This is a genomic window from Streptomyces sp. NBC_00459 (assembly GCF_036013955.1).
Classification (GTDB): domain Bacteria; phylum Actinomycetota; class Actinomycetes; order Streptomycetales; family Streptomycetaceae; genus Streptomyces.
On the sequence record NZ_CP107903.1, the window covers coordinates 7095226 to 7325911 of the forward strand.

Here is a 230686-nt window from a genome sequence, read left to right on the forward strand (position 1 = left end):
GGGAGATGCGCCCCCGGATCTTCCTCCGCACGACGGAGTTCCTGTGGCAGGAGGGCCACACCGCGCACGCCACCTACGAGGACGCCCGCGACTTCGCCGCGCACATCCACCGCGACGTCTACGAGGACTTCATGGTGAACATCCTGGCGATGGACACCGTTCCCGGCCGCAAGACGGTCAAGGAGCGCTTCGCGGGCGCCATCAACACCCTCACGCTCGAAGGCATGATGGGCGACGGCAAGGCCATCCAGATGGCCACCAGCCATGAGCTGGGCCAGAACTTCGCCAAGGCGTTCAACACCCGATACCTGTCGAAGGAGGGCAGGCAGGAACTCGTCTGGCAGACGTCCTGGGGCTCGACGACCCGCATGATCGGCGCCCTGGTGATGGCACACGGCGACGACAACGGCCTGCGGGTCCCGCCGCGTCTCGCCGCGATCCAGGCCGTGGTCCTCGCGATCAAGGGTGACGACGCGGTTCTGGCCAAGGTCCGCGAGATCGGCGACCGGCTGAAGGCGGCGGGCGTACGTGTGCACGTGGACGACCGCACGGACGTGCCCTTCGGCCGCCGCGCCGTCGACTGGGAGCTCAAGGGTGTGCCCGTACGCGTCGAGGTCGGCCCCCGTGACCTGGAGAGCGGCACGGCGATGCTCGTCCGCCGCATCCCGGGCGGCAAGGAACCGGTGGCCCTCGACGCGCTCGTACGACTGCTGCCCACCGTCCTCGAAGAGGACCAGGCGCTGCTGCTGGCCCAGTCGCGTGAGCGCCGGGAGTCCCGGACCTCGGAGGTGTCGACGTTCGAGGAGGCCGTCGAGGCGGCCACCGCCGGCGGCTGGGCGCGGGTCCCCTGGGCGGTGCTCGGCGAAAGGGGCGAGGCCAGGCTGGGCGAGCACGGGGTGACCGTACGGTGTCTGGTCGCGGCGGACGGGTCGGTCCCCGACGCCGACGACGCACCCGGTAACGTCGCCATCGTCGCCCGCGCCTACTGAGGCAGGGACGAGAGCGTCCGAAACGCCTCTTGCGCATCGGACGACCGCAGGTGCCCCGGCGTGCGGACAGCCTCTACGCGCAGGGTCGTACGTGGGGCTACGCACCGGCTTGTTATGAGCTGTGAGGCTTCTCCGCAGATCAGCGCACCCGCCCTCGTCCGGACGCATCAGCGGCAACTGACGGGTACGTGCAAATTATTTGGGATGGCCCGGAATCGGAACACAGCGGCACTCAGGCTCGTTGTCATTACGTGAGCACGACACAGACACCACCTGTACTCGCCGCAGAACTGGCGCAGGCGTGGGCCGACATTCAGCGGTACCACCCCGAGCTGCCGGATCTTGCCGCGCCCGAGTCCCTGATCGGGGAGTCGTCGTCCGCATGCGGGCACGCGCTCTCCTTCGAGCGACTGCTTCATGAGGCAGTCCATGGCATCGCCGCCGCCCGCGGAGTCCGCGACACCTCCCGGGCCGGCCGCTACCACAACCGCAGATTCCTCGCGATCGCCGAGGAACTGGGCCTGGACCACCCCGAGGAGCCGCACCCCAGCAGCGGCTTCTCGCTGGTCACGCTCAACCCCGAGGCCAAGCGGCGCTACCGCCCCACCATGGAGCGGCTGCAGCGCGCCCTGAAGGCGCACACGGTCGCCACCACCTCCGACACGACCCGCACCTTCCGCGGGCCGGCCGCCCGCCACGGCTCCTCCGGGGGAGGGGTGCGCGTGAAGGCCGTCTGCGACTGCGGCCGCAACGTGCGCGTCGTCCCGTCGGTGCTGGCACAGGCCCCGATCGTGTGCGGCGGCTGCGGCAAGCCGTTCCGCATCCCCGAGATCGTGGGCGCGGGCGCCGCCTGAGGCTCCGCCCCGTCGCGTGATCGAGCCCGGCATCTCGTGGGTGCCGGATGAACACGTGGGGGAGTGCGCGGTCCGAGAGTGGTCGCCTGTATGGGCACCCGGAGCGCCGGGTGCCCATACAGGCTTGGCCAAGTGATGCCCGCGTTCGGCGTGACCCGCAGGGTGTGGCAGAATGGCCAGCTGTACTCGACAGCCGCACAGGAACCCTCTCGCCTCCGGCTGACGCGTCCATCGGGCACTCGGGTACCGCAACCCCACGCGGCAATCTCGCCGTGCCCAACCACGTCAAATCCAGGAGAACCCACTCCCGTGGCAGTCAAGATCAAGCTGAAGCGTCTGGGCAAGATCCGTTCGCCTCACTACCGCATCGTCGTCGCCGACTCCCGTACCCGCCGTGATGGCCGGGCCATCGAGGAGATCGGCCTGTACCACCCGGTGCAGAACCCCTCGCGCATCGAGGTCGACACCGACCGCGCGCAGTACTGGCTGGGTGTCGGCGCGCAGCCGACCGAGCCGGTTCTCGCCATCCTCAAGCTGACCGGCGACTGGCAGAAGTTCAAGGGCCTGCCCGCCCCGGCTCCGCTGCTCGTTGCCGCTCCGAAGGCCGCCCGTCCGTTGTTCGAGGCCCTGGGCGGCGACAACGAGGGCAAGGGTGAGGCCATCACCCAGAAGAAGAAGGCTGAGAAGAAGGACGAGGCTGCCGCCGAGTCCGCGTCGACCGAGGCCTGAGCATGCTCGAGGAGGCTCTCGAGCACCTCGTGAAGGGCATCGTCGACAACCCCGACGAAGTGCAGGTCGCCTCGCGCGACCTGCGTCGCGGGCGCGTTCTGGAGGTCAGGGTTCACCCCGACGACCTCGGTAAGGTGATCGGCCGCAACGGCCGTACCGCGCGTGCCCTGCGAACCGTCGTGGGTGCCATCGGCGGACGCGGTGTCCGTGTCGACCTCGTCGACGTGGACCAGGTTCGCTGATCACCACGTAGCACCGGCTCGGGCCGGGGAGGGCCACTTGGGCCGTCCCCGGCCCGTAGTCGTCTGCGGAGCAATGCCGTAGGCACACGACAGGAGATTCCAGAAAGTGCAGCTCGTAGTCGCGCGTGTGGGCCGCGCCCACGGCATCAAGGGCGAGGTCACCGTCGAGGTACGTACCGACGAGCCGGAACTGCGGCTCCCGCCCGGCGCCGTCCTGGCCACCGACCCGGCCACGGCGGGCCCGCTGACCATCGAGACCGGCCGCGTCCACAGCGGCCGGCTCCTGTTGCGCTTCGAAGGCGTACGCGACCGGACCGGCGCGGAGGCCCTGCGCAACGTCCTGCTGATCGCCGACGTCGACCCCGAGGAGATGCCCGAGGGCGAGGACGAGTACTACGACCACCAGCTGATGGACCTCGACGTGGTCCTGGTCGACGGCACCGAGGTCGGGCGCATCACCGAGATCTCGCACCTGCCCTCCCAGGACCTGTTCGTCGTGGAGCGCCCCGACGGCAGCGAGGTCTACATCCCGTTCGTCCAGGAGATCGTCGTGGAGATCGACCTGGAGGAGCAGCGGGCCGTCATCGATCCGCCGCCGGGCCTGATCGACGACCAGGTCGCCCGCGACGAAGTCGCTGATGGACACAGTGCCTCCTCCAGGGACGACGAGGACTCCTCGGGAGCCGACGTCTGATGCGTCTCGACGTCGTCACGATCTTTCCCGAGTACCTCGAACCCCTGAACGTCTCGCTCGTCGGCAAGGCACGCGCGCGTGGCCAGCTGAATGTGCACGTGCATGACCTTCGCGACTGGACGTACGACCGTCACAACAAGGTCGACGACACTCCCTACGGCGGCGGCCCGGGAATGGTCATGAAGACCGACCCCTGGGGCGACGCGCTGGACGACGTACTGGCCGACGGATACGAGACCGGCTCCGGGACGCCCGCACTGGTCGTGCCCACGCCCAGTGGCCGCCCCTTCACCCAGGCGCTCGCCGTCGAGCTGTCCGAGCGGCCGTGGCTGGTCTTCACGCCCGCCCGTTACGAGGGCATCGACCGGCGGGTCATCGACGAGTACGCCACCCGCATGCCCGTGTACGAGGTGTCCATCGGCGACTATGTGCTCGCCGGCGGCGAGGCGGCCGTACTGGTGATCACGGAGGCCGTGGCGCGGCTGCTGCCCGGGGTCCTCGGCAACGCCGAGTCGCACCGGGACGACTCCTTCGCACCGGGTGCCATGGCCAACCTCCTGGAGGGGCCCGTCTATACGAAGCCGCCCCAGTGGCGCGGCCGGGAGATCCCGGACGTGCTGCTCAGCGGCCACCACGGGAAGATCGCACGCTGGCGCCGGGACGAGGCGCTGCGTCGTACGGCGGCCAATCGGCCCGATCTGATCGAGCAGACCGACGCGTCGGTCTTCGACAAGAAGGACCGCGAGACGCTCTCCATCATGGAGTGGCGGCCTTCCGCCGACGGCCGATTTTGGCGCAGGCCAGAGGGCGTGGAAGAATAGGGCGCTGTTGTGCGTCGTCCGGCGTGCGCCCCTGCCACGGGGGGACACGACGCCCGCCCCGGCACGGACAGCATCCTTTCGAAAACCAAGCTCCCGTTGATGACCTGTGGCATCAGCGAAGAAAGCAGACGAAATGTCTCACCTGCTCGACTCCGTCGACTCCGCGTCGCTGCGCAGCGACATCCCGGCCTTCCGCCCGGGTGACACCGTCAACGTCCACGTCCGCGTCATCGAGGGCAACCGCTCCCGTGTGCAGCAGTTCAAGGGCGTAGTCATCCGTCGCCAGGGTGCCGGTGTCCGCGAGACCTTCACGGTCCGCAAGGTCTCGTTCTCCGTCGGCGTGGAGCGCACCTTCCCGGTGCACACCCCGATCGTCGAGAAGATCGAGCTGGTCACGCGTGGTGACGTGCGTCGCGCCAAGCTGTACTACCTCCGTGAGCTGCGCGGCAAGGCCGCGAAGATCAAGGAGAAGCGCGACAACTGAGCTTTCGGCGAGCCCGATATAAAGAAGGCTCACATCGAGGCCGGATAACATCCTGCCCCGATGGACACCGAAGCACAGCCGACGGAGCGCGACCGCTCCTCCCGCCCTGCTCGATCCGAGGAGATCTCGGACACCGAGGGGCCGGAGGACCGGTCGCGTTTCGCGTTGGTGGGCCGGGCGGCCGAGTGGCTCCCGGGCGGACGGATCACCCTGAGCGTGCTCGTCTGCCTGCTTTTTCTGCTCCTTTTCAGCAGGTTCGTCATCCAGCCGTTCGAAATTCCCAGCGGCTCGATGGAGCGCGGATTGAGGATCGGGGACCGCGTTCTCGTAAATAAGTTCGCGTACCGTTTCGGTGCCGAGCCGCAGCGCGGTGACGTCGTCGTGTTCGACGGAACCGGCTACTTCGGGCACGCCGACTACATCAAGCGCGTTGTGGGTGTGGGGAGAGACCACGTGGTCTGCTGCGACAAGGAGGGGAGAATCGAGGTGAACGGCCGGTCGGTCGACGAGTCGACGTTCCTTTACCCCGGTGACAGCCCGTCCACGGTGTCCTTCGACGTCGTGGTGCCCGAGGGCGGACTCTTCGTCCTGGGAGACCACCGCAGTGACTCCAGCGACTCCAGGGACCACCTGGGTTCGCCGGGCGGCGGCATGGTCCCCGTCAGCAGAGTGCTCGGCCGCGCCGACTGGATCGGCTGGCCCAGCGAGCACTGGACCCGTCTGGACCGACCTGGCGCCTACGCGCGTGTGCCGGCCGCGGACGGTGTCCATGGGTAACCGCGGCAAGCCGCGCGGGGCGCCCAGCACCGTTGCCGACCAACTGCTGCCCACCGGCTCGCGCCGTGCCTCGGGTGCCGCCGCCAGGCCGGGCCGGGCGGAGCGGCGCAAGCTCCAGCGCAAGGTCAAGAGGCGCAGACGGCGCTCGGCCGTCAAGGAGATACCCCTTCTGGTGGGCGTCGCGGTCCTCATAGCGCTGGTCCTGAAGACGTTCCTCGTGCAGGCGTTCGTGATCCCGTCGGGCTCGATGGAGAACACGATCCAGATCGGCGACCGCGTCCTCGTGGACAAGTTCACCCCCTGGTTCGGGTCCAAGCCCCAACGCGGTGACGTCGTCGTCTTCAAGGACCCCGGCGGCTGGCTCGACGACGAGCCGACCACCGCGAAGGGCGAGGACCCCATCGTCGTCAAGCAGCTCAAGCAGGGGCTCACCTTCATCGGCCTGCTGCCCTCGGACAACGAGAAGGACCTCATCAAGCGGGTCGTCGCGGTCGGCGGCGACACCGTCAAGTGCTGCGACTCCGAGGGCCGTGTGACCGTCAACGGCATGCCGCTCAACGAGACCACCTACATCCACCCCGGCAACAAGCCGTCGTCGTTCACCTTCGAGGTGAAGGTGCCCGAGGGACGCCTGTTCGTGATGGGCGACCACCGGGCCAACTCCGCCGACTCCCGCTACCACCGCACCGAGGCGTACAGCGGCACCGTGTCCGAGAGCTCCGTCGTGGGCCGGGCCATGGTCATCGCCTGGCCGTTCGGCCACTGGACCCAGTTGGAGGAGCCGGACACGTTCTCCTCGGTGCCGGGTGGGTCGGCCACCGCCCTCGGCTCGTCGCATAGGGTGGCTTCCGCGGATCGGTATGGATCGATCCCGCTCCCGACCCCTGCGGAACTCCCGCTCGTTATGGGAGTGGTGGGCCTGCGTCGCATCCGGCGCAGGCGGTGGTTCGGAGTGAGGAGTGGATGTGGGGGATTTGGCGGTCGGCGCACGGTCCGGACAGGACGGTCCCGAGGAACGGCGCCCCGCGGAACCGGTTCCACCGGCCGCAGAGGACGCCGTCCCCGCCGAGAGTGACTCCGGGGCCCCAGGGCTCGCCGGGAGCGGCTCAGGGCCCTCCGGGACGGGCAGCGGGGACTCCGGGGACGACACGGCTCAGGACCTCGACGAGCCCAGTCGGCAGCCCAGGAAGCAGCGCTCCTTCTTGAAGGAGTTGCCGCTGCTCATCGGCATCGCGCTGGTGCTCGCGCTGCTGATCAAGACCTTCCTGGTCCAGGCGTTCTCCATCCCCTCGGACTCCATGCAGCACACGCTGGAGCAGGGCGACCGGGTCCTCGTCGACAAGTTGACCCCGTGGTTCGGCTCCGAGCCCGAGCGCGGTGAGGTCGTCGTGTTCCACGACCCCGCCGACTGGCTGGCCGGCGAGCCGACCGTCGAACCGAACCCCGCGCAGCGGGTCCTCGGCTGGATCGGCCTGATGCCGTCCGCCAACGAGAAGGACCTCATCAAGCGCGTCATCGGCGTCGGCGGCGACACCGTCGAGTGCAACGGCACGGGCCCGCTGAAGGTCAACGGCCAGGCGCTCAACGAGCCGTACGTGTACGCGGGCAACACCCCGTGCACCGTCGACGACCAGGGCGGCCAGTTCAAGGTCACGGTACCCAAGGGCAAAATCTGGGTCATGGGTGACCACCGGCAGAACTCGCTGGACTCCCGGTACCACCAGGAGGACAAGAACCAGGGCTTCGTCCCCGTGGACAACGTCGTCGGCCGCGCGATCGTCGTCGCCTGGCCGCCCACCCGCTGGGACACGCTGCCGATTCCCGACACGTTCGACCAGAACCTGAGCGCCGCCGCTCCGGGCGCGCTGGGCCTCGTGGGCGCCGTCCCGCTGGTGCTGTGGCGCAGGCGCCGAGCGGGTGGTCGTACGGCTGCTCCCCTTACCGTCGGAAACTCCGGTGTTCCCGGGGCGGGTACCGCCGGGTAGGGTGCCGTCCCAGACAGCCGATCTTCCGTGGCCCGGCCGGTGGCACAGGGGCCACGGGGATCGCTTCTCCGAGCTGGGGGAACACTGGGATGAGCAGCACGACGACACGTACGGACGAGGGCCGCGGACGGCTCGGCAGCAAGCTGTCGGGACTGGCCGTGGCCCTCGGTTGTGTGCTCTTCCTCGGCGGTTTCGTCTGGGGCGCGATCCTCTACCGGCCGTACACCGTGCCGACCGACTCCATGTCGCCCACCATCGTGGCCGGCGACCGGGTGCTCGCCCAGCGGATCGACGGCGACGAGGTCAAGCGCGGTGACGTCGTGGTCTTCAGGCAGGAGAGCTGGGGGGGCGACATGGCCCTGGTCAAGCGGGTCGTGGCCGTGGGCGGCGACAAGATCTCCTGCTGCACGGACGGCAAGCTCGTCGTCAACGGCAAGCAGATCCAGGAGTCCTACCTGCGCAAGGGCCAGGCCGCCGAGCTGACCGGCATCCCGTCGATCACGGTCCCCAAGGGCCGCCTGTTCCTCCTCGGCGACGAGCGCACCGGCTCCCTGGACTCCACGGCCCACCTCACGGAGGCCTTCAACGGCACGGTGCCTCGCAGTTCGGTGGATGCCCGTGTCGACGCCGTGGTGTGGCCCATGAACGGGATGCTGGCCCGTCCGACGGGCTTCGAGACGCTGGGAGGCCTGTCGACGCCGGGTCCGCTGCGGTTGCTCACCGTCGCGATCGTGGTGGGCGGAGTGCTCGTCCTGGGCGGCGGCGCCTACGGGTCGATCGCCGACCGGGCTGCGAAGAAGCGGCGCGGTGCCGCCGTGGCGGAGCCGGCCGGTGCCCGCTGAGGCGGAGGGCGCTGCGGACGACCCGTACGCCGGCGGGCTGCGCAAGGTGTCCCGGCTCGTGCTCCTCGATCCACGGGACCGGATCCTGCTGCTGCACGGGCACGAACCCGACGACCCGGCCGACGACTGGTGGTTCACCCCCGGTGGCGGCTTGGAGGGCGACGAGACGCGCGAGGAGGCCGCGCTGCGGGAACTCGCGGAGGAAACCGGCATCACCGAGGTCGAACTCGGTCCGGTGCTGTGGCGGCGCAGGTGCTCCTTCCCGTTCGCGGGGCGCCGCTGGGACCAGGACGAGTGGTACTACCTGGCCCGTACGGACGAAACGGAGACCCGGGCCACGGGCCTCACGGAGCTGGAACGGCGCAGTGTCGCCGGAGCGCGCTGGTGGACGTGCCAGGAACTGACCCGGGCACATGGGACGGTGTATCCGACCAGACTCGCCGAGCTCCTGCGCAGGGTGCTCGACGAAGGTCCCCCGGCCATACCCGAGGTACTCGAAACGGAAATCGTCTGAAGCCTGCTCAAAGTCTCATGTTCTGACCCCGACTCCACCGGGCCGGGGTCAGAACGCGCAACATCGCAGTGGTTCTCTAGGCCTCGGCCGGCTTGGGGAGGGTCAGGATAATGAGGGTGGCCGCGACCGAGGCGATGGCGCACACCAGATAGAGCGTGTGGAAGTTGGCCAGGGGAAGCCGGTCGGCAGACATGATCGCGGCCAGTACGGCGATGCCCAGGGCGCCGCCGATCTGGCGGGCGGTCATGTTCATACCGAGGCCGGCCGCGAACTGGATGGGCGGCAGGCTGGTCGCCGCGGTCACGCCGAGGCCGGTGACGACGAGGCCGAGGCCGCCGCCGCCCAGCAGTGAGGCGGGGAACCAGGCGCCCCAGAAGTCGGGCGTCGCGCCGAACAGGTCGGTCGCCATCATGGCGCAACAGGCGGCGAACATCGTGGCGCCCACTGCGATGACCCAGCGGTGCTTGGACTGGTCGTTGACGCGCCCGGCGATCACCGAGGTGATCATCGAGGCGAACGCGCCGATGGACAGCGCGCCCGCGCTCTCCAGGATGCTCCAGCCCCAGATGCCGGTGGTGAACAGGGCCCCCGACAGTAGCCAGGCGAACATCGGTGCGCCGAAGACGAAGTAGGCGATGTTGCAGATGGCGAACCTGCGGCTCTGCCAGAGCGCGGACTCAATGACCGGCGAGGGATGCTTGCGGGACCGGACCAGGGCGAGCGCGACCAGGACCAGCCCGCCTATGAACAGGCCCAGCGTGGGTGCGGAGACCCAGCCCCAGCGGTCGCCCTCGGTGAGGGCGGCCACCGCGCCGCCGATGCCCAAGCCGAGCAGCAGGGTGCCGAGCACGTCGGGGAAGGGCCCGCCGGGCGGGGCGTGCCTGGGCAGCGCCCGGAGACCGCCGACCAGGAGCAGCAGGCCGACCGGAACGTTGATCAGGAAGACGGCGCGCCAGTCGAACTCCTCCACCAGGACACCGCCCAGGGCCGGCCCTACCACCGCGGAGAAGCCGGAGATCGCGGTCCAGGTCGCGACCGCTTTGAAGAGCTTCTCGAAGGGGGTGCTGGAGATGACCAGAGCGAGCGCGCTCGGGATCATTCCGGCGGCGAACGCGCCCTGGAAGAACCGACCCGCGATCAGCAGGCCCGGGTTGGGCGCGAGCGTGCAGGCCAGGGACGCCAGGGTGAACCCGGCCAACGCCCACAGGAAGACCCCATGCCTGCCGACCGCGTCGGCGAGTTTGCCCGCCGGGGTGAGCAGAGCCGCGAACATGATCGCGTATGCGCTGGCCACCCAGGTCAGGGTGGACATCGGCGTGCTGGGATAGTCCGCCAGGATGTCGGGAAAGGCGATGTTCACGACCGCGAGGTCGAGGAAGGCCATGAAGGTCGCGCCGGAGCACAGCGCGAGCACGAGACCTGGTCTGATCTCGCGCGGTGTGCTGCTCTTGGGGACGGTCTGCGATGTCATAGGGGGGCTGAGCCTCTCTGCGGAGCTTTCAGGGAACCTCTTGGGGCCGGGTGGCCAGGTCGCGCAGCCGGGAGCGGATTCCGGTGCGCGAACGGTCATAGGCGACCGGGTCGTCCAGCAGCAGCGCGGCGGAGTTCCCGGCGGCGGCGAGTGCGTCGAGCTCGAACACGAGCTGGGCCGGTTCGACGCCGGCGTCGAGCTGGCCCAGCCGCTGGGCGTCCTCGACGGTCTGCTCGCACAGCTGGAGCCAATCCCGCCGGACCCTGGCGAGTTGGTCGCGGATCCGGCCGGGCCGGGCGTCGAACTCCGCGCCGGTGGCGTAGAAGAAGCAGCCGCCGGGGAAGACCCGCCGTTCTGAGTAGTTGAGCCACCCCTCGCAGAGCAGGATCAGCCGGGGCAGCCCCGGCGCGGTGCGCAGCGCGGGCTTGATCACCTCGTGCCCGAAGACCTCGCAGGCCGCGGTGACGACCGCGGTCTGCAGCTCCTCCTTGGAACCGAAGTGGGCGAACAGCCCGCTCTTGCTCACGCCGAGGTCGGTGGCGAGCCTTCCGATGGACAGGCCTTCGAGCCCGTCCTGGGAGGCGATTGCCATCGCGTGGTTGAGAATGCGCTGCCGTGTCTGGTCACCGCGCGCGATACGTCCGTCCTGAGTCACCCTGAACAGCCTCTGTTCGATGCAGTCTCTTCAGCACGCCCGCACGCCACTGGTCGGCCAGGGCCGGCGTGGAGACCATGCGGTGCAGTGCGTCCGCGTCATACTCCCGGGCATAGCTGGTGCTGAACAATTCGTGGATCGTCGGTGCGGTCGTGTCGCGCGCGAGCAGCCGGAGCGTTCCGGTGACGGGGACCTGGCCGGTCTGCAGCACCCGGAGGTACCACCCGGTCAGACCGCTGCGGATCATCTGGGCGGTGGCCTCCTTGCGGCCGGCCCGCAGCGCGAACTTGTAGCAGGGGGTGCGCGGCTGGGACACCTGGACGACGGCGTCGCCCCAGCTCCACACGTCGCCGATCCGTACGGTCCGCTCGTCCTGCCCGGTCACCGTGGCGTTCTCGCCGATGCCGCCGGGAACGAAGTCGTAGCCCTCGGCGGTCCAGAAGGCGTAGTGCTGCGCCGGGTACATGTAGACCGCCTTGTCGGGCCCGCCGTGCGCCACCATGTCGGCCTGCCGGTCTCCGTGCAGGCCGACATGACCGAGGGCCAGTTCGGCGCTCTCTACCGGGTGCTTCCTGATGGAGCTGAGCACCTCGAGTGGCTCGGGACCGAGCGGTGCGGGGGTGCCGACGAACAGGCCGCCGAGGGTGAGGAGGTCTTCCACGAAAAAAACTGTACGTACGATCGTTCTAACAAGTCAACAAGGAAACCTCAGTTCAGTAGCTACCAATAGTGCGATCGTTCGTTCGTGGACCCTGTCGACCTCGGCAGGGTCGTGGACACCGGCGCGTCCTTGGAGAGGACCGATCCCGGCGAGAGCGCGATCGCGCCAGGGCACCCGCTCGGCGCGACCGGCACGATCCGGCTCACCGAACTGCCGCACGAGCGGGAGCGCACCGGCGGCCGGGTACGGCCGCAGGTGATGTGCGAGGCGGTGGTCAGGCCGATGCGACCGTCATCGAGTGGGTTGGCTGATCATCTCGACCGCCTCCAGGGCCAGGGACAGTTCGACCAGATCCCTGGGTGAGGTGACCGACCGGTTCGTGAGCCGTTCCAGCCGGCGCAGCCGGTGCAGCACGGTGTTGCGGTGACAGTCGAGCACGGCGGCCGCCTGGCCCGCGTTGCCGTCCGCGGCGAGCCAGGCGGCCAGGGTGTCGAGCAGGCTGTTGCGGCTGCCGCTGTCGAGGGCGAGCACCGGAGCGAGCACCCGGTTGCGCAGTCGCTCGGCCAGGTCCGGGCTCAGTCCGAGCAGCCCGGCCGGCAGCCGGTCGTCGAGTGAGACCACCCCCTGGCCGTCGGCGAGTGTCCGGCAGGCCAGGTCGGCGAGTTGCCGGGCCCGGCCGATCTCCGACAGTCGGTCGACCACGATGCTGATCGCGGTCCGCCGGCCGGGCCGGGTGCAGAAGGCCTCGCGCACCGCTTCGACCGGCTCGTCACCGAGCACCACGACCCCCAGCGCGGTCTCCCCATGCATCCGCCAGATCACCCGGATCTCGCCCAGCCAGGACGGCAGTTCCGCCTGCCGCAGCAGTGGCCCGTCCGAAGTCGGCCGGTGGGCGAGCACCGCGTAACGGCCGCCGGGAGGCAGCGAATAGGCCTGCTCGACCGTCGTGACGAACTCGCCGTCGGTCTCCCCGTTGAGTAGCGCGTCGAGCAGAAAACCGGTGGTGCGCCGGTCGCGTAAGTCGACCTGAGTCAGCCGGAGCGCGTCGAGCGCGGTGTTCGCGTGCTCATAGGCGATGTCCCAGACGCGGTTGACCAGGGCGGCGGCCACCTCCGGTGGCTGCTTGTCCTCCTCCGCCCACTGGGCCGTCGCGGCCGCGATCGCCTGCCCGCCGAGATGATAGGCCCGCTGGACCGACACCACGGGGACGCCCTGCTGCGCGCGGTGCCGGCCGACCGCCACCGGCCAGACGAGGCGTTCCGCACGGTCGCCGCCGAGTGCGGCGAGCCCGTTCTCCAGTGAGCGGGTGACGAACATCGGGGGGTCCTGGGGCGAGATACTGCCGTCCAGATAGACCGGCTCGCTGGCCCGCAGCGCCGCCACCACCTGTTCGCTGAGTGTCTCGACCCGGTCGAGCAGCAGACCCGCGACCTGTGAACGGGCTCTGGCCTGCGGTCCAGCAGATGATTCATCAGTCAACTGATTTTTCCTCCAGTACCGCGAAAGCCTGGAGGGCCCCCGCGCCTCGTTGGGATCGTGTCGACCGTACAGATCAGTCTTGGAGGGGTGTGACCATCCTCCAATTCGAGACGGCCCGAACTCGTCCAGTGCCTGACGCGTCAATGATATAAGCGCCCTCGGCGCCAGCAATTGCGGGCGCTGGCCTATCTTTTGCTCGTGCTGGCCAGTTGGATGGGGTTCGGAGCAGACCCGCCTCCTTGCCTGTCGAGCCACAGTTCCTAAGGACGTCTCCATGCCCGACCGTCCAGATCAGGGGGACGGCCCGGTCCGGCTGCGGCTTCCCGTGGTCGGCACCGCGAGCGCGCACATCATGGTCCAGGTCGCCGCCGAGTTCGGGATGTCCAGGAGCCGCTGCCTGGCCGGCACCGGGATCGAGCCCAAGCTGCTGGACGACTCGCTCGGCACGATCAGGCTGTTCCAGGAGCTCGCGGTGGCCGGCAACCTCGTCGCGGAACTGGGCGACGTGCCCGCGCTGGGATTCCGGATCGGCCAGCGCTACCGGCTGACGATCTATGGCGCGTGGGGCTGGGCGATGCTCTGCTCGCCGACCCCGCGGCACTCCCTGGAGTTCGCCAGCGAGTATCTCGACCTGTCCTACGCGATGTGTGACGTGACGATACGGGAGGCCGACGGGCTGGTCCGGATAGGGGTGTCCGAGCAGTGGCTGCCCGAGCGCATCGGCCCGTTCTTCGGTCAGCGCTCGGTGGGCGCGGTGATCCGGTTGCTGTCGGACATCATGCCGGCGAACGGCTGGCTGAAGGAGGTCCGTATCGCTTCGCCGGAGGGCCCGCAGGCCCCGTTCTTCCGGGAGGTGATCGACGCGCCGCTGCTGTTCGACCGGCCGGAGACCGAGATCGTCGTCTATTCCGGGGCCCTGGACCATCCGATGCCGATGGCCAACGAGCAGGCCCTGCAGCTGGCCGCCTCGCTCTGTCGCGAACAGCTCGAACGGAGGCGGGCGATGCTGTCGGTCGGCGAGAGCGTCCGGCATTACCTGCTGCAGCGACTGGCCGAGTCGCCGTCGCCGGCTACGGCCGCGCTGGCGCTCGGGATGGGCACGCGCACCCTGCGGCGGCGGCTGGCCGAGGAGGGTACGTCGTTCCGTGAACTCCACGATCAGGTGCGCAGAGTGTTTGCAGTGGAATTGCTCGAAGCGGGCCTTCCTCCTGCCCGGGTGGCCCGCAGACTCGGCTATGCGGGGCCTGCCGCCTTCACTCACGCATTCCGACGCTGGCACGGGGTAGCGCCTCGTGAATTCGCTTCCAAAAATAGTTCGCAATAGTCGTCGAGCTCTGCATGGCCGCCGCGACCAAGGCGTTTACCTGCAGATTTACCTGGATGTTGTGCGGGTGCACCGTATGGGAGATCAAATCGTGAGCCCGCACAATTATGCGTTTATCTGTTGACTGCTAATTGTGCATCATGTCAGGGTCGCCCCATCGCGCCGCATTCCCCGTCGGTTAGGGAGAAATGAATTGCAGACCGAACCAGCGCCCGGATATATGCTCTCCAACGCAGACGACGGTGAACGGCAGCGACTGGCCGCCATCGAGGCCGCCTATGATCCCGGCACCAAGCGGCACCTGGTCGCGCTCGGTGTCGGCCACGGCAGCCGGGTGCTCGTCGCCGGCGCGGGCGGCGGCAGCATCGTCCGCTGGGCGGCCGAGGTGGTGGGGCTGGCCGGTGAGGTCGTCGCTGTCGACATCGACACCCGGTTCGTCGAGCCGCTCGCCCAGCTTTACCCCAATGTCCGGGTGGTCCGTCAGGACGTCGTGACCGAGGACCTGCCCGGCGGCGGGTTCGACGCCGCCTGCGCCCGGCTCCTCCTGGGCCACCTGCCGCAGCGGGAAGCGGTCCTGGCCAAGCTCGCCGCCACCCTCGTGCCCGGTGGCGGCTTGCTCGTGGAGGACTTCGACTGGGGCTCCTACGGCCCGGCCGAGCCGAACGCCGAGGCGGAGAAGGCCATCGAGGTGGTGTCCGCGTTCGTCCGCTCGGTCGGGTTCGACACCGCCTTCGGCCGTCGACTGCCCGGGGTGATGCGCCGGGCCGGGCTGGCCGGGGTCGACGCCGAGGGCCTGGTCCTGACCCTGCGCGGCGAGACGTTCTCACTCGAACCGATGTTCCGGCAGACCTTTGAGCGGCTGCTGCCCCGGCTGATCGAGACCGGGCAGCTCACCGAGGGCGAGGCCGCGGCTCTGCACAAGCGCTTCGACGACCCCGAACACGACATGTGCACGCAGACGCTCATGTCGGTATGGGGCCGACGTCCCTTCCAGCCGTAGCCGTGACCACACCCCCACACGGGGTTCGGGGGTCGGCCCCGCGAATGAACAGGAGACCCATGCGTACGCACACCCGGATTCTGGTGATCGGCGGCGGCCCGGCGGGCTCGACCGCTTCGACCCTCCTGGCCAAGCAGGGCTTCGAGGTGACGCTGTTGGAGGCCGCGACCTTCCCGCGGTACCACATCGGCGAGTCGATCCTCCCGTCCGCGCTGCCGGTCCTGGACCTGCTGGGCGTACGGAAGAAGGTCGAGGAGTACGGCTTCGTCCGCAAGGGCGGGGCGTACTTCGAGTGGGGGCCGGAGAACTGGGAGCTCAACTTCGACCACCTGGAGGGCAGCGACGCGTACAGCTACCAGGTCGTCCGGTCGGAGTTCGACAAGATCCTGCTCGACCACGCCGGGGAGTCCGGGGTGGAGGTGCACGAGGGCACCCGGATCAGTGAGATCGGGTTCGACGGGGAACGCCCGGTGTCGGCGGTCTGGAAGCGCGGTGCCGAGACCGGCACGATCACGTTCGACTTCCTGATCGACTGCTCCGGCCGTAACGGCGTCATGGCCACCAAGTACCTGAAGAACCGTAAGTTCAACGAGGCGTTCAAGAACATCGCGGTCTGGTCCTACTTCCGCGGCGTCAAGCCGCTGGACAAGGGGCCCAAAGGGGCGATCGCGGTGTGCTCGGTGCCCGACGGCTGGTTCTGGGCGATCCCGCTGCATGACGGCACGCACAGCGTCGGCCTGGTCAACAACGCGGCCAGGTTCACCGAGCACCGCAACCGGCTGGGCGGGACGGACGAGGTCTTCGCCGAGGCCGTCGAGTCCAGCTCCCGGATCAAGGACATGCTGGCCGGGGCCGAGAGGATCGCCGACTTCAAGGCCGAGCAGGACTATTCGTACGCCGCCGAGAACTTCACCGGGCCCGGCTATGTGCTCGCGGGCGACGCGGCCTGCTTCCTCGACCCGCTGCTGTCGACCGGCGTACACCTGGCCACGTTCAGCGGCCTGCTCGCCGGGGCCGGTGTCTCCAGCGTCCTGCGCGGCGAGCTCACCGAGGACGAGGCGCTGGGCTTCTACCAGCAGGCCTACCGGCAGGCGTACGAACGGCTGCTGATTCTCGTGTCCTTCTTCTACAAGAGCTTCAGCCGCCAGTCGCAGTTCTTCGAGGCCCAGAAGCTGACCCGGCGCGAACGCGGCATGCTCCACCTCTACGAGTCGTTCCTCAACGTGGTGACCGGTGTCGAGGACATCGCCGACACCAAGGACAGCGCGCTCGACGCGGTGGCCCGGCGGATGGCCGAGTCCGGGCACCTGTTCGCCGGGGAGAGCGAGGCGATGGCCGCGATGCCGACCTCGCAGGACACCGCGGTCGGCGGCCTGTATCTCGTCTTCGAACCCCGGTTGGGCCTGCGCCGCCGGGACGCCGAGCCGGCCCTGACCCCCTGACCCCCTGCCCCCCTGACCCCCTGAGAAAAGGAAGTTCTGTTCATGACCGAGGACGCATCCGCCGAGGCGACCGACCCGTACCGGCTGCCGGACGCCGAAGCCGACCAGTTGCTCGCGACCGCGCCGTGGAAGCGGTATGTGGTGGTCGGCGACAGCCTGGCCGAGGGGCTCGGCGAGGCCACCCCCGGCTACGCCAACCTGCCGTGGGCGGACCGGACCAGGGACGCGCTGACCCGGCGCCAGCCCGGCCTGGCCTATCTCAACGTGGGCCTGCGCGACCTGATCGCCTCGGAGGTCAGGGAGAGGCAGCTCGACCGGGCGCTGGAATTCGGGCCGGATCTGGCAGCCGTGGTCTGCGGAGGCAACGACCTGCTCCGGCCGACCGTCGACCTCGACGCGGTCGAGGCGGACCTGGACGCCATCGTCGGCGGCCTGCGGGCGACCGGGGCGACCGTCGTCACGTTCTGCCTGATGAACATCATCTCGGCCATCCCCGAGCTGGCGGCGCTCAGCGACAACATGCAGGGCCTGAACGAGCGGGTCCGGCTGGTGTCCGACCGGCACGGCGCCCTGGTCGTCGACATGTGGTCGCATCCGGCCTGTGCCGAGAAGTCCATGTACAGCTCCGACCTGCTGCACTCCTCGATGCGCGGGCACGCCCTGCTCGCCTCGGAGACCATCCGGCGGCTCGGCCGTCATCTCGCTTCGGACTAGCGAGATTCACCAGCATTCCAGCTGCAGTGGTGACTACGGCCCCACTCGGGGGGTTCGGGGGTTGGCCCGGGATTGATTCCGGGTCAACCCCCGTAGTTGAACACGACTAGAAAGGCCATGTCATGGTAGGAACCGCACCGTCCACGGTCAGCCAGAACTGGGTCACCAACGGCAGGCTCGCGAAGTCGTGGGACCGGGGTGTCAAGAGCCGCCCGGTCGCGCTGGTCTACGGGGCCGTCGTCTTCGCCACCGACAACCGCAAGATGTACCGGCACATGGCCGCGTCCGTCGCGCTGCCGGACGGCGCGACCGTGCTCGACGTGCCGTCCGGCGGCGGCGTCGTCCTGCTCGGTCTCGACCCGGCCAGAGACGTTGCCTACACGGCGGCCGACATCTCGCCGATCATGCTCGAACGGGTCCGGGCCGAGGCAGGGAAACGGGGGCTCCGCAACGTCCGGACCCAGGAGGCCGACGCCGGGGCGCTGCCCTTCGAGGACGGCGTGTTCGACGCCGTCGTCTCCTACAGCGGGCTGCACTGCGTGCCCGACCCGGCGGCGGCCGTCCGGGAGATGGCCAGGGTCGTCAAACCGGGCGGCACCGTCCGGGGCAGCGTCGTGGTCCGCAAGGCCGGGTTCGTCACCGACCGGTTCATCGACCTGTGGGTCAAGCTGAACATCCTGGACGTCGTCACCCCGGTCAGCGAGGTGCTCCGCTGGTTCGACGACGCGGGCTTGGTCAAGGTCAGGACCGAGACCTCCGGCGCGGTCCTGTACTTCGAATACACCCGAGCGGTGTGACATGAGGCTGCTGGACTGGCTCGACGATCCGGCGACCGGACAGGGGATCCACTTCGCCGGCGACCGCGGCCACTGGTCGTTCCACTCCTACGCCGAACTCGCGGCCGACGTCCGGCGAGTGGCCGCGCTGCTGCGCGGCAGCGGCGCGGTCCAGGGCGAGCCGGTGTCGCTGATGCTCGGCGACTCACGGGAGTTCATCGTCGCGTTCGTGGGCACGATGCTGGCCGGCGCGGTCCCGTCGCCGGTGGCGGCCCCACTCACCTTCCGGGGCCGGGACGTGTACGTGAAGCACGTCGCGGGGATCTTCGACGTCGCCCGGCCTGCCCTCGTACTCACCGACAAGGCGCTCGCCGACACCGTCGGGGAGGCGGCGGCCGGGTCCGCCTGGGCGGGGGAGACCGTTCTGCTGGACTGGGCGACCCTGCCCGAGGTCGCCGACATGCCCCGCGCGCCGGTACCCGAGACCGCGTTGCTGCAGTTCACGTCCGGGTCCAGCGGGCGGCCCAAGGGCGTCAGGGTCTCGCCGGACAACCTCGACCGGAACCTGACCGCGATCATCGAGTGGGGTGGGCTCGACGCGGGGGACGTGTTCACCTCGTGGCTGCCGCTCCACCACGACATGGGCCTGGTCGGCTCGCTGTTGTGCCCGATGGTCCAGCAGGTCGACCTGATGCTGATGACGCCCGACCAGTTCGTCCGCGACCCGCTTCGCTGGGTTGCCTGCATGGGCGAGCTGGGCGCGACCATGACGACCGCGCCGAGCTTCGGCTACTCCTACGCGGCCCGGCGGATCAAGCCCGGCCAACTGGACGGCATGGACTTCAGCGCGATGCGGATGGCGATACTCGGCGCTGAGCGGATCGACCCGGCCGGGGTGGCGGCCTTCTCCGCGCTGACCAGGCCGTACGGTTTCCGGCCCGAGCAGCTGGTCGCGGCGTACGGGATGGCCGAGGCGACGCTCGCCGTCACCGGCGTGCGGCCGGGCGAGGGCAGCACGATCATCCGGCTGGATGGCACAGGCCTGGTCGTCGGCGAGCCCGTGGAGGTCGCGGAGAAGGCCAGGCTCGGTTTCGACGAGGTGACCGGGGTCGGCTGGCTCACCGGCTGCGGCAGCCCGCTCGCCGGGGTGGCGACCAGCATCGTCGACGAGGACGGCACGGAGCTGCCCGAGGGCCGCTTCGGCGAGATCGTGGTCACCGGCTGCTCGGTCGCCCAGGGCTACCGGTCGGCGCCGGACACCCCCCAGGGCGCGACCGCGTTCACCCCTGGAGGGCTGCGCACCGGCGACTCCGGGTTCGTCCTCGACGGCGACCTGTACGTGGTCGGCCGGCTGGGCGACAGCCTCAAGGTCCGTGGCCGCAAGATCCACGCCGAGGACCTGGAACAGCACCTGGCCGCCGCCACCGGCCTGCGCACCGACCGCTGCACTGTGGTCGCCGGCGCGATCGGTGACGTGGACGTGGTCGTCGCGATCGTCGAGGACACCGGCACCGACTGGCTCGAACGGGTCCTGCCGATGCTCCGCTCGGCCACCGGGGACTCGGTCTGCCTGGCCGTCTTCCACGGCCACCGGGGCTGCGTCGAACGCACCTCCAGCGGCAAACCCCGCCGCCGGGTCATCTGGAACAACCTCCTCGCCGGCAACACCTCGGCCGTCCTCCTCTCCACCAACTGGCAGGACCGCACCGCCCGCCCCCTCCCCTGGTCGACCGCCGAGCCCGCTGAGACGGCCGAGCTCTCCTTACCCGCGACCGAGCCTGCGGAGACGCCCGTACCAGCGGGGCGAAGGCTTGACCACTATCCGCGGTGCATGGGGTGCGGGAGCGCCAACGACGGCGGGCTGCGTCTGGACGTGGAGTGGGACGGGACGGAAGGAGTCTGCCTGCACACGCCGCCGGACCACGCCGAGGGCGGGCCGGGGATCGTGCACGGGGGGCATCTCGCGGCGCTGGTCGACGAAGTGACGGCGCTGGTGGCGGCGGAGTTCGCCGGGGAGCCCACGATGACCCGGCGGACCGAGATCGACTATCGGGCCCCGGTGCCGGTCGGGCGGCCGATGCGGATACGGGCCCGGGTCATCGACTCGGGGAAGCGGCGGGTCGTCGTACGGCTCGAAGCGCACCCGGCGGACGGGGACGCCCTGTTGTTCGAGGCGCGGGTGGTCTGCGTGCGGGTGCCGAGGGCCAGGTGGATGGGCACCCACGACGAGCAGCGGGCCGCGCTCGACCAGCTCGACTTCGGCGGCGGGGACCCGTCCACGTTCCTGCGGTGGCAACTCGACGGTGGGCTGCAGCAGTTCTTCGTGCCGGCCCGGCTGGCCGCGCCGGTCCGGGTCCGGCTGGACATCACTGACGCGAACCCGGGGGCCTGGGTGCTGTCCGCGGGCCCGGACGGGATCGCCGCCAGCACGGAGCCGGGCGAGGCCGACGTCACCTTCACCGGGACGTTCGCCGACTGGCACCGGTTCGTGCGAGGGGGAGACACGTCCGCACGGATCGAAGGAGAGGCCGGGCTCCTGCACGGCCTGACCGAAGCGTTCGAATTCGGAGGAGCACGATGAGCGCCATAGCCGAACTACCGGACATCACCGAGGCACAGGACGCGAAACCGGACCTGATGCCGACCTCACGGGACCTGTACTACCGCTGGGAACGGCAGCAGTGGAGTGTGGCGGCGCTCGACATGACCCAGGACGCCGAAACCTGGTCGCAGCTGCGCCCGTTCTACCGGTCGGAGCTGCTCAACGCGCTGACCGAGCTGGAGGTGGGCGAGGTCACCGTGGTGCAGACGCTCAGCTCGCTGGTCGACCGGGCGCCGACCGACGACGACCGGATCTACCTGTCGACGCAGATGGCCGACGAGGGGCGGCACGTCCGGTTCTTCCAGACCTACCTGCGCGAGGCGGCCGGGATCAGCGGCGAGGGCCTCGCCGACTCCGCCGACTACACCAACCACTTCGCGCCCGAGCTGCGTCGGGTCACCTCGGCGGTCTGGGCCGAGAACGACCGGGGGAGCTGGTACCGGGCGCTCGTCTACTACCACCTGATCACCGAGGGAGTCCTGGCCGCCACCGCGCTGCGCACCACCCGGCAGCTCGCCCGGCAGATCTCTCAGCGGATGCCGCTGCCGGCGCTGGTGGAGGGGCTGACCAACGTCACCAGGGACGAGTCCCGGCATGTGGCGTTCGGGATGCTGGCCGCCCGGGACGGAGTGACCGCCGGCTTCGACGGACCGGTGCGCGAGGCCTATCTGCACGGGCTCGGCCTGGCCGCCCGGGTCCTGGTCGGCCCGCTGCGCAAGCAGGCCGTACCGGCCGTACGGACCGCGCTGGAGTTCCGCGCGGCGCAGTTGCGCGGCGGTTTCGAGATCGCCCGGGACCGGGCGGTCAGGCAGCTCGCTCACATCGGACTGCCAACGGCGGTCGGTGAGGCCGAGGCCGTCTGGGCGGCCGCGCTCGACCGGTCGCTCGATGCCTATGAGGAGCACTGGAACACGCCGCACCCGGTCCGCGCGGTCGGCGCCGGGCGCAAGGGAAAGGACGCAGCATGAGCACGGACGACACCCTGACGAACGTCCGCCGGATCATCGGCGAGATGTGCCCGCTGGGCGCCCGCGAGGTCGCGGCGGAAGACCGGATCATGGAGGATCTCGGGTACGACTCGATGGCCGTGGTCGAGCTCGCCCTGGTCCTGGAGGCCGAGTTCGAGCTGGAGCCGATCGACGATGAGCAGGCCATCGACCTGGTCACCGTCCAGGACGTGGCCGACCTGGTCGCCCATATGACCTCGGCGCGCACATGAGCGTCCTGACCGTGACGGCCCCCGGCCTACGGGACGGGTGGCTGGCCGCGCTGGCCGAGCTGTTCCCGGTCCCGGCCGGGTACCGGGACGAGAGGGTCGACCGGTTCGGCGCGCTGGACATCCTGCGCTGCGGCGAGGACCTGCTGGCGGAACTGCTCGCCGCGGGCCTGCCGCACTCAGGACCGCCCGGTGCGGAGCTGTTCGACCGGTACGACCTGTTCAACCTTGCGCTCCACTCGGGGTCCGGCACGTCCGCGCCGGAGACCGGGATCCGGTTCGCGCTGCGCTGGATGGGCCGCGACCCCGGGACCTGGTTCGCCGACCGGACCTGGGACCTCTCGGTCGACCTGTCCTGCCCGCTGGACGGCGGCTGTGAGGCCGATCCGACCTGGGAGACCTCCCGGCCGGAACCGGAGGCGTTCGGCGGGCGGCTCCTCAGCCTGACGACCGGCCCGGCCGGTTCCGCGTTCACCGCCAGGGTCGCCACCCGAGGCGAACGACGGGAGCTCCGCTCCGAGCGGCTCCGCGAGATCGTCAGCGAGTACGACGGCGCGCGCTGGGTCAGACTGCCGGTCGAACTCCAGTCCAGGCCCGAACTGGTCCTGCCGTACGGGATCGCCCCCTGTATTTCGGTCAGCCTGGACCTGGCGGCCAAGTGCCGGGCGGCCGGGTTCGAGGCACGGACCCGGCGTGGCTGGATCCTCGGCATGCTCGACCTGGCGCACGCCTGGCTCGAGGTCGTCGACTCCGACGGCGAGGTCAAGGTGGTCGATCCGGTCTTCGCAGGGCTCGCCGACCACGCCGACGCACCCCACCCGCTGTTCCGGGAGGCGTGCGCCGGGTCCAGGTTCAACCGGCTGCTGCCGTCCTCCCGGGAGGCCGACCAGCCTCTGTTCCGGCATCGCTGCGGCGGCGCGGACCGTACACCCGTCAGCAGGACCACGGTCCGCACGGCCCCGTCCACGGAAGGCGCGTGACATGCCCGTTGTGCTCGACTCCGAGCAACGCCTCAAGGACATCCTCGACCGGCTGGTCGCCAAGTCGGAGGCCGACTACTACAACCCCTACCAGGTCTTCCAGTGGCCGGATTCGCTGCCTGAGGAGTGCTACTGGATGACGCCCGAGCTGATGTCGGTGCACGGCACCGAGCTCGCGGCGGAACTGACCGAGGAGCAGCTGCACCGGCTCAGCAAGTGGGAGAGCGTCAACTTCTACAGCCTGAACGTGCACGGCATCCGGGAGCTCATCACAGAGGTCATCGCCCGGATCCACACCAAGGAATTCGCGCTCACCTCGGAGTACTTCCACCACATCATCGGCGAAGAGAACGAGCACATGTGGTTCTTCGCCAAGTTCTGCAACCTGTACGGCGGGAAGATCTATCCCGACCTCGCCTTCAAGTTCGACGCGGCCACTCAGGGGCCGGCCGCGCACTTCCTGGTCTTCGCCAGACTGCTGCTGTTCGAGGAGATCGTCGACTTCTTCAACAAACGGATGGGCGAGGACGACCGGCTCGACCCGACCATCCGCAAGGTCAACGCGATCCATCACCAGGACGAGTCGCGGCACGTCGCGTTCGGCAGGCAGATCGTCGCGTTGCTCCACCGGGACCTGCGGGCGAAGCTGCCCGCCGGGGAAATGGCCGAGGTCGAGAACTACCTCAGGTCCTACCTGCGCCGGTCGCTGGAGTCGCTGGTCAGCCCGGCGGTCTTCCGCGACGCGGGGATCCCCGAGCCCTACAAGGCCCGTAACCGGGTGCTCGCCGATCCGGCCTATGCCGAGCTCAAGCGGAACATCCTCAAGCGGTCCATGAAGTTCCTCCTCGCCGAAGGCATCCTCTCCAGCGAAAGCATCGATGCGCCATGACCCAGACCAGCGTCGGCTTCGTCGTCGACTATCTGCTGTCCAAGCGGCCGGACGTCAAGGAGATCGACCTCGATCTGGATCTCATCGAGAACCGGATCCTCGACTCGCTCGGGTTCGTGAACTTCCTCTACGTGCTGGAAGAGCACACCGGCCAGGAGATCTCGCTGGAGAGCGTGACCCCCGAGGACTTCCGCACCGTCCGATCGATCACCCAGAGGTTCTTCGATGGCCCCGCCGACCTCGGCTGACCCGGCCGCCCGTGCCCGGGGCGGACTCGCGACCCTCGGCCCGGACGCGGTCGCGCTCCGGGCCGAGCTGGAGACACTGTTCACGTCCTGGGCGGCGGACTGCGGTGCCGAGGCCCGCCTCTATCCGCCGCTGACGCGGGTCGAGGACCTGCACCGGATCGACTACTTCCAGAACTTCCCCCAGCTGGCCATCGCGGGCAGCGGGCTGCGGCCCGAGGCACTCGAACGGCAGGGCAAGGAGCCCGCGGTAGCGGCCGCCGACCTGCTCGACGCGGAGTACGCGATGCCGTCCGCCGCCTGCTACAACGTCTATTTCGACCTGGCGGGCACCGAGATCGCCGAGCCGCTCAAGGTCACCACGGTCGCGACCTGTTTCCGGCGCGAGGACCACTACGACGGGCTCCGGCGGCTGCTCGGCTTCTCCATGCGGGAGATCGTCTGCGTCGGCGACCGGGAGTCGGTGCTGGGCCATCTCGACGAATTCAAGACGCGGATGGTGACGTACTTCGCCGACCTGGGGCTGCCGATCGATGTGGAGGCGGCGAGCGACCCGTTCTTCGACGCGAGCGGGGCGCGGGCACTGATGTCCCAGCTGTTCCCGACCAAGGAGGAGTTCGTCTTCGGCGGCTCCCTCGCGATCGCATCGGTCAACTTCCACCGCAACTTCTTCGGGGAACGTTGCGATCTGCGGCTGCCCGACGGCTCACCGGCGTTCACCGGCTGCGTGGCCTTCGGGATCGAACGCTGGATCAGTGCGCTGACCACCCATTTCGACATGACTCCCCAGGAGCTGCGCGAGCATGTCGGTCAGCGCTAGGGAGATCACGCAGGCCCCCGCGCTCACGGTCGGCGGCACGGCGGTCGAGGTGTGGTTCGCCGAGACCGGCCCGCGCGAGGTGCCCGAGGACGGCTGGGGGCTGCTGGCCCCCGACGATCTGCGGTACCTCGCCCGGCTGGCCGTGCCCGCTGTCCGGGCCGAGGCCGCATATGCGCGGGCCGTCCTGCGCCGGGTGCTCGGCGAGCGGCTCGGGCTGCCGCCGGCCGACATCAGGATCGCCCGAACCCTGACAGGCCGGCCTTACCTGCCGGGCACCGACTGGGACTTCAGCCTCTCCTATACGGCCGGCCTCGTCGCCGTCGCGGTCGGCCGGTCGGCGCGCATCGGGGTGGACGTCGAACGCGTCCGGCCGGTGCCGATGGCCCACGCCATCGCCGACGGCTTCTTCACCCCCGCCGACCACACCGCTCTGGCCGCGCTGTCGGGACCGGGGCGCGACCGGCACTGGTTCCAGGTCTGGACCAGGGTCGAGGCGATCATCAAGGCACAGGGCGCGGGCCTGCTCAACCCCGGCTCCGGGGAGAGCGGGCCGTCCATGCCGCTGCTGCTCCCCGAGGGCTGTGTCGGCACGGTGGCGGCCCTGCCCTGGAACGGCGGGCCAGGGTGAGCGACTACGTGATCGTCGGCGCGGGGACGGCCGGCTGCGTGCTCGCGGCCGGGCTGAGCGCCTCGGGCGCGGAGGTGACGCTGCTGGAGTCCGGGCCGCCGGACCGGCGGCCCGAGGTGCGGATCCCGGCGGCGTTCCCCCGGCTGTTCGGCACGGAGTACGACTGGGCGCACACGACAGAGCCGCAGCCGGGGCTCGGCGGCCGGTCGCTGTTCTGGCCCCGGGGCCGTACGCTCGGCGGCTCCTCGTCGATCAACGCGCAGATCTGGACGCAGGGTCATCCGGACGACTACGACGACTGGGCCACCCCGGGGTGGTCGGCCAAAGAGGTGGCGCCCTGTTTCGAGCGGGCCGCGATGAACCTCGAGTCACTGCGCACGCCGCATCCGAGCACGATCGACTTCCTCGACGCCTGCGAGCTGGCGGGGCTGACGCCACTCGTGGCGGGGGAGGGCTGTGCGCCGGTCACGGTGACACAGAAGCGCGGGCGGCGGTGGAGCAGCGCCGACGCCTATCTCCGTCCGGCGGGCTCACGGCCGAACCTGAAAGTGATCACTGGAGCGGACGTACGCCGGATCGACCTGGCCGACGGCCGGGCGGTCGGGGTCGAATACGGCGACGGCTATGTCCCGGCCCGCCGTGAGGTCATCGTCGCGGCCGGCGCGGTCGGCAGTCCCGTCCTGCTGCTGCGGTCGGGGATCGGCGACCCGGCCGAGAACGAGGGCGTCGTGGTCGCGCTGCCTGAGGTCGGGCGGAACCTGCTCGACCACCTCATGGTGCCGCTGGTCTTCGGCCCCGGCCCGGCCGCCGCCCGGGTCCGCGCGACGTCCAACAACGCCGAGGCGCTGGCCTTCCTCCGGTCCGCGCCCGAGGTGAGCGCCCCGGACCTGGAGTTCCTCTGGATGCCGGTGCCGTTCCTCGACCACGGGCGGGCCGAGTCCGGGCTGGGCAGCACCCTGGCCGTGGTCCTGCTCCGCCCCCGGAGCAGCGGCCGGATCACCCTCACGGCCGGCGAGCCCCGGATCGACCCCGGCTATCTCACCGATCCGGCCGATCTGCGTCCGCTGCTGGCCGGGGTCCGCAGGGCGCACGGGCTGCTGACCCGGCTCACCGACTGGGTCGGTGAGCCGCTCACCCCGGCTGCCCGTACCACCTCGGCCGAGGCCGTACGGGAATCCGCCGAGACGCTCTATCACCCCGTCGGCACCTGCCGGATGGGCCCGGTCGTGGACGAGCGGCTGCGCGTGCGCGGCGTCCGCGACCTGCGCGTCGCCGACGTGAGCGTCTGCCCCGCCATCCCCAGGGCGCACACCCAGGCAGCCGCCGTGATGATCGGCGAGCGGGCCGTCGACCTGATCCTCAAGGAGCCCAGATGACCGCGCGCGACGACATCGTCAAGCTGTACGGCGAGCACCTCAGCCAGGCGGCGGCCAGGCTGGCCACCCACGTCGGCCTCCCGGTGGAGACCCGGTCCGAAGGGGCCAGGGTCTGGGACGACGTGGGCCGCGAATATCTGGACTGCGGCGGCTACGGGGTCTTCTTTCTCGGCCACCGCCATCCTGCCGTGGTCGCGGCCCTGCACGCCCAGCTCGACCGCAACCCGCTGGCGACCCGCACGCTGCTCTCCGCCGAACTGGCCACCACCGCCTCCCGGCTGGCGGGCATCGCCCCGCCTGGCCTGGACCGCGTCTACTTCGGCAGTTCCGGCGCGGAGGCGGTCGAGACCGCGCTCAAGCTGGCCAGGGCCGCAGGCCGCCGCCGGATCATCTCGATGCGCGGCGGTTTCCACGGCAAGACCCTCGGGGCCTTGAGCGTCACCGACCGCCCGATCTTCCAGCAGCCGTTCCGCCCGCTGCTTCCCGACGTGACCGTCATCCCGTACGGCGACGTACCGGCTCTCGCGGAGGCCCTCACCGCCGACTCCGCGCGGGCCTGCGTGATCGTGGAGCCGGTCCAGGGCGAAGGCGGCGTACGGATTCCGCCGCCCGGCTATCTGGCGGCCGTCGCCGAGGAGTGCCGCCGCCACGACGCGTTCCTGATCGTCGACGAGATCCAGACCGGGACCGGCCGCCTGGGTGGAACCTGGTGGGCCTGCGACCGTGAGGGCGTCGTCCCGGACCTGCTCCTCGCGGGAAAGAGTCTGGGCGGTGGCTGCATGCCGGTCAGTGCCGTGATCGGCGCTCCCGACGCGTTCCGTCCGCTCGACCGCAACGCCCGGATCCACAGCTCCACGTTTGCCGGGTCGCCGCTTGCCATGGCGGCGGTCATGGCCACGATCGACGCGATCGAGACCGAGCGGCTACTGCCCCGAGCCGAGGAGCTGGGGCGCACCCTCCTGGCCGGCCTGCGCGCCGCCCCGGCCTCCCCGGCGATCCGCGACATCCGGGGCGTCGGCCTGCTGATCGGCGTCGAGCTCACCACCCCCGCTCAGGCCAACGCCCTGGTGACCGCCCTGCTGGTCCGGGGGATCCTCACCAGCTCGACCCTGGGCGCCGACCTCGTGGTCCGCTTCAGCCCGCCGGCGATCCTCGACGACGCCGACACCACTCGGATCATCACCGCGTTCCGGGAGTCGGCCGCCACCCTCGCCTGATCACCGGTCGTCCTTGGCCTGTCGTTCACTCCTCTGCTGTCGACGGCCGTGCGCGTGCGTGTGTTGCACGGCCACGGACAAGGCCGGTGCAGTTGGGGGGCGGTTCCGGCTTCGGCGGTGGAGGCCCTTACTCGATGGGACGTGGCCGTCAAGTTGCGCTCTTCTCCACAGGACTCCACTAATCTTCAGTGGTAGCGCCGAAGGTTGCTACTGTCGGCGGGTCCACTAGCTGATGATCATGAAGCCCGTGGACTGGCGAGCTTGGGTTGGAGACAGAATGCCTGGTGAGACGCGCTCGTGGGGTGTTGAGGAGGCTGTTGGTGTCTGCTGAAGACCTCGAGAAGTACGAGACCGAGATGGAGCTGAAGCTCTACCGGGAGTACCGCGATGTCGTCGGTCTGTTCAAATATGTGATCGAGACCGAACGGCGCTTCTACCTCACCAACGACTACGAGATGCAGGTGCACTCGGTCCAGGGCGAGGTGTTCTTCGAGGTGTCGATGGCGGACGCCTGGGTGTGGGACATGTATCGGCCGGCCCGTTTCGTGAAGCAGGTGCGGGTACTCACGTTCAAGGACGTGAACATCGAGGAGCTGAACAAGAGCGATCTGGAGCTCCCGGGCGGCTGACCGTCACTCGTACGGGTGGCGGAGTTATCCACAATGCCGAGGTTGTCCACCAAGATCCAATAGCTCGCTTAACTACTCGCATCGTTGGCGCCGGAGGTGGTGCCGACATGAACACACGCAACGCAGAAGACAGCGCACGACGTGCTGCGCGGGGCAACGCACAGCGTGGAGCACTGGGCAGGTACGGCGAGGAACTCGCCGCGCGGCGGCTGACCGAGGCCGGAATGACGGTCCTGGAGCGCAACTGGCGCGCCGGCCGTGCCGGTGAGATCGACATCGTCGCCCGGGACGGCGACGCTCTCGTCGTCTGTGAGGTCAAGACCCGCCGGGCGGCCGGACCGGCGGGGGCCTTCCAGCACCCGATGGCGGCCGTCACTCCGGCGAAGGCGGAGCGGCTGCGGGGCCTCGCCGAGCGATGGGTCCAGGAACACGGGGGAGCGCCACCCGGCGGAGTCCGCATCGACCTGGTCGGCGTTCTCCTGCCCCGGCGCGGTGCGCCCGTGGTGGAACACGCGCGGGGGGTGGCGTGATGGGATTCGCCCGAACGTGTTCGGTGGCGCTGGTGGGAGTCGAGGGCGTGGTCGTCGAGGTCCAGGCGGATCTCGAACCCGGCGTCGCAGCGTTCACCCTGGTGGGACTGCCCGACAAGAGCCTGACGGAGAGCCGGGACCGGGTCCGGGCGGCGGTCGTCAACTCGGGCGCGGCCTGGCCGCAGAAGAAGCTCACGGTGGGGCTCAGTCCGGCGTCCGTGCCCAAGAGCGGCAGCGGGTTCGACCTCGCCGTCGCGGCGGCCGTGCTCGGGGCCGCCGAGCGGATCGATCCCCGGGTTCTCGCGGACATCGTGATGATCGGCGAGCTGGGCCTCGACGGCCGGGTGCGACCGGTCCGGGGCATCCTGCCGGCGGTGCTGGCGGCGGCCGACTCGGGATACGAACAGGTGGTCGTGCCGGAGTGCGCCGCGGCCGAGGCCGCGCTGGTCCCCGGGGTGTCGGTGCTCGGCGTGCGCAGTCTGCGGCAGCTGATCGCCGTCCTCACGGACGAGCCCGTACCCGAGGAGGAACCGGACGAGCACGGCCGCCCTGACCCGCTCATGGCGGGCCTGCGGATGCCGGGCACCGGGGCGGCCACGGGCATGCACAGCATGGGCGCCGCGCAGTACGACAACGGTCACGACCTGGCCGACGTCGTGGGCCAGCACTCGGCGCGCACGGCGATGGAGGTGGCCGCGGCCGGCGGCCACCACGTGTTCCTGGAAGGCCCGCCGGGGGCCGGCAAGACGATGCTCGCCGAGCGGCTGCCCGCCGTCCTGCCCCGGCTCACCCGGCAGGAGTCTCTGGAGGTCACCGCCGTGCACTCGGTCGCGGGCCTGCTGCCGCCGGGCAAACCGCTCATCGACACGGCGCCCTACTGCGCCCCGCACCACTCGGCGACCATGCAGGCACTCGTCGGCGGTGGACAGGGCGTGGCGCGGCCCGGAGCCGTCTCGCTCGCCCACCGTGGAATTCTCTTTCTCGACGAGACTCCGGAGTTCGGGAGTCAGGTCCTGGATGCCCTGCGCCAGCCCTTGGAGGCCGGGCATGTGGTGATCGCGCGGAGCGCGGGGGTGGTGCGGTTCCCGGCCAGGTTCCTGATGATCCTCGCGGCCAATCCCTGCCCGTGCGGACGTTTCTCCCAGCGGGACAACCTCTGCGAGTGCCCGCCCTCCGTGATCCGGCGCTATCAGGCACGGCTCTCCGGGCCACTGCTCGACCGGGTCGACCTGCGGGTCGAGGTGGACCGGGTCACGCGCTCCCAACTCGTCGAACGCGGGGCCCGGGGCGAGTCCACGGCGACGGTCGCCGAGCGGGTGCGGGCGGCCAGGGAACGGGCGGCGGCGCGGCTCGTGGGAACCCCGTGGCGGACCAACAGCGAGGTGCCGGGACGGGAACTGCGCAGCCGCTGGCAAGCCGTGCCAGGCGCCATGGAGGAGGCCGAGCGGAATCTGGAACGGGGTGTGCTCACCGCGCGCGGGATCGACCGCGTCCTGCGGGTCGCCTGGACCGTCGCCGACCTTGTGGGCCACGACCGGCCGGACGTGACGGACGTCGCCCTGGCGCTGCAACTGCGTACGGGGGTGCCGCGAGGGGTGCCGATGGCGATCGGGGCGCTGACGTGACGGGGGAGGCGGCCGGCGGCGCGTCGAGTGGCGAGTGGGTCCCCCGGTCGGGTGCGGAAGAGCTTGCCCGGGTCTTCCTCACCCGGGTCGTCGAGCCGGGGGACGAGGTCGCCGGGCGGTGGGTCCGGGAGTGCGGGGCCGTGGAGGTGGTACGGCGGCTGCGGGACGGCGGGCCCATGCTGACCGGGGTCACCGGGACCCGGTGGGCTGGGCTGTGCGCGCGGGCGGCACAGGCCGAGCCCGAACGGGATCTCGCCGTCGCACGGGCGGCGGGGGTGCGGTTCGTGTGGCCCGGCGAGCCGGAATGGCCGGCCCAGCTCGACGACCTCGGGGACGCGCGACCCACGGGACTGTGGGTGCGCGGGCGGCCCAGCCTGCGGATGTGGGCGCTGCGGTCCGTCGCCGTGGTGGGAGCCCGGGCCTGCACCGAGTACGGCGCCCACATGGCCGCCACGCTCGCCGCCGGGCTCGCGGAGCGCGGGTGGGTGGTGGTGTCGGGTGGCGCGTACGGGGTCGACGGGGCCGCGCACCGGGGAGCGCTCGCCGCGGGCGGGGCCACCGTCGCCGTACTCGCCTGCGGGGTCGACCGGCCCTACCCGCGCGGACACACCCAGTTGATCACCAGAATCGCCGAACAGGGTCTGGTGGTGGGTGAGTTGCCGCCCGGTGACCATCCGACGCAGAGCCGCTTCGTGATGCGGAACCGGGTGATCGCGGCTCTCACCCGGGGGACCGTGGTCGTCGAGGCCGCGTACCGCAGCGGCTCGCTGGTCACGGCTCGGGCGGCGCAGCGGCTGGGGCGGTTCACGATGGGGGTGCCGGGACCCGCCACCAGCGGGCTCTCCGCGGGGGTGCACGAACTCCTGCGCGGCGAGGCGATGCTGGTCACGGATGCCGCGGAAGTAGCCGAGCTGGTCGGGGACATGGGCGAACTGGCGCCGGACCGGCGTGGGCCGGTGCTCCCGCGCGACCTGCTGGAACCGGCGGCGGTACGCGTCCTGGCCGCGCTGCCCGCGCGGGGGACGGCGACGGCGGACGACATCGCGCGGGGCGCGTCGACGGCGAAGGACGACGCGGTCGCCAGGCTGTACGAGCTCCGATCACTTGGTTACGTCGAACGACACGGCGACGGCTGGAAGTTGACACGCCAGGCGATGATCTCCGTCCGGCCCGACCGGGACCGGTGCTGACCGAGCGTGTTCGGCCGTCCGGGGGATGCCCGACGCCCTTGGTAATTCCCGCAGTTGGTCCGCTCCGATGGTCACACAGGGCGACGGGCATGACCCTGAAGGGCGTCAAGCGGAACGTATCTGCGTACACCCTGTCCCCCGGACCTCGCACACTGCGACACCTCAGTCACGCTACGCTCACGTGGAATTCCGGCGCAGACCGGCAGTCGGACAGGCAATTCGACCAGACGGGTAATTCGACATCAGACCGCAACAGACCGACGGCCCACCCGGCCACTCCTCCAGACACCACCGGTTCACGGCAGAACGGCACAAGGCGACGTATGCCCCAGCACACCTCCGGGTCCGACCGGGCGACGGCCCCACCGGCAGCCCGCGACGGCGGTAACGTGCGCCCGCCCGCTCCCTCGACCCTCGACGAGCTGTGGCGTTCGTACAAGACGACGGGCGACGAGCGGCTGCGCGAGCAGCTGATCCTGCACTACTCGCCGCTCGTGAAGTACGTCGCCGGCCGGGTGAGCGTCGGGCTGCCGCCCAATGTCGAGCAGGCGGACTTCGTCTCCTCCGGGGTGTTCGGGCTGATCGACGCGATCGAGAAGTTCGACATCGAGCGGGAGATCAAGTTCGAGACGTACGCGATCACTCGTATCCGGGGCGCGATGATCGACGAACTGCGGGCGCTGGACTGGATTCCGCGGTCGGTGCGGCAGAAGGCGCGGAACGTCGAGCGGGCGTACACGACGCTGGAGGCGCGGCTGCGGCGGACACCGACGGAGAGCGAGGTCGCCGCCGAGATGGGCATCGCGGTCGACGACCTCCACGCGGTGTTCAGCCAGTTGTCGCTGGCGAACGTGGTGGCTCTGGAGGAACTGCTGCACGCGGGGGGTGAGGGCGGGGACCGGCTGAGCCTCATGGACACGCTGGAGGACACCGCCGCCGACAACCCGGTCGAGGTGGCCGAGGGCCGGGAGCTGCGGCGGTTCCTGGCACGGGCGATCAACACACTGCCCGACCGGGAGAAGACCGTGGTGACGCTCTACTACTACGAGGGGCTCACCCTCGCGGAGATCGGCAACGTGCTGGGTGTGACCGAGAGCCGGGTCAGCCAGATCCACACCAAGTCGGTCCTGCAACTGCGCGCGAAGCTGGCGAGCTTCGGTCGCTGACCTGGCCGGTCCGGCGACCTGGGTGACCGGAGTCTCTCCCCTCCGGGGCGGTCCGTCCGTACAGTGGTTGATGTGCCAAGGATTCGAGCGGCCTCCGTGGCCGAGCACCGGTCGATGCAGCGAGCCGCCCTGCTGGACGCGGCGCGGTCCCTGTTGTCCGAGGGTGGGACGGAGTCGCTGACGTTCCCGGCTCTGGCCGAGCGGACCGGGCTCGCACGGTCGTCCGTCTATGAGTACTTCCGGTCGCGGGCGTCCGTCGTCGAGGAGCTGTGCGAGGTCGACTTCCCGGTCTGGGCTGCGGAGGTCGAGGCGGCGATGGCCGCGGCGGAGGACCCCGAGGACAAGGTCGAGGCGTATGTGCGCCGACAGCTCGCCCTGGTGGGTGACCGACGGCATCGGGCCGTGGTGGCGATCTCGGCGAGCGAGCTGGACGCGGGGGCCCGGGAGAAGATCCGGGCGGCCCATGGAGGGCTTGTCGCGATGGTGGTCGAGGCGCTGCGGGACATCGGGCATGCGCAGCCTCGAATGGCCGCGATGCTGTTGCAGGGGATTGTCGATGCGGCCGTGCGGCGGATCGAGTTCGGGGTTGCTGAGGATCCTGCGGTGATCACGGATGCGGCTGTGGTGATGGCGTTGCGGGGCGTGCGGGGCTGAGTTCGGCTGTAGCAGTAGCCGTGTGGGTTGGTGCTTGGGTGGGGCGCGCGGCTCGGATCCCCGAGGTCATGTCTGTGGCGGCAGTGGTACGCCCAGTACCGGCAACAGCCGGGACGGGCCCCTGTGCAGTAGCCATGGGGGCAGCAGGGTCAAGGGGTCCAAGTACGTGTCGCCTCTCAAAAGGCCCCAGTGGACGCATGTCGTTGTGCAGTGGCCGGCTCCGGCCTCCACCGTGCCCAGCACCTCGCCGGCCGTCACCTCCGTGCCCTTTTCGACCGCGGGCGTCACCGGTTCGTACGTTGTTCGCAAGGGTGGGGTGCCCGTGCCCGATAGCTCGACCGAGACGACTCCCCGGCCCGCCACCCGGCCCGCGAAGTGCACCCGGCCCGCGGCCACCGTGCGAACCGGGGCGCCGGGGGATGCCGCCAGGTCCACGCCCCGGTGGCCCCTGGCGTAGGGCGTCGGGGGCGGTTCCCAGGCTCGTAGGACCAGGGGGCGGGTTCCCACCGGCCAGGTGCGGGCGATCGTGGGCGTGGGCGGGGCGTCCCTGGCGGGTGACGGTTCTGTCGGCGGGGGCGATCCGGCTCCCCGTGCCGTCGACGCCGTCAGCGCCAGCATGAGCATCAGAATCGGGATCAGGTGCAGGGGCGGCAACGGGCCCAGGCCCGCACGCACTCCTCGTTTCGCTCGCATGGGCGGATCCTGGCGTGATTCGGGATGGTCTGGGTGGGCCTGTGGATTACTGACCGGTTGTGGATATCGGCGTCACCCGAGGCCTCGCGGGTCCCGTACACTTCCTTTGGCGATCCGGGTGACCGGGTCGACTTCGCACGCCCCGACATCAGGCCCCGTACAGGGTGGGTGTCAACGCCTCTCGGTCCCTCGCGGCAAGGCGTATTCGGGCGTCAGGCGCGGGTGCCGTCCGGTACCCGCGGCACAACCGAGAAACACAAGGAGAACGGCCATGGCCGTCGTCACGATGCGGGAGCTGCTGGAAAGCGGCGTCCACTTCGGTCACCAGACCCGTCGTTGGAACCCGAAGATGAAGCGCTTCATCTTCACGGAGCGCAACGGCATCTACATCATCGACCTGCTCCAGTCGCTGTCGTACATCGACCGCGCCTACGAGTTCGTCAAGGAGACCGTCGCCCACGGCGGCACGGTCATGTTCGTCGGCACGAAGAAGCAGGCGCAGGAGGCGATCGCCGAGCAGGCGACCCGCGTCGGCATGCCCTACGTCAACCAGCGTTGGCTGGGCGGCATGCTCACCAACTTCTCGACCGTCTACAAGCGTCTGCAGCGCCTCAAGGAGCTTGAGCAGATCGACTTCGAGGACGTCGCCGCGTCCGGTCTCACCAAGAAGGAGCTTCTCGTGCTCTCGCGCGAGAAGGCCAAGCTGGAGAAGACCCTCGGTGGTATCCGCGAGATGTCCAAGGTGCCCAGCGCCGTCTGGATCGTGGACACCAAGAAGGAGCACATCGCGGTCGGTGAGGCCCGGAAGCTCAACATTCCGGTCGTCGCCATCCTCGACACCAACTGCGACCCCGACGAGGTCGACTACAAGATCCCGGGCAACGACGACGCGATCCGCTCCGTCACCCTGCTCACCCGCGTGATCGCCGACGCTGTCGCCGAGGGCCTCATCTCCCGTTCCGGCGTCAACACCGGTGACAAGGGCGAGAAGGTCGTCGCCGAGCCCCTCGCGGCCTGGGAGCGCGACCTCCTTGAGGGCGAGAAGAAGGCCGACGACGCCGAGGCGCCCGCCGCCGAGGCTGCTGCCGCCGAGGACGCTCCGGTCGAGGCCGCTGCCGAGGCCGAGGTCGCCGCTGAGGCCCCCGTCGAGGCGCCCGCTGCCGAGGCTCCGGCCGAGGCTGCCGAGCAGGCCTGACCCTCACCCCTTCGGGTTGTCGAGCGGCGGGGGCACCTCCATCGGGCCCCCGCCGTTCCATCCGCAGATCTTTCAGACTTCGAGAGAGACTCCCAGAATCATGGCGAACTACACCGCCGCCGACGTCAAGAAGCTCCGTGAGCTCACCGGCGCCGGCATGATGGACTGCAAGAAGGCGCTGGACGAGGCCGAGGGCGATGTCGACAAGGCCGTAGAGGCCCTGCGCATCAAGGGCCAGAAGGGCGTCGCCAAGCGCGAGGGCCGTTCCGCCGAGAACGGCGCGGTCGTCTCGATCATCGCCGACGACAACACCTCCGGTGTTCTCGTCGAGCTGAAGTGCGAGACGGACTTCGTCGCCAAGGGCGAGAAGTTCCAGGCTGCCGCGGGCGCGCTCGCCGAGCACGTCGCCAAGACCTCCCCGGCCGACCTGGAGGCCCTGCTGGCCTCCGAGATCGAGTCCGGCAAGACGGTTCAGGCGTACGTCGACGAGGCCAACGCCAACCTGGGCGAGAAGATCGTCCTGGACCGCTTCGCGCAGTACGCGGACGGTTTCGTACTGGCGTACATGCACCGCACGATGCCCGACCTGCCCCCGCAGATCGGTGTCCTCGTCGAGCTGGACAAGCCCAACGCCGAGGTCGCCAAGGGCATCGCCCAGCACATCGCCGCCTTCGCGCCGAAGTACCTCTCCAAGGAGGACGTGCCGGCCGAGGTCGTCGAGACCGAGCGCCGCGTCGCCGAGGAGACCACCCGCGCCGAGGGCAAGCCCGAGGCCGCCCTGCCGAAGATCGTCGAGGGTCGCCTCAACGGCTTCTTCAAGGACGCCACGCTGCTCGGCCAGCCGTACGCGCTGGACAACAAGAAGTCCGTCCAGAAGGTCCTGGACGAGGCCGGTGTCACCCTGAAGCGCTTCACGCGCATCAAGGTCGGCATCTGAGTCCGTACCGCGATCGACGCGCGGCCCGCGTAGGGATACCTATAGGGTCGACGGCAGTCGCGCGCGTACGCCGTCACGCACGCGCGCGTGGCGGACGACAGCAGATCTGACGAGGAGGCCATTGCCGGATATGGGATGCGATCGACACCCCATCGGCAGTGGCCTCCTTCGTATGTGTGACACGTGAAGAGGCGAGATTCTCCATGACCACCAAGGCCCAGAAGAGCGACGACGGAAAAGTGCGCGGCCGGTACATGCTGAAGCTGTCCGGAGAGGCCTTCTCCGGTGGCGGGGGCCTGGGCGTCGACCCCGACGTGGTGCACAAGATTGCCCGTGAGATCGCTGCCGTCGTGCGCGACGGCTCCCAGATCGCCGTCGTCCTCGGCGGCGGCAACTTCTTTCGCGGCGCTGAACTCCAGCAACGCGGCATGGACCGGGCCCGCTCGGACTACATGGGCATGCTCGGCACCGTCATGAACTGCCTCGCTCTCCAGGACTTCCTGGAGAAGGAGGGCATCGACAGCCGGGTCCAGACCGCCATCACCATGGGCCAGGTCGCCGAGCCGTACATCCCGCTGCGCGCCGTACGGCACCTGGAGAAGGGCCGTGTGGTCATCTTCGGTGCCGGTATGGGCATGCCGTACTTCTCCACCGACACAACTGCCGCACAGCGCGCCCTGGAGATCGACGCCGAGGCGCTGCTGATGGGCAAGAACGGCGTGGACGGGGTCTACGACTCCGACCCGAAGACCAACCCCGAGGCCGTCAAGTTCGACTCGCTCGGCTACGGCGAGGTCATCACCCGGGACCTCAAGGTCGCCGACATGACCGCCATCACGCTGTGCCGTGACAACAAGCTCCCGATCCTCGTCTTCGAGCTTCTGACCGAGGGCAATATCGCGCGGGCCGTCAAGGGTGAGAAGATCGGCACACTCGTCGGGGAACAGGGCAGCCGGGACTGACCGGGGATCAACCCTGCCCGGGGACGGACCCTGAGCGGGGGATGGACAATGTCCTGCCGGTCGGGAACCGTGCAGGAAGAAGACGCGACGCAGCCGGCCGCCGACCCTGACCGAGAACAGCAGCCGGGCCTACTCAAGACACGCAGGAGCAAGTGGTGATCGAAGAGACCCTCCTCGAGGCCGAGGAGAAGATGGAGAAGGCCGTCGTTGTCGCCAAGGAGGACTTCGCCGCGATCCGCACCGGCCGTGCGCACCCGGCGATGTTCAACAAGATCGTGGCCGACTACTACGGCGCACTGACGCCGATCAACCAGCTGGCCTCGTTCTCCGTACCCGAACCGCGGATGGCCGTGGTGACCCCGTTCGACAAGACCGCCATGCGCAACATCGAGCAGGCGATCCGCGATTCGGACCTCGGCGTCAACCCGAGCAACGACGGAAACATCATCCGCGTGGTGTTCCCCGAGCTCACCCAGGAACGCCGCAAGGACTACATCAAGGTGGCCCGGACCAAGGCCGAGGACTCCAAGATCTCGATCAGGGCCATCCGCCGCAAGGCCAAGGACACCATCGACAAGTTCGTCAAGGACGGCGAGGTCGGCGAGGACGAGGGCCGTCGCGCGGAGAAGGAGCTCGACGACACCACCGCGAAGTACGTCGCGCAGGTGGACGAGCTCCTCAAGCACAAGGAAGCGGAGCTTCTCGAAGTCTGATGAACGACTCTTCCTGGGGGGCGCCGCCCCACGCCGGGTACTGGGGGCCGTCCGACGGAGGGCCTGTCCAGGGGGCTGCCCCGGCGGGTCCCGCATACGATGCGCACCACGCGCAGCAGACTCGCCCCATGCCCATCGTGCCCGACGTACCCGCACATGGCGGACACCAGGATGACGACCGGGGGGCCGCTCGGCCGGGCGGCCCCTTGTTCCGCGACGAGATGCCGCAGGCACAGCCCTACGGGGCGGTGCCGCAGAAGCCGGATTCCATGCCCACGCCCGACGACGCCCAGCAGCCCGCCCCCGCCCCGCAGAAGAAGAGCGCGGGCCGGGACCTCGGCGCGGCCATAGGGGTCGGTGTCGGGCTCGGTGCGGTGATCATCGCGTCGCTGTTCGTCGTCAAGGCCGCCTTCGTCGGCGTGATCGCGGTCGCCGTCGTGGTCGGCCTGTGGGAACTGACGTCCCGGCTCCAGGAGCGCAAGGGCATCAGAGCGCCGCTGGTGCCACTCGCGCTCGGCGGAGCCGCGATGGTCGTCGCCGGATACGTCCGGGGTCCCGAGGGCGCGTGGGTCGCGATGGCGCTCACCGCACTCGCGGTCCTGGTCTGGCGTATGACGGAACCTCCGGAGGGCTACCTCAGGGACGTCACGGCGGGTGTCTTCGCCGCCTTCTACGTCCCGTTCCTGGCCACGTTCGTCGCGATGATGCTCACCGCCGACGACGGTGCGCTGCGTGTCATGACGTTCCTGCTCCTGACCGTCGTCAGCGACACCGGTGCCTACGCGATCGGCTGGCGTTTCGGCAAGCACAAGCTCGCCCCGCGCATCAGCCCCGGCAAGACCCGCGAGGGCCTGTTCGGCGCTGTCGCGTTCGCGATGGTGGCCGGCGCGCTGCTGATGGAGTTCGCGATCGACGACGGGACCTGGTGGCAGGGACTGGTGCTGGGCCTCGCGGTCGCGGTCAGTGCCACGCTCGGCGACCTCGGCGAGTCCATGATCAAGCGGGACCTGGGCATCAAGGACATGGGTACGCTGCTGCCGGGACACGGCGGCATCATGGACCGGCTGGACTCGCTGCTTCCCACGGCTCCTGTCGTGTGGTTGCTGTTCGTCGCCTTCGTGGGCTGAGGTCGGTCAAAATGTTCCAGTACGGTCCGGGTTTCCTTTGAAACACCTACGTAGGCCTGAAACCACCCCTTTCGAACCTAAGATCGACTTCAGTGCGGTCGATCCGTCCGGAAGGGGTGGCGTGCATGTGGGGGCGTAGTCGTGCCAGACGCCAGCGGCAGGCCGAGGGGCTGGCAGCTGTCACCGGTCCCGTCGAGGCGGCCGACGCGGCTCACCAGGCTCTGCTGGAGCTGCGACGGGAGGTACGGGGCGAGCTGGCGCGGATCGAAGCGCTGCTCGATCAGGGCGACGGCCTGCCCTCGGACACCATCCGTGAGCAGACGAACGGGGCGATGAGTGTCTTCGCCGACCTGGACGGCGTGTCCCGGTACTACGACGAGATCCGTTCCGGAGCCGTCGAGGCCGCCGAGCAGGGCGTCGAGGCGGTCCTGCCCTGGCTGGAGGCGCTCGGGGGGCAGGTCAGGTCGATGACCGAGCTGGGGGAGACCTTCGCCGGAGTCGGCGAGTCCCTCGCCTATCTCCGTGAGCGCACCGAACGGCTGCGCACCGACCTGTTCCCGCTGCGCCAGGCGGCGCACGGCGCTCTGCGCGCAGCCCAGGACGAGCTGTCCGCCGCCCAGGGCGCCGACGGCTGGCACGGCTGGCGGGCGGACCTCACCGCCCTGGGCGACCAGCTGACCGAACTGGACGGGGGCCGTGTCACACCGACGGCCCGACGCAAGGTCAGCGACCACTACCGCGAGCTGGAGCGGGAGGTGACGCAGCTGCGGGGGGTGATGGCTGCGGCGCCTCGGTGAGCATGTGCGGGATGCGCTGAGCTGGGGTTTTGCAGTTTTCCCGAGGTTGTCCACAGGGCGGCGAGGGGCTGTCCGGATGTCTGAGACACTGGTATGGCCATGCCTAAGCCCGGAGAACTCACATTCGTCGCCCCGCGCGGAGCCCAGAAGCCGCCGCGGCATCTTGCCGATCTCACGCCTGCCGAGCGTAAAGAGGCCGTTGCCGCGATCGGTGAGAAGCCGTTTCGTGCCAAGCAGCTCTCGCAGCACTACTTCGCGCGGTTCGCGCACGACCCTGCCGAGTGGACGGACATCCCGGCCGCCTCGCGCGGCAAGCTCCAGGAGGCGCTGCTTCCGGAGCTGATGACGGTCGTCCGCCATCTGTCGACCGACCAGGACACCACCCGCAAGACACTGTGGCGGATGGTCGACGGGACGCTCGTCGAGTCGGTGCTCATGCGGTACCCGGAGCGGGTGACCATGTGCATCAGCTCGCAGGCCGGGTGCGGGATGAACTGCCCGTTCTGCGCGACCGGACAGGCAGGGCTGGACCGGAATCTGTCCACCGCCGAGATCGTGCACCAGATCGTCGACGGGATGCGTGCGCTTCGGGACGGGGAGATCCCCGGTGGGCCCGCGCGGCTCTCCAACATTGTTTTCATGGGCATGGGCGAGCCCCTGGCCAACTACAAGCGCGTCGTCGGTGCCATCCGTGCCCTGACCGACCCCGCGCCGGACGGCATGGGGCTCTCGCAGCGTGGGATCACCGTCTCGACCGTCGGGTTGGTGCCGGCGATCAACCGGTTCTCCGACGAGGGCTTCAAGTGCCGGCTCGCGATCTCCCTGCACGCGCCCGACGACGAGCTGCGCGACACCCTCGTCCCCGTCAACACGCGGTGGAAGGTGCGGGAGGTTCTCGACGCCGGGTGGGAGTACGCGGCCAAGTCGGGGCGCCGGCTGTCCATCGAGTACGCGCTGATCCGGGACATCAACGACCAGGCCTGGCGCGGTGACCGCCTCGGGCGGCTGCTCAGGGGCAAGCCTGTGCACGTCAACCTGATCCCGCTGAACCCGACTCCGGGGTCCAAGTGGACCGCCTCGCGGCCCGAGGACGAGAAGGCGTTCGTCGAGGCGATCGCCGCGCACGGCGTGCCCGTGACCGTTCGGGACACCCGTGGGCAGGAGATCGACGGGGCGTGTGGCCAGCTCGCGGCCACCGAGCGGTAGTCTTACGCCGTACCTGCATATCTTCATATTCCGACAGGGGAGCGCCACAGCGCTGAGAGTGCGGGACAGACCGCAGACCCTCTGAACCTCGCCCAGGTCATTCTGGGTAGGAAGTTCGGTCATCACTCAAGCTGTTGCGCCCTGCCCGGAACCCTTCACGGGGTCCCGGGCAGGGCCGCGTCTCTTCCTGGTCATCCCAGGAGGAAGCATTCGTGAGCACTACCAGTACCAAGAAGTCGAGCGCCGCCAAGAAGTTGCTGGTCCTCGCCGTCGGGCTCGGGATTGTCACGCTGTCCGCGTGCGGCTCGTCCGACGAGGGGACTTCCAGCGGGTCCAAGACCGTCACCCTCGTCAGCCATGACTCGTGGGCCGTGTCGAAGAGTGTCCTCGCCGCCTTCGAGAAGCAGTCCGGGTACACCGTCAAGGTCCTCAAGGACGGCGACGCCGGGCAGGCCGTCAACAAGGCGATCCTCACCAAGGACAACCCGCAGGGCGATGTCTTCTTCGGCGTCGACAACACCCTGCTCTCCCGGGCGCTCGACAACGGGCTGTTCCAGTCGTACGAGGTGAAGGACGCCGCCGCGATCCTGCCCGCGTACCGGACCGACGACGACAAGCACCGGGTCACGCCGATCGACACCGGTGACATCTGCGTCAACTACGACAAGGCCTGGTTCAGCGAGCACAAGCTGACCCCGCCCGAGTCCTTCGACGATCTGATCAAGCCCGCCTACAAGGATCTCCTCGTCACCGAGAACGCCTCCACCTCCTCGCCCGGACTCGGGTTCCTGCTCGGCAGCGCCGCCGAGTACGGCGATGACGGCTGGCAGGACTACTGGACGAAGCTCAAGGCCAACGGCGTGAAGGTCGTCGACGGCTGGGAGCAGGCGTACAACGAGGAGTTCTCCGGGTCGGCCGGCGGCAAGAAGGCCAAGGCCGACCGGCCGCTCGTCGTCTCGTACGCCTCCTCGCCGCCCGCCGAGGTGATCTTCGCCGACCCGAAGCCGACCACCGCTCCGACCGGCGTCGCGACCGGCACCTGCTTCCGGCAGATCGAGTACGCAGGGCTGCTCAGCAACGCCAGGAACAGCGAGGGCGGCAAGGCGCTGCTCGACTTCCTCGTCGGCAAGACCTTCCAGGAGGACATGCCGCTCAACATGTTCGTGTACCCCGTGCGGGAGGGCGCCGAGGTGCCCGCCGAGTTCACCGAGTTCGGGCCGCAGGCCAAGGACCCCGAGACCATGGAACCCGCGAAGATCGCCGAACACCGTGACCAGTGGGTCAAGTCGTGGACATCGCTCGTACTGAAGTAGCCGAAGCGGCAGCAGAAGAAGCAGCAGAAGCGAGCGGAGCTGCCGGGGTCGCCGCGCGCGGGCGGGGTGCCGCTCTGCGCGGGGCCCTGCTCGCGCTGCCCGTCGTCTTCTTCGCGCTCTTCTTCGCCTATCCCGTCGCCGCGATCGTCGCGCGAGGCCTGCACGTCGACGGGGACTGGCGGCTGGGGCAGGTGGGAGACGTGCTGGGGGACTCCGGGATCCGGCATGTCCTCTGGTTCACCTTCTGGCAGGCGCTCGCGTCCACCGCGCTCACGCTGCTGATCGCGCTCCCCGGCGCGTACGTGTTCGCGCGCTTCGATTTCAGGGGCAAGCAGATTCTGCGGGCCGTGGTGACCGTGCCGTTCGTGCTGCCGACCGTTGTCGTCGGTACGGCGTTCCTGGCGGTGGTCGGGCGTGGCGGGCTGCTCGACGAGCTGTGGGGCGTGCGGCTGGACACGACCGTGTGGGCGATTCTGCTCGCGCACGTCTTCTTCAACTACGCCGTCGTCGTACGGACCGTCGGTGGGCTCTGGGCGCAGCTCGACCCACGGCAGGAGGAGGCCGCGCGGGTGCTCGGCGCCTCGCGATTCGCGGCCTGGCGGCAGGTCACACTGCCCGCTCTCGCCCCCGCTGTCGCCGCCGCGGCGCTCATGGTCTTCCTCTTCACCTTCACCTCCTTCGGCGTGGTGCAGATCCTCGGCGGACCGACCTTCGCCACCCTCGAAGTGGAGATCTACCGGCAGACCTCGGAGATCTTCGACCTCGGCACGGCGGCCGTGCTGACCATCGTCCAGTTCGTGGCGGTGGGCATCGTCCTCGCCGTGCACGCCCGGACGGTACGGCGTCGGGAGAGCGCGTTGCGGCTCGTGGCGCCGGAGACGACCGCACGACGCCCGCGCGGCCGGGGCCAGCGGGCGCTGCTCGGCGGGGTGCTGGTGAGCATCGCCGTGCTGCTGGTGCTGCCGCTCGCCGTGCTCGTACAGCGGTCGTTCGCCACGCCCGGCGGTGCGGGCCTCGGCTACTACAGGGCGCTCACCCGCGACGATTCCGGCATGTTCCTGGTGGCGCCGATCGCCGCCATCGGGAACTCGCTCCAGTACGCCGTCGCCGCCACCGGCATCGCCGTCCTCGTGGGGTCGCTGGCCGCCGTGGCGCTCACTCGGCGCGATGCCGGGCGGATCGTACGGGGGTTCGATGCGCTGTTGATGCTGCCGCTCGGAGTGTCGGCGGTGACCGTGGGGTTCGGGTTCCTCATCGCGCTCGACGAGCCGCCGCTGGATCTGCGCAGCAGCTGGATCCTCGTACCGCTGGCGCAGGCGCTGGTCGGGGTGCCGTTCGTCGTGCGGACCATGCTGCCGGTGCTGCGGGCGGTGGACGGGCGGTTGCGGGAGGCGGCGGCTGTGCTCGGGGCCTCGCCCTGGCGGGTCTGGCGCGAGGTCGATCTGCCGATGGTGCGGCGGGCGCTGCTGGTCGCGGCCGGTTTCGCGTTCGCCGTGTCGCTCGGCGAGTTCGGGGCGACCGTGTTCATCGCCCGGCCGGACAACCCGACCCTGCCGGTCGCCGTGGCCCGCCTGCTGGGCCGCCCCGGTGACCTCAACTACGGCCAGGCGATGGCCCTTTCGACGATCTTGATGGTGGTGTGCGCGGTGGCCCTGCTCGTGCTGGAGCGGCTGCGGACCGACCGGACCGGGGAGTTCTGACGATGGCCATGCTCAGTCTCGAAGGAGCGACCGTACGGTTCGGGGCGCGGGCCGTGCTCGACGACGTCGGCCTCGATGTCGCCGAGCACGAGATCGTGTGCGTGCTCGGACCCAGCGGCAGCGGAAAATCGACGCTGCTGCGGGCGGTCGCCGGACTGCAGCCTCTCGACGCGGGAAGGGTGTTGCTCGACGGCCGCGACCTCGCCGGGGTGCCCGCGCACAAGCGCGAGGTGGGCCTGATGTTCCAGGACCACCAGCTGTTCCCGCAGCGGGACGTCGGCGGCAATGTCGCCTTCGGGCTGCGCATGCACCACGTACCCAAGGCGCAACAGGACGTACGCGTACGGGAGTTGCTGGACCTGGTCGGGCTGCCGGGCGCCGCCGGACGCGCTGTCGCCGCGCTCTCCGGCGGGGAACAGCAGCGAGTCGCCCTCGCCCGCGCTCTCGCGCCCAGTCCCCGGCTGCTGATGCTCGACGAACCGCTCGGCCAGCTGGACCGCTCGCTGCGCGAGCGGCTCGTCGTCGAACTCCGGGAACTCTTCGGCCGGTTGGGCACCACCGTGCTCGCCGTCACCCACGACCAGGGCGAGGCCTTCGCCCTCGCCGACCGGGTCATCGTGATGCGCGACGGCCGAATCGCCCAGTCCGGTACGCCGCTTGAGGTCTGGCAGCACCCCGCCGACGAGTTCGTGGCACGCTTCCTCGGCTTCGACAACGTCGTCGAGGCGACGGTGAGCGGGCAGGCCGCGGACAGCCCCTGGGGCAAGATGCCGGTCCCCGAGGGCACCGGACAGGGGGTGCGCACCCTGCTGGTACGGCCCGCCGGGGTGCGTCTGGTACCCGCCGCCGAGGGCCTGCGCTGCACGGTGGCCGCTCGCACCTTCCGGGGTACGCATGTCGCCGTACAGCTCCAGCCCGAAGACGCGCCCCGGCTGGAGGCCGCGTGCGCGCTGCGCGAGGCGCCGGAGCCGGGGGACGAGGTCGGGGTGGCCTTCGACGCTGCCGAAATTGTCGTGCTCGGTCGATGGGACCGCCCCTAGTGTTCGAGGCATGACGACGCTCGCACATGACCGCTATTGTGATGAAATCGCCCATCAGATCGGGCAGTTGAGGGCGGTGGTGACCTCCGGCGCCGATCTGTCCGCGACGGTGCCGACCTGCCCGGACTGGTCCCTGGAGCAACTCGTACGGCATACCGGCAGCGCTCTGCGCTGGGTGGAACTGCTGGTGCGCACGCGGGCCGAGGCGGACATCGAGGAGGACCAGGTACCGCTGAGCGCCGGCCCGGAGCCGACGGGCGACCCGGCCGCGCTGGACGCCTGGCTCGCCGAGACCGGTGAGCTGCTGGTGGGCACCCTGCGTGAGGCCGGGCCCGATACCAAGGTGTGGTCGTGGGCCGAAATCCACAACTCGGGGTTCTGGGCGCGCCGGATGGCCCACGAGATCACCGTGCACCGCGCGGACGCGACGCTCGCCGCAGGGCTGCCCTACGAGGTCGCGCCGGACATCGCCGCCGACACGATCGACGAGTGGCTGCAGATCGTCGAGTTCGCGCAGCGGACCGACCCGGCCGACCCGGCGAACGAACTGCGCGGACCGGGCCGAAGCATCCATCTCCACGCCACCGACAGCGCCCCCGAGTTGAACGCCGAGCGAAGCGAGATGGGGGTCCCCCCGCCCGAAGGGTGGGGGAGGCTTGTCGAGCTCGCCGAGGAGGGCCTCGCCTGGCGGCGCGGCCATGAGAAGGCCACGGTGGCCCTGCGCGGCCCGCTCACCGACGTCATGCTCGCGTTCTACCGCCGACTCCCGCTGGACAGCCCGCGGTTGGAGATCCTCGGGGACCGCGGGCTGCTGGAGTTCTGGCTGGCGCGGGCCACCTTCGGATGACGGACGCCCGGTGACAGCAAAGTGGCCCGCCCCCTGATTCGGGGACGGGCCACCACGTACAGCCGGGTACTGCGGATACGGCGAGCGGAACGTCAGCTGTTGCTGGACGCCCCACGACGACGCAGGCCGAAGAAGACGGCGCCGCCGCCGACGACGACCAGGGCAGCCGCGATACCGGCGATCACACCGGTGTTCGAGCTGGCGCCGGTCTCGGCGAGGTTGGAGCTGCCGCCCGCGGGCGTCGGAACGCTGCTGGCCGGGGCGCCCGGCGTGCTCTCGGAAGCCGACGGAGTCGGAGTGGCGGACTCCTCGGGCTCGGAGGCCGACGGGGTCGGGGTGGCGGACTCCTCCGGCTGTGAGGCCGACGGGGTCGGCGTCGGGGTCGGAGTCGACTCCGGCGTGCAGGCCTCGTCCGGAGTGGTGACGCCCGACTTGATGTCCTCGTCGACCTGGCGGCCGGCCTTGACGTGGACGCGGTACGTCGTGTTCGGCGCCCAGTCCTCGGCGAAGTCGACGGTGACGCCCTCGCGGCTGCCCACGACGTCCTGGGTGCCGATGAGCTTGTCGCCCAGGAAGACGGTGACCGTGGCGGGGGTGCCCGACGGGTCCTTGTCGGTGACGCTGATGACGCCCTTTTCACCGTCGCACTTGGCGACGGCGGAAAACTCACTGATGTTGCAGGCGAACGCGTTGCCCGCGACGCCCAGCGCGAGCGCGGCCGAGGCGGAGGCAACACCGAGAATGCGCACAGAACGCGCGGTACGGAGAGATATGGACACGGTTGCCCTTCACGGGATGCACAACTGAGGGGGGTGGCGGGAGCGAAGAGACCTCATCACCTCATCGCTCCCTGGAGTCTCACAGGTTTATAAGCGCGACATAAGAACTGTCAATCTGTATGCAGGCTCCAGGCATTTGTTTTGCCTACCCGTTAACCAGCGAGGCGTTTCAAGGCCGCCGGAGCGTCCTCAATCCGGTCGACCAGGGCGATTCGGTCCTCCATCGCCCGCCCCCGCGCCAGCGATTGGAGCAGTGGCCAGGCGGGCAGCCGCTCGGTCCAGTGAGTTCGGTCCACAAGGACCATGGGCGTGGGCTCGCCGCGCGACTCGTAGTAGTTCGGGGTCGCGTTGTCGAAGACCTCCTGTACGGTCCCGGCGGCACCCGGCAGGAAGACGATCCCCGCGTTCGAGCGGGCCAGCAGCCCGTCCTCGCGGGTGGCGTTGGCGAAGTACTTGGCGATGTGAGACGCGAAGGCGTTCGGCGGCTCGTGCCCGTAGAACCAGGTCGGGATGCCCACCGAGCCCGCCCCCTTGGGCCAGCGGGCGCGGACCTCGAAGGCGGCGCGTGCCCAGTCGGTGATCGAGGGTGTGAACGACGGTGCCCCGGCGAGGAGTTCGCACGCCTCGTCGAGCATGACGTCGTCGAAGGGTGCCGCGTAGGCGCCGAGGTTCGCCGCCTCCATCGCGCCCGGGCCGCCGCCCGTTGCCACGGTGAACCCGGCGCGTGTCAGCTCGCGCCCCAGGCGCGCGGCACCGGCGTACGCCTGCGTACCGCGTGCCATCGCGTGACCCCCCATCACCCCCACGACCTGTGTCGCGCGCAGGAGTTCGTCCAGGGCGTCGGAGACGGCGTCGTCGTGGACGGAGCGCAGCATCGAGGCGAAGACGTCGCCGTCGGCCTTCGTGCGCTGGAACCAGGCGTACCCGAGGGCGTCGGGTGTCCGCTCGTAGCCCTTGTCGAGACCGGCGAACAGCTCGTCCGGCGAGTAGAGATGGCCGCGGTACGGGTCGAAGGGCAGGTCCGGGAGGGGCGGGAAGACCAGGGCGCCGTCCGCGCGGACCTTCGCCGTCGCGTCCGGACGCATCGGGCAGCCGAGGAAGACGGCGCCCGCGGTGTCGCTGGTCAGCAACTCCTTCGTACGGTCGGTCAGGTCGACGGCCTGGACACGGAATCCGGCGAGGGTGCCACGGGCCGAGACGGTCGCGTCGAACTCCTGGAGCGTCTCGATCTCACGGTCGCCGTGGTGGGCCGCATGGGCGGGGCTCGTCTGCACCCGCCCATGTAAGCACGGCCCGTGGCATGGCCCGCATCAGCCCTGGACGGCCGCCGGGTCCATCCACATGACCTCCCAGGTGTGGCCGTCGAGGTCGTCGAACGCGCGGCCGTACATCTGGCCGTAGTCCTGCGCCTCGCGCGGTTCGGTGCCGCCGGCCGCGAGCGCTCCGTCGACCAGTTCGTCGACCTTCGCGCGGCTCTCGGCGCTCAGACAGATCAGGACCTCGCTGGTCTTCGTCGAGTCCGCGATCTCCTTCTTCGTGAAGTCGGAGTAGCGCGGCTTGCTCAGCAGCATCGCGATGATGGTCTCGCTGATCACGACACAGGCGCAGTCGTCGGTCGTGAACTGCGGGTTGATCGTGTAGCCGAGCTCGGTGAAGAACTTCTTCGAGGCGGCGACGTCGCTGACGGCCAGGTTCACGAAGATCATCTGCTGGTACTCGCTCATGAGGGTCTCTCCCGTCGGTGTGGTGCTGTTCGGTGGGGTAGACCCCGGGGACGGGCGGAACTCATCGGCGGTTGCGGGATTTTTTCGTACGAGTCTTCGTGCGGGTCTCCGTACGGGGTCTGTTCGGGTCCAGCGCGGGTTTCAGGCGGTCAGCGGCAGCGCCGCCAACTCCGCGATCAGGAAGGTCAGCGGGACGAACAGGGCGAGAAGGGCGGCGGCGCGCAGACCGGCGGCGGTGCGCAGTGTCGTGGCCGGTGCGCCCAGGCGGACCAGGGCCGCGGTGGTGTCCGCGCGGGCGTGCCTGGCCTCGGCGGCGGCCGTGAGCAGCGTGGCGACGGCGCAGCCCGCCACGACCAGGGCGCCCAGGGTGGTGAGGGGGCCGAGGGAGGGGTCGTCGGCGGCTTCGTCGTACAGCACGATCATGGCGTACGCGCCCGACGCGACCGCGGAGACGACGCCCAGGGGGCGGCCGATCCGGGTCGCCTCCTCCATGAGGACGCGGCCGGCGAGAAGACGCAGGGCGCCGGGGCGGACGGCCTGGAGCAGGCGCCCGCAGAGGTGGGCGAGGCCGGGACCGGCCAGGGCGAGGCCCAGGGCGGTGAGCGTCCAGCCGACGAGTACGGCGGCGGGGCTGCCGGTGGCGCCGCCGGGCATGGCGAGGGGGGTGTGGGGGGTGCGGGCGGCGTATGCCTCCACGGCCAGGCCGGCTGCCAGTACGGCGATGCCCCAGGGGAGGTCCCGGGGGGTGGGGTGCGGGGCGGGGAGGGCGTGGGGGTCGGTGGTGGTGAGGTCGGGCTCCTGGTCCGGGGTTTCGGAGGTGTCCGGGACCGGCGCCGGGGGTTGGGACGCGCTGCCCGGCGCCGACGTGGTGTCGCGTGTGCCCGTCCGGGCCGCCCCGGCGGCACTGCTGCCCGCGGTTTGCGCACGTCTGCCCGCAGACCGTCGGCGGGTGTCCCGGGGGCGCAGCACCAGGGCGACCGACACCGAGGCCGCGACCGGGACCAGGGTCAGCAGGGTCAGGGCGGCTGGGAGGGGGAGCGGGTGGTCCGCGGCCAGGAAGTCCGCCGCGTCGCCGTCGAACGGCATGCCGGTCAGGTCGCCCCGCAGATGGAGGAAGAACAGCAGGGCCAGCATCGAACCCAGGGTGCAGGAAAGGAGCGTTGTCGTGGCCGAGACGGCCATCAGGCGGGCCGGGCCCAGGCCGATCGCCGACAGGCCGGGACGCGGTTTCGTGCCGGGGTCCGTACGGGCCACCGTCACCGCGAAATAGACCGTGGCCGCCAGGGGAGCCACGCACCAGGCCAGGCGCAGGGCCGAGCCGCCGGGGGTGTCCTGGTGGGCGAGGGCGTGGCCGAGGGTGCCCAGCAGGAGGAACCCCGTGGCCGCCGACGCCGTCGCGACCAGCAGACGGCGGAGCTGGACGCCCGGGTGGGAGCCGCGGGCTAGACGGAGAGCGAGCACGCTGCCCGGCCTTCCGTACCGGTACCGGACCCGGTCTCCGTGTCGTTCTTGGCGACCGGGGGCAGATGGACGGTGTTCACGCGCCGCCCGTCGAGGAGTGAGACCGTGCGGTCCGCCAGCGCCGCCGTGTCCGCGTCGTGCGTCGCGAGGACCACCGTGATGCCGTGCGAGCGGGCCGCCGTCGTCAGCGTCCGCAGTACCTGGGCCCGGTCCGCCTGGTAGAGGGGCGCCGTCGGCTCGTCCGCGAAGAGGACCGTGGGGGCCGGGGCGAGCGCCCGGGCGATCGATACGCGCTGGCGTTCGGACTGGCGCAGTTCGTACGGGCGTTTGCGGGCCAGATTGCCGATGTCCAGGCGGTCCAGCCACTCCAGGGCCGCCGTCTTGGCGCGTCGGCGGCTGGTGCCGCGCAGCATGAGGGGCAGGGCCGCGTTCTCCCAGACGTTCAGTTCCGGTACGAGGACCGGGGCCGGGTCGATCCAGCCGAACCGGTCGCGACGCAGCCGTTCACGGGAGAGCGGGCCCATCGTGTGCACGGGCACGCTGTTGAACCAGACCTCGCCCCGCAGGGGTCTCACCAGACCCGAGAGGCAGCGCAGGAGGGTCGTCTTGCCACTGCCGCGCGGGCCGCTGACGGCGAGGATCTCGCCCTCCCGTACACCGAGCGAGACGCCGCTCAGCGCGGGCGAGCCGTCGTTGTGCTGGAAGTGCAGGGCGCGTGCCCAGAGCACGTCGTTGTCCGGCGGGGCCACCATCGCGTACACCTCGTTCTGGTCCGTTTTGCCTTGCAGTCCCCCGTGCGGGGGAACGAACGCAGGGCCGATCGGTTACCAGGCAGGCTAGAGATCCTGGGCGTGCACCCCGGACAGCACGCGGCCCGGAGTGCACCCTTCTCACTTGTATGGGTGCACCCCGGGCCGTGACGAGCGGCTGGACCGCCGGAGGCTAGAGCTTCGTCCACGCCTCCGTCAGGGTCGCGCGCAGGATCTGTTCGATCTCGTCGAACGTCTCCTGGTTCGAGATCAGCGGCGGGGCGAGCTGGACGACCGGGTCGCCGCGGTCGTCGGCACGGCAGTACAGGCCGTTCTCGAAGAGGGCCTTGGAGAGGAAGCCGTAGAGGATACGTTCCGTCTCCTCCGCGTCGAAGGACTCCTTGGTCGCCTTGTCCTTGACCAGTTCGATGCCGTAGAAGAAGCCGTTGCCGCGGACGTCACCGACGATCGGCAGGTCGTGCAGCTTCTCCAGGGTCGAGCGGAACGCGCCCTCGTTGTCCAGGACGTGCTGGTTGAGACCCTCGCGCTCGAACAGGTCGAGGTTGGCCAGGCCGACCGCCGCCGACACCGGGTGGCCGCCGAACGTGTAGCCGTGCAGGAAGGTGTTGTCGCCCTTGTAGAACGGCTCGGCGAGGCGGTCCGAGATGATGCACGCGCCGATCGGGGAGTAGCCCGAGGTCATGCCCTTGGCGCAGGTGATCATGTCCGGTACGTAGTCGAACTTGTCGCAGGCGAACATCGTGCCGAGGCGGCCGAAGGCGCAGATGACCTCGTCCGAGACGAGCAGGACGTCGTGGCGGTCGCAGATCTCTCGGACCCGCTGGAAGTAGCCCGGCGGGGGCGGGAAGCAGCCGCCCGCGTTCTGGACCGGCTCAAGGAAGACGGCGGCCACCGTGTCCGCGCCCTCGAAGAGGATCTCCTGCTCGATCTGGTCGGCGGCCCAGCGGCCGTACGCCTCCGGGTCGTCGCCGAAGATCGGGGCGCGGTAGATGTTGGTGTTCGGGACCTTGTGGGCGCCGGGGACCAGCGGCTCGAAGGGGGCCTTCAGAGCCGGCAGGCCGGTGATGGACAGGGCGCCCTGCGGGGTGCCGTGGTAGGCGACGGCGCGTGAGATGACCTTGTACTTGGTGGGCTTGCCGACCAGCTTGAAGTACTGCTTGGCGAGCTTCCAGGCGGTCTCGACGGCCTCACCGCCACCGGTGGTGAAGAAGACCTTGTTGAGGTCACCGGGCGCGTAGTTCGCCAGCCGCTCCGCCAGCTCCACCGCCTTCGGGTGGGCGTACGACCACACGGGGAAGAACGCCAGCTCCTGCGCCTGCTTGAAGGCCGCCTCGGCCAGCTCCACGCGGCCGTGGCCGGCCTGGACCACGAACAGACCCGCGAGACCGTCGAGGTAGCGCTTGCCCTTGTCGTCGAAGATGTAGGTGCCCTCGCCCCGGACGATCGTCGGGACGGGGGCGTTCTCGTACGACGACATGCGGGTGAAGTGCATCCACAGGTGGTCGTACGCGGTACGGCTGAGGTCCTTGGGGCTGGAGCCGGAACTGGGGTTGTCGGTGGTCGTCACGGTTATCGGGTTCCCCACATGTAGGTCTGCTTCTTGAGCTTGAGGTAGACGAAGCTTTCGGTGGAGCGCACGCCGGGCAGGGTCCGTATGCGTTTGTTGATGACCTCCAGCAGGTGGTCGTCGTCCTCGCAGACGATCTCGGCGAGGATGTCGAAGGAGCCCGCGGTCATCACCACGTACTCGACTTCCGGCATGGCGCTCAGCGCGTCGGCCACGGGGTCCAGGTCGCCGTCGACGTTGACGCCGACCATCGCCTGCCTGCGGAAACCCACGGTGAGCGGGTCCGTGACGGCGACGATCTGCATCACGCCCTGGTCGAGCAGCTTCTGGACGCGCTGGCGCACGGCAGCCTCGGAGAGGCCCACGGCCTTGCCGATCGCCGCGTAGGGCCGACGGCCGTCCTCCTGGAGCTGTTCGATGATGGCGAGGGAGACGGCGTCCAGCTGGGGAGTGCCGTTCCTGGACTCCCGGGAGTCCCTGTGCTCTGCGCTTCGACTGGCCACGCGCTCACTGTGCACGAGGAGTCGACGGTTTCGCAAGGCTCGATCGATGAAATTCGTTGTTCATGGACGCCTGTCTTGCGGATTTCGCAGCTTTGGAGGGATCGGGGGTGTTGAAAACGTCGGGCTGCGGAATAGGGTGGGTGTCTCAGTCAATGGACACCCGAGTCGATCGACATCCGAATCTGGAGGGCCGGCAGTGAGCACCGAGCTGCGTCGTCTGCGCAACTACATCGATGGTGAGTTCCGGGACGCCGCCGACGGGCGGACCACCGAGGTGGTCAACCCCGTCACGGGCGAGGCGTACGCGACCGCGCCGCTGTCCGGGCAGCCGGACGTCGACGCCGCCATGGCGGCTGCCGCCGCCGCGTTCCCCGCCTGGCGCGACAGGACGCCGGCCGAGCGGCAGAGGTATCTCCTGAAGATCGCGGACGCGTTCGAGGAGCGCGCCGAGGAGCTCATCGCGGCCGAGGTGGAGAACACCGGCAAGCCGATCGGGCTCACCCGGTCCGAGGAGATCCCGCCGATGGTGGACCAGATCCGCTTCTTCGCGGGCGCCGCCCGGATGCTGGAGGGGCGCAGCGCCGGCGAGTACATGGACGGGATGACGTCGATCGTCCGGCGCGAGCCGATCGGGGTCTGCGCGCAGGTGGCGCCCTGGAACTACCCGATGATGATGGCCGTGTGGAAGTTCGCCCCGGCCCTCGCGGCCGGCAACACCGTGGTGCTCAAGCCGTCGGACACGACACCCGCGTCCACGGTTCTCATGGCGGAGATCATCGGCTCGATCCTGCCCACGGGCGTCTTCAACGTCATCACCGGGGACCGTGACACCGGCCGCGCCATGGTCGAGCACCCGACTCCGGCGATGGCGTCGATCACCGGTTCGGTGCGGGCCGGTATGCAGGTCGCCGAGTCGGCGTCGAAGGACCTCAAGCGGGTCCACCTGGAGCTGGGCGGCAAGGCGCCGGTCGTCGTGTTCGAGGACACCGACATCGCCAAGGCCGTGGAGGACATCTCGGTCGCGGGCTTCTTCAACGCGGGCCAGGACTGTACGGCGGCCACCCGCGTCCTCGTCCAGGAGTCCATCCACGACGAGTTCGTCGCGGCGCTCGCCAAGGCCGCCGCCGAGACGAAGACCGGGCAGCCGGACGACGAGGACGTGCTGTACGGGCCGCTCAACAACCCGAACCAGCTGAAGCAGGTCTCCGGCTTCATCGAGCGGCTGCCCGCCCACGCCAAGGTCGAGGCGGGTGGCCACCGGGTCGGCGAGAAGGGCTACTTCTACGCCGCGACCGTCGTGTCCGGTCTGAAGCAGGACGACGAGATCATCCAGAACGAGGTCTTCGGCCCGGTCATCACCGTCCAGTCCTTCTCGGACGAGGCGCAGGCCGTGGAGTGGGCCAACGGCGTGGACTACGCCCTCGCGTCGTCCGTGTGGACCAAGGACCACTCGCGCGCGATGCGGATGTCGAAGGTCCTGGACTTCGGCTGTGTGTGGATCAACGCCCACATCCCGCTGGTCGCGGAGATGCCCCACGGCGGCTTCAAGAAGTCCGGCTACGGCAAGGACCTCTCGGGGTACGGGTTCGACGACTACACGCGGATCAAGCATGTGATGACGTCGCTCGGCGGCTGAGGACTGCCGGTGCCAAAGGCGCGGCCCCGGGCGGGAGTTCTCCGTCCGGGGCCGCGCGGTTGTGGCGGGTCGGTCGGCTCGTCCGCCGTCGACAGGGTGTCGCGCCGCCGCCGCACCGCTCGACACGGCGTCGATTGCCCGGTCGTACGTACGGCGGGCATGCTGCCCGGATGCCAGTGTCACGCGCCTCCGCGGCCCCCGACCGTCGGTCCCTCCTGCGCACCCTGGGCGCGGTCGGTGGGGGTGCGATGCTTGCCGGATGCGGAGTGCCCGCCGCCCATGTGGCCCCGGGGGAGCGGGCCGGAGTCGATCTGTCCGCCCGGGACAAGCGGCTGACCTGGGCGAACTGGCCTCTCTACATCGACACCGACGACGAGGACACGACGCGGCGGCCCACGCTGGAGGAGTTCGAGAAGCGCACGGGCATCGCCGTCGACTACGTCGAGGAGATCAACGACAACGACGAGTTCTTCGGGAAGATCAGCCCCGCGCTGATGAACCACCAGAGCACCGGTCGCGATCTCGTCGTCATCAGTGACTGGATGTGCGCGCGGTTCGTCCGGCTGGGCTGGGTCCAGGAGATGGACCGCGCCCGGCAGCCGAACGTCGCCAAGTACCTCGACCCGCAGCTCCGTTCACCAGCCTTCGACCCCGGGCGCCGGTTCACGGTGCCGTGGCAGTCGGGGATCACCGGTATCGCGTACAACCGCCGCAGGGTCGGCCGGGAGCTCCGGCACGTCTCCGACCTGTGGGCGGACGACCTCAAGGGGCGCGTCACCCTGCTCTCCGGGCTGGACGAGGCGTTCGCGCTGCTCATGCAGGGCAACGGGGTCGACATCACCAAGTGGACCGCGGACGACTTCGAGCGGATCTGCGAGCAGGTCGCCGCGCGGGTGCGCAGCGGGCACATCCGCCGCTTCACCGGCAACGACTACATCAAGGACCTCGCCAGTGGCGACGTACTCGCCTGCCAGGCGTACTCGGGCGACGTGATCCAGCTCCAGGCTGACGACCCGGACATCCGCTTCGTCGTCCCCGAGGAGGGCGCCGAACTGTGGGCGGAGTCGCTGATGATCCCGAACCTGGCCCGGCACAAGGCGAACGCGGAAGCGCTGGTCGACTACTACTACCAGCCCGAGGTCGCCGCCGAACTGGCCGCGTGGGTCAACTACGTCTGCCCGGTGCCGGCCGCGCAGGACGTCCTGGCGTCCGCCAAGGACGAGGAGACCGCGGCTCTCGCCGAGGACCCGCTGATCTTCCCCGACGCGGCCATGCGCGGACGGTTGGCGATCGCCCGGGACATCACCGGGAAGGAGCGGCTGGGGTTCGCCAGGCGGTGGAACGCGATCGTGGGGTTGTAGCCGCCCTCGTCCCCAGGAACGGACGACGAGGAGCTGTACGGGAGATCCTGCGCGGCCGGACATGGTCCGGGCCCCGGCGATCGGGACGGAGCCGGTGACCCGGGCGTCGAGAGCGACGTGAGGGAGGCGGGCGCGGCCGAGGCGGTGGCAGGAACTCTGGTGCGCCGCACGGGAGTCGGTGAGCGAGGGACAGCCGGTGCCCGGAACCACGGTCAGGGCACGGGCGGTTCGGGGCCGGCTAGCCGGACTGTCGGACGATCACCCGTGCCGGTTCAGGGGCGAAACCGGCTGTCGACAGCCCCAGCGCGTCGCGTGCGGCGATGCGGCCCAGGGCTTCCGCGTCCAGCCGTACGGTGGTCAGCGCCGGGGAGAACAGCGCGCCGTGCGGGGTGTCGTCGAAGCCGATGACGGCGAGGTCTTCCGGTGCCCGGAGTCCGAGGTTCCGCATCGCGGCGAGCGTCACCAGTGCGGTGTCGTCGTTGTAGGCGGCGAGGGCGGTCACCTCGGGATGTCCGGCGCGGAAGGCCCGCAGCTGTTCCCCGGCGGCCTCGGGGTCGCCGGGGAGGACGAGCGTCGGGCAGTCGGCCAGGCCCGCGGTGTCGGCGGCCTGCCGCATGAGCCGCTCGCGCAGACCGGCGAGGGCCCGCAGCTCGGCGGTGTCCGGCAGAACGGTCGCGATGTGCCGGTGGCCCCGCTCGACGAGGTACCGCACCGGGACGTCCGCCTGTGCCGAGAACGCGGTGAGGGAGGTTTCGGTACCAGTGACGATCGCGTCCGCGTGGCCGGCGTCGCCCAGGTCGATCACGGCCCGGGCGGAGACGGTCTGGGCCACGTCGGAGAGCGCCTGCGAGGACAGATGGCCGTGCAGCACCAGGAGTACGTGCTGGTGCGACGCGAGTTCGGCGTCGAGGCCGCGGATGTAGCTGCCGAGACCGCTGCCGGTGGGGATCCCCTCGACGTTGAGCAGGACGATGCGGGACGCGCCCTTGCGCAACGCCTGCGCCGAACCGTTGGGGACGTAACCGAGTGTGCGGGCGGCCTCCCGCACCCGTTCCCGTGTCTCCTGCGACACGTGCCCGGCGGTGCCGTTGAGGACGAAACTCACCGTCGTCTGCGAGACGCCGCTCACCCGGGCGACGTCCTTGGCCGTCACGCGCGGGGACTGTCGCGTGGACTCGCTCACCTGCTCGCTCCTCGGGTCTTGTGCCGCCTGGGGCTCGGTGGTTAGGCTACCGCGAACTCATGGTAATACGATTTACCAAATGGAAGAGTGTCCATGAAGCTCGACTCGGTCGCCCCGGAACTGCGCCGCAGCGTCACGCGGATACCACGGCTGCCCCTCCGCCCGAAGTGGGTGTTGCGCGGTGTGCGCGCCCTGGCCCGTCGGCACAGTCCCGGTGATCCGGCGAAGGGCGTCACCCTCGACATCGTCGATGAGGGCCAGGGCATACGCGTGTACACCCCGGCCGGAGATCGTTCGGGGGCGGCACTGCTGTGGGTGCACGGCGGTGGATACGTCATCGGCGACGCCCTGCAGGACGAGGTCTTCTGCTCCGCGACAGCCCGCGCCCTCGGCATCGTCGTCGTGTCGACGAACTACCGCCTGGCCCCCGAGCACCCCTTCCCGGCCGCCCTCGACGACACCTTCGCCGCCTGGGAGTGGTTGGGGAAGTCGGCGGAATCGATGGGGATCGACCGCGAACGCGTCGCTGTCGGGGGCGGCAGCGCCGGTGCGGGGCTGGCCGCCTGCCTGGTGCAGCGGCTGCATGACGCCGGCGGTACCCAGCCCGTCGCGCAGTGGCTGTTCGCCCCGATGGCCGACGACCGCACCGCCGCGCGCCGCGAACTGGACCAGGTACAGCACCGGGTGTGGAACAACGCGGCGAACCGGTTCGGCTGGGGCGCCTACCTCGGAGCCGAGCCCGGCGGCCCGGACACCCCCGACTACGCGGTCGCGGCCCGGCGCACCGACCTGCGCGGACTGCCACCGGCCTGGATCAGCGTGGGCGACATCGACCTGTTCACCGAAGAGTGCCGCACCTACGCCGAACGCCTGCGCGAGGCGGGCGTGGACTGCGCCTTCGACCTCGTCCCCGGCGCGCCCCACGGTTTCGAGACCTGGGCCCCGGACACGCGCATCTCCCGGGAACTGCTGGAACGAGGCCGCGCCTGGCTGGGCGCACGCCTGACCGGAACCACAGCGCAGGCTCCCGGCGAAGAGGAAACCGTATGATCCGCACGTCCTTCAACGACGGCTGGCAGACCCGCCCCAAGGTCAACCCCTTCGCCGAACTGTCCGGCACGAAGGTTCCCTTCCGGCCGGTGGCGCTGCCGCACGACGCGATGATCGAGCGGGAGCGTACGGCTCCCGGCGGCGAGGTCACGATGGAGGGCGGTGCCGGTGCCTACTTCCCGGGTGGCACATACGAGTACCGCAAGACCTTCGCCGTCCCCGAGGAGCACCGGGGCAAGCGGATCCTCGTCGAGTTCGAGGGCGTCCACCGCGATGCCGTGGTGTTCATCAACGGCGACTACGCCGGGCAACGCCCTTACGGCTACTCGCAGTTCCTCATCGACGCCGACCGTTTCCTGCGGTTCGGCGAGGACAACGAGATCCGCGTCGAAGCCCGCGCCCACCGCGACTCGCGCTGGTACACCGGCGCGGGCATCTACCGCGACACCTGGCTGCTGATCGGCGAGGTGGTCCGGATCGCGCCCTACGGGGTCCGGGTCACGACCCCGGACATCGACGGGGAGCGGGCGGTGGTGGAGGTCGCGACGCGGGTCGAGAACGACTCGATCGCGATCCGTACGGTCGATGTCGTCACCGAGGTCCGCGACGCCGACGGAAGCGTCGTCGCGACCGACCTCTCGAAGATCACGGTGCTGCCCGGTGAGCCCGCGACCGTACGCCAACGCCTTTACGTCCGGGGCCCGTTGCTGTGGAGCCCGGACACGCCCGCCCTCTACACCACCACCGTCGCCCTCAAGGACGCCGACGCCGAAGTGGACGCCGAGGCCGTCACCTTCGGCATCCGTTCTCTGCGCCTCGACCCCGAACACGGGCTGCGGATCAACGGCGGGACGGTCAAGCTGCGCGGCGCCTGTGTCCACCACGACAACGGAGTGCTGGGCGCCGCCACCTTCGCCCGTGCCGAGGAACGACGCGTCCAACTCCTCAAGGACGCCGGGTTCAACGCGATCCGCATGTCCCACAACCCCATGAGCAAGGCGATGCTGGACGCCTGCGACCGCCTCGGCGTGCTGGTGGTGGACGAGGCCTTCGACGTCTGGACGTCCGGCAAGAGCGAGTTCGACTACAGCCTGAACTTCCCCGAGTGGTGGGAACGCGACATCGAGGCGATGGTCGCCAAGGACTTCAACCACCCCAGCGTCATCATGTACTCCATCGGCAACGAGATCCCCGAGACCGGCTCGCCCCTCGGAGCCGCCTGGGGACGCAGACTCGCCGAGAAGGTCCGCGCGTCGGACGACACGCGCTACGTCACCAACGCGGTCAACGGCATGCTCGCCGTCATGTCCGAACTGGGCAAGCTGCGCGGGCAGTCGCAGGAGAAGGCGGTCGGCACGGGCGAGGGCGAGGAGAAGGGCATCAACACCCTCATGGCCGACGCGGGGGACATGATGAACGCGATCAGCGCCTCCGGCCTCGTCACGGAGAAGACGGCCGAGTCCTTCGCCGTGCTCGACGTCGCCGGCATGAACTACGCCGAGGCCCGCTACGCCCTGGACAAGGACCTGTTCCCCCACCGGATCATCCTCGGCACCGAGACCTTCCCCACCCGCATCGACGGCAACTGGCGCCTGGTCGAGCAACACGGCCATGTCATCGGTGACTTCACCTGGACCGGCTGGGACTACCTCGGCGAGGCCGGCATCGGCCGCCCCCAGTACCTCACCCCCGGCGGACCCCGCCCCGCCCACACCGCGCCCTACCCCTACCTGGTCGCGGGCTGCGGCGACCTCGACATCACCGGACACCGACGCCCCGCCTCCTACTACCGCGAGATCGTCTTCGGTCTGCGCACCGAGCCCTACATCGCGGTCCGACGCCCCGAATACCACGGCAGGACATACGCCGGCACACCCTGGGCCTGGAGCGACAGCATCGACTCCTGGACCTGGCCCGGCTTCGAGGGCCGACCGGTCACCATCGAGGTCTACGGCGACGCCGACGAGGTCGAACTCCTCCTCGACGGACGCTCCCTCGGGCGTCGGCCGTTGGGCCCGGACCACCGATTCCGCACCGAGTTCGACACCACGTACGAACCCGGCGAACTCCTCGCGGTCACCCATCGCGCCGGCACCGAAACCGGCCGCCACACCCTGCGTACCGCGACCGGCCCGGTCCGGCTGCGCGCCGAGCCCGACCGGCCGTCCGTGACGGCGAACGGCGGCGACCTCGCGTACGTCACCCTGGCCCTGACGGATCCGGACGGCACCCTCCACACCGCGGCCGACCGGCCGGTCACCGTCGAGGTCTCCGGCCCCGGAGTCCTCCTCGGCTTCGGCAGCGCCGACCCCGCCACCGAGGAACGCTTCGACGCCACCGAACGCCGCACCTACGAAGGCCGCGCTCTCGTCGTCCTGCGCCCGACCGGCCCCGGCAAGATTCACCTCATCGCCACCGCACCCGACTGCGCCCCGGCCGAAGCCCTCGTCACCGTCGAGGAGCAGCCGAGTGGCCGAGGAGCTGAGTAGAGTCGAGGAGCAGTGGTCCCCGAGGCCCATGTCACGGTGTGAAGGCCGCCTGCACGATGCGCGCCGCGACGGGATTCATGCCCTGGCCCTTCGCGTCGGTCGAGTTGACGCTGTAGACGAGGGTGCGGGACAGATCGCGGGTGGCGGCGATGACCGTGTTGTAGCCCCACCGGCCGCCCGACTTCAACCACAACTCCGTGCCGTCGGGGGTGACATACCGCTGGAGACCCGCGCTCATCGTGGCACCGGGCACCCCGGCCGGGAGGGTGAGCATCTCCTTCAGCTGCGGCCGCGGTACGACCCGCCCGCGGAACAGGGCGGTCAGGAACCGCTCCAGATCCGCCGTCGTGGAGATCATGTTGCCCGCCGCCCAGCCGTCCGTGGTTCCCCACACCGTGACATCGCGGTACTCCGTTGTGCCGTCCGCGCGCGCCACCGCCTGGTAGCCGTGGTTGTGCGGCCCCCGGATGTCCGGGTCGGCGCCGGGGAAGTAGGTGTTGCGCATGCCCAGTGGGGCGAGGATCCGGCGGGCCGTCTCCCGCTCGTAAGAGTGGCCGGTGACCCGCTCGACCAGCAGCCCGAGCACGGTGTAGTTGATGTTGAGGTAGTGCTGCTCGGTGCCCGGCGCGAACTCGGGCTTCTTGGCGGTGGCCGAGACGACCGTCTCGCGGGGCGAGTGGAGGTCGAAGCGGTGTGCGTACCACTCCTCGAAGTTCGTACCGGTGCCGTCGGCGGCCGGGATGCCGCTTGTGTGGTTCAGGAGTTGGCGCACGGTCACGTGTCCGTACGCGCCGGGGATCAGGTCCGGAAGGTAGTGCCGGGCCGGCCGGCCGAGGTCCAGCTCGCCCTCCGCCGCGAGTTGGAGCACGACCGCCGCCGTGACCACCTTTGTCGTCGATCCCACCCGGAAACGGGCGTCCGGGTCCGCCGCCCGCCCGCTCACCAGGTCGTGCACCCCCGCGCTGCCGCGCCAGACACCGCCGGTGCCCCCGACCCGGACGAGAGCCGCCGTCGCGTCCGCGTCCGGTAACCCGGCGAGTGCGGCACGCAGCGCCTCGGCGTCCGGTGCCGAGCCCCGTGCGCTCGCCGGGGTGGAGACGGAGGCGGCCGACGCGGGGGTGGCAAGGGCGCAGGCCGGCAGGGCCAGGCTGAGCGTGAGGACGGTCGCGAGTGCTGTGGTGCGGGCGGGGTGGTGCGTGCGCATGCGCATCGGCTGCTCCTGCTGGTGGCGGCTGGTGTCGATGCTCACATCCTTGATCCTTTCGCGGTGACGGGGATCGTCGCCGAGGATGACGCCGACCCTGGTCCTGGCCCGAGGCCAACTGGCGTACCGCGTCCGGATCTTGTCGGGGATCGCACCTAGGGCCCGTGCCCCGGGCGGCCCGCGCGGGGCCAAAAACTGTTATCGCGGACGCCCTCGATCCGTCTCCTCGGGGCGACCTGGCGGGGGACCGGTGTGCAACAGGGCGACGTAAGGTGCACACACGTACGAGAAAGGGCTTTTGTGGACGGGCGCCAGTGGAGTTCCACCATCGCTGCGGCGCAGGCCGGTGACCGGCGGGCGCTGGACGAACTGGTCGCGGGCTGGTTGCCGCTGGTCTACAACATCGTCGGCCGGGCCCTGAACGGTCACGCGGACGTCGACGACGTCGTGCAGGAGACCATGCTCCGGGCCGTCGACAACCTCGGCTCACTGCGCGACCCGGACAGCTTCCGGTCGTGGCTCGTCGCGATCGCGATGCGGCAGATCCGGGACCGCGCGCGCCGCCGTACGACCGACTCCCTGCGTGACGAGACCGCCGACGGAGCGGCCGACTTCGCCGAACTCACCGTACTGAGGCTCCAGTTGGAGGGGCAGCGACGTGAGGTCGCGGAGGCTGTGCGCTGGCTCGACGACGAGGACCGGCAGCTGCTGTCCCTGTGGTGGCTGGAGGTCGCGGGCGAACTCACCCGGCGTGAGCTGGCGGCTGCCGTCGGCATCAGCCGGCAGCACGCCGCCGTCCGCGTCCAGCGGATGAAGGAGCGCCTGGAGGCCTCGCGCGGAATCGTACGGGCGCTCGACGGTGCCTGTCTCGAACTGCGGGAACTGACCGTCCGCTGGGACGGCGACCCGGACTCCGTGTGGCGCAAGCGGCTGGCCAGGCACATCAGGGGGTGCGCCGACTGCGCGAGCCCGGGCGAGGCGGTCGTCGTACCGGCGGAACGGCTCCTCGTCGGCATCGCGCTCGTCCCGCTGCCCGTCGGCTTCACCCTGTCGCTGGCCTTCGGCGGCAAGACGGCCGTCGCCGCCACCGGCTCCGCTTCCGTCGGCTGGTCGGGCAAGGTGCTCGGCGCCCTGACCAAGCCGGCCGTCGCCCTGAGCGCCGGGGCGACGATCGTCGCGGGCGGCGCGTACGTCATGACGTACCCCGCAAAGGACCCGCCGCCGGCCGTCGCGGCCCCCACCGCCCGCCCTCAGCCCCAGGCGCCGACCACCTCCCCGCCCCGGTCCCCGTCGGCATCCCCTTCCCCCTCCTCTTCCGCCTCCCCTTCTGTCCCGGCGTCTCCCAGTCCGTCGGCGACGCGGCCGAAGCCGGACCTGTACGGCACGGTCGTCGACGCCGTCGACACGGCACCCGACCCGAACGCGCGGCCCGCCGCCCTCCCGCGGCGGCCCGAGGCCGGACTCACCAGCACCGGCGGCGCGCACGCCACCATGAACCATCGCGGGGACAGCGTGACGCTCACCGGTCAGGGCTATGTCCTCGTCCGCTGGCAGATATCGCCGCAGTACCGGTCCGGCAGCCTGGTCATGCCGGCCTGGACCGGTTTGAAGGGTCGGCTCTTCCACGTGGCCTCCGGCGGTGGCCGCCGTATGGACGACCGGGTCAGCGACACCGACAGTTCCGCCACCGGCATGGGCAACTCGACCACCGGCTACGCCGTCCCGCCGGCCGGTACCCAGCAGATGTGGCAGAACGAGTACTTCTACGTCGACGGCAGCGTCACCCTCACCGTGAACGAACGGGGCGCCGACTACGGCCTGAACGTCTTCCCGACGGCCTGGGACAAGGTGGAGGACGACGTGACCAGCGGACCCCCCGAGGGCGCGACGCGCTACGGCCTGGTCCGCGACACCGGCAAGGACGACACCCCCGTCCCGCAGTACGCCACCCGGGCCACCCCGGCCGACCCGGCGACCGTGCCTCAGGAGTCCCGCGTGTAGGACGCCGTCCCCGAAGGCCCGGGCACCCTCATCCCTTCCGCAGCGCGCACAGCGCGTCGATCCGGTTGGTGGTGATCGAGTCGACGCCGGCGTCCAGCAGCCGCCGCATGGAACGGCGGGTGTCCGGAGTCCACACCGACAGCAGATGACCGTCCCGGTGCACCCGCGCGGTGAGTCTCCGGTCGACCAGGGTGAAGCGGTAGTTGAGCCAGCGCGGACGTACCGCCGCGAGCAGGGCGGGACGCGGCGGTGCGACGCTCTTCCAGGTCAGGGCGATCTCGGCGGACGGGTCCGCCGCGCGCACCGCGAGCATCGCCGGGGCGTCCGCGCAGTAGTACACGCGGTCCTCCGCCGCGCACTCCCGGACCATGTCCGTCACCCGCCGTACCGCCCGCGCGTCGGGCGAGCCCGGCAGATCGATCATCACCCGGCTGCCCTCGGTCACGGCCAGCGCCTCCGCGAGCGTCGGCACCCCGCCCTCCGTCAGCCCGCGCACCTCGGCCGCCGACAGCACGGCCAGCGGCCGGTCCCGCTCCCACAGCCGCTTCAGCGTCGCGTCGTGCAACAGCACGGGCACGCCGTCCCGGGTCAGCCGTACGTCGATCTCGACCGCGTCCGCGCCCTGGTCGAGCGCGGAACGCAGCGAGTCGGTCGTGTTCTCGCGGAAGCGGTAGGGGTCGCCGCGATGAGCCACGGCGGTCACGTTCTGCATGGGCCCATTGTGCTGGGGCGGGGGGTGGTGACGTGCCTCAGGGGGCGAGCCATGCCGAGGTGTACGTGTCGATCTCGGCGGCCAGCGCAGCCTTGCCCGCCGGGTCGAGGAAAGAGGCCTCGACGGCGTTCTTGGCGAGGTCGGCGATACCCCACTCGTCGAGGTCGAGCAGCCGGGCGGCGACCGCGTACTCGCTGTTGAGGTCGGTGCCGAACATCGGCGGGTCGTCGGAGTTGATCGTGACGAGGACGCCGGCCCGCACGAACTCCTTGAGGGGGTGCTCGTCGAGCGTACGGACCGCGCGCGTGGCGATGTTGGAGGTCGGGCAGACCTCCAGGGCGATGCGCTGCTCGGCGAGATGGGCGAGCAGTTCGGGGTCCTGCGCGGAACTCGTACCGTGCCCGATGCGTTCTGCGCGCAGGTGGTTCAGCGCGTCCCAGACCGTCTCCGGGCCGGTGGTCTCGCCCGCGTGCGGCACCGACCGCAGGCCGGCGGCGATCGCCCGGTCGAAGTACGGCTTGAACTGCGGCCTGGGTACGCCGATCTCGGGCCCGCCGAGCCCGAACGAGACCAGCCCCTCCGGGCGCAGCCGGTCGTCGGTGGCGAGCCGCACCGTCTCCTCGGCCGATTCGAGCCCGGCCTCGCCCGGGATGTCGAAGCACCAGCGCAGTACGGTCCCGAACTCGGCCTCGGCCGACTTCCGGGCGTCCTCGATCGCGTCCATGAAGGCGCGCGCGTCGATGCCGCGGCGGGTGGAGGAGAACGGGGTGACGGTCAGCTCGGCGTACCGGATCTGCTGCCGGGCCATGTCCCGGGCGATCTCGTACGTCAGCAGCCGGACGTCCTCGGGCGTGCGGATGAGGTCCACGACGGACAGGTACACCTTGATGAAGTGGGCGAAGTCCGTGAACGTGAAGAAGTCCGCCAGGGCCTCGGGATCGGTGGGCACCTGGGAGTCGGGGTGGCGGGCGGCCAGCTGCGAGACGATCCGGGGGGAGGCGGAGCCCACGTGGTGGACGTGCAGTTCGGCCTTGGGCAGCCCGGCGATGAAGGCGTGCGGGTCGGGGGCAGCGGCTGCGGCAGACTGGTGGTGGTCGCTCAAGGGTTCCTCCCCGGGAACGGCGCCCCGGATCGTGCGACGGTCGGCGGGACGCGGGTGATCGGCTGATCGATGACTCGGGGATCATCGTAGGCCGGGCCCGTGGGGAGACGCCCGTGGATTCCGTCGGGCGGGGCCGGGCGGGGAGGCCGGAGGTGCCCCGTCGCCCTGTGATCGCGGCCCGTAGCATGACGGAACGCACGAACGAGGGGACCCCACGCATGTCCGACGCCGCGCAGCCGCCGCACCCACCGGAGAACCTCCCTGTGGAAGGGGCGAGTTCCGAGGGCGCGGCGACCGGTGAATCCGTCAGCGAAAGCCCCGCGAACGGCACACCTGCGCGGGTCCCGCTGGACAAGCCTCCGGCCGGGTCCGCCGCCGGGGGAACCACGGCAGGTTCCGAACCCGAGTTCGATCCCTGGGCGCCCCCGGCGGAGGACACCCCTCGCTCGGGTTCCGCCCCTGAGGGACCCGGCAGCACGGTGTTCTGGAACAACGGCGACACCACCCCGCCACCCGCCACCGTCCACGACCACCCCACGGTCACCTCGACGCCGGCGGCCACCACGCCCCCGCCGGGCGCCCACTCGGGCCCGCCCGCACCTCAGGCCTCCCAGCCCTGGGCGAACCCGTTCGCCGCGCCCGGAGCTCCGGCGGCCGGGACCCCGCAGGACAACCCCTTCGCGCCCCCCGCTCCGCACTCCTCCTACGCCCGGCCCGCCGCACCCGGCGAGCCGGTCCCCCCGCCGCCCATAGCACCCGACGGCCCCGGACCGGCCCCATACGGCTACCCCGCCTACCCGGCCTACCCGTCCCAGGAGGGCTACGGCTATCCGCAGCAGGCCGGATACGCCGTTGCCGGGCCCGCGCAGCCCGCGCCCCCGATGTACGGCGGCGCTCCCGGCTACGGCTGGGCCCCCATGGCGCCCCAGCCGATGAACGGCATGGGTACGGCCTCGCTCGTGGTCGGCATCGTCTCCGCTGTCTTCTTCTGCCTCTGGCCGCTGGCGATCATCCTGGGCATCCTCGCCGTGGTGTTCGGCCTGATCGCCCGTGGCAGGGCCCGCCGGGGCCAGGCGACCAACGGGGGCCAGGCGCTGGCCGGGATCATCTGCGGTGGCGTCGCCATCATCCTCGCCGTGATGTTCGGCGTCCTCTTCATCGTGGTCGGCGACGAGGGGTCCGCCGACGACATCGACGGCAGCTACTCGACCTTCCTGTCCCAGCAGGTCTGAGGACCCGTCGCCCGGATCACGCCTGGGCCGCGCCTCCAGCGGTACGCCAACCCACCCGCAGCCGCTCCCGTGCCGCCATCAGGGCGAACCCCAGCAGGTTCGGCCCCCGCCACCGCTCGGGGTCCAGCGCCGCCTCGTCGTCCGCGGCCAGGCCGATGCCCCAGACACGGTCCACCGGGCTCGCCTCCACCAGCACCCGCTCGCCCGTGCCCAGCAGAAACCCGCCCAGATCACTGTGCGCGGTGAACTTGTGGACGCTGCCCTCGACCACGATCCCGAACCGTTCGCGCTCCCATACTGCCTGGTCGAAGCCGCGCACGAGCCGGCCTGCCTTCTTCGCCAGGGCCGGGTTCGGTGCCGTGATCGCCTGCCGCTCCGCCTCCGCGTCCTCGAACAGGCGGGCCTTGGCGGCCATCATCCAGTGCTCGGCCGTCGCGTACTCCACCCCGTCGACCGAGAACGCGGCCGGCCACCACTGGCTGAGACAGCTCGGCCCCACACGGCCGTCCGGGCGTGGTCGGTGCCCCCAGAAGTGCAGGTACTTGACCCGGGCCCCGGCACGGACTTCCCTGGTCAGGGCCTCCAACGAATCGATCTGCCCCGACTGCTCCGGCTTCTCCCTATCACCCAAGATTTTCCCCATGCACGCGAGTCTGGCATCCACCACTGACATCGCGTCCTCCCATTTCCCGTCCGGCTGGACACCTGGTCGACAGATTCCGTCGCGTAACCAAATGGCAACAACGGAATCACTTGTTGGAGTCCACTTACTCTGTCAGGATCGGCACTCAAATCGACCTGGAGCTACGTTGACCCCCGCGGTTCGGGGTGGGTGACGGAGGAGAGCGACATGCACAATCCGGGCCATCGCTTCCCGGCACAGGAGCGGCTCGCGGCCGGCGCGCAGTACATCGCGGGCCGCCTGACCCGCGGCACCTCCGGCCGTACGCACGCGGTCGTCGACCCCGCCACCGGCGAGGCGGTCTACACGTACGAGCTGGCCGGTCACGACGACGTGGACGCCGCCGTCGCCGCCGCGCGCGCGGCCTTCCCGGCCTGGGCCGGGGCCACCCCGGGCGAGCGTTCCGACGCACTGCACCGCTTCGCCGCCGTCCTCGCCGAGCGCGCCGAGGAATTCGCGCGCGCCGAGTCCCTCCAGTGCGGCAAGCCGCTCAAGCTGACCCGCGAGTTCGACGTGCCGGGCACGATCGACAACACCGCCTTCTTCGCCGGAGCCGCCCGGCACCTCCAGGGGCAGTCGGCCGGGGAGTACTCCGGTGACCACACCTCGTACGTCCGCCGGGAACCCATCGGTGTCGTCGGGTCCATCGCGCCCTGGAACTATCCCCTCCAGATGGCCGCCTGGAAGATCCTGCCGGCCATCGCGGCGGGCAACACGATCGTGCTCAAGCCCGCCGAGCTGACCCCGCTGACCTCGCTCCTCTTCGCCGAGGCGGCCACCGCGGCCGGAATCCCGGACGGGGTGATCAATGTCGTCACCGGGACCGGCAGGGAAGCCGGTGAGTATCTCGTCGGGCATCCCGATGTCGTCATGACGTCCTTCACCGGATCCACCGCCGTCGGCAAGCGCGTCGCCGAGGTCGCCACAGCCACCGTCAAGCGGCTCCATCTGGAACTGGGCGGCAAGGCACCCTTCGTCGTCTTCGACGACGCCGATCTCGACGCGGCCGTCAACGGCGCCGTCGCGGGCGCCCTCATCAACACCGGGCAGGACTGCACGGCCGCCACGCGCGCATACGTGCAACGGCCGCTCTACGAGGAGTTCGTCGCGAGAACGGCCGCCCTCATGGAGACCGTCCGGCTCGGTGATCCGTTCGCCCCGGGCACCGACCTCGGGCCGCTCATCTCGCACGCGCAGCGCGACCGGGTCGCCGGGTTCGTCGAGCGGGCGCGTGCCTACGCGCGCGTGGTGGCCGGCGGCGAGGCTCCCCAGGGGGAACTGAAGAGCGGCGCCTACTACCGGCCCACCCTGGTCGTCGACGCCGCCCAGGACAGCGAGATCGTCCAGTCCGAGATCTTCGGGCCCGTGCTCGTCGTCCTCCCGTTCGACAGCGACGACGACGGCATCCGGCTCGCCAACGACACGCCCTACGGTCTCGCCGCCTCCGCCTGGAGCCGGGACGTCTACCGGGCGAACCGCGCCACCCGCGAGATCAAGGCGGGCTGCGTGTGGGTCAACGACCACATTCCGATCATCAGCGAGATGCCCCACGGGGGTTACAAGGCGTCCGGCTTCGGCAAGGACATGTCCACGTACTCGTTCGATGAGTACACGCAGATCAAGCACGTCATGTTCGACAACACCGCGGTTGCCCGCAAGGACTGGCACCGCACGATCTTCGGGGACCGCTGACAGGACACAGGCCGACCGACCAGCGGCCGCACACCCTCCCGAAAGGGCATCACGCGCATGGAGCAGTACGAGCCCGACCGCCTTTCCCCGGCCCAGGTGGCCGCCATGCGGCGCAGCTTCCGCAATGGCAGGGCCGCCCTGACCCGCCGGTCCCTGCTGCGCGCCTCCGCGGGCGGCGCCCTGGTCGCCGGCGGCCTCGGTGCGCTGACCGGCTGTGGCATCCCCGCGGCCGGCAAGACCGCGGGAGGCGTCTCCGCGGACGACCACTCGGCCAAGGAGAAGACCGTCAACTTCTCCAACTGGACCGAGTACATGGACGTCGACGAGAGCGAGAAGCACCACCCCACGCTCGACGCGTTCACCGAGCGGACCGGCATCAAGGTCAAGTACACCGAGGACATCAACGACAACGTCGAGTTCTTCGGCAAGATCAAACCGCAGCTCGCGGCGGGCCAGGACACCGGCCGGGACATCATCGTCCTCACCGACTGGCTGGCCGGCCGGCTGATCCGGCTCGGCTGGGTCCAGAAACTGGACGCCTCGAACCTCCCGCACGCCTTCGCGAACCTGTCGGAGCAGTTCCGCAGCCCCGACTGGGACCCGGGGCGCGCCTACTCCTACCCCTGGCAGGGGATCTCGACCGTCATCGCCTACAACAAGAAGGCGCTGGACGGCGTCGAGGTGAAGTCGGTCTCCGACATGCTCGACAACCCCAAGCTGAAGGGGCGCGTCGGGTTCCTCTCCGAGATGCGCGACAGCATCGGTATGACCCTGCTCGACATGGGCAAGGACCCGGCGAAGTTCACCGACGACGACTACGACGCGGCCGTCGCCCGGCTCCAGAAGGCCGTCGACAAGGGCCAGATCCGCCGCTTCTCCGGCAACGACTACACGGCCGACCTGACCTCGGGCGACTTCGCCGCCTGTATCGCCTGGGCCGGTGACGTGGTCCAGCTCAAGGCGGACAGCCCGGACATCGACTTCATCATCCCGGACAGCGGCTACATCACGTCGAGCGACAACATGCTGATCCCCAACAAGGCTCGCCACAAGACGAACGCCGAGCGGCTCATGGACTACTACTACGAGCCCCAGCCGGCCGCCGAACTGGCCGCCTACATCAACTACGTGTGTCCGGTCGACGGAGTGAAGCCGTACCTCGCGAAGATCGACAAGGACGCGGCGGACAACCCGCTGATCATTCCCGACGCGGCGATGGCCGCGAAGTCCCACGCCTTCCGGTTGCTGAGCCAGAAGGAAGAGACGGCGTACGAGGAGAAGTTCGCGAAGTTGACAGGGGCGTAGCACCGCCTGCCCCCAGCGCTGCGAAACCCCTCCGACTCCCCAAGGACCACACCATGACCAGCACAGCAGCAGACCACGGCGGCGACGTCCGTCTCTCCGGGATCAGCAAGACCTACGGCTCCTTCACCGCCGTACACCCCCTAGACCTCACCGTCCCGCAGGGCTCCTTCTTCGCCCTGCTCGGTGCCTCCGGCTGCGGGAAGACCACGACCCTGCGGATGATCGCCGGCCTGGAGGAACCTTCCTCCGGCACTGTCTTCCTGGGCGACCAGGAGGTCACGAACCTGCCGCCGTACAAGCGGCCGGTGAACACGGTCTTCCAGTCGTACGCACTCTTCCCGCACCTCGACATCTTCGAGAACGTCGCCTTCGGCCTGCGCCGGCGCGGCATCAAGTCGGTGAAGAAGCAGGTCGAGGACATGCTGGAGCTCGTACAGCTCGGGGAGCAGGCGCGCAAGAAACCGCACCAGCTCTCCGGCGGCCAGCAGCAGCGGGTCGCCGTGGCCCGCGCGCTGATCAACACCCCCAGGGTGCTGCTCCTCGACGAACCCCTCGGCGCCCTCGACCTCAAGCTGCGCCGCCAGATGCAGCTTGAGCTGAAGCGCATCCAGACCGAGGTCGGCATCACCTTCGTCCATGTCACGCACGACCAGGAGGAGGCCATGACGATGGCCGACACGGTCGCCGTGATGAACGCGGGCCGGGTCGAGCAGCTCGGGTCGCCCGCCGATCTCTACGAGAACCCGCAGACCACCTTCGTCGCGAACTTCCTCGGCACCTCCAACCTCATCGAGGCCGAGGTCGACGCCAAGAGCGGCGACGAGATCGTCCTCAAGGCGGGCGGCGGCAAGCTCCTGCTCCCCGAGGCCCGATGTTCCGCGCCCACCAGAACCGGCGGCAAGGTGCTGGTCGGGGTCCGCCCCGAGAAGATCTCCCTCACGCACGCGGACGACGCCGGGGACATCCCGGCCGGCCGCAACCGCATCACCGGGAAGATCGCCGCGACCAGTTTCATCGGCGTCTCCACGCAGTACGTCATCGACAGCCCCGTCTGCCCCGAGTTCGAGGTGTACGTCCAGAACATCGACCGCGACGCCAGGCTGACCCCCGGCGCGGAGGTCGTCCTGCATTGGAACCCGGCCCACACCTTCGGCCTGGACGCCGATCAGGACATAGACGCGGGCGTCGGGACGGTCGACGACGAGGCGGCCGTCTGATGGCCACCGCGACCCCCGAAGCGCCGCCCCTGGTTCCGGCGCCGGCGAAGAAGCCCCCGCGCCGAAGAGGCCGCTGGACACCGTACTGGCTGCTCCTGCCCGGCCTTCTCTGGCTGTTCGTGTTCTTCGCGCTGCCGATGGTCTACCAGGCCTCCACGTCCGTGCAGACGGGCTCCCTGGAGGAGGGCTACAAGGTCACCTGGCACTTCGCGACCTACTGGGACGCGCTGACCGACTACTGGCCGCAGTTCCTGCGCTCGGTGCTGTACGCGGGCGCCGCCACGATCCTGTGCCTGGTCCTCGGCTATCCGCTCGCCTATCTGATCGCGTTCCGCGCGGGACGCTGGCGCAACCTGATCATGATCCTGGTGATCGCGCCGTTCTTCACCAGCTTCCTGATCCGTACGCTCGCCTGGAAGACGATCCTCGCGGACGGCGGCCCGGTCGTCGGCGCCCTCAACTCGCTGCACGTCCTGGACGTCACCAGCTGGCTCGGCATCACGGCGGGGGACCGGGTGCTGGCCACGCCGCTCGCGGTGGTCTGCGGTCTGACCTACAACTTCCTGCCGTTCATGATCCTGCCGCTCTACACCTCCCTCGAACGCATCGACGGCAGGCTGCACGAGGCGGCCGGCGACCTCTACGCCAGGCCGTTCACGACGTTCCGCAAGGTCACCTTCCCGCTGTCGATGCCGGGTGTCGTCTCCGGCACGCTGCTGACCTTCATCCCGGCGAGCGGCGACTACGTCAATGCCGACCTGCTCGGCTCCACCGACACCCGCATGATCGGCAACGTCATCCAGACGCAGTTCCTGCGCATCCTCGACTATCCGACGGCCGCCGCCCTCTCCTTCATTCTCATGGCGGCGATCCTCATCATGGTCACCCTCTACATCCGCAAGTCCGGGACGGAGGACCTGGTTTAAATGGCCTTCGTGAACTCGATCGGGCGCTGGCTCAAGAGCCATTTCGTCGTCATCGCGGGACTGATCACCCTCGGATATCTGCTGCTGCCGAACATCGTCGTCACGGTGTTCTCCTTCAACAAACCGAAGGGCCGCTTCAACTACGAGTGGCAGCAGTTCTCGACGGACGCCTGGCGTGACCCCTGCGGGGTCGCCGACATGTGCGGCTCGCTCTCGCTCAGCCTGCGGATCGCCTTCTGGGCGACCATCGGGGCGACCGTCCTCGGCACGATGATCGCCTTCGCGCTGGTGCGGTACCGCTTCCGCGCGCGGGGTGCCGTCAACTCCCTCATCTTCCTCCCCATGGCGATGCCCGAGGTCGTCATGGCGGCCTCGCTGCTCACCCTGTTCCTCAACCTGGGCGCCCAGCTGGGCTTCTGGACGATCCTGATCGCCCACATCATGTTCTGCCTCAGCTTCGTCGTCGTCGCCGTGAAGGCACGCGTGATGTCGATGGACCCACGGCTGGAGGAGGCCGCCCGGGACCTCTACGCGGGCCCGGTGCAGACCTTCGTACGCGTCACCCTGCCCATCGTCGCCCCCGGGATCGCGGCGGGCGCGCTGCTCGCCTTCGCGCTCTCCTTCGACGATTTCATCATCACCAATTTCAACGCGGGCTCGACCGTCACCTTCCCCATGTTCGTCTGGGGCTCGGCGCAGCGCGGAACGCCCGTTCAGATCAATGTCATCGGTACGGCCATGTTCCTGATCGCCGTACTGTTCGTGCTGACCGGAATGGTCATCGGCAACCGCCGAAACCGGCAGAAGAACGCGTAGCCGTTCTCGCTCATTCGTTTTCGCAGTAATTCGTAGGGAGTTGGAATCATGGCCCCAAGCGCCATGACCCATGGAAACGTAAATCGCTGGACCAAGTCTCTTTCCGACGCCCAGCCGGTCGCGTACTGGCTGGACGACCCCGGCAGGCCACACCCCGAGCCCGCTCTCACCGGCGGCGAGAGCTGCGATCTGCTGGTGGTGGGCGGCGGGTACAGCGGGCTGTGGACCGCGCTGATCGCCAAGGAGCGCGACCCGCAGCGGGACGTCGTGCTCGTCGAGGGCCGCGAGGTGGGCTGGGCCGCCTCGGGCCGCAACGGCGGCTTCTGCGCCGCCTCTCTCACCCACGGCCTGGCCAACGGCCTCGCCCGCTGGCCGGACGAGATCCACCGCCTCCAGGAACTCGGCGCGCACAACCTGGACGAGATCGAGAAGTCGGTCGCCCGGCACTCCCTCGACTGCGACTTCGAGCGCACCGGCGAGATCGACGTCGCCACCGAACCGCACCAGGCCACCGAACTCCGCTCCTGGTACGAGGAGTTGGACCGCAAGGGCCTCGCGACCGGCACCGAGTTCCTGGACACGGAAGCGGTACGGGAGCAGGTCGCGTCGCCCACCTTCCTGGCCGGCCTGCACGACCGCACCGGCGTCGCGATGCTCAACCCGGCGAAACTGGCCTGGGGTCTGAAGAGGGCGTGCCTGCGCCTCGGCGTCCGCGTTTACGAGCACACACCGGCGCTCACCCTGCGGCCGTACGGCGCCGGCATGGCCGTACGCACACCGTACGGGTCGGTCCGCGCCCGTCGGATCGCCCTCGGCACGAACATCTTCCCGAGCCTGGTGAAGCGCGTACGGGCGTACACGGTCCCGGTCTACGACTACGCGCTGATGACCGAACCCCTGAGCGAGGGGCAGCTCGCCGACATCGGCTGGCGCAACCGCCAGGGCCTCGGGGACAGCGCCAACCAGTTCCACTACTTCCGGCTGAGCGCCGACAACCGCATCCTGTGGGGCGGCTACGACGCGATCTATCCGTACGGCGGCCGGGTGCGCGCCGAGTACGACGACCGCCCGGAGACCTACGCCAAGCTGGCCGACCACTTCTTCACCTGCTTCCCGCAGCTGGAAGGCGTCCGCTTCACCCACGCGTGGGGCGGCGCGATCGACACCTGCTCGCGCTTCTCGGCGTTCTTCGGCACCGCGCACGGGGGGCGAGTGGCGTATGCGGCGGGGTTCACCGGCCTCGGTGTCGGTGCGACGCGCTTCGGGGCGGACGTGATGCTGGACCTGCTGGCGGGGGAGCGCACGGAGCGTACGTCGTTGGAGATGGTTCGCAGGAAGCCGCTGCCGTTCCCGCCCGAGCCGTTCGCCTGGACGGGCATCGCGCTCACCAAGTGGTCGCTGGCGAGGGCGGACGCGCACGGCGGCAGACGCAACCTGTGGCTGAAGACGATGGACCGGCTGGGGCTCGGGTTCGACAGCTGACAGCTGACGGTCGACGGCGCGTGCGGGTGCGAAGTGATCCACTGGCGTACGCCCAGCTCATCGGCTGTGAGCTGGTTCACTCCCACGGTATGCCGGAACCCGCGTAATGATCCCGGGAAACCTCCCTCTCCCTCGTGACGCGACCAGCGTTCACAGAGAAAGGGAGGTCCCTCATGGCAGGGGCGAAAACGGCGGTCGAGTGGCTGGCGTCCGTTGCTCCGGATCCCGAGGCCTGCCGCTGGGAATGGGAGCGCAATCCCCTAGGGATCGCACTGCTGCCCGCCGGCAAGGCCTGGGACGTACTGATCCTGCGGGGTGAACTCGGCTACCCCACCCTCGACGTCCTCACCCGTGTCATCGACCAACCCGGCCCGGTGCTCGTCGACTTCGGCGACTCCCGGATGGGGTTCTTCGTGCCACCGGGCACCGCGGCCCGATGGCTGGGCACAGGGGTGCGTACGGCGGGACGCGGCACGTGGATCGTCGTCCCGTACCCGGGGCGAGCGACCGGAGGCGTCCGCTGGCTGATCCCGCCGGACGGCTCCGGCACCCTCACCGACCCGGCACTCCTCGAACTGGCCATACACGAGGCGGCGGCGGATCTGGCGACCGACGAAGACAGGTGATGCCGGAGACTCTCGCGGATCTCACGATTCCCGCGTGACCACGCTCTCGTCGGCCGTCCGTGCGGTCGACGCGAACCGTGGACAGGCGGGTGCTCAGGCGTGTCGTGCGGTGTGCCGCACAGCCGACAGATGGGTAACGCCGGGTGGTCGACGGCAACAGGAGCTGCCCTGACGACGGTCGGGCCGACTGCATGCGCCCGCGCGAGCCGGTGAGCCGCGCCGTGACGTACCGGTGAGCGGGCAGATCATCCGGTTGTATGTCACGGCCCACCGGCCGATGCAGGGGTCGGATCCCCGTCCGAGAAGGGGATCGGCCGACGGGACCGGCCGAAGCGATCAGGATGAGGGCCTGCGGGCGAACAGCCGCAGCAGGATCAGCAGCGCCCCGCACAGACACCAGCTGGCCACCACGTCCAGCGGCCAGTGGAACCCCCGGATCACCAGCCCGACGGCGACGGCGGCGTTGAGGGCGAGGCAGCCGGTCAGGACGAGCCGACGGGCGTACGTACGTACCAGCCACGGCAGCAGGAGCAGCGTGGCGGAGCCGTAGGCCACGACGGCCGTCGCGGTGTGACCGGAGGGGTAGAACCCGGTGCCGGGGCCCATGACCGGTGGCCCGGACCGGGCGACCAGCTCCTTCAGCGGTACGACGATCGCGGGCACGGCCGCCATCAGCAGGCCCGCGCCGACCGGTTCCCGCCACCAGCGTTCCGTACCGGCCCGACGCGCGCGCAGACCGACGTACACCAGGACGACGACGAGGACGGGAACGGCGACCACGATGCTGCCGAGGTCGGCGAGGAGCGCCCAGCCGCGGGACGGGTGGACTGCTATGTCGCTGAGGCGTTCGTCCGCGCGGGCGAGGGGGCCGTGGACGGCGACCTGCCAGGTGATCAGCGCGAAGAGGAGGACCGCGAGGGTCAGAAGGGAGAGGAGACTCCGGGAGGTCGTCCGCCCTGGAACAGGGGGGGGAGTTCCAGGGCGGACGATCGGATCGGATCGTCGCACGCCCCGGGGGGTTTGGGGCGGGCGACTGTCCGATCGGTGAGGAGACCCGGAACCAGAAGTTCCGGTTGTGTGCGCGAGGGCACCACCGGATCGAAGCTGGGGAGGCCCCGACCAGGTACCGCCCGCAGTTCCCTGCGGGTGGGGTGTATCTCTCATCTGGATAGAACCTACGTCAGGGGACGGGTCTCGGACAGACAGAATGACATCCCGCCATCCTCCTCGCACACCTTCTTCACACGCTCTGACGGTGCCCCCGCGGGCCCGGAAACAAGCGGAATCCGGGCCGGTCGGCAGACGGGAACGAGTGGGGTGGAGGGGCGGCGGACGCCGAGGACGCGTCAGACGCTGGTGAAGGCCTGCTCGATGATGTCGAGGCCCTCGTTGAGGAGATCGTCGCCGATCACCAGCGGGGGCAGGAAGCGGAGGACGTTGCCGTACGTGCCACAGGTAAGGACCACCAGACCCTCCTGATGGCATGCCTTGGCCAGAGCGGCGGTCGCCTCCGGGTGGGGCTCCTTGGTGGCGCGGTCCTTGACCAGCTCGATGGCGATCATGGCGCCCCGGCCCCGGATGTCGCCGATACTGAATCGGTCGTTGTGGGCGTACTTCTCGGCCATGGCGGTCAGCCGTGCCTTCATGACGGCCTCGATGTGCTTCGCCCTGGCGTTGAGGTCGAGCTCCTTCATCGTCTCGATCGAGCCGAGCGCACCCGCGCAGGCGACCGGGTTTCCGCCGTAGGTGCCACCCAGGCCACCCGCGTGCGCGGCGTCCATGATCTCGGCGCGCCCGGTGACGGCGGCGAGCGGCAGCCCGCCCGCGATGCCCTTGGCGGTGGTGATCAGGTCGGGCACGATGCCCTCGTCCTCGCACGCGAACCACTGCCCGGTCCGGCAGAACCCGGACTGGATCTCGTCGGCGACGAAGACGATGCCGTTGTCGGCGGCGAACTTCCGGATCGCCGGCAGGAAGCCCTTCGCGGGCTCGATGAAGCCGCCCTCGCCGAGCACCGGTTCGATGATGATCGCGGCGACGTTGTCCGCCCCGACCTGCTTGCTGATCTGGTCGACGGCCTGCGCGGCGGCCTCGGGCCCGGCGTTCTCGGGGCCGGTGGGCCAGCGGTAGCCGTAGGCGACGGGTACGCGGTACACCTCGGGCGCGAACGGCCCGAAGCCGTGCTTGTACGGCATGTTCTTGGCGGTGAGGGCCATGGTGAGGTTGGTCCGCCCGTGGTAGCCGTGGTCGAACACGACGACGGCCTGCCGCTTGGTGTAGGCCCGTGCGATCTTCACGGCGTTCTCGACGGCCTCGGCACCACTGTTGAACAGGGCGCTCTTCTTGGCGTGGTCGCCCGGCGTCAGCTCGGCGAGCGCCTCGGCGACCTCGACGTACCCCTCGTACGGCGTGACCATGAAACAGGTGTGCGTGAAGTCGGCGAGCTGGGCGGAGGCCCGGCGCACGACCGCCTCGGCACTGGCGCCGACCGACGTCACGGCGATGCCGGACCCGAAGTCGATCAGCCGGTTCCCGTCGACGTCCTCGATGATCCCGCCGCTCGCCCGAGCCGTGAACACGGGCAGCACCGAGCCGACACCGGCCGCGACGGCGGCGAGACGTCGGGCCTGGAGCTCCTGCGACTTCGGGCCGGGGATCGCGGTGACTACGCGGCGCTCCTGGGGGAGGGGCGGAAGGGCGGTCATGAGGGCTCCTGGGGGCGTTGACGGACGCGGGGCTCGGCCGGTGCGGGGCTGACGCGGGAGATTCGCCGCGGCTCTCCTCGCAGGCTAGGCCTGGGGGGTGGGGGCGGGCATGCACCGTTTGGGAGTGATGGGGGTGTGTCGTTGTCCTTGGTGGACAGTGGCGATCTCTTCGTGCGCGGGAAGAAGCGCGTCGAGTCGTTCTGCCACGATGTCTGAGTCGAACCGTCCATATGTCACCTGCCCGTGGAAGGCCGACCGCTCCGGTCCCGCACGAGTACCAGGGCGCGTGCCTCGCGCGCGGTGATCAGGGACAGCAGGGTCAGCTGAGCCGAGGGGGAGCGCCCGCTGATGTGAGGCGCCGGCTGAGGAAGTCCTCCAGGATCTCGACACACCGCGCCGGCCGTTCCTCGGCCGGGTAGTGGCCGCAGTCGTCGAGGACGACCCCCGTGACGTCGTCGGCCGCCAGTCGCATCGTCTGGGCGGCACTCGCGCCGCTCCACAGCGCGCCGCCGAGGGCGAGCACCGGCAGCGTCAGCCGGGTCCTGCCGCGCTGCTCGTTCTGCGCGATCGTCTCGTCCAGCGCCCGGTAGTACGCGAAGCTCGCCCGCAGCGCGCGGGGATCCGTGGCGATCGCGTCGACGTAGACGTCGACGGCGTACGCGGGGATCGCGTCCGGGGTGGCTGCCTTGGTGGCGAACTGGTGGCCGAAGAAGAGCCGCTCCCGTCCCCGGACCAGTTCCTCGTTGAGGTCGGTGAGCCGGTTGAAGCCGAACTGCCAGAGCTTCAGGTTGACCGCGGCCGGGCCGAAGAACGGCGGGGACGGCGTGAGGCCGGGGATCACTGCTTCGAGGATGGCGAGCCGGTCCACCCGCTCGGGGTGATCGGCGGCGAGGGCGTATCCGGTCCATGTGCCGATGTCGTGGCCGGCCACGTCGAACCGGTCGTGCCCGAGCTCGGCCATCAACGCGACCAGATCGGCGGCGAGCGTGCCGGCGTCGTACCCGTCGTCGGGCTTGTCGGAGAGCCCGGCCCCGCGCGGGTCGACGGCGACGACGGTGTGCCGGCGGGCGAGCGCGGGCATCACCTCCCGCCAGGCGTACCAGGTCTGGGGCCACCCGCTGATCAGCAGCAGCGCCGGGCCGTCCCCACCGGTGACCGCGTGCAGCCGCAGCCCGTTCACCTCCACGAGCCGGCTGGTGAAGACGTCGCGGAATCCGTCGGGCAGTCGCAGCGAACTCAAGTTCGTCATGGCGGTGACCCTACCCATCTTTGAATGATCGGTACAAGATGTGTAGGCTGACGGACCATGGCAGGCCGCAAGCAGTTCGACGTGGACGAGGCGCTACGACGTGCGATGCACGTCTTCTGGCGCTGGGGATATTCGGAGGCCTCGATCGATCGCCTGACCGAGGGCACGGGCCTGGGCCGGGGCTCGCTCTACGGCACCTTCGGCGGCAAGAGCGCCCTCTTCCGGAAAAGCCTCCAACGGTACGCGCAGACCTACCACCCGCTGTACGAGCAGGCGCTGTCCGGCCCCCACCCGAGCCCGAGCGCCGTTGTGGCCGCCTACCTGCAGGTCGCCCTGAACCGCATCGCCGACCCGACGGTCCCGGACGGCTGTCTGCTCACGGTGTCGGCAACGCAGATCCCGGCCCTCGATGCGGAGGGCCGGGCGATGGTCCGCTCCATGATCGACGGTTTGCGGGCGATGCTGGAACAGGCGTTGCTGGCGGCGGGGGCCGGTGAGCAGGAGGCGGCAGAGCTGGCGTTGTGCACGCTGGCGACGAACAAGTCTCTGGCTGTGCTGAGCCGCGCCGGCTTCTCGGGCGAGGACCTGGCAACCGTCGCGGCGGCCGCCGCCAGGAATGCCGGGGCTCCGCCGAGTCGACCGGCCGAACCGTCGGGGCCGCGATAGGCGGCAACGGCTCCGTCGCCGATGGATCCGCGGAGACCTTGGGGCGGCCGGCGGCTCGGCAGGAAGCGACTCGGCTCGGCCCTCGTGGGGGCTGAGCCGACCCGGGCGACGAGATCGCCGTACAGATACTCCGACTCCGAAGCCGGTCAAGCGGTGAACTCCCCTTGGCGGAGCGTTAGATTGGCCGTCGGCGATCGATGGTGGTCGGAACGGCTGGTCAGGGGGCAGGGCGATGGACAGCGACGGGACGCAGGACGCGCGGGGTACGCATGCGAATCCTGTGTCGCGTCCGGCGGGGCCGCCGGACGTGCCCTCGGTGCCGCCTCGGCCCGGGCGGGACCCTCGGCCCGTCGAGCAGGGGGCGCCGCAGGGTGTGCCCGCTCGCGCGTCCGTCGCCGAGTGGCTCAATGAGCCCCGGCCCGCCGCCGAGCCCGGGATCTGGCGGTACGGGTACCGGCTGCCCAAGGGGGCGCAGGCGGCGGAACGCCTCTCCCCGGTCACCGTGGTCGGGTTGTTGGTGCCGCTGGTCGTCGGGTTGTTCCTGTGGTCGCTCTGGCGGCGGGGCGCGATGCCGTACGAGTCGGTGCTGCTGAGACTGTTCACGCCGGAGGACTGGTGGTGGGGCGGGACCGTCGCGCCCAAGGGGTGGGAGGGCAGCGCGGCCGTCCTCGTCTACAACGGGGTCTTCTTTCTCGTGCTGCTCTATGGCATGGGGCGGCTCGGCAGCTGGCCCGACATCGCCCGGCACTTCGTCGGGCGTCGGCCTCAGCCCGCACGGGCCCTGCTCGCGGCACTCGGGGCTCTTCTCACGCTCAGCTTCGTGTTTCCGAACGCCTTTCCGGGGGTCGGCTGGGACGCCCTGCCGATCGTCGACGCGGTCGTGGCCCTCGTCGCGTTGATCTCCGGTGGGTTCGACGTGTTCGGGTCGACCGTCTTCAAGGTCGGCCTCTACACCGTCATCACCCTGCTCGTCGTGTGGCCGTTCGCGCGGATCGGTGGCTGGTGGGCGTACGCGAAGGAGCGGCTCGCCGCGCGCAGGGCCGCCGCCGGGCCCACCGGACCCGCGCCCGCCGACCGGCCGCGCGAACAGTGGCCCGACCTGCGGGAGGCCGGTCAGTACGAGGCCGCCGAGCTGCTCACCGCCGAGGTGACCGGCGGACGTATGAACGACGTGGACTGCGCCCGGGTCGAGCACGCGTGGGCGCTCGCGAGGCGTGACGGGTCGCTCGCGGGCTTCCGGGACACCGTGCTGCGGCAGGGCGCGGCGGCCTGGGTCCACCCCTCCGGAGCCCGGGACCTGGCCCGGCGTACCGCGCGGCACGACCTGGCCGCGGGGCAGGTGCGTATCGGGCGGTGGGTGGCGGCCGAGCGGGCACCGCTCGTCTACCACGGCGCCGGCGCGGCTCTCGGGCCCGAGGTGCTGGGCACGTCCCTGCTCGCGGTCGGACCGTCGGGGGCGGGCAAGACACGGCATCTGATCGAACCGGTGACCGAGGCGCTGGCCCTGCGGGCGCTCACCGGGCAGTGCGCGTTCGTCACGGTGTCCGCGCCGGGGACCCCGCTCGCCGCGGATTCGGGGTTCGACGTCGTCGTACGGATCGGTGACCGTTCCTCCGTCCACGACCTCGACCCGTACGCCGACTCCGACGACCCCGACGAGGCGGCCTCCTTCCTCGCCGAGGCGCTGGTCGGTGACCTCGACACCGTCGGCACCGAGAGCGCGGCCACCGCGCTCGCCCAGGTGCTGGGCCCCTACCGTGCCGCCCACGGACGTTTCCCGGCCCTGCCGGTGCTGCGGGAACTGCTGGAGAGCGACCCGGCCGCGCTGTCCGGCCTGCGCGACGCCCTGGCGGGGGACGAGTTCACCGTCATGCGGCGCGAGCTCGACGTACGCATCCGTCAGGCGGCGAGCCCGACGGACGTCGGCCGGATCCTCGCCGACCGGCTCGCGCTGCTGAACCGGCCGGTCTTCGACGGCTTCTTCGGCGGGGGCGGCACGGCTCGGCCCTTCTCCCTGCGCTCCCTCGCCCAGTACCCGCTGCGCGTCCGGATCGACCTGCCCGAACACGGCCACGAGGAGGCCGCCCGGCTGATCACCCGGCTCGTCCTCGCCCAGTTCTGCGCCGTCGTACGCGACGGACGGCGCCCCCACTTCGCCTGCCTCGTCCTCGACGACGCCACCGGGACGGTCACCGCCGGTTCGGTACGCCGTGTCCAGCGGCTGCGCACCCAGAACGCGGGTGTCGTGCTTGCCCTTCGGTCGATCGGCGACGTCCCGGAGCCGCTGCACGGGCCGCTCTACGGCGCCGTCGGCTGCCGGATGGCGTTCTCCGGCGTGACGACCTGGGACGGCGGCCGGTTCGCCCAGGCCTGGGGCACGGCCTGGGTGGAGACACGGGACGTGGCCAAGCACACCGTCTTCGCGGACCAGCCGATGACCCGCGCCATCCACGCCCTGCGGAAACTGGTCACCGGCAAGGCGGTCACGACGGACGCGGTGACCGTACGTACGGTCGAACGGGAACGTTGGTCGGCGTCCGAACTGGCGCACGAGGTGCCGCCCGGGCACGCGGTCCTGTCGCTGACGACGGTCGAGGGCGAACACGCGCCTCCGCTGCTCGTGAACCTGCGGGGCTGAGGAGCGAGAGGGCCTGTACGGGCGGAGCGCGCGGTACGTACGGTGAGGCAGAATCGGCACAGGTCGTTCATACGCTGCGGCCAAAAGTTCACGGAGATCACACAGACCTGAAGGCCTCATGCCCCCGACGCTCGCCTCGCTCGTCCACCATTCCGCGCTCAAGCTGACCGTGCGGGCGGGCGGCGACCGCCTGGACGTACCCGTGCGCTGGGCTCATGTCAGCGAACTGGCCGACCCCGTCCCCTACATGGAGGGCGGGGAGCTTCTCCTGATCACCGCCCTCCAGCTGGACGCGGAGGACGCCGAGGTCATGCGGCGCTATGTGAAGCGGCTGGTCGGGGCGGGGGTCGTCGGACTCGGCTTCGCCGTCGGGGTCAACTACGCGGACATCCCGAAGGCTGTCGTCGAGGCGGCGCAGCACGAAGGTCTCCCGCTCCTCGAAGTACCGCGCCGCACGCCCTTCCTCGCCATCAGCAAGGCGGTCTCGGCGGCCATCGCCGCCGACCAGTACCGGGCGGTGACCGCCGGATTCGCGGCGCAGCGCGAACTGACCCGGCAGGCGCTGAGCGACGGTCCGGAGGGCCTGCTCGCCGCCCTCGCCTCGCAGGTCGACGGCTGGGCCGCGCTGTACGACGCCTCGGGCGCCGTCGTCGCCACCGCGCCCGAGTGGGCCGGGCGGCGGGCGGCGCGGCTCACGGCCGACGTGGAACGGCTGCGGGAGCGGCCCGCGCCGGCGAGCGCGGTGGTGGGCGCGGGCGGCGGGGACGACGAAGGGGAGCGGGACCGGGTCGAGCTGCACTCCCTCGGCACCGGACGCCGGCCGCGCGCCGCACTGGCCGTCGGCACGGCCGCCACGCTGGGTACGGCGGAGCGGTACGCCCTTCACTCGGCCATCGCGCTTCTCACCCTGACCACCGAGCGGTCCCGTTCCCTGCAGGCCGCCGAGCAGCGCATCGGAGCCGCCGTTCTGCGCATGCTGCTGGCCGGCGAACCCGATCACGCGCGCGCCGTCGCCGGGGGCCTGTACGGCGAGCTGCTCGACGCGCCGTACCGGATCGTCGTCGCCGAGTCGGCGTCCCCTCCGGCGGGGGCGACGGCGCCGGAGGGGAAGACGAGCAGGCCCACCGCCGGTGCTCTGGTCGCCGCCGACACGAACGGCGATCCGCTGGGCGGGCTCACCGAGTGCCTGGAGTCGGCCGCCGCGCGGGCCGGGGAGGCGGTGCTGGTGGTGCCGGAGGGGGAGCGGCTGGTCGTGCTCGCGGTGGACGGGGGTGCGGCGGTGGGGGCCTGTGAGGAGTTCGCCGCGGCGTTGGAGGGGGCGCGGGCGGAGGCTTCGGCTTCTTCCGCTGTTCCCGGGTCCGCCTCCGACTCGGGTCCTTCCGGCCCTTCCGGTTCTTCCGCTTCCTCTGGCTACTCGGGTCCCTCCGGTGATGAGGACGAGCTGGTGGTGGGGATGTCCGGCCCGGCCGGGCCCATCGCCGCCGCGGCGGCGTACAAGCAGGCCGAGCAGGCGTTGTCGGTGGCCCGGCGGCGGGGGCGCGTGCTGGTCGGGCACGAGCAGTTGGCCGAGGGGTCCGTGGTGCCGTTGCTCGCGGACGACGCGGTGCGGGCGTTCGCGGACGGGTTGCTGCGTCCGCTGTACGCGCACGACGCGACGGGGCGGGGTGATCTGGTGGCGTCGTTGCGGGCCTGGCTGTCCCGGCACGGGCAGTGGGACGCGGCCGCGGCGGATCTTGGTGTGCACCGGCATACGCTGCGGTACCGGATGCGGCGGGTGGAGGAGATTCTGGGGCGGTCGCTGGATGATCCGGATGTGCGGATGGAGCTGTGGCTGGCGCTGAAGACGACGGCGGCGGTGGGGGAGTGAGGCGGGGGCGCTGCCCCCGAACCCCTACTCCTCGAACGCCGGAGGGGCTGAAACACGCCGAACCGTCCCATCCTCCGCCCCCACCACTCCACCCCGGACAAGTAACCCCCCGCCCTCCCCGCCCTACCGTGTACCCATGACCTCCACGCCGCCCGTCACCCACGCCTTCTGGCTCGCCGGCCGCCAGGCCACCGGCGAGACCACCTTCGACGTCACCTCCCCCTGGGACGGACGCCTCGTCGGCAAGGTCGGCGTGCCGACCGAGGCCCAGGTCGAGGAAGCCGTCGCCGCCGCGTACGCCGTCCGTGACGAGTTCGCCGCCACCCCGGCCCACGTCCGCGCCGCCGCCCTCGACCACGTCAGCCGGCGTCTCGTCGAGCGCACGGAGGAGATCGCCCAGCTCATCTCCGCCGAGAACGGCAAGCCGATCAAGTGGGCCCGCGGCGAGGTGGGCCGAGCCGTCTCCGTGTTCCGGTTCGCCGCCGAGGAAGCCCGGCGTTTCAACGGCGGCGAGGCGCAGCGCCTCGACACCGACCTCGGCGGTCAGGGGCGCCTCGCCCTCACCCGGCGCTTCCCCAAGGGCGTCGTCCTCGGCATCGCGCCCTTCAACTTCCCGCTCAACCTCTGCGCCCACAAGATCGCCCCGGCGATCGCGGCAGGCGTCCCCATCATCCTGAAGCCGGCCCCGGCCACGCCCCTGTCCGGCCTGGTCATCGGCGAACTCCTCGCCGAGACCGACCTGCCCGCCGGTTCCTGGAGCGTCCTCCCGGTCGCCAACGACCGCATGGCCGCCCTCGTGCAGGACCCGCGCCTGCCGGTGATCTCGTTCACCGGGTCGGAGAAGGTCGGCTACGCGATCATGGACTCCGTGCCGCGCAAGCACTGCACCCTGGAACTCGGCGGCAACGGCGCGGCGGTCGTCCTCGGCGACTACGCCTCCGACGCCGACCTGGACTGGGCGGCGACCCGTATCGCCACGTTCTCCAACTACCAGGGCGGCCAGTCCTGCATCTCCGTGCAGCGGGTCATCGCGGACGCCTCCGTGTACGACCGGCTGCTGCCCCGCATCGTCGCCGCCGTCGAGGCCCAGGTGACCGGTGATCCGGCCGACGGTGCCACCGACGTCGGGCCGCTGGTCAGCGAGGACGCCGCCAAGCGGGTCGAGGCGTGGGTCGACGAGGCCGTGGCGGCCGGCGCGAACCTCTTCGCCGGTGGCAAGCGCGACGGAGCCTCCTACGCGCCGACCGTCCTCACCGACGTACCCGCCGATGCCACGATCTCCTGCGAGGAGGTCTTCGGCCCGGTGCTCACCGTGCTGAGGGTGGAGGGCGAGGCCGAGGCCTTCGCCGCCGCCAACGACTCCAAGTACGGCCTCCAGACAGGCGTGTTCACCCACGACCTCCAGGCCGCCTTCCGGGCCCACCGCGCCCTGGAGGTCGGCGGTGTCGTCATCGGTGACGTGCCCTCCTACCGCGCCGACCAGATGCCGTACGGCGGCGCCAAGCAGTCCGGGGTCGGCCGTGAGGGCGTCAGGTTCGCGATGGACGACTACACGTACGAGCGCGTCCTCGTACTGACGGGCCTCGCCCTCTAGATAATGGGAACCGTTTCCACATACACTCGCCGATGACGCGAACGCGCCGTCACGAAAGGGTCCGGCACCGATGCCTTCCGGTGCCGGACCCCTTCCATGTGCCGACCGCTCCGGACCCTCAGCCGGAGAAGCCGACGTGCGCCAGCCGCAGCGGGCCGCGCAGTCTCAGGCGTACGTCGCGCACGCCGTCGGTGGTGAGAGTGGCTCGGACCGTCGTGTAGTCGTACGGGCCCGCTGTCGGGGCCGGTGTCAGGACGGTCGCCTTGTCGCCGTCGTCCACTACGACCTCCACGGCTCCCCCGCCCGCGACCTCGACCGTGACCTCGGTGACGCCCGGCCCGAAGTCGCAGTCCCGGTAAAGCAGTTCGGCCTCTCCGCCGCCCACCGGTGTCACCGCGTCGCCCGACACCTTCGTCCGGTCGACGATCTCGGCGCCGCTCTGCTCGTCGAAGTCGGCCGCCGCGAGGCCCAGTCGGCGCACCGGACGGGGCAGCGGCGGGGTGCCCGTCACCTGGACCGTCGTACGCACGCGGATGTCCTCGCTCGACGCGCCCGCCAGGAGCTCGTACATGCCCGGGGCGAGGCGGGGGCCGCCGATCGCCACGTCCCAGAACTCCAGGCAGCTGAGCGGCAGTTCGAAGGAGACCGGTACGGACTCCCCCGGCGTCAGGGTGATCCGGCGATGGGCCACCAGCTCCCTGCGCGGGCGGGCGACCGGCGACTCGGGCGCCCTCGTGTACAGCTGCGCCACCTCGTCCGCCGTGACGTCCCCGGTGTTGGTCACCGTGAACGACACCCGCAGCGTCTCGTCGTCCCCTGCCTCGGCCGTCAGGTCGGTGTACGCGAACGACGTGTACGACAGTCCGTGGCCGAAGGGGAACAGGGGAGTGCCCTCGAAGTAGAGGTACGTCTGCCGGGAGCCGATGATGTCGTAGTCCAGCAGGTCGGGGAGGTCGGCGTCGTCGGCGTACCAGGTCTGCGGGAGGCGGCCCGCCGGAGAGGCGTCGCCCGCCAGGACGCGGGCCAGGGCCGTGCCCGCCGCCTGGCCGCCGTGCGCGGTCCACAGGGCCGCCGGGAGGTCCGTGACGTCGACCGCGTACGGGTACGCCGAGACCAGGGCCAGGATCGTCCGGGGGTTCGTCGCGCGGGCCGCCCGCAGCAGACGCTGCTGGTGGGCGGGGAGGTGCAGCGTCGTGCGGTCCTCGGTCTCGCGGCCGTTGATGTGCGGATCGTTGCCCGCGACCACGACGACCACGTCCGCCCAGGCGGCCGCTCTCTTCACCGATTCCTCACCGCGTTCGGCGACGATCAGTTCGAAGATCTCCGGGGGGGTCTCCTCCGCGTCGGCAACCTTCACGCCGTCGGCGGCGACGGAGACGTGGCGACCCGTACCGACGTGCCTGAGGAGGTGATGGTTATCATGCGATTCATGGGGTTCCAGGCGGAATGTCTCCTGAACGATCCACCCGCCCGGCTGATCCGCCGACGCCCGTACGTAACCGTCCTCCGCGACCGAGAGGTACCGGCCGTCGGGTGCGCGCAGCGTGAGGAGGTCCTCGCCCCAGTCGATCAGCGCGAACTCGGTGCCGACGGCGGCGGCGGTGAGCGCGGGCAGGTCGGTCCGGCCCGCGAGGAGCGCCGGGTCCAGCGCGCCCTCGGCGCCCCGGGCGACGTCGGGCGCGTCCTCGGCGGGCGGCACGTGCAGGAACGTACCCGCGGACGTCCGGAGCCGTACGCGGTCCACGCCCTCCGCGAACTCGACATGCTCCGCGCCGAAGCGCTCGTACAGGGCCTCCAGCGGGGTCGAGCGGTGGATGAAGGTGCCGCTGTACCAGTCGGCCTTGCACTCGTCGGCGAGCAGGCCGACCACCGCCACCCGGGTGCCGGGAGGCAGGGGGAGCGTGCCGGCGTCGTTCTTCAGCAGGACGATCGCCTGTTCCGCCGCCTCCTGGGCGAGGGCGCGGTGGGCCGGGGTGTCGAAGTCCGAGGTGTCGGCGTACGGGTCGTACTGCGGGTCGAACTCGCCCAGCCGGAAGCGGACCGAGAGCTGGCGGCGGACCGCCGTGTCGATGTCCTCCTCCGACAGCAGGCCCTGGGACAGGGCGCCCTGAAGGCGGGCGACGATCTTCGAGCAGTCCGTGCCGTGGTCGGTGAAGCTGTCCACACCGGCGATCAGCGAGGCGGCCGTCGCCTCCTCGTGGGTGTCGTAGTAGTGCTCCGAGTCGACCAGGTTGGAGGGCGCACCCGCGTCCGAGCAGACCAGCAGGTCCTCGTCCGTCCAGGTGCGCAGCTGGTCGCCCAGGTGCGGCGAGACATGGTTGGGGCGGCCGTTGACCAGGTTGTACGCGGGCATCACACCGGCCACCGCGCCCGCCTCGACCGTCTCGCGGAAGGCGCGCAGATCGTACTCGTGCAGCACGCGCGGGCGGACCGACGACGAGGACGTGGACCGGTCCGTCTCGTTGTTGTGGGCCAGCCAGTGCTTGAGGACCGGGGCCGTGCGCCAGTACGCGGGGTGGTCGCCGCGCAGGCCGCGGGTGTAGGCGGTGGCGATCGCCGAGGTGAGCTTCGGGTCCTCCGAGTAGCCCTCCTCGTTGCGGCCCCACAGAGGGTGGCGCAGCAGGTTGACCGTCGGCGCCCAGACGTTGAGGCCGATGCGGTCGTCGTGGGCGCGCATCGCGCGGACCTCCTTGGACACCGCCTCGCCGACGCGGTGCACGAGCTCCTCGTTCCAGGTCGCGCCGAGGCCGACCGACTGCGGGAAGACGGTCGCCGGGCCCATCCACGCCACCCCGTGCAGCGCCTCCTGGCCGGTACGGAAGGTGGCGACGCCGAGGCGCTCGACGGCGGGTGCGAACTGGTGCAGGAACGCCACCCGTTCGTCGAGGGTGAGGCGCGACAGCAGATCGTCGATGCGCTTCGCGATCGGCAGTTGCGGATCGCGGAATGGCGGCGAAGGCGGCGTTTGTGCGGTCACGTGGGGTTCCCTTTGCGATGGAGCGTCGAGACACATTCGAAGCGCTTCGATGCTCATTCGACGTGGGGGTGGGTGTCAAGAGACCCAGGCGCAACAACTCCGTTTCCCGCCCGTGATGTCAAGCGGCACACGGGAGTGCTCCGGGCCGCCTGGCAGGGCCCCGTACCTCGGAGGAATCTTGGAACCGACCCTTGTGCACCCTCAGGTGTTCACTTAACCTCGCAGCAACATCGAAGCGCTTCGACTACGGATAGCCGATGCACTGGTTGAAGGAACGCTTCAGCTCAGCCAGTCTCACTCAAGACACTCAAGACACCGCAGCCGACGGCTCCACCGCCGGGTGTCCTGGTGCGCCATGAAGGGTTGACGCAATGACGCCGAACGCCGCTGCCCCCTCCTCGGGTCCTTCGGGGCCGAGCCGGAGAAGCTTCCTCGCCTCGACGGCGGTCGCCACCGCAGTGGTGGCGGGCGGGATGCCGCTGCTTGCCGCCTGCGGAGGTTCGGGCGGCGACGAGCGCGAGGGAGCCACATCGGGCAAGGCCGCGGACAAGCTGCTCCCGACGTTCGCCGCGAGCGCGGTCGCGAAGCCGGACATTCCGTCGAAGAACGGTTCGTCCGCCGGCTACACCGGCAGGGTCGACCTCGCGACTCTCACCGCCTCGGTCCCGGAGAAGCTGGGCACCGGCGCCCCCTTCAAGATCATGTCCCCGTACTGGGGCTCCCCGCCGAAGGCCGACTGCGCCTACTACACGGCACTCGACGCCGCGGCGGGCACCAAGATCACCTGGCAGAACCAGGACGGCAACACCTACGGCCAGAAGCTGGGCGCCGTCCTCGCCTCCAGCTCCATCCCCGACATGGTGGTCGTGCCCGGCTGGGAACTGGTCGGCAAGATCCCGAACGCCGTCACCGCGAAGTTCATGGACCTCGGCCCCTACCTGGCGGGTGACAAGGTCAAGAAGTACCCGAACCTGGCGGCGATCCCCTCCGACTCCTGGCGGATGGGCATCTTCGGTGGGGCACTGCGAGGTATCCCGATGCCGGCCGCCTCCGCGTCCTTCATCGTGCCGTACTACCGCAAGGACATCTTCGACAAGAAGGGCTACTCGGTACCCAAGTCGCCCGACGAGTTCCTCAGCTGGGCCAAGGAGGCCACCAGCGCCAAGGCCAAGGTGTGGGCCTGCGGCGACATGAACTGGACCGCGTGGGGCATCTTCGGTGTCCGCCCCTCCGGGACGCTCGGCTGGAACATCGGTTCCGACGGCAAGCTGACGTACCGCATCGAGCAGCCCGAGTACCTCGAAGCCCTGGAGTGGACCCGCAAGCTGTTCGACGCGGGTGTGGTCCACCCCGACGACAAGGCGCGCTCGGGCGACGCGGGCAACCGGTTCACCGCCGGACAGATCCTGGTCTTCAACAACGACATGTCCACCTGGTACGGGAAGACCGCCGAACAGGCCGCGTCCAACCCGGACTTCGAGATCGAGGGCATGGACATCTTCGGCGCGGACGGCGGCAACCCGTCGCTGTGGGCGGCCCAGCCCGCCGGCATCTGGTCGATGATCCGCAAGGGCGCCTCGAAGACCACGATCGAGAACGCGCTGGCCGCCGCCGACTTCGCCGCCGCGCCCTACGGAACCAAGGAGCGGATGCTCGTCGACTACGGCGTCGAGGGCACCCACTACATGGTCAAGGACGGCGTCCCGGTCAAGAACGACCTGGGCAACTCCGAGGTGGTCAACGCCTGGGTGATGCTGGCCGCACCGGCCCCCTACTACGCCCACCCCGACTTCCCGGACGTCGCCCGCAAGCAGGTCGAGTGGCAGCAGCGGATGGGCGCCTTCATGAAGAAGACGTCCACGTACGGCATGAACATCGTCGAGCCGACGCGCTACGCGAACCTCTCCAGCCAGTTCGAGCAGCTGGAGATCGACTACGTGCGCGGCAACCGCAAGCTGTCCGACGTGCAGGCCGCCATCTCCACCTGGAAGTCCTCCGGCGGCGACAAGCTGCGCGACTGGTACCAGCAGCTCATCGACAAGAACGGCAGCGGCAACTGATGTCTCTCACGGCCGGGAGCAGGCCCGACGGGACTCGTTCTCCCGCGGCCGTCGAGGAACCGACGGCAGCGGTCGCCGCAGCGGTGGCGACGGAACGGGTGCCGCGCAAGGCCCGTAAAGCAGGCAGGGCAGGCAGGGCAGGCAAGGCAGGTCGAGCGAGCAAGGCGGGCAAGGTCCCCTGGCGGGTCCGGCTGCGCCGCGACCGCGCGCTCATCCTGATGACGCTGCCCGTCATCCTCCTGCTCCTTCTCTTCAACTACGTCCCCCTGCTCGGCAACGTCGTCGCCTTCCAGGACTACGACCCCTACGTCTCCAGCAACGGCATCACGGCGATCTTCCACAGCCCCTGGGCCGGCGTGGAGCAGTTCTCGCGGATGCTCGACGACCCGCTGTTCTGGGGCGCGGCGAAGAACACCATCGTGCTGTTCGTGCTCCAGCTGGTGCTGTTCTTCCCGATCCCCATCGCCCTCGCGCTGGTCATCAACAGCGTGATCCGGCCCCGGGTGCGGGCCGTGGCACAGGCGATCATGTATCTGCCGCACTTCTTCTCGTGGGTCCTCGTGGTCACCGTCTTCCAGCAGATTTTCGGCGGCGCGGGCATCATCGCTCAGACCCTCGAGGACCACGGGTGGAGCGGGTTCGACCTGATGACCAACGCGGACCTCTTCAAGTACCTGGTCACCGCGCAGGCCGTCTGGAAGGACGCCGGCTGGGGGATCATCGTCTTCCTCGCCGCGCTGGCCGCCGTCAGCACCGACCTCTACGAGGCCGCCGCCATGGACGGCGCGGGACGCTGGCGCCGTATGTGGCACGTGACCCTGCCCGCGCTGCGCCCGGTGATCGCCCTGCTGCTCGTCCTGCGGGTGGGTGACGCGCTGAGCGTCGGATTCGAGCAGTTCCTGCTCCAGCGGGACGCGGTCGGCGTGGGAGTCAGCGAGGTCCTCGACACCTACGTGTGGAACATGGGTATCCAGAACGGCGACTTCAGCTACGCGGCCGCGGTCGGCCTCGTCAAGGGAGCCATCGGAGTGTGTCTCGTCCTGGGCGCGAACAAGTTCGCGCACCTGCTCGGCGAGCAGGGGGTGTACAAGAAGTGAGCCTCAACACGCAGCTCGTCCGCAGCCTCCAGGCCCCTGCCCGCCCCGCGTGGGAGGAGGAGCCCAACAAGGCCGGTATCACCGCCAAGAGCGTCTTCCTCGCACTCTGCTGTCTGGGGGTGCTCGGCCCGCTGTGGATCGTGATCGTCACCAGTCTCTCCCCGAAGCCGGTGATCGACCGCGTCGGCGGTCTCGTGGTGATCCCCCAGGGCATCACCTTCGTCAACTACACGGAGCTGCTCAGCGGCGGCCAGGTCAGCCGGGCGATCACGATCTCGGTCGGTGTCACGCTCTTCGGCACACTGTTCTCGATGGCGGTGTCGGTGCTCGCGGCCTACGGGCTGTCCCGGCCCGGCAGCATGGGACACCGGTTCTTCCTGCTCACCATGATGGCGACCATGTTCTTCGGGGCCGGCCTCATCCCGACGTACCTTCTGGTGCAGTCGCTGGGGCTCACCGACACCTATCTGTCGCTGATCCTGCCCAGCGCGGTCAGCGTCTTCAACATCCTCGTCCTGCGGGCTTTCTTCATGGGCATCTCGCCCGAGCTCACCGAGTCCGCGCGGATCGACGGGGCCGGGGATCTGCGGATCCTGCTGACCATCATCATGCCGCTGTCCCGGGCGGTGCTGGCGGTGATCTCACTCTTCTACGCGGTCGGGTACTGGAGTGCCTGGTTCAACGCGTCCATCTATCTCAGCGACCAGGACATGATGCCGTTGCAGAACGTGCTCATCCAGCTGGTCCAGAAGAACACCGCGTCGCCCACAGGGCTGCAACAGGCGGTTCGTACCGGGCAGTTGTCGGCGCTCGGGTTGCAGATGGCCGTGATGGTCCTCGCGTTGATCCCGGTCGCGGTGGCGTCGCCGTTCGTGCAGCGGCACTTCAAGAAGGGCATGTTGACCGGCGCGGTCAAGGGCTGACGTCCAGGTTCGCTGTACGGGGTGCCTCTTGCGGTCTGGTGGCGACCGCGGGCCGATGTGGTTGATCGCGCAGTTCCCCGCGCCCCCTGGGGGCGCGTCTTCTCCCCCCTTTTCTTCAGATCGAGGTAAGTCATGCCTGCGTCCCGTCCGAGTAGACGTGCCGTTCTTGCGGCGACCGCTGCCGTCGCCGCGGTCTCCGCCGTGTCCCTGTCCGGTACGGCGGCCCAGGCGGCCTCCGCTGCGGCCGCCCCCGCCTACCGCTGGCGCACCGCAGTCATCGGGGGCACCGGATTCGTCACCGGCGTGCTCTTCCACCCTTCCGTCCGAGGTCTCGCCTACGCCCGTACCGACATCGGCGGCGCCTACCGCTGGGACGAGCGTGCCGCCCGCTGGACCGCGCTCACCGATCACCTCGGGTGGGACGACTGGAACCTCCTCGGCGTCGAGGCGATCGCCGTCGATCCCGCGCACCCCGACCGCGTCTACCTCTCCCTCGGGACGTACGCCCAGTCGTGGGCCGGAAACGGTGCCGTCCTGCGGTCCGAGGACCGGGGCGCGACCTGGGCCCGTACCGACCTGACCGTGAAGCTCGGGGCCAACGAGGACGGACGGGGCGCCGGCGAGCGGCTGCTCGTCGACCCGCGGGACAGCGACACCCTGTGGCTGGGCACCCGGCACGACGGCCTCCTCAAGTCCACCGACCGGGGCGCCACCTGGGCACCGGCGAGCACCTTCCCGGCCACCCCGAGCGCGAGCGGCCAGGGCGTGATCTTCCTGGTAGCGGCCGGCCGTACCGTCTACGCCGGGTGGGGCGACGGCGACGGCAAGGGCACCGCCGGTACGGCCAACCTGTACCGGACCTCCGACGGCACCACCTGGGAAGCCGTACCGGGCCAGCCCGTCGGCGCCACCTCCGCCAAGGTCCCGATCCGCGCCGCCTACGACAAGCACACCCGCGACCTGTACGTGACGTACGCCAACGCGCCCGGGCCCAACGGCCAGTCCGACGGCAGTGTGCACAAGCTGCGCACCACGACCGGCAGTTGGACGGACGTGACCCCGGTCGAGCCGGGCGGGACCACCGCCGACGGCTCCGCCGACAACTTCGCCTACGGCGGGGTCGCCGTCGACGCCTGCCGGGCCGGCACCCTCGTCGTCTCCACCAACAACCGCTGGGCCGACATCGACACGGTGTTCCGCTCCACGAACGGCGGTCGCACCTGGACGTCCCTCAAGGACAGCGCCGTGTTCGACGTGTCCGAGACGCCCTTCCTCAAGTGGGGCAAGGACAAGCCGAAGTTCGGCTGGTGGATCCAGGCGCTCGCCCTCGACCCCTACGACTCCCGGCACATCGTGTACGGGACCGGCGCGACCCTCTACGGCACCCGCGACCTCAAGCACTGGGCCCCGCAGATCCGAGGCCTGGAGGAGACGTCCGTACGCCACCTGATCTCACCCCCGGTCGGGCAGGCGCACCTGCTCAGCGGCCTCGGGGACATCGGTGTGATGTACCACGAGCGACTCACCTCGTCCCCGTCGCGCGGCATGGCGTCGAACCCGGTGTTCGGATCGGCGACGGGACTCGCCCAGGCCGCCGCCAAGCCGTCGTACGTCGTCCGGTCGGGGTGGGGCGACAACGGCAACGGGGCCTTCTCGAACGACGGCGGGAAGAGCTGGGCGCCCTTCGCCGCCCAGCCCGCCATCGCCAAGGACGCACCGGGGCCGATCGCCACCAACGCCGACGGCAGCGTGCTGCTGTGGACCTTCGTGCACTGGGACGGCACGAAGTACCCGGCCCAGCGCTCCACGGACAACGGCACGACCTGGTCCGAGGTCTCCTCCGTCCCGAAGGGCGCCACGCCGGTCGCCGACCCGGCCGACCCGACCCGCTTCTACGCCTACGACACCGACACGGGAACGCTGTACGCCAGCACCGACAGCGGTCTCACCTTCACCGCGCGGGCGAGCGGACTGCCCTCCGGCGACAGCCAGTTCGAGCTGGCCGCGGCGCCGGGAAGCTCCGGTGACCTGTGGCTGAGCGTCAAGTGGAACGGGCTCTACCGGTCCACCGACGCGGGTGCCACCTTCACCAAGGTGACCAGCTGCTGGGCCTCGTACACGCTCGGGTTCGGCCGGGCGGCCGAGGGTGCCTCCTACCCGGCGATCTACCTGGTCGGTTCCACCGAGACCATCACCGCCATCTACCGCTCCGACGACGAGGCGAGGACCTGGACGCGGATCAACGACGACGCCCATCAGTGGGGCTGGACCGGCGCCGCGATCACCGGCGACCCGCGCATCCACGGCCGGGTCTACGTCGCCACCAACGGGCGGGGCATCCAGTACGGGGAGCCCGTCTGATGCCGGGGCTCGGTGACGCCACCCGGGGGCGCATCCTCTTCGGCGGTGACTACAACCCCGAGCAGTGGCCCGAGGAGAGCTGGCCCGAGGACGTCCGGCTGATGAAGGACGCCGGGGTCAACTCCGTGACACTCGGCGTCTTCTCCTGGGCGAAACTCGAACCACGCCCAGGGGCGAGGGAGTTCGGCTGGCTGGACCGGCTGATGGACCTGATGCACGAGAACGGCGTCGGCGTCGTCCTGGCCACGCCCACCTCCTCGCCGCCGCCCTGGATGGGCCGGCTGCACCCGGAGACCCTGCCCGTCGCCGAGGACGGGCGGATCGAATGGTGGGGCGGACGCCAGCACTTCGCCCACTCCAGCGCCGTCTACCGGCGCTACGCCGCCGCCATCACCGAGGACCTGGCCGCCCGCTACGGCGGCCACCCCGCCCTCACCATGTGGCACATCAACAACGAGTACTGCACCTACGACTGGGGCGACGAGTCCGCCGCCGCGTTCCGACGGTGGCTCCAGGACAGGTACGGCACGCTGGACGCCCTCAACACCGCCTGGGGGACGGCGTTCTGGAGCCAGGGGTACGGCGACTGGTACGAGATCCTGCCGCCGCGCCTCCCGCACTACATGCGCAACCCCACCCAGGTGCTCGACTTCAAACGCTTCACCTCCGACGCGCTCCTGGAGTGCTACCTCGCGGAACGCGACATCGTCCGCCGCCACACCCCGCACCTCCCGGTCACCACCAACTTCATGCCGATGTGGGTGGGACAGGACGCCTGGCGCTGGGCCCAGGAGGAGGACGTCGTCTCGGTCGACATCTACCCCGATCCGCGCGACCCGCTCGGCGCCCAACAGGGCGCGCTGATCCAGGACATGACGCGTTCGCAGGCACGCGGTCCGTGGATGCTGATGGAACAGGCGGCCGGCCCGGTCAACTGGCGGGGTGTCAACCACCCCAAGCCGCGCGGCCTCAACCGCCTCTGGTCGCTCCAGGCGGTGGCGCGCGGCGCCGACGCCGTCTGCTACTTCCAGTGGCGCCAGTCCCGGCAGGGCGCCGAGAAGTTCCACTCCGGCATGGTCAGCCACGCCGGCGAGCAGGGCCGCACCTTCCAGGAGGTCAAGCAGCTCGGCGCAGAACTCGCCGCCATCAGCAGCGAGGTGACGGACAGTCACACGCCCAACGACATCGCCGTTCTCCACGACTGGCACGCCTGGTGGGGCGGTGCCCAGGACGGGCGGCTCTCCTCCGAGGTGGACTACCCGCAGGTCGTACGGGCCTGGCACCGCGGCCTGTGGGAAGCGCACCTCGCGACGGACTTCGCCCACCCCGAGCACGACCTGTCCGCCTACCGGCTCGTCGTCGTACCGCAGCTGTACCTGCTCACGGACGCGGCGATCGACAACCTCCTCGCGTACGTGCGCGGCGGCGGCACCCTCGTCTGCGGCTTCCTGACTGGAGTCGCCGACGAGGACGACCGGGTACGGCCCGGCGGTATGGACGCCCGGCTGCGCGAGCTGTTCGGGCTGGGCACCCTGCACGAGTGGTGGCCGCTGGACGTGGGCGAGACGATCGAAGTGGACGGTTTCCAGGGGCACTTGTGGTCCGAGGAGCTGGAGGCCGACGGCGCCGACGAGGTCACCCCGTACAAGGGCGGCGAACTCGACGGGCTGCCGGCGGTGCTGCGCAAGGGACGCGCCTGGTACGTCTCCACGCTCCCCGAGCCGGACGCGCTGCGGCACCTCCTCGCCAGGATCGGCGCCGACGCGGGTGTCCGGCCGGTGCTGGACGCGCTGCCCGACGGGGTCGAGGCGGTCCGCCGCGGTGAGCTGCTCTTCGTGCTCAACCACGGCTCCGATCCGGTGACCGTCCAGGTGCCCGGTGTCCACCGGGACCTGCTGACCGGGGACACCGTCACGGACGCGATCTCGCTGGGCCGGTACGGAGTGGCGGTGCTGAAGACATGACCGACGGGCCCGTCCACGGAACCTGGGAGCCACGCCCCGCCGCCCGCTGGGAGGACGGCTATCTGAGCGGCAACGGCCGCCATGGCGCCCTGGTGTTCGGCGACCCGGAGAGCGACCGCGTCATCGTCACGCACCACACCCTTGTCCGCCCGAACGGCGGCGAGCACGCACAGCCGCCACGGCTGGCGGACCGACTGGCCTCCCTCCAGGACCGTTTGCTGGCCGGGGAGACCACCGCCGCCGAGAGCTTCACCGACGGGCGGGAACTGCAGTGGGTGCAGCCCTTCCACCCGGCGTTCCAGGTGCGGCTGCGTGGCGGAGCACCGGAGGGGGAGGGGCGTGGCTACCGGCGGTCCGTCGACTTCACCACCGGGGTCACCGACGCCGGATGCGAGGGCTGGCGCAGCCGGGTCTTCGTGTCCCGCGAGGACGACGTCGTCGTCCAGTACGTCACCGCCGACGCCGGGGGACCGGCTCTCACCCTCGACATCGGCCTCGACCACCGACTCCCGGGCGCCCCGGCGGAGTTGGGTGTCGGCCAGAGCGTGGTGCGCACACCCGAGGGCGCCCTGCTCACCCTCCGCACCCGCTACCCGGACAGCGACCGCGCGTACACCGGGGTGACCCTCGTGGTGCCCACGGGCGGCAACACGACCATCACCCCGCCCGGCGTCCGTGTCGAGGGCGCGGAGTCCGTGCTGCTGCTGACCCGCGTCGTCCGGCACATCGGCGAACTGGACACGGCGGACCACACCCGCGCCCTGCGGGAGCTGCTGCCGGACACGGATGGCGAGCCCTGGCCCGGGGACCGGACCTACGACCGTCTCCTCGCCCGCCACACGCCCCTCCACCGCACCGCCTACCAGCGCGTCACCCTCGACCTCGCCGCCGACGAGACCGAACGCTGCCTGCCCGGCGCCGCGCTGCTCACCCGCACCAAGAGCCCGGCCCTCCTGGAACGGCTCTTCGCAGCCGGCCGCTACCACCTGCTCTCCGCCGGCGGGATGTGCCCGCCCCGTCTGGTCGGCCTGTGGACCGGCGACTGGGACACCGCCTGGTCCGGCGCGTTCACCACCGACGCCAACCTCAACCTCCAGATCGCGTCCGCGGCGGCCGGAGCTCTCCCCGAAGTCACCGAGGCCCACGCCTCCCTGATCCACCGTCAGGTCGACGACTGGCGGGAGAACGCCCGCGCGGTCTTCGGCGCCCGGGGTGTGGCCGCGCCCGCGCACACCGACGGAGAGTCCGGGCTGATCTACCACTTCAGCCGCGAGTACCCGCTCCACCTGTGGACCGCCGGCGCCGACTGGCTGCTCAAGCCCCTCGTCGACCACGACGACACCGAGGGCGTCCGCGACCCCCGTACGACCGCCCTGCTCGCCGAAGTCGCCCTGTTCTACGAGGACTTCCTCACCCGTACCGACGCCGACGGCCACCTCGTGGTCGTCCCCTCCTACTCACCGGAGAACCGTCCCGCCAACGCGAGCTGGGGCTCCGTCAACGCCGCCATGGACCTCTCGGCGGCCCGGCACGCCCTGCTCACCGCCGCCGACCACCACCCCGACGACCCCGAACGGGCCGACCGCTGGCGGGCGTTGGCCGACCGGCTCCCCCCGCACCGCGTCAACTCCGACGGCGCGCTCGCCGAATGGGCCTGGCCCGGCCTGGACGACACCTACGACCACCGGCACCTCAGCCATCTCTACGGTGTCTGGCCCCTCGACGAGATCAACCCGTACGACACCCCGGACCTCGCCGCCGCCGCGCACCGCGCCCTCCAACTCCGGGGCGCCGAGAACGACTCGGCCCACGGACACCTCCACCACGCGCTGATCGCCGCCCGCCTCCGCGACGGCGAACGGGTCACCCAGGCCCTCGGCCAGGTGCTCGACGGCGACTTCTTCCACGCCTCCCTGATGAGCGCCCACTACCCGGGACGTGACGTCTACAACGCGGACGCCGCCCACGCCCTGCCCGCCGTGCTCATCGAGGCGCTCATCCAGTCGACCCCCGACCGGCTGGTCCTGCTGCCCGCGCTCCCCGCGTCCTGCCCCACCGGCCTGCTCCGGGGCGTACGGACGCGGTTCGGCGCGGAGGTGGACCTCGACTGGGGACCCGGACGGGGCCGGGCCGTCGTACGCCCCACCCGCAGCCACCGGATCGACCTCAGAACCTCCTCCGGCGCACGAACGCTCGATCTCGTCGCCGGAGAGGACCGCGTCCTCGACCTGGGGCCGCGGTAACCGCACCGAGGAACAGCGCAACAGGAAGCAGCACACCCCCCACCCCCCACCCGTATTTCCCCCCACCCATGGAAGGAACCCCCATGGCAACACGCACCCGCACCCTGCGCCGGATCACCAAGGTCCTGCTGGCCCCGGCTCTCGCACTCGGCGCCACCGTCGGTCTCGCCTCCGCCCCCGCCTCGGCGGCCGTCTGGAACTCCTGCGCCCAGTACGGCAGCACCTCACTGAACGGCTACACCCTCTACAACAACATCTGGGGCGGCACCCCCTCCGCGCCGGCCGGCAGCCAGTGCATCTGGGCCAACTCCGGCACCAACTGGGGAGTCTGGGCCGACCACCCCAACACCGGCGGCATCAAGTCCTACCCCAACTCCAAGAAGGTGATCAACAAGTCGATCACCTCGCTCGGTTCGCTCTCCAGCAGCTACAACGTCTCGGTCCCGTCGTCCGGCGCGTACAACACGTCGTACGACATCTGGGACACCGACTACGACTACGAGATCATGCTCTGGGTCAACAAGACCGGAGCCGTCGGCCCGCTCGGCACCTCGCAGGGCAACGTGACGCTGGGCGGCCACACTTGGACCGTCTACAAGGGCAACAACGGCGCGAACGAGGTCTTCTCGTTCATCCGCACCTCGAACTCGACGTCCGGCACGGTCAACGTCCTGCCGATCCTCAAGTGGATCAAGGACACCAAGGGCTGGTTCGGCAACGAGACGATCGGTGACGTGCAGTTCGGGTTCGAGGTCACCTCGTCCTCCGGCGGCCTGAACTTCACCACCAACAACCTGACGGTCAGCAGCAGCTGACGCGGGCAGCCAGGTGACAGGGCCGGGGCCGGCCGTGCCGTTCAGGCACGGTCGACCTCGGCCCGCAGGGCGTTGTATTCCGTGAAGGCCGTCTCGACGTCGGCGCGGGTCAGTCCGTAACGGGCCAGGTCGTAGCGGTGGGGGCGGCTGCCCCTGAGATGGGTGGCGACCGTGGGGAGCCGGGCGGCATCCGCCTCGGTCCAGCGGGCGCCGACGGCCGCGTAGAGCTTGGGGGCGCCGGCGGCCGGGTCGGAACCGAGCCACGAGTACGGCACGTCCACCACCGCCTCGCGGGGGACCTCGGCCCGGGCCGCGAGTCCGCGCCGCACGGAGCCGCTGAGCAGGTCGAGCCAGGTGGCGCCGAGGGCGTGCAGGTCGACCGTGCGACGGGAGAGCGACATACCGCACTCGACCAGGCTGCAGAAGGAGGCGACGGCGGTCGCCGGGTCGCGGTGGGTCCACACGAGCGTGGCGTCGGGGAACACGGTGAGCAGGGCGTCGAGATTCCCGGTGTGCATGGGGGACTTGAGGATCCAGCGACGCCGCGGCCGACCGTACTGGAGCACCTGGAAGCACTCCTTGAGGTGACGGTAGTCGGGGACGAAGTCCCGCGCGAACTGCTGGGCGTGGTACTCGGGCAGCCGGGCCTGGGACAACGGCACCAGGGCGTGCGGCAGGAGGAAGGTGCACTCCTCGGGGCCCTCGGCGGTCATGGGGTGGATCTCGCGGAAGCGCGGGCTGAGCAGATAGGTGCCGTCGAGCGTCCGGCGCGCGGCCGTGACCGCCTTGCGCCGCTCTCCGGGCGACGGGTCGAGGCCGGGGGCGAGCAGCTCCCACAACCGGGGGCAGCGGTGCTCGTCGGAGAGGGACAGCACGCTGTGGGTGAGCGTGGTGGCGGTACGCGGCAGACCCACCACGAACACCGGCTTCTCGATGGGCTCCTGGGTGATCGCGGGATGCTCGGCGATCAGCCGCCGAACCCGGGCCCGGTTGGTGAGATGCCTGCGGATGTGGGCCTGCGCGGACTGCCAGCCGACCGGCGACAACTCCTCGTCGCCGGCCCACTCGGCAAGCAGCGGCCGAAACCCCTCGACGAACCGCTCGTCGCCGTCCGTCCGCCCCGCCTTGTCGGCGATCCGGTCGAACACCCGGTCCGGATCGCGCCGTGAACCCAACGAGGGCCTGAGTAAGAGATTGGCCACCGTGAGCGGGAGAGAAGCGGCAGACACGAGAGGGGTTTCCTTTCCACGGGAACAGCACGACAAGTTCGCCGAACAAGTCTGCAAAAAGCCCAACCCAACAAACTCACCGCCCCCCAGGACGGCCCCAATAGGGGCGCGGGGAACGGCGCGACAAGCCACAACGCCCCCGCACCCGCCCCAGGACCGAACCACCCCCGCGAGTCGGCGGCAGCCACTACTCGACGCCCGGGAGACCGCCCCAATAGGGGCGCGGGGAACGGCGCGACAAGCCACAACGCCCCCGCACCCGCCCTCAATCCGAACCACCCCTGTGAGCCGGCGGCAGCCACTACTCGACGCCCGGGAGACCGCCCCTACAGGGGCGCGGGGAACGGCGCGACAAGCCACAACGTCCCCGCACCCGCCCCCAGACCGAACCACCCCCGACCCGCTCCCGCGAGCCGGCGCCAGCCACTACTCGGCGATCGGGAGACTCACCCCGTCCCGCAGAAACAGCGGGATCCGGTCCAGCGGCGCGTCCACCGTCACAGCCGCACCACCCTCGTACACCTCACCGGTCCACGCGTCCGTCCACATCGCCCCCGCCGGAAGGTACGCCGTACGATCCGTCGCGCCCGCCGTCAGGACCGGCGCGACCAGCACGTCAGACCCGAAGAGATACGCGTCGTCGACCGACCAGGCCGCCGGATCGTCCGGGAACTCCAGGAACAGCGGACGCATCACCGGCAGCCCCTCCTCGTGCGCCTCACGCATGACCCGCAGCACATACGGCTTCAGACGCTCACGCAGCCGCACGTACCGCTCCAGGATCGCGCCGGCCTCCTCACCGTACGACCACACCTCGTTGGGCCCGCCGGTCATGTCGGGACCCAGCGGCATCCCCGGGTCACGGAACCCGTGCAGCCGCATCAGCGGCGAGAACGCGCCGAACTGGAACCAGCGGACCATGACCTCGCGGTACGCCGGATCGTCCGGGTCGCCGCCGTGGAAGCCCCCGATGTCGGTGTTCCACCAGGGGATGCCGGACAGGGCGGTGTTGAGACCGGCCGCGATCTGGCGGCGCAGGGTCGGGAAGTCGACACCGATGTCACCGGACCACAGGGCGGCCCCGTAGCGCTGACTGCCCGCCCACGCCGAGCGGTTGAGGCTGATCACCTCGTCCTCGCCGGACGCGATCAGGCCCTCGTAGAAGGTGCGGGCGTTCTCGACGGGGTACAGGTTGCCGACCTCCAGGCCCGGGCCCGCCCAGTACCGCAGGTTCTCCGGGAAGCCCGGCTTCAGCTCCGGCTCGCAGGCGTCCAGCCAGAAGGCCGTGATGCCGTACGGGGCAAGGTAGTTGTCCCGGATCTTCGACCACACGAACTCGCGGGCCTCGGGGTTGGTGGCATCGTAGAACGCGACCTGGACGGTGGACGCGACCCCCTTGTCCGGCCAGTCCGCGTGCGCCATCGGGCCGTACTGCGTACCGATGAAGTAGCCGCGCTGCTCCATGAGTTGGTGGTTCTCGGAGAGCGGCGACACCGAAGGCCAGACGGACACGACGAGCTTGACGCCCATCTCCGCCAACTCCGCGACCATGGCGGCCGGGTCGGGCCACTCGGCCGGGTCGAACTTCCAGTCACCCAGATGCGTCCAGTGGAAGAAGTCGCACACGATGGCCCGCAGCGGCAGCCCGCGCCGCTTGTACTCCCTTGCCACGTCGAGCAGTTCGTCCTGCGTGCGATAGCGCAGCTTGCACTGCCAGAAGCCCGCCGCCCACTCCGGCAGCATCGGCGTACGTCCCGTCGCCGCGCTGTAGCGCCGCTGGGCGTCGGCCGGCTGCCCGGCCGTGATCCAGTAGTCGATCTGCCGGGCCGAATCCGCCACCCAGCGCGTCCCGTTGCCCGCCAGCTCCACCCGCCCGATCGCCGGGCTGTTCCACAGCAGGGTGTAACCGCGGCTGGAGGTGAGCACCGGCACGGACACCTCGGCGTTGCGCTGCACCAGGTCCAGCACCACACCCTTCTGGTCGAACAGGCCGTGCTGGTGCTGGCCGAGCCCGTACAGCTTCTCGTCCTCGTAGGCGGCGAACCGCTGCTCCAGCCGGTGGTAGCCGTTGCCGACCGCTGTGTAGAGACGCGAGCCCGGCCACCAGAAGTGCGCCCGCTCCTCGGCGAGCAGCTCGGCCGCGTCATCGGTGCGCAGGAAACGGATCAGGCCCTCCGCGCTCACCTCGACGGTCAGCGCGCCGACGGTCAACTGCCCCTGCCCGTCATCGATCTTGACGGTGTACGGCGTCGACTCCGGCTCGTCCAGAAGGGCCCCCGGCAGCCCCTCCAGAACAGGCCCGCCGAGCCGGGTCCTGACCCGGACCGCGTCCGGGCCCCAGGGCTCTATCCGTACGGTCTCCTGCCGGCCGCTCCACTCCAGCGCACCGTCCCGCTCACGGAACGTGCCGACGGTGGGAGAGGACTGCGCGAGGCTGACCGCGCCTGACGGGGGCAGGGAATCGGCGGGCTGGTTCACGTGGCGGCTCCTGAAGGAAGGAGTGGGGGAGGGGTGGCTGTGGGGGAACCCGGCGCGGCTCTGGCGGGCCGTTCCGGGACAGGCGGGGGTGCCCCGACGGCCCTGGAAGGCCCGGGCGTCGGGTCGGTGTTCGGGTGAGGTCTTCGGTTGTGGTGGTCGATTCCGGACGAGGTCGGCCGACGCGGGCGAGGCGCGGGGGATCGGGGACCAGTGAGCGAGGATCAGGAGGTGGCCGGGGCCGGCCCGGTGCTGGCCCGTACCGTCAACTCGGGTGTGATCAGAGCGACTTCGTCACTCCCATGCCCTTCGAGCTTGGCGATCAGCAGTTCCACCGCTCGGCGCCCCATCTCCTGTGCGGGAATGGCGACGGACGTCAGCCGCACCGAGGCCTGGGTGGCGACCTGGTCCGGGCAGACGGCGATGACCGACACGTCCTCCGGCACCGCCCGCCCCTGCTGGCGCAACAGCGCGAGCAGCGGTTCGACCGCCGACTCGTTCTGCACGACGAACCCCGTGGTGCCCGGCCGTTCGTCGAAGATCCGGGCCAGGGTCACCGTCATCGCGTCGTACCCGCCCTCGCACGGCCGGTGCAGCACCCGCACCCCCAACTCCCTCGACCGGGAACGGAGTCCGTCGAGCGTGCGCTCGGCGAAACCGGTGTGCCTTTCGTAGACCGCGGGGGCCTCGCCGATGACGGCGATGTCGCGGTGCCCGAGCTCCGCGAGGTGCTCGGCGCACAGCGCGCCCGTGGCCCCGAAGTCGAGGTCGACGCAGGTCAGGCCCTCGGTGGCGGCCGGCAGTCCGATGAGCACGGACGGCTGGTCCGTCCCGCGCAGCAACGGCAGCCGCTCGTCGTCGAGTTCGACGTCCATCAGGATCATCGCGTCGGCGAGCCCGCTGCCGGTCACGCGGCGCACGGCGTCGGGACCCTCCTCGCCGGTGAGCAGCAGCACGTCGTACCCGTAGGTGCGGGCGCTGGTGGCCACCGCGATGGCGATCTCCATCATCACCGGCACGTACATGTCCGTACGCAGCGGGACCATCAGGGCGACGATGTTGGAGCGGCTGCTCGCCAGCGCCCGGGCGCCCGCGTTCGGGTGGTAGCCGAGCTGTTGGATGCTCTGCTCGACCCGCTGCCGGGTGCCCACGGAGATGGACCGCTTGCCGCTGAGGACATAGCTCACCGTGCTCGCCGAGACTCCGGCGTGCTGGGCGACCTCGGCGAGGGTGACCATCCAGCTCTCCAAGTATTGTGTGAAGCGCTTCGACAGTGCGCGTAACGGATAACGGCGACGGATAAAGGCGAGTGAGGGTGGAACGACAGTAACCCCACCCGGGTTGGGTGTCCATATGTTGTCGAAGCGCTTCGACAAGGTTTTTCGGGGCTTTCTCAGCCAGCATGGCAACTTTCCCACCCGACGGTGGCCGCTGGGGAGTGCTGGGCCCGATCGGTCCGCACCGGCCGACGGGCGGGGGCGTCGAGGGCCTGCCCCGGCGGATGGCTGCGCGAGGACTGGTGGGGGCGCCCGTAATCGGGTACCAACGATCGAGTAGCACCGATCAGTAACGTACGGTCCTCATGATCCCAATTCGCGGCGAGGTGTGCCTCATGTCCGCAAGCCCAGCCAAACCCACCGCCGACCCCTCCGCCAAACCCACGGTCACCGAGCGGGAGGCCCGCCAGGTGGCGGAGGCCGCCCGGGAACAGGGCTGGCGCAAGCCCAGCTTCGCCAAGGAACTGTTCCTCGGCCGCTTCCGGCTCGACCTCATCCACCCGCACCCGCTCCCGGACACCGAGGACGCGCAGCGTGGCGAGGAGTTCCTCGCCGGGCTGCGCGACTTCTGCGAGACGAAGATCGACGCGGCCCGCATCGAACGCGAGGCACGGATCCCCGACGAGGTGATCAACGGGCTCAAGGAGCTCGGCGCCCTCGGCATGAAGATCGACACCAAGTACGGCGGCCTCGGCCTCACCCAGGTCTACTACAACAAGGCCCTCGCCCTGGTCGGCTCCGCGAACCCGGCGCTCGGCGCACTGCTCTCCGCCCATCAGTCGATCGGCGTACCGCAGCCGCTCAAGCTCTTCGGCACCCAGGAGCAGAAGGACGAGTTCCTGCCGCGCTGCGCCCGCACCGACATCTCCGCGTTCCTGCTGACCGAGCCGGACGTCGGCTCCGACCCGGCGCGGCTCGCCACCAGCGCGGTACCGGACGGCGACGACTACGTCCTGGACGGCGTGAAGCTCTGGACGACCAACGGAGTCGTCGCCGACCTCCTCGTCGTCATGGCCCGCGTACCGAAGTCCGAGGGTCACAAGGGCGGCATCACCGCGTTCGTCGTCGAGACCGCCTCCGAGGGCGTCACCGTCGAACACCGCAACGCCTTCATGGGCCTGCGCGGCCTGGAGAACGGCGTCACCCGCCTCCACCGGGTGCGGGTCCCGGCCGCCAACCGGATCGGCCCAGAGGGCGCGGGCCTCAAGATCGCCCTGACGACCCTGAACACGGGCCGCCTGTCGCTGCCCGCGATGTGCGTGGGCGCCGGGAAGTGGTGCCTGAAGATCGCCCGGGAGTGGTCGGGCGTACGGGAGCAGTGGGGCAAGCCGGTCGCGCTGCACGAGGCGGTCGGCGCGAAGATCAGCTTCATCGCGGCCACGACCTTCGCCCTGGAAGCCGTACTCGACCTCTCCTCCCAGATGGCCGACGAGAACCGCAACGACATCCGTATCGAGGCCGCCCTCGCCAAGCTGTACGGCTCCGAGATGGCCTGGCTGATGGCCGACGAGCTCGTCCAGATCCGCGGCGGCCGCGGCTTCGAGACCGCCGAGTCGCTCGCCGCCCGCGGGGAACGGGCGGTCCCCGCCGAACAGATCCTGCGCGACCTGCGGATCAACCGCATCTTCGAGGGCTCGACGGAGATCATGCACCTGCTGATCGCCCGGGAGGCCGTCGACGCCCATCTGACGGTCGCGGGCGACCTCATCGACCCCGACAAGTCACTGCCGGACAAGGCGAGGGCGGGCGCGAACGCCGGTGTCTTCTACGCCAAGTGGCTGCCCAAACTGGTCACCGGAGCCGGTCAACTACCGCGCTCGTACGCCGAGTTCAAGTACGAGGGCGTCGGCCTCTCGCCGCATCTGCGCTACGTCGAGCGCAGCGCCCGCAAGCTGGCCCGCTCCACCTTCTACGCCATGTCCCGCTGGCAGGGCCGGATGGAGACCAAGCAGGGCTTCCTCGGCCGGATCGTCGACATCGGCGCCGAACTGTTCGCGATGAGCGCGGCCTGCGTACGCGCCGAACTCCTGCGCGCCCAGGGCCGGAACGGCCGCGAGGCCTACCAACTGGCCGACGTCTTCTGCCGCCAGGCCCGCGTCCGCGTCGAGGAACTATTCGGCCGGCTGTGGACCAACACCGACGACATCGACCGCGCGGTGGTCAAGGGCGTACTCGCCGGCACGTACACCTGGCTGGAGGAGGGCGTCGTCGACCTCTCGGGGGAGGGCCCCTGGATCGCGGACGCCACCCCCGGCCCGTCGGAACAGGAGAACGTCCACCGCCCGATCCGCTGACACCGAGCCCCTGGACGCGCCCCGAAGGGGCAGCCGTCCAGGGGCGCGGGGAACTGCGCGACAGGCCACAGCGGACCCGCAGTCGAAGAACTGGCCCTACAGCGGAGCTAGCACCACTTGTCGCTCGGGTCGCTCGTCGTCCACTTGCAGTCGTCGACCTTCGACCCGTTCGCTCTCGTCAGGATCGCCGTGTCGCTGGTGTTGTTCCAGACGTACCAGGAACGCTTCTGGAACTTGGTGGCCGCACTGTCGGTCCCCTTGCCCGTGCGGATCTTCATGGTCTTGCCCGCGCCGATCTTCAGATTGGCGAAGGTGTACTTGTGATTGGCGACGTCCTTCAGGATCCAGCCCTTGAGCGATATCGGCGCCGAACTGGTGTTCTTGATCTCCACCCACTCCCCGTTGAGGGAGGCGTTGGAGCCGTTGTCCGAACCCGGACTGTCGAACCACACGTGCCGGATGACGACCCCGCCGGCCGCCTCGGCCGGAGTGCTGAGAACCGCGCCGGTCAGGGCAACGGCGCCCGCGAGCGCGGGCAGGGCAGCGCGTCGAATACGCATCGAGATCCCCCCAAGGATTTCGTCCACGACCGACCGGTCGTCGACCGGCCAGGAAAGAAGTGTTATCACACGATCTTTATGTGGGTTTCGCTTATGGACACTCGGCCCGAGGGACGCGCTGTCCTCACTGTCGGTGGCAGCGGCCACAATGGAGGGATGACGGACAGTCCAGCCCCCCTCGCAGACCCGCACCTCGTCTTCGACCCCGTGGCCGGAGGCGGCACCAGGGACGTGGTGATCCTCGGTTCCACCGGGTCGATCGGCACCCAGGCCATCGACCTCGTGCTGCGCAACCCGGACCGCTTCCGGGTCACCGGGCTCTCCGCCGCGGGCGGCCGGGTCGAGCTCCTCGCCGAGCAGGCGCACCGGCTGCGGGTACGCACGGTCGCGGTGGCCCGCGAGGACGCCGTACCGGCCCTGCGCGAGGCGCTGAACAGGCGGTACGGCGCCGGGGAGCCGATCCCCGAGATCCTCGCCGGACCGCAGGCGGCCACCCACCTCGCAGCCGCCGACTGCCACACGGTGCTCAACGGCATCACCGGATCGATCGGCCTCGCCCCCACCCTCGCCGCCCTGGAGGCGGGCCGCACCCTCGCGCTCGCCAACAAGGAGTCGCTCATCGTCGGCGGCCCGCTGGTCAAGGCCGTGGCCGGGCCCGGCCAGATCATCCCGGTCGACTCCGAGCACGCGGCCCTGTTCCAGGCCCTCGCGGCCGGCACCCGGTCCGATGTGCGCAAGCTCGTGGTCACGGCGTCCGGCGGCCCCTTCCGCGGCCGTACGAAGGCACAGCTGGCCGATGTGACGGTCGAGGACGCGCTCGCGCACCCCACCTGGGCGATGGGCCCGGTGATCACCATCAACTCCGCGACGCTCGTCAACAAGGGCCTGGAGGTGATCGAGGCACACCTCCTTTACGACATTCCCTTCGACCGCATTGAGGTGGTCGTGCACCCGCAGTCGTATGTCCACTCGATGGTTGAGTTCACGGACGGATCCACACTGGCCCAGGCCACGCCCCCCGACATGCGCGGCCCCATCGCGATCGGCCTCGGCTGGCCGGAGCGCGTCCCGGACGCGGCCCCCGCCTTCGACTGGAGCAGGGCGTCGACGTGGGAGTTCTTCCCGCTCGACACCGAGGCGTTCCCCTCGGTCGGCCTCGCCCGGCACGTGGGGCAGCTCGCGGGCACGGCCCCCGCGGTGTTCAATGCGGCCAACGAGGAGTGCGTCGAGGCGTTCCGGAGCGGCGGGCTACCGTTCAACGGAATCATGGAGACCGTGACCCGGGTGGTCGAGGAGCACGGCACACCTCGTACGGGAACTTCCCTGACCGTCGCGGACGTCCTTGAAGCGGAGTCCTGGGCACGGGCGAGGGCCCGGGAACTGACACAACAGACGAAGACAACGGCGGAGGCCCGTGCATGACGACACTGATGATGGTCCTGGGCATAGTCGTCTTCGTGATCGGCCTGCTGGTGTCGATCGCCTGGCACGAGCTGGGACATCTCTCCACCGCGAAGCTCTTCGGCATCCGCGTCCCGCAGTACATGGTCGGCTTCGGCCCGACGATCTGGTCGCGCAAGAAGGGTGAGACCGAGTACGGCATCAAGGCGATCCCGTTCGGCGGCTACATCCGCATGATCGGGATGTTCCCGCCGGGCCCGGACGGCCGCATAGAGGCCCGCTCGACCTCACCCTGGCGCGGGATGATCGAGGACGCGCGCGCCCAGTCGTTCGAGGAGATACTGCCGGGCGACGAGAAGCGCCTGTTCTACACGCGCAAGCCGTGGAAACGCGTCATCGTGATGTTCGCGGGCCCGTTCATGAACCTGATCCTCGCGGTGGCACTGTTCCTGATCGTCCTCATGGGTTTCGGCGTCTCGCAGCAGACCACCAGCGTCAGCTCGGTCTCCCAGTGCGTCATCGCCCAGAGCGAGGGCCGCGACGACTGCCGCAAGACCGACGCGGCCTCCCCGGCTGCGGCGGCCGGCCTCAAGGCGGGCGACAAGATCCTCTCCTTCGGCGGGGTCCAGGTCGACACCTGGAACAAGCTCTCGGACGAGATCCGCGCCAACCCCGGCAAGGACGTGGCGATCGTCGTCGACCGCAAGGGCGAGCAGGTCACCCTCCACGCGAAGATCGCCACGAACCAGGTCGCGAAGAAGGACTCCAGCGGCCAGATCGTCCAGGGCCAGTACGTCACGGCCGGCTTCCTCGGCTTCAGCGCGGCCAGCGGCATCGTCCGCCAGGACTTCGGCGACTCGGTGACCTGGATGGGCGACCGGATGGGCGAGGCCGTCGACTCCATCGCGAGCCTGCCCGGCAAGATCCCGGCCCTGTGGAACGCGGCCTTCGACGGCGGCGAACGCGCGTCGGACTCCCCGATGGGCGTGGTCGGCGCGGCCCGCGTGGGCGGCGAGATCTTCACCCTGGACATCCCGCCCACCCAACAGCTGGCCATGGCGTTGATGCTGGTGGCGGGCTTCAACCTGTCCCTCTTCCTGTTCAACATGCTCCCGCTGCTGCCGCTTGACGGCGGCCATGTCGCGGGCGCCCTGTGGGAGTCACTGCGACGGAACACGGCAAAGGTGCTGAAGCGCCCGGACCCGGGCCCGTTCGACGTGGCGAAGCTGATGCCGGTCGCCTATGTGGTGGCGGGACTCTTCATCTGCTTCACGCTCCTCGTCCTGGTGGCGGATGTGGTCAACCCCGTGCGCATCTCCTAGCCACCAGGGGTTTCCCGCGGATTCACGGCGGCCGGACACAGCGGAAGGACCTCGCTGTGTCCGGCCGTTCCCCAATGGGTGGGTTTACGTGCGGGATGTGCTCGGGCCTGGGCACGTGCCGTAATCTCGAAGCCTGGAGCCCGTTGTTCCCGGGGCCGGACCTTGAACCACAACTTGGGGTTGCACAGCACATGACTGCGATTTCTCTCGGCATGCCGACCGTTCCGACCAAGCTCGCCGAACGCCGGAAGAGCCGACAGATCCAGGTCGGTTCGGTGGCCGTGGGCGGAGACGCACCGGTGTCGGTGCAGTCGATGACGACGACCCGTACGTCGGACATCGGAGCCACGCTCCAGCAGATCGCCGAGCTGACGGCGTCCGGCTGCCAGATCGTGCGGGTCGCGTGCCCCACGCAGGACGACGCGGACGCGCTGGCGACGATCGCGCGCAAGTCGCAGATCCCGGTGATCGCCGACATCCACTTCCAGCCGAAGTACGTGTTCGCCGCGATCGAGGCCGGCTGCGCCGCGGTCCGGGTGAACCCCGGCAACATCAAGCAGTTCGACGACCAGGTCAAGGAGATCGCGCGCGCCGCCAAGGACCACGGCACACCGATCCGCATCGGCGTCAACGCCGGCTCGCTCGACAGGCGACTGCTCCAGAAGTACGGCAGGGCCACCCCCGAGGCGCTCGTGGAGTCGGCGCTGTGGGAGGCGTCGCTCTTCGAGGAGCACGGCTTCCGGGACATCAAGATCTCCGTCAAGCACAACGACCCGGTGATCATGGTCAACGCCTACCGGCAGCTCGCGGCGGCCTGCGACTACCCCCTCCACCTGGGCGTGACCGAGGCCGGCCCGGCATTCCAGGGCACGATCAAGTCGGCGGTCGCCTTCGGCGCGCTGCTCAGCGAGGGCATCGGCGACACGATCCGCGTCTCGCTCTCCGCGCCGCCGGTCGAGGAGATCAAGGTCGGCAACCAGATCCTGGAGTCCCTGAACCTGCGCCAGCGCGGCCTGGAGATCGTGTCGTGCCCGTCGTGCGGGCGCGCCCAGGTCGACGTCTACAAGCTCGCCGAAGAGGTCACGGCCGGCCTGGAGGGCATGGAGGTCCCGCTGCGCGTCGCGGTCATGGGCTGTGTGGTGAACGGCCCCGGCGAGGCCCGCGAGGCAGACCTCGGCGTCGCCTCGGGCAACGGCAAGGGCCAGATCTTCGTGAAGGGCGAGGTCATCAAGACGGTCCCCGAGTCGAAGATCGTCGAGACCCTCATCGAGGAAGCCCTGAAGATCGCCGAACAGATGGAGGCGGACGGAATCGCTTCCGGAGAGCCTTCGGTGTCCGTCGCGGGTTGATTCGCCCCCGCCGCCCCTACCCGTCCCATCCTGTTCCTGGGGGCTGCGCCCCCAGCCCCCCTTTCGCGCTGAACGCGCTCGTCCTCGAACGCCGGACAGGCTGGATTTCCCGGCCGGGCTGATATCCAGCGCCGGCCGGCATTTTTAGCCCGTCCGGCGCTTTAGGACAAGGCCCGTTCAGGGCCGAAGCGGGGGTCTGGGGGCCGCAGGCCCCCAGGGACGGCAAGCCGAGCCAGGGCTCACTGACAAGCGAACGGTGCCCACCACAGGGCGACGCCGCTCAGCTTCCGCAGGTACAGTGCGGAGATCAGCAGACCGCATCGGTGAGGCCCCGCACGTGTTGACGCAGACCACCTCCCGGGTGCTCGACCCGGGCGACCTGGACGCAGCGCTCGCCGTCCTCGGCCGCGAGCCGGTAGCGAACGCCTTCGTGACCTCCCGTGTTCAGGTGGCAGGCCTCGACCCCTGGCGCCTCGGCGGCGAGATGTGGGGCTGGTACGAGGACGGCATGCTCACCAGCCTCTGCTACGCGGGCGCCAACCTCGTCCCGATCTGCGCCACCCCGCGTGCCGTACGCGCCTTCGCCGACCGCGCCAGGCGAGCGGGCCGCCGCTGCTCCTCCATCGTCGGCCCCGCCGAAGCCACCACCCAGCTCTGGCGGCTGCTCGAACCGAACTGGGGCCCGGCCAGGGAGGTCCGCCGCCACCAGCCCCTCATGGTCACCGACCGGCTGCCCGATCCCGCTCTCGTCACCCCGGATCCGTACGTCCGCCGCATACTCAAGGACGAGATGGAGACGATCATGCCGGCGTGCGTGGCGATGTTCACCGAGGAGGTCGGAATCTCGCCACTCGCAGGCGACGGCGGTCTCCTCTATCAGGCCAGGGTCGCCGAACTGGTCGGCTCCGGCCGCTCCTTCGCCCGCCTCGACAAGCACGGCAAGGTCGCCTTCAAGGCCGAGATCGGCGCCGCGACCTCGCAGGCCTGTCAGATCCAGGGCGTATGGGTGGCCCCCGAATACCGTGGCCAGGGCCTCGCCGCCCCCGGGATGGCCGCCGTACTGCGCTACGCCCTCGCGGACGTGGCCCCGGTGGTCAGCCTGTATGTGAACGACTTCAACACTCCCGCCCGCCGGACATATCTGCGGGTGGGCTTCCAGGAAGTCGGCGCGTTCATGAGCGTCCTGTTCTGAAGCATCCCGATCCGAAATGACCCCCGTTGTCGGAGTGCTGTCCGAGTGATGTCCGGGTGCTGTCCGAGCGATCCGGGGGAGCGGGGGTCAGCCACATCCGGTCCGCACCCCGCAAGGACACTCCGCACCCCCTGTAGTCTCCCGACATGCCGCGCTTCCCCGGTCAGGACCACCGTCACCGCCGCCCCCACGACGTGGTCGTCGGCCCCCTCGACCTCGCCGCCCGGGTCGACGAGGCGCTCGCCGTCCAGGCCGTGGCGTTCGGGCTCGGCGCCGACGAGGTCGCCGTACGCAGGCAGATCGTTCTGCGGCATCTGACCTACCCCGGCGCCCGCGCGCTCGGCGCGACCACCCCGGAGGGACGGCTCGCCGGGTTCGTGTACGGCATGCCGAACGACCGTACGCACTGGTGGTCCACCGTCGTCGAGCCGTATCTGCGCCGACAGGGCCACGACGCCTGGCTCGACGACTCCTTCGTGATCACCGAGCTGCACGTCCACCCGACCTTCCAGAACATCGGTGTCGGCCGTGCCCTCATCACCGCGATCACCGACTCCGCCGCCGAACCCCGCTCGATCCTCTCCGCGATCGACACCGAGAGCCCGGCCCGCGGCCTGTACCACTCCCTCGGCTACGAGGACCTCGCGCGCCAGGTGCTCTTCCCCAGCGCCCCGAAGCCCTACGCGGTGATGGGCGCCCCGCTCCCGCTGCGCCGCCGCTGAAGCCGAGGAGCCGCGCGAGCGTTACCGATTTCCACCGTCCCGCACCCCCCGGCTAACCTCCTGCCATCACCCTTACGCAGCAGGAGTCGAGAATCATGGCCCAGGCCCAGGTCCAGCGCATGTCCCGTTTGATGGTCAAGACACTGCGTGACGACCCCGCCGACGCCGAGGTGCTCAGCCACAAGCTGCTGGTCAGGGCCGGCTATGTGCGCCGTACCGCCGCCGGTCTGTGGTCCTGGCTGCCGCTCGGCAAGAAGGTCCTGGCCAACGTGGAGCGCGTCGTCCGCGAGGAGATGGACGCCATCGGCGCCCAGGAGGTCACGCTCCCCGCCCTGCTGCCGAGGGAGCCGTACGAGGCGACCGGCCGCTGGGACGAGTACGGCCCCGAGCTGTTCCGCCTCAACGACCGCAAGGGCGGCGACTACCTCCTCGGCCCGACCCACGAGGAGATCTTCACCCTCCTGGTCAAGGACCAGTGCTCGTCCTACAAGGACCTGCCGGTGATCCTCTACCAGATCCAGAACAAGTACCGCGACGAGGCCCGCCCGCGTGCGGGCATCCTGCGTGGCCGCGAGTTCCTGATGAAGGACTCCTACTCCTTCGACACGGAGGACGAGGGCCTGGCCCAGTCGTACGCCCTGCACCGCGAGGCGTACCAGAAGATCTTCGCGCGTCTCGGCCTCGACTACCGCATCTGCGCCGCCACCGCGGGCGCCATGGGCGGCTCCAAGTCCGAGGAGTTCCTCGCCCCGGCCGCCGCCGGCGAGGACACCTTCGCCGACTGCCCGGGCTGCGACTACGCCGCCAACACCGAGGCGATCACGTACGCGCTCCAGCCGGTGGACGGTTCGGCCGTCCCCGCTCTCGAAGAGATCCCCACCCCCGACACCCCGACCATCGAGACGCTCGCCGCCTACCTGGACGTCGCCGCCTCCGCCACCCTCAAGAACCTCCTGATCAAGGTGGACGGCGAGATCGTCGCGATCGGCGTCCCCGGTGACCGCGAGGTCGACCTGGGCAAGGTCGAGGCGCACTTCGCACCCGCCGCCGTCGAACTCGTCACCGCCGAGGACTTCACGGGCCGCGACGACCTCGTACGCGGCTACGTCGGCCCGCAGGGTCTGGAGAAGGTCCGCTACTTCGCCGACCCGCGCGTCGCCCCCGGCACCGCGTGGATCACCGGCGCCAACAAGGCGGGTCTGCACGCGAAGAACGTCGTCGTCGGCCGTGACTTCGAGGTCGACGAGTACATCGACTCGGTGGTCGTCCAGGAGGGCGACCCCTGCCCGGCCTGCGGAACCGGCCTCAAGCTGGACCGCGCCATCGAGATCGGCCACATCTTCCAGCTCGGCCGCAAGTACGCCGACGCCCTCAGCCTCGACGTTCTCGGCCAGCAGGGCAAGCCGGTCCGCGTGACCATGGGCTCGTACGGCATCGGCGTCTCCCGCGCGGTCGCGGCCCTCGCCGAGCAGCACGCCGACGAGCAGGGCCTGTGCTGGCCGAAGGAGATCGCCCCGGCCGACGTCCACGTCGTCGCCGCGGGCAAGGCCCTCCAGACCGAACTGGCCCTCGACGTCTCCGACAAGCTGGCCGCGGCCGGTGCCCGTGTCCTGGTCGACGACCGGGCCGGCGTCTCCCCGGGCGTCAAGTTCACGGACGCCGAGCTGATCGGCGTACCGAAGATCCTGGTGGCGGGCCGCCGTTCGGCCGAGGGTGTCCTGGAACTGAAGGACCGCCGGACGGGCGAGCGCGAGGAACTGACGGTCGAGGAAGCGATCGCCCGCCTGACGGCCACCGCCTGACCTTCACCGCCCGACTGTTTAAATCCTGCTCTCAGAGAGTTCTCGGGAGGCGTATGGACGCCTCACAGACTTCTCTCAGGCTGTTCCCCGAACGTAGGGCGTGACACAGAGTCACATCCTACGGAGGGGAACGGCCATGACGGTCAGGGAGCAGGAGCGGGGAGCCGCCGCGGCGGTGCGCAGAGGGATGCGGCGCACGGCGGCCGTGGCGGCGGCGGTCTCGCTGGCCGCGGCTGCCGGGGTGTTCGCCCTCGTCGGCACGATGGAGTCGGACGCGACGACGACGGCGAGCAGTAACTCGGACTCGACATCCAGTTCGAGCACCAGCACGGACACCGGCTCAAGTACCGACACCGGTACGGGCACGGACACCAGTACGGATACATCGTCCTCGTCGACGGACTCGTCCACGTCGGACAACTCTTCCGCCGGTCTCCAGTCCTCCTCGGACGACCTGACCTCCTCCGACTCCAGCGGCTCCGCCGACTCCACCTCGGGGGCGTCGTGACGACCACCGCGGTCCGCCCCACGGCCGCCGCCGACTGGCGCGCCCTCGGTACCAGCGTCCGGCTCGTCACCACCGACCCGGCCCTGCTGGACTCCTGCAACCTCCTCCTGGCCCGCCATCTGGCCGAGGTCGACGCCACCTGCAGCCGTTTCCGCGCAGACTCCGAACTCTCCGCCCTGGACGGCACCGACGGCCGCCCGACCCGGGTCAGCCCGCTGCTCGCCGAGGCCCTGGCCGTGGCCCTGCGCGCGGCCGAGGAGACCGACGGAGCCGTGGACCCGACGGTCGGCTCGGCGCTGGAAGCGCTCGGCTACGACCGCGACTTCACCCTGATCCAGGAGGACGACCGCCCGGTACGGCTCACCGTGCGACGGGTCCCCGGCTGGCGCCGGATCCACCTGGACCGCACGACCGGCACGGTCACCGTCCCGTCCGGCATCCGCCTCGACCTGGGCGCCACGGCCAAGGCCTGGGCGGCCGACCGGGCCGCGCGAACGCTCGCCCGGGCCGCCGGGTGCGGAGTCCTGGTGAGCCTCGGCGGCGACACGGCGGTCGCCGGCGAGCCTCCGGCGGGCGGCTGGCGCGTCCGCGTCCAGGACATCACCGGCCCGGCGGAAGAGCCGCCCACCCAGGGCCCGTACGCCACGATCGGCCTCCACAGCGGCGGCCTCGCCACCTCCGGCACGGCCGCCCGCCACTGGCGCCGGGGCGACCACACCCTCCACCACATCATCGACCCGGACACCGGCCTCCCCGCCCGCACGCCCTGGCGCACGGTCTCGGTGGCGGCGGCCAACTGCGCCGACGCCAACGCGGCGAGCACGGCGGCTCTGGTGAAGGGCACGGGCGCGGAACGCTGGCTGACGGGGTTGGGCCTCCCCGCGCGGCTCGTGACGACGGACGGAACGGTCGTGACGACACCGGGCTGGCCGCTTTCGACCACCACCCGCACCACCATCCGAACCACCACACCCCCGGAGGCAACCCCGTGACCTCCGAAACGCTCTGGTACGCCAACCGGGCGACAGGCGCCGTGTGCCTGATGCTCTTCACCGTCGTCGTCCTGCTCGGTATCGCCGTGAGGCTGAGAGGAAGACTCCCCGGCCTCCCCGGATTCGGCACGGTGACCCTCCACCGCACCCTCTCGCTCTCCGCCACCGCCTTCCTCGCGCTTCACATAGCCGCCGCGGTGATCGACGGCTACGTCGACATCACCCCCCTCGATGTCCTCGTGCCCTTCGTCTCCGCCTATCAGCCCCTCTGGCTGGGCCTCGGCACGGTCGCCCTCGACCTGATGCTCGCGGTACTGGTCACCAGCCTCCTGCGCGCCCGCCTCGGCCACCGCACCTGGCGTGCCGTGCACTGGCTCGCGTACGCCTCCTGGCCGATCGCCCTCGTCCACGGCATCGGCATCGGCACGGACACCGGAGCGGACTGGATGACCTGGCTGACCGTGTCCTGCGTCGCCGCCGTGCTCGTCGCCTTCGCCATCCGCACGGCCCACGCCGTACGCGCCTCCCGCCGGACCCCGGCAGCCCTGCTCCACACACCGGAACGCACGCTCGAAGGGGCCCGCTCATGACCGCCACGTACACCGAGGTCCTCATGTCGCCCCGCCTCCTGGCCCCCGGCGGCACCCCGGCCGACTTCGCCACGCACGAGCAGCGGTACGGACCCGTCTCGTACGGCAGTCCGCCCCAACTCCTGCAGTCCGTCGCCGAGTCGGGCCTCACCGGCCGCGGCGGAGCCGCCTTCGCCACGTACCGCAAACTCGTCTCCGTGGCCGACGCCGGACGCAGGACGGGCCGTGCCCCGGTGGTCGTCGCCAACGGTGCCGAGGGGGAGCCCGCCAGCCGCAAGGACAAGACACTGCTGCATCTCTCGCCCCATCTCGTCCTGGACGGGCTCCAGTTGGCGGCCGAGGCGGTCGGGGCCGGGGAGGCGTATCTCGCGGTGGAGGCGGGTGCCGGCCATCTGGAGGCCGCCCTCGCCGAGCGCCGTCGCGATCCGCTGTCCGTCAAGGTCGTCCGGGTTCCCCGACGGTTCCTGTCCGGCCAGTCCTCCGCCCTCGCCTCGTACGTCTCCGGTGGCGCCGCCCTCCCGCAGTACCAGCACCCGCCGGTGCGGGAACGCGGAGTGCGTCGGGCCCCGACCCTCGTCCAGAACGTCGAGACCCTGGCCCACCTCGCGCTGATCGCCCGTTACGGTGCCGACTGGTTCCGGGCCGCCGGGACGCCCTCGGAACCCGGCAGCGCGCTGTGCACGGTGCATGTGCCCGGACGTGAGGTGCGGGTCGTCGAGGCCCCGTTCGGGATGCCGATCGGCAGGCTGCTGCCACTGGGCCCCACCGGTTCGGTCCTCGTCGGTGGCTACCACGGCACCTGGATCCCGGCTCCGGAAGCGGCCCGACTTCCGCTCGACACCGCCCACTTGGGGGCAGGCGTACTCGCCGTACTGCCCGCCGACCGCTGCGGCCTCGCCGAAACCGCCCGCGTCCTGCGGTACCTGGCCCTGGAGTCGGCGGGCCGGTGCGGCCCCTGTCTCAACGGCCTGCCCCGGATCGCCGCCGCATTCCGGACCCTTGCCGCCCCCGGCCCCCAGGGCACGGTCCGCGCGGACGTCGCCCGCTGGGCCGGCCTCGTCGAGGGCCGCGGCGCCTGCCACCACCCCGACGGCACGGTCCGCCTGGTCCGCTCGGCCCTGACCACCTTCGCCACCGAACTCGACGCCCACGCGACCGGCCACTGCACGGCGACCGACGTGACCCCGCTGCTGCCGGTCCCCGACGAGAGGCGCTGACATGCCCCAGAGCCACGAAACGACGACGATCGACATCGACTGGACATCCTGCAAGGCCCACGGCCTGTGCGCGGAACTACTCCCGGAACACATCACGCTGGACGAATGGGGCTACCCACTCGTCGACGGCGCCCCGATCCCCGCCAGAACGATCAAACGAGCCCGCAGAGCAGCGTCCGACTGCCCGGTCCTGGCCCTCAAACTCAGGCCCAGGTGACGCGCCCCTCAGGGGCGCGGGGAACTGCGCGACCAGCCACGACGAACCCGCAGCCGACAACGAGACCGAATACCTCAAAGCCACCCAGCAAACTCCAACAACAACTCCGCATCCCTGGGCCGCCCCACGCGCAGTGCCCGCACACCCGACTCCACAGCCCTGAACAACGTCCACCCCCGCAACCGTTCCTGATCCACGTCCAACGACTCGGCAAGCCGCTTCACCCGCCGTCGAGTGATCGCCGCCCCCGACGACGACCCGATCAGATCCTCCACCCGGTCCCGAACCAGCCGCGCCAAATCGAACGCGCACTCACCGACCACCGGATCCGGCCCCACCGCCAGCCAGGGCACCCGTCCACCGGCCAGCACCTTGCTCTGCCGGAACGTACCGTGCAGCAACCGCGCCTCGGGCGGCGTGACCAGCAACTCCTCGCGCGCGGCCAGCGCCGCGTCGACGAGCGGAGCCACCTCGGCGTCCGCACCGGCACTCGTCGACATCGCCTCGGCCTGTCGCCCGGTCCGGGCCGCCACCGTCTCGAACACCGCGTCCCAGCCGGCGGGCGGCTCGACCCACAGCCGCCGCAGCGTCCCCGCCGCCTCCAGCAGGGCCTTCGCCTCGGGCAGCGACCGCACCGACACATCCGGATGCAGCCGTTCGAGCAGCAGCACACCCTCACCGGTGGAGGCGGCGGACGGCTCAAGCAACTGCACCGCACCCGCCCCGCCCCAGTGCGCCAACGCGGCCCGCTCGCTCTCCGGCCGGGCCCGGCGCGGCGCGAGCTTCAGGACGGCGGGCGTACCGTCAGCCCGCCGTACCAGCACCACCAGGCTGCTGCGACCGCCCGGAGCCTGTACCCGCTCCACGGTCAACACGCGTAGATCCACGGCCTGTTGAGCCGTCACGGGCAGCCGCGCCAGCCAGTCGTCACCGTCCGGTGCCGTCTCGCCGAGCGCCCTCACCAGACGGGGCGGCGGTTCGAAAGCCATGCGCGAGTCGTTTCCTTCCGGTACGCGGGATGCGGTACGGGCTACGCCGTGGGTGTCGCCGACGCCGTGGCCGGTGCCGACGCGGAGCCGGACCGCTCGACAAGACCAGGGAAGGGTACGCTCCCGCCCCGCCAGCGAACCGCCCGTACAGCGGCCTCCCTCAGCCCCTCGGCGCCCGTCCGGCGCCGCTCCCCCAGGGTTGCCCTGACCAGGTCGGAATACACCCCGGCGACCCGCTCCTCCAGCTCGGCCGCGAGACGGACGGCGGCGTCCGAGTCCGACACGGGGAACGGCAGGGCGTACCCGGCCGCCGCGGCCACCGGCGTACCCCCGAGGGCCCGCACCGCGCGTGCCAGCTCGTCGCGCCGGGCCCGATGGGCGTCGTACGCGGCGCGCGCCTCGCCCATGCGGGCCCCGCCGATCAGCCCGCCGACGACTCCGTACCCGTACACCGCCGCGTGTTCGGCGCCCAGGGCGGCCTGGAGGGCGGTCAGCTCGGCAGTGTCCTTCTCGGCCTTCTTTGCCGCTGTTCCCGTCACTTCGCACCCTCCGTCAGCAGATACACATGCGCGGCACCGGCAGCCGCCACCGAGGCCAGCAACCGCGCCAGCTCACCCGGCACCTCCAGGAGTGCCTTCGTGCGCAGGTCCACCAGGGTCCGTTCGGCGGCGGCGAGCCCGGCGAGGGCCTCCCGCTCGTTCGCCGGCGCCGCAGAAGCCGAAGGCGACGCGGATGCCGAGGTGGGCGTGGGCGTGGGCGTCGGTGTCGGCTCGCCGCCTCCGAACGACTTCGCGTGCCGTACGACCTCCGCCCGCAGCTCCGACAGCCGGTCCGCCAGTACTGGAAACGCGGAGATCGCAGCGTCGTACTGCCGTGCGAGCTCCGTGCTGTCGCGCGCCGCACGCGCGCGCGTGCGCTCGGCGACCGACGGACTGCCGGCACTCGTGGCCGTCGTGTCCGGCTCGGCGGTGCAGCCCACGAGGAGGGCGGCGCCCGCGGCCGAGGCGAGCAGAGTCCTTCGGCGCGGACCCGAAGGGGTCCCCGGCAGGGTGCGCGAGGGTGGGGGGAACGGCACGGCAGACGTCCTCGGAGGGCTCGTACGAACGGGACACCAGGGAAGGGCAGCACGCCCGCGATCACCGTACCCGCGCCCGGGCCCACCGCCCGCCACCGGCGCAGCCGGGCGACGGGCGGCGTCCCGGTGGACGGCAACACCCTCCGGGACCGGATACCCTTTGACCTGACACGCGACCTACCCACAACAGCACACGCGGCCGAGGAGTCACCCGGATGAGCACCACCCAGAGCGAGAGGCTTCGAGAGCTCCTGGAGCCGCTCGTCAGCTCGCAGGGTCTCGATCTCGAAGAGATCGCAGTGGAGTCGGTCGGGCGCAAGAGAGTGCTGCGGGTCGTCGTCGATTCCGACGACGGCGCCGATCTGGACGCGATCGCCGATGTGAGCCGCGCGCTCTCGGCGAAGCTCGACGAGACGGACGCGATGGGCGAGGGGGAGTACACCCTGGAGGTGGGCACCCCCGGCGCCGAGCGTGAACTCACCGAGCACCGGCACTACGTCCGTGCCGTCGAGCGGCTGGTGAGGTTCCAGCTCACCGAGGGCGGCGGGGAACTGGTCGCCAGAATCCTGACCGTGGACGACACGGGCCTGGACCTCGAAGTGCCGGGCGTGAAGGGCCGGAAGGCCACCGCCCGTCGGCTCGCCTTCGCCGACATCGACAAGGCCCGCGTCCAGGTCGAGTTCAACCGCAAGGACAAGCAGGACAAGCAAGATGAGCAGGACATGACGGAAGAGGAGGAGGCGTAGCCGTGGACATCGACATGAGTGCCCTGCGGGGCTTGGTGCGGGAGAAGGAGATCTCCTTCGACCTGCTGGTCGAGGCGATCGAGTCGGCCCTCCTCATCGCCTACCACCGCACCGAGGGAAGCCGCCGCCACGCGCGCGTGAAGCTCGACCGGGAGACCGGTCATGTGACCGTGTGGGCGAAGGAGGACCCCCAGGAGCTGGAGGAGGGGCAGGAGGCACGAGAGTTCGACGACACCCCGTCGGACTTCGGCCGGATCGCCGCCACCACCGCCAAGCAGGTCATCCTGCAGCGCCTGCGGGACGCCGAGGACGACGCCACGCTCGGCGAGTACGCGGGCCGCGAGGGCGACATCGTCACCGGTGTCGTCCAGCAGGGCCGCGACCCGAAGAACGTGCTCGTGGACATCGGCAAGCTGGAGGCCATCCTGCCGGTGCAGGAGCAGGTCCCCGGGGAGACCTACACGCACGGGCTGCGGCTGCGGTCGTACGTCGTACGTGTGGCGAAGGGCGTGCGCGGTCCGTCCGTCACCCTCTCGCGCACGCACCCCAACCTGGTGAAGAAGCTCTTCGCGCTGGAGGTGCCCGAGATCGCCGACGGTTCCGTGGAGATCTCCGCCATCGCCCGTGAGGCGGGGCACCGCACGAAGATCGCCGTGCGGTCGACGCGCAGCGGCCTGAACGCCAAGGGTGCCTGCATCGGCCCCATGGGCAGCCGGGTGCGCAGCGTCATGGCCGAGCTGAACGGCGAGAAGATCGACATCGTCGACTGGTCGGACGACCCGGCCGACATGGTGGCGAACGCGCTGTCCCCGGCCCGGGTCAACAAGGTCGAGGTCGTGGACCTCGCCACCCGTTCCGCGCGCGTGACGGTCCCCGACTACCAGCTGTCGCTGGCGATCGGCAAGGAGGGCCAGAACGCCCGCCTCGCCGCCCGGCTGACCGGCTGGCGCATCGACATCCGCCCGGACACCGAGCAGCCGTCCGAGCGGCCCGCTGAGCAGCCCCGGGACTAGCGGGGGAATAGATCCAAGCCGCAGGTGGCTGAGATCACGACAACAGCCGTTCGATTCTTCCCCCAAAGGGGTGAGGTCGCTGCGGGGAGGTAGACTTAGGAGTGTCTGGCCGGACGCGTGCCCGCCTATGCCCTGAACGCACCTGTGTGGGGTGTCGGGAGCGAGCGGCCAAGAAGGATCTGCTGCGCACCGTGGCGGTCGAGGGTGAATGCGTCCCCGATCATCGCGGTACGCTGCCCGGCCGGGGTGCGTACGTGCACCCCGCCCTGGTCTGCCTCGACCTGGCGGTCCGCCGCCGGGCATTCCCACGGGCACTGCGTGTCCAGGGAGCGCTCGACGTGGTGGCGTTGCGCCGGTACGTCGAGCAGGAAACACCGTAAAACGTGTCGCACGGAACCCCGTGCGGCTCTGGTACCCCCGCGAGTTGGAAGTAGGTCGAGATTGCGATGAGCACTCGATGAGCACGCGATGAGTACGCCCATGAAGTAGCGACGGTCCGGCCGCAACCCGGACCTAAAAGGAGCGAAGTGGCTAAGGTCCGGGTATACGAACTCGCCAAGGAGTTCGGGGTTGAGAGCAAGGCTGTCATGGCCAAGCTCCAGGAACTCGGTGAATTCGTCCGATCGGCATCCTCGACGATCGAGGCGCCGGTAGTACGCAAGTTGACAGACGCCTTCCAGGGCAACGCAAAGCCCGGCGCCCCGCGCAAGGCTGCCCCCAAGCCCGGCGCGCCCTCCCCGGCGCAGTCGGCCCGTCCGGCTGCCCCGCGGCCGCCGGCCCCCAAGCCCGCTGTGGCCGAGAGCCCCGCGGCGCCCGTCGCGCCCAGTGCGCCGAGTGCCCCGGTTACGCCGGTCACCCCCGCCGCCCAGGGCTCGCGCCCGACGCCGGGCCCCAAGCCCGCGCCGAAGCCGGCCCCCGCGGCGCCGACCACGCCGGAGTTCACCGCTCCGCCGTCGGCCCCGGTCACTCCGGCCGCCGCACAGGCCCCGCGTCCCAGCGGTGCCCGTCCCGGTGCTCCGCGTCCCGGCGCCCGCCCCGCGGGTCCCGGTCAGGACCGGGGTCCCGGCCAGGACCGCGGTCAGGACCGTGGCCAGGGCCGTGGTGAGCGTCCGGGCGCCGCGCGTCCGGCAGGCCAGGGCGCCCCGCGTCCCGGCGGTGCCCGTCCCGCAGGCCCGCGTCCGGGCAACAACCCCTTCACGTCCGGTGGTTCCACCGGGATGGCGCGTCCGCAGACGCCCCGTCCGGGCGGTGCCCCGCGTCCCGGCGGCCAGGGCGGCCCCGGTGCTCCCGGCGGCGCTCCGCGTCCGCAGGGCGCCGGCGGCGGCCAGGGTGCTCCCCGTCCGCAGGGTGGTCCCGGCGGCGCGCGTCCGACTCCGGGCGGCATGCCTCGTCCGCAGGGTGGTCCCGGTGGCGCTCCGCGTCCCGGCGGCGGCCCCGGTGGTAACCGTCCCAACCCCGGCATGATGCCGCAGCGTCCCGCTGCGGGCACCCCGCGTCCCGGCGGTGGCCCTGGTGGCCGCGGTCCCGGTGGCGGCGGCGGTCGTCCCGGTGGTCCCGGTGGCGCCGGTGGCGGTCGTCCCGGTGGCGGCGGCGGCTTCGCCGGCCGTCCGGCCGGTCCCGGTGGCGGCGGTGGCGGTTTCGCCGGCCGTCCCGGTGGTCCCGGTGGCGGTGGCGGCGGTTTCGCCGGTCGTCCCGGTGGTCCCGGTGGTGGCGGCGGCGGTCGTCCCGGCTTCGGCGGTCGTCCCGGTGGTCCGGGTGCCCGTGGTGGCACGCAGGGCGCCTTCGGTCGTCCCGGCGGTCCCGCGCGTCGTGGTCGCAAGTCGAAGCGTCAGAGGCGCCAGGAGTACGAGGCCATGCAGGCCCCGTCGGTCGGCGGCGTCATGCTGCCTCGCGGCAACGGACAGTCCGTCCGCCTGTCGCGCGGTGCTTCCCTGACCGACTTCGCCGAGAAGATCGGCGCCAACCCGGCGTCGCTCGTCGGCGTGATGATGAACCTCGGCGAGATGGTCACCGCCACGCAGTCGGTCTCCGACGAGACGCTGAGGCTCCTCGCGGACGAGATGAACTTCGTCCTCGAGATCGTCAGCCCCGAGGAGGAGGACCGCGAGCTGCTCGAGTCCTTCGACATCGAGTTCGGTGAGGACGAGGGTGGCGAGGAGTTCCTCGTCGCGCGTCCGCCGGTCGTGACCGTCATGGGTCACGTCGACCACGGTAAGACCCGCCTCCTCGACACCATCCGCAAGACGAACGTCGTCGCGGGCGAGGCCGGCGGTATCACGCAGCACATCGGTGCGTACCAGGTCGCGACCGTCGTCAACGAAGAAGAGCGTCGCATCACCTTCATCGACACCCCGGGTCACGAGGCGTTCACCGCCATGCGTGCCCGTGGTGCCAAGTCGACCGACATCGCGATCCTCGTGGTGGCGGCCAACGACGGTGTGATGCCGCAGACGATCGAGGCGTTGAACCACGCCAAGGCGGCCGGTGTGCCGATCGTGGTTGCGGTCAACAAGATCGACGTCGAGGGCGCCGACCCGACCAAGGTGCGCGGTCAGCTCACCGAGTTCGGTCTGGTGGCCGAGGAGTACGGCGGCGACACGATGTTCGTCGACATCTCCGCCAAGCAGGGCCTCAACATCGAGAGCCTGCTGGAGGCCGTGGTCCTCACCGCGGACGCCTCGCTCGACCTGCGGGCCAACCCGGAGCAGGACGCGCAGGGTATTGCGATCGAGTCCCACCTGGACAAGGGCCGCGGCGCCGTCGCGACCGTCCTGGTCCAGCGAGGCACCCTGCGGGTCGGCGACACCATGGTGGTCGGCGACGCGTACGGCCGTGTCCGCGCGATGCTCGACGACAAGGGCGACAACGTGGAAGAGGCGGGTCCCTCGACCCCGGTCCTCGTCCTCGGTCTCACCAACGTCCCGGGCGCCGGCGACAACTTCCTGGTCGTCGACGAGGACCGCACGGCGCGTCAGATCGCCGAGAAGCGGGCGGCGCGCGAGCGCAACGCCAACTTCGCCCGCCGGGGTGTCCGGTTCTCCCTGGAGAACCTGGACGAGGCCCTCAAGGCCGGTCTGGTGCAGGAACTCAACCTCATCATCAAGGGCGACGCGTCCGGTTCGGTGGAGGCTCTCGAGTCCTCGCTGCTCCAGCTCGACGTCGGCGAAGAGGTCGACATCCGCATCCTGCACCGCGGTGTGGGTGCCGTCACCGAGTCGGACATCGACCTGGCGACCGGCTCCGACGCCATCGTCATCGGCTTCAACGTCCGCGCTGCGGGCCGCGCGGCGCAGATGGCGGAGCGCGAGGGTGTGGACGTCCGGTACTACTCGGTGATCTACCAGGCCATCGAGGAGATCGAGGCAGCCCTCAAGGGCATGCTCAAGCCGGAGTACGAAGAGGTCGAGCTCGGTACGGCGGAGATCCGCGAGGTCTTCCGCTCGTCCAAGCTGGGCAACATCGCCGGTGTGCTGGTCCGCTCCGGCGAGGTCAAGCGCAACACCAAGGCGCGGTTGCTGCGTGATGGCAAGGTCATCGCGGAGAGCCTCAACATCTCCGGTCTGCGTCGCTTCAAGGACGACGTCACCGAGATCCGCGAAGGGTTCGAGGGCGGTATCAACCTCGGCAACTTCAACGACATCAAGGTCGACGACGTCATCGCGACGTACGAGATGCGGGAGAAGCCGCGCGGCTAAGCGGTAGGCAGTGCGTGTAGTTCAGCTGGCCGGCAGGGAGAAGTCCCCGTCGGCCAGCTGGGCGTCTGCTGGGTGCTTGCCGCCCCCGGACCGCCGCTACGGCCCTGAACGGGCCTTGTCCTCAGACGCCGGACAGGCTGAAAGATCCAGCCTGTCCGGCGTCTGAGGACGAGCGCGTTCAGCGCGAAGGGGGGGGGCTTGGGGTGCAGCCCCCAGGGGACGGGAACGGGTAGGGGCGGCGGGGGTGAGGAACAATCCCGTCGAGCCACCGGCCCGCAAGCTGTACCGTTCTTGATGTCCCCGCCCGTACCGTCGGCGGGGCCATCGATCCCGCACCGGCGGGTCATCCGGATACACACATGTACGTGGGGACTCTGTCCTTCGACCTCCTGCTCGGCGACGTACGCTCGCTGAAGGAGAAGCGTTCCGTCGTCCGCCCGATCGTCGCCGAACTCCAGCGCAAGTACGCGGTGAGCGCGGCCGAGGTCGAACACCTGGACCTGCACCGCAGAGCCGGCATCGGCCTGGCGGTGGTCGCCGGGGACGTGGGGCACATCACCGATGTGCTGGACCAGTGCGAGCGACTGGTCGCCGGTCGCCCCGAAGTGGAACTGCTGTCCGTACGACGGCGCCTCCACGGCGACGACGACTAGAGCCGAAGAACCAGACTTGCAAGACCGCAGAACCGCAGAGACGCAGAACAGAAAGAACGGGAGACGGACTAGTGGCCGACAACGCGCGGGCGAAGAGGTTGGCTGACCTCATCCGAGAGGTGGTGGCCAAGAAGCTGCAGCGCGGGATCAAGGATCCGCGGCTCGGCACCCACGTCACCATCACGGACACCCGGGTCACCGGGGACCTCCGGGAGGCGACCGTCTTCTACACGGTGTACGGGGACGACGAGGACCGGGCAGCCGCTGCCGCCGGCCTGGAGAGCGCCAAGGGCGTCCTTCGCTCCGCCGTCGGCCAGGCCGCAGGTGTGAAGTTCACGCCGACGCTGGCCTTCGTCGCGGACGCTCTCCCGGACACGGCCAAGAACATCGAGGACCTCCTCGACAAGGCCCGTGCCTCCGACGAGCAGGTGCGCCAGGCGTCCGCGGGTGCCGCGTTCGCCGGTGACGCGGACCCGTACAAGAAGCCTGAGGACGAGGACGAGGACGACACCGCCGAATGACGCAGAAGAACGCCAGGACGCCCGACGGGCTTGTCATTGTCGACAAGCCGTCGGGCTTCACTTCGCACGACGTGGTCGCCAAGATGCGTGGGATCGCCAAGACCCGCCGTGTCGGTCATGCCGGCACCCTCGACCCCATGGCCACGGGCGTGCTCGTCCTCGGGGTGGAGCGGGCGACCAAGCTTCTCGGCCATCTCGCGCTGACCGAGAAGGAGTACCTGGGCACGGTCCGCCTCGGACAGAACACGCTCACCGACGACGCCGAGGGGGACGTCATCTCCTCCACCGACGCCTCCGGGATCACCCGCGAGGCCGTCGACGCCGGTGTCGCCAAGCTGACCGGCCGCATCATGCAGGTGCCGTCCAAGGTCAGCGCCATCAAGATCAACGGGGTGCGCTCCTACAAACGGGCCCGTGAGGGCGAGGAGTTCGAGATCCCGGCCCGCCCGGTCACCGTTTCCTCCTTCGCGGTGTACGACGTCCGGGAAGCGGTCGCGGCCGACGGCACCCCCGTACTCGACCTGGTCGTGTCGGTGGTGTGCTCCTCCGGTACGTACATCCGCGCGCTGGCCCGGGACCTGGGCGCCGACCTCGGAGTCGGCGGTCACCTCACCGCGCTGCGCCGGACGCGGGTCGGCCCGTACAAGCTGGACGGGGCGCGGACACTCGACCAGTTGCAGCAGGAGCTGACGGTGATGCCGATCGCCGAGGCGGCCACCGCCGCGTTCCCCCGCTGGGACGTCGACGAGCGGCGGGCACGGCTGCTGACGAACGGCGTACGGCTGGAGATGCCCGACCAGTACACGGGTGCGGGCGCCGTGGCCGTCTTCGACCCCGCCGGGCAGGTCCTCGCCCTGGTGGAGGAGGAGAAGGGCAAGGCGAAGAGCCTTGCCGTCTTCGTCTGAGGCCGACGAGGTTCGACGAGGTCCGACGAGGTTTCGAGCCGTGGAGCGGCGATCACGGGGACACGTTCCCGCCGCTCCACGGTTCCCCCTCGGTTCCCCCACCCAGAGGTGTATCCATCCCCCACCCTTCATTCACCCGTCCGGGCAGGCGCTCGGAGTGAACCGAGGGGGCGGAAGGGGGCGCGTTCGTCGCAGGCTCTGTCCTGCTGATCATCGGATGCCTACCGTCGTCGGTAGACGCGTGCGTACGTAGGCTCGCGTGTTCGGCGGGGAGGTCGACGATGGCGGGACGGGGCCCGCGCGCCGGGGGCGGCCGTCGGCCGTCGGCCGGTGCGCGTGAGACGCGGGACGGCGAATCGGTGGGCGAGGCCGCCGACGAGTCGCTCGTGAAGGTGTGCGACCTGGCCGGACGCCCTCGCGGTACGGGCTTCGTGGCCGACCACCACGGCACGCTGATCACCAGCCACGAGGCGGTCGACGGTCTGGCCCGGCTGGTCCTGCACGGCGCGGCCGACCGTACATGCGTGGTGTCCACGGCGGATGCCGTGACGCCCCTTCCGGCCCTCGGCCTGGCTCTCGTGCGCACCGAGGGACTGGGCGCGCACCCACTTCCCGTCTCCGCACGGGACCGCGTCGCGACCGGCACGTATGTCCGGATCGCGGCAGGCGGCTGGCGTGAGGCGCGGGTACTCGGCACGACCGACGTCACCTACACGGCCACGGACCGCTTCCACCTCCTCCCCGACGCCCTTGAACTGGCGATCGGTACGGCGGGCAGCGACGCGCTGCGACTGGGCGGCGGCGCAGCCGGGGGACCGGTGCTCGACCGTACGACGGGAGCGGTGCTGGGGGTGCTGGGCACCGCCCTGCTGCCGCAGCCGACGGGCGAGTCGGCAGAACCGGCCGGACACCGCGCGGCCGGCTTCGCGCTCCCGCTGCGCGACCGGCAGCCGGACGGACTCGGCCCCCTCGCGGACCTCCTCGCCCGTAACGCGGCGACGGTGCCCGCGTACGGCGCCGATCTCAATCTCGCGGGAGTCCTGGAACTGACGGCCACCTCGATGGGCTCGGACGGACCACCGGGCGCCCTGGCGGGCTTCGTCGGCCATACCTCGGGCGGCCTGGACGCAGGTGCGGTCGAGCCGGTCGAACGAGCCGAACTGGCAAGGGAGTTGAAGGCGTTCACCGCCGTACGCGACACCCCGGCCGTCGTCCTCGGACTGGTCGGGGCCCCGGGCAGCGGCCGTACGACGGAACTCGCGGCCCTCGCCGCCCGTCGCCACCGGGACACGGAACCGGCCCCCACCCTGTGGCTGCGCGGCGCGGACCTGCGCGACGAAGACACCTCGGTGGCGGACGCGACCCGCCGCGCACTGGACCGGGCGGCCCGCATCGTGGCCGCCTCTGGCACATACGGCGCCGACCTGGGCGACATCACCCCGGAACGCCTGGCCCGCCTCGCCCACGACAGCGACCGCCCCCTCCTGCTTCTCCTCGACGGCCCGGAGGAAATGCCTCCGCGCCTGGCCCACCGAGCCCCCGAGTGGACGCGGGCGACGGAGAAGTGGCTCCAGGAGACGAACGCCCGGCTGGTGATGGCCTGCCGCCCGGAGTACTGGGAACAGACGGGGATCCCCTCTCCAGCGGCGGCCGACACCGTTCAGCCCGTCCGGCGTTCGAGGACGAGCGCGTTCGGTGCGAAAGGGGGGTTCGGGGGCGCAGCGCCCGAGGACGGGACGGGTAAGGGCGGCGGGGGCGAAACAACCCCAGGCCCGCCGCACCCCCCGCACCACCTCCACCTCACCGACCTCACCGAAGCCGAAGCCCTCCGAGCCCAGGCCCGCTACGCCATCCCCCCGAACGCCCTCACTCCCGAGGACGCCCGCCACCCCCTCACCCTCCGCCTGCTCTCCGAGGTCCGCGCCGCCCTCCCCGACACCTTCCCCGAGACCGCCGCCACCCCCCGCCTCGACCGCCACGACGTCTTCACCGCCTACCTCGACCTGATGTGCCTGCGCATCGCCGTCCGCCTCGCCGCCGAGAACGGCCTGCGCGGCACCCCCGTGCGTCGCCTCGCCGCCAGGGTCTCCGGCCAGATCCACGAGGCCGCCCGTCGCAGTCTGGGCCCCGGACAGGGCGAGCTGGACCGCGCCTCCTTCGAGTCCGTCTTCCCCTGGGGCCCCGCACCGGCCCGCCTGGGCGGTGGCACGGGCTGGGCCTCCGCCGTCCTCACCGAGGGCCTCCTCGTCCCCGCCGGCACCGGCTACCGCTTCGCCCACGAGGAGCTCGCCGACTGGATCCAGGGCACGCACCTGGACCTCGACGAGGCGCTGCACGCCCTGGTCCACAGGCGCCGCCCCGAGAACGGCAGCGACACGGCCCCGGTCCCCGTGCCGCACCACCGCATCGGACCGGTGGTCCAGTCGCTGCTGCTCCTCGCCCGCCAGCACGGCGACCCCGAACTGGCGCACCGCCTCCGGGAGTTGGTGCACGCCCTGGACGCCGCAGCCGCCTCCCGCACGCCGGCCTCCGCCTGGTGGGCGACCCACCTCCTCACCGAAGTACTCCGCCACGTCCCCGACGCGACCCCGTACATCCATGTCCTGCGTCTCCTCGCCGACCACATCGCGGCCCGGCGCCGCCGGAACCGGACGGTGCCGCCGGAGTTGGGCCCCTCGTTCTGGACCGCGCTCCGTCTCCCCGAGGTCGCCCGCTTCGATCTGCTCCGCCGGCTCGTCGTCGGCGACGAACCTCGGGCCCGGTCCGACCAGCCCCGTTACCTGGACGCCGTGGCCCAGCTGCTCGCCGCCGACCCCGCCGCCGTACAACCGCTTCTCGCCCGCTGGTTCGACGACGACCGTCCGCTGCCCGCGACACCGGACGCGACCGTGGCGACCGCCGCCCAGGCGCTGCTCCACACCCACCGGCACCGGGCGCTGGACGACCTGATCGAAGTGCTCGTCGACAGTGCGCACCGGTGTGGGGACGAACTCCTCGCCGTGCTCGCCGAGGAGGAGCCGTCCGCCGTCTGCCGGGCCGTGGACCGGTGGGCGCACGACGAGCGGCCGGCCCGACGGGTCGCGGCAGTGGCGTACGGACCGCGGGCGGCCTCCCATGTGCGTACGGAGGCCGACCGCGACCTTCTGCGCTACGCGGCCCTGGCCCTGCTCGCCCGCCCCGCCGACTGCACCCTGCACGGTGGCGCGCTCGCGCTCCTCGTCCGCGATCCGCGTACCCGCGACCGCCATCTCCCGCAGGCGCTGCGGCACTTCACGGCCGGCGACCCGCAGCTGCCGCCGAGCGCCCTGGTGGCCGCCCTGACGACCCACCCGGAGCCGGTCCTCGACGCGTTCCGGGCCAGGCTGCTCGGGCCGGAGGCGGGCGACGCCCTGCGCACCCTCGCCGACGTCACGACCCCGGCCCTGGCCCGCCGGGTCGCCGCCCTCGTACGCGAGGTGGCGGAGCGGCACCCGGAGACCGCGAGGCACCTGGCCGCGTACGTGGACCGGCGCCTCGACCACGGTCCCACCGTCCGGCCCGTGCTCCTTCCGCTGGTCACCGGCCTCCTCGACGGCGGACGGGCTCCGGTGCGCGAGGCCCTCGCGACCGTGCTGGCCGCGCCCGGGGCACCCGTCTCCCACGCCCTCCGCCATGAACTCCTCGAAGCCCTTCTGACCCGGGAGCACGACCCCACCGTCCTGGACGCGCTGCTCCGTGCGACCGCTGAGGGCGCGAGCCGCCACGGCGAGCCGCGCACCCGGGGCCTGGTGCACCGCTGCGGACTGCTCCTCGTACGTACTCCGGACGGCGCGACGCGTTTCGACTGTGTGCTGGTCGAGTTGGCCAGGCGGGTGCCCGGATTCGCGGTGCTGGTGGCGGGATGGCTGACCGACACTCCCGGGGAGTGGGCCGTCGTGGTCGGCCCCAGCACCCGTCGCATGATCGAGAACCTGGCGGGGGTACGGGTCCCTGCCTGAACGGCGCCTGGAATCGCCCTCGCGAGCGGCCTCGAAGCGCCCTTCCGGGCGACATCCATGGCAACAGTCGACAATCTGTCACGTGCGCCCCGTCACACCTCCATGCCGATGCGAGCGGGGCGCGTTCGGCATGGCACCCTTAGAGCTGCGTAAGAAGGCCTGCGTAAGAGGCAGACACGGACACGGGTTCGACGAGGAGCGGTCACAGTGCAACGCTGGCGTGGCTTGGAGGACATCCCCGAGGACTGGGGACGCAGCGTCGTCACCATCGGCTCCTACGACGGAGTCCACCGCGGACACCAGCTGATCATCCGGCACGCCGTGGAGCGCGCCCGCGAGCTGGGCGTTCCCTCGGTCGTCGTCACGTTCGACCCGCACCCCAGCGAGGTCCTGCGCCCCGGCAGCCACCCGCCGCTACTGGCGCCGCACCACCGTCGCGCCGAACTGATGGCCGAGCTGGGTGTGGACGCCGTTCTCATCCTCCCGTTCACCAAGGAGTTCTCGAAGCTCTCCCCGGCCGACTTCGTGGTCAAGGTCCTGGTCGACAAGCTGCACGCCCGGGCGGTCGTCGAGGGCCCGAACTTCCGTTTCGGTCACAAGGCGGCCGGCAACGTGGAGTTCCTGACCGAACTCGGCCGTACGTACGACTTCGAGGTCGAGGTCGTCGACCTGTACGTGTCGGGCGAGGCGGGCGGCGGCGAGCCGTTCTCGTCCACGCTGACGCGTCGCCTGGTCGGTGAGGGTGACGTCGAGGGCGCCGGCGAGATCCTCGGCCGCCCGCACCGGGTGGAGGGCATCGTGGTCCGGGGCGCCCAGCGAGGCCGTGAACTCGGCTTCCCCACCGCCAACGTGGAGACGCTGCCGCACACCGCGATCCCCGCCGACGGTGTCTACGCGGGCTGGCTGCACGCGGACGGCGAGGAGATGCCCGCGGCGATCTCCGTCGGCACGAACCCGCAGTTCGACGGCACGGAACGGACGGTGGAGGCGTACGCCATCGACCGTGTGGGCCTCGATCTGTACGGCCTGCACGTCGCCGTCGACTTCCTGGCGTTCGTGCGCGGCCAGGCCAAGTTCGACTCGCTGGACGCGCTGCTCGTCCAGATGTCCGAGGACGTGAAGAAGTGCCGCGAGCTGATCGCGGCGGCCGAACAGCGCTGAGCAGGCAGTAGGTAACAGGCAGCAGGTACAAGAGAAGGCGGCCGGTGCCCTCGGGCACCGGCCGCCTTCTCTGTTCACTTCGCCCTACTGCTGCTGCGGGTAACCGGGCTGCGGAGGCTGGGGCTGCTGCTGAGGCGGCTGGTAGGGCTGCCCCGGCTGCGGCGGGTAGCCGTACGGCTGGTGCGGCGGGTACGGCTGGCCGGGCTGGGGCGGCGGCGGGTACTGCCCCGGCTGACCGGGCGGGGCCGGGTACGGCTGTCCCTGCGCCGGCTGACCATGAATCTGCTGCTGTCCCGGCAACGGTGGGGCGGCGACCGGGGGCGGGTTGCCGTCCGAGGTCCACAGCCCGTGCATCTGCTGGTGGCGTACGAAGTCCTCGGCGATCATCGCGGCGAGGTTGAAGTAGGCCTCGCGCACCTTGGGCCGCATCATGTCGAGGTCGACCTCGGCACCGGCGGCGAGATGCTCGTCGAAGGGCACGGTGATGACGCCCCGGCAGCGCGTCTCGAAGTGGGAGACGATGTCCTCCACCTTGATCATCTTGCCGGTCTCGCGCACGCCCGAGATGACGGTGAGGGACCGCGAGACCAGATCCGCGTACCCGTGCGCGGACAGCCAGTCCAGCGTCGTACTGGCGCTGCTGGCACCGTCCACGGACGGCGTCGAGATGATGATCAGCTGATCGGCCAGGTCGAGTACGCCGCGCATGGCGCTGTAGAGCAGTCCGGTACCGGAGTCGGTCAGGATGATCGGGTACTGCCTGCCCAGCACGTCGATCGCGCGCCGGTAGTCCTCGTCGTTGAAGGCTGTGGAGACGGCCGGGTCGACGTCGTTGGCGATGATCTCCAGCCCGGACGGCGCCTGGGACGTGAACCGCCGGATGTCCATGTACGAGTTGAGGTACGGGATCGCCTGGACGAGGTCACGGATGGTGGCCCCGGTCTCGCGCCGCACGCGGCGGCCGAGCGTGCCGGCGTCCGGGTTGGCGTCGATGGCGAGGATCTTGTCCTGCCGCTCGGTGGCGAGGGTCGAGCCGAGCGCGGTGGTCGTGGTCGTCTTGCCGACACCGCCCTTGAGGCTGATGACGGCGATGCGATAGCAGGACAGCACCGGTGTACGGATCAGTTCGAGCTTGCGCTGCCGCTCGGCCTCCTCCTTCTTCCCGCCGATCTTGAACCGGGAGGACGAGGCCGCGGGCCGGCCGCTCTTCGCCTTCTGCTTCTTGTTGTTGAGCAGCCGGTCGGAGGACAGCTCGACGGCCGCGGTGTAACCGAGCGGCGCGACACCGGGGTTGGTCATCTGCCGCTGGTCGTGCTGCATGGGCTGCGGCCAGGCGGCCCCGGTACGCGGATCCACGGGCGGCTGCGGCCCGGCGGGATGCCCCGGCTGCGGAACTCCGGGCATGCCCTGCGGCTCCGGCCGGCCGTAGGCCGGTTGCGGGGGCGACGGGGGAACGGCACCCGGTACCTGCTGCCCCGGCACGTGCGGGGGCGACTGAGGCACGCCTTGCGGGTGAGGTGCTTCGAACTGCTGCGGCACCTGAGGCTGCGGCGGCACCTCCTGCGCGGGCGCCTGCGGGAAGGGGAACCCATACCCACCGGGCGCTCCGTCGGGCCCCCCGGGGTGCGGGAACCCGTACCCGGGCTGCGCGGGCGCGGGAGGACCGGCGGGGGGCGGGAAGCCGTACCCGTCCTGGGGGTCGGGCGCGGTCGGTGCGGGCGCGGGGCTCGGGGGTGCGGCGTTGGCCGGTGCCGGGGGAGCAGGGTGACCCGGGGTGGCGGGAGCCGGGGGTTGGGGGGAGCCGGGGGCGGCCAGGGCGCCGGGGTGCGGGAAGCCGTACCCGGCGGGAGCGCCCGGCGCGGGGGCCGGAGTGCTCGGCGCGGTGGCTGCGGCTGGGGCCGGGGTGGCGGGAGCCGGGAAGCCGTCCCCGCCTTGGGCGTTGGGGCCTGCCGGGTCCGGGGCGGGTGCTGCCGGCTGGGGCAGGCCGTAGCCGCTCTGGGGGTGGGCAGGTGTGGGCGCCGGGCCTGTGGTGTCGGTGGGACCCCCGGGAGCGACAGGCTGTCCGGGGTGCGGGAAGCCGTATCCGGCCGGGGGAGCGTCCGGCGTGGGGGCAGGAGTGCTCGGGGCCGTGGCGGGGGCCGGGGTGCCCGGGGGCGGGAAGGCATGCCCGCCCTGGGCGTTGGGGCTCGCCGGGTTCGGGGCGGGTGCGCCGGGCTGGGGGAAGCCGTAACCGCCTTGGGGGTGAGGTGCAGCGGGCGCCGGGCCCGCGGTGTGGGCCGGGTCGGCGGCCGGTGCTGCCGGGTGCGGGAAGCCGTACCCGGCAGGGGAGTCGTCGGGCGCGGGGGCCGGGGTGGCGGGAGCCGGGAAGCCGTACCCGCCTTGGGCGTTGGGGCCCACGGGGTTGGGGGTGGGTGCGCCCGGCTGTGGGAAGCCGTATCCGGCCGGGGGAGCGTCCGGCGTGGGGGCCGGGGTGCCCGGGGGAGGGAAGGCATGCCCGCCTTGGGCGTTGGGGCCTGCCGGGTTCGGGACAGGTGCGCCCGGCGGAGGGAAGGCGCCGTGGCCGCCCTGGGCGTTCGGGGCCGGAGGCCGGTCGCCCGGGGGCGGGAAGCCGTATCCGTCCTGGGCGTTGGGCCCCGTGGGGGCGGACGACGCTGCCTGTGGCGGGAATCCGTAGCCGGCGGGCGGCGCACCCGGTGACGGCGCAGGGGCCGCCGCTGCCGGGTGGGGAGGCGGGAAGCCGTACCCCGCCTGCGGGGTTGCCGGAGGAGCGTTCCAGGCGGCGGGCGCGGGCTGGGGGGCCTGCGGCTGGAACGGGGGCTGCGCAGACGGTACGGGCGGCTGCTGGCCCGGCACGGCGGGAGGCTGAGGCCGGCCCGGTGCCGGGGCGGCCGATGCGGCCTGGGGCTGGACAGGCCCGGCTTCCGGCTGAGTCGGGGGCTGAGGCTGAGGCTGGGCGGGCCACTGTCCCGCCGAGGCGGGAGCACCGGCCGGCTGGTACGACGGAGGCAGCGGCGGCAGCCCGCCCTGGGACTTCGCCGAGGGAGCCCACGAGGGTGGCACGGTCCCGGGCGCGCCCTCCGGCAGCGGGGGCATGTTGAGCGGTGCGCTGGGCACCGAGCCCGGAGGGGGGCCCACCGGCGCCGAGCCCCGCACATCGTCGACCGCATCCGGAACCGGCTCCGCGTCCTCGGGCTCAGCGGCAGCCTCGGGCTCCGTGCCCTCGGCGATCTCGGCGGCTACAGGCTCGGTGGCCACCGGGTCCGTGGCTACAGGCACCTCGGGCTCCACGTCGACCGCCGTCGCTTCATCAAGCTCGCCGTCCTGGGCGTCGGTCGTCGTGTTCGCGTCCGTGGGCTCGACGTCCTGCGGCGGTACGGCGTCCTCAATGGCGTCCTGGTCCTGGGGCTCGGCCTCCTGGAGCTGGACCGGGGGCGCGGCGCTGCTCACCGCTTCTTCGGTGACCTCGCTGACGTCAGTACCTTCGTGGCCCTCGTCCTCGGTTCCCGCCCGGTCCGCGACAACCTGACCCTCTGTGACGGGCTCCACCAAGCCATCTACGTCATCTACGTCATCTACGTCGTCCACGGTGTCCATGGCGTCCACGGACTCAGGGGTGTTCCCCGCAACAGCAGCGACAGCCTCGCCCTCGACGGCCGCACCGACGGAGTCGTCACCGGACTCACCGCCGCCGTCAGCCACGACCACCGGCTCCTGTGGCGCCTGCTGCTCCTGCTGGTTCTGGGGGGCCTCGGCAGCGGCGCGCTCCGCGAAGTCGCGCTGCGCGGCGGCAGGGGAGATCCGCATGGTCGAGCCGCTCTCCAGGTCGCCGTCCCCCGCCACATCAGCGGGCGGAGCGGTCGGAGCGGTCGGGGCCGGAGGGGCAGGAGGTGCCGGAGGGGTCCACTGGCCTTGGAATCCGCCCATGGGAAAGCTGGGGACTGCCGTAGGGCTCGCGGGACCGCCGACGGGCGCCCCGGCCGGAGGCGCCGACTGCGGTGCCGCGGGCTGGAACCCGCTGCCCACCGGCAGCCGGGGCACAGCCACAGGACTCGCAGGTGCAGATGCAGGAGCGTGACCTGGAGCGGCAACAGGCGTAGGCGCAGTACCGGGGACGGAACCCTCCGCACCGGTACCCGAACCGGCGTCCGCATCCCCTTCCGAGTCCGCATCCGCATCTGTGCCATCGGCCGAATCGGCCTCCGACTCGGCCCTGGTCTCGTCCCCCGACGCCCCCGACGCGTTCTGCGTGTACCAGGCAGGCGTCGCGTAATCGATGGTGAACTCGCCCGTCATCTCGCTGGCGGACTCCGCGTCGGACTGGTCATCGCCGGGCGTGGCCCAGCCCCCGCGGATCCCGTCCGGATCGCTGTTCACAATTCCTCCTGGTGTGGTCGAGCACCCTCTTGCCGGGCTGGGCGACCATTTCTCGTCTGTATTCGTCTCGTCCGAAGCCGGCATTTCGTGGGTGGTGCCCACGTCGTCCGGCGTCGGGCGGTGGAGGTCGTCCGATCTGCCCGGCTTTCCCCCCGGTACGCCGGCGCCCGGTCCACGGGTTCCGGCGTCACGCCGGTCCCAGCCTAATCACCACGACCCCTGCCCCGGCAGGCCCGTCCACCCCCCAGTGACCGTCCATTACGTCACAGCCTGACCGGAACCGATCCCATCCGCGCTCGAACCGCCGCCCCTGGTAAGAGAGTTGACAGGATCGCTGCGACATTTGTCCCACCGGTGTCATAACCCCACATGCATAGTAGGCGGCCCCTCTGACAACGCACTTCGCGGAAAAGTGCAAGAAAAAGAGGGGCGGGGCCGGCGCACTGCACCGGCCCCGCCCCTCGGTCCATCACTCAGGACGACTGAGACGACTGAGCGGACTACTCCACGTCCCCGCCCGAATCCGTACTCGCGCCAGAAGCCGAACCCGAAGGCCCGGCCTCGGCCGCCGCGAGCCCTCCGTTGAGCTCTGTCGGCTCCAGGTCGAACTCCCCGTCGCGCGCCCCGAGCACGAACGCCGTCCACTCCGCCTCCGTGTAACGGAGGACGGTGTCATGGTCCAGGGACGACCGCATGGCCACCGCGCCATCGGGAAGATAGGCGATCTCGACCCGCTCCTCGTGCTCCTCCGTACCGGGGGCGCCGTGCCACTCGACGCCCGAGATGTCGAGGGAGTACAGCTCGTCCCGCTCCCGCTCCTTGCGCGCCTTGACGTCCTCGTCCTGCGCGGCCGTGGTGTCCTGAGCGCCCTGTGCCTCCGCCATGGCGAAGCGACCCCTTCCCGACGTACGTCATACGACTAGTACGAGTGTTGCGGTGCGTAACTACGATCTACGATCTGCGTTCTCACTCTAGTGGCCGAGTCCCCGTCGTCCGGACTGTTTGCGCACCGCGGTGAGGACGGCCGCTGCCTGCTGCTATCCTGGGCGACGGCCGTTTGTGTACGCACCCCTGGAGTCAGCGACTCCGGAGGCCGCGCCCAGCGGATTCCCGCCTCCCGAGTTACAGAAGCTCCCCTGAGAAGTGGACCAGGGGCACTCGGTGGCTACTACAAAGACTACGAGGAGCACGCGTGTCGCTCGACGCCGCAGTGAAGAAGCAGCTCATTTCCGAGTTCGGTACCAAGGAGGGCGACACCGGCTCCCCCGAGGTCCAGGTCGCGATGCTCTCGCGTCGTATCTCGGACCTGACGGAGCACCTCAAGACGCACAAGCACGACCACCACTCCCGTCGTGGTCTGCTGATCCTCGTCGGTCAGCGTCGCCGCCTTCTCCAGTACCTGGCCAAGAAGGACATCCAGCGCTTCCGTGCGCTGGTCGACCGCCTCGGCATCCGCCGCGGTGCGGCGGGCGCCAAGTAAGACGCCGTGGAGGGAGCGGTTCCCACTTTTAGGGGGCCGCTCCCTTTGCTGTACGTGCGGAGTGTCACCACCTCTTTGTAGTGTGGTAGCACAACGCAATACGCAGGACACGAACGCAGGACACGAACGCAGGACACGAACGAGGAGAAGTGCACCTCGCCGCCGCCGGTCCTCGGTAGTGGCCCCCGGGACTGAACCCCCGGGTGCTTCGATCGAAGACCGGCCCGCAATCAGAAGGCGCGCTTCTCCGACCCCACGTCCCTCTGCCACACGGGCAGGACGGGACAAAAGACGAAAATGTATCGGAGAAAACGCTAGTGGAGAACGAGACCCACTACGCCGAGGCCGTCATTGACAACGGTTCCTTCGGCACCCGCACCATCCGCTTCGAGACGGGCCGCCTGGCCAAGCAGGCCGCCGGCTCCGCCGTGGCGTACCTGGACGACGACACCATGGTGCTGTCGGCCACCACAGCTTCCAAGAAGCCCAAGGAAAATCTCGACTTCTTCCCCCTCACGGTGGACGTCGAGGAGCGCCAGTACGCGGCCGGGAAGATCCCCGGTTCCTTCTTCCGTCGTGAGGGCCGGCCTTCCGAGGACGCGATCCTCACCTGCCGCCTCATTGACCGCCCGCTGCGCCCGTCCTTCAAGAAGGGCCTGCGCAACGAGATCCAGGTCGTCGCCACGATCATGGCGCTCAACCCCGACCACCTGTACGACGTCGTGGCGATCAACGCCGCCTCCGCGTCCACGCAGCTGGCCGGTCTGCCCTTCTCCGGCCCGATCGGCGGCGTCCGCGTCGCACTGATCAACGGCCAGTGGGTCGCGTTCCCGACGCACACCGAGCTCGAGGACGCAGTCTTCGACATGGTCGTCGCCGGTCGCGTCCTGGAGGACGGCGACGTCGCGATCATGATGGTCGAGGCCGAGGCCACCGAGAAGACCATCGCGCTGGTCGCGGGTGGCGCCGAGGCGCCGACCGAGGAGGTCGTCGCCGCCGGTCTGGACGCCGCGAAGCCCTTCATCAAGGTGCTCGTCAAGGCCCAGGCCGACCTCGCCGCCAAGGCCGCCAAGCCCACCGGCGAGTTCCCCGTCTTCCTCGACTACCAGGACGACGTCCTGGAGGCCCTGACCGCCGCGGTCAAGAGCGAGCTCTCCCAGGCGCTCACCATCGCCGGCAAGCAGGACCGCGAGGCCGAGCTGGACCGCGTCAAGGAGATCGCCGCCGAGAAGCTGCTCCCGCAGTTCGAGGGCCGCGAGAAGGAGATCAGCGCGGCCTACCGCTCGCTGACCAAGTCCCTGGTCCGTGAGCGCGTCATCAAGGACAAGGTCCGCATCGACGGCCGTGGCGTCACGGACATCCGTACGCTCGCCGCCGAGGTCGAGGCCATCCCGCGCGTGCACGGCTCGGCGCTGTTCGAGCGTGGCGAGACCCAGATCCTGGGCGTCACCACCCTCAACATGCTCCGGATGGAGCAGCAGCTGGACACCCTTTCGCCGGTGACCCGCAAGCGCTACATGCACAACTACAACTTCCCGCCGTACTCCGTCGGCGAGACCGGCCGCGTCGGCTCCCCCAAGCGCCGCGAGATCGGCCACGGCGCGCTCGCCGAGCGCGCGATCGTGCCGGTCCTGCCGTCGCGCGAGGACTTCCCGTACGCGATCCGTCAGGTGTCCGAGGCCCTCGGCTCCAACGGCTCGACGTCCATGGGCTCGGTCTGCGCCTCCACCATGTCGCTGCTGAACGCCGGTGTGCCGCTGAAGGCCCCCGTCGCCGGTATCGCCATGGGCCTGATCTCCCAGGAGATCAAGGGCGAGACGCACTACGTCGCCCTCACCGACATCCTCGGTGCGGAGGACGCCTTCGGCGACATGGACTTCAAGGTCGCCGGCACCAAGGAGTTCGTGACCGCCCTCCAGCTCGACACCAAGCTGGACGGCATCCCGGCCTCCGTCCTGGCCGCCGCTCTCAAGCAGGCCCGTGACGCCCGCCTCCACATCCTCGACGTGATGATGGAAGCGATCGACACGCCGGACGAGATGTCCCCCAACGCCCCGCGGATCATCACCGTCAAGATCCCCGTGGACAAGATCGGTGAGGTCATCGGCCCCAAGGGCAAGATGATCAACCAGATCCAGGAGGACACCGGCGCCGAGATCACGATCGAGGACGACGGCACCATCTACATCGGTGCCCAGGTCGGCTCGCAGGCCGAGGCGGCCCGCGCGACGATCAACTCGATCGCCAACCCGACCATGCCGGAGGTCGGCGAGCGCTACCTGGGTACGGTCGTGAAGACGACCACCTTCGGCGCGTTCGTGTCGCTGCTCCCGGGCAAGGACGGTCTGCTGCACATCTCGCAGATCCGCAAGCTCGCCGGCGGCAAGCGCGTGGAGAACGTCGAGGACGTGGTGGCCGTCGGCTCCAAGGTCCAGGTCGAGATCGCCGAGATCGACTCCCGCGGCAAGCTGTCGCTCATCCCGGTCATCGAGGGTGAAGGCGACGAGGACAAGAAGGACGACACCGACCAGTGACGTCGAGCAGCTCCACGGCGACGGCCCGCACCTCTTCGGAGGCGCGGGCCGTCGCCCGTACGCAAACCCTGATCAAGGGCACCAACGGCATCGGCACGGTCCGTAAGACCACCCTCCCGGGCGGCCTGCGCATCGTCACCGAAACCCTGCCGTCGGTCCGCTCCGCGACCTTCGGCATCTGGGCCCACGTCGGCTCCCGCGACGAGACGCCGACCCTGAACGGCGCCACGCACTACCTGGAGCACCTGCTCTTCAAGGGCACCACGCGCAGGTCGGCGCTGGACATCTCCTCCGCGATCGACGCGGTCGGCGGCGAGATGAACGCGTTCACGGCGAAGGAGTACACGTGCTACTACGCGCGTGTGCTCGACACCGACCTCCCGCTCGCCATCGACGTCGTCTGCGACATGCTCACGGGCTCCCTGATCCTCGAAGACGACGTCAACGTCGAGCGCGGCGCCATCCTCGAAGAGATCGCGATGACGGAGGACGACCCGGGCGACTGTGTGCACGACCTGTTCGCGCACACCATGCTCGGTGACACCCCCCTGGGCCGCCCGGTCCTCGGCACGGTCGACACGGTCAACGCCCTCACGGCGGACCGCATCCGCCGCTTCTACAAGAAGCACTACGACCCGACCCACCTCGTCGTCGCGGCGGCCGGCAACGTCGACCACAACAAGGTCGTACGCCAGGTCCGCGCGGCCTTCGAGAAGGCCGGCGCCCTCAAGAAGCCCGACGCCGCGCCGATCGCCCCGCGCGACGGCCGCCGCAGCATCAAGGCGGCCGGCCGCGTCGAACTGCTCGGCCGCAAGACCGAGCAGGCCCATGTCGTTCTCGGCATGCCGGGTCTGGCCCGCACGGACGAGCGCCGCTGGGCACTGGGCGTGCTCAACACGGCCCTCGGCGGCGGGATGTCGTCCCGGCTCTTCCAGGAGGTCCGGGAGAAGCGGGGCCTTGCGTACAGCGTGTACTCCTACACGTCCGGCTTCGCCGACTGCGGCCTCTTCGGCGTGTACGCGGGCTGCCGGCCCTCGCAGGTCCACGACGTGCTGAAGATCTGCCGCGACGAACTCGACCACGTCGCCGAGCACGGCCTCTCCGACGAGGAGATCGGCCGCGCCATCGGCCAGTTGCGCGGTTCGACGGTCCTCGGCCTGGAGGACACGGGTGCGCTGATGAACCGTATCGGCAAGAGCGAACTGTGCTGGGGCGACCAGATGTCCGTCGACGACATGCTGGCCCGGATCGCCGAGGTCACCCCGGACGCGGTCCGTGAGGTCGCCCACGAGATCCTGGGACAGCGCCCGTCGCTGGCGGTCATCGGCCCGCTCAAGGACAAGCAGGCGGCACGCCTGCACGAAGCGGTCGCCTGACGGCCGTATCCGCTCCACACCCGCTATCCGTCCGGTAAGGAAGCAAGAACATGAGCAAGCTGCGCGTGGCGGTCCTCGGCGCCAACGGCCGTATCGGTGCCGAGGCGGTACGGGCGGTCGAGGCCGCCGAGGACATGGAACTGGTCGCCGCCCTCGGCCGGGGCGACAAGCTGGAGACGCTCGTCGACACCGGTGCCCAGGTCGCGGTCGAGCTGACCACCCCGGCCTCGGTGATGGGCAACCTCGACTTCTGTGTGCGCCACGGCATCCACGCGGTCGTCGGCACCACCGGCTGGACCGACGAACGCCTCGCGCAGCTCACCGGCTGGCTGGCCCAGTTCCCCGAGACGGGCGTGCTCATCGCGCCCAACTTCTCCATCGGGGCCGTACTGACCATGAAGTTCGCGCAGATCGCGGCACCGTACTTCGAGTCGGTCGAGGTCATCGAGTTGCACCACCCGAACAAGGTGGACGCACCCAGCGGCACCGCGGCACGTACGGCGCAGCTCATCGCCGAGGCCCGGGCCAAGGCGGGCTCGGCTCCGGCGCCGGACGCCACGGTGACGGCGCTGGACGGCGCCCGGGGCGCGAACGTGGACGGGGTGCCCGTGCACTCCGTACGCCTGCGTGGCCTCCTGGCCCACCAGGAGGTCCTGCTGGGCGGCGAGGGCGAGACGCTGACCGTCCGCCACGACTCGCTCCACCACAGCAGCTTCATGCCGGGCATCCTGCTCGGCGTGCGCCGCGTCGTGGACACCCCGGGCCTCACCTTCGGCCTGGAACACTTCCTCGACCTCGGCTGAGGGACGTCATGCGCGCGAAACTCTCCTACGCCCTCACGGCCGCCGTCCTGGTCTTCTACTTCGTCCTGGTCGGCAGCCGCGGGGTCATGCTCATACAGACCGGCACGCTCCTGACCGTCACCTTCGGCGTGGCGGTCCTGATCCTGCCGGGGATCGGCGTCTGGTTCCTCTGGAAGAACACGCAGTTCGTCCGCGACGCCAACCGCCTCGCCACCGAACTCGAAGCCGAGGGCGGCCTGCCCGTCGACGAGCTGAGGCGCACCCCGAGCGGCCGGGTCGACCGTGACTCGGCCGACGAGGTCTTCGCAAGGCGCAAGGCGGAGACGGAGTCGGCCCCCGACGACTGGCGCAACTGGTTCCGCCTCGCCGTCGCCTACCACGACGCCCGCGACACACCGCGTGCCCGCAAGGCGATGCAACGCGCGATCGCCCTGCACGCAGGCAAGTCACCGGCCCAGACGGCCTGAACACCCGATACCGGCAGGTTTCCAGCATGGTGGGAGGGGCCGAACCGCGGTTGCGGTTCGGCCCCTCCCACCATGCTGTTCAGTCCGGGTGACAGGCCCGGGTGCTAACCCCGCCCGAACTCCGCGGCCCACGCCTCGACACTGTCCGCAGCCCGGTCGAACGCCTCCGTACGGCCCAGAAAGTCGGCGTTGTGCGTGGTCAGCAGCGGTGCCAGATCGTCCGCGGCCCGATCCCGGCGTACGAGGAGCAACGCCTGCCCCTGCACGGTGCGCGGCAGACCGAGCCAGCGCACCGGCTGCTGCACCGTCCGTACGGCGACGACCTTCTCCCAGCGCGTCGTCCGCGTACCGATGAACCCCACCCGGCGCAGCCCGCGCGCACTCACCCACACGCCGGCGCGCAGCAGACGCAGTGCCACGGCGATGACGGCCAGCGCCACGCCGAGACACACCGCGCCGCCGGACAACTCCCCGGTGGCCGCGATGATGACCGCCGCGAACAGGACGTACGAGGCGAGCAGCAGCAGGAGCGCCGCCGCACCCACCCGCCAGGGGCCGGGCCGGTAGGGGCGCCGCCAACGGTCGCGGTCGTCGAACGGCAGCGCGTGACCGGCCATGGCCTCGTCAGAGGCGCGGCTGGCCGTCAGGAAGGGCAGGGGCACGGCTGGTCCTCACTCAGTTCCATGCGCGGGCTGTGCCCGGTGAGGTTATACAGCCGACCGCCCGGTCACCAGCCTCGGGGGTCAGAGGAGGGCAGGACCACGCCATTCGGCCGCAGCCCGAGGGCCCTTCACCGGCTGTCGGCCGCCTCGGACTGCTGAGTGTGCCCGGCCGACCGGTCGACCGACAGCGCGGGCATCCCGAGAACCACGGAGCCCACGAGCCCGGCGACGATGGTGAGTCCCAGGAGCCAACGCCCGGCTATGTCGCCGGCGGAAGCGCGCTCACGGGGCGGGGGAGCGATGTTGCTGCGGAACCTGTCGGCCTCGGCGATGAAGGCGAACGGAACGGGCTCGCGCCGACGGAACATGGGAGTGCTTCTCCTTGGGGATCGAACGAATCGCTGTTGCTTGTACAGACGAGCGAGCGCCCCAAATGGTGCCCGATTTCACCGACTTAACTCTGGGACGTTGGTGAACGTCCCGTTTGGCGGGTCGTAGAGTGGCGTCGCCGATCGCCGAGACGAAAAGGACCCTCAGACCGTGAGCCCCACCCCCGACGACGAGTTCAAGATCGACCTGCGCAGCGAGGTGACCGTCGAGCTGGTCAAACACAGCGCGGCCGACTCCGACGTGCTGTTCGCGGCCCGTGTGTCGACCGTCGGGGAGCAGTCCCTGGACGAGTTGGGCAAGGACCCGGAGCGCTCGACGGGGCTGATCAACTACCTCATGCGGGACCGGCACGGCAGCCCGTTCGAGCACAACTCCATGACGTTCTTCATCAGCGCCCCGATCTTCGTCTTCCGCGAGTTCATGCGACACCGCGTGGGGTGGTCGTACAACGAGGAGTCGGGGCGGTACAGGGAGCTGCAGCCCGTGTTCTATGTGCCGGACACGTCGCGCAAGCTGGTCCAGCAGGGGCGACCGGGCAAGTACGTGTTCGTCGAGGGCACTCCTGAGCAGCACGAACTCGTGGAGCACGCCATGGAGGACTCGTACCGCCAGGCGTACCGTGCCTACCAGCAGATGCTCGCGCAGGGCGTCGCCCGTGAGGTCGCCCGCGCGGTCCTCCCGGTCGGCCTGTTCTCGTCGATGTACGCCACCTGCAACGCGCGCTCACTGATGCACTTCCTCGGCCTGCGCACACAGCACGAGCTGGCGAAGGTGCCGTCGTTCCCGCAGCGGGAGATCGAGATGGTCGGCGAGAAGATGGAGGCGGAGTGGGCGACCCTCATGCCGCTGACCCACGCGGCCTTCAACGCCAACGGCAGGGTGGCGCCGTGAAGCAGACGCACGCGTGTTTCGCCACCGGGCACAGATGTGCGGATCAGCCTCGCGAGGTGTCCGTATTGCGGTATTTCGTGAGGTTCATCTAGCCTGATCAAACGGACCCGGCACTGCTTGAACCCCCGAGCAGGCAGTGCCGGGTTCCATCTTTGTCATGACTTTTCCCGTACCCCTGGGGCAGACCGCGCCCTGAGCAGCGAGTAGCGTGGTACCCATGGCTCCGACCTCCACTCCGCAGACCCCCTTCGGGCGGGTCCTCACCGCCATGGTCACGCCGTTCACGGCGGACGGCGCGCTCGACCTCGACGGCGCACAGCGGCTCGCCACCCACCTGGTGGACGCAGGCAATGACGGCCTGGTCATCAACGGCACCACCGGCGAGTCGCCGACCACCAGCGACGCGGAGAAATCGGATCTCGTACGAGCCGTACTGGAGGCGGTCGGCGAGCGGGCCCACATCATCGCGGGCGTCGGCACCAACGACACCCACCACAGCATCGAACTGGCCCGCGCGGCCGAGAAGACCGGTGCCCACGGCCTCCTGACGGTGACGCCGTACTACAACAAGCCCCCGCAGGAGGGCCTGTACCGGCACTTCGCGGCCATCGCCGACGCCACCGAACTCCCGGTCATGCTGTACGACATCCCCGGCCGCAGCGGCGTCCCGATCAGCACCGAGACGATCGTCCGACTCGCCGAGCACCCCCGGATCGTCGCCAACAAGGATGCCAAGGGAGACCTCGGCCGAGCCAGCTGGGCCATCGCCCGCTCCGGCCTCGCCTGGTACTCCGGCGACGACATGCTGAACCTGCCGCTGCTCTCCGTGGGCGCGGTCGGCTTCGTCTCGGTCGTCGGCCATGTCGTCACGCCCGAGCTGCGCACCCTCGTCGAGGCGTACGCCTCCGGGGACGTCCAGAAGGCCACCGAGATCCACCAGAAGCTGCTCCCGGTCTTCACGGGCATGTTCCGTACCCAGGGCGTCATGACCACCAAGGCCGCGCTCACCCTCCAGGGCCTGCCCGCCGGGCCGCTGCGCGCTCCCATGGTCGAGCTGTCGGCCGACGAGATCGCCCAGCTCAAGATCGATCTTGCTGCCGGCGGGGTACAGCTCTGACACCAGACTTCACAACTGAATAGCGGGACATCTCTGTCCGCAGCCCACATCCAACAACTGCTTTTGCACGAACGTCATGCGCGCCACGTGCCTTGCCGGTACGTGGCGCGTGTGGTGAGGAGAGTCTTTTGAGTCATCCGCATCCTGAACTCGGCGCCCCGCCGAAGCTCCCGGAGGGCGGCCTGCGGGTCACCCCGCTGGGCGGCCTCGGCGAGATCGGCCGCAACATGACCGTCTTCGAGTACGGCGGTCGCCTGCTGATCGTCGACTGCGGCGTGCTCTTCCCCGAGGAGGAGCAGCCCGGAATCGACCTGATCCTGCCGGACTTCACGTCCATCAGGGACCGTCTCGACGACATCGAGGGCATCGTCCTCACGCACGGCCACGAGGACCACATCGGTGCCGTCCCCTACCTCCTGCGGGAGAAGCCGGACATCCCGCTGATCGGCTCCAAGCTGACCCTCGCCTTCATCGAGGCGAAGCTCCAGGAGCACCGCATCCGCCCGTACACCCTTGAGGTGACGGAGGGGAACCGTGAGCGCATCGGCCCCTTCGACTGCGAGTTCATCGCGGTCAACCACTCCATTCCGGACGCCCTCGCGGTCGCCATCCGCACCCCCGCGGGCATGGTCGTCCACACCGGCGACTTCAAGATGGACCAGCTCCCGCTGGACGGCCGCCTCACGGACCTGCACGCTTTCGCGCGGCTGAGCGAAGAGGGCATCGACCTTCTCCTCTCCGACTCCACGAACGCCGAGGTTCCGGGCTTCGTCCCGCCCGAGCGAGACATCTCGAACGTGCTGCGCCAGGTCTTCGCGGGTGCCAGCAAGCGGGTCATCGTGGCGAGCTTCGCGAGTCACATCCACCGGATCCAGCAGATCCTGGACGCGGCCCACGAGTACGGCCGCAGGGTCGCCTTCGTCGGCCGCTCTATGGTCCGCAACATGGGCATCGCCCGGGACCTGGGCTATCTGAAGGTCCCGCCGGGCCTGGTGGTGGACGTCAAGACGCTGGACGACCTCCCGGACCACCAGGTCGTACTGGTGTGTACAGGCTCCCAGGGCGAACCGATGGCCGCGCTGTCCCGCATGGCCAACAGGGACCACCAGATCCGGATCGTCCAGGGCGACACGGTGATCCTTGCCTCGTCCCTGATCCCCGGCAACGAGAACGCGGTGTACCGCGTGATCAACGGCCTGACCCGCTGGGGCGCGCATGTGGTCCACAAGGGCAACGCCAAGGTGCACGTCTCCGGCCATGCCTCGGCCGGCGAGCTCCTGTACTTCTACAACATCTGCAAGCCGCGCAACCTGATGCCGGTCCACGGCGAATGGCGCCACCTGAGGGCCAACGCCGAACTGGGCGCCATGACGGGCGTCCCGCACGACCGGATCGTCATCGCGGAGGACGGCGTGGTCGTCGACCTCATCGAGGGCAAGGCGAAGATCTCCGGCAAGGTCCAGGCGGGGTACGTGTACGTCGACGGTCTCTCGGTCGGGGATGTCGGCGAGCCCGCCCTGAAGGACCGCAGGATCCTCGGAGACGAAGGCATCATCTCGGTCTTCGTGGTGATGGACTCGTCCACGGGCAAGATCACGGCCGGTCCGCACATCCAGGCCCGCGGCTCGGGCATCGAGGACTCCGCCTTCACCGACGTCGTCCCGAGAATCGCCGAGGTCCTGGAGCGGTCGGCACAGGACGGGGTGGTGGAGCCCCACCAGATGCAGCAGCTCATCCGCCGCACTCTGGGCAAATGGGTGTCGGACACGTACCGCCGCCGCCCGATGATCCTCCCGGTCGTCGTGGAGGTCTGACGGCCGCAGAGGGCGCCTGAGCTGCCCCTCGTACGCGTGAACCCGGAGCGGGGCTCCTCGATTTGCATCGAGGAGCCCCGCTCCAGTAGGTTTACGGCTCCGCCAGCGAGGGAACCCGACGCCACTGTGCACCAGGGACCAACCCGAGCGGGGCGGAAATTCCGACTCAGAACTTCTGATAAAGTCGGAGTCGCCGGAAAGGGAAACGCGAAAGCGGGATCCTGGAAAGCGCCGAGGAAATCGGATACGGAAACGGTCTGGTAGAGTCGGAAACGCAAGACCGAAGGGAAACTGCCCGGAGGAAAGCCCGAGAGGGTGAGTACGAAGGAAGCGTCCGTTCCTTGAGAACTCAACAGCGTGCCAAAAATCAACGCCAAGTTTGTTGATACCCCGTCTCTCCCGTTCGGGAGGACGAGGTTCCTTTGAAGCAGTAAACACAGCGAGGACGCTGTGAACGGTCGGGCTTATTCCGCTTGACTGTTCCGCTCTCGTGGTGTGACCCGATTACGGGTTGACATTCACGGAGAGTTTGATCCTGGCTCAGGACGAACGCTGGCGGCGTGCTTAACACATGCAAGTCGAACGATGAAGCCTTTCGGGGTGGATTAGTGGCGAACGGGTGAGTAACACGTGGGCAATCTGCCCTTCACTCTGGGACAAGCCCTGGAAACGGGGTCTAATACCGGATAATACTCCTGCAGGCATCTGTGGGGGTTAAAAGCTCCGGCGGTGAAGGATGAGCCCGCGGCCTATCAGCTTGTTGGTGAGGTAGTGGCTCACCAAGGCGACGACGGGTAGCCGGCCTGAGAGGGCGACCGGCCACACTGGGACTGAGACACGGCCCAGACTCCTACGGGAGGCAGCAGTGGGGAATATTGCACAATGGGCGAAAGCCTGATGCAGCGACGCCGCGTGAGGGATGACGGCCTTCGGGTTGTAAACCTCTTTCAGCAGGGAAGAAGCGAAAGTGACGGTACCTGCAGAAGAAGCGCCGGCTAACTACGTGCCAGCAGCCGCGGTAATACGTAGGGCGCAAGCGTTGTCCGGAATTATTGGGCGTAAAGAGCTCGTAGGCGGTCTGTCGCGTCGGATGTGAAAGCCCGGGGCTTAACCCCGGGTCTGCATTCGATACGGGCAGACTAGAGTGTGGTAGGGGAGATCGGAATTCCTGGTGTAGCGGTGAAATGCGCAGATATCAGGAGGAACACCGGTGGCGAAGGCGGATCTCTGGGCCATTACTGACGCTGAGGAGCGAAAGCGTGGGGAGCGAACAGGATTAGATACCCTGGTAGTCCACGCCGTAAACGGTGGGAACTAGGTGTTGGCGACATTCCACGTCGTCGGTGCCGCAGCTAACGCATTAAGTTCCCCGCCTGGGGAGTACGGCCGCAAGGCTAAAACTCAAAGGAATTGACGGGGGCCCGCACAAGCAGCGGAGCATGTGGCTTAATTCGACGCAACGCGAAGAACCTTACCAAGGCTTGACATACGCCGGAAAGCATCAGAGATGGTGCCCCCTTGTGGTCGGTGTACAGGTGGTGCATGGCTGTCGTCAGCTCGTGTCGTGAGATGTTGGGTTAAGTCCCGCAACGAGCGCAACCCTTGTTCTGTGTTGCCAGCATGCCCTTCGGGGTGATGGGGACTCACAGGAGACTGCCGGGGTCAACTCGGAGGAAGGTGGGGACGACGTCAAGTCATCATGCCCCTTATGTCTTGGGCTGCACACGTGCTACAATGGCCGGTACAATGAGCTGCGATGCCGTGAGGCGGAGCGAATCTCAAAAAGCCGGTCTCAGTTCGGATTGGGGTCTGCAACTCGACCCCATGAAGTCGGAGTTGCTAGTAATCGCAGATCAGCATTGCTGCGGTGAATACGTTCCCGGGCCTTGTACACACCGCCCGTCACGTCACGAAAGTCGGTAACACCCGAAGCCGGTGGCCCAACCCCTCACGGGGAGGGAGCTGTCGAAGGTGGGACTGGCGATTGGGACGAAGTCGTAACAAGGTAGCCGTACCGGAAGGTGCGGCTGGATCACCTCCTTTCTAAGGAGCATTTCTTACCAGGGCTCTTCGGGGTCGTGGTCAGAGGCCAGTACATCGGCGAATGTCCGGTGCTGGTTGCTCATGGGTGGAACGTTGATTATTCGGCCGGGTTCACGGGTCGGAGGCTTGTAAGTACTGCTCTCGCAAGAGGGCGTGGAAAGCATGATCTCCGGGCGGGACATGGTCGGGCACGCTGTTGGGTGTCTGAGGGTACGGCTGTGAAGCCGCCTTCAGTGCCGGCCCCGGTAAAAATCCGCTTTGGTGGGTTGTGACGGGTGGTTGGTCGTTGTTTGAGAACTGCACAGTGGACGCGAGCATCTGTGGCCAAGTTTTTAAGGGCGCACGGTGGATGCCTTGGCACCAGGAACCGATGAAGGACGTGGGAGGCCACGATAGTCCCCGGGGAGTCGTCAACCAGGCTTTGATCCGGGGGTTTCCGAATGGGGAAACCCGGCAGTCGTCATGGGCTGTCACCCACATCTGAACACATAGGGTGTGTGGAGGGAACGCGGGGAAGTGAAACATCTCAGTACCCGCAGGAAGAGAAAACAACCGTGATTCCGGGAGTAGTGGCGAGCGAAACCGGATGAGGCCAAACCGTATGCGTGTGAGACCCGGCAGGGGTTGCGTATACGGGGTTGTGGGATCTCTCTTTCATGGTCTGCCGGCCGTGAGACGAGTCAGAAACCGTTGGTGTAGGCGAAGGACATGCGAAAGGTCCGGCGTAGAGGGTAAGACCCCCGTAGTCGAAACATCAACGGCTCGTTTGAGAGACACCCAAGTAGCACGGGGCCCGAGAAATCCCGTGTGAATCTGGCGGGACCACCCGTTAAGCCTAAATATTCCCTGGTGACCGATAGCGGATAGTACCGTGAGGGAATGGTGAAAAGTACCGCGGGAGCGGAGTGAAATAGTACCTGAAACCGTGTGCCTACAAGCCGTGGGAGCGTCGCTGTATGTGCTTGCATATACAGTCGTGACTGCGTGCCTTTTGAAGAATGAGCCTGCGAGTTTGCGGTGTGTTGCGAGGTTAACCCGTGTGGGGAAGCCGTAGCGAAAGCGAGTCCGAATAGGGCGGTTTAGTAGCGCGCTCAAGACCCGAAGCGGAGTGATCTAGCCATGGGCAGGTTGAAGCGGAGGTAAGACTTCGTGGAGGACCGAACCCACCAGGGTTGAAAACCTGGGGGATGACCTGTGGTTAGGGGTGAAAGGCCAATCAAACTCCGTGATAGCTGGTTCTCCCCGAAATGCATTTAGGTGCAGCGTCGTGTGTTTCTTGCCGGAGGTAGAGCACTGGATAGGCGATGGGCCCTACCGGGTTACTGACCTTAGCCAAACTCCGAATGCCGGTAAGTGAGAGCACGGCAGTGAGACTGTGGGGGATAAGCTCCATGGTCGAGAGGGAAACAGCCCAGAGCATCGACTAAGGCCCCTAAGCGTACGCTAAGTGGGAAAGGATGTGGAGTCGCACAGACAACCAGGAGGTTGGCTTAGAAGCAGCCACCCTTGAAAGAGTGCGTAATAGCTCACTGGTCTAGTGATTCCGCGCCGACAATGTAGCGGGGCTCAAGCGTACCGCCGAAGTCGTGTCATTCCAGCACATACCCCCAACGGGGGCTGGGATGGGTAGGGGAGCGTCGTGTGCCGGGTGAAGCTGCAGCGGAAGCTAGTGGTGGACGGTTCACGAGTGAGAATGCAGGCATGAGTAGCGATACACACGTGGGAAACGTGTGCGCCGATTGACTAAGGGTTCCTGGGTCAAGCTGATCTGCCCAGGGTAAGTCGGGACCTAAGGCGAGGCCGACAGGCGTAGTCGATGGATAACCGGTTGATATTCCGGTACCCGCTGTGAAGCGTCAAACATTGAACCAGGCGATGCTAAGTCCGTGAAGCCGCCCCGGAGCCTTCGGGCAAGGGGGAGTGGTGGAGCCGACGGACCAGACCTGCAGTAGGTGAGTGATGGGGTGACGCAGGAAGGTAGTCCATCCCGGGCGGTGGTTGTCCCGGGGTAAGGGTGTAGGCCGTGTGATAGGTAAATCCGTCACACATTAGGGCTGAGACCTGATGCCGAGCCGATTGTGGTGAAGTGGATGATCCTATGCTGTCGAGAAAAGCCTCTAGCGAGTTTCATGGCGGCCCGTACCCTAAACCGACTCAGGTGGTCAGGTAGAGAATACCGAGGCGTTCGGGTGAACTATGGTTAAGGAACTCGGCAAAATGCCCCCGTAACTTCGGGAGAAGGGGGGCCATCACTGGTGAGGAGACTTGCTCTCCGAGCTGGGGGTGGCCGCAGAGACCAGCGAGAAGCGACTGTTTACTAAAAACACAGGTCCGTGCGAAGCCGTAAGGCGATGTATACGGACTGACGCCTGCCCGGTGCTGGAACGTTAAGGGGACCGGTTAGTCACATTTCGGTGTGGCGAAGCTGAGAACTTAAGCGCCAGTAAACGGCGGTGGTAACTATAACCATCCTAAGGTAGCGAAATTCCTTGTCGGGTAAGTTCCGACCTGCACGAATGGCGTAACGACTTCTCGACTGTCTCAACCATAGGCCCGGTGAAATTGCACTACGAGTAAAGATGCTCGTTTCGCGCAGCAGGACGGAAAGACCCCGGGACCTTTACTATAGTTTGATATTGGTGTTCGGTTCGGCTTGTGTAGGATAGCTGGGAGACTTTGAAGCGGGCACGCCAGTGTTTGTGGAGTCGTCGTTGAAATACCAGTCTGGTCGTGCTGGATGTCTAACCTGGGTCCGTGATCCGGATCAGGGACAGTGTCTGATGGGTAGTTTAACTGGGGCGGTTGCCTCCTAAAGAGTAACGGAGGCGCCCAAAGGTTCCCTCAGCCTGGTTGGCAATCAGGTGTTGAGTGTAAGTGCACAAGGGAGCTTGACTGTGAGACCGACGGGTCGAGCAGGGACGAAAGTCGGGACTAGTGATCCGGCGGTGGCTTGTGGAAGCGCCGTCGCTCAACGGATAAAAGGTACCCCGGGGATAACAGGCTGATCTTCCCCAAGAGTCCATATCGACGGGATGGTTTGGCACCTCGATGTCGGCTCGTCGCATCCTGGGGCTGGAGTCGGTCCCAAGGGTTGGGCTGTTCGCCCATTAAAGCGGTACGCGAGCTGGGTTTAGAACGTCGTGAGACAGTTCGGTCCCTATCCGCTGCGCGCGCAGGAACATTGAGAAGGGCTGTCCCTAGTACGAGAGGACCGGGACGGACGAACCTCTGGTGTGCCAGTTGTCCTGCCAAGGGCATGGCTGGTTGGCTACGTTCGGGAGGGATAACCGCTGAAAGCATCTAAGCGGGAAGCCTGCTTCGAGATGAGTGTTCCCACCCACTAGATGGGGTAAGGCTCCCAGTAGACGACTGGGTTGATAGGCCAGATCTGGAAGCCCGGTAACGGGTGGAGGTGACTGGTACTAATAGGCCGAGGGCTTGTCCTCAGTTGCTCGCGTCCACTGTGTTGGTTCTGAAACCACGAACAACCCCATGCCCGGGGCCACCGGGTGTGGTGCGGTTGATATGTGTTTCACCGTGTTTCGGTGGTCATAGCGTGAGGGAAACGCCCGGTTACATTCCGAACCCGGAAGCTAAGCCTCACAGCGCCGATGGTACTGCAGGGGGGACCCTGTGGGAGAGTAGGACACCGCCGAACAAATATTGAAAGGGTTGGATCCAGAACTTCGGTTCGGGATCCAACCCTTTTTTGTTGTGCGTCACTTGGCGTTCACGTATCGCGCCCAACATCCAGAGCATGAGTACTGCTGCAATGCTCAGGGCCGCCGGCGTCGGAGTCGGTGACGAGGTCGTCGTGCCCGCCTTCGGGAACGTGGAAGTCGCCGAGTCTGTGATTCTGGCCGGCGCGCTGCCGGTGTTCGCCGACATAGATCCGGTGACCTACTGCCTGGACGTGTCAGGTGTCGAGGCGGCCATAACTCCGCGGACGGCGGCTGTAGTTGTCGTACACCGCTTCGGGAGGCCGGCCGACATGGGGACGTTGATCGAGGTCGGGCAGCGGCGCGGGCTTCTGGTGTTGCAGCACGGTGAGTCCGAGGCGCCGTACGACGAGATCGCTCAGCGGCGGCAGCGGGCGGCGTTTCTCGATCTGAAGCTGAGGGGTGTGCGGACGCCCGATGACGGCGACGGGCACACCTATCAGCAGTACGTCGTGCGGGTGCCCGGTAACGGTCGGCCCGATCGGGATGCCTTCGCTCGGGCCCTGCGGGCCAGGGGAGTTGACTGCCGGGTGCCGGTGAAGGCGCCGGTGCATCGCATGCCCGCGTTCCGCTGCTGTGTCTCGCTGCCCGCGACCGAGTCTGCTGTCGACGAGACGCTGGCGCTGCCGGTGGACGCCTCGTTGACCAAGCGGGACATGCAGCGGATCGTCTCCGCGTGCAACTCGCTCGGAGGGTTGCTGCAGCCTGCGTTCTGATGGTGCGGCGTAGTTGGGAGCACGGGGCTGTTCGGGGTATGATCTATTTCGTTGCCGCGAGGGAGACCTCGAAAAGCAGCTGGCCCCCCTAGCTCAGTCGGCAGAGCGTCTCCATGGTAAGGAGAAGGTCAACGGTTCGATTCCGTTGGGGGGCTCCACACAGAAGGCCCCGCCCAGTTGGGCGGGGCCTTCTGCATGCCCGTCGTCAGTCCATCAGTCCTTCTGCAGACCCGGTACGCGCATCGCCAGGATCGCCATGTCGTCGGACGCGGGATCGGAGGCGAAGCGTTCGACGGCGCGCATGATCCGGGCCGCCACCGCGCCGGCCGTCAGTCCCGTACACGTCGTGAGGACGTCCGCCAGACCGTCGTCGCCCAGCATGCGGGTGCCCTCGCGGCGTTCCGTGACGCCGTCCGTGACGCAGAGGAGGACGTCGCCGGGGTCGAGGGTGATCGTCTGCTCGTACAACTCCAGGTCTTCCAGGACGCCCAGGAGGGGCTGGGGCTCCGCTGCCGCTTCCACGGTGCCGTCAGGACGCAGCCGGAGTGGGAGGGGATGGCCGGCGCAGACCACCTTCAGTACGGCGCTGCCGTCCTCCTGGGGCCACAACTCGCCGTACAGGAGCGTCAGGAAGCGGCTGCGGGCGCCCTCGTCGAGGATCGCCGAGTTGAGGCGCTCCAGGACCGCGGGGCCGCCGAAGCCCTCCCTAGCCAGCAGGCGGAGCGCGTGGCGGGCCAGGCCCGTCACCGCCGCGGCTTCGGGGCCCGTACCGCAGACGTCGCCGATGGCGAAGCCGTAGGCGCCGTCGCGGATGGGGAAGAGGTCGTAGAAGTCGCCACCGACCTCGTTGCCCTCGCCGGCCGCGCGGTAGATGACCTCCACCTCGACGCCCTCGATGTCCGGCAACTCCGGGGGCAGAAGGCTGCGTTGGAGGGACTGGCTGATGGCGGTGCGTTCCGAGTAGAGGCGGGCGTTGTCCAGGGCCAGGGCGGCCCGGCGGCTCAGGTCCTCGGCCAGTTCCAGGATTTCCTGGCGGAAGTGTTCGTCCGTCGGCTTGCCCAGGGTGAGCATGCCGATCACACGGTTGCGGGCGACCAGGGGGAGGACGACCGTCTCGCCGCCGACTGCCGCCGCCGTGGCGAGAGTTGTGCCGATGCCCGAGCTGACCGAGGTGGGTGAGTTGAGGCCCAGGCTGCGCATGGACGTACGCAGGGCCGCCTGATGGGCTGCCGCCGCGGGGGCCGACCAGACGCGGGCGCCGGGGGTGGGGACCGGGTCCGGTGGGGCGATCTTCGACAGGAGGGCCTTGAGGCCGTCGATGCGGTCCTCGTCCTCGTGCAGGACGTACGAGAGATACGGCTCCGAGGCCTGGTCGGCGATCGTGTAGACCGCGCACCAGGTCGCCAGGGTCGGGACCGTCATCTGGGCCATGAGCGCGAGGGTCTGGTCGCGGTCGAGCGTTCCGGCGAGGAGGTCGGAAGCCTCCACCAGGAAGCTGAGGGAACCTCGGCGCAGGCGTTCCAGTTCGCCCAGACGGGCCGATTCCACTGCCAGCGCGATGCGATCCGCGGCGAACTGGAGGCGCAGGGCCTCCTCGTTCGTGAAGCGGCCGGGGGACTCGGCGGCGACGCCCAGGGAACCGGTGAGGCGGCCTTCCACCTTCAGGGGGACGGTGACGACCGAGCGCATGCCCGTGCCGCTCAGGAGGGGGACGGCACCGGGGACGACCGAGAGGTCGTCGTGGACGGCCGGCATACGCGCCGAGCCGTAGCGGCCGGGACCTGCCTCGACCGGGACGCGGGCGAAGCGCTGGCGGGCGGAGGGGAGACCCGTAGAGGCCCGCACCTCCAACTCCGTTTCGTCGTCAGTGGCCAGGAGCAGGAAGGCGGAGTCGGCGTCAAGCATGTCGCGGGCGCGTTCCACCGTGCGCTGGAGCAGGCCGTCGAGGTCGTCCGGGGCCGGGGAGCCGATGAACACCTCGAACGGGTCGGTGTTCGGGCCGTCGGAGCTCGACGTGGTGTCGGACGAGCTGCCGCGCAACGGGGTCTGCAGGACCGCCCGTTCGTGGTCGCGCACGAGAAGGCAGACCGTCGAGGGCTCGCCTTCCGTGTCGCGGACGCGGAGGTGGGAGGCGTACACCGGGATGACCCGGCCGTTGGCGCCCCTTATGCCGTAACTGCCTTCCCAGCGGGAGAGCTGGAGGGCCTCGGCGACGCCGGTGCTGGTGCCCGGGGTGTGCGGCCAGGCGGCGAGGTCGGTGAGGGGCTTTCCGATGACCGACTCGGGTGAGTAGCCGAAGAGTTCGTCGGCGTCCTCGTTCCACGCCGCGATGGATCCGGTGCGGTCGATCTGGATGACGGCGACGCGGACCCGGCCGTCGGCCAGCGGGAGGAGGGCCGCAGGGAGGGACGGGCCCGCGGAACGGGTGCCCACCGCCCGTTCCGGGAGGTCGAGTTGGAACCAGACCTGTTTCTGCGTGGACGTGTACTCCACGCCCCAGCGTCCGGCCAGGGCCGCGCACAACTGGAGGCCGCGGCCTCCCTCGCGGTCGGGGCTGCCCATGTTGGCGGGCGAGCCCTGGAGAGGGATCTCGCGCTCCGGGTAGCGGTCGGCCACCTCGATGCGGACGCCGTCGTCACTGCGTAGACACAGGACGTCCGCGGAGGTGCCCGCGTGGATGACCGCGTTGGTCACCAGTTCGCTCGTGAGGACCACGGCGTCGTCGACGATGTCCGCGAAGCCCCAGCCCTGCAGGGTGTCGCGGACGAAGGAACGGGCGGTCGCTACTGATCGCCCGACTGGGTCGAAGGTGGCAGCCGCGCGCGCGGTGATCACAGAACTCCTCGTCCGGTTGTCGGCATGCAGCGTGCCGGGGCCGACCCGTTCCTGCCGGGGCAGGGTCTGGTTCCCCGTCGGCCGGGGATCCTGGGGTGTTCCCCCGGGATGCAGTCCGGTGGTCATGGTGCGGTGCCCCTCCGATGCCTGCCCGCTCGTGGTCGTGCCACCGCCCAGACCGGACGGACCGGTGTGGCTGGACAGCCGTATGCAAGGTTACTTACCTTCGCGGTCCGTGCGGATGCAGGTCTGCAGTGTTTACGTCCCCAGAGTGTGCGGACGGTGTGCGAAGCTGCCGAACTGTTATGGCCGGGTTCGGACAGGGTGAAACACTGGGCAGGCTCCAGGAGAAGGTCTAGGCACGGCTGGCAGTATCCGGGTACGCCCGAGTGCTGGCGGCAGAGCACGCAGAGCAGTAACGGTCGACCCCTGCGGGAGGGACACAGTGGAGTCTGGCGCAGCGACGCGGGGCACTAAGACGCGCGCGAAAGGCGGACAACCCCTGAGTAACCGGCGGAAACCGCGCAACGGAACGACCGAGGTGGACACGGCTTCTCTGGACCGGTTGCTGTCGGCCCTGGAGTCGATGCGTGACGGGAACTTCCGGAAACGGCTCACGGTGTCCGGCGACGGTGTCATGTCGGAGATCTCGGCGGTCTTCAACGAGGTGGCCGACCGTAATCTCCACTTGACGGGTGAATTGTCTCGCGTGCGTCGCATGGTGGGGCGTGAGGGGAAGCTGACCGAGCGGCTGGAAGCGGGTGCCAGCGAGGGCTCGTGGGCCGTGGCGATCGACGCCTCGAACGCGCTCGTCGACGATCTCGTACGTCCGGTCTCCGAGGTCGGCCGGGTGCTGAGCGCTGTCGCGGAGGGCGATCTGTCGCCCCGGATGGAGCTGCGGGCGCCTGCCGCGGACGGCAGTGGACATCCGCTGCGCGGGGAGTTCCTCAAGGTCGGGCGCACGGTCAACAACCTTGTCGACCAGTTGTCGACGTTCACCGACGAGGTCACGCGGGTGGCCAGCGAGGTCGGCACGGAGGGCAAGCTGGGCGGTCAGGCCCAGGTGCGCGGGATGTCCGGTTCGTGGCGTGATCTCACGGACTCGGTCAACACCATGGCGTACCGGCTGACGGCGCAGGTGCGGGACATCGCGCTGGTGACGACGGCGGTCGCGAAGGGTGATCTGTCCCGGAAAGTCACGGTTCACGTGGCCGGCGAGATGCTTGAGCTGAAGAACACCGTCAACACGATGGTCGACCAGCTGTCGTCCTTCTCCTCCGAGGTGACGCGAGTCGCGCGCGAGGTGGGCACGGAGGGTGAGCTCGGTGGCCAGGCACAGGTGCCGGGTGTGGACGGCGTGTGGAAGGATCTCACCGATTCGGTGAATCTTATGGCCGGCAACCTGACGGCCCAGGTGCGCGGGATCGCGCAGGTGACGACCGCGGTCGCCAACGGGGATCTGTCACAGAAGGTGACGGTGTCGGCGCGCGGCGAGGTCGCCCAGCTCGCCGAGACGATCAACCAGATGACCGAGACGCTGCGGACGTTCGCGGACGAGGTCACCCGGGTCGCCAACGAGGTCGGTGGCGAGGGGCGGCTCGGTGGGCAGGCGAACGTGCCGGGCGCCGCGGGTACGTGGAAGGACCTGACGGACTCCGTCAACACGGTCTTCCGGAACCTCACCACCCAGGTGCGGGACATCGCCGCCGTGACGACCGCCGTGGCCAGCGGTGACCTGTCGCAGAAGGTCAGCGTCGAGGTGGCCGGCGAGATGCTGGAGCTGAAGAACACCGTCAACGGGATGGTCGACCAGCTGTCCGCGTTCGGTGCCGAGGTCACGCGGGTCGCGCGGGAGGTCGGTGTCGAGGGTGAGCTGGGCGGCCAGGCCCAGGTGCCGGGCGCCGCGGGTACGTGGAAGGACCTGACGGACTCCGTCAACACGGCGTTCCGGAACCTCACCGGACAGGTGAGGAACATCGCCCAGGTGACGACCGCCGTGGCCAACGGTGACCTGTCCCAGAAGGTCACCGTCGATGTCTCCGGCGAGATGCTTCAGCTGAAGAACACCGTGAACACGATGGTGGACCAGCTGTCGAGCTTCGCCGACCAGGTGACGCGGATGGCCCGTGACGTGGGCACCGAGGGGCGCCTCGGCGGTCAGGCGCGGGTGGACGGTGTGTCCGGTACGTGGAAGGAACTCACCGACTCCGTCAACTTCATGGCCGGCAACCTGACCTCCCAGGTGCGGAACATCGCTCAGGTGACGACCGCTGTGGCCAACGGCGATCTTTCCCAGAAGATCGATGTCGACGCTCGCGGCGAGATCCTCGAGTTGAAGAACACGATCAACACCATGGTCGATCAACTCTCGGCCTTCGCGGACCAGGTGACCCGGGTCGCCCGTGACGTGGGTACGGAGGGCCGGCTCGGCGGGCAGGCTCAGGTGCCCGGGGTCGCCGGTGTGTGGCGGGACCTCACCGACTCGGTGAACGGCATGGCCGGCAACCTCACCGCCCAGGTGCGCAACATCGCCCAGGTGGCGACCGCTGTGGCCCGCGGTGACCTCTCCCAGAAGATCACCGTGGACGCGCGCGGGGAGATCCTGGAGCTCAAGAACACCCTGAACACGATGGTTGATCAACTGTCGTCGTTCGCCGAGGAGGTCACGCGAGTGGCCCGTGAGGTGGGTACGGAGGGCATGCTCGGCGGTCAGGCCGAGGTGCAGGGTGTCTCCGGCACCTGGAAGGACCTCACGCAGTCCGTGAACTTCATGGCGAACAACCTGACCATCCAGGTGCGCAACATCGCCGAGGTCACGACCGCCGTCGCCAAGGGCGATCTGTCGAAGAAGATCACTGTTGACGCCAAGGGCGAGATCCTCGAACTCGTCACGACGGTCAACACAATGGTTGATCAACTGTCGTCGTTCGCCGAGCAGGTGACCCGGGTGGCCCGCGAGGTGGGCACGGAGGGCATCCTCGGCGGTCAGGCCCACGCGTCGGGCGTCACCGGCATCTGGAAGGACTTGACCGACAACGTCAACCTGATGGCCAACAACCTGACCGTGCAGGTGCGGAACATCTCCCAGGTCGCGGCGGCCGTCGCCAACGGCGATCTGACGCGGACGGTGACCATCGAGGCGCGCGGCGAGGTGGCGCAGCTCGCCGACACGTTCAACACCATGGTGAAGACGCTGAGTTCGTTCGCCGACCAGGTCACCAAGGTGGCCCGTGAGGTGGGTACGGACGGCATCCTGGGCGGGCAGGCGCGCGTGCCGGGTGTCGCCGGTACCTGGAAGGACCTCACCGAGTCGGTGAACGGGATGGCGTCCAACCTGACCGGCCAGGTGCGCAACATCGCCATGGTCACGACTGCCATCGCCAAGGGTGACCTGACGAAGAAGATCGACATTGACGCTCGCGGCGAGATCCTCGAACTCAAGACGACGATCAACACCATGGTCGACCAGCTGTCGTCGTTCGCCGAGGAGGTCACCCGAGTCGCCCGAGAGGTGGGTACGGAAGGCCAGCTCGGTGGCCAGGCGCGCGTGCGGGACGTCGACGGCACCTGGCGCGACCTCACCGAGTCGGTGAACGAGATGGCCGGGAACCTGACCCGGCAGGTGCGTGCCATCGCGCGCGTGGCGACCGCGGTGACCCGCGGTGACCTCAACCTGAAGATCGACGTGGATGCCTCCGGCGAGATCCAGGAACTTCAGGACTACATCAACAAGATGATCGCCAACCTGCGCGACACCACGATCGCCAACAAGGAACAGGACTGGCTCAAGGGCAACCTCGCCCGTATCTCGGCCCTGATGCAGGGCCGACGTGACCTCGACGACGTGGCCTCGCTGATCATGAGCGAGCTGACGCCGGTCGTCACCGCCCAGCACGGCGCGTTCTTCCTGGCGATGCGGACGATCGACGGCAAGGACCCGGGAAGCGCCCCGGACAACGCGTACGAACTGCGCATGCTCGGGTCGTACGGCTACTCCATGGGATCCATGCCGACCTCGTTCCGGCCCGGTGAGGCGCTGGTGGGGACCGCCGCCGAGGAGAAGCGCACGATCCTCGTGGAGAACGCGCCCAGCGGCTATCTGAAGATCTCCTCCGGGCTCGGCGAGGCGCCGCCCGCACAGGTGATCGTGCTGCCGCTGCTGTTCGAGGGCAAGGTGCTCGGGGTCATCGAACTGGCGTCGTTCACGCCGTTCACGCAGATCCAGAAGGACTTCCTCAACCAGATCGCCGAGATGATCGCGACCAGCGTCAACACCATCTCCGTCAACACCAAGACGGAGGTGCTGCTGAAGCAGTCGCAGGAGCTGACCGAGCAGTTGAGGGAGCGCTCGGCCGAGCTGGAGAACCGGCAGAAGGCGCTTCAGTCGTCCAACGCGGAGCTGGAGGAGAAGGCCGAGCTGCTGGCCCAGCAGAACCGCGACATCGAGGTCAAGAACACGGAGATCGAGGAGGCACGGCAGGTCCTGGAGGAGCGCGCCGAGCAACTCGCCGTGTCGATGCGCTACAAGAGCGAGTTCCTCGCCAACATGTCGCACGAGCTGCGTACGCCGCTCAACTCGCTGCTGATCCTCGCCAAGCTGCTCGCCGACAACGCGGACACCAACCTCACCCCGAAGCAGGTCGAGTTCGCCGAGACGATCCACGGGGCGGGCTCGGACCTGCTCCAGCTGATCAACGACATCCTCGACCTGTCGAAGGTCGAGGCGGGCAAGATGGACGTCTCCCCGACGCGCATCGCGCTCGTGCAGCTCGTCGACTACGTGGAGGCCACCTTCCGTCCGCTGACCGCGGAGAAGCGCCTCGACTTCTCCGTACGGGTCTCGCCGGACCTGCCCGCCACGCTGCACACCGACGAGCAGCGGCTGCTCCAGGTGCTGCGCAACCTGCTGTCCAACGCGGTCAAGTTCACCGACACGGGCGCGGTCGAGCTGGTGATCAGGCCGGCCGGTGCGGAAGTGCCGGTGGCCATCCGGGAGCAACTGCTGGAGGCGGGTTCGCTGCGGGACGCGGACGCCGACATGATCGCGTTCTCGGTGACCGACACGGGCATCGGCATCGCGGCCAGCAAGATGCGGGTGATCTTCGAGGCGTTCAAGCAGGCGGACGGCACGACCAGTCGCAAGTACGGCGGCACGGGGCTGGGGCTGTCCATCTCGCGGGAGATCGCGCGGCTGCTAGGCGGTGAGATCCACGCGCAGAGCGAGCCGGGCCGTGGTTCGACGTTCACGCTGTATTTGCCGCTGCACCCGAGTGAACTGCCCCCGCAGGGCTACGCGCAGCTGGCGCCCTCTCTGGAGGTCGGCGAGCTGCTGGCCTCCGAGGCGGAGCTGGCCGGGGCGGGCATCGAGACGCCGGCCGAGGTGAAGTCGTACCACGAGGCGCAGAACGGGCCCGCCGCGCTCTTCAGGCGGCGCCGCAGGGCTGTGTCGGTGACCGAACTGAACGCGTCCTCCAGGGCCAACGGCCACTGGGCGGCGGCGGAACAGGAGGCGCCGCAGCCACCGCGCCGCAGCATCCAGTTCGACGGCGAGAAGGTGCTGATCGTCGACGACGACATCCGTAACGTGTTCGCGCTGACGAGCGTCCTGGAGCAGCACGGGCTGTCGGTGCTGTACGCCGAGAACGGCCGGGAGGGCATCGAAGTCCTGGAGCAGCACGACGATGTGACAGTCGTACTGATGGACATCATGATGCCGGAGATGGACGGGTACGCGACGACGACGGCGATCCGCAGGATGCCGCAGTTCGCCGGGCTCCCGATCATCGCGCTGACCGCCAAGGCGATGAAGGGCGACCGGGAGAAGGCGATCGAGTCGGGTGCCTCGGACTATGTGACCAAGCCCGTCGACCCCGATCACCTGCTGTCGGTGATGGAGCAGTGGATGCGCGAGGAGTGACGGTTGAGCTGGGTGTTTCCGTCACACGGACGGGAACTCCCGGTGTTCACGCGGAGTTGCTGACTCAGTGTGGCCGATGCCGTGTAGAAGTACGGGATTCGGGGAACCTTCTGGTCTCCCGCTACGTTTCTGCTACGTGCACAGTGACATCGCGGTGACAGGGTGTGGCGACGGGCAGGGTGCGGCTACCATGACCGGCACGAGGACGGGCGGCGCAAGGAAGCCGTCCCCTGGGGCGGCGCCGGGTGGTGCTGCCCCAAGTCCTGAGGACAGGGAAGGCCCCAAGCCGGGGCGAGGAGGGCGGGCCATGGTGCAGAAGGCCAAGATCCTCCTGGTCGATGACCGGCCGGAGAATCTGCTGGCGCTGGAGGCCATCCTCTCTGCGTTGGATCAGACACTGGTGCGGGCATCGTCCGGGGAGGAAGCGCTCAAGGCACTTCTGACGGACGACTTCGCGGTCATTCTGCTGGACGTCCAGATGCCGGGCATGGACGGCTTCGAGACGGCCGCTCACATCAAGCGGCGGGAGCGGACCCGGGACATCCCGATCATCTTCCTCACTGCGATCAACCACGGGCCGCACCACACCTTCCGGGGATATGCGGCGGGTGCGGTGGACTACATCTCCAAGCCGTTCGACCCGTGGGTGCTGCGGGCGAAGGTCTCGGTGTTCGTCGAGCTCTATATGAAGAACTGCCAACTCCGGGAGCAGGCAGCTCTGTTGCGGCTCCAGCTGGAAGGCGGGGGCGGCAAGGCGTCGGTCGGCGCGGTCAAGGAGCCGGCGGGTCTGCTCGCCGAACTGTCCGCGCGGCTCGCGGCCGTCGAGGAGCAGGCGGAGGCGCTGTCCAAACAGCTCGACGACGAGTCGGCGGACGCGGCGGCGGTGGCCACGGCGGCCCATCTCGAACGCAAACTGACCGGCCTGCGCCGTGCTCTGGACGCGCTCGAACCGGGTACCGGCAGCGGGGCACCCACGGTGCCGTCGCCGAACTGACCCGCGTTCCGGCCGTCACCTCCCGCACGGAACTCACCCGCACAGGGGGCGTAGTTGCGCGTGAGCACGCGTCAGTAGCGTGCTCACGCAAGGGCGACACGAACGGGTGAAGCAGTAGGCACACGTGTCCGCTGTCGTCTCCCGGTAACCTCACACACATGGCCTCACGTCCTTCCGCAGCCAAGAAGCCGCCCGCGAAGAAGGCAGCCGTGCCCGGGAAGGCTCCGGCGAGGAAGGCCGCGGCGAAAAAAGCCCCCGCGAAGAAGGCGCCCGCCAAGAGAGCGCCGGCGAAGAAGGTCGCGCCCCCTCCGGCACCCAGCCCCACCGGGGGCATCTACCGGCTCGTTCGCGCCCTCTGGCTGGGCATCGCGCACGCCGTCGGTGCCGTGTTCCGCGGCATAGGGCAGGGCGCGAAGAACCTAGACCCGGCACACCGGAAGGACGGCGTGGCACTGCTGCTGCTCGCCCTCGCGCTGATCGTCGCCGCGGGCACCTGGTCCAACCTGCGCGGACCCGTCGGTGACCTCGTCGAGATGCTGGTCACCGGCGCGTTCGGCCGCCTCGACCTGCTCGTGCCGATACTGCTCGCGGTCATCGCCGTACGGTTCATCAGGCACCCCGAGAAGCCCGATGCCAACGGCCGGATCGTCATCGGGCTGTCGGCGCTCGTCATCGGCGTGCTCGGGCAGGTCCACATCGCGTGCGGCGCCCCCGCGCGCAGTGCCGGAATGCAGGCCATAAGGGACGCAGGCGGGCTCATCGGCTGGGGCGCGGCGACCCCGTTGACGTACGCGATGGGCGACGTCCTCGCCGTACCCCTGCTGGTGCTGCTCACGGTCTTCGGGCTGCTCGTCGTCACCGCGACGCCCGTCAACGCGATTCCGCAGCGGCTGCGGCAGCTCGGGATCCGGCTCGGCATCCTCCGCGACCCCGAGGAGGACGGGCTCGCCGGGGACGACGAGCGGTACGACGACCAGTGGCGCGAGTCGCTGCCCGGACGCCCCCGCGAGCGCGGGTCCGGCCCTGAGGAGTACGACCCGGACAGCGCCGAGCAGGAGGCCCTCTCCAAGCGCCGGAGCCGCCCCAGGCGCTCCGCGGTGCGCCAGCCCGACCCCGGGCGGCCGATGGACGCCGTGGACGTCGCCGCGGCCGCCGCTGCCGCGCTCGACGGAGCCGTCCTGCACGGCATGCCGCCCTCGCCGATCGTCGCCGACCTCACCCAGGGGGTGACTGCGGGCGCCGACCGTGAGGAGACGGCCCGGACGCCCGCTCCCGTCCCGGGGGCCCGCCCCAAGCAGGAGAAGCTCACGGCGGAGCCGGTCAAGGCCGCGGTCGCGGACCTCACCAAGGCGCCGCCGGAGGAGATGCGCGACCTGCCGCCGCGCGCCGAACAGCTCCAGCTCGCCGGGGACATCACCTACTCGCTGCCCTCGCTCGACCTGCTGGAGCGCGGCGGCCCCGGCAAGACCCGCAGCGCGGCGAACGACGCGGTGGTCGCCTCCCTCACGAACGTCTTCATGGAGTTCAAGGTCGACGCCGCGGTCACCGGCTTCACCCGCGGTCCGACGGTCACGCGGTACGAGGTCGAACTGGGCCCCGCGGTGAAGGTCGAGCGGATCACCGCCCTCGCCAAGAACATCGCGTACGCCGTCGCCAGCCCCGACGTACGGATCATCAGCCCGATCCCCGGCAAGTCTGCGGTCGGCATCGAGATCCCCAACACCGACCGCGAGATGGTCAACCTGGGGGACGTGCTCCGGCTGGCCGACGCGGCGGAGGACGACCATCCGATGCTGGTCGCGCTCGGCAAGGACGTCGAGGGCGGCTATGTGATGGCCAACCTCGCGAAGATGCCGCACCTGCTCGTCGCAGGTGCGACCGGTTCGGGTAAATCGTCCTGTATCAACTGTCTGATCACGTCGGTCATGGTCCGGGCGACCCCCGAGGACGTCCGGATGGTCCTCGTCGACCCCAAGCGCGTCGAGCTGACCGCGTACGAGGGCATCCCGCACCTGATCACGCCGATCATCACCAACCCGAAGCGGGCCGCGGAGGCGCTCCAGTGGGTCGTACGGGAGATGGATCTGCGGTACGACGATCTGGCCGCGTTCGGATACCGGCACATCGACGACTTCAACGAGGCCATCAGGAACGGCAAGGTCAAGCTGCCCGAGGGCAGTGAGCGCGAGCTTCAGCCGTACCCGTATCTGCTGGTGATCGTCGACGAGCTGGCCGACCTGATGATGGTCGCCCCCAGGGACGTCGAGGACGCGATCGTGCGCATCACGCAGCTCGCGCGCGCGGCCGGTATCCACCTGGTCCTCGCCACCCAGCGGCCGTCCGTCGATGTCGTGACCGGGTTGATCAAGGCGAACGTGCCGTCGAGGCTCGCCTTCGCCACCTCCTCCCTGGCCGACTCGCGGGTCATCCTCGACCAGCCCGGCGCCGAGAAGCTGATCGGCAAGGGCGACGGACTGTTCCTGCCGATGGGCGCCAACAAGCCCACCCGTATGCAGGGTGCCTTCGTGACCGAGGACGAGGTCGCGGTGATCGTCCAGCACTGCAAGGACCAGATGGCGCCGGTCTTCCGGGACGACGTCACCGTGGGCACCAAGCAGAAGAAGGAGGTCGACGAGGAGATCGGTGACGATCTCGAACTGCTGTGCGCGGCGGCCGAGCTCGTCGTCAGCAGCCAGTTCGGGTCCACGTCGATGCTCCAGCGCAAGCTGCGCGTCGGGTTCGCCAAGGCGGGACGGCTGATGGACCTCATGGAGACCCGGGGGATCGTCGGGCCGAGCGAGGGGTCCAAGGCGCGTGACGTTCTTGTGAAGGCTGACGGGCTGGACGAGATGCTCGCGGTGATTCGTGGGCAGGCTGACTCCTAGGGAGTCGTCCGGTGTGCGGGTGTCCGTGTGTGCGGCAACCGGGTGGTCGATCGTGACTCACTCGTAAGGGATCATTGAGCAACCGTTTCCCTTCGGCGTACGTCAAGTTGAGGGAGACGGCAGATCCTTGCCTCTCCGTGACCTGGTCATCGGCGTGTCCTGGCCATTCCGATGGCGTACAAAGTCCGTCCGCCCGGTTGCCCCACCCTTTCCGAACCCCCCTAAACTGAACTTCCAGCACAGGTGGCTAAACGCTCGAAAGGCGCCCCCGTGTCCATCGGCAACTCTCCACAAGACGAGCGTCCGTTCGAAGAAGACCGTGACGATCGCGAGGAAGCAGCCCGCCCTTCGATCGGTCGCGCCCTCCAGCAGGCGCGCATCGCGGCAGGGCTGACCGTCGACGACGTCAGCTCCGCCACTCGGGTCCGGATCGCCATCGTGCACGCGATCGAACAGGACGACTTCGCCCCCTGTGGCGGAGACGTCTACGCGCGCGGGCACATCCGGACCATCGCCCGTGCCGTCCACCTGGACCCCGAGCCGCTGCTCTCGCAGTTCGCCGACGCCCACGGCGGACGTCCGGCGCCGACCCCCGCCGCGCCCATGTTCGAGGCGGAGCGCATCCGCCCCGAGCGGCGCGGACCGAACTGGACCGCGGCGATGGTCGCCGCGATCGTCGCCGTGATCGGCTTCGTCGGCTTCACCCTGGTCAAGGGCGATGACGGCGACAAGAGCGCCCAGGCGCAGGCCGGCGAGGGCGCCACGCCCACGGCCAGCCGGCCGGCCTCGGCAGCGCCCAAGAAGGACAAGCCGGCCGACCCGAAGCCGGACCCGTCGGACAGCGCGATCGCGGCGGCGCCGCGCGACAAGGTGACCGTCCAGGTCAGCGCCACGGACGGCCGCAGCTGGATCTCCGCCAAGGACCACAACGGCCGACAGCTCTTCGACGGCCTGCTCAAGCAGGGTCAGTCCCAGACCTTCCAGGACAACGAGGAGATCAACCTCGTCCTGGGCGACGCGGGCGCCATCCAGCTGTACGTGAACGGCAAGAAGATCGAGGACGAGTTCCAGCCCGGAGCCGTGGAGCGGCTCACGTACACGAAGGGCGACCCCGAGGTCGGATAAGCGGTACCGGACTTTCGGAATTCGTCGGTACGGGGCCGGCCGAGGTCGGCTGGCCCCGTCGACGTGGGGTGTCAGTGGGACGAAGTAGTCTTGAGCCCATGCCTGAACGCCGTACCGTCGCACTTGTCACCCTTGGCTGCGCCCGTAACGAGGTGGACTCGGAGGAGCTCGCAGGCCGCTTGGAGGCGGACGGCTGGCAACTCGTGGAGGACGCCGAGGACGCGGACGTCGCTGTCGTCAACACCTGTGGCTTCGTCGAGGCCGCCAAGAAGGACTCCGTCGACGCCCTCCTGGAGGCCAATGACCTCAAGGGGCACGGCAGAACCCAGGCCGTCGTGGCGGTGGGCTGCATGGCCGAGCGGTACGGCAAGGAACTCGCCGAGGCGCTCCCCGAGGCGGACGGCGTGCTCGGCTTCGACGACTACGCCGACATCTCGGACCGCCTGCAGACCATCCTGAACGGCGGTATCCACGCTTCGCACACCCCGCGCGACCGGCGCAAGCTGCTGCCGATCAGCCCGGCGGAGCGGCAGGGCGCGGGTGCGGGCGTCGCCCTTCCGGGGCATGGCGCCGCGGCGGACACCGACCCGGTCGCCGCGCCGGTGGAACCGGTCGAGGTTCCTGCCGACCTTCCCGAAGGCGTCGCCCCGGTCTCCGGCCCCCGTGCGCCTCTGCGCCGACGACTCGACGGCGCGCCCGTCGCCTCGGTGAAGCTCGCCTCCGGCTGCGACCGGCGCTGCACCTTCTGCGCCATCCCGTCCTTCCGCGGCTCCTTCATCTCGCGCCGCCCGAGCGACGTACTGAACGAGACCAGGTGGCTCGCCGAGCAGGGCGTCAAGGAGGTCATGCTCGTCTCCGAGAACAACACCTCGTACGGCAAGGACCTGGGCGACATCCGGCTGCTGGAGTCGCTGCTGCCCGAGCTCGCGGACGTCGACGGCATCGAGCGGGTGCGGGTGAGCTACCTCCAGCCCGCCGAGATGCGTCCCGGGCTCATCGACGTACTGACCTCGACCCCGAAGGTCGCTCCCTACTTCGACCTCTCCTTCCAGCACTCCGCGCCCGACGTGCTGCGCGCGATGCGGCGCTTCGGTGACACGGACCGCTTCCTGGAGCTGCTCGACACCATCCGGGGCAAGGCGCCGCAGGCCGGCGTGCGGTCCAACTTCATCGTGGGCTTCCCCGGTGAGACCGAGGCCGACCTGGCGGAGCTGGAGCGGTTCCTGACCAACGCGCGCCTGGACGCCATCGGTGTCTTCGGGTACTCCGACGAGGACGGCACGGAAGCGGCGACGTACGAGAACAAGCTCGACGAGGACGTGGTCGAGGCCCGGCTCGCCCGGGTGTCGCGGCTGGCCGAGGAACTGGTCTCGCAGCGCGCGGAGGAACGCGTCGGCGAGACGGTGCACGTGCTGGTCGAGTCGGTGGGCGGCGAGGAGGGCGCGTACGGCCGTGGCGCGCACCAGGCGCCGGAGACCGACGGACAGGTGCAGTTCACCAACTTCGAGGACTTCGCGGGTCTCACGAGCGGCGAAGAGCTGAGCGTCGGTCGTATGGTCGAGGCGAAAGTGGTCGGTACAGAAGGTGTCGACCTGCTCGCCGAGCTGCTCCCGGGCTCGGTTGGCTCGCTCGCGTGTTCGCATTCAGAGGAGGCGGCCAGATGACCGGAGTCCCGGCATCCGCAGCGAGCGGCTCCTCCAGCGCGCGAAACGCCAAGAGCGTGCCGGGTGCGGTGGCTGTGCCGGGCGCGATGGGTGCCACCGGGGCTGCCGGCCCCTCGGCCGCCCCCGGGGCCTTCGGCGCCGCTGTGGACTCCGGGGTGTCCGGGTCCCCTGCCGACCCCCTGGTCTCCGGTGATCAGGAGGCTGGAAAGGCGGTCCGCGGTGGGAAGTTGGGCGCCGCCGCCGTCAATCAGGCCAGCCTCTGGAACATCGCGAACATTCTTACGATGATCCGCCTGCTGCTTGTGCCAGGCTTCGTGGCCCTGATGCTGGCCGACGGCGGGTACGACCCGGCGTGGCGCTCGCTTGCCTGGGCGGCCTTCGCCGTCGCCATGATCACCGACATCTTCGACGGCCACCTCGCGCGTACGTACGACCTTGTCACCGACTTCGGGAAGATCGCCGATCCCATCGCGGACAAGGCGATCATGGGGTCGGCGCTGATCTGTCTCTCCGCGCTCGGTGATCTGCCCTGGTGGGTGACCGGTGTGATCCTCGGGCGTGAGCTCGGGATCACCCTCCTGCGCTTCATCGTGATCCGCTACGGCGTGATCCCCGCGAGCCGTGGCGGCAAGCTCAAGACGCTCACGCAGGGCGTGGCCGTCGGGATGTACGTACTGGCGCTGACGGGACCGCTGGCGACACTGAGGTTCTGGGTGATGGCTGCGGCGGTGGTGCTGACCGTGGTGACCGGGCTCGACTACGTAAGACAGGCCATTGTGCTGCGCAACCAGGGAATCGCCGACCGCGAGGCCGCGGCCATGGAGGCGGAACGGTGAGTTCCATGGCCGCCGACGTGGTGAGACTACTGACAGTGAGAGGCGGGACGCTCGCTGTCGCGGAGTCCCTCACGGGGGGCCTGGTCGCGGCGGAGATCACATCGGTGCCCGGAGCCTCCAAGGTGTTCCGGGGGGCGGTGACGGCGTACGCGACCGATCTGAAGCACCAGGTGCTGGGTGTCGACGCCACTCTGCTGGCCACCCGAGGAGCGGTGGATCCGCAGGTCGCGGCCCAGATGGCGGCCGGAGCCCGCAGGATTCTCGGCGCCGACTGGGGTATCGCGACGACCGGTGTCGCCGGCCCGGAACCGCAGGACGGGCAGCCCGTCGGGACCGTTTTCGTGGCCGTGGAAGGCCCTCGCGCAGCGGATTCCGGTTTCGCAGGTGGCGGAAAAGTGGCGGCGCTGCGGTTGAACGGCTCCCGGGCGGAAATTCGTATGGAGAGTGTACGGAGCGTACTCGCACTCCTCCTGGAGGAGATCGCGGGCGAACAGACCGGAAACGAGCGGGCACAGGATACGGAACAGAACGGGGGGACCTGATGTTTGCAGCCCTGAGTGAACACGACATCGCTCCCCGCACGGCCGCGGCGCAAGGCGGTACGGTGGGGCGTGAAGGATGCGGCTACACGGTCCGAGGAGGGAGCCACCGATGATTCTGCTCCGTCGCCTGCTGGGTGACGTGCTGCGTCGGCAGCGCCAGCGCCAGGGCCGTACTCTGCGCGAAGTCTCCTCGTCCGCCCGAGTCTCACTCGGCTATCTCTCCGAGGTGGAGCGGGGGCAGAAGGAGGCATCCTCCGAGCTGCTGTCCGCGATCTGCGACGCGCTGGACGTACGGATGTCCGAGCTCATGCGGGAAGTGAGCGATGACCTCGCCCTCGCCGAGCTGGCCCAGTCTGCTGCGGCCAACGAACCTGTACCCACGCCGGTGCGTCCGAGGCTGGGTTCCGTATCGGTGGCCGGTGTGCCACCGGAACGGGTGACCATCAAGGCGCCCGCCGAGGCGGTGGATGTCGTCGCCGCCTGAGGTGCACGAGAATTGAGTGTGTGAGAGCCCCGGCCGGGGCTTCTCCGGGGAGACCCGGAGGAGCGCGGTCGGGGTTTTCGCGTTGCGCGCACGTTTCGCGCACTCTCGTGGGTCCGTCCATGGGTGCGTTTGCCGGTGGGTCGTGGGGCGGTCATGGTGGGGAGAGGCGGGCGCGTGCGGGTTTTCCGGGCGGCCGTCTGTGGGAAAGCGGTGCGCCTCTGTGCCGGTGATGCGCCCTGTGTGCGGGTGAGCGTGGCGTTCTAGCGTGGGGCTGGAGGTGGGCCATGGCGGTGCGGATAGTTCGCCGGGGGGCGCTGCTGGGGCTCGGTGCCGTGTGGTGGTGGGCCGTCCTGCGGCTCGCGCTGGCGCCCGGTGCGGGGGTGCTTGAAGGGGCGGTCGCGGCCGGCGGGTGGGGGCTGAGCCTGCTGCCGGTGCACTGTGTGCCGAAGGCTCGGGCGGCGCGGATCGTGGCAGTCACGGGGGTCGTACGGGGGCGCGCCGGTGCGGGTGCCGGTGATGGCGCTGCTGGGTCTACCAGGGCATCGCCACGCCGCCGTTCGGGCGGAGGATCTGGCCCGTCGTGAACGCTGACGCGTCGGACGCCAGGTGCAGCACCGCGTGGGCGACCTCCTCCGGTTCGCCGACCCGGCCCAGTGGTGCCAGCCGGGACATCAGCGCCTCGGTGTGCGCCTGGGCCTCGCCGTCGTGGCGGTCGGTCATCGGCGTACGGATCCAGCCCGGCGCGACCGCGTTGACGCGGATGCCATGGCGCCCGACCTCGGCGGCCAGCGTCTTCGTCAGTTGGACGACGGCTGCCTTGGCGACGCCGTAGCAGAGCAGGCCGGGGTTGCCGGTGTCGATGGCGCCCGAGGCCATGGTGATGATGCTGCCCCTGGTGTTCCCGGAGATCATCAGGCGTGCGGCCTCCTGGCAGGCGTACAGCACGCCCTTGAAGTTGACGCCCAGGACCCGGTCGAGATCCTCCTCGCGGGTCTCCAGGACGGGGCTGCTGTGCATGATCCCGGCGACCGCCGCCATGACGTCCAGCCGCCCACACCCGGCCACGGCCTGGCGGACCTGGGCGCTGTCGGTGACGTCCACGTGGTGGGTACGGGCCGTGCCGCCGATGCCCTTGATCAGGGTCGCGGTCTCGTGCAGTCCCTGCGCGTCCCGGTCGGCGCAGTGCACCAGGGCGCCCGCCTCGGCGAGCAGTACGGCGGATGCGCGTCCGATGCCGCTGGCGGCCCCGGTGACGAATGCGGTGCGTCCGGTGAGGTCGTACGCCTGTACGGGCATGCTGGGACGGTACGAGGGTTTCTGACGGATCGTCAATTGTTCGTGCACGGTTCGGTTCTGAAGGGCGTTGGCGTGAGGTGCGTGGATGTGAGGTGCGTGGTGCGTTTGTGGCGTCAGCCGTACGGGAGCGGCTTGCGCTGTGCTCTGGTGGCGCCGGGGGCGGGGGCCGGGCCCAGTTGGCAGGTCGGGCACCAGTAGGTGGGGCGTTCGCGTGAGCCGTCGCCCTGGTCGGCGCTGCGGACCGGTGTCCGGCAGCGAAGACAGGGGCGGGGTGCCCGGCCGTACACGAAGAGGTCCTGGCCGCGGCGGCCCGTCGTACTGCGGATGGGGCGGTCCCGGTTGGCTTCGAGGAGTTTTTTCGCGAGTGAGGGCAGCTTCGCGGTGCGGTCGGGAGGAAGGTCGCCGACGGCTAGCCACGGGGTCGCGCCCAGAAGGAAGCACAGCTCGCTCTTGTAGACATTGCCGATGCCGGCGAGGTTGCGCTGGTCGAGCAGGGCTTCGCCCAGAGGACGGGCGGGGTCCGCGAGGAGGTTGGCGAGAGCCTGCTCGGGGTCCCAGTCCGGGCCCAGGAGGTCGGGGCCGAGATGGCCGACGGCCCGGTGTTCGTCGGTGGTGCGCAGGAGTTCGAGTACGGGGAGGCGGTAGCCGACGGCTGTGCGGTCCGCGGTGCCGAGGATCGCCCGGATCTGGTGCGACGGGCCACCGCTCCAGCGTTGGCCGTTCTCGTAGATCTTCCAGGAGCCGTCCATCCGCAGATGCGAGTGCAGGGTCAGGCCGCCCTCGACACGGGTGAGGAGGTGTTTGCCGCGCGGGGTGACCTCCAGGACCGAGCGGCCGGTGAGGTCGGCTGTGGCGTACTTGGGCACACGGAGGTCGGAGCGGGTCAGCACCTTGCCGGCGAGTGCGTTGTGCAGTCGCCTCGCGGCCTGCCAGACCGTGTCACCTTCGGGCATGGGTCCAGGGTGACATGTCGGGGTGGGGCGGGGTCTCTGAGCAGGTGAGCAGGTGAGCAGGTGGTCAGGCGCGCAGGCGGAGGCCACGCGGGGTCGCGATGAAGCCCGCTCCTTCGAGGAGGGTGCCGAAGGGGGAGGTGAGGGCTGAGGCGCCGTTGACTCGCTCCACCGTGACCGTGCCCAGGGAACCCGCGCGTGCCGCCGCGGCTAGGGTTTCCGACGCCGCGCGCAGACGCTCGTCCTCGGTCGTCCGGGCGTCCGGTTCGGAGGGCCAGGCCAGCAGCGTCTTGCCGCCGCGCTCCATGTAGAGCGTCAGCTCCCCGTCGACCAGCACCACCAGTGAACCTGCCTTACGCCCCGGTTTGTGGCCGGCGCCGGTGGGGGGTTCGGGCCAGGGGAGTGCGGCACCGTACGCGTTCGCCGGGTCGGCGGCGGCGAGGACGACGGCGCGGGTGGCTCCGGAGGAGACGGCAGAGGGGGTGGGCGAGGCGCGGGACCAGGCGCTTCCGGCGAAGCCGTGGGCGGAGTCGCGGGTGTTCGGGACGGAGGGGGTGTGGGGGGACTCGGTGCTGAAGCCGAGGTCGAAGTCCTCCACGAAGGCGTGGCCGTGGCCCACGGGGGAGGTGGCGTCGACTGCGTCTGCCGTGCCGGTGCCGAAAGCCTGGGCGGGCCGGGAGTCGCCGCGGTCTCGGGAGTTCGCTGTCGCCCGGAGGCGGTCCACCGCGCCGTCCATGGCGAACTGGGCGGCGCCGAGGCCCTCCACCACGTAGCCGCGACGGGCCTGACCGCTGTCTTCGAAGGCGGAGAGAATGCGGTACACGGCTGAGAAGCCTCCCTCGACGCCCTCCGCCGAAACAGCTCCCCGGGTCACGACCCCATGGCGGTCGAGCAGAGTGCGTGCCAGGGCGTGGGCGCGGACGGTGGCGTCGGGCTCAGGTTCGGCGAGCAGGGACCAGCGGCCGGCCACGGTGGGTGGGCCGCTGCGCGAGGCGGGGCGGGCGGCGGCCGTCAACGAGCCGTATCTGCCGCGCGGGACGGCGCGCTTCGCCCGGTGTGCCGTCGAGCCCGCAGTTCGGCCCGAGCCGAGGAGCGCGCGCATCGGGGCGAGCGTGTCGTTCGTGAGACGGCCCGACCAGGCCAGGTCCCACACGGTGTCGGCCAGCTGGGGGTCCGTGGCGTCCGGGTGCGTGGTGGCGCGGACCTGGTCGGCGATCTGGCGGAAGAAGAGCCCGTAGCCCCCGGTCAGGGCGTCGAGGACGGACTGGTGGAGTGCGGTGGGCTCCAGGGGGTGGGGCGGTGGCAGGAGCAGCGGAGCCGTGTCCGCCAGGTACAGGGACACCCAGCCGTCCTTTCCGGGGAGGGCACCCGCCCCGGCCCAGACGATCTCCCCGGCTGCCGTGAGTTCGTCGAGCATCGCAGGGGCGTAGTTCGCCACCCGGGACGGCAGGACCAGCTTCTCCAGGGCGGATGCCGGTACGGAGGCGCCCTGCAGCTGCTCGACCGCGCGGACCAGTCCGTCGACGCCGCGCAGGCCGTGGCCCTTGCCGATGTGCTGCCACTGCGGCAGGAACTGGGCGAGCGCCGCGGGCGGCACCGGCTCCAGTTCGTGTCGCAGGGCGGCCAGGGAGCGGCGCCGGAGACGGCGCAGGACCGTCGCGTCGCACCACTCCTGGCCGATGCCGGCCGGGTGGAACTCTCCTTGTACGACGCGGCCGTTCGCCGCCAGACGCTGAAGCGCGCCCTCGGTGACGGCCACGCCCAGGCCGAAACGGGTGGCCGCCGTGGCCGAGGTGAACGGGCCGTGAGTGCGGGCGTGGCGGGCGAGCAGGTCGCCGAGCGGGTCCTTGACCGGCTCGGTGAAGGCCTCCGGGACGCCGACAGGCAACGCCGTACCGAGTGCGTCGCGCAGGCGGCCGGCGTCCTCGATCGCCGCCCAGTGGTCGGCGCCGCCGATACGGACCCGGATCGCGCGGCGGGCGCCGGCCAGTTCCGGGGCCCACCGCGGATCGGCGCCGCGCTCGGCCAGCTCGGCATCCGTGAGCGGGCCGAGCAGGCGCAGCAGGTCGGCGACGCTCTCGGCGTCCTTCGCGCGTCGGTCCTCGGTCAGCCACTGGAGTTCCCGCTCCAGCTCGGTCAGTACCTCGGCGTCGAGCAGTTCGCGCAGCTCCGCCTGGCCCAGCAGCTCGGCCAGCAGCCGCGAGTCCAGCGACAGGGCGGCGGCGCGCCGCTCGGCCAGCGGTGAGTCGCCCTCGTACAGGAACTGTGCGACGTACCCGAAGAGGAGAGAGCGGGCGAAGGGGGAGGGCTCGGGGGTGGTGACCTCGACCAGGCGCACTTTGCGGGACTCGATGTCGCCCATCAACTCCACGAGCCCGGGCACGTCGAAGACGTCCTGGAGGCACTCGCGGACCGCTTCGAGAACGATGGGGAACGATCCGAACTCGCTTGCCACCTGGAGCAGTTGGGAGGCGCGCTGGCGCTGCTGCCACAGGGGGGTGCGTTTGCCGGGGCTGCGGCGCGGGAGCAGCAGGGCGCGCGCGGCGCACTCGCGGAAGCGGGCCGCGAACAGGGCAGAGCCGCCGACCTGGTCGGTGACGATCTGATTGACCTCGCCCTTGTCGAAGGCGACGTCCGCGGCGCCCACGGGAGCCTTCTCGGCGTCGTACTCCATGCCGGTCTTCACCGGCTCCTGGTCCAGCAGGTCCAGGCTCATCAGATCGGCGTCCGGGAGGCGCAGCACGATCCCGTCGTCGGCGTGCATGACCTGCGCGTCCATGCCGTACCGCTCGGAGAGGCGGGCGCCGAGCGCCAGCGCCCACGGCGCGTGCACCTGGGCGCCGAAGGGGGAGTGGACGACGACCCGCCAGTCACCCAGTTCGTCGCGGAACTGCTCCACGACGATGGTCCGGTCGTCCGGGATGTGGCCGCAGGCCTCACGCTGTTCGGCCAGGTAGGAGAGCACGTTGCCGGCGGCCCAGGTGTCGAGGCCGGCGGCGAGGAGCCGGAGACGGGCGTCCTCCTCGGGCAGGGAACCGACCTCACGCAGGAACGCGCCCACCGCGCGGCCCAGTTCGAGCGGGCGGCCCAGCTGGTCGCCCTTCCAGAAGGGGAGGCGGCCGGGGACACCGGGAGCGGGGGACACCAGGACACGGTCGCGAGTGATGTCCTCGATGCGCCAGGAACTCGTGCCGAGCGTGAAGACGTCCCCCACGCGGGACTCGTACACCATCTCCTCGTCGAGCTCGCCGACCCGGCCGCCGCCCTTCTTCGGGTCGGCGCCGGCGAGGAAGACCCCGAACAGCCCGCGGTCGGGAATCGTGCCCCCCGAGGTGACGGCGAGTCGCTGCGCGCCAGGGCGGCCGGTCACGGTGCCTGCGACGCGGTCCCACACCACACGTGGGCGCAACTCCGCGAACGCGTCGGACGGATAGCGGCCCGCGAGCATGTCGAGGACCGCGGTGAACGCCGACTCAGGGAGGGAGGCGAAGGGCGCCGCCCGGCGGACCGTGGCCAGCAGGTCGTCGACCTGCCAGGTGTCCAGCGCGACCATCGCGACGAGCTGTTGGGCGAGGACGTCCAGGGGGTTGGCGGGGACCCGCAGGGACTCGATGGAACCGGTGCGCATGCGCTCGGTGACCACGGCCGCCTGGACGAGGTCACCCCGGTACTTGGGGAAGACGACGCCCGTGGAGACCGCGCCCACCTGGTGTCCGGCGCGGCCGACGCGCTGCAGCCCGGAGGCCACGGACGGGGGCGACTCGACCTGGATGACCAGGTCCACGGCTCCCATGTCGATGCCCAGTTCGAGGCTGGAGGTGGCCACCACGGCGGGCAGCCGGCCCGCCTTGAGATCCTCCTCGACGAGCGCGCGCTGCTCCTTGGAGACCGATCCGTGGTGGGCCCGGGCGATGACCGGAGGCGCGCCCTGGGCCGCGCCCGACCCGCCCATCAGCTCGGCGGGAGCGTGGTGTTCGGCGAGGGGCTCGCCGGTGGCCCGCTCGTACGCGATCTCGTTGAGCCGGTTGCACAGACGCTCCGCGAGGCGCCGGGAGTTGGCGAACACGATCGTCGAGCGGTGCGCCTGGACGAGATCTGCGATCCGCTCCTCGACGTGCGGCCAGATGGAGGGCCGTTCGGCCCCCTCGTTCGCGTCGGCGACCGGGGAGCCGCCCAGTTCGCCCAGGTCCTCCACCGGGACGACGACCGAGAGGTCGAACTCCTTGTCGGACTTGGGCTGGACGATCTCCACCTTGCGCTGGGGTGAGAGGTAGCGCGCGATCTCGTCGACGGGGCGGACGGTCGCCGAGAGGCCGATGCGGCGGGCGGGCCTCGGCAGCAGCTCGTCCAGCCGCTCCAGGGACAGCGCGAGATGCGCGCCGCGTTTGGTGCCCGCGACCGCGTGCACCTCGTCCAGGATCACCGTCTCCACGCCTGTCAGCGCGTCGCGCGCGGCCGACGTGAGCATCAGGAACAGCGACTCGGGGGTGGTGATCAGGATGTCCGGCGGGCGGGTGGCCAGGGCGCGGCGCTCGGCGGGAGGGGTGTCGCCGGAGCGGATGCCCACCTTGACCTCGGGCTCGGGCAGACCCAGGCGGACGGATTCCTGGCGGATGCCCGTGAGAGGACTGCGCAGGTTGCGTTCCACGTCGACCGCAAGGGCCTTGAGCGGTGACACATAGAGCACACGGCAGCGCTTGTGGGGGTCGGCCGGCGGGGGTGTCGAGGTGAGCCGGTCGAGTGCGGCGAGGAAAGCCGCCAGGGTCTTGCCGGAGCCGGTCGGGGCGACCACCAGCACGTCCGAGCCCTCACCGATGGCCGCCCACGCGCCGGCCTGGGCCGCGGTGGGCGCGGAGAAGGCCCCCGTGAACCAGCCGCGGGTCGCGGGGGAGAAGCCGTCGAGGGCTCGGTGTGCGGAGCTGACCATGCGTCCATCCTGCACCTCGGCACTGACAATTGCCCTGACCTGCGAGTTTGCCTCCGGCGGTGGGGCGGCGGGCGGGGCGGTGGTGAGTTGGCACGGTTGTGCGCGGGCTACCGGTCCGTGGTCATGCCTGCGGTTGTGCTGTGGTCGGGGCCGCGTCGGGGGTATCCGTCCTCGGGCGGGCGCGGAATCGGCTCTTCACCGACTTGGCGGTGTTGACGCGCCGGCCGCTGCGGGCGGACACCCCCGACACGTCCCCTTTTCGCCGTCCGCGGCTGCGGGTGCGTGGGGGTGCGCCGCCTCGGCGGGCTGAGTCTCCTTCGCGGAGAATGGGGGAATGGCGGGTTCGGGTGAGCGGGCTCGGCACTGGCAGTACGCGGAGTTGCCCGGTGTCGATCTTCTGCGTGCGCGGTACATCCACAAGACCTTTGTCCGGCACACGCACGAGAACTTCGTCATCGCCGCCATCACCGAAGGCGTGGAGGTCTTCCGTCATCGGGGCGACGACCAGTACGCGGGCTCGGGGGCGCTCGCGCTGGTCAATCCCGATACGCCGCACACGGGGCGCGCGGGGGTTCCCGAGGGGTGGCGGTACGGGGCTGTCTACCCGGCGCCCGAGGTGGTGGCCGAGATCGCCGCGGAGACCACGGTGATTCGGGGGACCCCGGGCTTTGTCGCTCCCGTGTTCGACGACCCGTACTCGGTCGCTCTCGTGCATGAGGTGCTGCGTGCGGCCGAGCAGGGCAACCCGTTGGCGGCCGACACACTGTTGCGGGTGGTGGTGACCCGGCTGCTCAGACTCAATGGCGGGGCCCTTCAGAAACGAGTGGTGCCCACGGCGGGCGGGCGGATCGCGGCACGCGCGCGTGCCGTGCTGGAGGAGACGATGGCCGGGCCGCCGACTCTGGAGAAACTCGCCACAGACCTGGGCACCAGTCCCTTCGCGCTGCTGCGGGCGTTCCGTGACACATACGGGTTGCCGCCGCACGCCTGGCTGACGGATGCGCGCGTGCGACGGGCGCGGCGGCTGCTTGACGCGGGTACCGCACCCGCCGACGCGGCAGTCGCCGTCGGCTTCACCGATCAGCCGCACCTCAACCGGCACTTCACCCGGATCGTGGGCGTGCCCCCGGGGGCGTACCAGCGTGAGCGCAAGAACGTACAAGACCCGACGGGGCACCTGCTCCTACCGTCCGACGGGTGACAGAACAGACAGCTCTCACAGACATACGTGGCGACGACGGAGGCAAGCCGGACGCAGCCGTCGTACGAGACGCCCTCGGAGTCGGGGTCGCCGTCGGACTGTCCGGGTTCGCCTTCGGGGTGACGTCGGTCGGCAGTGGGCTCACGCTTCTGCAGACCTGTGCGCTCAGCCTCCTGGTGTTCACCGGGGCCTCCCAGTTCGCGCTCGTGGGCGCGCTCGCGGCCGGCGGCAATCCGCTCACCGCGGCAGCGGGTGCCTTCTTCCTGGGGGTGCGCAACGCCTTCTACGGGCTCCGTCTGTCGCAGTTGTTGGCCCTCCCGCGCGCGGTGCGTCCGTTCGCGGCCCACTGGGTCATCGACGAGACCACGGCGGTCGCCCTGGCGCAGCCCACACGGCGCGGCGCCCGTATCGGGTTCGCCGTCACCGGACTCACCCTGTACGTGCTGTGGAACCTCACGACGCTGCTCGGCGGGCTCGGGGCCGAGGCCATCGGGGACACCGACGTCTGGGGTCTGGACGCCGCCGGGCCCGCAGTCTTCCTGGCGCTGCTCGCGCCGATGCTGAAGTCCGGTGTCGAGCGCGCTGTCGCGGGCCTCGCCGTGCTGCTGGGGCTCGGTCTGCTGCCCGTACTGCCGGCCGGCGTGCCGGTTCTGGTGGCCGCGCTCGCGGCGCCCGCCGTTCTCTGGGTACAGGGCCGTCGTGGGGCAAGGGACGAGAAGGGTGTGGACCGTTGAACGTCTGGATCGCGGTCGCTGCGACCGCCCTCGGCTGTTACGTCGTCAAGCTCCTCGGGCTCCTCGTGCCCGCCGGTGTCCTGGAGCGTCCGCTCGTCAGACGGCTGGCAGCCCTGCTCCCCGTGGCCCTCCTCGCCGCTCTCACGGCCCAGCAGGCCTTCGCCGACGGACGGGTGCTCGTCCTGGACGCGAAGGCCGCAGGGCTCGCCGCAGCCGCCGTGGCGCTGGTGCTGCGTGCTCCCTTCCTGCTCGTCGTCGCGGCGGCCGTAGCGGTGACGGCGGGGGTGCGGGCGATGACCGGCTGAGCGCCGGCCGCGCCCGTGCTCCCGGCGTCAGCCGATGGGACGGCCGTACGCCTTCAGGGTGCGCAGCGCCTCGACCGTCACCATGGGGCGTGCCTCCAGGGCGGTGCCCGGTGCCCACGCGCGCCAGCGGACGGGCCAGCCACCGTCCTCGCGCTGCTCGCTCGCGAGGAAGTCGAGGGAACGTGTCATCTCCTCGTCCGTGAACCACGCGCGCGCGAGTGAGCCGGGTGTCCTCGCGTAGTCGTACGGGAAGTGATGCTCGCCCGGGGCGTAGCCGGGCGACACCGGGGAGGCGTCGAGGTGCTCCGGGTCGAGTGCCACGAGCCGGTGCTCGCGTACCAGGCGGCCCAGCCGGTCGGCCGCCGCCTGCGCGCGTGAGCGGTCCGGGACCGAGTCCAGGAAGGCCACCGCGGCCTCCACCTCGTACGGATGGGACTTCTCCAGGGAGTCGACCGCCTGCCAGCAGAAGTCCGTGGCCCGGAACAGCCAGGCGTGCCACACCTCGTTGCGGTGCAGCAGGCCCACCACAGGGCCCGTGGCGAGGAGTTCACTCGGCGGGTCGGCGACGATCGACATGAACGGCGCCGCCGGATAGCCGCGTTGGCTGGGGTGGATCGCCGGCAGCGCGCCGTCCGGCGCCGAGACCGACGTCAGATAGCGGCACACGCGCTCCACCCGCTGCCCGCCGCAGCGCCCGATGGCGTCCAGGACGCGCAGTGCGTGCCCGGTGTGCAGGGGCTGGCTGACGGGGCCGCGCAGATCGGGTTCCAGCGCGTGGCCGTATCCGCCGTCCTCGTTGCGATAGGCGTCCAGCGCGGTCTCGACAGCGTCGGCGCCTCCGTTCAGGAAGTGGTACGCGAAGCGGCGCTGCTCCAGCACGCGCGCGGTGAGCCACACGAAGTGCTCGGCACGGAAGAGCGGGGAACGCGCGGGGGGCGTCTGGGGGAGTGGGGCTGCTCCTGTTTCGGCCATGCGTCAGACCGTAGGGCGCGGAGCGGTCCCGGCGAGCGGTCCCGGCATCGGCCCACCCTCAGGGGCGGGATACTGAAGTCATGCGGTTGACGGTCTTCTGGCAGCGGATGGCGGATCACTTCGGTTCGGGGTACGCCGACACGTTCGCGCGCGATCACGTGATGACGGAGCTCGGCGGACGGACCGTGCACGAGGCCCTGGACGCCGGCTGGGAGGCGAAGGACGTGTGGCGCGTGGTGTGCGCGGCCATGAACGTTCCCTCGGAGAACCGGTGAAATCACACTGAAACGGCGCTGTTCGGCCGCGTAGATCGCAGGGTGGCAACTGATTGTCGGTGGCGTGGGCGAGACTTGCTCCGTGGCATCCACAGACGAGACCGGACAGCTCGGACAACAGGCGTCCCCGTTCGGCACGACGCCGCCCGCACCCCCGGCCGGGTCCACCGCCGGGCAGAGCGCGCGCATGCCCCGCTGGCTGCCGCGCGCCATGATGCTGGCGCTCGCCCTCGTCGGCCTGTTCCAGTTGGGCAGTTGGGCCTTCCACGAGCTCACAGGCCTGTTGATCAACATCCTCATCGCGTTCTTCGCCGCGCTCGCGATCGAACCCGCGGTGAGCCGCATGTCGTCGCGCGGTATGCGCCGGGGACTGGCCACCTTCCTGGTCTTCATCGGCCTGCTCATCGCGATCGCCGGGTTCGTCACTCTGCTCGGCTCCATGCTCGCGGGCCAGATCATCAAGATCGTCGAGGACTTCCCGAACTATCTCGACTCCGTCATCAGCTGGATCAACGCGCACTTCAACACCGACCTGAAGCGGGTGGACGTCCAGGAGGGCCTGCTCCGCTCCGACTGGCTGCGCAGTTATGTACAGAACAGCGCCACCGGTGTCCTGGACCTCTCCGGCCAGGTGCTGGGCGGCCTCTTCCAACTGCTGATGATCACCCTGTTCGCGTTCTACTTCGCCGCCGACGGGCCGAGACTGCGCCGCGCGCTGTGCTCCGTACTGCCGCCCGCCCGGCAGGCCGAGGTGCTGCGCGCGTGGGAGATCGCCGTCGACAAGACCGGCGGTTATCTGTACTCGCGCGGCCTGATGGCACTGATCTCCGGGGTCGCCCACTACGTCCTGCTGGAGTTCCTGAGCGTGCCGTACGCGCCCGTGCTCGCCGTCTGGGTGGGGCTGGTGTCGCAGTTCATCCCGACCATCGGCACGTATCTCGCGGGAGCGCTGCCGATGCTGATCGCCTTCACCGTCGATCCCTGGTACGCGCTGTGGGTGCTGGTCTTCGTCGTGCTCTACCAGCAGTTCGAGAACTACGTGCTCCAGCCCAAGCTGACCGCGAAGACCGTGGACATCCACCCCGCGGTCGCCTTCGGTTCGGTCATCGCCGGCACCGCGCTGCTCGGCGCCGTGGGGGCGCTGATCGCCATCCCGGCGGTCGCCACGCTCCAGGCGTTCCTGGGGGCGTACGTGAAGCGGTACGACGTCACGGACGATCCTCGTGTCCAGGGGCACCGCAGCCGGGGCACGAGCATCCTCACGCGGCTGCGGAGTCTGTTGGAGGGGCGGCGGGGTGCCGACACCGAGGATTCGGGGCACTCCGCGGAGGCGTCCGAATCGGGGTCGGGGCGGGCCTCGGGGGAAGGCTCCACGCCCGCCTGAGCGGCGCCCGGGTCGTCGCGCCGGCGATGGATGGATGCCGTGTAGTCGTCCGGCCGTGTGACAGGCGTGCCCGGCACCGTTCTGTCCGGTCGTAGGCGCTCCGCGCCATGTGCCCCTGGGGTGTCGAACCCGACATCCGGGCCGTCGGCGTATCGCGAACCTAGTCTCGGAGGTGCCGAGTGTTGCGCTTGACACAAAAATCGAACATCCATTCTGATTGAGGTTCCGGCGAGGCTCTCGACGGGGATTTCGTCAGGGTTTTCATGGAGATGTGCCCGAGTTATCCACAGGCCGGACGGGCGTCGGGGCGCATTGTCAGTGGCAGGCGTTAGCGTCTTTGACGTGAAGCGATCGACTCAAGCAAACCGGGTGGAACCCATGGCAGGAACCGACCGCGAGAAGGCGTTGGACGCCGCACTCGCACAGATTGAACGGCAGTTCGGCAAGGGCGCAGTGATGCGCCTGGGCGAGCGACCGAATGAGCCCATCGAGGTCATCCCCACCGGGTCGACCGCGCTCGACGTCGCCCTCGGCGTCGGCGGGCTGCCGCGCGGCCGAGTAGTGGAGGTGTACGGCCCGGAGTCCTCCGGTAAGACGACCCTGACCCTGCACGCGGTGGCGAACGCGCAGAAGGCCGGCGGCCAGGTCGCCTTCGTGGACGCGGAGCACGCCCTCGACCCCGAGTACGCGAAGAAGCTCGGCGTCGACATCGACAACCTGATCCTGTCCCAGCCGGACAACGGCGAGCAGGCCCTGGAGATCGTGGACATGCTGGTCCGCTCCGGCGCCCTCGACCTCATCGTCATCGACTCCGTCGCCGCGCTCGTCCCGCGTGCGGAGATCGAGGGCGAGATGGGTGACTCGCACGTGGGTCTGCAGGCTCGTCTGATGAGCCAGGCGCTCCGCAAGATCACCGGTGCGCTGAGCCAGTCCGGGACCACCGCGATCTTCATCAACCAGCTCCGCGAGAAGATCGGCGTGATGTTCGGCTCGCCGGAGACCACGACCGGCGGCCGGGCGCTCAAGTTCTACGCCTCGGTGCGGCTCGACATCCGTCGCATCGAGACGCTGAAGGACGGCACCGACGCGGTCGGCAACCGCACCCGCGTGAAGGTCGTCAAGAACAAGGTCGCGCCGCCGTTCAAGCAGGCCGAGTTCGACATCCTCTACGGGCACGGCATCAGCCGCGAGGGCGGCCTGATCGACATGGGCGTGGAGAACGGCTTCGTCCGCAAGGCCGGTGCCTGGTACACGTACGAGGGCGACCAGCTCGGCCAGGGCAAGGAGAACGCGCGCAACTTCCTGAAGGACAACCCCGACCTCGCCAACGAGATCGAGAAGAAGATCCTGGAGAAGTTGGGTGTCGGTGTGAAGCCGGAGAAGCCCACCGCCGAGCCGGGCGCGGACGCGGCGGTCACGGTCGTCTCGGACGAGGCCGCGAAGACGGTGCCCGCCCCGGCGGCCAAGACCACCAAGGCCAAGGCCACGGCGGTCAAGAGCTAGCCCGCCGTGACACGACGAACCGACTGGGCCGAGTACGCCTACCCCGGTGCCTCGGAAGACCGGGGCGGCGGGGGCTCCGCCGGGGGCGGTGACAGCGCCTACGGAGATGCCGGGCCATACGGGGGTGGCCGCGGAACCCGTGAAGGCGACGGGGCGCACGAGGATGACGGAGACGCCGGACCGCGGCGCGGTGAGGGTCTGCCGGGGGGCGGCCGACGTCGCGGCGGCGGTTCTCCCGGAGCCGGTGGGCGCCGTGGCGGCGGTGCCCCGAGCGGTGGGAGCGGCCCGTACGGCGAAGGCGGCTCGCGCGGTGAGGACTCACGGGGCGAGGGCTCACGCGGTGGCCGTGGTCGTCGTCGGCAGCGTGGCTTCGGCGAGTCGGGCGGCGACCCACAGGACGGAGGTTCCGTCTCCTCGTCGAGGGCCGAGAAGGCGGAGCAGCCGGCGGATCCGGCTGAGCGGGCGCGGGCGATCTGTCTGCGCCTGCTCACCGGGACCCCGCGCACGCGGAAGCAGCTCGCGGACGCCCTGCGCAAGCGCGAGATCCCGGACGAGGCAGCCGAGGAGGTGCTGTCGCGGTTCGAGGAGGTCGGACTGATCAACGACAGCGCGTTCGCGGACGCCTGGGTCGAGTCCCGCCACCACGGCCGGGGACTGGCCCGGCGGGCACTCGTACAGGAACTGCGTACAAAGGGCGTGGACGCGACGCTCATCGACGAGGCTGTCGGGCAGCTCGACTCCGAGCAGGAGGAGACGACCGCGCGTGAACTCGTCGCCCGCAGGCTGCGTGCGACACGCGGTCTCGACCGCGACAAGCGGTTGCGACGCCTCGCGGGAATGCTCGCCCGTAAGGGCTACCCGCAGGGCATGGCCCTGCGGGTCGTACGGCAGGCCCTGGAAGAGGAGGGCGAGGACACCGAGTTCCTTGCGGACGAGGAGTTCTGAGCCCGGTGGTGCCGGAGGTTCGGCCGTCCCGAGAGGCAGTTGTCCGCTCGGGAGGTCCGTGTCCCCGGCCCTGGACACGGTGGACGCGCGGGGGCGCCGACCGCGTTCAGGGCCAGGTGGACGGTGGTCGGCGGCTTCGGGTGTCAGTGCGCTCGAGCCGTCACCGGAAGCCCCGCCGCCCGCCACGCCTGGAATCCGCCGACCAGGTCGGTCGCCCGGTGCAGCCCCAACCGGTGCAGGGACACGGCCGCGAGGCTCGACGCGTATCCCTCGTTGCAGATGACCACGATCCGTAGGTCGTGGCCGGTCGCCTGAGGCAGGCGATGGCTGCCCCGAGGGTCGAGGCGCCACTCCAGTTCGTTGCGCTCGACCACGAGTGCGCCGGGGATCAGGCCGTCGCGCTCGCGCAGGGCCGAGTACCGGATGTCCACCAGCAGCGCTTCGCCCGCCTGCGCGGCCCTGTATGTCTCCTGTGTCTCCACGCGCGCGTAGGTCTCGCGCACGCGGTCCAGCAACTCGTCGATTCCGACCGGCTGTTCGCTCACTGCCAGTCCTGCGGGCGCTCGACGTGCTCCAGCCGCAGCACCTGTCCCGTACGGCTGTAGCGGCGGATCTGGGGCAGCGGCGGATAGTAGGCGTGGACCGAGATCGCGTGCCGGTCGAGGGACTCGTTGAGGACCTCGTGCACATGGTGGTGGCCGAAGCCCCGGCCCTGGCCGGCCGCCAGTCGCCGCTCCCGGTCGACACCCTCGGTGAGTTCCAGGGTCTTCCAGCCGTCGGTGGGCAGCCGGGCGGCGAGCGAGTTCTCCTTGAGCTCGCCGGCCGCGGTGAGGAAGGCGCCGACCGAGTCGGCGTGGTCGTGCCAGCCGGTGCCGGTGCCGGGCGGCCAGCCGATCAGCCAGGCCTCGCTGCCGCCGGGGCCTTCGAGGCGCACCCAGGTGCGGCCCTCGGGGTCGAGCGGCAGGGATGCGATCAGCTCGGCGTCGGCGGCCGTACGTCGTACGAAGTCGAGCAGGTCCGCCTGCGTCGGGGTCTTGGGAGTTCCTGGGACCTGGGCGGGTGCGGATACGGAGGGTGACACGGACACGGGTACCGTCCTGGTGAACGTTCGCGGGGAGCGCGCGGCGGCGCGGAAGAGCGGTGCGCGCGGGAAAAGGGATGCGAATTCAGCAGGACGGACGACACACGCAGCCCGCATAGCGGACGAGGTCCATATGGACCCTCCGCCACAGGCGTACATCGGTGTCGGCGTCGGTCACGCTCCGGAGTACAGCATGACGGTGCTGACCGGTCAACTCGTTGTCACCATGTGGACGCACTCCGACGAGAGGGGCGGAGGGCACGGACGGAGGCAGGTGTCAGCGCGTGCCCGCCGCGGCTTCGGCGTTCGCCTTCGCGTTCGACTCGTCGGCCCTTCCCGTCCCGTCGGCCTTGTTGTCCGTCCTGTCCTGCGGGGGTCCGCCGAGCGTCGCCTCGGCCGCCGCGTACAGGTCGGCCGGGCGTACGCCGCTCAACGCCGTGACCAGGTGCCCGTCCGGGCGGACCAGAAGCACGGTGTGGGCGGCGGCGCCCGGATAGCTCTCCGTGACCAGCAGCTCGGCGGGGTGCGGAAGCGCGGCCACCGCGGCCGCCAGCCGGGGCATGATCCCGGCGCCCACCCAGTGCTTGCGCTCCCACACACCCGTGCCCGGCGCGACCAGCAGCACCAGCAGCGCACCGCGGCCCAGCCGCTCTCTCAGCCGCACGAAGGAACCGTCCTCTGCGGTGACCTGTACGTCCGTCACCTGTGCGCCGGGCGGGGTGTCGACCGAGATCTCCGCCTCGATGTGCTGGGGCGCCAGCGGCGAACGGCCGTACGATGCCGGCTCGCCCAGGATGCCGCGCCCCAGGTGACCGTCCGTGAGCAGCGAGTCGTGTCCGCGGGCCGACCCGGGGACGTACGACCGCAGCCCCGCACCGCCGCGCAGCAGCGGCAGTGCCTGGTCGGCTGCGCGCAGCCGGGCGGAGACGGCCGCGCGCCGCTCGGACTGATAGCTGTCCAGCAGCGCCTCGTGCGGGCCGTGGTGCCAGGCGAGGGCCAGTTTCCAGGCCAGGTTGTCGGCGTCCCGCAGTCCTTCGTCCAGCCCCTGGGTGCCGAGTGCGCCGAGCAGGTGCGCGGCGTCCCCGGCGAGGAAGACCCGGCCGGCCCGCCAGCGCCGGGCGAGCCGGTGATGGACGATGTGGACGCCCGTGTCGAGCAGGTCGTACGGCGGTGTCGGGCCGCCGTTCCAGCCCGCGAGGGTCTCCCGGATCCGGGTCACGAGAAGCTCGGGCGTGACCAGGTCCTTGCCGGGCGGCATCAGCCAGTCCAGGCGCCACACACCGTCGGGGAGCGGGCGGGCGATGATCTCCCCGGCCGAGGGCCCCGACGTCCGCCACGGCGGCATCCGGTGCAACAACGCCTCACCGGGCCACGGAAGTTCCGTACGCAGCGCGGCCACGGCGTGGCGTTCCACGGCCGTACGTCCGGGGAAGCGGATGTCCTGGAGTTTGCGCACGGTGGAGCGCGGGCCGTCGCAGCCGACCAGGTAACTGCCGCGCCACCAGGTGCCGCCCGGGCCTCGGGTGTGTGCCGTGACTCCGGACGGCTCCTGCTCGACGGAGTCGAGGCGGCTGTTGACGGCGACCTTGACGAGCCGCTCGTGCGCGATGGCGGTGCGCAGGGCGCCGGTCAGTACGTGCTGGGCGATGTGCAGGGGGATGCCGGTGTCCGTGACGGGTTCCGGCCCGAGCCCCGACCCGAGCCCTGACGGGAGTGAGTCGGTCGGCCCGTCCAAGTCCTCGGTGCCGAAAGAAATCCGACGCATCACCTGCTTGCGCCGCATCGACCGCCATCCGGCCCAGTGGAAACCGGCGTCGGCGATCGGCACACCGGTCAACCGCTCCAGCAGGGCGGCAGTGTCCTCGCGCAGCACGACCGTGCGCGCGGGACGTTGGTCGTCCTTGCCCGGCCCCTCGTCGAGGACGACCGAGGGGACGTCCTGGCGCGCCAGCGCAAGCGCCAGCGTGAGCCCGACCGGCCCCGCTCCGACGATGATCACCGGGTCCATGGCGCGGCGCCCCCTGCCCAGAGCGACGTCTTCATCGACACAAGTGAACAGGAAGTTGGAGCGGGGTGCACGATCACAAAACGTATGCAACAGACTCCGCGCCACCCGGTCAAGCTGGACGCACCACAGGCGCCCACCTCGACGCACTCGACGTTTCCCCAGGTGCGGCATGTGTACCCGGCGTCGGCGGCGAACGACGGAGGCAGTGGCGAACGCGCCACTGCCTCCGTGCCGGTCACACCACTGCCTCCGGGCAGGCCATACGAGTTGAGCGTCCGTCAGATGCTGCCACCCGCACCGGCAGCCTCAGTGCCGCCCACCGCCGCCGCTCCGAGCACCACACCGGTCGACTTCTTGCCGCGCCGCAGTTTGCCCTCCAGCCAGCTTGCGAAGGTGGTGATCAGGAAGTTGATCACGATGAAGATGGCCGCCACCACGATGAAGCTCGGGATCACGTTGGCGTAGTTGGCGGCGAGCGTGCTGCGCGCGTTGAGGAGCTCGGTGAAATTGAGCATGACGCCGCCCAGCGCGGTGTCCTTCACGATGACGACGAGCTGACTGACGATCGCCGGCAACATGACGGTGACGGCCTGCGGGAGCAGGACGTTCGTCATCGTCTGGCCCTTGCGCAGACCGACCGCGAGGGCGGCCTCCGTCTGTCCCTTGGGGAGGGACAGGATGCCCGCTCGTACGATCTCCGCGAGCACCGAGGCGTTGTAGAGCACCAGCCCGGTGACGACCGCGTAGAGGGGTCGGGACTCACTGCTGATGTCCGTGGAGCTGACGTAGAACGCGGCGGCGAACAGCATGAGCAGCAGCACCGGAATGGACCGGAAGAACTCGACCACCGCACCGGTGGGAACCCGTACCCACCGGTGGTCGGACAGCCGGGCGATACCCAGGAGCGCACCCAGGGGAAGGGCGATCACCATGGAGAGCGCCGCGGCCTTCATGGTGTTGGCGAGGCCGGGCAGCAGATAGGTCGTCCACGCCTGTGACGTGGTGAACGGCTCCCACAGGGCCCACTTCAGCTGCCCCTTGTCGTCCATCGTCCGCCAGATCCACCACAGGAACAGGGCGAGCAGGACGAAGAAGACGATCGTGAGGACCACGTTGCGCTGTTTGGCGCGGGGGCCCGGCGTGTCGTAGAGGACGGAGGTCATCGCTTCACCGCCAGTCGCTTGCTCAGCCAGCCGAGGGCGAGCCCGGTGGGCAGGGTCAGTACCACGAACCCGAAGGCGAAGACCGCGCCGATGAGCAGCAACTGAGCCTCGTTCTCGATCATCGTCTTCATCAGACTCGCGGCTTCGGCGACGCCGATCGCAGCCGCCACGGTGGTGTTCTTGGTCAGCGCGATCAGTACATTTGCCAGCGGGCCGATGACCGACCGGAACGCCTGCGGCAGCACGACGAGACCCAGCACCTGGCTGAAGCTCAGCCCGATGGCGCGGGCCGCCTCGGCCTGCCCCGGGGGCACGGTGTTGATGCCGGAGCGCAGTGCCTCGCAGACGAAGGCCGCGGTGTAGGCGGTGAGGCCGAGCACCGCCAGCCGGAAGCCCTGGAGCGGAAAGTCGTCGGATGCGCCCATCGTCACGCCGAAGATGTCGGCAAGGCCGAGTGAGGTGAAGACGATGATGACCGTCAGCGGGATGTTGCGGACGATGTTCACGTAGGCGGTGCCGAACCCGCGCATGAGCGGAACCGGGCTGACCCGCATGGCGGCCAGCAGTGTGCCCCAGACCAGGGAGCCGAGGGCGGAGAGGGCGGTGAGTTTCACCGTCATCCAGAACGCCCCGAGGACGTCGTAACCATCAAGAAAGTCGAACACGATCCCCGCGCTTCCGGGTGTGAGGCGTATGTGGCGTGCGTGGCAGACGCGGTGCGCCGCTGCCCTGATCGCGGTGGGCGGCGGCGCACCTGCGCAACCCTGGGTTAGCTGACGATGTCGCCGATCTTCGGAGCCGGCTCGTTCTTGTAGCCGGCCGGACCGAAGTTGTCCTTGACCGCGGTGTCCCAGGCGCCGTCGCTGACCATCTTCTCCAGCGCCGTGTTGATCTTGTTCACGGTCGCGGTGTCGCCCTTCTTGACGCCGATGCCGTAGTTCTCGTTGCTCAGCTTGAGGCCCGCCAGCTTGAACTGACCCTCGTACTTGTCCTGGGCGGCGAAGCCCGCGAGGATCGAGTCGTCCGTGGTCACCGCGTCGACGGCACCGCTCTGCAGGGCGGCGATGCACTCCGAGTAGCCCGAGTTCTCACGCAGGTTGGCCTTCGGAGCGATCGTGTCCTTGATGTTCTGGGCCGAGGTGGAGCCGGTCACGGAACAGAGGTTCTTGCCGTTGAGGTCCGTGCCCTTGGCGATGTTGGAGTCTGCCTTGACGAGCAGGTCCTGGTGGGCGAGCAGGTACGGGCCGGCGAAGTCGACCTTCGCCTTGCGCTTGTCGTTGATCGAGTACGAGGCCGCGATGAACTTCACGTCACCGCGGGCGAGGGCGGTCTCGCGGTCGGCGCTCTTGGTCTCGACCCACTCGATCTTGTCGGGCTCGTAGCCGAGCTGCTTGGCCACGTACGTCGCCACGTCCACGTCGAAGCCGGAGAAGGAGCCGTCGGGCTCCTTCAGGCCGATGCCGGGCTGGTCGAACTTGATGCCGACCTTGATCTTGTCGCCGCCGCCGGAGCCGGTGTCGCCCTTGTCGTCGTCGCCTCCACATGCCGTCGCCGTGAGGGCGAGGACAAGAGCTGCGGCGGTCGCGGCGGTGACCTTGCGGAGCTTCATGGTGAACATCCTTTGAGTGGTGAAGTGAATACGGGCCGTAACGAGCGGATGCCGCAGTTCGTCTGTGGTCGGGAAACCGCTCAGGAGGCGGATTCCTTCACTGCTGCGGGAGGCGTCGAGAGAAGTGCTGCAGGAAGTGCTGTGGGATCAGTGGTGCAGGATCTTGGACAGGAAGTCCTTCGCGCGGTCGCTGCGCGGGTTGCTGAAGAACTGGTCCGGCACAGCCTCTTCGACGATGCGGCCGTCCGCCATGAACACCACTCGGTTCGCAGCCGAACGGGCGAACCCCATTTCGTGGGTGACGACGATCATGGTCATGCCCTCGCGGGCGAGCTGCTGCATGACCTCCAGGACCTCGTTGATCATCTCGGGGTCGAGCGCCGACGTCGGCTCGTCGAAGAGCATGACCTTGGGGTCCATGGCCAGGGCGCGGGCGATGGCGACACGCTGCTGCTGGCCGCCGGACAGCTGGGCGGGGTACTTGTCCGCCTGCGTGGCCACGCCCACCCGGTCGAGCAGGGCGCGGGCCTTCTCCTCGGCCACCTTCTTGTCGGCCTTGCGGACCTTGATCTGGCCCAGCATCACGTTCTCGAGCACCGTCTTGTGCGCGAAGAGATTGAAGGACTGGAAGACCATGCCGACGTCGGCCCGCAGCCGGGCCAGCGCCTTGCCCTCCTGGGGCAGCGGCTTGCCGTCGATCGAGATGTCTCCCGAGTCGATGGTCTCCAGACGGTTGATGGCGCGGCACAGGGTGGACTTACCGGACCCGGAGGGTCCGATGACCACGACCACCTCGCCGCGGGTGATGGTCAGGTCGATGTCCTGGAGAACATGCAACGCGCCAAAGTGCTTGTTGACGCTCTTCAGGACGACCAGATCGCCGGTCACGGGCACGTCGTCCTTGGCCACCGATACTTCGGTCATCGCTTACTGGCTCCGTCCACCTCGGTTTCGGAGGACAGTAGTGACCCCGTGAGACCAGCGTCACCACATCTGAGGGGAACTTGAGCATAACGATCCGATGTCAGGTCAACACGCTTTGTAGCACCCCCCGAAAGAGGTGTACCGGCTGGATAACGGAAGTGTTCCGCGGCCGGAACCAGGCACGCGTGTGCGTGTGTCCACATGGTGTACTCCGCTGGGGCACGGCATGTGGTGTACAAGTCGAAACGGCACGGTCGGCGAACCGAAGCCCATGAACCGAAAGGGTCGCGATGAGACTGCTCCTCGTCGAGGACGACAACCACGTCGCCGCCGCGCTCTCCGCGGTCCTGGCGCGGCACGGCTTCGCCGTCACACACGCCCGCAGCGGCGAGGAGGCCCTCCAGGCGCTCGTCCCGGAAGGCAACGGCTTCGGCGTGGTGCTGCTCGACCTGGGCCTGCCCGACCAGGACGGGTACGAGGTGTGCGGCAAGATCCGCAAGCGCACCAACACCCCCGTCATCATGGTCACCGCGCGCTCCGACATCCGCTCCCGCATCCACGGTCTCAACCTCGGAGCCGACGACTACGTGGTCAAGCCGTACGACACAGGGGAGTTGCTCGCCCGGATCCATGCCGTCAGCCGACGCAGTGTCCACGAGGACGCCGCCGAGGCCGGTGAGAACGCGCTGCTCCTGGGATCGCTGCGGATCGAACTGTCCACCCGGCAGGTCCTCGTGGACGGTTCCGTGGTCCAACTGACCCGCAAGGAGTTCGATCTGCTCGCCCTCCTCGCGCAGCGTCCCGGAGTGGTGTTCCGCCGTGAACAGATCATCAGCGAGGTCTGGCGCACCAGCTGGGAAGGGACCGGCCGCACCCTGGAGGTGCATGTCGCGTCCCTGCGCGCCAAGTTGAGCATGCCGGCGCTGATCGAGACCGTCCGCGGCGTGGGCTATCGGCTCGTCGCCCCGGCGCAGTAGCGGGGACTGGTGCGTACACGTCTTCTCCCCCTGCTCATCGTCCTGATGGCGGCCGTCCTGCTCGCGCTCGGCATCCCGCTCGCCATCAGCGTGGCCGCCGCCCAGCAGCAGAAGGTCGTCGTCGACCGGATCGACGACACAGCGCGTTTCGCGGCGCTCGCCCAGTTCGTCACCGACCGGCCCACCGGGTCCCGCGTCAAGGACGCGGACACCGACGAGCGCGGCGAGACCCTCCAGCGGGAACTCGAGAGCTACTACGACGTCTACGGCATCCGTTCCGGTGTCTTCTACCGCAACGGCGTGCCCATGGCCAACGCGCCGACCGACTGGTACCTGCCGGAAACGGGCGAGGTGCGTGACGCGTTCGCCGAAGCGCTCCTCTCCCGGCGCAGCCACGATCCGCAGCAGGTCTGGCCCTGGCAGCGTCACCGGCTCGTCGTCGCGTCGCCGGTCATCCGCGACGGCGATGTCGTGGCCGTCGTGGTCACCGACTCGCCCACCGGGCAGATGCGTTCACGGACGCTGCACGGCTGGATCGTCATCGGCGCCGGCGAGATCGCCGCGATGCTGCTCGCGGTGGGCGCCGCGCTGCGCCTCACCGGCTGGGTGCTCAGGCCCGTACGCGTCCTCGACGCCACCACGCACAGCATCGCGACCGGCAGTCTGAAATCCCGGGTGGCCGTGGCCGGCGGGCCGCCGGAACTCAGACGGCTGGCCCGGGCGTTCAACGAGATGGCGGACAACGTCGAGGACGTGCTGGAGCAGCAGCGCGCCTTCGTCGCCGACGCCTCGCACCAGCTGCGCAACCCGCTCTCGGCGCTGCTGCTGCGGATCGAGCTGCTCGCACTCGAACTGCCGGAGGGGAACGAGGAGATCGCCTCCGTCCAGACCGAGGGCAAGCGACTGGCCGAGGTCCTGGACGACCTCCTCGACCTGGCGCTGGCCGAGCACGCCGAGGCGGACCTCGTGCTCACCGACATCGGCGCGCTGACGGCCGAGCGCGTCGCGGCCTGGACCCCGCTCGCCGAGGCCAAGGGCGTACGCCTGGTCGGCGAATGCCCGGCCACCACCGCCTGGGCCGACCCGGTCACGCTGTCCAGCGCCCTGGACGCGGTGATCGACAACGCGGTGAAGTTCACGCCGGAGGACGAGTGCGTGCGGGTGTCGGTCGCGTCGAACGGATCGACCTCCACGGTCGTGGTCACCGACGGCGGTCCGGGGCTCACCGACGACGAACTCGTCCGTATCGGCGACCGCTTCTGGCGCAGCGGTCGGCATCAGAACGTCAAGGGCTCGGGCCTCGGCCTGTCCATCTCCCGGATTCTGCTGGCAGCGGGCGGCGGCACGATCTCGTACGATCATCACGAGCCGCACGGCCTGAAGGTGACGGTGCGGGTGCCGAGGTCGGGCCCGGCGTCCTGAGGCAGCCCTACGGCTTGACCGAGCGGTAGTAGCGCCGGGCGCCCTCGTGCAGGGCCAACGGGTCGGTGTAGATGGCGGTCCGCAGATCCACGAGCTGCGCCGAGTGGACGACGGCGCCGATGCGATCCCGGCTGTCGATCACCGACCGGGTCAGCCACTCGGTGAGCCTCGGGTCCACGTCCTCGCGCGTCACGAGCAGGTTGGACACCGCGATCGTCGCCACGGTCGAGCCGTCCTGGACGGACGGGTAGGCCGACTCCGGCATGTTGGTGGCCCGGTAGTAGCGGGAGGCTCCGCCCTGTTCGTGCAGTTTGGCGACCAGGTCCGCGTCGATCGGGACGAAGCGGAAGGAGAAGGTCTTCGCCAGCTGCACCAAGCCGTTCGTGGGCAGCCCGCCCGACCAGAAGAAGGCGTCGATCTGGTCGTGCCGGAGCCGTCCGGGCCCTGTGTCGATGCCTTCGGCGAAGGGCTTGATGTCCTTGGCCGGGTCGAGACCGGCCGCGGCCAGCACCCGGTCCGCGATCAGCCGTACGCCGGAGTTCTCCAGCCCTATGGCCACCCGCTTGCCCCGCAGGTCCTGGACGGTCGAGATCTTGGAGTCCCGTGGCACCACCAGCTGCACATAGTCGTCGTACAGGCGTGCGACCCCGCGCAGTTTGTCGGCCCCTGGCAGCTTCCTCAGCTTGTACGTCTCCACCGCGTCGGCCGCCGCGATGGTGAAGTCGGCGTCGCCCGTGGCCACCCGCTCGACGTTCTCCTGCGATCCCTGGCTGGTCATCAGCCGTACGTCCAGGTGCGGCATGTCCTTGGCGAAGGACGTCCTGAGCCCCGAGCCGTACTGCTGGTAGACGCCGGCAGGTGACCCGGTGCTGAACGTGATCGTCCCGGCCGGAGGATCCTCGTCCAGCGGCAGCAACCACCACAGCAGCAGCCCGAAGACCACGAAGGCGGCGGCCGAGCCCATGAGGGCCTGTCGCCTGCGGATCCGGGGGAGCACCTTCAACATGCGCGAGATCCTGCCAGTCCGGCCCCCGTGCTGGCCAGGAAAAAGGGGGAGGGGCCGTCTGACGTACGACGATCGGATCGCCCCGGGGGAGCTGTCACAGGATGGTTAGAGTCACCGTATGCGCCCCGCCGTCCCTCCTTCCTCCGCTGCCGCCTCGCCCGCCGACCTGGTCCGGGAGTTCCACCTGGCCTTCGGTCTCGACACCCGCAGTACGCCTGCCGAGGTCTCCCCGAAGCTCGCGGCGCACCGGGGCGAGCTGCTCGCGGAGGAGGCCGCGGAGGTGGCCGAGGTCGCGGTCACGGGCCCGCTGGACCGGCTGGCGCACGAGCTGGCCGACGTCGTGTACGTGGCGTACGGCACGGCCCTGGTCCACGGCATCGACCTCGACGCGGTGATCGCGGAGATCCACCGCGCCAACATGACGAAGCTGGGCCCCGACGGCCTGGTCGCCCGTAGGGCCGACGGAAAGGTGCTCAAGGGCGACCACTACCGTGCCCCGGACGTCGGAGCCGTCCTGCGCCGCCAGGGCTGGAACGCGGGCGAGCGGTAACCCGTACGGCCCTGCTTCACGCACCGCCTACCCTTGTCGCATGAGCAGCAGTGACCGGATCCAGGCCGTGGACGTCAAGACATACGAAGTGCGCACCTACGGGTGCCAGATGAACGTCCACGATTCCGAGCGATTGTCCGGACTGCTCGAGAACGCCGGCTACGTGCGTGCGCCCGAGGGTGCGGACGGCGATGCGGACGTCGTCGTCTTCAACACCTGCGCGGTGCGCGAGAACGCCGACAACAAGCTGTACGGCAACCTCGGCCGGCTCGCCCCGATGAAGACGAAGCGTCCCGGGATGCAGATCGCCGTGGGCGGCTGCCTCGCGCAGAAGGACCGCGACACCATCGTGAAGCGGGCGCCCTGGGTGGACGTCGTCTTCGGTACGCACAACATCGGCAAGCTGCCCGTACTGCTCGAACGCGCGCGCGTGCAGGAGGAGGCGCAGGTCGAGATCGCCGAGTCGCTGGAGGCGTTCCCGTCGACGCTGCCGACGCGGCGCGAGAGCGCGTACGCGGCCTGGGTGTCGATCTCCGTCGGCTGCAACAACACGTGCACCTTCTGCATCGTCCCGGCCCTGCGCGGCAAGGAGAAGGACCGCCGCACCGGCGACATCCTCGCTGAGATCGAGGCGCTGGTCGGCGAGGGCGTCTCCGAGATCACCCTGCTCGGCCAGAACGTCAACGCGTACGGCTCCGACATCGGTGACCGCGAGGCCTTCAGCAAGCTGCTGCGGGCCTGCGGGAAGATCGAGGGCCTGGAGCGCGTCCGCTTCACCTCCCCGCACCCGCGCGACTTCACCGACGACGTCATCGCGGCGATGGCCGAGACGCCGAACGTGATGCCGCAGCTCCACATGCCCATGCAGTCCGGCTCGGACACGATCCTGAAGGCGATGCGCCGCTCGTACCGCCAGGACCGCTACCTGGGGATCATCGAGAAGGTGCGGGCGGCCATCCCGCACGCGGCGATCACCTCCGACATCATCGTGGGCTTCCCCGGGGAGACCGAGGAGGACTTCGAGCAGACGCTGCACGCGGTGCGCGAGGCGCGGTTCGCACAGGCGTTCACATTCCAGTACTCCAAGCGGCCTGGCACGCCTGCCGCCACGATGGAGAACCAGATCCCCAAGGAGGTCGTCCAGGAGCGTTACCTGCGTCTCGCCGCCCTCCAGGAGGAGATCTCCTGGGACGAGAACAAGAAGCAGGTCGGCCGCACCCTGGAGCTGATGGTCGCCGAGGGCGAGGGCCGCAAGGACGGCGCCACCCACCGTCTCTCCGGCCGCGCCCCCGACAACCGGCTGGTCCACTTCACCAAACCGGACGCAGTGGTGCGCCCCGGAGACGTGGTCACGGTCGAGATCACGTACGCCGCCCCGCACCACCTCCTCGCCGAGGGCGCCGCCCTGAGCGTGCGTCCCACGCGCGCGGGTGACGCCTGGGAGAAGCGCAACACCGCGGAAGCGGCGAAGCCGGCGGGCGTCATGCTGGGCCTGCCGGGAATCGGGGCGCCTGCTCCGCTGCCGGCGGCTGCGGGGAGCGGCTGCGGCTGCGACTGACGTCCTGCCACAATGCGGGTGGAAAGCGGGTGGAAAGGAGCATCACATGTTGCCTTACAGAGTCGCGTTCACCGAAGAGGCCGCCCAGGTGCGCGACAGCCTGTCCACCGACCGGCGTGACGTGCTGGAGCGGGGCCTGGCCATACTGGTGACCGACCCGAGGCACAAGCTCTCCCACTCCGTCCGCGGTGACGAGACGACGCGTGAGATCGCCCTCTCGCGCAACCTCTTCATCGAGTACGTGATCAGCGACGGCAAGCTGGTCGTGCTCCTCCTCACGGTCATCGACCTGACCGACGTGCTGATCGAGGACTGACACCGCGCGGTCCGCCGGGGCTACCCTGCCGAGCATGCTCGTCGCCGCCGCCGTCTGCCCCTGTCCGCCGCTCCTCGTGCCCGATGTGGCAGCGGGCGCCGCACCCGAGCTGGAGGCCGCGCGCGCCGCCAGCTCGGACGCGCTGGCCGTGCTCGCGGCCTCCCGCCCCGACCGGCTGCTGGTCGTCGGGCCCGCCGAACAGAGCGGGCGCGGACCGCACCCGGAGGGCACGCGGGGCTCGTTCCGCAGCTTCGGGGTGGACCTCGACGTACGCCTGGGTGCCGGGAACGCCGGACCGGCGGCTGCGGAAAGGGAGCTGCCGGCGGCGCTCGCCGTCGCCGCCTGGCTGCTGGAGCGGACCGGTTGGTCTCAGGCGCCCGTCGAAGGCCTGGGCGTGGGGGAACCTCTTGCGGCCGAACGGTGCGTCGCGGTCGGGAGGGAGATCGGCGGGCGGCCGGAACGGGTGGCCCTGCTGGTGATGGGGGACGCCAGCGCGTGCCGCACGCTCAAGGCGCCGGGGTACCTGGACGAGCGGGCGGCCGGGTTCGACGCGGAGGTCGCGCGGGCGCTCGGAGCGGCGGACGTGGCGGCGCTCAAGGCGCTGGACGCGGAACTGGCCCACGAACTGAAGGTCTCGGGCCGGGCGCCCTGGCAGGTCCTCGCGGGCGCGGCCGAGAACACCGACCTGGCGGGCACGCTGCTGTACGAGGACGCTCCGTACGGCGTGGGATACGTGGTCGCGGCCTGGTCGTAGCCGGTGCCGTGACACGGCGGACGGCCGGGAGCGTGTGCTCCGCAGCCGTCCGTCGATGTGCGGTGCTGTCGTTCGCGCCGGTCAGGAAGCCGGTGGCGGCGCGTCCGGCGGTGGCGTGAACGTGTCGTCCGGGGTGCCACCGTCCTTGTGCGCGAGTCGGTCCACGGCGCCCTTCGCCTTGCCGGTGCCCGTATGGATCTTGTCGCTGTACTTGCCCTTGGTCTTCTCGTCGACCACCTTCGCGGCCTTGTCGAGACCCCGCTCGATCTGGCCCTCGTGCTGCTGCGCGAAGTCCGCGACCTTCTCCTTGGCCGGGGCGAGCTTTGCCTTCAGATTGTCCAGCAGACCCATTTTTCGCCTTCCCTCGCGGGCAGTTACTTGCGGGCGCCCTCACCGGCCTCGCTGTCGGCGGCCTCCTCGGCGGACTGCTGCTTGGGGATCTCGACGCCCTCGGTGGCGGAGACGGTCACGGCTTCCGTCTTCTCCGCCGTGATCTCCGTCTCGGCCCCGCTGTCGGCCTCGGGCGATCCCTTCGCCGCTTCCGTCTCCTCCGCCGCCGGCTCGTCCGTCACGGCGACGGCCTGCTCGTCGGCGGTCGACGCCTCCTCCGTGGTCTTCGACCGTCCGAGAAGCCGTGCAAAAACGCCCATATCCACTCCATACGTTACTCGTGCGGGCGAAATCCCGCGTCGCCCGGTGCGTCCGTTTGCGTCGCCCCCGTCGCCGCCTCCCGAATCCGGCGGCGCGAACCTCGCAACTGGCAACGACCCCGGACCGCCGCCGTCACGTCGCTCGTTCGAGGAGGGGTCCCGGGTTTGCGAGACTGTGGCGGTGAGCAGCGCAGCCCCCACCCCACGAGTCATCGCCGTCGTCGGCCCCACCGCAGCCGGAAAGTCCGATCTGGGTGTCTTTCTCGCTCAGCGACTCGGCGGCGAGGTCGTCAACGCCGACTCGATGCAGCTCTACCGAGGGATGGATATCGGCACCGCCAAGTTGACGCCCGAGGAGCGCGGCGGAATCCCGCACCATCTCCTGGACATCTGGGACGTGACCGTCGCGGCGAGCGTCGCCGAATACCAGCGCCTCGCCCGCGAACGGATCGACGCGCTGCTCGCCGAGGGTCGCTGGCCGGTCCTGGTCGGCGGCTCCGGTCTGTACGTCCGGGGAGCCGTCGACAACCTGGAGTTCCCCGGTACCGATCCCGAGGTCAGGGCCCGCCTGGAGGAGGAGCTCGCCCTGCGCGGTTCCGGTGCTCTGCACGCCCGCCTGGCCGTCGCCGACCCCGAGGCCGCGCAGGCCATCCTGCCCAGCAACGGACGCCGTATCGTCCGGGCCCTGGAGGTCATCGAGATCACCGGCAAGCCCTTCACCGCCAACCTTCCAGGCCACGACTCCGTGTACGACACCGTGCAGATCGGCGTCGACGTGGCCCGCCCCGAGCTCGACGAGCGCATCGCCCGCCGGGTCGACCGGATGTGGGCGGAGGGGCTTGTGGACGAGGTGCGCGCGCTGGAGGCGCACGGCCTGCGCGAGGGGCTCACGGCATCGCGCGCGCTGGGCTACCAGCAGGTGCTCGCGGCGCTCGCCGGGGAGTGCGACGAGGACGACGCGCGCGCCGAAACGGTGCGTGCCACCAAGCGCTTCGCGCGCCGTCAGGATTCGTGGTTCAGGCGCGATCCCCGGGTGCACTGGTTGAGTGGGGCTGCGGCGGATCTCACAGAACTTCCGGACCTCGCACTGGCGTTGGTCGAACGACCGGTCACAGCCTGATCACGTCATGGCATCGGGACGCTCCGGCCGTCATCCAGGCCTCCGGCGCCGTGCCATCATCGAGCTTCGATCGACCAAGTGGAGTCCGAGTTGGGAGGGCGCGTGGCGATGGAGGCCGGCCCTCGCGACACCGCACAAGGCGCGGGACACATCACAGGTGACGGTGGCGAAACGGAACGGGACGAAGATCGTCTGAGCCCCGACGGGCCCGACGAGACACAGGGCGGCGTGACCGCCGACGGACCCGAACCGGACGAGATGTTCCTCGGGCCCGAGGTCGAGGTGGAACTACGTCCGCAGCGCCGCCTGCGCATCTGGCAGCTCGCCCCGATCGTGGTCCTGGCGGCGCTCGGCTCCCTGATGTTCGCCTTCCCGCTGGCGTTCGACTTCGGCGACAGCGGAGCCGTGATCGCCATGCTGGGGCTGCTCATCTGCTCCTGCGCGGCGGGCTGGGGCATGATGGCCGCCCGCCGGGTCGGCTACACGGCTCCGGGCCTCGGTGAAGGCCGACGGGACTGGCGGGTCGTACTGGCGTACGTCGTGATGGTGGTCGTGGTCATCGGGCTCGCCGTGTGGAGAGTGGCCCGGCTGCGGTAGCGCTCCGCCGGAGGGGCCGCGAGGGTTTGTGGTCCACGGCGGCGCCGTTGTGGCTGGTCGAGCGGTTCCCCGCGCCCCTAGGGTGCGCTCCCAAGCCGTACGATCGAGGAATGAGCACGCGGATCGCCTTCCTCAAGGGGCACGGGACCGAGAACGACTTCGTGATTGTCCCGGACCCCGAGAACCTCATCGACCTCCCCCCGGCCGCCGTCGCCGTCCTGTGCGACCGGCGTGCGGGCATCGGGGGTGACGGACTGCTGCACGTCGTGCGGTCCGCCGCGCACCCCGAGGCCGAGGGCATGGCGGCCGAGGCGGAGTGGTTCATGGACTACCGCAACGGCGACGGCTCGATCGCGGAGATGTGCGGCAATGGCGTGCGGGTCTTCGCGCGCTACCTCCAGCGGGCCGGACACGCGGCCGAAGGGGACCTCAAGGTCGCCACGCGCGGGGGCGTGAAGAGCGTGCACATCGCCAAGGAGGGCGACGTCACCGTCGGTATGGGCAAGGCGCTGCTCCCCGAAGGGGAGGTCACTGTGCGTGTCGATGAGCGCAGCTGGCCCGCGCGGAACGTGAACATGGGCAACCCGCACGCGGTCGCCTTCGTGGACGATCTAGCGCACGCCGGGAACCTGTTCACCGCTCCGCCGTTCAGCCCGGCCTCCGTCTATCCGGACGGGGTCAACGTCGAGTTCGTGGTCGACCGCGGCCCGCGGCACGTAGCCCTGCGGGTGCACGAGCGCGGGGCCGGTGAGACCCGCTCGTGCGGCACGGGTGCGTGTGCCGTCGCCGTGGCCGCCGCCCGGCGCGACGGTGCCGACCCGGCCGTGACCGGCACGCCGGTGACGTACACCGTCGATGTGCCCGGTGGACGCCTGGTGATCACCGAGAGGGCTGACGGCGAGATCGAGATGACGGGCCCCGCGGTGATCCTTGCTGAGGGAGAGATCGAAGCGGAGTGGCTGGAAAGCGCAGTGAAGTAGAGCAGGCAACGGCTCGATATCGCGGGCTGTGGGCCCCGTGGCCTATGGAAGTAGGGGCTCTGGTGTGCATCTTGGTGCGAAATCGGAGCCGATCCCGGCTTGGGTGGCCCGGAAGTACCGGCACCTGAACCATCGCTCGAATGGGTGATCCGTTTCACGCTCGACGAGAGGTGGTCAGTCGCGCGTGATGGGCTCGGTAGCATCAAGCACCGGCCCGGACGGGGGAACAACGCCATCCCCTGAGCCGTCGTCCGCCATGGGGCATCCCGTCCGCCGGTCCAGGTAGCCGGAGGTGCCCATGAGTGCGGAGGCCACGAATCCCGCGAGCCCAGGTGCTGTGACGTCCTCGCCCAAGCTCGCGGCGTCGCTGGAACAGGACGGGACCCCGGCGCCCCGCCGACGGACCCGCCCCAGGATCGACCTGCGCCGACTGGGCAGGGCCGCGTTCCTCGGCTCCGCGACCCGCGACCGGCTGCCCGACGCCATCGGCCATGTCGCCGAGGCGCACCGCGCCCACCACCCCGACGCCGACCTGGAACCGCTGCGCCGGGCCTACGTCCTGGCCGAGACCTCGCACCGCGGCCAGATGCGCAAGAGCGGCGAGCCGTACATCACGCACCCGCTCGCCGTGACCCTGATCCTCGCCGAACTCGGCGCGGAGACCACGACCTTGACGGCTTCTCTGCTCCACGACACCGTCGAGGACACCGATGTGACGCTGGATCAGGTCGGCGAGGAGTTCGGCGCCGAGGTCCGCTTCATCGTCGACGGCGTGACGAAGCTGGAGAAGGTCGACTACGGCGCCGCCGCCGAGCCCGAGACCTTCCGCAAGATGCTGGTCGCCACCGGGAACGACGTCCGCGTGATGTCGATCAAACTCGCCGACCGGCTGCACAACATGCGCACCCTGGGCGTGATGCGCCCCGAGAAGCAGGAGCGCATCGCCAAGGTCACCCGGGACGTGCTCATCCCGCTCGCCGAACGTCTCGGCGTGCAGGCGCTCAAGACCGAACTGGAAGACCTGGTCTTCGCGATCCTGCACCCCGAGGAGTACCAGCACACCCGGAAGCTGATCGTCGACAACGCCTCCCGCGCGGACGACCCGCTCGCCGAGATCGCCGACGAGGTGCGCGCGGTACTGCGCGACTCGGGGATCCAGGCCGAAGTCGTCATCCGGCCACGGCACTTCGTGTCCCTGCACCGGGCGTCGCGCAAGCGCGGCCAGCTCCGCGGCTCCGACTTCGGACGGGTCCTGGTGCTCGTCAACGAGGACGCCGACTGCTACGGCGTACTGGGCGAGCTCCACACCTGCATGACGCCCGTCGTCTCGGAGTTCAAGGACTTCATCGCCGTACCCAAGTTCAACCTCTACCAGTCGCTGCACACCGCCGTCGCCCGCGCGGACGGCCAGGTCGCCGAAGTGCTCATCCGTACCCACCAGATGCACAAGGCCGCCGAGGCAGGCGTCATCGCGCTCGGCAATCCCTACGCTCCTCCTTCGGAGGAGCAGACCGACGGCGGCGGGGCGCGGACCGACCTGGACGCCGACGGCGAGCGCGTCGACCCCACCCGGCCCGGCTGGCTGTCCCGTCTCCTCGACTGGCAGGAGGCCGCGCCCGACCCCGACACCTTCTGGTCCACCCTGCGCGAGGACCTCGCCCAGGACCGCGAGATCACCGTCTTCCGGGCCGACGGGGGCTCGCTGGGGCTGCCCGAGGGCGCGAGCTGCGTGGACGCCGCGTACGCGCTGTACGGCGAGGACGCGCACGCCTGTATCGGGGCCCGGGTCAACGGCCGGCTGGCGACGCTGAGCACGGTCCTGCGGGACGGCGACACGGTCCAGCTCCTCATGGGGCAGGACCCGGCCTCCGAGCCCTCCAGGGAGTGGCTGGACCACGCGCACACGCCCGTCGCCAGGATCGCCATCCAGCGCTGGCTGGCCGCCCACCCGGCGCACATCGATCCGGCGGACGTGGCGCCGAGGTCCTCCGGTGACCCCGCGGAGGCCGAGGGAGCCACCGCCGAGGCCGCCCGAGCGGCCGTCGACGCCCGCTCGGCCCAGGACGGTGCCGAGTCCGCCGACCCCGCCGCGACCGCCGTCGTCGACCAGCCCGGCGCGACCGTACGCCTCGCCGGCTGCTGTACGCCCGTACCGCCCGACGAGGTCACCGGCTTCGCCGTGCGCGGGGGAGTGGTGACCGTTCACCGGGTGGAGTGCGCCGGGGTGGCGCACATGAAGAGCACGGGGCGCGCGGAGGTCGGCGTGCACTGGGGGGACACCACCGAGGCGCGGGTCACCCTCGTCGCCGAATCGTTCGGGCGGCCCCATCTGCTGGCCGACCTCACCGAAGCCATCGCCCTGGAGGGCGTCGCGATCGTCTCGGCGACCGTCGAACCCCCCAGCCAGCAGCGCGTACGCCACACCTACACGCTCCAACTCCCGGACGCGGCGCATCTTCCGGCTCTCATGCGGGCCATGCGCAATGTGCCGGGCGTGTACGACGTGAGCCGGGCGCAGCATCACGTGGCGGTTCCCTGAGGCACCCGTTCGGGTGGGCCCGGCGCGAGTCGTCGCCCTCCGGCGGGCGGGCGCTGGTAGCGGTGGTGCATGCTGCTCAACCCCCGTACCCGGTTCACGTCGGCGCTGCTCGCCTCCGCCGTCTCCGTCTGCCTCGTCGCCGCCAGTGCCCCCGCGGCACCCCTGGGTGTCGGCGACCGCCTCTTCCCGCACCTGGGCAACCCCGGGTACGACGTGGCGTCGTACGACCTCGCCTTCAGCTATCCCGGAACCAACAGCAAGCCGCTGTCCGCCGTCACGACCATCGACGCCTGGACGACCACCGGACTCGACCGGATCAACCTCGACTTCGCCCATGGCACGGTCGGGTCGGTCGAGGTCGACGGTGAGCCGGCGTCGTTCACCAGTGCGGACGAGGATCTGGTGGTGACGCCCAGGGAACCGCTGCCCGCCGGGAGCTGGATGCGGATCACCGTGCGGCACACCAGCGACCCCGTGTCCCCGGCCGGCCGGGACGGCGGCTGGGTGCGGACGAACGACGGGCTCGCGATGGCCAACCAGGCCGATGTCGCGCACCTGGTGTTCCCCTGCAACGACCATCCCTCCGACAAGGCGATGTTCACCATCAGGGTCACCGCCCCGAACGGCTACACGGCAGTGGCCAACGGTCTGCCGACGGGCGCCGACCGGGTCGGCAGGGCCACGACCTGGACGTACCGCACCCAGCACCCCATGGCCACCGAGCTGGCCCAGGTGTCCATCGGCCGCTCCACCGTGGTGCACCGCACGGGGCCGCACGGACTGCCCCTGCGCGATGTCGTGCCCGCCAAGGACCGCGCGCTGCTGGAGCCGTGGCTGAAGAAGACACCCGCGCAGATCGAGTGGATGGAGAGCAAGGTCGGCCGCTACCCGTTCGAGACGTACGGGCTGCTCATGGCCGAGGCGTCGACCGGCTTCGAGCTGGAGACACAGACCCTCTCTCTCTTCGAGAGAGACCTGTTCACCGAGCCCGCGTATCCGGAGTGGTACGTCGACTCGATCATGGTGCATGAACTGGCCCACCAGTGGTTCGGCGACAGCGTCAGCCCGCGCACCTGGTCCGACCTGTGGCTCAACGAAGGACACGCGACCTGGTACGAGGCCCTGTACGCGGAGGAGAAGGCGGGCCGGAAACTGGTGGACCGCATGAAGGCGGCGTACGGCGCCTCCGACCGCTGGCGGGCCGCCGGCGGACCACCAGCCGCCCCCAAGCCGCCCAAGCCCGGCCAGAAGATCGGCATCTTCCGCCCGAACGTCTACGACGGGGCAGCCCTCGCCCTCTACGCCCTGCGCCAGGAGATCGGCCGCCCGGCGTTCGAGCGCGTGGAGGAGGCATGGGTCGGCCTCCACAAGGACGGTGTCGCGGGCACCGCCGACTTCGAGCGCCTCGCCTCGGACATCGCGGGGCGGGATCTGAGCGCGTTCTTCCAGGCGTGGCTGTACGCGGAGAAGACTCCGGCGATGCCCGGGCACCCGGACTGGAAGTCCGTCGCACCCACGGCATAGCGCCACGGAATAACACCGTGACGAGACGGGGCGTGCCGTGCGACCATCTTCAGGTCGGCGGCACTGCCCCCGGCCTCACGGGACGGGTTCCGGGAATCTCCCGGGTCGCTCGTGCGTTGTGACCGGTGACGGGGCTCGCTCCGTCACCGCACACGGAAACCCCATCGACGTAAGGACCCAATGACCTCCTCTTCTTCCCCTTCCCAGGACACTGAGCGCGTCGCGCACACCTACCCCGAAGGTCTTCGGGCCGATGCCCTGATGGAAGAGGACGTCGCCTGGAGCCACGAGATCGACGGAGAGCGGGACGGCGACCAGTTCGACCGCTCCGAGCGCGCGGCCCTGCGCCGCGTCGCGGGCCTCTCCACCGAACTCGAGGACGTCACCGAGGTCGAGTACCGCCAGCTCCGCCTGGAGCGGGTCGTGCTCGTCGGCGTCTGGACCACGGGGACCGTCCGGGACGCGGACAACTCCCTCGCCGAGCTCGCCGCCCTCGCGGAGACCGCCGGCGCGCTCGTGCTCGACGGCGTCGTCCAGCGCCGCGACAAGCCCGACGCGGCCACCTACATCGGCTCCGGCAAGGCCAACGAGCTGCGGGACATCGTCATCGAAACGGGCGCGGACACCGTCATCTGCGACGGTGAGCTCAGCCCGGGCCAGCTGATCCACCTCGAAGACGTCGTCAAGGTCAAGGTCATCGACCGTACGGCCCTGATCCTCGACATCTTCGCCCAGCACGCCAAGTCCCGTGAGGGCAAGGCGCAGGTCGCGCTCGCGCAGATGCAGTACATGCTGCCGAGGCTCCGGGGCTGGGGTCAGTCGCTGTCCCGTCAGATGGGCGGCGGCAAGGGCGGCGGTCTCGCCACCCGTGGTCCCGGTGAGACCAAGATCGAGACGGACCGGCGCCGGATCCGCGAGAAGATGGCGAAGATGCGCCGGGAGATCGCGGAGATGAAGACCGGCCGCGAGATCAAGCGCCAGGAGCGCCGCCGCAACAAGGTGCCCTCGGTCGCCATCGCCGGTTACACCAACGCGGGCAAGTCCTCGCTGCTCAACCGCCTCACGGGCGCGGGCGTGCTGGTCGAGAACTCCCTGTTCGCGACCCTGGACCCGACCGTGCGCCGGGCCGAGACCCCGAGCGGACGGCTGCACACGCTGACCGACACGGTCGGTTTCGTAAGGCATCTGCCGCACCACCTGGTCGAGGCGTTCCGCTCCACCATGGAGGAGGTCGGCGACGCCGACCTGATCCTGCACGTGGTGGACGGTTCTCACCCGACCCCGGAGGAGCAGCTGGCCGCGGTTCGCGAGGTCATCAGGGACGTCGGCGCCACCGGCGTACCCGAGATCGTCGTGATCAACAAGGCGGACGCGGCCGACCCGCTGACGCTCCAGCGGCTGATGCGGATGGAGACGCGTTCGATCGCGGTGTCCGCCCGCACCGGCCAGGGCATCGACGAGCTGCTCGCCCTGATCGACAACGAGCTGCCCCGGCCCTCGGTCGAGATCGAGGCGCTCGTGCCGTACACCCACGGCAAGCTGGTCGCCCGTGCCCACACCGACGGCGAGGTGATCTCCGAGGAGCACACCGCGGAGGGCACGCTGCTCAAGGCGCGGGTGCATGAGGAGTTGGCGGCGGAACTGGCGCCGTACGTTCCGGCGGCAGCAGTGCTTTAGGCTCCGCCGGTTCGGGTGTTCGTCCGCGGGTTCGTTGTGGCTGGTCGCGCAGTTCCCCGCGCCCCTTGACAGGCTCCCCGTGCCTTAGGCATGGGGAGCCTGTCGCGTTACTGGGCGGCGAACTTTTCGCTCACCTCGTCGTACACGGTCTTGGCCACCTTGCCCAGGCGCGGGCCCGCCAGCCAGCCCGAACTGACCGGGCCGATCGAGGTGTTGGACACCAGGGCGGGGTTGCCGTCCGAGCCCGCGGCGACCCAGCCGCCGCCCGAGGAACCGCCGGTCATGGTGCATCCGATCCGGTACATCGTCGGATCCGACCTGACGATCGACAGCCGGCCGGGCTCGTCCTGGCACTGGTACATCGTCTCGCCGTCGAACGGCGCCGCCGCCGGATAGCCGGTCGCCGTGATGCTTCCCACCTGCGACACGGCAGGGGCGTCGAAGTCCACGGGGAGGGCCGAACCGACCGTCTCCTCCAGCGACTTGCCGCTGCCGCCCTTCTCCGGCGTCACATGGATGACCGCGAAGTCGTACGGTGCCCCGTCGCCGCCCGTCGAACCGCCCTGCGCGATCCACTGGTCGGACGTCTGAGTCCAGTCACCCCACCAGACGCCGTAGGGAGCGACCTCCGCGCGAGGACTGTTCTCCACCTCGGCGCTCGACCTGCCCGCGTTGTTGTACGACGGCACGAAGGCGATGTTGCGGTACCAGCCGCCCTTCTTGCCCGCGTGCACGCAGTGGCCCGCCGTCCAGACGAGGTTCGACTTCCCGGGGTGGGCGGGGTCCTCCACCACGGTCGCCGAGCAGACCATCGTGCCCTCGGGGGCGTCGAAGAACACCTTGCCCGCCTCGGGCGCGTTGGCGTGGTACGCGGGCGGCACGGCCTTGGCCCTCACAGCCCGCGGTGTCGGATCGGTGACGCCCTGGTCGCCCGAGAGGTCGTTCGCGTCGACACTCTTCTCCGGGTCGTCGGCGTCCCGCATCCGGTCCGTGTCCCAGAGGCCCTCGATGATCGGGTTGACGTAGTCCTCGGCCTCGCGCAGCCAGTCGTCCTTGTCCCAGTTCTTCCAGGCGCCGTTCTTCCACTTGTCGATGTCGATCCCGTGCTCTTTGAGCTTGTCCCTGAGCCCGTCCGGGATCGTGATCTTTCCGGCACCGTCGTCGGTCGCGGAGGCGGAGGACTGCCCGCTCGCGTCGGAACCCCCGGAGTCCGAGCCGGAGCCACATGCGCTGGCGGTGAGCGCGAGCGCCACGGCAAGGCCGACGAGGGCCGGCACGGGAGAGGTTCCGAGGCGTGCGCCCTTCCCGTCCCGGGCGATGAAGGGTGGGCGTATGGGTCGCATGATCTGACTCCCCCTGGCGTGCTCGAACCGTGTGCTGTCCCCGCTCGGCATCACACACTATGCGGTCGCTGTGGGGCGCATCCGCCGGAACGGCAACGGTTTCGCTACGGGCGGCCCGGCCTGCTGATCGTCCGCCGGGCCGCCGATGTGACGCCTTGTCACGGCTGTTTCCGGAGTGCTGTTTCCGGAGTACCGAGGCGACGGCGCCACCTCCGCAAGGATCTTGAGCCGACCCGTGACTCCTGCGGTGCGCGGGGTGTTGGTAACGGGAGGGGTCTATCGGTGAGTTGGTGCCTGGCGGGGCGGCAGAGCGGTGGAACAGCGGGGAGTTGGGGCATTGGTGCTGCGGGAGTCCATCGAGACGGGGGCGCAGACGGGGGCGCGGGAATCCCGGGTGTACGAGGAAGCGGGCACGGAGGTCGACACGTGCGCGGGCGTGCGCGGGGCGCACGAGGGGATTCTGCGGCGCCAGTCGGCGCGTGAATCGGCGGCACGCACCTACGCGCGCTCCCTGCCGATCGTCCCCGTACGGGCACGTGGGCTGACGATCGAGGGCGCCGACGGCCGGCGCTACCTCGACTGCCTCTCGGGCGCGGGGACACTGGCACTCGGCCACAACCACCCGGTCGTGCTGGAGGCGATCCGCAAGGTCCTCGACTCGGGTGCGCCGCTGCACGTCCTCGACCTGGCGACCCCCGTCAAGGACGCCTTCACCACCGAACTGTTCCGCACCCTGCCGCCCGGACTCGCCGACCACGCGCGCGTGCAGTTCTGCGGCCCGGCCGGGACGGACGCCGTGGAGGCCGCGTTCAAGCTGGTGCGCGCCGCGACCGGCCGCACCGGGATGCTCGCCTTCACGGGTGCCTATCACGGTATGACCGCCGGCGCGCTCGGCGCCTCCGGCCACGCGGCCGACGTACGGGTCGCCAGGCTGCCGTTCCCCCAGGACTACCGCTGCCCCTTCGGGATGGGCGGAGACCGGGGCGCCGAACTCGCCGCCCGCTGGACCGAGTCCGTCCTCGACGACACCAAGTCGGGCGTGCCGTTGCCCGCCGGGATGATCCTCGAACCCGTCCAGGGCGAAGGCGGGGTGATTCCGGCGCCGGACGCCTGGATGCGGCGCATGCGCCGGATCACCGAGTCCCGCTCGATCCCGCTGATCGCCGACGAGATCCAGACGGGAGTCGGCCGCACCGGCACGTTCTGGGCGGTGGAGCACAGCGGGGTCACCCCCGACGTGATGGTGCTGTCCAAGGCGATCGGCGGCAGCCTGCCGCTGGCCGTCGTGGTCTACCGCGACGACCTCGACGTCTGGGAACCCGGCGCCCACGCGGGCACGTTCCGCGGCAACCAGCTCGCCATGGCCGCCGGCACGGCCACCATGTCGTACGTCCGTGAACACGGCCTCGCCGAACGGGCGGCCACCCTGGGCGCCCGTATGCTCTCCCGACTCCGGCAGCTGGCGGCGGAGTTCCCGATCATCGGCGATGTACGCGGACGGGGACTGATGATCGGGGTCGAACTGGTCGAACCGGACGCGGAGCGAGGCGCGGGCGCCGGCGCGGACTCCGCCGACGGCGACCGGTACACCGATCCCGAGGTCTTCCCTGCCCCGGCCGATGGCGGGCCGCGTCCCGCAGCGCCCGACCTGGCCGCCGCCGTACAGCGGGAGTGTCTGCGCCGGGGCCTGATCGTCGAACTCGGCGGACGCCGGGCGAGCGTCGTCCGGCTGCTGCCGCCACTGACCATCACCGACGAACAGGCCACCGCGGTACTCGACCGGCTGGCCGACGCGGTGGCGGCGGTGGCACGCGGCCGCACCGACTCCGGCCGCCCGCGCACCACCCACGCCGAGCGAGCGGGGTAGCCAGGCCCGACGCCCGTCCGTACCGACCCCGTTCGCCTCCCCTGTACGTGTACTCGAACAACCTCACGAGGAATGGTCTTGAACAGCACCCCCGTACCCGAAGGCCGTTCCCATCCCACCTCCGCGCGAGGCTCCGGGCCCGTGGGAGAGACGGTGCCCCGGCAGAAAGGGTCAGCCGACGGCGCCGAGTGGGTGCGCGGTGCCACGGCCGACCTCCTGGAACATCTCGACCCCCACACCGCGGCCCAGGCCGCCGCCACCGAGAACCTGCTGCGCTGCTGGGTACGGGAGAACGACCTCACCGCCCCCGAGGACGGCACCCTCCGTATTCCCCTCCCCACCAGCGGCACCGCACTGCTGGCCGCGGTCCACTACTGGTCCCCGACCGGCTGGCACCGCTTCGGCCTCGCCCACCTGGCCGATGCCCCCGCCGGGGCCCCGGCGGCCGACGCGGTCACCGTCGCGACCCTGCTCGCGAGGGAGGCGTACGAGGGCCCGAAGCCGACCGGAGCCCACCCGGTGACCGGCGCGCCCCCGGACGACGTGGCCGGCACGGCGGCGATCGATGCCCCGGCCGTGCCGGTGTCCTCGGTCCTGCCCTCGGACGCAGTCGACCTGGTCGCCCGTGTCGCCGACTCCGTCCGCCGGACCGCCACCTTCATCAGTGACCGTCGTGCACAGCCGACCGACGGACCCGACCTCTTTCTCGCCGCCGAGCAGGCGCTTCTGCTGGGCCACCCGCTGCATCCGACCCCGAAGAGCCGCGAAGGGCTCGCGGAGGCCGAATCCCGGCTCTACTCACCGGAGTTGCGCGGCTCCTTCCCGCTGCACTGGCTGGCGGTGGCTCCCTCCGTGCTCGCCACGGACTCCGCCTGGACCGAGCGTGGCCGTCCCGTCCGCGCCGAGCAGCTCACCGCGCAGCTCATCGGCGCCGCACTGCCGCTGCCCGACGGCTACGCGGCCCTCCCCCTGCACCCCTGGCAGATCCGCGAGACCCGGCAGCGCCCGCAGACCGCGGCCCTGTTCGAAGCCGGTCTGCTCCGCGACCTCTGCACCCACGGCTCACCCTGGCACCCCACCTCCTCCGTACGCACCGTCCACCGCTCGGGCGCCCCCGCCATGCTGAAGCTCTCGCTGGGGCTGCGCATCACCAACTCCCGGCGGGAGAACCTCCGCAAGGAACTCCACCGGGGCGTCGAGGTGCACCGGCTGCTGCGGTGCGGACTGGCCAAGGAGTGGCAGTCCACCCACCCGGCCTTCGACATCGTCCGCGACCCGGCCTGGCTCGCCGTCGACGACCCGGACGGCAGCCCCGTCCCCGGCCTCGACGTGGTGATCCGGCACAACCCGTTCCACCCGGCGGACGACGTGTCCTGCGTCGCCGGACTCGTCTCGCCCCGGCCCCACGCCCACCTGGGCGACCCGGCCGGCCGGCGGCCGGACGGCCCGATCCTGCGGTCCCGGCTGGCCGGGGTCGTCACACGTCTCGCCGGGCGAACCGGCCGCCCCCGCGGTGCCGTCGCCACCGAGTGGTTCCTGCGCTACCTGGAGCACGTCGTACGGCCCGTGCTCTGGCTGGACAGCGAGGCAGGCATCGCCCTGGAGGCCCACCAGCAGAACACCCTGCTCCTGCTGGACGCCGACGGCTGGCCCCGGGGAGGCCGCTACCGCGACAACCAGGGGTACTACTTCCGTGAGTCCCGGCGTGCCGAACTCGACGCCCGGCTGCCGGGCATCGGGGAACAGAGCGACACGTTCGTCTCCGACGAGGTCACCGACGAACGCTTCGCCTACTACCTCGGCATCAACAACGTCCTCGGCCTCATCGGCGCGTTCGGCTCCCAGCGCCTGGCCGACGAACGGGTGCTGCTGGCCGCCTTCCGGCGCTTTCTCCGAGACGTCGCCACCGGTCCCGCCCGACTGCGCACGACCCTGCCCGGCCGTCTGCTGGACTCACCGGTCCTGCGCTGCAAGGCCAACCTGCTCACCCGGCTGCACGGTCTCGACGAGCTCGTCGGCCCGGTCGACACGCAGTCCGTCTACGTGAGCATCGCCAACCCCCTTCATTCCTGACGTCGTCGACACCCCTGACGCCGCCAACTCCCTTTCACCCCTGAGGAACACACCACACATCCCATCTCCCGAGAGGAGCGTCCCGTGCCTCCTGCCGACGCGCGCACCGACGCCCGTACCGACTTCCGAACCGCCTCGACCCCCGAGAGCGACGCCGACATCCGCACCGACGGCGACAGCGAGGACACGCTGGAACTGCGCCTGCCCGACGAGTTCCTGGCGATGTACGCCGACGACGGCAAGGCGCCGGACACGGTGCCCCCGGTGCCCGCCGACGGTCTCCTCGACAGCATCGGGGACTGGGAGCCGATCAGCACGCCCGCAGGCTCGTTCCACCTCCGCCCCGTACGGATCGAGCGGGATCTCCCTCTCATCGGGCGCTGGATAAACGACCCCACCGTCGCCACCTTCTGGGAGCTCGCCGGCACCGAGTGCGTGACCGAGGCCCATCTGCGGTCCCAGCTCGACGGCGACGGACGCAGCGTCCCCTGTCTCGGCGTGCTGGAGGGCACCCCGATGAGCTACTGGGAGATCTACCGCGCCGACCTCGACCCGCTGGCCCGGCACTATCCCGCCCGTCCCCACGACACCGGACTGCACCTCCTGCTCGGCGGTGTCGCCGATCGCGGTCGAGGACTGGGCGGCATCCTGCTCAGAGCGGTCGCCGACCTCGTACTCGACAACCGGCCTCGCTGTGAGCGTGTCGTCGCGGAACCCGACCTGCGCAACACGCCCTCCGTGTCAGCCTTCCTGAGCGCCGGCTTCCGGTTCTCCGCCGAGGTCGACCTGGCCGCCAAGCGGGCCGCCTTCATGATCCGGGACCGGGGCCTGCGCGATGCGCTGTAGACCCCCTGTGCCACCCCTGGTCCCACCGTGCGCTCCCGCCTTGATCACCCGATTGTCAGTGCCGCCCCGTAGGGTGGTCGCGCTATGACGAAGCCCTCACTCCCCGAACTCCTGCATGCTGCCGTCACCGCTGTCGGCGGTACGGAGCGCCCCGGCCAGGTGACCATGGCCGAAGCCGTCGCGGAGGCGATCGACGACGGTTCCCATCTGCTGGTCCAGGCAGGCACCGGCACCGGAAAGTCGCTCGGCTACCTCGTACCCGCGCTCGCGCACGGAGAGCGGGTCGTCGTCGCGACGGCGACCCTCGCGCTCCAGCGCCAGCTCGTGGAGCGCGACCTGCCCCGCACGGTCGACGCACTGCATCCCGTGCTGCGCCGCCGCCCCGAGTTCGCGATGCTCAAGGGCAGATCGAACTACCTGTGCCTGCACCGCCTCCACGAGGGCGTGCCGCAGGACGAGGACGAGGGCCTCTTCGACCAGTTCGAGTCGGCGGCACCGACCAGCAAGCTCGGCCAGGACCTGCTGCGTCTGCGCGAATGGTCGGACGAGACCGAGACCGGCGACCGTGACGGCCTCACCCCCGGTGTCTCCGACCGGGCCTGGGGACAGGTCTCCGTCTCCTCCCGCGAGTGCCTGGGCGCCTCGAAGTGCGCGTACGGAGCCGAGTGCTTCGCCGAGATGGCCCGCGAGCGCGCCAAACTGGCCGAGGTCATCGTCACGAACCACGCGCTGCTCGCGATCGACGCGATCGAGGGCGCGCCCGTCCTCCCCTCGCACGAGGTGCTGATCGTCGACGAGGCGCACGAACTGGTCTCGCGGGTCACCGGAGTGGCCACCGGCGAGCTCACTCCCGGCCAGGTGAACCGTGCCGTGCGCCGTGCGGCGAAGCTGGTGAACGAGAAGGCCGCCGACCAGCTCCAGACCGCGGCCGAGGGCTTCGAGCGGGTGATGGAGCTGGCCCTGCCGGGCCGCCTGGAGGAGGTCCCGGAAGACCTCGGCTACGCCCTGATGGCACTGAGGGACGCGGCCCGCACGGTGATCTCCGCGATCGGCGCGACCCGCGACAAATCGGTCCAGGACGAGGACGCGGTCCGCAAACAGGCGCTGGCCTCGGTGGAGTCCGTGCACGACGTCGCCGAGCGGATCGCGAACGGCTCCGAGTGGGACGTCGTCTGGTACGAGCGGCACGACCGCTTCGGGGCCTCCCTGCGCGTCGCCCCCATGTCGGTGTCGGGCCTCCTCAGGGAGAAGCTGTTCACGGACCGCTCGGTGGTCCTGACCTCGGCCACGCTCAAGCTGGGCGGTGACTTCAACGGCGTCGGGGCCTCCCTGGGCCTCGCCCCGGAGGGCACCGCGGGCGACGACCTCCCGCAGTGGAAGGGCGTCGACGTCGGCTCGCCGTTCGACTACCCGAGGCAGGGCATCCTGTATGTCGCCAAGCATCTGGCCCGCCCCGCGCGCGACGGCGACCGCGGGGACATGCTCGACGAGCTGACGGAGCTGATCCAGGCGGCGGGCGGGCGCACCCTCGGCCTGTTCTCCTCGATGCGGGCGGCCCAGCTCGCGGCGGAGGAACTGCGGTCCCGCATCCCCGAGTTCCCGATCCTCCTCCAGGGCGAGGAGACCCTCGGCGAGCTGATCAAGAACTTCGCGGCCGACCCGCAGACCTGTCTGTTCGGCACGCTGTCGCTCTGGCAGGGCGTCGATGTCCCGGGTGCCAGCTGCCAGCTGGTCGTCATGGACAAGATCCCGTTCCCGCGCCCGGACGACCCGCTGATGAGCGCCCGCCAGAAGGCTGTCGAGGACGCCGGGGGCAACGGCTTCATGGCTGTCGCCGCCACCCACGCGGCGCTCCTGATGGCCCAGGGCGCCGGCCGCCTCGTACGGGCGACGGGGGACCGCGGTGTGGTCGCCATCCTGGACCAACGGCTCGCCACCGCCCGGTACGGGAGCTACCTGAAGGCGTCCCTGCCGGACTTCTGGTACACCACGGACCCCAACGTGGTCCGTCGGTCGCTGGCCGCGATCGACGCGACTGCGAAGCAGACGGAGACGGAGGAGGTCCCGGTGGCCGAGGCGGCGGAAGAGGCGGAGCAGGCGGAGGAAGCGTAGACATCACCGTGCCGGCCATCGACTGATGTCGGTGGCCGGCACGGTGATGCACCTGAACACGGGACAACGAACAACACAGGGCCCCGGAACCGGCGCAGGGGTTCCGGGGCCCGGTCAGGGGCGGGGTCGTCGTACGGCCCCGCCTCCCGCAGCTCTCACACGCGGCGGAGGACCGCCACCACCTTGCCGAGGATCGTCGCCTCGTCGCCGGGGATCGGCTGGTACGCGGAGTTGTGCGGGAGGAGCCAGACGTGGCCGTCCTCGCGCTTGAAGCGCTTGACGGTGGCTTCGCCGTCCAGCATCGCGGCCACGATGTCGCCGTTCTCGGCGACCGGCTGGCGGCGCACCGTGACCCAGTCGCCGTCGACGATCGCGGCCTCGGTCATCGAGTCTCCGACGACCTTCAGGACGAAGAGCTCTCCGTCACCCACCAGTTGGCGGGGGAGGGGGAACACATCCTCGACCGATTCCTCGGCGAGGATGGGACCGCCGGCGGCGATACGGCCCACGAGCGGGACGTACGACGCGGCGGGTTTGCCCGCGGTGTCCGTGGGCTGCACGGAAGCCCCTTGGTCGGAACCGCGTACTTCATAGGCACGCGGGCGATGCGGATCGCGGCGCAGGAATCCCTTGCGCTCCAGAGCCATGAGCTGATGTGCGACCGATGAAGTACTGGAGAGGCCGACTGCCTGCCCGATCTCACGCATCGACGGCGGGTAACCGCGTCGTTGCACGGAGTCCCTGATGACCTCGATCACGCGCCGTTGCCGGTCGGTGAGTCCCGAGCTGTCCGCTCGGATTCCTGGAGGTCGTCCAGGGAGGGACCGCTTGGGCCCCTCAGGATTCGTGGCTTCGTTCATCGCATGCACCGGCTCGAGTCGGCTCTGGGAGCGGTCCTGGGCAGTGATGGTGGCACTGTCTGCGGTGGTGGTCACGTCGGCCCCTCTCGATGGTCTCCCGTGCAGTGCAACGGTAGTTGCTTTCGAAAGGTTGCGCCAAACACACGTTCGAGTGAAAAATTAAGGATGGCCCGTCGCGATCAGATGTTTGGGTGTATGGCTCGCGTCGCGCCGGGCGGACAAAAGGCCTCTTTGTTGTACCCTTCACCGCCGAGGTGGCGACCTCGTGGGTCGGTGTTCAAGTCTGCCACCCGGAGTCCCGTCAACCGGGAATCGGCCCCCGTCGCGCGCGGTTCTCACCGTATCTCCGCATGTTCCCCAGCGATACGGCCGTGCCGGATCGGGCCTGTCGTGGCGGTATGGCCGTACGGCACATGCCAATACCGGTGCGACACGCGCTACGCGATGGATGTACGGGCCAATCCCCACATCTAGTGGTTGGATTCCTGCTGTAGCCCAGAAGTTGTGGTCCCCTGGGTCTTCGGTCCCTCGGGCATCACCTATGCTGGGGGCTGCTTCAAGGGGCTCAAAGGCCCTTGCGAGGCTATTGAGTCTGCTGTGAGGAAGGGTTGGAGAACATGCACTGCCCCTTCTGCAGGCATCCCGACAGCCGCGTGGTCGACAGTCGTACGACCGACGACGGCACGTCGATCCGCAGGCGCCGCCAGTGTCCCGACTGCTCCCGCCGGTTCACGACCGTCGAGACGTGCTCGCTCATGGTGGTCAAGCGGTCCGGAGTTACCGAACCGTTCAGTCGTACGAAGGTCATCAACGGCGTGCGCAAGGCATGTCAGGGACGGCCTGTCACCGAGGACGCTCTCGCCCAACTCGGCCAGCGGGTCGAGGAGGCGGTGCGCGCCACCGGAAGTGCCGAGCTGACCACCCACGACGTGGGGCTGGCCATACTCGGTCCGTTGCAGGAACTCGACCTCGTCGCCTATCTGCGATTCGCGTCCGTCTACCGGGCGTTCGACTCGCTGGACGACTTCGAGGCCGCCATCGCGGAGCTCAGGGAAGCGCCGCACCGCCCCGCCGTGGACGACGAAGACCCGGATGTGGGGCGCCGGCAGGACGATCGCGGGTCCGGGGGGACTGCTCAGGTCCCCGTGCCCGCCAACGCCGCCGACTGACCGGCGGGCCGGACCCGGACCACGCGTCCGGACCGGCCCCGGGAGGCGGCGGTCCGAAGACCTGCTGCGGACGGCACCAAGAGGCTGTCCGCAGCGCAAGAAACCACACCGTGTCATGGGAACAACGTGACACTTCTGGGCGTTTTGCCCGATACTGGGAGGCGGCATGACAGAGACGGCGAGCGGTCCGGCACGGAGTTCCCGCGCCAAGGGGACGAAGGCGGTCCGGGGACTGCGCATCGAGCGGATCCACACCACCCCCGGCGTGCACCCGTACGACGAGGTCGAGTGGGCGAGCCGTGACGTCGTCATGACCAACTGGCGCGACGGCTCGGTCAACTTCGAGCAGCGTGGCGTCGAGTTCCCCGCCGAGTGGGCGGTGAACGCGGTCAACATCGTCACCAGCAAGTACTTCCGCGGCGCGGTCGGCACCCCGCAGCGCGAGGTGAGCCTCAAGCAGCTCATCGACCGCATCGTGAAGACGTACACGAAGGCCGGTGAGGACTACAAGTACTTCGCCTCCCCGGCCGACGCCGAGATCTTCGAGCACGAGCTGGCGTACGCCCTCCTGCACCAGATCTTCAGCTTCAACAGCCCTGTCTGGTTCAACGTCGGGACCCCGCAGCCCCAGCAGGTCTCGGCCTGCTTCATCCTGTCCGTCGACGACTCCATGGAGTCGATCCTCGACTGGTACAAGGAAGAGGGCATGATCTTCAAGGGCGGCTCGGGCGCCGGCCTGAACCTCTCGCGGATCCGCTCCTCCAAGGAGCTGCTCTCCTCCGGCGGCAACGCCTCGGGCCCGGTCTCCTTCATGCGCGGCGCGGACGCCTCGGCGGGAACGATCAAGTCGGGCGGCGCCACCCGCCGCGCGGCCAAGATGGTCATCCTGGACGTCGACCACCCCGACATCGAGGACTTCATCGAGACCAAGGTGAAGGAGGAGGAGAAGATCCGCGCCCTGCGCGACGCGGGCTTCGACATGGACCTGGGCGGCGACGACATCACGTCCGTCCAGTACCAGAACGCCAACAACTCGGTCCGCGTGAACGACACGTTCATGAAGGCCGTCGAGTCGGGCGGCAAGTTCGGCCTCACCTCCCGGATGACCGGCGACGTCATCGAGGAGGTCGACGCCAAGTCCCTCTTCCGCAAGATGGCCGAGGCCGCCTGGGCCTGCGCCGACCCGGGCATCCAGTACGACGACACGATCAACGCCTGGCACACCTGCCCGGAGTCCGGCCGTATCAACGGCTCGAACCCGTGCAGCGAGTACATGCACCTGGACAACACGTCCTGCAACCTCGCCTCGCTGAACCTGATGAAGTTCCTCAAGGACGACGGCAAGGGCCGCCAGTCCTTCGAGATCGACCGCTTCGCCAAGGTCGTCGAGCTGGTCATCACCGCGATGGACATCTCCATCTGCTTCGCCGACTTCCCCACCCAGAAGATCGGCGAGAACACGCGCGCGTTCCGCCAGCTCGGCATCGGCTACGCCAACCTCGGCGCCCTGCTGATGGCGACCGGACACGCGTACGACTCCGTGGGCGGCCGTGCCCTGGCCGGTGCCATCACCTCCCTGATGACCGGTACGTCGTACCGCCGCTCCGCCGAACTCGCCGCGGTCGTCGGCCCGTACGACGGCTACGCCCGCAACGCGCAGCCGCACCTGCGGGTCATGAAGCAGCACGCCGACGAGAACGGCAAGGCCGTCCGGATCGACGACCTGGACACCCCGATCTGGGCCGCCGCCACGGAGGCCTGGCAGGACGTCGTCCGCATCGGTGAGAAGAACGGCTTCCGCAACGCCCAGGCGTCCGTCATCGCCCCGACCGGCACCATCGGTCTCGCGATGTCCTGCGACACCACGGGACTCGAGCCCGACCTCGCTCTGGTCAAGTTCAAGAAGCTCGTCGGCGGCGGCTCGATGCAGATCGTCAACGGCACGGTCCCGCAGGCCCTGCGCCGCCTGGGCTACCAGGAGGAGCAGATCGAGGCGATCGTCGCCCACATCGCCGAGCACGGCCATGTGAGCGACGCCCCGGGCCTCAAGCACGAGCACTACGAGGTGTTCGACTGCGCCATGGGCGAGCGGACCATCTCCGCGATGGGTCACGTCCGGATGATGGCCGCGATCCAGCCCTGGATCTCCGGTGCGCTCTCCAAGACGGTCAACCTGCCGGAGACGGCGACCGTCGAGGACGTCGAAGAGGTCTACTTCGAGGCCTGGAAGATGGGCGTCAAGGCGCTCGCGATCTACCGCGACAACTGCAAGGTCGGCCAGCCGCTCTCCGTCAAGAAGAAGGAGAACGAGAAGGCCGAGGTGACCGCGAAGACCGAGGCGACGATCCGTGAGGCCGTCGAGAAGGTCGTCGAGTACCGCCCGGTCCGCAAGCGCCTCCCCAAGGGCCGTCCCGGCATCACCACCTCCTTCACGGTGGGTGGCGCCGAGGGTTACATGACCGCCAACTCCTACCCGGACGACGGTCTCGGCGAGGTCTTCCTGAAGATGTCCAAGCAGGGTTCCACCCTCGCGGGCATGATGGACGCCTTCTCGATCGCCATCTCGGTGGGCCTGCAGTACGGCGTGCCGCTGGAGACGTACGTCTCGAAGTTCACGAACATGCGCTTCGAGCCGGCCGGTATGACGGACGACCCCGATGTCCGTATGGCCCAGTCGATCGTCGACTACATCTTCCGCCGCCTGGCGCTGGACTTCCTCCCCTTCGAGACGCGTTCCGCCCTCGGCATCCACTCCGCCGACGAGCGCCAGCGTCACCTGGAGACGGGGTCCTACGAGCCGACCGAGGAAGAGGTCGACATCGAGGGCCTGGCCCAGTCGGCGCCCCGCACCCAGGAGCTGAAGGCCGTGGCCGCTCCGAAGGCCGTCGTCGCGGAGGCACCGGAGCCCGCGCTGACGCAGGTTCACACCAGCGCGGAACTGGTGGAGATGCAGCTGGGCATCCAGGCGGACGCCCCGCTGTGCTTCTCCTGCGGTACGAAGATGCAGCGGGCCGGGTCCTGCTACATCTGCGAGGGATGCGGGTCGACCAGCGGTTGCAGCTGACCGCGACGGACGGTCCCTGACCGGTGAGTGAGGAGGGGCGTCGGCGATCTGCCGGTGCCCCTCCTCCGTCGTGCCGTGGGTCGCGTAACCTCCCTCCATGGATGGCATGTTGAGGCTTCACGACGGTGACATCGGTGAACTCTCGGGGGCGGCCCGGGCGACCGCTCTCCAGGCGCTGGTCGAGGATCTCCGATCCCCGGATCCCGTGGTGCGTGACGAGCGCGCGTACGGTACGGCCGTTCGCTGGATACCCGGCCTCGACGCGGCGGAACGGCGGTGGCTCGGGGATCGTGCGGCCGGGCTGTTCGGCGATCCCGCCGTTCAGGCGCGTGCCTTCGCGCCCCTTGTGCTGGCCCGGATCGCCGACGCGGGGGACTGGCGGCAGGAATGGTGGGACGCGTTCGCCGGGTGGTATCCCGGCGAGACCGATCTGCGCGGGTACGACTCCGAGCTCGGCTGGGTGCATGCCGCCGCGCACGGGTCCGACCTGCTGGCGGCTCTCGCGCGGCGCCCGGAACAGGATCCCGCACCGCTGTTCGAGCTGGCCGTCGCGCGGTTGCTGGCCGGTACCGGGCATGTCTTCGACGCCCAGGAGGACGACCGGATCGCCCGTGCGCTGGCTCAGATCCTGTGTCGGCCCGGTCTCGGTGTCGCCGGTTCGGTGGGATGGCTGGACGCCGTCTCGGCGGCGTTCCGGACGGGGGAACCGGGGCCGGTGCCCCCGTGGGCCTCCAACACCATGCGCACGCTGCGCATGCTCTACCTGCTGGTCGACCGCGGACTGCTGACACCGGGAGGGGACGGCCCGCCGAGCCCGGTCACCCATCGGGAGGCCGTACTCGATGCCCTGGCCGCCACCCTCGCGATCGTCACCCCCTACCTGCCCTCCCCTTCGGGGAGGGCTCAGGTCTGACGCGTACGGCCCATCTCCCTGCTGAACGTCGAGGGGTCGTCCTCGAAGCCCTGGACACCGGAGTGGAAGTCCCACGATCCGGCCTCGTCGCGCACGAACTCCGCGACCGTGGCCGCCGTGGACCCCAGAACACTGCCGAAGTCGTCCTCGGCCAGGACGGTGTAGCCCTCACGAATGCGCAGGCCCGGCCCCCGGACGCTGACGAATGTCCGGTGCGTGGAGCGCTGCTGGATGACGACGCCGACCACCACGCGCGCGTACTGGGCGCCCAGCCGGTCGAACTCCAGCGTCATGACCTCGTCCCAGCCGAAGCCCTTGCCGTCCTTGCTGTCCCTGTTGAGGGTGATCGTGCCGTCCGGAGAGCGGCTGTCGAAGTGCACCACATAGGCGGGATCCCCGTACGGATCGGTCGCCGAGTAGGTCGCGGCGACGATGTCGAGATCGGTGGGCGGCTGACCCGCCGGACTCGGATCCCACTTCAGTGAGACTTCGGCCTTGCGGATCCCCTTGTTGAGGGCCTTCACCAGACTTCCCTTCCCCGTTCGCCGTGTGCTGTCGCGCCAACTGCCGGTACATCACAGCTGGTTGTCCATCGTGCCACGCGCGCGGGGGCGCTCGCGCGGTCGTACTGCGCCCGAGCGTGACCGGCGCCACGCCGCTGGGCCTTACGATGGCGCGGTGCTGGTCAAGTGGATTCGCTGCACCGTGGTGGACCGCCGCGGTTTCGAACGGGGGCAGCGAAAGTGGGCGGGACTTCTGGGGGAGCCGGGATTCCGGGGGCAGGGCGGGGGCTGGAGCCGGGGGCGTCCCGGCGTGGCACACGTCTTCGCCTTCTGGGAGAGCCGCGCCTTCTACGACTCCTTCATGGCCCGGTCCCATGACCGGCTCGCCACCGCGCAGTCGGGCACCTTCAAGGATCAGCAGGTCAAGCTGTTCGACCATCGTTTCGATGTGAAGACCGGCTTCGAGCCGCGCTTCACGGACTCCGACCTGGTACGGGTGGCGCACTGCCGCGTCCATGAGGAGCGCGCCGAGCACTTCGCGCTGATGCAGGAGAAGGTCTGGAACCCCGCGATGGCGGGTTCTCCCGGCATGGTGCGAGGGCTGTTCGGCGAGGCGCCGGGGCACGAGTTCCTGATCCTGTCGATGTGGCGGTCGGCGGCCGAGCACGGCAAGTACCGGGCCGAGCGGATAGAGCGGCTGGCGCTGCGGGCCCAGCTGGAGGCGGACGTGGCGGCTCTCGCCGGAGACATCGTCGAACTGGAACCCGGCTGGATAGTCTGAGATCCGGGCCCAGCGTTCCGGACCCTGTGTTCCGCCCGGTGTGGTCCAGCACGCACGACATGTGTGACATACGCCGTACAGAGGCCCTGTGAGTGCCCGGCCGGCGCCGACGCGATCTAGGGTTTTGGCATGGTAAGACCACGGCGCATCGTCCTTGTCCGGCACGGCGAGTCAATGGGCAATGCCGATGACACCGTTTATGAGCGCGAGCCGGATCATGCCCTCGCCCTCACCGAACGCGGCTGGCGACAGGCGGAGGAGACCGGCAAGCGGCTGCGCGAGGTGTTCGGGCAGGAGCAGGTGAGCGTGTATGTCTCCCCCTACCGTCGTACGCACGAGACCCTGCGTGCCTTCAGCCTGAACTCCGACCTCGTGCGCGTGCGCGAGGAGCCCCGGCTGCGCGAGCAGGACTGGGGCAACTGGCAGGACCGGGACGACGTACAACTGCAGAAGGCGTACCGGGACGCGTACGGGCACTTCTTCTACCGCTTCGCCCAGGGGGAGTCCGGCGCCGATGTGTACGACAGGGTCGGCGGCTTCCTGGAGAGTCTCTACCGCAGCTTCGAGGCCCCGGACCATCCGCCCAACGTGCTGCTGGTGACCCACGGGCTGGCCATGCGGCTCTTCTGCATGCGGTGGTTCCACTGGACCGTCGCGGAATTCGAGTCGCTGTCGAATCCGGGGAACGCGGAGATGCGGATGCTCGTCCTCGGAAGTGACGGCAGATACACCCTTGACCGGCCGTTCGAGCGCTGGCGTGATCCGGAATCGTATGGAATCACCGGATAGAGTGGCAGAGCGATGACCGTCGATTCCTCTCCCCAGTCCTCTCCGCACGAGCGCCTGGCGCGCGCCCTGGCCAGCCTGCGCGGGCTCGCGGTGGGGGACGCGCTCGGGTCGCAGTTCTTCGTGCCCGTGAACCATCCGCTCCTCAAGCTCCGCGAGCTGCCGCCCGGCCCCTGGCAGTGGACCGACGACACCGAGATGGCGTGCTCCGTGGTGGCCGTGCTGGCCGCCCACCAGCGCATCGACCAGGACGCACTGGCCCGTTCCTTCGCACAGCACCACGACTTCGACCGTGGGTACGGTCCTGCGGTGAACCGGCTCCTGCGGCTGGTCCGGGAGGGCGGCGACTGGCGGGAGCTGTCGTCCGCCCTGTTCAACGGACAGGGGTCCTGGGGCAACGGCGCGGCCATGCGGATCGCCCCCCTGGGTGCCTGGTACGCGGACGACCCGGAGCAGGCGACCCACCAGGCGGAGATCTCGGCCTACCCCACGCACCAGCACCGCGAGGCCGTGGTGGGCGCCATGGCCGTCGCCGCGGCCGCCGCCCTGGTGGCCGGCCCGGGCGGCCCGCCGAGCCCCGGCGCGCTCCTCGACGGTGTCGTCGCACTCGTCCCGAGGAGCGCCGTCTCCGCCGGGCTGCGACGCGCCCGGGACATGCTCGACTACGCCGACGCGGGCACGGTCGCTGCCGTACTGGGCTGTGGCCGCCGTACGTCGGCGCACGACACTGTGCCCTTCGCTCTCTGGTCCGCCGCACGCGCCCTCGGTGACTACGAGGAGGCGTTCTGGGCTTCGGCCCAGGTGGGCGGGGACGTGGACACGAACTGTGCCATCGTGGGCGGCGTACTCGCGGCGGGGAAGGCGGGGGCACCGCCGCAGGCGTGGCTGGAGCGCACGGAGGCGCTGCCGGAGTGGGCGCCCGCGGGGGCGTAGCGCGGGCGTGGGGCAGTGAGCCGCCGCCGCTGAAACTCTCTCCAGGACGGGCTGTCGTGCCCAGGCACGTGGCGGAGCGGCATGTACCGCTGACAGCGGGTGGCCGCGAATCCGGCAGGGCAGCGCCTGCGGGAGGCCAGGCATGCCGGGAGAAGCGCCGCCGGGCGCGCCGGTCGCCGTCCGCGCGCGCCCTCGCGCCGTCCGTCCAAGCGCCGGCGTACCGCTGCCGCTGTCGGCCGAGACCTCCTCGGCAGCGCCTGTGGGCCCGCTGCCCGGAGATCAGCCGCCCGCCGGGCCCGCGGTGCTCGCCGTGCCTGCCAGGGCCTCCAGGTCGCTCTTGCGGACGCGGATGACGAACCAGGCGGTGGCAAGGGCCAGGACGGCCATCGCGGCGGCAGGGATGAAGGCCGTGGAGATGCCGTGGGCGAGTACCTCGTGGCTCCAGGGAGAGGGGAGCTGGTCGGTCCTGGCGAACTCCGCCTTCTGCTCCGCGGTGGCCTCGGCGAGGAACTTGGGCACCTGTTTCGCCGCCTCGTCGCGGCTCGCCGAGCCGAACACGGTCGTCAGGATGGAGAGGCCGAGCGAACCGCCCACCTGCTGCGTGACGTTGAGCAGCCCGGACGCGGCGCCCGCCTCGTGCGCGGCGACCCCGGAGACCGCCGTCAGCGTCAGCGTCACGAAGTTCAGCCCCATACCGAAGCCGAACACCAGCATCGGACCGAGCACCCCGCCGACGTACGAGCTGTCGGGGGTGATGAAGGCCTGCCAGGCGAGGCCGAGCGTGGCCAGTGCCGAGCCGACCACCATGAACGGTTTGGGCCCCAGCAGCGGCAGGAACCGCTGCGACAGGCCCGCGCCCGTGGCGATCGCGACGGTCACCGGCAGGAAGGCGAGACCTGCCTCGATCGGCGTGTACAGCAGGACGTTCTGCACGAAGAGGACGATGAAGAAGAACATGCCGAACATCGCCGCGGCCAGGCTCAGCATGATCACGTACGTGCCCGACCGGTTGCGGTCGGCGAACATCTTCAGCGGGGTGATCGGCTCCTTGGCACGCATCTCCACAAAGGCGAAGAGAACCAGCAGGATGACCGCGGTGGCGAAGGACGCGAGGGTCAGGCCGTCCCGCCAGCCCTTCTCCGCCGCGCGGATGAAGCCGTAGACGAGGGACGCCATGCCCAGCGTCGAGGTCAGCGCGCCCACGAGGTCGAAGCGGCCGGGGTGGCGTTCGGACTCGCTGATGTACAGCGGTGTGAGCACGGCGATCAGCAGGCCGATCGGTACGTTGACGAAGAGCACCCAGCGCCAGTCGAGCCACTCCGTGAGCATGCCGCCGGCGAGCAGGCCGACTGCACCACCGCCGGCCGAGACGGCGGCGAAGACCCCGAACGCCCGGTTGCGCTCCGGGCCTTCGGCGAACGTGGTGGTGATGAGCGCCAGCGAGGTGGGTGAGGCGATCGCGCCGCCCACACCCTGGAGGGCCCGCGCGGCCAGCAACTGCCAGGGTTCC

At 70.0% G+C, this 230686-nt stretch carries 189 protein-coding genes, 1 tRNA gene, 3 rRNA genes and 1 pseudogene (2 of these 194 running past the window's edge); 140 read left to right on the forward strand and 54 right to left on the reverse strand.

What is annotated here, in order from left to right; translation table 11 throughout:
* The 12 genes from proS to OHN74_RS31540 all read left to right on the forward strand — a co-directional run.
* Positions 1–989, forward strand: the 3' portion of a protein-coding gene (gene proS, locus OHN74_RS31485; protein ID WP_327697942.1) for a proline--tRNA ligase. 427 nt of this gene lie to the left of the window's left edge; only the last 989 of its 1416 coding nucleotides appear in the window; its start codon lies beyond the left edge, outside the window; its stop codon occupies positions 987–989.
* Positions 990–1240: 251 nt separating this feature from the next.
* Entirely contained in the window at positions 1241–1843 is a 603-nt protein-coding gene (locus OHN74_RS31490) for a hypothetical protein (protein WP_053739767.1), read from the forward strand.
* A 309-nt stretch (positions 1844–2152) separates the two neighbouring features.
* A complete protein-coding gene (rpsP, locus tag OHN74_RS31495) occupies positions 2153–2572 on the forward strand; it encodes a 30S ribosomal protein S16 (RefSeq protein ID WP_327697943.1) in 420 nt (139 codons plus the stop codon).
* A gap of 2 nt (positions 2573–2574) precedes the next feature.
* Entirely contained in the window at positions 2575–2814 is a 240-nt protein-coding gene (locus OHN74_RS31500) for an RNA-binding protein (protein WP_006373563.1), read from the forward strand.
* 106 nt (positions 2815–2920) lie between these two features.
* Positions 2921–3508, forward strand: coding sequence for a ribosome maturation factor RimM (gene rimM / locus OHN74_RS31505; RefSeq protein ID WP_327697944.1), 588 nt, complete (start codon positions 2921–2923; stop codon positions 3506–3508).
* The gene (trmD, locus tag OHN74_RS31510; protein ID WP_327697945.1) at positions 3508–4329 is read left to right on the forward strand and encodes a tRNA (guanosine(37)-N1)-methyltransferase TrmD; all 822 of its coding nucleotides are present in this window, start codon (positions 3508–3510) and stop codon (positions 4327–4329) included. The genes rimM and trmD overlap by 1 nt, the downstream gene beginning before the upstream one ends.
* 133 nt (positions 4330–4462) lie before the next feature.
* A complete protein-coding gene (rplS, locus tag OHN74_RS31515; protein ID WP_013000407.1) occupies positions 4463–4813 on the forward strand; it encodes a 50S ribosomal protein L19 in 351 nt (116 codons plus the stop codon).
* 60 nt (positions 4814–4873) lie between these two features.
* A complete protein-coding gene (lepB, locus tag OHN74_RS31520) occupies positions 4874–5590 on the forward strand; it encodes a signal peptidase I (protein ID WP_327697946.1) in 717 nt (238 codons plus the stop codon).
* Positions 5583–6665 (forward strand): signal peptidase I, encoded by a 1083-nt coding sequence (gene lepB / locus OHN74_RS31525; protein ID WP_327697947.1) that lies wholly within the window; start codon positions 5583–5585, stop codon positions 6663–6665. Before lepB (OHN74_RS31520) ends, lepB (OHN74_RS31525) begins: the two co-directional genes overlap by 8 nt.
* Complete coding sequence (gene lepB, locus OHN74_RS31530) at positions 6556–7575, forward strand: signal peptidase I (protein WP_327697948.1); 1020 nt, start codon at positions 6556–6558, stop codon at positions 7573–7575. The genes lepB (OHN74_RS31525) and lepB (OHN74_RS31530) overlap by 110 nt, the downstream gene beginning before the upstream one ends.
* A gap of 89 nt (positions 7576–7664) precedes the next feature.
* Entirely contained in the window at positions 7665–8417 is a 753-nt protein-coding gene (gene lepB / locus OHN74_RS31535) for a signal peptidase I (protein WP_327697949.1), read from the forward strand.
* Positions 8407–8931 carry an NUDIX hydrolase gene (locus OHN74_RS31540; protein WP_327697950.1) on the forward strand — a complete coding sequence of 175 codons (525 nt, stop codon included), beginning with the start codon at positions 8407–8409 and terminating at the stop codon, positions 8929–8931. The genes lepB (OHN74_RS31535) and OHN74_RS31540 overlap by 11 nt, the downstream gene beginning before the upstream one ends.
* Before the next feature lie 76 nt (positions 8932–9007).
* Here the strand turns inward: OHN74_RS31540 and OHN74_RS31545 are convergent, their stop codons facing one another.
* The 3 genes from OHN74_RS31545 to OHN74_RS31555 are packed head-to-tail and all read right to left on the reverse strand — an operon-like array spanning position 9008 to position 11718.
* Positions 9008–10402: an MFS transporter gene (locus OHN74_RS31545; RefSeq protein ID WP_327697951.1), complete on the reverse strand. Its 1395-nt coding sequence runs from the start codon at positions 10400–10402 to the stop codon at positions 9008–9010.
* Between the two features lie 28 nt (positions 10403–10430).
* A complete protein-coding gene (locus tag OHN74_RS31550) occupies positions 10431–11057 on the reverse strand; it encodes a TetR/AcrR family transcriptional regulator (RefSeq protein ID WP_327697952.1) in 627 nt (208 codons plus the stop codon).
* Positions 11026–11718: an MOSC domain-containing protein gene (locus tag OHN74_RS31555; RefSeq protein WP_327697953.1), complete on the reverse strand. Its 693-nt coding sequence runs from the start codon at positions 11716–11718 to the stop codon at positions 11026–11028. Before OHN74_RS31555 ends, OHN74_RS31550 begins: the two co-directional genes overlap by 32 nt.
* Before the next feature lie 84 nt (positions 11719–11802).
* Here OHN74_RS31555 and OHN74_RS31560 point away from each other — a divergent pair, with 84 nt between their 5' ends.
* Positions 11803–12081: a hypothetical protein gene (locus OHN74_RS31560; RefSeq protein ID WP_327697954.1), complete on the forward strand. Its 279-nt coding sequence runs from the start codon at positions 11803–11805 to the stop codon at positions 12079–12081.
* Here OHN74_RS31560 and OHN74_RS31565 read toward each other — a convergent pair.
* Complete coding sequence (locus tag OHN74_RS31565; RefSeq protein ID WP_327697955.1) at positions 12010–13197, reverse strand: PucR family transcriptional regulator; 1188 nt, start codon at positions 13195–13197, stop codon at positions 12010–12012. The two genes, OHN74_RS31560 and OHN74_RS31565, sit on opposite strands and share 72 nt — an antisense overlap.
* Positions 13198–13471: 274 nt before the next feature.
* On the opposite strand from OHN74_RS31565, the gene OHN74_RS31570 reads away from it, so the two are divergent.
* From OHN74_RS31570 to OHN74_RS31670, 21 genes are all read left to right on the forward strand, one after another.
* Positions 13472–14521, forward strand: a complete 1050-nt coding sequence (locus OHN74_RS31570; RefSeq protein WP_327697956.1) for an AraC family transcriptional regulator — start codon at positions 13472–13474, stop codon at positions 14519–14521.
* Between the two features lie 220 nt (positions 14522–14741).
* Complete coding sequence (locus tag OHN74_RS31575) at positions 14742–15521, forward strand: methyltransferase domain-containing protein (RefSeq protein WP_327697957.1); 780 nt, start codon at positions 14742–14744, stop codon at positions 15519–15521.
* Between the two features lie 59 nt (positions 15522–15580).
* The gene (locus OHN74_RS31580) at positions 15581–16963 is read left to right on the forward strand and encodes a tryptophan 7-halogenase (RefSeq protein WP_327697958.1); all 1383 of its coding nucleotides are present in this window, start codon (positions 15581–15583) and stop codon (positions 16961–16963) included.
* A gap of 42 nt (positions 16964–17005) precedes the next feature.
* Positions 17006–17677 carry an SGNH/GDSL hydrolase family protein gene (locus OHN74_RS31585; RefSeq protein ID WP_327697959.1) on the forward strand — a complete coding sequence of 224 codons (672 nt, stop codon included), beginning with the start codon at positions 17006–17008 and terminating at the stop codon, positions 17675–17677.
* Between the two features lie 122 nt (positions 17678–17799).
* On the forward strand, positions 17800–18474 hold the full coding sequence (locus OHN74_RS31590) for a class I SAM-dependent methyltransferase (protein ID WP_327697960.1): 675 nt from the start codon (positions 17800–17802) through the stop codon (positions 18472–18474).
* Position 18475: 1 nt separating this feature from the next.
* Positions 18476–21034 (forward strand): AMP-binding protein, encoded by a 2559-nt coding sequence (locus OHN74_RS31595; RefSeq protein WP_327697961.1) that lies wholly within the window; start codon positions 18476–18478, stop codon positions 21032–21034.
* Positions 21031–22023, forward strand: a complete 993-nt coding sequence (locus OHN74_RS31600) for a ribonucleotide-diphosphate reductase subunit beta (protein ID WP_327697962.1) — start codon at positions 21031–21033, stop codon at positions 22021–22023. Before OHN74_RS31595 ends, OHN74_RS31600 begins: the two co-directional genes overlap by 4 nt.
* On the forward strand, positions 22020–22274 hold the full coding sequence (locus OHN74_RS31605; protein WP_327697963.1) for an acyl carrier protein: 255 nt from the start codon (positions 22020–22022) through the stop codon (positions 22272–22274). The genes OHN74_RS31600 and OHN74_RS31605 overlap by 4 nt, the downstream gene beginning before the upstream one ends.
* Entirely contained in the window at positions 22271–23251 is a 981-nt protein-coding gene (locus OHN74_RS31610; protein WP_327697964.1) for a hypothetical protein, read from the forward strand. Before OHN74_RS31605 ends, OHN74_RS31610 begins: the two co-directional genes overlap by 4 nt.
* A 1-nt stretch (position 23252) precedes the next feature.
* Complete coding sequence (locus tag OHN74_RS31615; RefSeq protein WP_327697965.1) at positions 23253–24140, forward strand: diiron oxygenase; 888 nt, start codon at positions 23253–23255, stop codon at positions 24138–24140.
* On the forward strand, positions 24137–24388 hold the full coding sequence (locus OHN74_RS31620; RefSeq protein WP_327697966.1) for an acyl carrier protein: 252 nt from the start codon (positions 24137–24139) through the stop codon (positions 24386–24388). The genes OHN74_RS31615 and OHN74_RS31620 overlap by 4 nt, the downstream gene beginning before the upstream one ends.
* Complete coding sequence (locus tag OHN74_RS31625) at positions 24366–25205, forward strand: aminoacyl--tRNA ligase-related protein (protein ID WP_327697967.1); 840 nt, start codon at positions 24366–24368, stop codon at positions 25203–25205. Before OHN74_RS31620 ends, OHN74_RS31625 begins: the two co-directional genes overlap by 23 nt.
* Positions 25189–25833, forward strand: a complete 645-nt coding sequence (locus tag OHN74_RS31630) for a 4'-phosphopantetheinyl transferase family protein (protein ID WP_327697968.1) — start codon at positions 25189–25191, stop codon at positions 25831–25833. The genes OHN74_RS31625 and OHN74_RS31630 overlap by 17 nt, the downstream gene beginning before the upstream one ends.
* The gene (locus OHN74_RS31635; protein ID WP_327697969.1) at positions 25830–27209 is read left to right on the forward strand and encodes a GMC family oxidoreductase; all 1380 of its coding nucleotides are present in this window, start codon (positions 25830–25832) and stop codon (positions 27207–27209) included. Before OHN74_RS31630 ends, OHN74_RS31635 begins: the two co-directional genes overlap by 4 nt.
* Positions 27206–28426, forward strand: coding sequence for an aspartate aminotransferase family protein (locus OHN74_RS31640; RefSeq protein ID WP_327697970.1), 1221 nt, complete (start codon positions 27206–27208; stop codon positions 28424–28426). The genes OHN74_RS31635 and OHN74_RS31640 overlap by 4 nt, the downstream gene beginning before the upstream one ends.
* A gap of 320 nt (positions 28427–28746) precedes the next feature.
* Positions 28747–29055: a DUF2469 domain-containing protein gene (locus OHN74_RS31645; RefSeq protein WP_003965949.1), complete on the forward strand. Its 309-nt coding sequence runs from the start codon at positions 28747–28749 to the stop codon at positions 29053–29055.
* Between the two features lie 107 nt (positions 29056–29162).
* Positions 29163–29585, forward strand: a complete 423-nt coding sequence (locus OHN74_RS31650) for a YraN family protein (protein WP_327697971.1) — start codon at positions 29163–29165, stop codon at positions 29583–29585.
* Positions 29585–31210 (forward strand): YifB family Mg chelatase-like AAA ATPase, encoded by a 1626-nt coding sequence (locus OHN74_RS31655; RefSeq protein ID WP_327697972.1) that lies wholly within the window; start codon positions 29585–29587, stop codon positions 31208–31210. Before OHN74_RS31650 ends, OHN74_RS31655 begins: the two co-directional genes overlap by 1 nt.
* Positions 31207–32400: a DNA-processing protein DprA gene (gene dprA, locus OHN74_RS31660; RefSeq protein WP_327697973.1), complete on the forward strand. Its 1194-nt coding sequence runs from the start codon at positions 31207–31209 to the stop codon at positions 32398–32400. The genes OHN74_RS31655 and dprA overlap by 4 nt, the downstream gene beginning before the upstream one ends.
* 323 nt (positions 32401–32723) lie before the next feature.
* Positions 32724–33566: an RNA polymerase sigma factor WhiG gene (gene whiG, locus OHN74_RS31665; RefSeq protein WP_327697974.1), complete on the forward strand. Its 843-nt coding sequence runs from the start codon at positions 32724–32726 to the stop codon at positions 33564–33566.
* A gap of 96 nt (positions 33567–33662) precedes the next feature.
* Positions 33663–34220, forward strand: coding sequence for a TetR/AcrR family transcriptional regulator (locus OHN74_RS31670; RefSeq protein ID WP_327700347.1), 558 nt, complete (start codon positions 33663–33665; stop codon positions 34218–34220).
* Between the two features lie 66 nt (positions 34221–34286).
* On the opposite strand, the gene OHN74_RS31675 is transcribed toward OHN74_RS31670, so the two are convergent.
* Positions 34287–34913, reverse strand: a complete 627-nt coding sequence (locus tag OHN74_RS31675) for a M23 family metallopeptidase (RefSeq protein WP_327697975.1) — start codon at positions 34911–34913, stop codon at positions 34287–34289.
* Between the two features lie 271 nt (positions 34914–35184).
* Here OHN74_RS31675 and rpsB point away from each other — a divergent pair, with 271 nt between their 5' ends.
* From rpsB to OHN74_RS31730, 11 genes are all read left to right on the forward strand, one after another.
* Entirely contained in the window at positions 35185–36108 is a 924-nt protein-coding gene (gene rpsB, locus OHN74_RS31680) for a 30S ribosomal protein S2 (RefSeq protein ID WP_327697976.1), read from the forward strand.
* 100 nt (positions 36109–36208) lie between these two features.
* Positions 36209–37045: a translation elongation factor Ts gene (tsf, locus tag OHN74_RS31685; RefSeq protein ID WP_327697977.1), complete on the forward strand. Its 837-nt coding sequence runs from the start codon at positions 36209–36211 to the stop codon at positions 37043–37045.
* 203 nt (positions 37046–37248) lie between these two features.
* The gene (gene pyrH, locus OHN74_RS31690; protein WP_327697978.1) at positions 37249–38007 is read left to right on the forward strand and encodes a UMP kinase; all 759 of its coding nucleotides are present in this window, start codon (positions 37249–37251) and stop codon (positions 38005–38007) included.
* 155 nt (positions 38008–38162) lie between these two features.
* Positions 38163–38720, forward strand: coding sequence for a ribosome recycling factor (gene frr, locus OHN74_RS31695; protein ID WP_327697979.1), 558 nt, complete (start codon positions 38163–38165; stop codon positions 38718–38720).
* The gene (locus OHN74_RS31700) at positions 38720–39847 is read left to right on the forward strand and encodes a phosphatidate cytidylyltransferase (protein ID WP_327697980.1); all 1128 of its coding nucleotides are present in this window, start codon (positions 38720–38722) and stop codon (positions 39845–39847) included. The genes frr and OHN74_RS31700 overlap by 1 nt, the downstream gene beginning before the upstream one ends.
* Before the next feature lie 125 nt (positions 39848–39972).
* The gene (locus OHN74_RS31705; RefSeq protein WP_327697981.1) at positions 39973–40644 is read left to right on the forward strand and encodes a hypothetical protein; all 672 of its coding nucleotides are present in this window, start codon (positions 39973–39975) and stop codon (positions 40642–40644) included.
* Between the two features lie 99 nt (positions 40645–40743).
* Positions 40744–41850 carry a 23S rRNA (adenine(2503)-C(2))-methyltransferase RlmN gene (gene rlmN, locus OHN74_RS31710; RefSeq protein ID WP_327697982.1) on the forward strand — a complete coding sequence of 369 codons (1107 nt, stop codon included), beginning with the start codon at positions 40744–40746 and terminating at the stop codon, positions 41848–41850.
* A 212-nt stretch (positions 41851–42062) separates the two neighbouring features.
* Complete coding sequence (locus tag OHN74_RS31715; protein ID WP_327697983.1) at positions 42063–43163, forward strand: thiamine ABC transporter substrate-binding protein; 1101 nt, start codon at positions 42063–42065, stop codon at positions 43161–43163.
* Positions 43139–44863, forward strand: coding sequence for an ABC transporter permease (locus tag OHN74_RS31720; RefSeq protein WP_443060478.1), 1725 nt, complete (start codon positions 43139–43141; stop codon positions 44861–44863). Before OHN74_RS31715 ends, OHN74_RS31720 begins: the two co-directional genes overlap by 25 nt.
* Positions 44864–44865: 2 nt before the next feature.
* Entirely contained in the window at positions 44866–45903 is a 1038-nt protein-coding gene (locus OHN74_RS31725) for an ABC transporter ATP-binding protein (RefSeq protein ID WP_443060479.1), read from the forward strand.
* Positions 45904–45913: 10 nt separating this feature from the next.
* Positions 45914–46750 carry a maleylpyruvate isomerase family mycothiol-dependent enzyme gene (locus OHN74_RS31730; protein WP_327697984.1) on the forward strand — a complete coding sequence of 279 codons (837 nt, stop codon included), beginning with the start codon at positions 45914–45916 and terminating at the stop codon, positions 46748–46750.
* A 92-nt stretch (positions 46751–46842) separates the two neighbouring features.
* Here the strand turns inward: OHN74_RS31730 and OHN74_RS31735 are convergent, their stop codons facing one another.
* From OHN74_RS31735 to OHN74_RS31765, 7 genes are all read right to left on the reverse strand, one after another.
* Entirely contained in the window at positions 46843–47529 is a 687-nt protein-coding gene (locus OHN74_RS31735; RefSeq protein ID WP_327697985.1) for an LAETG motif-containing sortase-dependent surface protein, read from the reverse strand.
* Between the two features lie 152 nt (positions 47530–47681).
* Positions 47682–48803, reverse strand: a complete 1122-nt coding sequence (locus tag OHN74_RS31740; protein ID WP_327697986.1) for an LOG family protein — start codon at positions 48801–48803, stop codon at positions 47682–47684.
* A gap of 36 nt (positions 48804–48839) precedes the next feature.
* Positions 48840–49253 carry a VOC family protein gene (locus tag OHN74_RS31745; protein WP_327697987.1) on the reverse strand — a complete coding sequence of 138 codons (414 nt, stop codon included), beginning with the start codon at positions 49251–49253 and terminating at the stop codon, positions 48840–48842.
* Positions 49254–49394: 141 nt separating this feature from the next.
* Positions 49395–50714 carry a hypothetical protein gene (locus OHN74_RS31750; protein ID WP_327697988.1) on the reverse strand — a complete coding sequence of 440 codons (1320 nt, stop codon included), beginning with the start codon at positions 50712–50714 and terminating at the stop codon, positions 49395–49397.
* Positions 50696–51466, reverse strand: a complete 771-nt coding sequence (locus OHN74_RS31755; RefSeq protein ID WP_327697989.1) for an ABC transporter ATP-binding protein — start codon at positions 51464–51466, stop codon at positions 50696–50698. The genes OHN74_RS31750 and OHN74_RS31755 overlap by 19 nt, the downstream gene beginning before the upstream one ends.
* Before the next feature lie 190 nt (positions 51467–51656).
* Positions 51657–52976, reverse strand: coding sequence for an aspartate aminotransferase family protein (locus OHN74_RS31760; RefSeq protein ID WP_443060585.1), 1320 nt, complete (start codon positions 52974–52976; stop codon positions 51657–51659).
* A 77-nt stretch (positions 52977–53053) separates the two neighbouring features.
* The gene (locus OHN74_RS31765) at positions 53054–53569 is read right to left on the reverse strand and encodes an Lrp/AsnC family transcriptional regulator (RefSeq protein WP_327697991.1); all 516 of its coding nucleotides are present in this window, start codon (positions 53567–53569) and stop codon (positions 53054–53056) included.
* 181 nt (positions 53570–53750) lie between these two features.
* Here OHN74_RS31765 and OHN74_RS31770 point away from each other — a divergent pair, with 181 nt between their 5' ends.
* Together OHN74_RS31770 and OHN74_RS31775 are read left to right on the forward strand one after the other, a co-directional pair.
* Complete coding sequence (locus tag OHN74_RS31770; protein ID WP_327697992.1) at positions 53751–55190, forward strand: gamma-aminobutyraldehyde dehydrogenase; 1440 nt, start codon at positions 53751–53753, stop codon at positions 55188–55190.
* A 170-nt stretch (positions 55191–55360) separates the two neighbouring features.
* Complete coding sequence (locus tag OHN74_RS31775) at positions 55361–56551, forward strand: polyamine ABC transporter substrate-binding protein (RefSeq protein ID WP_327697993.1); 1191 nt, start codon at positions 55361–55363, stop codon at positions 56549–56551.
* Positions 56552–56789: 238 nt separating this feature from the next.
* Here the strand turns inward: OHN74_RS31775 and OHN74_RS31780 are convergent, their stop codons facing one another.
* Complete coding sequence (locus OHN74_RS31780) at positions 56790–57734, reverse strand: LacI family DNA-binding transcriptional regulator (RefSeq protein ID WP_327697994.1); 945 nt, start codon at positions 57732–57734, stop codon at positions 56790–56792.
* Positions 57735–57827: 93 nt separating this feature from the next.
* Here OHN74_RS31780 and OHN74_RS31785 point away from each other — a divergent pair, with 93 nt between their 5' ends.
* Both OHN74_RS31785 and OHN74_RS31790 read left to right on the forward strand, forming a co-directional pair.
* Complete coding sequence (locus OHN74_RS31785; protein ID WP_327697995.1) at positions 57828–58784, forward strand: alpha/beta hydrolase; 957 nt, start codon at positions 57828–57830, stop codon at positions 58782–58784.
* Positions 58781–61273 (forward strand): glycoside hydrolase family 2 TIM barrel-domain containing protein, encoded by a 2493-nt coding sequence (locus OHN74_RS31790; RefSeq protein WP_327697996.1) that lies wholly within the window; start codon positions 58781–58783, stop codon positions 61271–61273. The genes OHN74_RS31785 and OHN74_RS31790 overlap by 4 nt, the downstream gene beginning before the upstream one ends.
* Before the next feature lie 31 nt (positions 61274–61304).
* Here the strand turns inward: OHN74_RS31790 and OHN74_RS31795 are convergent, their stop codons facing one another.
* Positions 61305–62483 (reverse strand): serine hydrolase domain-containing protein, encoded by a 1179-nt coding sequence (locus OHN74_RS31795; RefSeq protein ID WP_327700350.1) that lies wholly within the window; start codon positions 62481–62483, stop codon positions 61305–61307.
* Between the two features lie 294 nt (positions 62484–62777).
* Between OHN74_RS31795 and OHN74_RS31800 the strand changes: the two genes are divergently transcribed.
* Entirely contained in the window at positions 62778–64478 is a 1701-nt protein-coding gene (locus OHN74_RS31800) for an RNA polymerase sigma factor (protein ID WP_327697997.1), read from the forward strand.
* Between the two features lie 28 nt (positions 64479–64506).
* On the opposite strand, the gene OHN74_RS31805 is transcribed toward OHN74_RS31800, so the two are convergent.
* On the reverse strand, positions 64507–65190 hold the full coding sequence (locus tag OHN74_RS31805; RefSeq protein ID WP_327697998.1) for a glycerophosphodiester phosphodiesterase: 684 nt from the start codon (positions 65188–65190) through the stop codon (positions 64507–64509).
* 37 nt (positions 65191–65227) lie between these two features.
* Positions 65228–66292: an adenosine deaminase gene (locus OHN74_RS31810; RefSeq protein ID WP_443060480.1), complete on the reverse strand. Its 1065-nt coding sequence runs from the start codon at positions 66290–66292 to the stop codon at positions 65228–65230.
* Positions 66293–66510: 218 nt separating this feature from the next.
* Here OHN74_RS31810 and OHN74_RS31815 point away from each other — a divergent pair, with 218 nt between their 5' ends.
* A complete protein-coding gene (locus tag OHN74_RS31815) occupies positions 66511–67524 on the forward strand; it encodes a DUF4190 domain-containing protein (protein WP_327697999.1) in 1014 nt (337 codons plus the stop codon).
* Between the two features lie 16 nt (positions 67525–67540).
* Here the strand turns inward: OHN74_RS31815 and OHN74_RS31820 are convergent, their stop codons facing one another.
* The gene (locus OHN74_RS31820; RefSeq protein WP_443060481.1) at positions 67541–68197 is read right to left on the reverse strand and encodes an NADAR family protein; all 657 of its coding nucleotides are present in this window, start codon (positions 68195–68197) and stop codon (positions 67541–67543) included.
* Positions 68198–68374: 177 nt separating this feature from the next.
* Here OHN74_RS31820 and OHN74_RS31825 point away from each other — a divergent pair, with 177 nt between their 5' ends.
* The 7 genes from OHN74_RS31825 (at position 68375) to OHN74_RS31855 (ending at position 76270) form a co-directional block, all read left to right on the forward strand.
* Positions 68375–69898, forward strand: a complete 1524-nt coding sequence (locus OHN74_RS31825) for a gamma-aminobutyraldehyde dehydrogenase (RefSeq protein WP_327698001.1) — start codon at positions 68375–68377, stop codon at positions 69896–69898.
* A gap of 57 nt (positions 69899–69955) precedes the next feature.
* Positions 69956–71203: a polyamine ABC transporter substrate-binding protein gene (locus OHN74_RS31830; protein ID WP_327698002.1), complete on the forward strand. Its 1248-nt coding sequence runs from the start codon at positions 69956–69958 to the stop codon at positions 71201–71203.
* Between the two features lie 53 nt (positions 71204–71256).
* Positions 71257–72420 (forward strand): ABC transporter ATP-binding protein, encoded by a 1164-nt coding sequence (locus OHN74_RS31835; RefSeq protein WP_327698003.1) that lies wholly within the window; start codon positions 71257–71259, stop codon positions 72418–72420.
* Complete coding sequence (locus OHN74_RS31840) at positions 72420–73346, forward strand: ABC transporter permease (protein ID WP_327698004.1); 927 nt, start codon at positions 72420–72422, stop codon at positions 73344–73346. The genes OHN74_RS31835 and OHN74_RS31840 overlap by 1 nt, the downstream gene beginning before the upstream one ends.
* On the forward strand, positions 73347–74162 hold the full coding sequence (locus OHN74_RS31845; RefSeq protein ID WP_327698005.1) for an ABC transporter permease: 816 nt from the start codon (positions 73347–73349) through the stop codon (positions 74160–74162).
* Between the two features lie 48 nt (positions 74163–74210).
* The gene (locus tag OHN74_RS31850; RefSeq protein WP_327698006.1) at positions 74211–75644 is read left to right on the forward strand and encodes an NAD(P)/FAD-dependent oxidoreductase; all 1434 of its coding nucleotides are present in this window, start codon (positions 74211–74213) and stop codon (positions 75642–75644) included.
* A gap of 173 nt (positions 75645–75817) precedes the next feature.
* A complete protein-coding gene (locus tag OHN74_RS31855; RefSeq protein ID WP_327698007.1) occupies positions 75818–76270 on the forward strand; it encodes a hypothetical protein in 453 nt (150 codons plus the stop codon).
* 336 nt (positions 76271–76606) lie between these two features.
* Here the strand turns inward: OHN74_RS31855 and OHN74_RS31860 are convergent, their stop codons facing one another.
* The 3 genes from OHN74_RS31860 to OHN74_RS31870 all read right to left on the reverse strand — a co-directional run bounded on the left by OHN74_RS31860 (position 76607) and on the right by OHN74_RS31870 (position 80224).
* Positions 76607–77278 (reverse strand): phosphatase PAP2 family protein, encoded by a 672-nt coding sequence (locus OHN74_RS31860; RefSeq protein WP_327698008.1) that lies wholly within the window; start codon positions 77276–77278, stop codon positions 76607–76609.
* Between the two features lie 338 nt (positions 77279–77616).
* A complete protein-coding gene (gene gabT / locus OHN74_RS31865) occupies positions 77617–78975 on the reverse strand; it encodes a 4-aminobutyrate--2-oxoglutarate transaminase (protein WP_327698009.1) in 1359 nt (452 codons plus the stop codon).
* Between the two features lie 319 nt (positions 78976–79294).
* The gene (locus OHN74_RS31870; RefSeq protein WP_327698011.1) at positions 79295–80224 is read right to left on the reverse strand and encodes an alpha/beta fold hydrolase; all 930 of its coding nucleotides are present in this window, start codon (positions 80222–80224) and stop codon (positions 79295–79297) included.
* Between the two features lie 57 nt (positions 80225–80281).
* Between OHN74_RS31870 and OHN74_RS31875 the strand changes: the two genes are divergently transcribed.
* From OHN74_RS31875 to OHN74_RS31890, 4 genes are all read left to right on the forward strand, one after another.
* Positions 80282–80890, forward strand: coding sequence for a TetR/AcrR family transcriptional regulator (locus tag OHN74_RS31875; protein WP_327698012.1), 609 nt, complete (start codon positions 80282–80284; stop codon positions 80888–80890).
* Positions 80891–81122: 232 nt separating this feature from the next.
* Positions 81123–83528 (forward strand): ATP/GTP-binding protein, encoded by a 2406-nt coding sequence (locus OHN74_RS31880; RefSeq protein WP_327698013.1) that lies wholly within the window; start codon positions 81123–81125, stop codon positions 83526–83528.
* Positions 83529–83646: 118 nt separating this feature from the next.
* Entirely contained in the window at positions 83647–85395 is a 1749-nt protein-coding gene (locus tag OHN74_RS31885; RefSeq protein WP_327698014.1) for a PucR family transcriptional regulator, read from the forward strand.
* A gap of 136 nt (positions 85396–85531) precedes the next feature.
* Positions 85532–86989, forward strand: a complete 1458-nt coding sequence (locus OHN74_RS31890) for an aldehyde dehydrogenase family protein (RefSeq protein WP_327698015.1) — start codon at positions 85532–85534, stop codon at positions 86987–86989.
* 118 nt (positions 86990–87107) lie between these two features.
* On the opposite strand, the gene OHN74_RS31895 is transcribed toward OHN74_RS31890, so the two are convergent.
* On the reverse strand, positions 87108–89966 hold the full coding sequence (locus OHN74_RS31895) for a glycoside hydrolase family 3 C-terminal domain-containing protein (protein WP_327698016.1): 2859 nt from the start codon (positions 89964–89966) through the stop codon (positions 87108–87110).
* Between the two features lie 371 nt (positions 89967–90337).
* On the opposite strand from OHN74_RS31895, the gene OHN74_RS31900 reads away from it, so the two are divergent.
* From OHN74_RS31900 to OHN74_RS31930, 7 genes are all read left to right on the forward strand, one after another.
* Positions 90338–92026, forward strand: coding sequence for an extracellular solute-binding protein (locus tag OHN74_RS31900; protein WP_327698017.1), 1689 nt, complete (start codon positions 90338–90340; stop codon positions 92024–92026).
* A complete protein-coding gene (locus OHN74_RS31905) occupies positions 92026–93123 on the forward strand; it encodes an ABC transporter permease (RefSeq protein WP_327698018.1) in 1098 nt (365 codons plus the stop codon). Before OHN74_RS31900 ends, OHN74_RS31905 begins: the two co-directional genes overlap by 1 nt.
* Positions 93120–94046, forward strand: coding sequence for a carbohydrate ABC transporter permease (locus OHN74_RS31910; protein ID WP_327698019.1), 927 nt, complete (start codon positions 93120–93122; stop codon positions 94044–94046). The genes OHN74_RS31905 and OHN74_RS31910 overlap by 4 nt, the downstream gene beginning before the upstream one ends.
* 132 nt (positions 94047–94178) lie before the next feature.
* Positions 94179–96407: a 1,4-beta-glucanase gene (locus OHN74_RS31915; protein WP_327698020.1), complete on the forward strand. Its 2229-nt coding sequence runs from the start codon at positions 94179–94181 to the stop codon at positions 96405–96407.
* Positions 96407–98371 carry a beta-galactosidase gene (locus OHN74_RS31920; RefSeq protein WP_327698021.1) on the forward strand — a complete coding sequence of 655 codons (1965 nt, stop codon included), beginning with the start codon at positions 96407–96409 and terminating at the stop codon, positions 98369–98371. Before OHN74_RS31915 ends, OHN74_RS31920 begins: the two co-directional genes overlap by 1 nt.
* Complete coding sequence (locus OHN74_RS31925; protein ID WP_327698022.1) at positions 98368–100614, forward strand: glycosyl hydrolase family 95 catalytic domain-containing protein; 2247 nt, start codon at positions 98368–98370, stop codon at positions 100612–100614. The genes OHN74_RS31920 and OHN74_RS31925 overlap by 4 nt, the downstream gene beginning before the upstream one ends.
* Before the next feature lie 83 nt (positions 100615–100697).
* Positions 100698–101429 (forward strand): glycoside hydrolase family 12 protein, encoded by a 732-nt coding sequence (locus tag OHN74_RS31930; RefSeq protein WP_327698023.1) that lies wholly within the window; start codon positions 100698–100700, stop codon positions 101427–101429.
* A gap of 41 nt (positions 101430–101470) precedes the next feature.
* On the opposite strand, the gene OHN74_RS31935 is transcribed toward OHN74_RS31930, so the two are convergent.
* The 3 genes from OHN74_RS31935 to OHN74_RS31945 form a co-directional block, all read right to left on the reverse strand.
* A complete protein-coding gene (locus OHN74_RS31935; RefSeq protein ID WP_327698024.1) occupies positions 101471–102658 on the reverse strand; it encodes a sulfotransferase family protein in 1188 nt (395 codons plus the stop codon).
* A gap of 426 nt (positions 102659–103084) precedes the next feature.
* The gene (locus tag OHN74_RS31940) at positions 103085–105136 is read right to left on the reverse strand and encodes a glycoside hydrolase family 31 protein (RefSeq protein WP_327698025.1); all 2052 of its coding nucleotides are present in this window, start codon (positions 105134–105136) and stop codon (positions 103085–103087) included.
* 221 nt (positions 105137–105357) lie between these two features.
* A complete protein-coding gene (locus OHN74_RS31945) occupies positions 105358–106371 on the reverse strand; it encodes a LacI family DNA-binding transcriptional regulator (protein WP_327698026.1) in 1014 nt (337 codons plus the stop codon).
* 374 nt (positions 106372–106745) lie between these two features.
* Here OHN74_RS31945 and OHN74_RS31950 point away from each other — a divergent pair, with 374 nt between their 5' ends.
* A complete protein-coding gene (locus OHN74_RS31950) occupies positions 106746–108704 on the forward strand; it encodes an acyl-CoA dehydrogenase family protein (RefSeq protein ID WP_327698027.1) in 1959 nt (652 codons plus the stop codon).
* A gap of 107 nt (positions 108705–108811) precedes the next feature.
* Here OHN74_RS31950 and OHN74_RS31955 read toward each other — a convergent pair whose 3' ends face one another.
* Positions 108812–109264, reverse strand: a complete 453-nt coding sequence (locus OHN74_RS31955; RefSeq protein WP_327698028.1) for a lamin tail domain-containing protein — start codon at positions 109262–109264, stop codon at positions 108812–108814.
* Between the two features lie 156 nt (positions 109265–109420).
* On the opposite strand from OHN74_RS31955, the gene dxr reads away from it, so the two are divergent.
* The 6 genes from dxr to OHN74_RS31985 all read left to right on the forward strand — a co-directional run bounded on the left by dxr (position 109421) and on the right by OHN74_RS31985 (position 117052).
* Positions 109421–110686 carry a 1-deoxy-D-xylulose-5-phosphate reductoisomerase gene (gene dxr, locus OHN74_RS31960; protein ID WP_327698029.1) on the forward strand — a complete coding sequence of 422 codons (1266 nt, stop codon included), beginning with the start codon at positions 109421–109423 and terminating at the stop codon, positions 110684–110686.
* 8 nt (positions 110687–110694) lie between these two features.
* Entirely contained in the window at positions 110695–111987 is a 1293-nt protein-coding gene (locus OHN74_RS31965; RefSeq protein ID WP_327700351.1) for a M50 family metallopeptidase, read from the forward strand.
* 191 nt (positions 111988–112178) lie between these two features.
* Entirely contained in the window at positions 112179–113336 is a 1158-nt protein-coding gene (ispG, locus tag OHN74_RS31970) for a flavodoxin-dependent (E)-4-hydroxy-3-methylbut-2-enyl-diphosphate synthase (RefSeq protein ID WP_327698030.1), read from the forward strand.
* 337 nt (positions 113337–113673) lie between these two features.
* Positions 113674–114528, forward strand: a complete 855-nt coding sequence (locus OHN74_RS31975) for a GNAT family N-acetyltransferase (protein ID WP_327698031.1) — start codon at positions 113674–113676, stop codon at positions 114526–114528.
* A 146-nt stretch (positions 114529–114674) separates the two neighbouring features.
* Entirely contained in the window at positions 114675–115250 is a 576-nt protein-coding gene (locus OHN74_RS31980; protein WP_327698032.1) for a GNAT family N-acetyltransferase, read from the forward strand.
* 95 nt (positions 115251–115345) lie between these two features.
* Entirely contained in the window at positions 115346–117052 is a 1707-nt protein-coding gene (locus tag OHN74_RS31985; RefSeq protein ID WP_327698033.1) for a proline--tRNA ligase, read from the forward strand.
* A 111-nt stretch (positions 117053–117163) separates the two neighbouring features.
* On the opposite strand, the gene OHN74_RS31990 is transcribed toward OHN74_RS31985, so the two are convergent.
* On the reverse strand, positions 117164–117544 hold the full coding sequence (locus tag OHN74_RS31990; RefSeq protein WP_327698034.1) for a hypothetical protein: 381 nt from the start codon (positions 117542–117544) through the stop codon (positions 117164–117166).
* 12 nt (positions 117545–117556) lie between these two features.
* Here OHN74_RS31990 and OHN74_RS31995 point away from each other — a divergent pair, with 12 nt between their 5' ends.
* The 4 genes from OHN74_RS31995 to OHN74_RS32010 are packed head-to-tail and all read left to right on the forward strand — an operon-like array spanning position 117557 to position 120576.
* Positions 117557–118552, forward strand: coding sequence for an FAD:protein FMN transferase (locus OHN74_RS31995; protein ID WP_327698035.1), 996 nt, complete (start codon positions 117557–117559; stop codon positions 118550–118552).
* Positions 118549–119142 carry a ferric reductase-like transmembrane domain-containing protein gene (locus tag OHN74_RS32000; RefSeq protein WP_327698036.1) on the forward strand — a complete coding sequence of 198 codons (594 nt, stop codon included), beginning with the start codon at positions 118549–118551 and terminating at the stop codon, positions 119140–119142. The genes OHN74_RS31995 and OHN74_RS32000 overlap by 4 nt, the downstream gene beginning before the upstream one ends.
* Positions 119139–120359: an NADH-ubiquinone oxidoreductase-F iron-sulfur binding region domain-containing protein gene (locus tag OHN74_RS32005; protein WP_327698037.1), complete on the forward strand. Its 1221-nt coding sequence runs from the start codon at positions 119139–119141 to the stop codon at positions 120357–120359. Before OHN74_RS32000 ends, OHN74_RS32005 begins: the two co-directional genes overlap by 4 nt.
* A gap of 1 nt (position 120360) precedes the next feature.
* The gene (locus tag OHN74_RS32010) at positions 120361–120576 is read left to right on the forward strand and encodes a ferredoxin (RefSeq protein WP_327698038.1); all 216 of its coding nucleotides are present in this window, start codon (positions 120361–120363) and stop codon (positions 120574–120576) included.
* 74 nt (positions 120577–120650) lie between these two features.
* Here the strand turns inward: OHN74_RS32010 and OHN74_RS32015 are convergent, their stop codons facing one another.
* Genes OHN74_RS32015 through OHN74_RS32025 form a run of 3 tightly spaced genes read right to left on the reverse strand, consistent with a single transcriptional unit; the run spans position 120651 to position 122640 of the window.
* The gene (locus OHN74_RS32015; protein WP_327698039.1) at positions 120651–121565 is read right to left on the reverse strand and encodes an aminoglycoside phosphotransferase family protein; all 915 of its coding nucleotides are present in this window, start codon (positions 121563–121565) and stop codon (positions 120651–120653) included.
* A gap of 41 nt (positions 121566–121606) precedes the next feature.
* Positions 121607–122104, reverse strand: coding sequence for a ferritin-like domain-containing protein (locus OHN74_RS32020; protein WP_327698040.1), 498 nt, complete (start codon positions 122102–122104; stop codon positions 121607–121609).
* Entirely contained in the window at positions 122101–122640 is a 540-nt protein-coding gene (locus OHN74_RS32025; protein WP_327698041.1) for a hypothetical protein, read from the reverse strand. The genes OHN74_RS32020 and OHN74_RS32025 overlap by 4 nt, the downstream gene beginning before the upstream one ends.
* A 215-nt stretch (positions 122641–122855) precedes the next feature.
* On the opposite strand from OHN74_RS32025, the gene rimP reads away from it, so the two are divergent.
* The 9 genes from rimP to OHN74_RS32070 all read left to right on the forward strand — a co-directional run bounded on the left by rimP (position 122856) and on the right by OHN74_RS32070 (position 135311).
* Positions 122856–123386 (forward strand): ribosome maturation factor RimP, encoded by a 531-nt coding sequence (gene rimP / locus OHN74_RS32030; protein WP_327698042.1) that lies wholly within the window; start codon positions 122856–122858, stop codon positions 123384–123386.
* 2 nt (positions 123387–123388) lie between these two features.
* Positions 123389–124399, forward strand: coding sequence for a transcription termination factor NusA (gene nusA, locus OHN74_RS32035; protein WP_327698043.1), 1011 nt, complete (start codon positions 123389–123391; stop codon positions 124397–124399).
* Positions 124400–124500: 101 nt separating this feature from the next.
* On the forward strand, positions 124501–124779 hold the full coding sequence (locus tag OHN74_RS32040; RefSeq protein ID WP_327698044.1) for a YlxR family protein: 279 nt from the start codon (positions 124501–124503) through the stop codon (positions 124777–124779).
* A 147-nt stretch (positions 124780–124926) separates the two neighbouring features.
* Complete coding sequence (gene infB / locus OHN74_RS32045; RefSeq protein ID WP_327698045.1) at positions 124927–128094, forward strand: translation initiation factor IF-2; 3168 nt, start codon at positions 124927–124929, stop codon at positions 128092–128094.
* 359 nt (positions 128095–128453) lie between these two features.
* Positions 128454–128747 carry a DUF503 domain-containing protein gene (locus tag OHN74_RS32050; RefSeq protein ID WP_044472747.1) on the forward strand — a complete coding sequence of 98 codons (294 nt, stop codon included), beginning with the start codon at positions 128454–128456 and terminating at the stop codon, positions 128745–128747.
* 71 nt (positions 128748–128818) lie between these two features.
* Entirely contained in the window at positions 128819–129268 is a 450-nt protein-coding gene (gene rbfA / locus OHN74_RS32055) for a 30S ribosome-binding factor RbfA (RefSeq protein WP_327698046.1), read from the forward strand.
* Positions 129265–130173, forward strand: a complete 909-nt coding sequence (gene truB, locus OHN74_RS32060; RefSeq protein ID WP_327698047.1) for a tRNA pseudouridine(55) synthase TruB — start codon at positions 129265–129267, stop codon at positions 130171–130173. Before rbfA ends, truB begins: the two co-directional genes overlap by 4 nt.
* Positions 130174–130454: 281 nt before the next feature.
* Positions 130455–134150 carry a trypsin-like peptidase domain-containing protein gene (locus OHN74_RS32065; RefSeq protein WP_327698048.1) on the forward strand — a complete coding sequence of 1232 codons (3696 nt, stop codon included), beginning with the start codon at positions 130455–130457 and terminating at the stop codon, positions 134148–134150.
* Positions 134151–134357: 207 nt separating this feature from the next.
* Positions 134358–135311, forward strand: coding sequence for a bifunctional riboflavin kinase/FAD synthetase (locus tag OHN74_RS32070; protein ID WP_327698049.1), 954 nt, complete (start codon positions 134358–134360; stop codon positions 135309–135311).
* 84 nt (positions 135312–135395) lie between these two features.
* On the opposite strand, the gene OHN74_RS32075 is transcribed toward OHN74_RS32070, so the two are convergent.
* The 3 genes and pseudogenes from OHN74_RS32075 to OHN74_RS32085 all read right to left on the reverse strand — a co-directional run bounded on the left by OHN74_RS32075 (position 135396) and on the right by OHN74_RS32085 (position 140569).
* The gene (locus tag OHN74_RS32075) at positions 135396–139151 is read right to left on the reverse strand and encodes a MinD/ParA family ATP-binding protein (protein WP_327700352.1); all 3756 of its coding nucleotides are present in this window, start codon (positions 139149–139151) and stop codon (positions 135396–135398) included.
* A 405-nt stretch (positions 139152–139556) separates the two neighbouring features.
* A pseudogene (locus OHN74_RS32080) lies at positions 139557–139769 on the reverse strand (SCO5717 family growth-regulating ATPase); the annotation flags it as partial.
* A 416-nt stretch (positions 139770–140185) separates the two neighbouring features.
* Positions 140186–140569 (reverse strand): DUF397 domain-containing protein, encoded by a 384-nt coding sequence (locus OHN74_RS32085; RefSeq protein ID WP_327698050.1) that lies wholly within the window; start codon positions 140567–140569, stop codon positions 140186–140188.
* A 308-nt stretch (positions 140570–140877) separates the two neighbouring features.
* On the opposite strand from OHN74_RS32085, the gene rpsO reads away from it, so the two are divergent.
* The 5 genes from rpsO (at position 140878) to OHN74_RS32110 (ending at position 146345) form a co-directional block, all read left to right on the forward strand.
* Complete coding sequence (gene rpsO, locus OHN74_RS32090; protein ID WP_189149835.1) at positions 140878–141165, forward strand: 30S ribosomal protein S15; 288 nt, start codon at positions 140878–140880, stop codon at positions 141163–141165.
* Between the two features lie 317 nt (positions 141166–141482).
* Positions 141483–143699 carry a polyribonucleotide nucleotidyltransferase gene (locus OHN74_RS32095; protein ID WP_327698051.1) on the forward strand — a complete coding sequence of 739 codons (2217 nt, stop codon included), beginning with the start codon at positions 141483–141485 and terminating at the stop codon, positions 143697–143699.
* Positions 143696–145075 carry a M16 family metallopeptidase gene (locus OHN74_RS32100; RefSeq protein WP_327698052.1) on the forward strand — a complete coding sequence of 460 codons (1380 nt, stop codon included), beginning with the start codon at positions 143696–143698 and terminating at the stop codon, positions 145073–145075. The genes OHN74_RS32095 and OHN74_RS32100 overlap by 4 nt, the downstream gene beginning before the upstream one ends.
* 50 nt (positions 145076–145125) lie before the next feature.
* Positions 145126–145878 (forward strand): 4-hydroxy-tetrahydrodipicolinate reductase, encoded by a 753-nt coding sequence (gene dapB / locus OHN74_RS32105; protein WP_327698053.1) that lies wholly within the window; start codon positions 145126–145128, stop codon positions 145876–145878.
* An 8-nt stretch (positions 145879–145886) separates the two neighbouring features.
* A complete protein-coding gene (locus tag OHN74_RS32110; RefSeq protein WP_327698054.1) occupies positions 145887–146345 on the forward strand; it encodes a hypothetical protein in 459 nt (152 codons plus the stop codon).
* A 104-nt stretch (positions 146346–146449) separates the two neighbouring features.
* Here OHN74_RS32110 and OHN74_RS32115 read toward each other — a convergent pair whose 3' ends face one another.
* Entirely contained in the window at positions 146450–147007 is a 558-nt protein-coding gene (locus tag OHN74_RS32115) for a hypothetical protein (RefSeq protein WP_327698055.1), read from the reverse strand.
* Between the two features lie 128 nt (positions 147008–147135).
* Entirely contained in the window at positions 147136–147375 is a 240-nt protein-coding gene (locus OHN74_RS32120; RefSeq protein ID WP_327698056.1) for a hypothetical protein, read from the reverse strand.
* Positions 147376–147547: 172 nt separating this feature from the next.
* On the opposite strand from OHN74_RS32120, the gene thyX reads away from it, so the two are divergent.
* The 8 genes from thyX (at position 147548) to OHN74_RS32160 (ending at position 157855) form a co-directional block, all read left to right on the forward strand.
* Complete coding sequence (gene thyX, locus OHN74_RS32125; protein WP_327698057.1) at positions 147548–148288, forward strand: FAD-dependent thymidylate synthase; 741 nt, start codon at positions 147548–147550, stop codon at positions 148286–148288.
* Between the two features lie 217 nt (positions 148289–148505).
* Complete coding sequence (gene dapA / locus OHN74_RS32130; protein WP_327698058.1) at positions 148506–149405, forward strand: 4-hydroxy-tetrahydrodipicolinate synthase; 900 nt, start codon at positions 148506–148508, stop codon at positions 149403–149405.
* Between the two features lie 128 nt (positions 149406–149533).
* Entirely contained in the window at positions 149534–151219 is a 1686-nt protein-coding gene (locus tag OHN74_RS32135; RefSeq protein WP_327698059.1) for a ribonuclease J, read from the forward strand.
* 517 nt (positions 151220–151736) lie between these two features.
* A 16S ribosomal RNA gene (locus tag OHN74_RS32140) occupies positions 151737–153262 on the forward strand.
* 322 nt (positions 153263–153584) lie between these two features.
* Positions 153585–156708 (forward strand): 23S ribosomal RNA (locus OHN74_RS32145).
* A 95-nt stretch (positions 156709–156803) separates the two neighbouring features.
* Positions 156804–156920, forward strand: a 5S ribosomal RNA gene (rrf, locus tag OHN74_RS32150).
* Together the 16S, 23S and 5S rRNA genes form the textbook arrangement of a ribosomal RNA operon.
* A 114-nt stretch (positions 156921–157034) precedes the next feature.
* The gene (locus tag OHN74_RS32155; protein ID WP_327700353.1) at positions 157035–157697 is read left to right on the forward strand and encodes a DegT/DnrJ/EryC1/StrS family aminotransferase; all 663 of its coding nucleotides are present in this window, start codon (positions 157035–157037) and stop codon (positions 157695–157697) included.
* Positions 157698–157779: 82 nt separating this feature from the next.
* Positions 157780–157855: transfer RNA gene (locus tag OHN74_RS32160), tRNA-Thr, on the forward strand.
* A gap of 55 nt (positions 157856–157910) precedes the next feature.
* Here OHN74_RS32160 and OHN74_RS32165 read toward each other — a convergent pair.
* Positions 157911–160658: a SpoIIE family protein phosphatase gene (locus tag OHN74_RS32165; RefSeq protein ID WP_327698060.1), complete on the reverse strand. Its 2748-nt coding sequence runs from the start codon at positions 160656–160658 to the stop codon at positions 157911–157913.
* A gap of 319 nt (positions 160659–160977) precedes the next feature.
* Between OHN74_RS32165 and OHN74_RS32170 the strand changes: the two genes are divergently transcribed.
* The 9 genes from OHN74_RS32170 (at position 160978) to OHN74_RS32210 (ending at position 175563) form a co-directional block, all read left to right on the forward strand.
* Positions 160978–166449 (forward strand): HAMP domain-containing protein, encoded by a 5472-nt coding sequence (locus tag OHN74_RS32170; RefSeq protein ID WP_327698061.1) that lies wholly within the window; start codon positions 160978–160980, stop codon positions 166447–166449.
* Positions 166450–166756: 307 nt separating this feature from the next.
* A complete protein-coding gene (locus tag OHN74_RS32175; RefSeq protein WP_327698062.1) occupies positions 166757–167443 on the forward strand; it encodes a response regulator in 687 nt (228 codons plus the stop codon).
* Between the two features lie 158 nt (positions 167444–167601).
* Positions 167602–170328, forward strand: coding sequence for a DNA translocase FtsK (locus OHN74_RS32180; RefSeq protein ID WP_327698063.1), 2727 nt, complete (start codon positions 167602–167604; stop codon positions 170326–170328).
* A 270-nt stretch (positions 170329–170598) separates the two neighbouring features.
* Positions 170599–171453, forward strand: a complete 855-nt coding sequence (locus OHN74_RS32185; protein WP_327698064.1) for a helix-turn-helix domain-containing protein — start codon at positions 170599–170601, stop codon at positions 171451–171453.
* Between the two features lie 98 nt (positions 171454–171551).
* Positions 171552–173117, forward strand: a complete 1566-nt coding sequence (gene rimO / locus OHN74_RS32190; protein WP_327698065.1) for a 30S ribosomal protein S12 methylthiotransferase RimO — start codon at positions 171552–171554, stop codon at positions 173115–173117.
* Positions 173114–173953, forward strand: a complete 840-nt coding sequence (pgsA, locus tag OHN74_RS32195) for a CDP-diacylglycerol--glycerol-3-phosphate 3-phosphatidyltransferase (RefSeq protein ID WP_327698066.1) — start codon at positions 173114–173116, stop codon at positions 173951–173953. Before rimO ends, pgsA begins: the two co-directional genes overlap by 4 nt.
* Complete coding sequence (locus tag OHN74_RS32200; RefSeq protein ID WP_327698067.1) at positions 173950–174495, forward strand: CinA family protein; 546 nt, start codon at positions 173950–173952, stop codon at positions 174493–174495. The genes pgsA and OHN74_RS32200 overlap by 4 nt, the downstream gene beginning before the upstream one ends.
* Before the next feature lie 109 nt (positions 174496–174604).
* Positions 174605–174979, forward strand: a complete 375-nt coding sequence (locus tag OHN74_RS32205) for a helix-turn-helix domain-containing protein (protein ID WP_164318274.1) — start codon at positions 174605–174607, stop codon at positions 174977–174979.
* Between the two features lie 284 nt (positions 174980–175263).
* On the forward strand, positions 175264–175563 hold the full coding sequence (locus tag OHN74_RS32210; protein WP_327698068.1) for a hypothetical protein: 300 nt from the start codon (positions 175264–175266) through the stop codon (positions 175561–175563).
* On the opposite strand, the gene OHN74_RS32215 is transcribed toward OHN74_RS32210, so the two are convergent.
* From OHN74_RS32215 to OHN74_RS32225, 3 genes are all read right to left on the reverse strand, one after another.
* Positions 175511–176275 carry an SDR family NAD(P)-dependent oxidoreductase gene (locus OHN74_RS32215; RefSeq protein ID WP_327698069.1) on the reverse strand — a complete coding sequence of 255 codons (765 nt, stop codon included), beginning with the start codon at positions 176273–176275 and terminating at the stop codon, positions 175511–175513. The genes OHN74_RS32210 and OHN74_RS32215 overlap by 53 nt on opposite strands.
* Before the next feature lie 113 nt (positions 176276–176388).
* Positions 176389–177228: an Fpg/Nei family DNA glycosylase gene (locus tag OHN74_RS32220; RefSeq protein ID WP_327698070.1), complete on the reverse strand. Its 840-nt coding sequence runs from the start codon at positions 177226–177228 to the stop codon at positions 176389–176391.
* A 64-nt stretch (positions 177229–177292) separates the two neighbouring features.
* Positions 177293–182152 (reverse strand): ATP-dependent helicase, encoded by a 4860-nt coding sequence (locus OHN74_RS32225; RefSeq protein ID WP_327698071.1) that lies wholly within the window; start codon positions 182150–182152, stop codon positions 177293–177295.
* Positions 182153–182486: 334 nt separating this feature from the next.
* On the opposite strand from OHN74_RS32225, the gene OHN74_RS32230 reads away from it, so the two are divergent.
* The 3 genes from OHN74_RS32230 to OHN74_RS32240 are packed head-to-tail and all read left to right on the forward strand — an operon-like array spanning position 182487 to position 184392.
* Complete coding sequence (locus tag OHN74_RS32230; RefSeq protein ID WP_327698072.1) at positions 182487–183353, forward strand: AraC family transcriptional regulator; 867 nt, start codon at positions 182487–182489, stop codon at positions 183351–183353.
* A complete protein-coding gene (locus OHN74_RS32235; RefSeq protein WP_327698073.1) occupies positions 183350–184087 on the forward strand; it encodes an AzlC family ABC transporter permease in 738 nt (245 codons plus the stop codon). The genes OHN74_RS32230 and OHN74_RS32235 overlap by 4 nt, the downstream gene beginning before the upstream one ends.
* The gene (locus tag OHN74_RS32240) at positions 184084–184392 is read left to right on the forward strand and encodes an AzlD domain-containing protein (RefSeq protein WP_327698074.1); all 309 of its coding nucleotides are present in this window, start codon (positions 184084–184086) and stop codon (positions 184390–184392) included. The genes OHN74_RS32235 and OHN74_RS32240 overlap by 4 nt, the downstream gene beginning before the upstream one ends.
* 27 nt (positions 184393–184419) lie before the next feature.
* Here OHN74_RS32240 and OHN74_RS32245 read toward each other — a convergent pair whose 3' ends face one another.
* Positions 184420–185364 (reverse strand): hypothetical protein, encoded by a 945-nt coding sequence (locus OHN74_RS32245; RefSeq protein ID WP_327698075.1) that lies wholly within the window; start codon positions 185362–185364, stop codon positions 184420–184422.
* 80 nt (positions 185365–185444) lie between these two features.
* Here OHN74_RS32245 and OHN74_RS32250 point away from each other — a divergent pair, with 80 nt between their 5' ends.
* The 4 genes from OHN74_RS32250 to recX all read left to right on the forward strand — a co-directional run bounded on the left by OHN74_RS32250 (position 185445) and on the right by recX (position 189471).
* Positions 185445–185639 carry a DUF3046 domain-containing protein gene (locus OHN74_RS32250; protein ID WP_327698076.1) on the forward strand — a complete coding sequence of 65 codons (195 nt, stop codon included), beginning with the start codon at positions 185445–185447 and terminating at the stop codon, positions 185637–185639.
* A gap of 82 nt (positions 185640–185721) precedes the next feature.
* Positions 185722–187023, forward strand: a complete 1302-nt coding sequence (locus OHN74_RS32255) for an AI-2E family transporter (protein ID WP_327698077.1) — start codon at positions 185722–185724, stop codon at positions 187021–187023.
* Between the two features lie 378 nt (positions 187024–187401).
* Positions 187402–188526, forward strand: coding sequence for a recombinase RecA (recA, locus tag OHN74_RS32260; RefSeq protein ID WP_327698078.1), 1125 nt, complete (start codon positions 187402–187404; stop codon positions 188524–188526).
* A gap of 6 nt (positions 188527–188532) precedes the next feature.
* Complete coding sequence (gene recX / locus OHN74_RS32265; protein ID WP_327698079.1) at positions 188533–189471, forward strand: recombination regulator RecX; 939 nt, start codon at positions 188533–188535, stop codon at positions 189469–189471.
* A gap of 143 nt (positions 189472–189614) precedes the next feature.
* Here recX and OHN74_RS32270 read toward each other — a convergent pair whose 3' ends face one another.
* The 8 genes from OHN74_RS32270 to OHN74_RS32300 all read right to left on the reverse strand — a co-directional run bounded on the left by OHN74_RS32270 (position 189615) and on the right by OHN74_RS32300 (position 196256).
* Positions 189615–190022 (reverse strand): rhodanese-like domain-containing protein, encoded by a 408-nt coding sequence (locus OHN74_RS32270; RefSeq protein ID WP_327700354.1) that lies wholly within the window; start codon positions 190020–190022, stop codon positions 189615–189617.
* Positions 190013–190558 (reverse strand): cysteine dioxygenase, encoded by a 546-nt coding sequence (locus OHN74_RS32275; protein ID WP_327698080.1) that lies wholly within the window; start codon positions 190556–190558, stop codon positions 190013–190015. The genes OHN74_RS32270 and OHN74_RS32275 overlap by 10 nt, the downstream gene beginning before the upstream one ends.
* Positions 190559–190637: 79 nt before the next feature.
* Entirely contained in the window at positions 190638–190814 is a 177-nt protein-coding gene (locus tag OHN74_RS42955) for a putative leader peptide (RefSeq protein WP_371662941.1), read from the reverse strand.
* A gap of 15 nt (positions 190815–190829) precedes the next feature.
* Positions 190830–192560 (reverse strand): FAD-dependent monooxygenase, encoded by a 1731-nt coding sequence (locus OHN74_RS32280; RefSeq protein ID WP_327698081.1) that lies wholly within the window; start codon positions 192558–192560, stop codon positions 190830–190832.
* A 278-nt stretch (positions 192561–192838) separates the two neighbouring features.
* Positions 192839–193723 (reverse strand): amino acid ABC transporter permease, encoded by an 885-nt coding sequence (locus tag OHN74_RS32285; RefSeq protein ID WP_327698082.1) that lies wholly within the window; start codon positions 193721–193723, stop codon positions 192839–192841.
* Positions 193720–194388 (reverse strand): amino acid ABC transporter permease, encoded by a 669-nt coding sequence (locus OHN74_RS32290; protein ID WP_327698083.1) that lies wholly within the window; start codon positions 194386–194388, stop codon positions 193720–193722. The genes OHN74_RS32285 and OHN74_RS32290 overlap by 4 nt, the downstream gene beginning before the upstream one ends.
* 104 nt (positions 194389–194492) lie before the next feature.
* A complete protein-coding gene (locus OHN74_RS32295; RefSeq protein WP_327698084.1) occupies positions 194493–195332 on the reverse strand; it encodes a glutamate ABC transporter substrate-binding protein in 840 nt (279 codons plus the stop codon).
* Between the two features lie 147 nt (positions 195333–195479).
* The gene (locus tag OHN74_RS32300) at positions 195480–196256 is read right to left on the reverse strand and encodes an amino acid ABC transporter ATP-binding protein (protein WP_189147520.1); all 777 of its coding nucleotides are present in this window, start codon (positions 196254–196256) and stop codon (positions 195480–195482) included.
* A 290-nt stretch (positions 196257–196546) separates the two neighbouring features.
* Between OHN74_RS32300 and OHN74_RS32305 the strand changes: the two genes are divergently transcribed.
* Both OHN74_RS32305 and OHN74_RS32310 read left to right on the forward strand, forming a co-directional pair.
* On the forward strand, positions 196547–197233 hold the full coding sequence (locus tag OHN74_RS32305; protein WP_327698085.1) for a response regulator transcription factor: 687 nt from the start codon (positions 196547–196549) through the stop codon (positions 197231–197233).
* A 9-nt stretch (positions 197234–197242) separates the two neighbouring features.
* Complete coding sequence (locus OHN74_RS32310) at positions 197243–198655, forward strand: sensor histidine kinase (protein WP_327698086.1); 1413 nt, start codon at positions 197243–197245, stop codon at positions 198653–198655.
* Positions 198656–198662: 7 nt separating this feature from the next.
* Here OHN74_RS32310 and OHN74_RS32315 read toward each other — a convergent pair whose 3' ends face one another.
* On the reverse strand, positions 198663–199661 hold the full coding sequence (locus tag OHN74_RS32315) for a TAXI family TRAP transporter solute-binding subunit (protein ID WP_327698087.1): 999 nt from the start codon (positions 199659–199661) through the stop codon (positions 198663–198665).
* Between the two features lie 118 nt (positions 199662–199779).
* Here OHN74_RS32315 and OHN74_RS32320 point away from each other — a divergent pair, with 118 nt between their 5' ends.
* The 4 genes from OHN74_RS32320 to OHN74_RS32335 are packed head-to-tail and all read left to right on the forward strand — an operon-like array spanning position 199780 to position 202839.
* Entirely contained in the window at positions 199780–200211 is a 432-nt protein-coding gene (locus OHN74_RS32320; protein ID WP_327698088.1) for a MazG nucleotide pyrophosphohydrolase domain-containing protein, read from the forward strand.
* A 40-nt stretch (positions 200212–200251) separates the two neighbouring features.
* Positions 200252–201769, forward strand: a complete 1518-nt coding sequence (gene miaB, locus OHN74_RS32325; RefSeq protein ID WP_327698089.1) for a tRNA (N6-isopentenyl adenosine(37)-C2)-methylthiotransferase MiaB — start codon at positions 200252–200254, stop codon at positions 201767–201769.
* Positions 201770–201815: 46 nt separating this feature from the next.
* On the forward strand, positions 201816–202085 hold the full coding sequence (locus tag OHN74_RS32330; protein WP_327698090.1) for a hypothetical protein: 270 nt from the start codon (positions 201816–201818) through the stop codon (positions 202083–202085).
* A gap of 34 nt (positions 202086–202119) precedes the next feature.
* A complete protein-coding gene (locus OHN74_RS32335) occupies positions 202120–202839 on the forward strand; it encodes a class III extradiol dioxygenase subunit B-like domain-containing protein (RefSeq protein WP_327698091.1) in 720 nt (239 codons plus the stop codon).
* Between the two features lie 81 nt (positions 202840–202920).
* Here the strand turns inward: OHN74_RS32335 and OHN74_RS32340 are convergent, their stop codons facing one another.
* Together OHN74_RS32340 and OHN74_RS32345 are read right to left on the reverse strand one after the other, a co-directional pair.
* Positions 202921–203190 (reverse strand): antitoxin, encoded by a 270-nt coding sequence (locus OHN74_RS32340; RefSeq protein WP_327698092.1) that lies wholly within the window; start codon positions 203188–203190, stop codon positions 202921–202923.
* A 23-nt stretch (positions 203191–203213) separates the two neighbouring features.
* Positions 203214–203489, reverse strand: coding sequence for a hypothetical protein (locus OHN74_RS32345; RefSeq protein WP_327698093.1), 276 nt, complete (start codon positions 203487–203489; stop codon positions 203214–203216).
* Between the two features lie 181 nt (positions 203490–203670).
* Here OHN74_RS32345 and miaA point away from each other — a divergent pair, with 181 nt between their 5' ends.
* From miaA to hflX, 6 genes are all read left to right on the forward strand, one after another.
* A complete protein-coding gene (gene miaA, locus OHN74_RS32350; RefSeq protein ID WP_327698094.1) occupies positions 203671–204609 on the forward strand; it encodes a tRNA (adenosine(37)-N6)-dimethylallyltransferase MiaA in 939 nt (312 codons plus the stop codon).
* Between the two features lie 108 nt (positions 204610–204717).
* Positions 204718–205206 carry a hypothetical protein gene (locus tag OHN74_RS32355; RefSeq protein WP_327700355.1) on the forward strand — a complete coding sequence of 163 codons (489 nt, stop codon included), beginning with the start codon at positions 204718–204720 and terminating at the stop codon, positions 205204–205206.
* Positions 205207–205316: 110 nt separating this feature from the next.
* The gene (dapF, locus tag OHN74_RS32360; protein ID WP_327698095.1) at positions 205317–206186 is read left to right on the forward strand and encodes a diaminopimelate epimerase; all 870 of its coding nucleotides are present in this window, start codon (positions 205317–205319) and stop codon (positions 206184–206186) included.
* A 298-nt stretch (positions 206187–206484) separates the two neighbouring features.
* The gene (locus OHN74_RS32365; RefSeq protein ID WP_327698096.1) at positions 206485–208725 is read left to right on the forward strand and encodes a RelA/SpoT family protein; all 2241 of its coding nucleotides are present in this window, start codon (positions 206485–206487) and stop codon (positions 208723–208725) included.
* A 69-nt stretch (positions 208726–208794) separates the two neighbouring features.
* Positions 208795–210249 (forward strand): M1 family metallopeptidase, encoded by a 1455-nt coding sequence (locus tag OHN74_RS32370; protein ID WP_327698097.1) that lies wholly within the window; start codon positions 208795–208797, stop codon positions 210247–210249.
* Between the two features lie 180 nt (positions 210250–210429).
* Positions 210430–211926: a GTPase HflX gene (gene hflX, locus OHN74_RS32375; RefSeq protein WP_327698098.1), complete on the forward strand. Its 1497-nt coding sequence runs from the start codon at positions 210430–210432 to the stop codon at positions 211924–211926.
* Between the two features lie 107 nt (positions 211927–212033).
* Here the strand turns inward: hflX and OHN74_RS32380 are convergent, their stop codons facing one another.
* On the reverse strand, positions 212034–213269 hold the full coding sequence (locus tag OHN74_RS32380; protein WP_327698099.1) for a hypothetical protein: 1236 nt from the start codon (positions 213267–213269) through the stop codon (positions 212034–212036).
* Positions 213270–213663: 394 nt separating this feature from the next.
* Between OHN74_RS32380 and OHN74_RS32385 the strand changes: the two genes are divergently transcribed.
* From OHN74_RS32385 to OHN74_RS32400, 4 genes are all read left to right on the forward strand, one after another.
* Positions 213664–215136, forward strand: a complete 1473-nt coding sequence (locus tag OHN74_RS32385) for a diaminobutyrate--2-oxoglutarate transaminase family protein (protein ID WP_327700356.1) — start codon at positions 213664–213666, stop codon at positions 215134–215136.
* Between the two features lie 72 nt (positions 215137–215208).
* A complete protein-coding gene (locus OHN74_RS32390; RefSeq protein ID WP_443060482.1) occupies positions 215209–217209 on the forward strand; it encodes an IucA/IucC family protein in 2001 nt (666 codons plus the stop codon).
* Positions 217210–217293: 84 nt separating this feature from the next.
* The gene (locus tag OHN74_RS32395) at positions 217294–218055 is read left to right on the forward strand and encodes a GNAT family N-acetyltransferase (RefSeq protein ID WP_327698101.1); all 762 of its coding nucleotides are present in this window, start codon (positions 217294–217296) and stop codon (positions 218053–218055) included.
* An 84-nt stretch (positions 218056–218139) separates the two neighbouring features.
* Positions 218140–220167 carry an ATP-dependent DNA helicase gene (locus OHN74_RS32400; protein WP_327698102.1) on the forward strand — a complete coding sequence of 676 codons (2028 nt, stop codon included), beginning with the start codon at positions 218140–218142 and terminating at the stop codon, positions 220165–220167.
* 155 nt (positions 220168–220322) lie between these two features.
* On the opposite strand, the gene lexA is transcribed toward OHN74_RS32400, so the two are convergent.
* A complete protein-coding gene (gene lexA / locus OHN74_RS32405) occupies positions 220323–221102 on the reverse strand; it encodes a transcriptional repressor LexA (protein WP_164318350.1) in 780 nt (259 codons plus the stop codon).
* 542 nt (positions 221103–221644) lie between these two features.
* Here lexA and nrdR point away from each other — a divergent pair.
* The 3 genes from nrdR to OHN74_RS32420 all read left to right on the forward strand — a co-directional run bounded on the left by nrdR (position 221645) and on the right by OHN74_RS32420 (position 226173).
* Positions 221645–222196, forward strand: coding sequence for a transcriptional regulator NrdR (nrdR, locus tag OHN74_RS32410; RefSeq protein ID WP_327698103.1), 552 nt, complete (start codon positions 221645–221647; stop codon positions 222194–222196).
* Between the two features lie 166 nt (positions 222197–222362).
* A complete protein-coding gene (locus OHN74_RS32415; RefSeq protein ID WP_327698104.1) occupies positions 222363–225260 on the forward strand; it encodes a vitamin B12-dependent ribonucleotide reductase in 2898 nt (965 codons plus the stop codon).
* A gap of 97 nt (positions 225261–225357) precedes the next feature.
* A complete protein-coding gene (locus OHN74_RS32420; protein ID WP_327698105.1) occupies positions 225358–226173 on the forward strand; it encodes a DUF2785 domain-containing protein in 816 nt (271 codons plus the stop codon).
* On the opposite strand, the gene OHN74_RS32425 is transcribed toward OHN74_RS32420, so the two are convergent.
* The gene (locus OHN74_RS32425; RefSeq protein WP_327698106.1) at positions 226164–226697 is read right to left on the reverse strand and encodes a TerD family protein; all 534 of its coding nucleotides are present in this window, start codon (positions 226695–226697) and stop codon (positions 226164–226166) included. The two genes, OHN74_RS32420 and OHN74_RS32425, sit on opposite strands and share 10 nt — an antisense overlap.
* A 154-nt stretch (positions 226698–226851) precedes the next feature.
* On the opposite strand from OHN74_RS32425, the gene OHN74_RS32430 reads away from it, so the two are divergent.
* From OHN74_RS32430 to OHN74_RS32440, 3 genes are all read left to right on the forward strand, one after another.
* Positions 226852–227457, forward strand: a complete 606-nt coding sequence (locus OHN74_RS32430; RefSeq protein ID WP_327698107.1) for a YdbC family protein — start codon at positions 226852–226854, stop codon at positions 227455–227457.
* Positions 227458–227586: 129 nt separating this feature from the next.
* Entirely contained in the window at positions 227587–228246 is a 660-nt protein-coding gene (locus OHN74_RS32435) for a histidine phosphatase family protein (protein WP_327698108.1), read from the forward strand.
* A 12-nt stretch (positions 228247–228258) separates the two neighbouring features.
* Complete coding sequence (locus OHN74_RS32440; protein ID WP_327698109.1) at positions 228259–229176, forward strand: ADP-ribosylglycohydrolase family protein; 918 nt, start codon at positions 228259–228261, stop codon at positions 229174–229176.
* 279 nt (positions 229177–229455) lie between these two features.
* Here OHN74_RS32440 and OHN74_RS32445 read toward each other — a convergent pair whose 3' ends face one another.
* On the reverse strand, positions 229456–230686 hold the 3' portion of the coding sequence (locus OHN74_RS32445) for an MFS transporter (protein ID WP_327698110.1). It continues 326 nt past the right edge of the window; only the last 1231 of its 1557 coding nucleotides appear in the window; its start codon lies beyond the right edge, outside the window — the gene reads right to left on this strand; the stop codon is at positions 229456–229458.

What these genes read in the sequence shown, in the direction of transcription:
- OHN74_RS31500 (WP_006373563.1), top strand. Translation starts at nt 2,575, where the DNA reads ATGCTCGAGGAGGCTCTCGAGCACCTCGTGAAGGGCATCGTCGACAAC.
- trmD (WP_327697945.1), top strand. Translation starts at nt 3,508, where the DNA reads ATGCGTCTCGACGTCGTCACGATCTTTCCCGAGTACCTCGAACCCCTG.
- rplS (WP_013000407.1), top strand. Translation starts at nt 4,463, where the DNA reads ATGTCTCACCTGCTCGACTCCGTCGACTCCGCGTCGCTGCGCAGCGAC.
- lepB (WP_327697946.1), top strand. Translation starts at nt 4,874, where the DNA reads ATGGACACCGAAGCACAGCCGACGGAGCGCGACCGCTCCTCCCGCCCT.
- lepB (WP_327697947.1), top strand. Translation starts at nt 5,583, where the DNA reads ATGGGTAACCGCGGCAAGCCGCGCGGGGCGCCCAGCACCGTTGCCGAC.
- lepB (WP_327697949.1), top strand. Translation starts at nt 7,665, where the DNA reads ATGAGCAGCACGACGACACGTACGGACGAGGGCCGCGGACGGCTCGGC.
- OHN74_RS31545 (WP_327697951.1), bottom strand. Translation starts at nt 10,402, where the DNA reads ATGACATCGCAGACCGTCCCCAAGAGCAGCACACCGCGCGAGATCAGA.
- OHN74_RS31570 (WP_327697956.1), top strand. Translation starts at nt 13,472, where the DNA reads ATGCCCGACCGTCCAGATCAGGGGGACGGCCCGGTCCGGCTGCGGCTT.
- OHN74_RS31575 (WP_327697957.1), top strand. Translation starts at nt 14,742, where the DNA reads ATGCTCTCCAACGCAGACGACGGTGAACGGCAGCGACTGGCCGCCATC.
- OHN74_RS31580 (WP_327697958.1), top strand. Translation starts at nt 15,581, where the DNA reads ATGCGTACGCACACCCGGATTCTGGTGATCGGCGGCGGCCCGGCGGGC.
- OHN74_RS31585 (WP_327697959.1), top strand. Translation starts at nt 17,006, where the DNA reads ATGACCGAGGACGCATCCGCCGAGGCGACCGACCCGTACCGGCTGCCG.
- OHN74_RS31590 (WP_327697960.1), top strand. Translation starts at nt 17,800, where the DNA reads ATGGTAGGAACCGCACCGTCCACGGTCAGCCAGAACTGGGTCACCAAC.
- OHN74_RS31595 (WP_327697961.1), top strand. Translation starts at nt 18,476, where the DNA reads ATGAGGCTGCTGGACTGGCTCGACGATCCGGCGACCGGACAGGGGATC.
- OHN74_RS31600 (WP_327697962.1), top strand. Translation starts at nt 21,031, where the DNA reads ATGAGCGCCATAGCCGAACTACCGGACATCACCGAGGCACAGGACGCG.
- OHN74_RS31605 (WP_327697963.1), top strand. Translation starts at nt 22,020, where the DNA reads ATGAGCACGGACGACACCCTGACGAACGTCCGCCGGATCATCGGCGAG.
- OHN74_RS31610 (WP_327697964.1), top strand. Translation starts at nt 22,271, where the DNA reads ATGAGCGTCCTGACCGTGACGGCCCCCGGCCTACGGGACGGGTGGCTG.
- OHN74_RS31615 (WP_327697965.1), top strand. Translation starts at nt 23,253, where the DNA reads ATGCCCGTTGTGCTCGACTCCGAGCAACGCCTCAAGGACATCCTCGAC.
- OHN74_RS31620 (WP_327697966.1), top strand. Translation starts at nt 24,137, where the DNA reads ATGACCCAGACCAGCGTCGGCTTCGTCGTCGACTATCTGCTGTCCAAG.
- OHN74_RS31625 (WP_327697967.1), top strand. Translation starts at nt 24,366, where the DNA reads ATGGCCCCGCCGACCTCGGCTGACCCGGCCGCCCGTGCCCGGGGCGGA.
- OHN74_RS31630 (WP_327697968.1), top strand. Translation starts at nt 25,189, where the DNA reads ATGTCGGTCAGCGCTAGGGAGATCACGCAGGCCCCCGCGCTCACGGTC.
- OHN74_RS31640 (WP_327697970.1), top strand. Translation starts at nt 27,206, where the DNA reads ATGACCGCGCGCGACGACATCGTCAAGCTGTACGGCGAGCACCTCAGC.
- OHN74_RS31650 (WP_327697971.1), top strand. Translation starts at nt 29,163, where the DNA reads ATGAACACACGCAACGCAGAAGACAGCGCACGACGTGCTGCGCGGGGC.
- OHN74_RS31655 (WP_327697972.1), top strand. Translation starts at nt 29,585, where the DNA reads ATGGGATTCGCCCGAACGTGTTCGGTGGCGCTGGTGGGAGTCGAGGGC.
- whiG (WP_327697974.1), top strand. Translation starts at nt 32,724, where the DNA reads ATGCCCCAGCACACCTCCGGGTCCGACCGGGCGACGGCCCCACCGGCA.
- OHN74_RS31675 (WP_327697975.1), bottom strand. Translation starts at nt 34,913, where the DNA reads ATGCGAGCGAAACGAGGAGTGCGTGCGGGCCTGGGCCCGTTGCCGCCC.
- rpsB (WP_327697976.1), top strand. Translation starts at nt 35,185, where the DNA reads ATGGCCGTCGTCACGATGCGGGAGCTGCTGGAAAGCGGCGTCCACTTC.
- tsf (WP_327697977.1), top strand. Translation starts at nt 36,209, where the DNA reads ATGGCGAACTACACCGCCGCCGACGTCAAGAAGCTCCGTGAGCTCACC.
- pyrH (WP_327697978.1), top strand. Translation starts at nt 37,249, where the DNA reads ATGACCACCAAGGCCCAGAAGAGCGACGACGGAAAAGTGCGCGGCCGG.
- OHN74_RS31700 (WP_327697980.1), top strand. Translation starts at nt 38,720, where the DNA reads ATGAACGACTCTTCCTGGGGGGCGCCGCCCCACGCCGGGTACTGGGGG.
- OHN74_RS31705 (WP_327697981.1), top strand. Translation starts at nt 39,973, where the DNA reads ATGTGGGGGCGTAGTCGTGCCAGACGCCAGCGGCAGGCCGAGGGGCTG.
- rlmN (WP_327697982.1), top strand. Translation starts at nt 40,744, where the DNA reads ATGCCTAAGCCCGGAGAACTCACATTCGTCGCCCCGCGCGGAGCCCAG.
- OHN74_RS31725 (WP_443060479.1), top strand. Translation starts at nt 44,866, where the DNA reads ATGGCCATGCTCAGTCTCGAAGGAGCGACCGTACGGTTCGGGGCGCGG.
- OHN74_RS31730 (WP_327697984.1), top strand. Translation starts at nt 45,914, where the DNA reads ATGACGACGCTCGCACATGACCGCTATTGTGATGAAATCGCCCATCAG.
- OHN74_RS31745 (WP_327697987.1), bottom strand. Translation starts at nt 49,253, where the DNA reads ATGAGCGAGTACCAGCAGATGATCTTCGTGAACCTGGCCGTCAGCGAC.
- OHN74_RS31755 (WP_327697989.1), bottom strand. Translation starts at nt 51,466, where the DNA reads ATGGTGGCCCCGCCGGACAACGACGTGCTCTGGGCACGCGCCCTGCAC.
- OHN74_RS31760 (WP_443060585.1), bottom strand. Translation starts at nt 52,976, where the DNA reads ATGCACTTCACCCGCATGTCGTCGTACGAGAACGCCCCCGTCCCGACG.
- OHN74_RS31775 (WP_327697993.1), top strand. Translation starts at nt 55,361, where the DNA reads ATGCCAGTGTCACGCGCCTCCGCGGCCCCCGACCGTCGGTCCCTCCTG.
- OHN74_RS31785 (WP_327697995.1), top strand. Translation starts at nt 57,828, where the DNA reads ATGAAGCTCGACTCGGTCGCCCCGGAACTGCGCCGCAGCGTCACGCGG.
- OHN74_RS31790 (WP_327697996.1), top strand. Translation starts at nt 58,781, where the DNA reads ATGATCCGCACGTCCTTCAACGACGGCTGGCAGACCCGCCCCAAGGTC.
- OHN74_RS31795 (WP_327700350.1), bottom strand. Translation starts at nt 62,483, where the DNA reads ATGCGCATGCGCACGCACCACCCCGCCCGCACCACAGCACTCGCGACC.
- OHN74_RS31805 (WP_327697998.1), bottom strand. Translation starts at nt 65,190, where the DNA reads ATGCAGAACGTGACCGCCGTGGCTCATCGCGGCGACCCCTACCGCTTC.
- OHN74_RS31815 (WP_327697999.1), top strand. Translation starts at nt 66,511, where the DNA reads ATGTCCGACGCCGCGCAGCCGCCGCACCCACCGGAGAACCTCCCTGTG.
- OHN74_RS31820 (WP_443060481.1), bottom strand. Translation starts at nt 68,197, where the DNA reads ATGTCAGTGGTGGATGCCAGACTCGCGTGCATGGGGAAAATCTTGGGT.
- OHN74_RS31825 (WP_327698001.1), top strand. Translation starts at nt 68,375, where the DNA reads ATGCACAATCCGGGCCATCGCTTCCCGGCACAGGAGCGGCTCGCGGCC.
- OHN74_RS31830 (WP_327698002.1), top strand. Translation starts at nt 69,956, where the DNA reads ATGGAGCAGTACGAGCCCGACCGCCTTTCCCCGGCCCAGGTGGCCGCC.
- OHN74_RS31835 (WP_327698003.1), top strand. Translation starts at nt 71,257, where the DNA reads ATGACCAGCACAGCAGCAGACCACGGCGGCGACGTCCGTCTCTCCGGG.
- OHN74_RS31840 (WP_327698004.1), top strand. Translation starts at nt 72,420, where the DNA reads ATGGCCACCGCGACCCCCGAAGCGCCGCCCCTGGTTCCGGCGCCGGCG.
- OHN74_RS31845 (WP_327698005.1), top strand. Translation starts at nt 73,347, where the DNA reads ATGGCCTTCGTGAACTCGATCGGGCGCTGGCTCAAGAGCCATTTCGTC.
- OHN74_RS31850 (WP_327698006.1), top strand. Translation starts at nt 74,211, where the DNA reads ATGGCCCCAAGCGCCATGACCCATGGAAACGTAAATCGCTGGACCAAG.
- OHN74_RS31855 (WP_327698007.1), top strand. Translation starts at nt 75,818, where the DNA reads ATGGCAGGGGCGAAAACGGCGGTCGAGTGGCTGGCGTCCGTTGCTCCG.
- gabT (WP_327698009.1), bottom strand. Translation starts at nt 78,975, where the DNA reads ATGACCGCCCTTCCGCCCCTCCCCCAGGAGCGCCGCGTAGTCACCGCG.
- OHN74_RS31870 (WP_327698011.1), bottom strand. Translation starts at nt 80,224, where the DNA reads ATGACGAACTTGAGTTCGCTGCGACTGCCCGACGGATTCCGCGACGTC.
- OHN74_RS31875 (WP_327698012.1), top strand. Translation starts at nt 80,282, where the DNA reads ATGGCAGGCCGCAAGCAGTTCGACGTGGACGAGGCGCTACGACGTGCG.
- OHN74_RS31880 (WP_327698013.1), top strand. Translation starts at nt 81,123, where the DNA reads ATGGACAGCGACGGGACGCAGGACGCGCGGGGTACGCATGCGAATCCT.
- OHN74_RS31885 (WP_327698014.1), top strand. Translation starts at nt 83,647, where the DNA reads ATGCCCCCGACGCTCGCCTCGCTCGTCCACCATTCCGCGCTCAAGCTG.
- OHN74_RS31890 (WP_327698015.1), top strand. Translation starts at nt 85,532, where the DNA reads ATGACCTCCACGCCGCCCGTCACCCACGCCTTCTGGCTCGCCGGCCGC.
- OHN74_RS31900 (WP_327698017.1), top strand. Translation starts at nt 90,338, where the DNA reads ATGACGCCGAACGCCGCTGCCCCCTCCTCGGGTCCTTCGGGGCCGAGC.
- OHN74_RS31905 (WP_327698018.1), top strand. Translation starts at nt 92,026, where the DNA reads ATGTCTCTCACGGCCGGGAGCAGGCCCGACGGGACTCGTTCTCCCGCG.
- OHN74_RS31915 (WP_327698020.1), top strand. Translation starts at nt 94,179, where the DNA reads ATGCCTGCGTCCCGTCCGAGTAGACGTGCCGTTCTTGCGGCGACCGCT.
- OHN74_RS31920 (WP_327698021.1), top strand. Translation starts at nt 96,407, where the DNA reads ATGCCGGGGCTCGGTGACGCCACCCGGGGGCGCATCCTCTTCGGCGGT.
- OHN74_RS31925 (WP_327698022.1), top strand. Translation starts at nt 98,368, where the DNA reads ATGACCGACGGGCCCGTCCACGGAACCTGGGAGCCACGCCCCGCCGCC.
- OHN74_RS31930 (WP_327698023.1), top strand. Translation starts at nt 100,698, where the DNA reads ATGGCAACACGCACCCGCACCCTGCGCCGGATCACCAAGGTCCTGCTG.
- OHN74_RS31945 (WP_327698026.1), bottom strand. Translation starts at nt 106,371, where the DNA reads ATGGTCACCCTCGCCGAGGTCGCCCAGCACGCCGGAGTCTCGGCGAGC.
- OHN74_RS31950 (WP_327698027.1), top strand. Translation starts at nt 106,746, where the DNA reads ATGTCCGCAAGCCCAGCCAAACCCACCGCCGACCCCTCCGCCAAACCC.
- OHN74_RS31955 (WP_327698028.1), bottom strand. Translation starts at nt 109,264, where the DNA reads ATGCGTATTCGACGCGCTGCCCTGCCCGCGCTCGCGGGCGCCGTTGCC.
- dxr (WP_327698029.1), top strand. Translation starts at nt 109,421, where the DNA reads ATGACGGACAGTCCAGCCCCCCTCGCAGACCCGCACCTCGTCTTCGAC.
- OHN74_RS31965 (WP_327700351.1), top strand. Translation starts at nt 110,695, where the DNA reads ATGATGGTCCTGGGCATAGTCGTCTTCGTGATCGGCCTGCTGGTGTCG.
- ispG (WP_327698030.1), top strand. Translation starts at nt 112,179, where the DNA reads ATGACTGCGATTTCTCTCGGCATGCCGACCGTTCCGACCAAGCTCGCC.
- OHN74_RS31980 (WP_327698032.1), top strand. Translation starts at nt 114,675, where the DNA reads ATGCCGCGCTTCCCCGGTCAGGACCACCGTCACCGCCGCCCCCACGAC.
- OHN74_RS31985 (WP_327698033.1), top strand. Translation starts at nt 115,346, where the DNA reads ATGGCCCAGGCCCAGGTCCAGCGCATGTCCCGTTTGATGGTCAAGACA.
- OHN74_RS32005 (WP_327698037.1), top strand. Translation starts at nt 119,139, where the DNA reads ATGACCGCCACGTACACCGAGGTCCTCATGTCGCCCCGCCTCCTGGCC.
- OHN74_RS32010 (WP_327698038.1), top strand. Translation starts at nt 120,361, where the DNA reads ATGCCCCAGAGCCACGAAACGACGACGATCGACATCGACTGGACATCC.
- OHN74_RS32015 (WP_327698039.1), bottom strand. Translation starts at nt 121,565, where the DNA reads ATGGCTTTCGAACCGCCGCCCCGTCTGGTGAGGGCGCTCGGCGAGACG.
- rimP (WP_327698042.1), top strand. Translation starts at nt 122,856, where the DNA reads ATGAGCACCACCCAGAGCGAGAGGCTTCGAGAGCTCCTGGAGCCGCTC.
- OHN74_RS32050 (WP_044472747.1), top strand. Translation starts at nt 128,454, where the DNA reads ATGTACGTGGGGACTCTGTCCTTCGACCTCCTGCTCGGCGACGTACGC.
- truB (WP_327698047.1), top strand. Translation starts at nt 129,265, where the DNA reads ATGACGCAGAAGAACGCCAGGACGCCCGACGGGCTTGTCATTGTCGAC.
- OHN74_RS32065 (WP_327698048.1), top strand. Translation starts at nt 130,455, where the DNA reads ATGGCGGGACGGGGCCCGCGCGCCGGGGGCGGCCGTCGGCCGTCGGCC.
- OHN74_RS32085 (WP_327698050.1), bottom strand. Translation starts at nt 140,569, where the DNA reads ATGGCGGAGGCACAGGGCGCTCAGGACACCACGGCCGCGCAGGACGAG.
- dapB (WP_327698053.1), top strand. Translation starts at nt 145,126, where the DNA reads ATGAGCAAGCTGCGCGTGGCGGTCCTCGGCGCCAACGGCCGTATCGGT.
- OHN74_RS32110 (WP_327698054.1), top strand. Translation starts at nt 145,887, where the DNA reads ATGCGCGCGAAACTCTCCTACGCCCTCACGGCCGCCGTCCTGGTCTTC.
- OHN74_RS32120 (WP_327698056.1), bottom strand. Translation starts at nt 147,375, where the DNA reads ATGTTCCGTCGGCGCGAGCCCGTTCCGTTCGCCTTCATCGCCGAGGCC.
- dapA (WP_327698058.1), top strand. Translation starts at nt 148,506, where the DNA reads ATGGCTCCGACCTCCACTCCGCAGACCCCCTTCGGGCGGGTCCTCACC.
- OHN74_RS32155 (WP_327700353.1), top strand. Translation starts at nt 157,035, where the DNA reads ATGCTCAGGGCCGCCGGCGTCGGAGTCGGTGACGAGGTCGTCGTGCCC.
- OHN74_RS32165 (WP_327698060.1), bottom strand. Translation starts at nt 160,658, where the DNA reads ATGACCACCGGACTGCATCCCGGGGGAACACCCCAGGATCCCCGGCCG.
- OHN74_RS32175 (WP_327698062.1), top strand. Translation starts at nt 166,757, where the DNA reads ATGGTGCAGAAGGCCAAGATCCTCCTGGTCGATGACCGGCCGGAGAAT.
- OHN74_RS32180 (WP_327698063.1), top strand. Translation starts at nt 167,602, where the DNA reads ATGGCCTCACGTCCTTCCGCAGCCAAGAAGCCGCCCGCGAAGAAGGCA.
- rimO (WP_327698065.1), top strand. Translation starts at nt 171,552, where the DNA reads ATGCCTGAACGCCGTACCGTCGCACTTGTCACCCTTGGCTGCGCCCGT.
- pgsA (WP_327698066.1), top strand. Translation starts at nt 173,114, where the DNA reads ATGACCGGAGTCCCGGCATCCGCAGCGAGCGGCTCCTCCAGCGCGCGA.
- OHN74_RS32205 (WP_164318274.1), top strand. Translation starts at nt 174,605, where the DNA reads ATGATTCTGCTCCGTCGCCTGCTGGGTGACGTGCTGCGTCGGCAGCGC.
- OHN74_RS32210 (WP_327698068.1), top strand. Translation starts at nt 175,264, where the DNA reads ATGGCGGTGCGGATAGTTCGCCGGGGGGCGCTGCTGGGGCTCGGTGCC.
- OHN74_RS32215 (WP_327698069.1), bottom strand. Translation starts at nt 176,275, where the DNA reads ATGCCCGTACAGGCGTACGACCTCACCGGACGCACCGCATTCGTCACC.
- OHN74_RS32220 (WP_327698070.1), bottom strand. Translation starts at nt 177,228, where the DNA reads ATGCCCGAAGGTGACACGGTCTGGCAGGCCGCGAGGCGACTGCACAAC.
- OHN74_RS32225 (WP_327698071.1), bottom strand. Translation starts at nt 182,152, where the DNA reads ATGGTCAGCTCCGCACACCGAGCCCTCGACGGCTTCTCCCCCGCGACC.
- OHN74_RS32230 (WP_327698072.1), top strand. Translation starts at nt 182,487, where the DNA reads ATGGCGGGTTCGGGTGAGCGGGCTCGGCACTGGCAGTACGCGGAGTTG.
- OHN74_RS32245 (WP_327698075.1), bottom strand. Translation starts at nt 185,364, where the DNA reads ATGGCCGAAACAGGAGCAGCCCCACTCCCCCAGACGCCCCCCGCGCGT.
- OHN74_RS32250 (WP_327698076.1), top strand. Translation starts at nt 185,445, where the DNA reads ATGCGGTTGACGGTCTTCTGGCAGCGGATGGCGGATCACTTCGGTTCG.
- recA (WP_327698078.1), top strand. Translation starts at nt 187,402, where the DNA reads ATGGCAGGAACCGACCGCGAGAAGGCGTTGGACGCCGCACTCGCACAG.
- OHN74_RS32280 (WP_327698081.1), bottom strand. Translation starts at nt 192,560, where the DNA reads ATGGACCCGGTGATCATCGTCGGAGCGGGGCCGGTCGGGCTCACGCTG.
- OHN74_RS32285 (WP_327698082.1), bottom strand. Translation starts at nt 193,723, where the DNA reads ATGACCTCCGTCCTCTACGACACGCCGGGCCCCCGCGCCAAACAGCGC.
- OHN74_RS32295 (WP_327698084.1), bottom strand. Translation starts at nt 195,332, where the DNA reads ATGAAGCTCCGCAAGGTCACCGCCGCGACCGCCGCAGCTCTTGTCCTC.
- OHN74_RS32300 (WP_189147520.1), bottom strand. Translation starts at nt 196,256, where the DNA reads ATGACCGAAGTATCGGTGGCCAAGGACGACGTGCCCGTGACCGGCGAT.
- OHN74_RS32305 (WP_327698085.1), top strand. Translation starts at nt 196,547, where the DNA reads ATGAGACTGCTCCTCGTCGAGGACGACAACCACGTCGCCGCCGCGCTC.
- OHN74_RS32315 (WP_327698087.1), bottom strand. Translation starts at nt 199,661, where the DNA reads ATGTTGAAGGTGCTCCCCCGGATCCGCAGGCGACAGGCCCTCATGGGC.
- OHN74_RS32320 (WP_327698088.1), top strand. Translation starts at nt 199,780, where the DNA reads ATGCGCCCCGCCGTCCCTCCTTCCTCCGCTGCCGCCTCGCCCGCCGAC.
- miaB (WP_327698089.1), top strand. Translation starts at nt 200,252, where the DNA reads ATGAGCAGCAGTGACCGGATCCAGGCCGTGGACGTCAAGACATACGAA.
- OHN74_RS32330 (WP_327698090.1), top strand. Translation starts at nt 201,816, where the DNA reads ATGTTGCCTTACAGAGTCGCGTTCACCGAAGAGGCCGCCCAGGTGCGC.
- OHN74_RS32335 (WP_327698091.1), top strand. Translation starts at nt 202,120, where the DNA reads ATGCTCGTCGCCGCCGCCGTCTGCCCCTGTCCGCCGCTCCTCGTGCCC.
- OHN74_RS32340 (WP_327698092.1), bottom strand. Translation starts at nt 203,190, where the DNA reads ATGGGTCTGCTGGACAATCTGAAGGCAAAGCTCGCCCCGGCCAAGGAG.
- OHN74_RS32345 (WP_327698093.1), bottom strand. Translation starts at nt 203,489, where the DNA reads ATGGGCGTTTTTGCACGGCTTCTCGGACGGTCGAAGACCACGGAGGAG.
- OHN74_RS32355 (WP_327700355.1), top strand. Translation starts at nt 204,718, where the DNA reads ATGGAGGCCGGCCCTCGCGACACCGCACAAGGCGCGGGACACATCACA.
- dapF (WP_327698095.1), top strand. Translation starts at nt 205,317, where the DNA reads ATGAGCACGCGGATCGCCTTCCTCAAGGGGCACGGGACCGAGAACGAC.
- OHN74_RS32365 (WP_327698096.1), top strand. Translation starts at nt 206,485, where the DNA reads ATGAGTGCGGAGGCCACGAATCCCGCGAGCCCAGGTGCTGTGACGTCC.
- OHN74_RS32370 (WP_327698097.1), top strand. Translation starts at nt 208,795, where the DNA reads ATGCTGCTCAACCCCCGTACCCGGTTCACGTCGGCGCTGCTCGCCTCC.
- hflX (WP_327698098.1), top strand. Translation starts at nt 210,430, where the DNA reads ATGACCTCCTCTTCTTCCCCTTCCCAGGACACTGAGCGCGTCGCGCAC.
- OHN74_RS32380 (WP_327698099.1), bottom strand. Translation starts at nt 213,269, where the DNA reads ATGCGACCCATACGCCCACCCTTCATCGCCCGGGACGGGAAGGGCGCA.
- OHN74_RS32390 (WP_443060482.1), top strand. Translation starts at nt 215,209, where the DNA reads ATGGTCTTGAACAGCACCCCCGTACCCGAAGGCCGTTCCCATCCCACC.
- OHN74_RS32400 (WP_327698102.1), top strand. Translation starts at nt 218,140, where the DNA reads ATGACGAAGCCCTCACTCCCCGAACTCCTGCATGCTGCCGTCACCGCT.
- nrdR (WP_327698103.1), top strand. Translation starts at nt 221,645, where the DNA reads ATGCACTGCCCCTTCTGCAGGCATCCCGACAGCCGCGTGGTCGACAGT.
- OHN74_RS32415 (WP_327698104.1), top strand. Translation starts at nt 222,363, where the DNA reads ATGACAGAGACGGCGAGCGGTCCGGCACGGAGTTCCCGCGCCAAGGGG.
- OHN74_RS32420 (WP_327698105.1), top strand. Translation starts at nt 225,358, where the DNA reads ATGGATGGCATGTTGAGGCTTCACGACGGTGACATCGGTGAACTCTCG.
- OHN74_RS32435 (WP_327698108.1), top strand. Translation starts at nt 227,587, where the DNA reads ATGGTAAGACCACGGCGCATCGTCCTTGTCCGGCACGGCGAGTCAATG.
- OHN74_RS32440 (WP_327698109.1), top strand. Translation starts at nt 228,259, where the DNA reads ATGACCGTCGATTCCTCTCCCCAGTCCTCTCCGCACGAGCGCCTGGCG.